Consider the following 230686-nt stretch of genomic DNA (forward strand, 5'->3'; position numbering starts at 1 on the left):
GACCTCCGCACCGTGGACGTCCGCGTCGTCGTCGACGTCACCGCCGACCTCCGCGCCGACCTCCGCGCCGTCGCCCGCGGCCTCCGCGGGAGTTCCCCCGAGTCCGAGCGCGGCGGGCCCCTGGGCGACGAGCACGGCGAACTGCTCCGCGTCGAGCACTGGGATCCCGAGCTCCTCAGCCTTCGCCAGCTTCGACCCGGCGCCCGGGCCCGCCGCCACATAGTCGGTCTTCTTCGAGACGCTGGACGCCGCCTTGCCCCCGGCCTGGATGATCGCCTCCTTCGCCCCGTCCCGGGTGAACCCGTCGAGCGATCCGGTCGCCACCACCGTGAGCCCGGCGAGCACGCCGCCGTCGGCCTGCGCGGCCCCCGGGCCGGGGTGGCCCGGCGTGGCCCACTGCACGCCCGCAGCCGCCCAGCGCTCCACGATCTCCCGGTGCCAGTCCACTTCGAACCACTCGGCGAGCGACTCGGCGATGATGCCGCCCACGCCCTCGACCTCGGACAGCTCCGCGACGGACGCCGCGCGGATGGCATCGAGCGAGCCGAACCAGTCGGCGAGCGCACGGGCCGCGACCGGCCCGACGTGGCGGATGTTGAGAGAGACCAGCAGTCGCCAGAGCGGCTTCGTCTTGGCCTTCTCGAGCTCCGCGAGCAGCGTATCGACGTCCTTCGACGGCTCCGGTACCCGGTGATCCTTCGTAATGCCCGCCCTGCGGCGTTCTGCGGGTGTCGCATCCTCCCAGCCCGGCGGGTACATCGCAGCGCTCAGCTTCTGGAACGGGGTGCGCCGCCGGGGCTCCCCCGTCTGATCGTCGAGCAGTGGCTCTCCGGTCTCGCTGTCGCGCACGATCACGACGATCGGCACGAGCTCGTCGATGCTCAGTTCGAAGAGGCCCGCCTCGGTCTCGAGCGGCGGCTCGGCGGGGAACTCGGGCTGGGTGAGCGCGGCCGCAGTGATCTCCCCGAGCACCTCGATGTCGAGTCCGCCGCGGGAACCGATGTGCTCGACCCTGCCGCGCAGCTGGGCAGGGCAGGAGCGCGCGTTCGGGCAGCGCAGGTCGATATCCCCCTCCTTCATCGGCCGCAGCTCGGTGCCGCACTCGGGGCACTCCCGAGGCATCTGCCACTCGACCTCGCTGCCGTCGCGCACCTCGACCACCGCGCCCAGCACCTCGGGGATGACATCTCCGGCCTTCCGCAGCACGACGGTGTCGCCGATGCGCACCCCCTTGGCGGCGACCACCTGCTGATTGTGCAGCGTGGCCTGCCGCACGGTGGATCCCGCCACCTTCACCGGCGCCATGACGGCGTAGGGCGTCGCCCGGCCGGTGCGGCCCACACCGACCCGGATGTCGAGCAGCTTCGTGTGCACCTCCTCCGGCGGGTACTTGTAGGCGATGGCCCACCGGGGCGCCCGGCTCGTCTCGCCGAGCTCGGCGTGCAGCGCGAACTCGTCGACCTTCACGACGATCCCGTCGATCTCGTGCTCGACGTCGTGCCGGTGCGCGCCGCGATCCTCGATGAACGCCGCGACCTCGTCGACGCCGTCGAACACGCGGGAGTGGGGCGACACCGGCAGGCCCCACCGCTCCAGCAGCGCGTAGGCATCCGACTGGTTCTCGAAGCCGGGGTGCTGCCACGCGCCGATCCCGTGCATGTAGAGCGAGAGCCGGCCGAGCCGATCCCGCATGAGCTCGAGCTCCCGCGCGTTCTTCTTCTCGGCACGCTGGCGCAGACTGCCCGCGGCGGTGTTGCGCGCGTTCGCGAAGTCGGGATAGCGCACCGCGATCTTCTCCTCGGGCACGCCCTTGGCCAGCTGCTCCGCCGCGAACTCCTCCTGCAGCGCGCGCTGACGCGCGTTGAGCGCTGCGAAGTCCTCGGTCGTGAGGAAGACCTCGCCGCGAGCCTCGAAGAACTCGGGGATGCCCGTCCCGGTGAGCCGCCGCGGGATCACCGGGATGAGGTCGACGTTCTCCGTGATGTCCTCGCCCACCCGACCGTCGCCGCGGGTCGTCGCGGTCTCGAGCACGCCGTTCCGGTAGGCGAGGCTGATGGCGAGCCCGTCGATCTTGAGCTCGGTGAGCCAGCGCACCTCGCGTCCGGCGGCCGCGCGCGTCTTCTCGGCCCACTCGCGGAACTCCTCGAGGGAGAAGACGTTGTCGAGGCTCAGCATGCGCTCGGCGTGCTCGTGCTCCGGGAACCCGGCCGACACCACGGCGGCGCCCACCTCCTGGGTCGGGCTGTCCTGTCCGGCCAGCTCGGGGAACGCGCGCTCGATCGCCTCGAGGCGGTGGAACATCTCGTCGTACTCGGCGTCGGAAACGAGGCTCGCGGCCTCGGAGTAGTACGCGGTGCGCAGTCGCTCGATCTCGCCGGTGAGCCGCGCGGCCTCGGCTCGCGCGGCGTCGAACTCGGTCGGGATATCGGAGTTGGGGTTCACGGGATCCAGTCTAGGAGGCGGCCCTCGTCCGCACCCCAACGCCTCGACACCCCTATGCCTCAAGACCTCGACGCCTCGACGCCCCTTCGCCTCAAGACCTCGACGCCTCGACGCCCCTTCGCCTCAAGACCTCGACGCCTCGAGACCTCGACGACTCGACGCCTCAGACAGGCGATCGACGCTCAGGAGGTCGCTCTCCCTCGGCGAATTCCGACCTCCGGAGCTTCGACCGCCGCCTGCGGCGTGAGGGGCCCGGGTGGGGCGGGGCCGGGCCGGGCAGGCCTGGGCGGAGCCGGCTCCCAGAGGTGAGCCGAGCGGCTACTCAGCGGCTGCCGGCTCGGCGGCCAGCGCGCGATCGATGGTGAATTGGCCGAGCACCCGGGTGCCGATGTAGAGCACCGCCGTCTGCCCCGGGGCGACCCCCGACAGCGGCTCGGCTCGATCCCGATCGATGTCGACCACGACTTCGTGAGTCGCGTCGGCACGGTGCTGCTCGGTGCGGTCCTCGTCGAGGATCGGGGCGAGTCGGGCCGTCGCCGGTACGGGATCGGCGTGGGCGCGGATCTGCACCTCGCAGTCGAACGCCTCACCGGTGTCGAAGCCGGGTTCGCCCGCCCAGCTGAAGCGGCCCCCCGCGATGCGCGAGATCGCGAGGCTCTCGCGCGGCCCGACGACCACCTGGTTCGAGACCGGCCGGATCGAGAGCACGTAGCGGGGCTTGCCGTCGGGTGCCGGTCGCCCGAGCTGCAGACCGCGGCGCTGGCCCACGGTGTAGCCGTGGGCGCCGTCGTGGCGGCCCACCACTTCTCCGCTCTCGTCGAGGATCTCGCCCGGCTCCCGCTCGACGTGCCCGGAGAGCCACCCGCGCGTGTCGCCGTCCGGGATGAAGCAGATGTCGTGACTGTCGGGCTTCTGCGCGACCTGCAGTCCGCGCTCGGCCGCCTCCGCGCGAATCAGCTCCTTCGACGGGGTGTCGCCGAGCGGGAAGTAGCAGTGAGCGAGCTGGCGTTCGGTGAGCACGCCCAGCACGTACGACTGGTCCTTCGCCCACGCGCTCGCGCGATGCAGTTCACGGCCGCGCGCACCGTCCACGAGCGACGCGTAGTGCCCGGTGGCCACGGCGTCGAAGCCGAGCGCGACGGCCTTGTCGAGCAGCGCCGCGAACTTGATCTTCTCGTTGCAGCGCATGCACGGGTTGGGGGTGCGGCCCGCGGCATACTCGGCGATGAAGTCGTCGACCACGTCCTCCTTGAAGCGCTCGCTGAGATCCCACACGTAGAAGGGAATGCCGAGCAGGTTGGCGGCGCGTCGGGCGTCCATCGCGTCCTCGATCGTGCAGCAGCCGCGGGATCCGGTGCGCAGCGTGCCCGGCATGCGGCTCAGCGCGAGGTGCACGCCGACCACGTCGTGTCCGGCCTCGACGGCGCGCGCGGCCGCGACCGCGGAGTCGACACCGCCGCTCATCGCCGCCAGAACCTTCATCCGGACCAGTGTACGCGCCGTCACGAGAGCCCCGCCGCGTGGGCCCGTTCTAGCGCCTGCGGGAGCGCGTCGAGCAGCGCGTCGACCTCGCTCTCCCGCGTTTCCGGCCCGAGGGTGAAGCGGAGCGCCCCGGCGGCCTCGCGGTCCGGCACCCCCATGGCCTGCAGCACGTGCGAGAGCTCGGCCACGCCCGCCCGGCACGCGGAGCCCACCGACGCCGAGACCCCGGCGGCGTCGAGCAGGAAGACGAGCGAGTCGCCCTGGCACCCGGGGAACGTGAAGTGCGCATTGCCGGGCAGCCGCGCGCCGGGGGCCATCGGATCGGCCCCGCGGAGCACGGCCGTCGGATCGATGGTGCGCACACCGACGATCAGGCGGTCTCGCATCGCCGCGACCCGAGCGATCTGCTCCGGGCGCGGATCGGCACCCGCGAGCGCCGCATCCAGCGCCGCGGCGAAGGCAGCCGCGCCCGCGACGTCCTGCGTGCCCGAGCGAGCGCGCTGCTGGCTCCCGCCGTGCAGGAGCGCATCGGCGGGAGTGCTGCGTCCGAGTGCGAGCGCTCCCACACCGACCGGTCCGCCGATCTTGTGCGCCGAGACCGAGATCGCCGCCGCGCCCGACTCCACGAGACTCACCGGGACCTGCCCCAGAGCCGAAACTGCGTCCACGTGGACGGGGACGCCGGCCGCGTTCGCGATCCCGCAGAGCTCGGCCACCGGCTGCACCGTGCCGACCTCGTTGTTCGCCCACAGCACGGAGACGAGGGCGATCCGCTCGGCTCCGACCTCCGCGACCGCGGCGGCGAGCGTCGCCGGGGCCAGACGCCCGTCGCCGTCGAGCGGCAACCAGCGCAGCTCGAACCCCTGGTCGTCGCGCAACCACTCGGCCGCCTCGAGCGTCGCGTGGTGCTCGCCCTCGGCGACGAGGATCACGTTTCGCGCTCCCGGCCCACCGGCTCCCCCGTCCGCGGTGCGTCGTCTGGCCCAGCAGATGCCCTTGATCGCGAGGTTGATGGACTCCGTGCCGCCGCCGGTCAGAATCAGCTCGGCGCGATCGCAGCCCAGCGCCGACGCGATGCGCTCGCGCGAGCGCTCGAGCAGCTCGCCGGCGCGCTGCCCGTGGCCGTGCGTCGAGGCGGGGTTGCCGACGACTCGGAGCGCGCCGGTGTAGGCCTCGAGCACCGCGGCCGGCATCGGCGAGGTCGCCGCGTGATCGAGATAGGCGCGATCGGCGACTGCCGGAGAACCGGCGGTCCGCGCACGCGCGGGATCCGAAGACGCAGGACCCGCCGTCTCTGCCGGCCCGATCATCGCGTCGCTCAGTACAGCAGGTTGGCGAGGCGACCGCGCGCTGCGATCACCCGCGGGTCGGCTGCTCCGACGACCTCGAACAGTTCGAGCAGACGCTCGCGCACGGCGGTGCGCTGCTCGGCGTCCGTCGCTGCGAAGAGTTCGAGCAGGCGCAGGAACGCGTCCTCGACGTGCCCACCGGCGACGTCCAGGTCGGCCACGCCGAGCTGCGCCTCGATATCACCGGGATCGGCCGCGGCAGCGCTGCGGATGGCGTCGGCCGTGCGGCCCTCCAAGCGGTGGAGGAGTTTCACCTGCACCAGGGCCGCGCGCGCCTCGGCATCGGCAGGGGCCTTCGCGAGCACGGACTCCCACTCAGCGACCGCGGCTGCGTAGTCGCCGCGCTCGGCGGCCTCGACGGCCGCCAGGTGCGCCGGAGGAATCGCGGGCTCGGCCGGAGCATCGCCCTCGTCGTCCCCCGCGTCGACGCTCGGCGCCTCGACGCGGCCCACGACGCCCTGCTGCTCAGCGAGCTGCACGAGCTGGCCGAAGACCTCGCGCACCTGCGCCTCGGGCACGGCGCCCTGGAACAGCGGCACGGGACGACCACCGACGAGGGCGACCACCGTCGGGATCGACTGCGCCTGGAACGCCTGCGCGAGTCCCGGGTTCGCGTCCACATCGACCTTCGCCAGCAGCACCCGACCCGAGAACTCGCGCGTCACGCGCTCGATCACGGGGCTCAGTGTCTTGCACGGCTCGCACCACTCGGCCCAGAGATCGAAGACCACGGGGACCACCGCCGACAGCTGCGCGATCTGCTCGAACGTCGCATCGGTGACGTCGAGCACGAGATCGGGCACGTCGACGATCTGTCCGGCGCCGGACCGATCATCGGCACCGCCTGCGGGGGCGCTCGGACGAGTGCCGTCAGGAGCCCCGGATGCGGCGGACCCCCGCGCCGCCAGATGGCTCAGATCGATTCCACCGCCGGGGATCCGCTCGGGCATCTGCTGACTCATGCTCAATTCCTCACTCCCACCAGCTCGCTCGTCACTCCGAGCAGCTGGATCTTCGATCCGTCTGTCTTGCTGGGCACGAAGAACAGCAGTTGGTGGGCGACCTCCTGCACCAGCCGATCCTGTTCCCCCTCGAGGCCGGAGAGTGCCGTCACCGCGTCCTGGGCCTGCGGCTTGTAACGCCCGCCCTCGACGATCTGCTCTTCGATGACCGTGGTCGCCACCAGCGCGCCCCCGACCCCGGTCGAGAGCGCCACCGGCGCTTCGTCGCCCTGGCGCGCCGCGACCGAGAACTCGAGGTCCTGATCCTCGTCGTCGGACTGCTGCTGCGACGCATCGGCGCGCGCCTTGCCGTAGTTCTCCAGCAGCGACTCGCCCTCGAGGTCGAATGCCTCGGCCTCGGGCGCATCTGCCCCGTTCTGCAGCACCGCCGCGAATGCCGTCCCCACCTCTCCCGGCGGCAGGACGAGCGTCTCGAGCTCGTTGCTGAGGAGCGCGGTGCCCTCTTCCGCGGGTGCGGCCGGCGGCATCGAGATCCCGCCGCGCAGGGCGATGACGCGCGACACCATGTAGTTCTGCTGCGGCGTCTCCTGCGTCAGGATCAGCGCGAGCGACGGCGAGGCCGCCGCGGGCTCCTCCTCCCCGGTGTCCTCCCCCTCGGTGGGCTCCGGGTCCCCCGCCGCGTCGACCATGCCCGGCTCCGACGCGATCGTGACGAACAGGGTGCGCGGCCAGGACTCCGTGCTCTGGACGAGCTCGTAGTCGAGCTCCTCCTCGGTGAGTCGAGGCGGCACCACGCCGTAGTCGGGCATCGCGGCGCGAATGGTGTAGTTGGCAGCGCGTTGATCGAGCGCATCGCCGGTGAAGCGCTCGGAGAGCATCGCGGAGTCGAGCGCGTCGTCCGATGCGTTCGCGACAGCTGCCACCCGCTCGACGATCCGGTGCAGCTGCTCATCCTTCACCGGGACCGGAGCGACCGAGGTCTGGGGGGCCGGCGCCTCCTCTTCGACGGGTTCGGCGCCGAACTGGGGCCAGTAGCTCGCGGAGCACCCGCTCAGGCCGAGAGTCACCGCCAGACCGAGAGCGGGGAGCGCGAACGCGCGTCCGCGACGGTGCGCCGGCCGGGCCGCGCGCATCGGGACCGCGTCGCCCGCGCGCTCTGCGGCCGCGTCGTCGGCGCCGCGCCGCGCGCGGCGCGCCCCCAGCGTGTTGCGGATGCCCTGCAGCGGGCCGCGGCGCCCGCGACGGGGCCCGAGACCGCGGCGATCGTGATCGATCGCGAGGAGGTAGAGCACCCCTCCCACGAGAGCGAGCAGGCCTCCCGCGGCGAGCAGCGGGCCGGCCCACGGGGTATCCGGGTTCTGCACCCAGATCAGCGAGACGTCTTTGGGCACCGGGTTCCCCCCGTCCGAGGCGATGAGCACCGACTGATCGGCCGATAGCGCCACGGGCACGCGCAGGGTTCCCGTGTCGGTTCCGCTGCCCGCGTCGTCGATCGCGCGCTCCTCGAGCCATAGATCGCTGCCGCGCGGGTCGAGCGGCTCGGGCGCCTCCGCTTCGCCGCCGTCCGCTGGCGCGTCGACCACTGCGGGCGCGACGAGGGCGCTCAGCAGCCGATGGTTCGCGGTGTCGACCGTGAGATCGGCGTGCTGGAACGGCTCGACCCATCCGCGCACATCGCGTGTGGCGCCGGTCGCGACGAATGCGCGCTCGCCCTTCACCACCACGTTCGCCTGACCGGGCACCTTGCCGAACTCAGCGCCGTCGACGACCGCGTACCCCGCCTCCGACTTCGTATCCACCGGAAAGCTGATCTCGGACGGGCCTGCGAGGAAAGTGCGTTGGCCGATGCCGAGCAGCAGCAGGACTCCGGAGAGCACCAGCGCCGCAATCGCGAGCACGTATCGCACAGAGGCTCCTTCGATGTCGGGAAATGGGTCGGGGCAGCTTCAACGCTACCGGAGCTTTCCGGATGCGACATGAAGAGCGCCCCGATTCGGGGCTTCCGAGCCGTCGGCGGCAGGCCCCGAAGCGGTCGGAGCATTCCCGGTCCGGGTGCGGGGAAGTACGCTATCGTGGTGCTCACCTTTCTTCGGGCGCGCGCGACGAGCACCGCGCGCCCGTGGTGACCTCGTCCAGATTCCGGAGGCACAGTGTCCGAATCCCCTCAGCCGTTCTCACCTGCCTTCCGCGGCTACAACCGCGACGAGGTCGACGAGCGGGTCGCCGCTCTCACCGGGCACATCTCGACGCTCCAGTCCCATCTGCAATCCTTGCAGACGGCGCACCAGCAGGCCAGCCAGCAGGGCGAGGAGCAGCGTCGACTCATCGGCGAGCTGCAGGAGCAGGTGGCCGAATTGGGCGCAAGCGGGTACTCGGGACTCGGGCTGCGCGTCGAGAAGAGCCTGCAGATCGCCGAGGATCACGCGCAGCGACTCATGGCCCAGGCCGACCTCGATGCCGAGAAGCTGCGGCGCTCGTCGGAGGACGAGGCGAAGCGCGTGCTCACCCAGGCGCAGCTCCGCGCCGACGAGATGCTCACTGCGGCGGCCGAACAGGCTGAGGTGATGGTCACGGGGGCGCGCAATGATCTCGCCGAGCAGACCGCCGCCGCGAACGCCGAGCGCGAGCGACTCGTCGACGAGGCCCGACGTACGGCCAACCTCGAGCGCAGCTCCGCAGAGCGCGAGTCGATCGCCGAGCGCGAGACCGCGCACCGCGATGCGCAGGCCGAACTCGCCGAGGCGCGGGCCGAGGCGGAGCGCGTCCTCGCAGACGCGCGAGCCCAGGCGGGCGAGTTGCGGGCCGAGACCGAGATGCACGCGGAGACCTTCGCCCGGCAACGGGCCGAGACGGAGCGGGAGGCGGAGCTCGAGCGCGTGCGCCTGGTGCGCGAGGGCGAGCGCGCCCGGGCCGAGTTCGAGGCGAAGCGACAGCGGGAGGAGGCCGAGCTCGAAGAACGCTACACGGAGCGCACTCGCGAACTGGAAGCCGAGATCGATGCGCTTCGCCGAGAGCTCACGACCGAGATGGACACGCTGCGGGGCAGGATCACCCAGGAGCGCGAGGTGCACGACGCGGCGATCGCGAGTGAGCGCGAGCAGCACGATCGACGGCTGGCCGTCGAGCAGCGCACGCACGCCGATCGAATCGCGCAGGAGCGGGAGGAGCACGACGCGACGATCGCCCGCGCGCTCGCCGCGCAGCAGGCCGAGCTCAGCACGCTCGCCGAACAAGCGGCCCGCGAACGGGATCGAGCCGATGCACAGGCCGAGCAGGAGCGCAGCGCGCTGAGCGAGCGCGAGACCGCCGAGTTGCGCCGGGCCCGTGAGCGCCAGGAGCAGCAGATGCGCGCGGAGCGCGACGCGCACGACACGCGTCTCGCCGACGAGCAGGCGCAGCACGACTACGCGATCTCCGAAGAGCGGCGCGTGCACGACGAAACCCTCCGTGCCGAGATCGTCTCGCACGAGGCGCGCCTGCGCGACGAACAGGAAGCGCAGGGGAACCGCCTCTCGGCCGAGCTCGAGGCCCATGTGGCGCGGCTGGCCCGGGAGCGCGAAGCTCACGAGCGCGGTGTCGCCGAAGAACGCATGAGCCACGAGGCGGCGCTCCACGCCGAGCGCGAAGAGCACGATTCGGAGCTGTCCTCCGAGCGCGAGCAGCACGACGCGGCACTCGCCACCGAGCGCGCGCAGCACGACGCGGCACTCGCAGGCGAGCGCGAGACGCACGAGCAGCGCCTCGCCGCCGAACGCGAGCAGCACGACGCGGCACTCGCCACCGAGCGCGCGCAGCACGACGCGGCACTCGCAGGCGAGCGCGAGACGCACGAGCAGCGCCTCGCCGCCGAACAGCAGGAGCACGCCGAACGCATCTCGCAGGAACGTGCTGCGCACGAGACTCGGATCGCGGGCGAACTCGAGGAGCACCGAGCCCGCATCGAACGGGAACGAACCGGCCACGAGGATCGGATCGGCGCCGAGCTCGTCTCGCATCAGGACCGACTGATCGAGGAATGGGACGACCACAGGGCCCGGCTCGACGCCGAACGACTCGCCCAGGAGGAAGAGCTCGCGGCGGCGCAACAGGATCACGAGGAGCGGATCGCGCGCGCGCTCGCCGAGCACCAGGGGCGCATCTCCGACGAGACCACGATGCACGATGAGCGGATCGCCGCGCAGCTGCTCGAGCATCAGCAGCGCATGGACGACGAGCGAGCGGCCGAGGAGCAGCGCTTGCGCATCCAGCGCGAAGAGGCCGCGGAGTCTCTGGGCCTCGAGCGCGAAGAACTCGAACTGCGGATCGAACGCGAACGTGCCGGGTTGGAAGCCGACATCGCCCGAGAGCGGGAGGAGCACGAGCGCACCATCGCCGCCGCGCTCGCCCAGCACGAGGACGACCTGCGCCGGGAACGCGAGACGCAGGCAGCCGCGATCGCTCGCGAGATCGCCGCCCAGCGCGCGTCCGCAACCGAGGAGACCGACCTGCTCCGTGCCGACACAGTGGCCGAACTGGCCGAGTACCGGGCCGCAGAAGAGGCCGAACTCGCACAGCTGCGTGCCGACGCCGAGGATGCGGCTCGCGAGGCGTATCAGCGGATCGAGGCCGACACGAACGCATTCGCCACCTCTTCCGCGCAGCAGCGCGAGGCGCTCGAGCAAGAGCTCGCCGCTCGTCAGCGCGAAGCCGCCGAGGCCGGGATCCGAGAGGTCGAGGCGACGCGCGCGGAGCTCGAGGAGCTGCGTGCGCAGCTCGAGCTCGCGCGCACGGAATACGATCGGATCACATCCGAAGCGGTGCAGGACGCCCGCAGCACGCGGGCCGCAGCCGAACAGCAGGCCGCGGAGACCGTCCTCGAGGCCGAACGGCGCGCCCAGGCCACCTTCGCCGCGGCCGAGGAGCGAGCGACGAAGGTGCTCGCCGCCGCGGAGGACCGCATGACGCAGCTGAAGGTGGAGCGGGGTGCCGTCGCGCGCTACTTCGAGAGCCTGGGCGAGGTCATCACCAATGCGCAGAAGATGAGCACCGTTGCCGGCCGTCTCGTCGATCAGCCGGTGGCAGAGGCGCTGGACGCCGAATCAGAGCGGGCCGAAGAGGCGCAACGGTGACGCTCACGGCGGCTGCGGACGGCTCGGCTCTCGGCAACCCCGGCCCCGCGGGGTGGGCCTGGGTGGTCGACGATCAGCAGTGGCGCGCAGGTGGATGGCCGCGTGCCACCAACAATCAGGGTGAGTTGATGGCGGTGCTCGATCTGCTCCACGCGACCGCCGCGCGTGCCGACGAGCCGCTGCACGTGCTCTGCGACAGCCAGTACGTGATCAATTCGGTGACGAAGTGGATGCCGGGATGGAAGCGGCGGGGCTGGCGCAAGGCCGATGGCAAGCCCGTGCTCAATCGGGAGCTGCTCGAGCAGCTCGACGCGGCACTCGCCGGACGGGACGTGAAGTTCGAGTGGGTGAAGGGTCACGCCGGCCACCCGCTCAACGAGGCGGCTGATCTGCGCGCCCGATCCGCGGCTACGGCTTTCCAGGCCGGTCGCTCCCCCGATCACGGTCCCGGTCTCGCCGATGTCGCCTCCGCACCATCCGTCGAGGTCTCGCTCGAGCAACCCGCCGCCCCTCCGACGCTGTTCTAACCCTCGAACGCCCAGTCGACGCACTCCCGGTCAGCGTCACGAGCCTCGAGACGAGAGCGCGCGACGATGATCTCGGGAAGCGAGCGCATCAGGGTTGGGGCGGCGTCGCGGAGCGACGACGCGCCGGGGTCCCCTGCCTAGCGAGCGTCGAGATCATCGTCGCGCGCGAGGCATTCTCAGGCGAGCCTCCAGCAGTGCGCGTGGTAGTGGCGGCGATCCCGCACCGCGGCCTCGTCGCCGAAGAGGTGCTCGGCGCTCCAGGCCACGACGTGCGCCTGTCCCGGGAGCACGTCGGTGCCGCAGGCAGGGCAGCGGTAGCTCTTCTCCGCGCGATGGGCCGGAATGTCGCGTACGAACCAATCGGCCCCGCGCCAACGCTCCCTGCGGGCACCGCCGTAGGCGAGGCGCTCGACGTCTCGCGGGGGCTGCTCCGCCGCGCGCCGATACTTGTTCACCCGTCGCGGGCGAGCCATCAGCGGTCTACCACCAGTGGTTCGCGGTCCAGAAGGCGTAGGCCGACGCCCAGCTGCCGTAACGGCCCACGGCGTAGCCATTGGCCCAGCGGAGGTTGTCGACGGGATCGTATCCGTTACCCGGAACCTTGCTGCAGGGGTATGCCTGGATCAAGCCGCAGGCGCCCGAGCTCGCATTCGTGGCGTTCGGGTTCCACCCGCTCTCCTTCGAAGCGATGAAGTCGACATATCCCCAGTCGCTCTCGGCGATGCCAGCCGCCGCCATCCACTCGGCCGGCGAACCGCCGCCCGAGTACTTGGGCGGCGCGAACGGCGTCGCCGCCGACTCCGCTCCTGCCGCCTCCGCGGCTGCTTCGGCCTTCTCGGCCTTCTCGGCAGCCTCCGCGGCGGCCTTCTCGGCCTCGAGGCGCTGTCGCTCCTCAGACGAGATGTCGACCGGCACCTCCGCGAAGACCAGGTCGGCATCATCGGTCTCATTCGGAGTGAACACCTGATGGATGCGCTGCTGGAAGGCGAGCGCTTCGGCATCGGCCTCCGCCGTGGGCATGGCGAACGGGGCGACCACCGCGACGCCGAGGAACCCGGCGACCGTAAGGGCCGCGATCGGGGCCCTCAGCCGGGACCAGCGCGAAACGGAGTTTGGTTTCAATGCAGACACAATGTAACGATTCTATCTCAGAGCGGCGGTCCACTCAATGGGCATCTCGATTTCGCAGCGGCACGCTCACCGGCGGGTCGCAAGAATCAGCTCGACCACCGCGTCCAGCAGCGCGTCGACCTGGTCCTCGTCGTATCCCCGCCACTCCGAGTGGAACACGACATCGCGCACCTCGGCGGGCTGGAGGGCCAGCTCCCGACGCTCGAACATCTCGGAGATCCGGTCCAGGAAGGCATCGACCTGCGAGCGCCGGTAGCCGGTGGCGAACATTCCGCGCCGCCGGAAGCGCCTACCGCGGGCGCGCTGAATGCGACCGCGCACCTCGGAGAGCAGCTGCCGGGTCTCGGCCCACCACGCATCCTCGCCCTGCTCACGGAGAAGAGCTCGCCGCCGTCGCTCGAAGAACACCTCTTCGAGCCGGTCCAGCGCCGCATCGACGTAACGCGGAGCATAGCCGCCCCGCTTCACCGCGAATGCCGTACGGCGCACCTCTTCGGCGGTCATCGTCTCCGGCTCGCCCGTCGCACCTTCATAGGCGGCGCGAGCCCGGGCCAGGAAGTCATCGACCTGCTCGGGCGCGTAGCCCCGCTGGGATCCGGAGGCGAGCGGAAATGAAGTGTGCACCGAACCATTCTGCTGCGTCCGCGGCGCGTCTGCCTGAGAAGTCATCAGACGACTCCCAGCACCAGCGCGACGCCGTAGACGCCGACGGCGGACGGCAGCAGGGAGTCGAGCCGGTCCAGGAACCCGCCGTGGCCCGGAATCCATGAGCTCATGTCCTTCACACCCAGATTGCGTTTGATCAGCGATTCCGTGAGGTCGCCCCCCGTCGCGGTGAGGAGGACCACGATTCCGATGATGATCCCGACCCACCAGGGCTGCTGCAGCGCGAGCACGGCGACGGCGACACCCGCCCCCATGGCGGCCACGGCCGCCCCGGCGAATCCCTCCCAGGTCTTGTTGGGACTGATCCGCGGAGTCATCTTGTGCTTACCCAGGGTGACGCCGGCCGCGTAGGCCCCGACGTCGACGGAGACGACGGTCAGCACCAGGGCGAACACCCACCACTCGCCCCGCTCCCCCGCGACGAGCAGCACCGAGAAGGACGCGAGGAACGCCACGTAGACCAGCGTGAAGAGCCCCGAGAACACGTCGCGCACGAGCGTGCGCCGAGGCGTCTCCCAGGCGGGGACCAGCCCCTCGACAAGACGCCACACGGTCAGGAGCGCAGATGCAGCGAACAGTCCCAGCAGCATGCCCTCGGCGCCCCAGAAGAAGGCGCCGCCCACCACGACCAGACCGCCCAGCGCGACCCCGACCCGGGGGACGCGGCGACCGGACACGCGGAAGGCCGCAGCCAGTTCGATCAACGCGACGGCCACGAGCGCCGCGACGAGCAGCACGAAGACCTGCTTCACGAGCAGGAGACTCGCGAGGAACACCCCCGCGAACACCAGCCCGGAGAGCACGGCGAAGAAGAGGTTGCGACCCGCCCGAGCCTCGATCTTCGCGTTCGTGGCCTCAAGCTGCGCGCGCGTCGATTCTATGGCGCTCCGGATCTCGTCGCGTCGCTCCGGGCCCGACATGGGCTAGACCTCCAGCAGTTCGGCTTCTTTGCGCTTCAACGCATCGTCGACCTGGTCGATGAACTGCTTGGTCACGGCCTCAAGCTCCTTCTCGGCTCGAACCACCTCGTCCTCACCGATCTCGCTCTTGAGCGAGTCGAGGTCGTCCTTGCCGGCGCGACGCACATTGCGGATCGCCACGCGCGCATCCTCGGCGCGACCCTTGACGATCTTCACGAACTCCTTGCGGCGCTCCTCCGTCAGCTCGGGCAGCGAGACACGGATCACGTTGCCGTCGTTGCTGGGGTTCGCGCCGAGATTCGGCATGTCCCGAATCGCCTGCTCGATGTCCCGCATCGCGCCCTTGTCGTAGGGAGTGACGATGAGGCTGCGCGCATCCTGGTTCTGCACCGAAGCGAGCTGCGCGAGCGGTGTCGGGGTGCCGTAGTAGTCAACCTGCAGATTCTGCAGCAGAGACGGATTGGCGCGCCCCGTGCGCACCGTGGCGAACCCCTCCTTCGCGGCTTCGACCGCCTTGGTCATACGGTCCTTGACGTCGACGAAGACCTCTTCGATCACGGTGCACTCCTTCTGAAACCTGCTGGTGTCGCTCGTATCCCACAAGCTTAGCGGTCGGCGGTCGTGCGACGCTCAGCTGTGGACCAGCGTGCCGAGACCGTCGCCGCGGATCGCCGCCGTCACGTTGCCGGCCGGCTCCATGCCGAAGACGCGCATGGGCATACCGTTGTCCATGCACAGGCTGAAGGAGGTTGAGTCGACCACCTTCAGCCCGCGCACGAGCGCGTCGCCGTAGGTGATCCGATCGATGAGCGTCGCCTCGGGATCCTTGTGCGGATCGGCCGTGTAGACGCCGTCGACCCCGTTCTTGGCGACGAGCACCTCGTCGGCGTGGATCTCGAGCGCGCGCTGCGCGGCCACGGTGTCCGTGGAGAAGTACGGCAGCCCCGCACCCGCGCCGAAGATCACCACGCGGCCCTTCTCCAGGTGCCGGATGGCGCGCAGCGGGATGTAGGTCTCTGCGACCTGTGTCATCGTGATCGCGGACTGCACACGGCTGCCGACGCCTGCCTGCTCGAGGAAGTCCTGCAGGGCGAGCGCGTTCATGACCGTGCCGAGCATGCCCATGTAGTCGGCCCTGGCGCGATCCATGCCGCGCTGCGAGAGCTCCGCGCCCCGGAAGAAGTTGCCCCCGCCGACCACGACCGCGACCTCCGCGTGCTCCATGGCCGCCGCGATCTCGCGCGCGATCTGGCTCACAACATCGGGGTTGACCCCGAGCGTGCCGCCTCCGAACGCCTCCCCCGAGAGCTTCAGCAGGACTCGGCGCTTCCGATCGGCGGTCTCGGTCATGGGGTCTCCTTCGTGAGGTGTGCGGTCTCGGGTCTCGGTTGAGGCAATGATAGTGGGCAGCAGAAGGGCCCGGATCGCATCACGATCCGGGCCCGAAACGGCGTTTAGGCGCCGACCTTGCTGCGTGCGAAGCCGGTGACGGCGATGCCGGCCGCCTCGGCGACCTTCTTGACCTCGCGCTTATCGGCGTCGAGAGCGTGCACCTGCTCGTTGAGCGCGACCTGCTTGAAGAACGCGGTGAGGCGCCCCTCGACGATCTTCGGCAGAGCGGCCTCGGGCTTGCCCTCGTTCTTCGAGATCTCCGTGACGAGCGCGCGCTCCTTCTCGACGTCGGCCTCGGGGACGTCTTCGCGGCTGAGGTAGAGCGGGTCCGCGAACGAGATGTGGCGGGCGATGCTGAGTGCGGCCTCGGCATCGTCGCCCTCGTACCCCACGACCACGCCGATCTGCGGGGGCAGATCCTTCGAGGTCTGGTGCAGGTAGACGGCGGTACCGGGAGCCTCCACCCGCGAGACCTTGCGCAGCTCGATGCGCTCGCCGATGATGGCGGCCTCATCGGTGATCACGTCGGCGACGGTCTTGCCCTCGGCGGGGGCGGCGAGGGCCTCCTCGAGCGTCGTCGCGTTGGCGGCGACGATCGCATCGAGCACGCGATCCGCCAGCGCGATGAACTTCTCGTTCTTCGCGACGAAGTCGGTCTCGCAGACGAGTTCGATCATCGTTGCGGCGCCCTCGCTCTGCCGGACCGCGACGAGCCCTTCGCTCGCCTCGCGGTCGCCGCGCTTCGCGACACCCTTCAGGCCCTTAAGACGCAGGATCTCGATCGCCTTCTCGATGTCGCCCTCGGCTTCGACCAGGGCGTTCTTGCTGTCGACCATGCCGGCGCCCAGGCGCTCGCGCAGTTCCTTCACGGCGGCCATGCTGACTGCAGCCATGTGTGACTCCTTCTGTGTCATCCGGTGCGGGCCGCGGAGTGCGCGGCCCGCACCGGATCCATGATTTCGGTCTGTGTCTTGCGAGTGACGGTGCCGAGGCTACCGCCTGCGGATGAACCGCGGGTTACTCGGCGGCGGGCGCGGCCTCGGCGGGCGCGGCCTCGGCGGGCGCGGCCTCGGCGCTCTCCGCGGCGGCGGGGGCCTCGGCGGCGGGGGCCTCCGCGGCGTCCGCGTCCGCGTTCAGCAGCTCGACCTCCCACTCGGCGAGCGGCTCGGCGGCGGCCTCAGCGCCCTCGGCGGGCTTCTGGTGGCGCTCCATGAGTCCCTCGGCGGCCGCATCGGCGATCACGCGGGTGAGCAGCGCGACCGAGCGGATCGCGTCGTCGTTGCCCGGAATCGGGTACGTGACCTCGTCGGGGTCGCAGTTGGTGTCGAGGATCGCGATCACGGGGATCCCGAGCTTCTTCGCCTCGTCGATCGCGAGGTGCTCCTTCTTGGTATCCACCACCCAGAGCGCCGACGGGGTCTTGGTCATGTGACGGATGCCGCCGAGCGACTTCTGCAGCTTCTCGAGCTCGCGCTTCTTGAGCAGCAGCTCCTTCTTGGTGAAGCCGCTCGTGGTGCCCTCGAAATCGAGCTGCTCGAGCTCCTTCATACGCTCGAGACGGCCGGTGACCGTCTGGAAATTGGTGAGCAGGCCGCCCAGCCAGCGCTGGTTCACGAAGGGCTGGTTGACGCGCGTCGCCTGCTCGGCGATGGCTTCCTGGGCCTGCTTCTTGGTGCCGACGAAGAGGATGTTGCCGCCGCGGGCGACGGTCTGCTTCACGAACTCGTACGCGGCATCGATGTAGCCGAGCGACTGCTGCAGATCGATGATGTAGATACCGGAGCGCTCGGTGAAGATGAAGCGCTTCATCTTGGGGTTCCAACGACGGGTCTGGTGTCCGAAGTGGACGCCGCTGTCGAGCAGCTGGCGCATGGTGACGACGGCCATTGCCGTTCTCCTGTTCTGCGCGCCCGTGCGGACGCGCGTCTTGCGGTTGATATCGGTCGCGGTCGCGACCAGATCCTGGTGCCCTCGGATTCCGCCGCTCCGCGCCGCGCCGACCCACGACCAGAGACGATCGAGGGCCCGTGCGAACGGAGACCGGTGGCGGTGCGCCGATGAGCGGGCACGCGAAGTCACCTCTTGCGAGGTGCGGGATACATCTTAGCACCGTCTGACGCCGCGCACGCACAAGCGGCCGCTGCCGCTTCGCCCACATTCTTCGGGATCCATCGTCCCGCGCACGACCTTTCCACAAGCGCTCGAATCGGCTGTCGCACGCAAGACCTCGCAGCCGAGGATGAGCGTCCAGGAGGTGCCCATGTCCACACCAGCAGCACACAACCAGGCGCTCGGATCGCGGGGCGAATCGATCGCCGCGGCCTACCTCGAGGAGCGCGGCTTCCGCATCGTCCAGCGCAACTGGCGCACCCGTCGCGGCGAGCTCGATCTGATCGCCGTGGACTCCGGCGTCCTCGTGGCGGTCGAGGTGAAGACGCGCAGCGGAGCGGGCTACGGACACCCGTTCGAGGCAATCACCGCACGAAAGGCGCTCCGCCTGAGGCAGCTGCTGCTCGAGTGGGCCCGCGCGCACGGCTCCCGGGCCCGCGGGCTGCGCGTCGACGCCGTCGGTGTGGTGCTGCGCACCGATCTCGAACCGTGCATCGAGCACCTGCGAGGCATCTCATGACCACGACGGTCTGCCGCGCCGCCTCGGTGGCCCTGACCGGACTCGAGGGTACGGCGATCATGGTCGAGACCGCCGTCTCGCAGCAGCTTCCCGGCATGGCCATCATCGGCCTCCCCGACACGGCCCTCGCGGAGGCCAAGCTCCGGGTGCGCACGGCCACCGCGCAGGTCGGGCTGCCGCTCTCGGACCGGTTCCTCACCATCAACCTCAGCCCGGCGTCCCTGCCCAAGCACGGCTCGGGGTTCGACCTCGCCATCGCGCTCTCCGCGCTGGCGGCTTCGAAGCACCTCCCGCCGCACCAGCTCCCCGGTGTCGCGCACCTCGGCGAGCTCGGCCTCGACGGCGGGTTGCGACGACCCGCCGGCCTGCTCCCCGCGGTGGTCGCCGCCCGCTCGCTCGGCTTCGACCGGGTCATGGTGCCCGCCTCCTCCGGCGCCGAGGCCGCTCTGGTCCCCGGAATCGAGGTCATCGCGGTGCCCGACCTCGTCAGCGCGGTTGCCTGGTACCGGGGAGAGCTCGACGCAGCAGCGCTCCCGGGAGCCGCGGAGACCGCGCTCCCACCAGACGAGGCGCCGCTCGACATGTCCGACATCGTGGGCCAGCCCGAGGCCGTGGAGGCGCTCGTCGTCGCGGCCGCCGGGCGGCACCACCTCTCGCTGCTCGGCCCGCCCGGCGCCGGCAAGACCCTGCTCGCCTCGCGGCTGCCCACCATTCTCCCCGACCTCACGTCGGACGAGTCGCTCACCGCGAGCAGCATCTCGGCCCTCGGCGGCGTGCCGCTCACCCGCCTCGTGCGGCGTCCCCCGTTCGAGGCCCCGCACCACACGGCATCGGCCGTATCCATCATCGGCGGGGGCGACAGCGGCGGCGTGCGGCCCGGCGCCATCACCCGGGCCTGCCACGGGGTGCTGTTCCTCGACGAAGCGCCGGAGTTTCCGCGAACCGTGCTCGATGCGCTGCGGCAACCGCTCGAGTCCGGTCGGATCGAGATCCACCGCGCCCGCCTGCGCACCGTGCTCCCCGCGCGGGTCCAGCTCGTGCTCGCGTCCAATCCGTGCCCCTGCGGCAACGCCGGCTCGCCCGACACCGCGCAGGACTGCCGCTGCTCCCCCAGCACGCGCGTGAAATACCTGCAGCGCATTTCCGGTCCGCTCAACGACCGTATCGACCTGCGTCTCACCGTGCGCCGCGTGGCGAGCGTGCTGCAGCACGAATCGGGGACTTCCGGCCCGTCGAGCATCGAACTGCGCCGACGCATCGCCGAAGCCCGCGCTCGTGCGGCGGAGCGTCTCCGCAACACGCCGTGGACGGTGAACTCCGAAGTGCCCGGGACCTGGTTGCGCGGTCGCGATGCGCGCCTGACACGCGCGGATACCTCGGTGCTCGACCGCGCGCTGGCACGCGGGTCGCTGACGCTTCGCGGCTACGATCGTGTGCTGCGCGTGGCCTGGACGATCGCCGACCTCGCGGGGAACCGGCGGCCGGGCCGGAGCGAGGTCGCTCGAGCACTCGTGCTGCGGGGAGGAGATGCCCGGTGAACCCCGCCGGCTCCCAGAACGATGCCGACTCGCGGAGCGGCGCCTCGGAACCGCGACCGACCGAGATGCGGCGCAGCACCGAGGGCATGATCCGCGCCGACTCCGAATTCCGCACACGGCTCGAACATCTGACCGCCGATGCCGCGCCGACAATTGCCGCGAACGCTGCGGACCCAGGCGGTCCGACGCCGGCCGACACGCTTCTGGCCCGGATCGTGTGGGCCAGGCTCGTCGAGCCCGGCGATGCGATCGCGGGCGGACTCGTCGGAGCACTCGGGCCGGTGCGGGCCCTCGACCTGGTGGCGTCGAACACTCCGATCGGGCGTGTTCGGGACCTCGTGCACGCCGCATCGGGAGCAGAGCCCGATCCGGCCGAGCTCGCCCGCGCCTTCGCGCGCTGGAGGCTGCGACTCGACCGTTCGGCGACCATCGCAGATCTCGAACGGGGGCTCGAGGCGCAGATGCGCATCATCACCCCCGAATCGGAGCACTGGCCGTCTGCCCTCGCCGATCTGGGCGATCACGCCCCGCTCGCCCTCTGGGTGCGGGGCGACCACACCTTGCTGGCGCGCTTCTCCCTGGCGGTCGTCGGAGCCCGCGCCTGCACAGGGTACGGTTCCCACATCACCGCCGAGCTCACCGAGAGCGTCTGCGAGACGGGAACGACGATCATCTCCGGAGCGGCCTACGGTGTCGACGCGGTCGCCCATCGCACCGCGCTCGCGCTCGGCGCGCCCACCGTGGCCGTGCTGGCCGGAGGGGCCGACCGCCCCTATCCGAGCTCGCACGGCCCGCTGCTGGAGCGCATCTCCGAATCCGGCGCGGTCTGCTCCGAGATGGTGCCGGGATCCGCGCCGACGCGGTGGAGATTTCTGCAGCGCAACCGCTCGATCGCCGCGCTCGCGCGCGCCACGCTCGTCACCGAGGCCGGCGTGCGCTCCGGATCACTTAACACCGCGGGGCACGCGGCAGAGCTGGGTCGAGCGCTCGGAGCGGTTCCCGGCCCGGTCACGAGTGCGGCTTCGGCGGGGTGCCACCGGCTGCTCCGCGAGTACGGCGCGACTCTCGTGACGAACGGCGCGGAGGTCCGTGAGTTCCTCGGGCTCTCCAACGATCCGGCGCTCTTCGAGGCCGAGACGCCCGAAACCGCACGGCAGCCGGCACGGCATCGCCGGGTGCTCGACGCCCTGCCTCTGCGGGGAGGCCGTACCGCAATGGAGGCGGCACGCCGTGCCGGGCTCGATGTCGCGGACACGCGGTTCGCGCTGGCCGAGCTCGAGCTGCTCGGGGCCGTAGCTCGTCGCGAAACGCCGGGGGCCGCCGAGTGCCACTGGGTCCTGCTGCGACGACAATGAGAGCATGCAGATGACCTCGGCGATCGATTCCTTTCTCGATGCCGTCCATTTCGAATACGGCTACTCCGAGCACACGGTACGAGCCTATCGACGCGATCTGCACGATTTCGCCCGATTCGCCGGGCGCGGAGACCCAGACACCGCGACGATCGCCGACTGCGACCTCGAGCTCATGCGCAACTGGCTCTGGGACCGACAGCAGCGCGGCCTCGCCCCCAGCACGCTCGCACGCAACGTCGCCACGCTGAAGTCGTTCGGCGGCTGGCTCGAGGCGCGCCGCCTGGTTCCGGGAAACCCCGCCTCGAGACTGCGTTCGCCGAAGGCTCCGCGCGAGCTCCCCCGAGTGCTGGCCGACGAGCACGTGGAGCGCATCCTCGACCGCGCAGCGCGACGTGCCGAGGACGGGGACCCGGCTCGGATACGCGATCTCGCAGTGCTGGAGTTGTTGTACGCGACAGCGCTGCGGGTGTCCGAGCTCTGCACGCTCCCCCTCACCGGCCTCGACCGCAGGGAACGCACCGTGCGCGTGCTGGGCAAGGGGAGCAAGGAGCGCATCGTCCCGCTGGGCGCTCCGGCCGCACGAGCCGTCGAGCACTATCTCCACGCGGCGCGACCCTCGCTTGCCGCGCGGGCCGAGGGCGCTGAGCGGGCCGAGCTCTTCCTCGGCAACCGCGGCGGACCGCTCCGAGCGAACGCGGTGTACCGACTGGTCTCGCACGAGCTCGAGTCGGAGCCCGGAGGCGGCCCCCGCGGCCCGCACACCCTCCGGCACACTGCGGCGACGCATCTGTTGAACGGAGGCGCGGATCTGCGCGTGGTGCAGGAGATGCTCGGCCACTCGAGCCTCTCCAGCACGCAGGTCTACACCCACGTCTCCGCCGAGCGCTTGGCCGAGAGCTACCGCCAGGCGCACCCCCGGGCGTGACATCGCAACCGGCTCGCGCAGGTGGGCGCCGCCGAGCATGATGCGGATCGATTCGGGCTCGACCCCGATCGATACGCCCGACCGCGATTCCGCTCGTCCGGCTCGCCTGCGGGCAGCAGCACGGGGCGAGGCAGGAGATACCGCAACGGATTCACATACTCGTCGTCCACGCGCACGCCGAGATGGACGCATTCGGCGAGGCAGTGCCCGCCGCTCGCTGCTTCGCCGATCACGGCCCCGCTTGTCACGGCGGCACCGACCGGGAGCGTGCTGCGCACAGGCTCGAGCGTGTACACGGTGCGCTCGTCCACCCGGATCGAGAGGACGTCCCGATCGACGACCCGGCCCGAGAACGATACCGTGCCCGTCGCGGGCGCGATGAGCGCCGTCCCCGGAGCCGCCGCGAAGTCGATGCCCCGATGCCCGGCCCCGTACCGATGCGGTGGAGCGCGATACGGGCCGGTGATCTCGAATGGACCGCCGACCGGCGGCACCCACAGGATGCCGCCGGTCGTGGGAGAACCGTTCGAGCGCAGGAGCGCAGAAGCCCGAGGATCTCCATGCGCCCCGTAGCCGGGGCTCGATGATCCCTGACCGTGCGCCAGCAGCGGGAGCACCGCCAGCAGCGGGGCGATGAGCAGTGTGTGCGGTGCGATCATGCACCGACTCTCGCAGGGTCTCCGTCGGGCGGGGAGGTTGCGATCGAATCTGTGGAGAACTCCGCGGGCTCGGGCTCGATCGATGCGTGTGGGCGAGACCCTGAGCAGGACTACTCGTCGAGCGCGAGTTCTTGCGGCAGCGAGAACTCGCGGGCCGACAACTCCTCGACGTTCACGTCCTTGAAGGTGAGTACGCGCACCGACTTCACGAAGCGGTCGGCACGATACACGTCCCACACCCAGACGTCGGTCATCGAGAGCTCGAAGTAGAAATCGCTCCCGGCATCCTGGCGCTTGAGATCCACCTCATTGGCCAGATAGAAGCGGCGCTCGGTCTCGACGACGTACCGGAACTGGCTGGCGATGTCGCGGTATTCGCGGAACAGCGACAGCTCTGCCTCGCGCTCGTAATCGTCTAGCTCGTCCTCGTTCATCTCCCCCATCCTACGCCGTCTTCGCGGCTCCGTTCGGGCTCGACGCGCCCCGACTCGCCGAGGTTGACTTATTCGAACATATGTTCGAATATTGCTGCATGAATTCCGTCGCGACCGTCCGCTCGCTGCAGCAGCGCATCACCGAGATGCAGCCGCTGCGGATCGACGATCGCCTGCTGCCCACGGCCCCCGGGCTGCGACAGCTGCTCCCGGAGGGGGCGCTGCGCCGCGGCGCGAGCTACGCGGTGCTGGGCTCGCAGCAACTGGCACTGGCTCTGCTGGCCGAGGCCTCCTCCGCCGGGTCCTGGTGCGGGGTGATCGGCTGTCCCGCGTTCGGTGCGGAGGCCGCCGCCGCACTCGGAATCGCGCTCGACCGCTGCGTCCTCGTACCGCACCCCGGACCGGGCGCACTGGGACTCGCGGCCGCGCTGAGCGAAGTGCTCACGGTGGTCCTGCTGCGCCCGGACGCCCCGCCCCGCCTCGGCGAGGTCGAGCGCTTCTCGGCCCGGCTCCGCGAGCACGGATCCGCACTCGTGGCGTTGGGCGACTGGCCTCGCGCGGAGTGCACGCTGCGCGTCTCGGCGTCCCGGTGGCGGGGTCTCGGCCGAGGGCACGGGCTGCTCGAGGAACGCGAGCTCGCCGTGCAGACGCTGGACCGCCGCGGCGCGAAACAGCACATCGTGCGCTTCACCGGCGGCACGGTCGCGGATCCCGAGACGTCCACCGTACGCAGACTGGCGCACCGGTGAACTCCGTCGAGCCCTCACCCCCCGAGCGCATCATCGTGTTCTGGGTGCCCGACTGGCCCGTGCACGCGCACCTGCGCGACAGGGAAGAGACGAAAGCCCCCGCTCCCACCCCCGCTCCTGCCATGGCGTTGATCTCCCAGCACCGCGTACGCGCGTGCTCCGCCGCGGCCAGGGCCGAAGGGGTGCGCATCGGTCTGCGCGAGAACGAGGCTCAGGCCCGTTGCCCGGCGTTGGAGATCCACCCTCACTTCGCAGAGGTCGACGAGCGCCGCTTCGCGGCGGTGCTGGCCTCGCTCGAGAACCTCGTCCCGGGCGTCGAGCCGCTCCGTCCAGGGCTCTGCGCACTCCGCGCACGCGGACCGGCGCGGTACTACGGAGACGAGGAGCGGGCCGCCGCCGCGATCCTCGAGCTCGCAGCGGACCTCGACCTCCCCGATGCGAGGGTCGGGATCGCCGACGGGCGCTTCGCGGCCGAACAGGCCGCCCGTGCGTCCTCCACCGACCCGGGCGTCGAAGCGCCGCGCCGTGGCGTGCGCATCGTGCCGCTCGGCACGTCCCGGGCTTTCCTCAGCGCCCTCCCCGTGGGGCGGGCCGCTGAACCCGGCTTCGCCGATCTTCTGCAGGGCCTCGGCATCCGGACCTTGGGTGCCCTGGCCGCGCTGCCCGAAGACGCGGTCCGACAGCGCTTCGGCGCACCGGGCGTATCGGCGCACCGGCGCGCATCGGCCGTCGGCCCGCGTCACGGCTCCGAGGTGCTCCCCCGCAGCGCCGTACGGGACCACACGGTCGAATGCGCGCTGGAGCCGCCGCTCGAAAGCGCCGAGCAGCTCGCCTTCGCGTGCATGGCGCTCGCCGAGCGCCTCATCTCCGGGCTCGTCGACGACGGCCTGGTCTGCACCGCCCTGCGCGTCGAACTCACCGACGATGCCGACGTGCGGCACGAACGGGTGTGGGCCCACCCCCACCGCTTCACGGCCGCCGATGCCGTCAATCGCGTCCGCTGGCAGGCCGCCGCGATATCGAGCGCCTCGGCCGCGAACGGCTCCGGGAGATCCGGGCAGGAGGCGGCGGGAATCGCGCATGTACGCCTGGTGCCGGCTCACACCGACCGAGCAGCGGCCCACGAACCCGGCCTGTGGAACACGGAGCCCGATGAGCGCGTGCATCACCATCTCAGCCGCGTGCAGAGCCGCCTCGGGCACACCGGCGTGGGCACTGCGGAACTGCTCGGCGGACGACTGCTCGCGCAGCGACAGCGTCTGACCCCCTGGGGTACGGGGCGGGCCGCGGAGCGGGGATCCCACGCCTCCGCCGCCGGCCCCTGGCCCGGCGCGGTGCCCGGCCCTGCGCCCAGCCTGGTATTCCCCGAGCCGCTCCGGGCTGAGCTCGTCGACACGGAGGGCCGCCCCGTCGGCATCGACGACGAGGATCTGCTCACCGCGGCTCCCGCTCGCCTTCGCGTGGCGCACACGGCGTTCGACGCGCGGGTGAGCGATTGGTCGCTCCCCTGGGCCATCCGCGAGCACTGGTGGCGCGGCGAGCAGCCCCGGTTCCGCCTGCAACTGCAACTCGCCGACGGCGATGCCTGGCTCCTGCTGCACGAGGACCGCCGCTGGCTCGCCGAGGGGCGCTACGACTGAGGAGGAGCGATGGGTTGGAACAACTCTCCCCTGCCGTGGGAGGAGTTCGAGCGACGGCTCTCCCTGCGCCCGCCGGCTGCGGGATCGCCGCCGCGCGTTCCCGCGGGCTGGCAGCTCGCGGCGCGGCGCGCGGAGACCGCTGAGAGCGCCGATGCCGCCAGCCCCGCCGTCCGCGCCGAGACCGCCGGCCGCGCCGACCCCGCTGAGGACGCATCCGACAGCACTCTCACGCCCTATGCGGAGCTGCACGCGCACTCCCACTACAGCTTCCTCGACGGCTCATCATCGCCCGAACAGCTCATCGCCGAGGCGACGCGCCTGGGGCTCACCGGGCTCGCCCTCACCGACCACGACGGCCTCTACGGAGCCGCGCTCTTCGCCGAGGCCGCCGAACAGCGATCCCGGCAGGATCGGGAGCGCACGCGCCCCCCGCTCCTCACCGTCTACGGGGCCGAGCTCTCCCTCGGGCTCGACGCCCCGCAACTCGGCGCCGCCGATCCCGCGGGAAGCCACCTGCTCGTGCTCGCCCGCGGAGCTCAGGGGTATCACCGACTCGCCGGGGCGATCACGGAGGCGCAACTGGCCGGTGGCGAGAAGGGGCGCCCGATGTACGATCTCGAGGCGCTCGCCGCGGCGGGGGCAGGCGAGTGGGCGATCCTCACGGGGTGTCGCAAAGGAGCCGTGCAGCGCGCCATGGATGCGGCCGACAGTCTCGCACCGGGCTCGGGGCCGGGCCCGGCCTCGACCCGCGGGGAGGCCGACGCGGGGGCACTGGCCGAGCTCGACCGCCTCACCGCTCTCTTCGGCGCCGACAGCGTCTACGTCGAGCTCACCCACCACGGCCACCCCGGCGACGATCCCCGCAACGCCCGCCTCGCCGGGCTCGCCGCCGCCCGGGGGCTCCCCACGATCGTCACGGGCAACGTGCACTACGCCTCGCGCGCCCAGGCGCCCCTGTCCGAGGCCATGGCCGCGGTTCGCGCGCGGCGCAGCCTCGACGAGCTCGACCCGCATCTGCCGGCTTCCGGGGCAGCGCACCTGCGCAGCGGCGCGGCGATGCTCCGCCGCTTCGCACGATATCGCGACGCGGTGGCCCGCACCGTCCCCCTCGCGCGCGAACTCGCCTTCCCGCTCAAGGCGGCGCGGCCGAACCTTCCGAAGCTCGATCTCCCCGAGGGGCACAGTCAGATGAGCTGGTTGCGCCGGCTCGTCCGGGAGGGCGCCGAGCGCCGCTACGGGTCACCGCTCCCGGAACGGCATCGGGCCCGTCTCGAGCAGGAGCTCGACGTCATCGAGCGCAAGGACTTCCCCGGCTACTTCCTCATCGTGCACGATCTCGTGCACGAGGCCCGGAGGCGTGGAATCCTGTGCCAGGGCCGCGGATCGGCCGCGAACTCGGCCGTGTGCTACGTGCTCGGGATCACCGCCGTCGACGCGATCTTCTACGCGCTTCCCTTCGAGCGCTTCCTGTCGAGCCTGCGCGACGAGGAGCCCGACATCGATGTCGACTTCGACTCCGAGCGGCGCGAGGAGATCATCCAGTACGTCTACGAGAAGTACGGCCGTCGCAACGCCGCGCAGGTCGCGAACGTCATCAGCTACCGTCCCAAGGCCGCGATCCGGGATGCGGCCAAGGCGCTCGGCTACGGACCCGGCCAGCAACGCGCCTGGACCGCAGGGCTGGAGCGCTGGAGCGCGGTGGAGGACGATCCGAGCAGCCCGATTCCTGCGCCCGTGCAGCAGCTGGCCAGACAGTTCCTGCAGGCCCCCCGGCACCTCGGGATCCACTCGGGCGGCATGGTGCTGACCGAGCGCCCCGTCGGCGAGGTCTGCCCGATCGAGCACGCTCGCATGGAAGGCCGCACCGTACTGCAGTGGGACAAGGAGAGCTGCGAGACAATGGGGCTCGTCAAGTTCGACCTGCTCGGTCTCGGCATGCTCAGCGCGCTGCAGAAGACGATGGACATCGTCGCGGCCGGCACGGGAGAGCGCTGGACGCTCGACACGATCCCGAAAGAGGAGCCCGGCGTCTACGACATGCTGTGCCGAGCCGACGCCGTCGGGGTGTTCCAGGTCGAGAGCCGCGCGCAGCTGAACACCCTGCCGCGCTTGAAACCCCGAAAATTCTACGACCTCGTCATCGAGATCGCGCTCATCCGCCCCGGCCCCATCCAGGGCGGTGCCGTGCACCCGTACCTGCGCCGCAGGGACGGGAACGAGGCGGTGAGCTATGCGCATCCTCTGCTCGAGCCGGTCCTCGAGCGCACGCTGGGCATCCCCGTCTTCCAGGAGCAGCTCATGCAGATGGCGACAGCGGTGGGCGGCTGCAGCCCCGAGGACGCCGATCTGCTGCGACGCTCGATGGGCTCCAAGCGCGGCGAGGAGCGCATCGAGGCCCTCGAGGCGAAGCTGTTCGCGGGGATGGCGGCGAACGGGATCGTAGGTGAAGAGGCCGGGCGCCTCTATACGCAGATCAAGTCGTTCGCCGATTTCGGCTTCGCCGAGAGCCACTCGCTCAGCTTCGCGCTGCTCGTCTACGTCAGCTCCTGGTTCAAGCTGCACTACCCGGCTGCGTTCCTGGCCGGGCTGCTCCGCTCGCAGCCCATGGGGTTCTACTCCTCGCGCGAGCTCGTGCAGGATGCGCGGCGCCACGGCGTCGAGGTGCGGGCCCCCGATGTGCAGCGCTCGTGCGCGGAGGCCGCTCTCGAGCGAACGGACGCCGCTGAAGCACCGGACAGCGCCGAGCGACCGGACGCCCCGCGCATCACCGGTTCGGCCGCCTGCCTCGCGAACCCGCAGCCCGTCGTCGAGCCCTTCGACACGGATGCTCCGGACACGAGCGCCGCCCACCGCCGCGACGGCGCATTCGCAGTGCGGCTCGGACTCACCGGAGTCCGCGGGATCGAGTTCGAGACGGCCGAGCGCATCGCCCGCGCACGCGCGCAGGCCCCCTTCGCGGATCTTGCGGATCTCGCCCGGCGCGCGGACCTCGATCGCGGCAGGATCGAGGCTCTGGCAGCGGCCGGGGCCTGCGAGAGCCTCGGGATCGGACGGCGCGAGGCGCTCTGGGCTGCCGCACCGGCGGCAGACAACCGAGAGCGGTTCCTGCCGGGCATCGCCGTGCATGTGCAGCCGCCGCTCCTTCCTGTGCTGAACACCGCGGAGCAGACCGCGCTCGATCTGTGGACCACCGGGATCCCGCTCACTGCGCACCCCCTCGCACTGCTGCGGGAGTCGCTCGACGCGCGGGGCGCGGTGCGATCGGATCGGATGCGGCGGGTCCGCCCCGGCGCCGTGGTGGAAGTCGCGGGCCTCGTCACGCACCGCCAGCGCCCCGGCACCGCCGGAGGCATCGTCTTCATCACGCTGGAGGACGAGTCCGGCAGCGTCAACGTCGTCGCGTGGCGGGACGTCTGGCTGCGCAACCGGCTCGTGGCCCGCACCTCCCCCGCACTGCTGATCCGCGGCGCGGTCGAACGCTCACCCGAGGGTGTGGTCAACGTGATCGCCGAGGCCTTCGAACCCCTCGCCGCCCCGGTCGGCATCACCTCCCGCGACTTCCGCTGACCCGATGCCCCGACCGGATATGCTGGCGGCGTGCACACCTCGACGGCTCTCCTCACCGATCACTACGAGCTGACCATGGTCGACGCAGCGCTCCAGGCCGGCACCGCCCACCGCCGCAGCGTCTTCGAGCTCTTCGCCCGGCGCCTCTCGGGCGCGAGACGTTACGGGGTGGTCGCCGGTACCGGTCGCCTGCTCGAGGCGCTCGCGCACTTCCGCTTCGCCGAGGCCGAGATCGACTTCCTGCGCGAGCAGCGCGTCGTCAGCGATGCGACCCTCGACTGGCTCGCCGACTTCCGCTTCAGCGGGGACATCTGGGGCTACCCCGAGGGAGAGGTCTTCTTCCCGGGTTCCCCGCTCATCACGGTCGAATCGAGCTTCGCGGAGGGCGTGCTGCTCGAAACCCTCGCGCTCAGCATCCTCAACTCGGACTCCGCCGTCGCCACCGCGGCGTCGCGCATGAGTCACGCGGCCTCGGGAAAGCCCCTCGCCGAGATGGGCTCACGGCGAACCGGCGAGCGCAGCGCGGTCGCGGCGGCACGCGCCGCGTACATCGCCGGATTCAGCGCGACCTCGAATCTGGAGGCGGGTCGCAGCTACGGAATCCCGACCATGGGCACCGCGGCGCACAGCTTCACGCTGCTGCACGACAGCGAGCGTCAGGCGTTCGAGGCACAGGTCGCGGCGCTCGGCACCGACACCACGCTGCTCGTCGACACCTACGACATCGAGCAGGGGGTGCGCACCGCCGTGGAGGTCGCCGGAACGGGACTCGGCGCGGTGCGCATCGACTCGGGCGACCTGCCCGTCGTGGTCGCACGCGTGCGCCGACTGCTCGACGAGCTCGGCGCCACGCGCACGCGGATCACGGTGACCAACGACCTCGACGAGCACACGGTGGCGGTGCTCGCAGCTGCTCCGGTCGACAGCTTCGGCGTGGGCACCTCCGTGGTGGTCGGCTCGGGATCGCCCACCATGGGCATGGTGTACAAGCTCGTCGCACACGAGGACGCCACCGGGGCGTGGGTCTCGGTCGCCAAGAAGTCGGCCGACAAGGCATCCGTCGGTGGCCGCAAGAGCGTGCGGCGCGCATACGACGCTCGCGGCATCGCGACGACGGAGCTCATCTTCCTGGGCGACGGCCCCGGAGGTGAGCCGGAGGCCACCGGTCCCGCTGGAGCAACCGAGCGTGATGTGCTCGAGCCGCTCGTCATCGACGGTGCCGTGAAGTCCGGGCACACGGGAGCCGAGGGGATCGCCGCTGCACGAGACCGACACGCACGTCGTGTCAGCGAGCTCCCCCACGTCGCGATGAGCCTCACGCGCGGCGACCCCGCGATCCCCACCGAGTACCGGTGAGCGACGGATCCGCCGCCCCTGCCCGTCAGCGCTTCATGCGCTCGTAGACCCGCTTGCAGTCGGGGCAGACCGGGAACTTCTCCGGGTCGCGGGAGGGGGTCCACTTCTTCCCGCAGAGCGCGCGCACCGGCTTGCCGGTGACCGCCGACTCGAGGATCTTGTCCTTCGGCACGTAGTGGGAGAACCGCTCGTGGTCGCCGTCCTCGATCTGCGAGTCCTCCAGCAGCTGCTCGAGCTCGCGGTCGAGCACGTCGGTGCCGCCGGCGGGTTCGGAGTCGCGTCGCGTGAAGATGCCCATGCGGCCATTGTACCCCGCTGCGCGGGGCCGCGGCCGTCAGTCGAAGACCTGGGTCACGGCGATCAGCTCGGGCCCGCTGCGGTCGAAGATCCACCCGCCGATGAGCACCCCGAGCAGCAGCGCGAGCGCGCCGTATCCGACGCCGAACGCCAGCGCCCACATGTTCTGCACGAAGCCCACATCGATGAACGCGATCACCGAGAACCACACGGGCGGCACGGCGAGCACGAGGGCGATGAGGATCGACAGCGTCTGTGCGAGACCCGATCCCGAGCCGGACCACTGCGGTTGCACGAAGGGGCTGTCGCCCGGCCGGGTGGCCGGATACGGCATGAGCACCGAGAAGACGCTCGACACGGCGCTCGCGACGAACAGCACGGACAGGTTCATGCCCACCACCGCCGGCAGCACCCGCCAGTCGCCCAGCACCGTCACGGTGAGGCTCGATCCGATAAGTGCGATCGGCACGCCGAGCATCAGCACCGGGGCGAGGCGGCCCGCCCGATCGGCGCGGCCGCGAATGCCGCTGGCCACGTGCTCCCAGATGGCGGTCGAGTCCATGGAGACGTCGTTGTGCTGCGACCACCCGAGCAGCAGCAGGATCACCGGCAGCGGAACGAGAGACAGGACGCGCAGGTCGGCTCCGGCTACCCAGAAGGCGAGCAGCATGACGAGCGGGGCGATGGGAATCGCGAACAGCGCGACGCGGTAGCGCGGATCCCGCGCCCAGTAGGTGAGCTGGCGGGCCGCGATCACCTGGGAGGGACGAGCCGGAAAACGCTCGAACCAGCCGAGCCCGGTGCGCGCCGCGCCGGGATCCAGCGGCCGCTCGATGCGCTGGTTCGACACCATGACGAGCGGAAACCAGAGCGCGGTGAGCAGCACGATCCCTCCGCCGCAGATGGCGAGTCGCGCCACCGCGCCGTCGACATCGCCCGAGGCCGCGAGTGCGAGGGCGGCGAACGAGGCTCCGAACGGCGTCCACCCCAACCCATCCGCCGCATCGACCGCCGCGGCGCGGCCATCCGGACCGAACACGGTGGCAGCTGCGAAGACCGCGAGGGGCAGGAAGGCGACGAACAGCACCGCGCCGATCGTTCGCACCACACCGGCGTACCGCCGCCCCACCACGAGCTTGGCGAGCGCCGACACCACCCGCACGCTGCAGAGGGCCAGCAGCGCCGAGAGCGCAAGCGCGACGGGCGCGATCCAGCCCGGCTCATGCCACTCGGGACGCAGCACCGCCAGTGCGCCGAGCCAGACGGCGAGCAGCAGGAAGGGCCAGCTGACGACCGAGGTCATCAGCAGCCCGAGCGCGATCGCCCCGGGCCGCGCGGGGAGGTGCCCGAACTGCCGGGGTTCGAGGTGACGCCGGTTCTCGAAGAAGGGCACGATGCAGATCGCCGCGAGCACGAGGGAGCCGATGACGGTGTCGACGAGCGAGCGATCCTCGCCGGCCGGCAGCAGGCGCGCGGGAAGGTACGCGAGCAGCACCGCGACCGCGACGAGCGCGAGGTACGCCAGCGAGGTGCGCAGGCCCGTGACGAACGACCCCCGGAAGCCACCACCGAGCAGGGCTAGACGGAGTCGGAAGAGCCGTGCAACCACTCGAGCCCCTTCCTCGCGTCGCTCATCCCGGTCAGCTTCGCGAACCGCTCCTCCAGGCTGAGACCGTCGCGCACCGCGTCCACGGTGCCCTGCGCGATCACACTGCCGTCGACGATGATCGAGACGTGGTCGCAGACCCGCTGGATGAGGTCGAGGCTGTGGCTCGACATGACCACGCTGCCGCCGCCGCCCACGTACTTCTCCAGGATCTCGGTGACGTTCGAGGCCGAGACCGGGTCGATCGTCTCGAACGGCTCGTCGAGCACGAGCACCTCGGGAGCGTGGATCATCGAGCAGGCGAGGGCGATCTTCTTCTGCATGCCGGCGGAGTAGTCGGAGACGAGGCGGCCGAGCGCCGACTCGAGGCCGAAGGCGGCCGCCAGCTCGCTCGACCGCTGGGCCACCGACGCCTCGGCGACGCCGTGCAGCACCCCCGAGTAGTAGAGGAGCTGCGCACCCGTCAGCCGGTCGAAGAGCCGGAGGCGATCGGGCAGCGTGCCGATGAGCCGCTTCGCAGCCGGGCCATCGGACCAGACGTCGACGCCGCCCACGGTCACCCGTCCGGAGGTCGGCCGCAGCAGGCCGCTGATCATGGACAGCGTGGTGGTCTTGCCCGCGCCGTTCGGGCCGACGATGCCGGTGAACGAGCCGGCGTGCACGTCGATCGACACGTCTCCGGCTGCGATCAGGCTCCCGTAGGTCTTGGTGAGCATCTCGGTGCGCAGTACCACGGGGTTCTGCTCGGCGAGGCGGCCGCGCTCCCGGGCGCGCACGACGGACGGGACCGGCACCTGAATGCGTCCCGTGCGCGGCGACCGCACCTCCGAGTCCGTTTCGGGAACGGGCATGGCGGAGGCGGTTTCGGGCGGCACGCGTTCTAATTTAGCAAATCATCCGGGCTGCAAGGTGCGCACCAGATGTGCGTTCGACGCCGCGATCGACGCCGCGTCCGGCGATCCCGCGCGCCCGATGCGAGCGGTGAGCCCTCGAACCGGCAGAATAGCTGTTGTGACTTCCGCTTCCGAGTTCCGCCCGCGGCGCGCGACCGCGTGGTCTTCTCTGTGGCTGCTGAGCCGCAGAGACCTGAAGGTGCGGTATTCCACCTCGCTCCTGGGGTACCTCTGGTCGATCCTCGATCCCCTGCTGATGAGCCTCATCTACTGGTTCATCTTCACCCAGGTCTTCTCGCGCTCTGTCGGCGAGGAGCCCTACATCGTGTTCCTGCTCACCGCGATGCTGCCCTGGGTGTGGTTCAACGGCGCGATCTCCGACTCGACGCGGGCCTTCCTGCGCGACGTCAAACTGGTGCGATCCGTGTCGCTGCCGCACTGGATCTGGGTGGGCCGCATCGTCTGCTCGAAGGGCATCGAGTTCCTGCTCAGCCTCCCGGTGCTCATCGCGTTCGCGATCGGCACCGGCGCGAGGCCCGGCTGGGGGCTGCTGCTGTTCCCCGTGGCGGTGATCCTCTTCACCGCGCTCACGCTCGGCATCGGCCTCATCATCGCACCACTCACCGTGTTCTTCCGCGATCTCGAGCGAGCGGCGAAGCTGATCCTGCGCGTGTTCTTCTACGCCTCGCCCGTCATCTACGGCGCTGCCGACCTCCCCGCGTTCGCGCAGCCGCTGGCGTGGCTCAACCCGCTCTCGGGCATCTTCGCGCTGTTCCGCGCGGGCTTCTTCCCCGACCAGCTCGATTGGCCGCTCATCGGGGTCTCCGCCGCGCTCTCGCTCGCGCTCCTCGCCATCGGCGTGATCGTCTTCCGCCGAACCATCGGCGGCGTCCTGAAGGAGCTGTGATGGGCACCGCATCGTCCGCCACCGGGCAGACCATCATCTCGGCGCAGGGCCTCGGCGTGCGCTTCCGGCGCAATCGGGGATCCCGACGCAGTTTCAAGGACCTGTTCGCCGGCCGATCCCGCCGCAGCCGCCCCGGGGAGTTCTGGGCGCTCCGGGACGTCACCTTCGAGGTGCGCCCCGGCGAGGCGATCGGCGTGGTCGGTCGCAACGGGCAGGGCAAGTCGACGCTGCTCAAGCTCGTCGCCGGAGTGCTCTTCCCCGACGAGGGGAGCGTGCGGGTGGACGGGGGCGTCGCACCGCTCATCGAGATCACCGGCGGGTTCGTCGGCGACCTGACCGTGCGCGACAACGTGCACCTGGCGGCCGGCTTGCACGGCCTCGGAAAGCGGGAGATCGCCGACCGCTTCGACGCGATCATCGGTTTCGCCGGCGCCGAGGAAGTCATCGACACCCCGTTCAAGCATCTCTCGAGCGGCATGAAGGTGCGGGTCGCGTTCTCGCTGATCTCCCAGCTCGACGAGCCGGTGCTGCTGGTCGACGAGGTGCTGGCGGTGGGCGACAAGGCCTTCCGCGCCAAGTGCTATCGCCGCATCGAGGAGCTGCTCACCGAGGGCAGGACGCTGTTCCTCGTCTCGCACAACGAGCGGGATCTGCGCCGCTTCTGCAGCCGCGGTCTCTATCTCGACGGCGGCCGGCTCGCGCTCGATGGCCCGATCGATGAGGTGCTGGAGCGCTACGCCCAGGATCATCCCGCGTAGGGGTCGGTCTGCTCAGTCGCGCTGCCGCCAGTCGTCCGCCCGTTCGAGCAGCGCGTCGATCGCCGCGTGGAAGCGCGCAGTCGGCGCTCCGGGCGAGGTATCCCCGAAGTAGTGCTGCGACCAGGTGCCGAGACGTGCGCGGGCCTCGTCGTCCCCGATCACGCGGTCGAGCACCTCGACGATGCCGCCGGTCTCGGCCGCGTCGAGCCACTCGCAGACGCTCAGGTAGCCGCCCTCGTCGACCGAGGCCTCGGGCGCCGTCGGCCGCGTCACCATGAGCGGCTTGCCAGTGGCGAGGCGATCGTAGACCATCGCCGAGATATCGCAGATCGCCACGTCGGGCAGGCTCAGCTGCCACCCGAGCGCCGGCGAGTCGTCGTAGACGTGCTGCGCCTCGGGGTCCTGTGCGTTCGCCTCCCCCAGCATCGCGATGATGCGCTGGTTCGCCGCCCCGAACTCGGGATCGACCACCCCGCTACGCGGATGCGGCCGATACACCACGCGGTGGCGGCCGGTGGCGAGCAGCCCGCGCACGAGCGCCACTCCGTGCGTCGCCACCGATCCGTAGCACGCGGCCGGGCGATCGCCCTCCCAGGTCGGAGCGTAGAACACGACGGTGCGCTCGTCGGGATCGAACGGCGGCCGGCCTCCCAGGTGATCGGTCTGCGGGCGGCCGATCGGGATCGTGCGACGCTCCACGTCGTAGTCCCAGAGCGCCTTCGACAGACGCGCGCGTGCCGCGTCACCGGCCACCAGCGCGACGTCGTACGTCTTGTGCTGGTTGCTCGTCATGTACATCTTGTCGCTCTCCCCGTGATTGACGAACACGTGCCAGCGGTGCCCGTACCGCATCATCTGGAAGTTGCGCGTGTTCTGATTCACGTAGAGGATCACGTCGAGCCGCTGCTGCTCGATCGTGCGCTCGATGTCGGTGACCTTCGGCACGAAGGCGATATCGAGCCCGCTCTCGCGCGTGAGCTGCAGTGCGCCGGCCGCGTTGCGGGCCAGCACGAGCACCGGAAGCCGCTTCGAGAGCTCTTGCAGCGGCGCGTACCACTGCCGCATCTGGTAGATGTTCACGTCGCTGTCGGCGAAATAGACGCCCACCCGGTAGTGCTGCTCGGCCAGCGGCTCGCGATCGGCGAGCAGGGCCCGCAGCTCGAAGTACGATCGACGGCCCTTCAGCACACGCTTCGCCAGGCGCACCGCGCGCTTCGCATCCTTCGCCAACTGCATCCCTCCAGGGTAGTCGGCGAATCCTGTGGGAGTATCTTGAGGTGATGCCGCCCCCGTCCGATACCCCGACCCCCATTCTCCCCGCGCTGCCGGAGCGGCCCTCCGTGAGCTACGTCATGCCGGTGCTCAACGAGGAGGGGTTCCTCGAGAGCGCGGTGCGCACGATCCTCGCCCAGGACTACGCCGGGGAGAAGGAGCTCGTGCTCGCCCTTGGACCGTCGCGGGATCGCAGCGACGAGATCGCCCGCCGCCTCGCGGCGGAGGATCCGCGCGTGCGGCTCGTCGCCAACCCGGAGCGCGACATCCCCGCCGGCCTCAACCGCGCGATCGCCGCGAGCCGCCACGCCGTCGTGGTGCGCGTGGACGCGCACTCGGAGCTCACTCCCGACTACACGCGACGCGGGATCGGCGCCCTGCGACGCGAAGGGGCGGCCAACGTGGGCGGCGTCATGCGGGCCGCGGGGCGCGGCGCCGTGCAGCGCGCCATCGCGCGCGGGTACAACAGCCCGTTCGGGCTCGGGGGCGGCGCATACCACGGTGAGGGTGCCGCGGGCCCGGCCGAGTCGGCCTATCTCGGCATCTTCCGCCGGGAGGCGATCGAGGCGGTGCACGGCTACGACCCGACGATCCTGCGCGGTGAGGACTGGGAACTCAATCTGCGGCTGCGGCGCGCCGGATACACGGTGTGGTTCGAATCCGCACTGGGCGTCACATACTGGCCACGGGCCTCGTTCGGCGACCTCGCGCGGCAGTTCTTCGCCACCGGCACCTGGCGCGCGGTGCTCGTGAGGCGATACGGCCGGGAGAACCCCTGGCGCTTCTTCGTGCCCGGGGCGCTCGTGCTCGGCATCGCCGCAAGCCTCGCCGGCCTCGTGCTGCTGACGGCGGGCGTGCTGCCCTGGGCCTCGGGGTGGTCGCTGCTGCTCGCTCCCGCAGCCTGCTACCTGCTCGGAGTCGTCTTCGCGGTCACGCGCATCCCGGAACAGCGCGGCCTGCGCGACCATCTGCTGACCGCCGTCGCCCTCGTCACGATGCATCTGAGCTGGGGCAGCGGCTTTCTGCGGGGCATCCTGTTCGGCGGCGGCCGGGTGGTCGACCGTTCGCGGGTGTGATCCCGTGAGGTGCACTGCGCTCATCACCGGGGCCTCTGCCGGGCTCGGCCGCGAGCTCGCGCGGCAGCTCGCCGCGCAGCGGGTCGACCTCGTGCTCGTCGCACGCGACGCGGCTCGCCTCGAGGACATCGCCGAGCAGCTGCGGCAGCAGTACGGTGTGCGCGTGGATGTGCTCGCGGCGGATCTGACCGAGCAACCCGGGCAGGAGAGCGTCGCGGCACGGCTGCAGCGCGACGACACCCCAGTCGACATCCTGATCAACAACGCCGGCTTCGGCATCAACGCCGGCTTCGAGACGAGCGGAGTCGCCGACGAGCGGCGCCTGCACGAGCTGCTCGCCTGGGTGCCCCTGCGCCTCTGCCACGCGGTCGTGCCCGGGATGCTCCGGCGCGGCCGCGGCTGGATTCTCAACGTCGCGAGCGTCGCGGCGTTCACCCCCGCGGGCACCTACGGTGCGGCGAAGGCCGGTCTCGTCTCCCTGTCGCGTGCGCTGCGGGCGCGATACCGCAGGCGCGGGCTGAGTGTAACCGTGCTCTGCCCCGGCCTGCTCGCCACCGAGTTCCACGATCGCATGGGCATCGATCATCTCCCGGCACTGCCGCCGCTCGCCTGGGCGCCGGTCGAGCGCGTCGCCCGGGAGGGGCTCCGCGGGCTCCGCCGAGGCCGCCGCATCGTCGTCTCCGACTGGCGCTACCGGCTCGCCGCTCCCCTCACCAGGCTGCTGCCCGACCGACTGCTCGAGCGCCTGACTACGACGAGCGAGCGCGGCGCCTAGCCCGCCGACGGCAGCGCGCCCCGCTCGACGAGGGCGTCGACCGCCCGTTCGGCGGCGCCGCCGTCGTCGTGGGGGTTGAAGCGCGCCCGCCACGCGACCGCGCGATCCGCAGCGGCCCGCACCCAGGCGGCATCCGCCCCCCGTTCCTCGAATTCGCGCGCGCACGCCACCAGCTCCTCGCGCCGCGTCAGCAACGGCCCGGGCGCCGTCCGTTCGAAGTCGAGGGTGAATCCGCGCTCCCGGTCGCGGTACGCAGCGAGATCCGGCACGAAGAATGCCATCGGCACCCGAGCGATCGACGCATCGAACATGATCGACGAGTAGTCGGTGACGAGCAGATCGGCCGCGAGGATCACGTCGTTCACGTCGGGGTGCCGGGAGGCGTCGATCACTCGCGCCCCGGCACCGTAGCTGCCGAACGCGTGCGTCCTCGTGTGCCCACGGGCAACGACGGTCCAGCGCTCGCCGAGCTCTTCGGCGAGTCGGCGCACGTCGAGTTCGTCCACGAGGGTGATCCCGCCATCGCGCCACGTGGGCGCGTAGACCAGCACCCGGGCACCGGGGTCGATGCCGAGCGCCGTGCGCGCGGTGCGCACCTGGATGGGGTTGCGATCCTCGCCCACCATCGCTCGGGCGAGCCGGTCGTCGCGCGGGTACCCGACCTCGAGGATCTCGCCGCGGAACGCGTAGCTCGTGCGGAACTGCGCCGTCGCGTGGGCATTCTGCGAAAGCAGCAGGCTCCACCTGCGGCTCTCGCGGCGAATCGCGATCCGCGTGCGCAGACCCACATCCGGGCGACCGAGCGCGAGGTGCTTCAGCATCGTGCCGTGCCAGGTCTGCAGCACGGTCTGGCCGCGACGACGCCGGAACCGGAACCGGAGCCAATCGTTGACCACCAGGAGGCGGGCGTAGCGCCTGGCGGCGAACCACTCCCTCGCCCCCACGAGTACTGGGATCGCACCCTGCGGCACCGCCTGCGTCTCGCTCGTCACGCTCCAGTAGCGTGTGAGGACCGGCATGCGTGCCGAGATCTCGCGGTCGATCGCCAACGGATTGCACCCGACCTGACGCCCGAAGAAGCTCTCGAAGAATACCGAGTCGGGCTCGACCAGGTCTCGGAGCGGACGTCGCAGTCGGCGGATCTCGGCGAGCACCCGGTCGGCCGCGCCCCCCTCGGGGTAGGTATGGAACCGCAGTGCGAGCGCCCGCGCATCGGCCGCGGCCGAGCGAACCGCAGGCCCCGCCAGGGCCATCTCTTCGATCCGGTCGGCCACCGCCGACCAGGACCGCAGCACGCGGCCGGCACTCGTGACCTCGAGCGGTTCGTAGAGGCCGCGCGTGTTCGTGTAGCGCTCGAGATCCGGGGCGAACCAGAGGATGGGACGCCCCAGCAGTGAGAAATCGAGCGCGAGGGACGAGTAGTCGGTCACGACGATGTCGACGCCCCCGAGCAGTGGGGTCGCGTCTCGCACCGCATCGCTGCCGAGCAGATGGATGCGATCGCCGGCCAGTGCCTCGTACGCCCCGCTGCCGAGCGGGTGCGATCGGATCACGAGGTGGGCGTTCGCCCGGTCGAGCGCCGTGCGGATCCGCTCGGCCTCCCCCGCATCGGGCACCGCGGGGTCCGGATCACCGTCCCGCCAGGTGGGTGCGTAGAGCACCACGGTCGCGTCGTCGCCGATCCCCGCTCCCCGAGCGCCGAGGAGCCCCAGCAGACCGCTGCGTGCCGCACGGGCCGCTCGGGGATCCCGCGCCTGGATCGCGAGCGCGTCGTCGCGCGGATCTCCCAGTACGCGCACCTTGCCGGGATCGACGCGGAAGGCCGATCGCAGCCGCTCGGCGGCGACGTGCGACCCCGCGACGAAGAGGTCGACCTCTCGGGACCCGGCGAGATACATGCGCCGCAGCAGAGCGCGCACGGGCGCGGGGCCGGAGACGGCGGTCGTCACCGGCGAGTCGAGGTGCAAGCGCTTGATCGGCGCGCCGTGCCACAGCTGCACCGTGGTGGCGCCGTGCGTGCCGAAGCGGTTGGCGTCGCCGAGCCCGTGCGTGATCACGATCTGCCCCGCGCGCAGCGTGGCCCAGTACCCCGCTCGGCCCGCCCGCGGGATCGCCTCGAAGCCTTCGGCGCGGGCGGCCTCGGCCTCGCTCTCGTCTGCGACCAGCCAGACGATCCGGGCCTCGGGCTCCTCCCTCTGCAATACGCGTGCGACCGCGAGCGCCCCCTCGCCGACGCCGATCCCGCTGCCGAAGACCCAACGACGCGCATCTCTCGGCACGAACCAGGATACGAGGAACGAGAGGAGGTACTTGGGGACCGCGAGCAGTTTCTCGAGGTTGCCGCGCGCGAAGCTGAAACCAGCGGTAGTCATCGCACCCACCTTAGGCCATCGCAGGCGGGAACGCCGTGAGCCGGTACGGCGGGTACCGGCTCACGGCGTCTCTCCGGGTCAGCGCGGCTCAGGGATCACCACTCGAGCGTGCCGAGGGTGGCCTCGGTCTGCCCGGGTTCGCCACCCCGGGTGTAGTCGATCGTGATCGTGCTGCCGCCGGCGTGCATGCGGATCAGCGCCGAGACGGAGGTGCCGTCGACCGCGGGGACACCGTCGACCGCGGTGATCACATCGCCGGACCGCAGGCCCGCCTCATCCGCCGCTCCGCCGCGGGTCAGCTCGACCAGCAGTCCGCCGGCATGATTGGCGTCCTCGTCGGTGTCCTGCGTGGAATCCGCGACCGTCGCGCCGAGCAGACCGTGCGACGGCTGCTCCCCCGCGATGATCTCGTCGGCCACGCGGGTGGCGAGGTTGGAGGGAATCGCGAATCCGAGTCCGTCGCTGCCTGCAGCACCGTTGGCACTCGCGGCCGATGCGATCGCGACATTGATGCCGATCAGTTCTCCGCTGCCGTTGAGCAGCGCGCCCCCGGAGTTGCCCGGGTTGATCGAAGCGTCGGTCTGGATGACCGGAAGCGTGACGGTGCCGCCGGCCGCCTGCTGCGACTGCTCCTGCCCGTCTTCGGGGAGGCCGAAGCGGAAGTCCCAGGGGAAGCCGTCGCCCTCCTGCCCCTCACCGAGTCCGTCGTCCTCCTGCGGCGTCGGATCCTGCGGGATCAGCGGGCTGCCGACGGAGATCCCGCGGTTCAGCGCGCTGACCACGCCGCTGGTCACCGTGTTCGCGAGATTGAGCGGTGCGCCGATCGCGACGGTCAGATCGCCGACGTCGAGCTGATCGGAGTCGGCCACCTGGATCGCCGGCAGCCCCTCGGCGTCGACCTTCACCACTGCGAGATCGGAGTAGGGCGCCACTCCGACGAGCTCGCCGTCGAGAATGCGACCATCGCTCAGCTTCACACGGATCTGCGCGCCGCTCGCGGCCGCGCCGTCGAGCGTGACGACGTGCGCGTTCGTGATGATGTATCCGTCCTCGCGATAGATCACGCCTGACCCGGACCCTCCGGCGCTGCCGCTCGCCACCTCGAGCGTCACGACGCTGGGCGTCGCCAGAGCGGCCACGCCGGAGATGGCCGTCGCGTTCTCCGTGTTGTTCAGCGTGATCGCCCCGCCGCCGCCCTGGGCGACGGACTGCGGCGCGACGTTCGAGGCGACGACCGCCGCGACTCCCCCGCCCACGACACCCCCGAGAAGTGCCCCGATCGCGAGCCCGGCGAGCAGCGCTCCCGTCCGACTCCTGGGATGCGCGGGAGCCTCCGCCGCCGTGGCCGTGCGGGGGTCGACGGGGGCCGCCGGCGCGGCCGGCGTCGCGAAGTGGTGCCCCTGCTGCGGGCCGTACGCGCCGTGCGGCTGGCCGTCTCCGGCGACCGACGAGCCGGGGCCCACGTGCACCGGCGCTCCGGGCAGGGGCGCGGTCGGCTGCGTCTGCGCGAACTGCTGCGACGGCTGGGCCGGATCCTGCGACTGGGCGGGCGGCTGAGGCGCGGCGGGCTGGTGCTGAGCCGGGCTCGACACGCCGTCCGCGGTCGCGGCGGGGCCGGAACCATCGGTTCCGCGCTCCACCGCACCGCGAACCTCGGTGTCGCGCGACGCGCCCTGCTGGTCGTGCTCGGGGGTACTGGTCATCGGGAGCTCCCTTCTTCGTACCTCCAAGACTGGCCCGTCAAGCTATGAATTACGTTTGCGAGCACTGCATACGGTCTGGAGATCGCCGTCGCCGGCGCCGGATCCGCGTGCGAAGCGCGACGGCGCCGGCAGCGCAGGCGCCGCCGAGGAAGAGCGCCGCTGCGATGCCCAGGAGCGGTTGCACCGGATCGCCGCCGGTGCGCGCCAAGGGCGCGGATTCGCGCAGGCGCACCTCGAACGCCTCGCTCTGCGCACCGCACTCTCCGACGTGGACCACGTGGGTCTCGCCGCGCTCGATCATCACCAGAGTCTCGACGAATCCCCCCATGCCGACGTGCTTCTCGGTCAGCCGCACGCGTCGCGATTCGTACCGACCGGGACCGTCGACCATCACGCCGACCTGGTCGCCGAGATCCGCGATCTCCGAGTGCGCGTCGCAGCTCATCTCGTTCGCTGCGGAGCGCGCGTAGGCCGTGAAGAGGATCCGGAACTCGAGGTCCTCCCGAGCCGAGAGCGCGCCGCTCACGATCGCGACATCGTACATCTCCTCGCCGACGGTCGCGGACCCCGCCGATTCCGTGCGCACCTCGGGGTGCTGCACCGTCGTGGTCTCGTTCGGGAGGCCGCACCGCCCGCGGTGGAGCACCACCGAGTCGTCGCCGTCCCGCAGCACGAGCGTCTCGACCCACCAGATGGTGTCGCCGTACTCCGGCAGAGCCGTCACTCCGGGAGACTCCACCGATCCGACCTCGCGCACCGGCACGGGCCCCGCGGTGAACAGCAGGTTGTCGGCGCCGCACTCCGCGTCGTCTGTACCCGTGAGGCGCGCGTCCCCGCGGTACCCCTCGAACAGCACTTCGTGCTGCACTCCCGGTCGGCTGCTCAGGGGGCCCGACACGGTCGCCGTGTCGTGTATGAGGTCGCCGACGGCGACGATGTCGACCGCCTCGGTGGCCACCTCGGGCGCGCTGATCACGGTGGTCTCGTTCGCGAGCCCGCAGTCGCCCTCGTGCACGAGGATCCGCTTCTCTCCCTGGACCAGCCACAGCGATTCCACCCACCACACGGAGCCGACCCAATCGGGGTGCGCTGCGACCTCCTCCGAGCGCACCGCACCCGGGGCGGTCACCTCGATGGGCCGGGTCTCGAACAGGCGGTTGTCGGCGACGCACTCCGGCGCTTCCGCGGCCTCCTCCGCACCGGGCTCCCCGCTCTCCGTTCCGCGCACCGGTGCGAAGCGCTCCCGGTATCCGCTGAACACGAGCTCCCACCGTGCCGCGTCGTTCGCCTCGATCCTCCCGGAGATCCGGGCGATGTCCGAGATCAGGTCTCCGGCCGCCGCCGCCGGCGTCGCCTCGGTCTCCACTGCCGGCCGTCCGATGCGCGTGGTCTCGTGCGAGAGCCCGCACTCTCCGCGATGCACGGGCTCAGGGCCGTCGCCGGTATCGATGTACAGAGTTTCGACCCACCAGATCGCTTCTCCGTGCTCCCAGCGAGCCGTGAATCCGGGCGAACGCACCTCGCCGGGGCCATCGACGGGTACCGGCGCAGATCGGAAGACGATGGTCTCCGCCGAGCAGTTCGGTTCGATCAGAGCCGTTTCCCGGGCGGCGCGTTCCGCGGTCGCGGTCGCGTCCGCTTCAGGCGCTCGATAGGCCTCGAACCCCACCGAGTACTCGGCGTCGGGCGCAAACTCCCCCGAGATGATGGCGACGTCGTAGATCTCTTCTCCGACCGCGGCCTCGTCGAGCGCCCGGGTCACGACGCCGGGCTGCCCGATGCGGGTGGTCTCGTTCGAGACGCCGCAGCGTCCCTCGTGCACGACGGCGCCTCGGGATTCGACGCGCTCGACCCAGTGGATGGTGCCGCCGCTGCGCACGCGCACCGGGTCCGTGCTGAAGCGACCGACGCCCGGAACGCGGATCCCGGACTGTCGATGCACCGGCTGCGCTGTGCACCGCTCCTCGGTCGACATCGCCGCGATCTCCTCAGCGCTCCAGATCACCGGTGCTCGACGCGATTCCATCACCGGGTCTCGACCGATCGCGTGCATCGGGGCACCGTCGTCGTCGAGCACCGGTGCGCCCTCTGCGTCGGTCAGGGGTACCGGGTATCGGGTGCCGTCGGCTGCGACGCCCGAGGAGGGCCGCCCCTCCGCGTCGAGCACGGGGATACGTTCTCCCGCGGCATCGAGCAGCGCGCTGCCATCCGCGCCCGCCCACCACTCCGTCCAGAGCGCCCGACCGGTTTCGGGATCCTCGGCTTGGGCGTCGTACGGCTCCCCGAGGATCGGCTCCCACTCCTGGTCGTACTTCCGGGCGCCGATCTCCGGCAGCAGATACGCGGTGAACTCGGCTTCGGCATCCGGCCACATCCGCAGATCTCCCGTCTCCGGCGCCGCGACGATCAGTGCGTCCACCATCGTGCCGCCCAGTTCGGCCGAGGGCTGCGCCAACGACGATCCGATCGGCGGCGCCCACTGGCGTGCGTCGAGAGCGACGGCGGGGAAGAGCCCGGTGGCATCGCGTCGCTTCGAGATTCCGGTCGCCACGGCGACCCGCTGCCCGATCGCCCCCGCGGCTGTGGTGGTGGAGGAGATGTCGAGCTGCGGCTCCCAGCCGAGCGCGCCCGCGGCGGTCCACGATCCGGTGACCTCGACCGTCTTCGCTCCCGGAGCACGCAGAACATCGCGCGTCGATGCTTCCCCGGTGGACACGGTGATCTTCGAAGCCCCGTTGAGCACGAAGGTGCCGCCGACCACCGTCAACGACGTCGTGCCCTTCGGGTACGACACCCGGTATCTGTCCGGGCTTCCGTCGGGATGCGAGCTGAGCTCGAGAGCCGCGGTGACCGGTACGGGGTCGGTGGGCGGATGCGCGCGCAGCTTGGCCTCGGCGTAGAGGCTGTCGGAGGCGGCGATGAGGTTGCGACCCCGTTGCGAGCTCTGCAGCGTCGCGATCTTCTGGTTCAGGTGCGCATTCCCGCTCCGAAAGTTCTCGCGCATGCGCCAGATCGTCAGCTGGACCGCTGCCGCGGTCCACGCATCCCCGCTCTGCCCGTGGCGATCGATGAGATAGTTCATCTGCCGCATCCCCGCCGCGTCGCCCCAGGACGAGAAGGCGCCCGACCGTCCGGGGAGGATGCTGGAGCGCTGGGTACCCGTGACGCGCCCCGTCGGTTCGCTCATGGATACCTCGATGCAGTAGGCGCGCCTGCCGTCCGGCATGACGAAGTTCGAGATGGTGAGCCCTCCGGAGAAACTCACGCTCTCGCCCCGAGGGAGCGCCTCGGTCGGTGCAGCGTCGACCGTCACGAGCGCGGCGCCTGCGAGCAGTGCGGCGGCCGTCACCCCTGCCAGTCGCCGGAGGAGCCGGACGGTGCTCCCCCGGACGCTCGTACGGGTACGCGCTGAGCCGTGGCGGATCCGCCACGGGTCGAGTGTGGTCATGGTCGTGCCTCCAGGTGCGAATCGCTCGAGAGCCCGCGGAATCGGGGGCTTCTCCATCGATGCTGAGGCCTGTCACTCGCGTGGCCGGAGAGTTCTCCACAGTCGATTCCGACGTCCGATTCGCATCCGCACTGGATCCGTGCTACAGTGAATTCTTGTGCCGCGGGGTGGAGCAGTTCGGTAGCTCGCCGGGCTCATAACCCGGAGGTCGTAGGTTCAAATCCTGCCCCCGCAACCACGAGAGAGGCCCTGATCAGGAGAAATCCCGATCAGGGCCTCTCGCTTTTCCTTCGTCACCGTTCGCAGCTGCGCCCTCAAGCTCGCAGCTGCGCGCTCAAGCCACGAGTCGTCACGCATCGGTCGCACCAAGAATCTCTGCGACCAGTGACTTCTGCACCAGTTGCGAGCGAAGCTGCCACCCCCACTGCTTCCCGGCAACGTCGAACGGCCCGACTCCCCCGCGGGAATCGGGCCGTTCGACGGTGTGCGCTCTACTCGGCCTGCAGTGCGGCCTCCAGCGCCTCGCGCAGCAGCTCGTCGGCCTCTCCGTAGGCCGCCCAGTCGCCGGCCTGCATAGCCTCGTCGCGGTCCTGAATCGCCTGCTGCATCTGCCGCAGCGCCTGGTCGAGGCTCAGCTCGGATCCGGTGGACGCATCCGGCTCTTCCTCATCCGCGGGCGTGTCGGTCGCATCGCCCTCACCGGTGTCGCCAGGCGTGTCGGGCACCTCCACTCCACCGTCACCGGCGTTCGCGCCGGAATTGCCGCCGAAGAGGGAGTCCAGCGCCTCGTCGAGGGTGTCCTCGAACGCGATCTGGTCGCCGAACGCGACGAGTACCTTCTGCAGGATGGGGAAGCTCGTCCCCGAAGAGGCCTGGACGTAGACGGGCTGCACGTAGAGCAGACCGCCGCCGACCGGCAGCGTGAGCAGGTTGCCGCTGATGACGCGGCTCTCGCCCTGGCGCAGGATGTTGAGCAGACGCGACACCTCGGAATCCGTGGTGAAGCTGTTCTGCACCTGACCGGGGCCCGGGATCGGATTGCCCTTCGGCAGGGTCAGGAGCTTGAGCGTGCCGTACTCCTCGGAGACCTCTCCGGCGTCGGACCCCGCGTTCGAGTTCGCAGCGAGATACCCGGTGAGAATGTCTCGCGACCCCTCGCCCTGCTGGTCGGGGATGTAGGTCGAGTAGATGGAGAAGTTCGGGTCGGCCTCGGCTCCGGCCGCCAGCGTGAGGTAGTACGGCGGCTGCGCCCGCTTGACCGCGCCCGCAGCGGCGCTCGACACCGGGTCGTCCGGCGTGCGCCAGCGATCCTCGGCCGAGTAGAAGGCGTCGGAGTTCGTCACGTGGTACTGACCGAGCACCGCGCGCTGCACCTTGAAGAGATCACTCGGGTAGCGCACGTGGCTGAGCAGATCCCCGCTCATCTCCGAGACGCTCTCGAGCGTGCCCGGGAAGATCTTGCCCCACGACTGGAGCAGCGGATCCTCGGTGTCCCACGCGTAGAGCGTCACCGAACCGTCGTAGGCATCGACAGTTGCCTTGACCGAGTTGCGGATGTAGTTGATCGACTTGGGCATCGGATCGGTGCGCTCGTTGTCGGCGTCCACCGTCAGCGCATTCATATCGTTCTGCTGCGAGTACGGATAGTCGGCGGAGGTGGTGTACCCGTCGACGATCCAGACGATGCGGCCGTCCACGACCGAGGCGTAGGGCGATTCGTCGATGGTGAGGTAGGGCGCGACCTTCTGCACGCGATCCACCGGGTTCCGATCGTAGAGGATCTGGGATCCTTCGACGACGGCGCCCGAGAGCAGCACCTCCATGTCTTGGAACTTCAGGGCGTAGATGAGCTTGGTGAAGAGATTGCTCAGGGTGGGACCGCCATCGCCGGAGAATGTGGTCATGTTCTGTCGACCGGAAGTCGCGTCATCGGCCTCCTCTTCGGCCGCCGCCTCGGTCGCCGCCCCGTCCTCGGCGGCCTCGATCTCGACGGCCTCGGCCTCGGGGTTGTCCGTCGAGGCGTCGGCGTTCTCGGTCTCGGAGGCCTCTGCGCTGCCGGGCTCGGCCGGCGCCGGGTCGTCGGCCGTCGCCTCGGCGGTGCTCTCCGCATCCGCCGGGAAGTCGAGTTCGATCGGCTTGGACCGCTCGCCGCCCACGATCGAGTACTCCGGCGAGTTCATGCCGAAGTACACGCGAGGTTCGAACTCCCCGAGCTTGCCGCTCGTGGGGATTCCGTTCTCGAGGAAGACCGGCTCTCCACCGGGCGAGCGCTGATTGCCGTATGCGGCGACGAGCCCGTACCCGTGGGTGTAGACGAGCGTCCGGTTGTACCAGCCGCTCTGATCGCTGATGTCGATGTCGCGGATGGCGGAGACCGTGTCCTCGACTCGGCCGTCGATCTCGTAGCGGTCGACGCTGAGCGAGCTGGGGAACTGGTAGTACTGGCGGATCTGCTCGAGCTGAGCGAACGTGGGCGACACGACCTCGGGATCGATGATGCGGATGTTGGCCGTCGTCTCCGCGTCGTTGCGCAGCGCACCGGGCTCCGCGTCGGTCACGGCGTCGTAGCGCTCGACCTCGACTTCGTCGATGCCGTATGCGGCTCGAGTCGCCTCGATATTGCGCTCGATGTACTCCGCCTCGAGGCTCTTCTCATCGGGACGCACCTGGAACTGCTGCACGGCCCACGGATAGCCGATCCCGAGGACGATGCTCGACACCAGGAACAGCGCGGTGCCGATCACCGGCAGCCGCCACTTGCCGGTGAAAGCCGTGACGAGGAACAGCACCGCGACGATGATCGCGATCCCGGCGAGGATCTGCTTGCCGGGGATGACGGCGTGGACGTCCTGGAAGAGCGCACCGGTCCACTGCCCGCTCGTGCCGCTGAGCGTCGCGTACTGGTCGAGCCACAGGCTCGCGGCCTGCAGCAGGAGGTACACCGTGGCGAGCACTGCCGCCTGGATCCTCGTCGCCTTCGAGACGCGCACGTCGCGTCCCGAGAACGAGATGCCGCCGTAGAGGTAGCTCGTGGCCACGCCGGCGATGAGGGAGATCAGCACGACCGCGGAGGCGAAGCCGACGATGCCGCGCAGCATCGGCAGATCGAACAGGAAGAAGGAGATGTCGAGCCCGAACTGCGCGTCCTGCTCCCCCGATGCCTCGCCGTTGAGCCAGAGGAGCACACGCTGCCACTGGGTTCCCGTGCTGAATCCTGCGAACAGGCCCACGACGGCCGGAAGCCCCCACTTCACAAGGCGGCGCAGCGGTTCGAACAGCTCCTGATAGCGATCGAGCTGCGCAGTGAGCCGTGCGTAGACGGGACGCTTGCGGTAGGCGATGTCGATTGCGAAGAAGACGGGAACCGCCATGCCCACGAAGCCGATCGCGAACATCACGCCCGCGGCGATCCACTGGGTGGTGAGCACGGGCAGGTACCCGAGTTGCCGATACCACATCACCTCGGCGAGCACCGCGGCCACGGCGAGGAAGCCGAGGATCAGCACCACCACGAGGATCACGGTGATGGCGAGCGGCGATAGTCGGCGCTGACGGGCCGGAGCGTGTGCGTTCTGGTCGGTCACGTCTCTGTAGTTCTTCCTGTCCAGAGTGCACCCCTGAAGGGTGCCGGGCGGGGTCGTACCCAGCCTATCGGTCGCCCCTGACAAGAACCCCGGCAAGGCGCTGGAGCGACGCATCGCGTCGCGCGCCGACGGCGCTGAGCGCGCCCTCGCGCTCAGCCGACGTGCGCAGCACGGAGGACATGGGCAAGGCGCTGGAGCGACGCATCGCGTCGCGCGCCGACGGCGCTGGAGCGACGCATCGCGTCGCGCGCTACTCTCCCGACTCCCCCGCGCGCGCCGCGCACCGCTCGATCCCGGCCGGCTCCTCGCCGGCGGTGAGCGCGTCGATGGCCGCGATCGCCTCGTCGAGGGACTCCACCGGAGCGATCCGCATGCCGGGCGGCAGCCGGCTGGGAAGGTCCGCGCAGTTGTCGACGGGCATGAGGAACAGCTCGCTGTCGGCGCGCGCCGCAGCCCACATCTTCTGCGTGAGCCCGCCGATCGCACCGACCGATCCGCTATCCGTGATGGTGCCGGTACCGCTGACGACCCGGCCGTCGAGCAGCGCGCCAGGGGTCAGGCGGTCTAAGATCGCGAGCGCGAAAACCAGACCGGCGCTCGGACCGCCGATGCGCGAGAGGCTGACGTCGATCTCTGCCGGCAGCTCGTAGGAGCTCGAGATCATCGCGCCGATCAGCGGCTGCGAGCCGGTCTCCGGCAGACGCGGCGTCAGCGATACCTCGCGCTCCTGCCCGTCTCGAACGATGCCGACACGGATCTCGACGTCCGCCCCGGCCTCGGCGATCCCGCGACGCAGCTCGCCGAAATCCGAGACAGCACGATCGTCGAGACTCACGATCCGGTCGCCGGTCTCGAGCAGGCCGAATGCGGGGCCGTCCTCTGAGACGCCGGCGACGGTGAGCTCCACGTCGACCTCCTCCCCCATCGCTCGGAACGCGGCCGCAGCGGCCTGCGCCTGAGATGAATCCATGAGCACCGCGTTCTCCTCCTCGCGCTGCTCGACCGTCACGCCCCGAGGGTAGAACTCGCCGACCGGCGCCACGCGCTGAGCTGGGTCGAAGAGCGTCGGAAGGAGCGAGAGCCAGCTCCTGGGGTGCTCGGGGTCGCCGAGGATCGAGACCGTGAGCAGGTTGAGCTCGCCGGTCGTGGGAAATGTGGTCGCGCCCTCGACCCCGATCACCGGAACCGGCTGATCGTCGATGTCGACCTCTCCGAGCGTGTCGACCACCGGTCCCGGCTGCTCGACGACGTAGGGCGACGGGACGAGGGCCGCGAGCAGGGCGACGCAGGCGAGAACGGCCGTCGTGAGGAGCAGGCGCGATCTGCGCCGCTCGGCCGATCCGTCGTCCACCAGCTCCCGCCCTCCCGCGGCACGGCGCCGCTGTTCGCAGTCGGCGCAACCCGAATCGCCGAGCGACGGTCAATCTAGCAGGCGGATCTGATCGCGGTGCCGTAGCGTTGTGGGCAACGGACGACCGGAGGAACGGGAATGAGCGCGAACGATCAGAACGGCGCGGACGACCAGGGCCGGGGCGACGGTTTCGAGGAGCTCCAGCGCTTGCTGCGGGAGATGCTCTCGGGCGGTGCGGCCGGAACCGGGATGGATCCCGCCCAGTTCGCGAAGGCCGCGGGACTGCCGATGGATCCCCAGGCATTGCAGGGCCTGTTCAGCACGCTGCAGGGTGCGATGCAGCACCCCGGTGACGGGATCGACTGGTCCGCCGCACGACGCACCGCGATCGAGGTCGCGAGCGACGGCGCGACGCCCGCCGATCCCGCGCCGGCGGAACGGGCGTTCCCCGTCGCGGCACTCTGGCTCGACGAGGCCACCGAGCTGGGCACCACGCCGGATGCGCCCCGCACGCTCACGCGCATCGAGTGGGTGCAGCAGTCGATCGATACCTGGGTCGGCCTCGCCGAACCGGTGGCCGAGTCGATCACCCGGGCGCTCATGGAGGCGCTGGAGAGCCAGATGCCCGAGGAGCTCAGCGGCGCTCTGCACGGTGCATCGCCCATGCTCCGCAGTGTCGGCGGCGCGCTGTTCGCGGTGCAGCTGGGCACGATCGTCGGACGCCTGTCGGGTGAGGTGGTCTCCGCCGGCGACATCGGCATTCCGCTGCTCTCGGGTACTGGGCGTGAGGGCGGCGCACTGCTGCCCGCCGGCGTCGCCGCCTTCGCCGACGGGCTCGATCAGGACGCCGAAGCGGTGACGCTCTACCTCGCGGTACGGGAACTGGCGCACGCACGGCTCTTCCGCCACAGCAAGTGGCTGCGGCTGCACCTGCTCTCCGCGATCACCGAGTATGCGCGCGGGATCCGGATCGACACCGATCGCATCGAAGAGCTGGCCCGGGAGATCGACCCCGAGCACCCCGAGCAGATTCAGGAGCTCATCGCCGGGGGCGCGCTCATCCCCCCGCGGACCGAGGCCCAGGAGACCGCGCACGCGCGTCTCGAGACCATGCTGGCCCTCGTCGAGGGCTGGGTGGACGTCGTCACCGCCGACGCCGCGAAGCGTCTTCCCGGCGCTGAGGCGATCGCCGAGATGGTGCGACGGCGGCGCGCCACCGGGGGTCCTGCGGAACACGCATTCTCGGCCCTCGTCGGGCTGGAGCTGCGCCCGCGTCGCCTGCGCGAGGCCGCCGCGCTCTGGCGGCTCGTGGCCGAGCGCAGCGATGTGGCCACGCGCGACGGACTCTGGGCGCACCCCGACCTGCTGCCGAGTTCGGAGGAGCTCGACCACCCTGCACGGCTGCTGGAGCGCCTCGGGCTTGCCGGAGCGGCACCGGACGCGGCGGCGGACGACTTCGACACGGCGCTGGCGCAGCTGCTCGACGGCGAACTGCCGCCGCATCAGGGCGGCGAAGACGGGACCGGCCGCACCGGGAGCTGAGGTTCGGTTCGTCCCGGTTCTGCTCGGCGTCGCTTGACCGCGAGCCCGCGATGCGCCCTGCTCCGCCGATACAGGCGCTCCGAGGCGGCAATGCTCCGCTCACACGTCCCTCGGCGCGCCCGTGGCAACGAGATCGCCCTCCGCCCTGTGGACAACTGAGCTCACCCTATTCGCGTCGTGCAGACTCGGGGCATGAATGAAGCCCGAACCAGGATTCACCCGGATCTCTCCCTCTGCTGGGAGGATCCGGAGACGCTGCGCATCGGATTCGAGCGGGCGCGGGCGCGCGTGCACAGCCCTTCGCCCGGCGCGCAACGCTTCATCGGGCGTCTGCTCACGGGAGTGCCGTCCGCACGGCTGATCGAGGAGGCGCAACGGGCCGGTGTGGCGCCGCGGGACGCACGGCGCCTCCTGGAGCGCCTCGCGCCCGCCCTCGATGCGGCGGCACCGGAACCCGCGGCACGCGCGCGCGGCCTTCGCGCGGTGCTCGACGACGCCGGCCGCGAGGCGCCCGGGCTGCGCGACGCGCTCATCGCCACAGGGCTGTGCATGTTCGACGCAGCGATCGGCGACGCACACCGGCCGTCACCGCGCTACGATCTCGCGATACACGTCGAGCGCTATCTCGAACCGCTCGAGCGCGCTCAGCGCTGGCTCATCGAGGAGGTACCGCAGCTGCTGATACGGTTCACCGATGGAGCGGTGGAGGTCGGGCCCCTGGTCGGTCCTGGCGGGCGGCCCTGCCACACCTGCATCTCGCTGGCGTTCGTGCGACGCGATCCCGCGTATCCGGTGCTCGCCGCACAGCTCTGGGGCAAAATCCCCGCGAGCGAATCCGGTGCGAGCGTGCACATGGCGACCGCCTACGCTGCAGTGCTGATCAGGGGTTGGCTCGACGGTGATCCCGCGGTGCACACGCGGCGGTTCCGCATTCCGGTGCGCACCGGGACCGTGCACGGACTGCCGAGCATGGTGACGGTCGCGCCTCACGACGAGTGCGCGTGCACCCTCACGCGAGCAGCCCGGCCTCCGCCACGAAGCGAGACGGCTCGCGGGCCGAACGCGCTCCTCCCGCGACCCCGGAGAGCCGCAGCACGTCCCGGGCGCGGGTGAAGGCGACGTAGCACAGCCGACGCTCCTCATCGACGCTCGTCTCGTCTCTCGCGTGCGCGATGGGCAGCATGCCCTCGCTCAGTCCGACGACGTGCACCAGCGACCATTCGAGGCCTTTCGCCGCGTGGATCGCACTCAGCGTCACCGCCTCGAGCGTCGGCTCGTGCTGCGTTCGCTGACGCGCCACCAGTTCGTCGGCGAATGCGCGGATCGTGGTTCCGGCCGGCATCTCGTCGACCAGCGAGAGCAGCGCACCGAGCGCCTCCCAGCGTTCTCGCGCTGCAGCACCCTCGGGCGCCTTCGCGGTCCAGCCGCTGGCGCGCAGCGCATCGCTGACGATCTGGAAGAGCGGCCGCGAATCCGCGACCTTCGCCTCTCCCCGGATCAGCATGACGGCTTGGCGCACATCGGCGCGCTCGAAGAACCGCTGGGCACCGTGCACGCGCACGCTGATGCCGCGCTCCTGCAGAGCAGACTCGAATCGAGCGGACTGGGCATTGGTGCGATAGAGGATCGCGATGTCCGAGGCCGGAGTGCCGCCTCGGATCGCCGCTGCGATCGAGTCCGCGACCGCTTCGGCCTCGTCGTGCTCGCTCGCGAACCACTCGAACGTCGGCGCGTGCTCATCGGGAGCGTGCTCCGTGCGCGTCGCCCGAAGCGTGAGCGCGCCCGGACGGTCGCGCATGAGCCGGTTCGCGAGCCGCACGACCGATTCGCGGGAGCGGTAGTTGCGCTCGAGGCGGATCTGCCGCGCGTGCGGATACTCCGCACCGAACCGCAGGAGGTACGAGCTCGAAGCCCCGGCGAACGAGTAGATCGTCTGGCTCGCGTCGCCCACCACGCACACGTCGTCCCGGTCCCCGAGCCACACCCGGAGCAGCGCGTGCTGCAGCGGGGACACGTCTTGGAATTCGTCCACCGTGAAAAACCGGTACCGCTCACGCACCTGCAGCGCCGCCCGGGGCTCGCTCTCGAGCATCCCGGTCATCAGCACGAGCACATCCTCGAAATCGATCTGCCGTCGCTCTTCGAGAAGCGCGGCGTAGCCGCGATGCACCTCGATGAGCTGCTCCTGCGTCAGCCCCTGGGGCACGGGCCGCTCAGCGATCCGCGACGCGTACCCGTCGATGCCGAGCATGGTGGTCTTGCGCCACTCGATCTCAGAGGCGACGTCGCGCAACGCTTCCCCGCCGAGGCGGAGGCCGAGGCTCTCGATCACCTGGGCCACGGTCGCCACCTTGCCCGGCAGCATCTTCGGGGCGGAGCCACCGACGAATTGCGGCCAGAAATGGTTCAGCTGGGCGAGCGCGGCGCCGTGGAACGTCTGCGCGCGCACGCCTTCCGCTCCGAGCGCGCGCAGACGCCCCTGCAGTTCCCCGGCCGCCTTGCGCGTGAACGTGACCGCGAGTACGCGCTCCGGCGCGTAGACGCCGCTGCGCACCCCGTGGGCGATGCGATGCGTGATGGCCCGCGTCTTGCCGGTCCCCGCGCCCGCGAGCACTGCGACCGGCCCGCGCAGGCTCTCGGCGATCTCACGCTGCTCGGGGTCGAGCCCGTCGAGCACGTCCGCGTCGCTAGGCGTCACCTGCATCACCCTCCGCAACCCAGCGGTCGATCAACCAGCGGGCGATCGAGAGCGGCATGGGGAGCGTGATTCCCGGCGCGGGCTCCCGCAGCTCTGCGCGCGAGAACCAGCGCAACTCCGAGATCTCCTCGGGATCCGGCCGCAGGTCGTCAGGATCGACGCCTGGCGCGAGACGCGCACGGAAGCCGAGCATGAGCGATCGTGGAAACGGCCACGGCTGCGAGGTAACGTACTCGATCTCGCCCAGCCGGACTCCCGATTCTTCGTGCACCTCGCGGGCAACCGCCTGCTCGAGCGACTCCCCCGCCTCGACGAACCCGGCGAGCAGCGAGAATCGCCCGCTCTCCCAGAGCGCATTCGATCCGAGCAGCGCGCGGTCCTCGTGCTCGATCAGCACGATCACCGCGGGGTCGGTGCGCGGGAAGAGCTCGGCCCCGTGCGCGTCGCGCCGGGCCCACCCGCCGTACTCGAGAGTCGTCGCAGAGCCATCCCGCGGCGAGAACGCTGCGTCCTCGTGCCAGCGCAGCAGCGCGGACGCGACCCCGACGAGCTCACGCTCGCACTCGCTCAGCGCGGGACCGGCCTCGAACGGATGGAGCCACTCCTCGTCGCGGGCGTCGCGGCTATCGCGGGCGGCGCGGCTATCGCGGGCGTCGCGGCAGTCGCCCGGTCGCGCGTCGTTTGACGAACAGCGGGCATCCGTCTCTGCGTCGGCGTCCGGAGGCGCCGTCGCAGCGTCTTCCGGCCTCGCGAACACCGGATCGCCGCCCACGCGCCCCAGGAAGACGGGCCCCCAGTCTCCTCCCCGGCGGGCCGGCTCTTCGTCGTCCGGGATCGGCAGCAGCGCAAGACGCACGGCGCCGCTCTCGCGCCGCACCGGGATTTCGACGCCGCGCAGGCGCAGCAGCCGAGCTCCCGGTTCCTGCCATGCGGCCCGCAGCCGATTCGGGTTCATCCGGGTCGCGGCATCTCGGTCGAGGGCCCCCCGCGCGAACGGAGGCCTGTCGGCGATCATGTCTTCTCCTTTCGTGGACGGTCGGCGACGTGCGTCATCGATCGCGCCGCGCGGGCGGGAACGGCCGCGCACCGGTGTGGGCAGCGGTGCGCGTGGCGCGACGGCGGACGGACCGCGGGTGCATACCCTGAGTACATGGCCAGCATTCCTTTCACTCTAGCCGCGCTCGCGACGTCGGCGGTGCCGGGCCTCGTGGTCTTCGGGGTCCGCGAGAATCTGGATGACGAGAGCTACGCCTCCGCGATCGTGACGTGCACCGATGGGGAGCTGCTGGTCCGGGTGCCGAGAACCCAGGCCGCCGAGGTGCAGCAGTCAGCTGAGCTGCTCGGTCTCGCGGCGCTCGGCGACGGGCCGCGCAGCCGCCTGCCCTTCGACGTTCCGCGCACGCTCGGCGTGACTCGAGCTGGCGAGACTCGCGCGGTCGTCGTCACCACCGTCGAGGGCGCGAGCTTCGCCGCCGAGGATCTCGCCGATGACGCGATCCTGCTGCGCCCCATCGCCGAGGCGATCGCGGCGATCCACGAACTCCCGTTGAGCGTGGCGCAGCAGGGCGGACTTCCCGTGCGCAGCGCACAGGATCTTCGGCTGCGCGCCACGCGCCTCATCGACCGGGCGAGCGCGACACGGCTTCTGCCGGAGACGGTCCTGCAACGCTGGGAGCAGACGGTCGAGCACGCCGAACTGTGGGACTTCTCGCCGGTCATGGTGCACGGGTCTCTCGACGCGCATCAACTCCGCGTCGACGAGGATCGCATCACTGCGGTGCTCGGCTGGTCCGAGCTCTCCCTCGGCGATCCGGCTTCCGACCTCGCCTGGCTGTTGGCGGCGGGATCCGACGTCCTCGACGCCGTGCTCGCGCGGTACGCCAAGCTCCGCAATACCGGCTCCCTGCAGCACCTGCGCACCCGCGCGGCGCTCTCCCACGAACTGGAGGTGGCCCGCTGGCTGCTGCACGGCGTGGAGACGCACGACCAGTCGGTCGTGGACGACGCGGTGTCGATGCTCGACCGCATGGTCGGATTCACGGGACCGCTGGGGCGCGAGATCGCCGCGTCGTCGCCGAGCGCGCCTCTCGACGAATCAGGGGTCTCGGCGCTGCTCGCGGAGACCCCTGACGTGGTGGATCAGCTGTCGGACACCGCGGCCTACGAAGCACTCGACGAAGACCGGATGTTCGGGGTCGACACCGACTTCGTGGAGCCCCTGCGTACGCCGTCGGATCCGGAACCGGACCCGGCGCATCCGCTGGAGGAGGACGACGCGACCGACGCCGACCGCGAGCAGGATCCGACGACCGGGGCTGTGCCCCGAACGGACGCCTCGGAACAGCCCACCGAGCCCATCGACCCGGCCGATCTGCCCGCGCCGCACGAGTCCGACGAGCCGGACACGCCTCCGGCACGGCGGTAGACCAGGATGACCGGTGCGGACCGGCACGCGGAAGACGGTGATCACGTGACGCACCCCTATCTGACTGCCGTTTCGAACCCCAAGGTGCTCGCGCATCGCGGATTCGTCTCGGAGGCGCTTGTCGCGAGCGGGGTCGTCGAGAACACTCGGGTCGCATTCGCCTCGGCGGTGCTCGCCGGAGCGGACTACCTCGAGACTGATTGCCGCCTCACGCGCGACGGGCGGGTCGTGCTCTGCCACGACGGCGATCTCGCCCGGGTCACCGGCGATCCGCAACCGGTCGCGTCGGCGACGCACCGAGACCTTGCCGCGATGTTGGCCGATCGGGGCGGCCTCCTCACCCTCGAGGAGGCGCTCGAGGAGTTCCCGAACGCCCGCTTCAACGTTGATGTCAAGGTGCCCGATGCCGCCGAGGCGGTCGGGCGCTGCGTCGCACCCCACGCGGAACGGGTGCTCGTCACGAGCTTCTCGGAGGCCACGCGGCTGCGCACGCTGCGCGCCTCCGCCGCGGTCGCCGGCTCACGACGGCCCGCGACGTCGCCGGGGCGCCGCAGGCTGGCGGCCGCACTCGCCGCGATCGCGCTGCGCTCGCGCGCCGGTATCGCGCGCGCGTGCGCCGGCGTGGACGCTCTGCAGATCCCCGAGCGCCAGGGACCGCTGCCGATACTGAGCCCGCGCCTGCTCGACGAGACCCGACGGCTCGGCATCGAGGTGCACGTCTGGACGGTCAACGACCCGCAACGCATGCGGGAGCTCGTGCGGATGGGGGTCTCGGGAGTCATCACCGACTGCACGGATCTCGCGCTCGACGCGCTCCCTTGATCTCAGAGCGCAGCGCCGCCCAGTCGCGCCGCCGCGTCGCGCCAGATGCGCTCGAGAGCGTCGAGCTCTCGCAGCTCGCCGCCGCGCAGTTCCACACCCTCGGAGACGTAGTAGAGCGACACGTCGATGCGTGCGGGGTCGACGCCCGCCCACTGCGCATAGGCGTGCCGGTACAGGTCGAGCTGGAAGAAGCGGCTCTGTCGCTCCTGCTCGTTCCGGGGTGATCGGCCCGCCTTCCAGTCGACCACTTCGTACCGTTCGTGGGACGCTCCGGGCGTGTCCGGCTGCGCGGGCACTCGATAGACGGCGTCGAGCTTGCACACGAGGGTGCGACCGGCGAACGGCAGCGTGACCTCCTGCTCGACCGCGATCGGCTGAAGCTCAGCCCACCGCGAACGCTCGAATTGCTCGATCAGCGGCCGCAACGCCGCCTCGTCATCGGGACCGAGGTTCTCCGCAGCCGTGTTCGCCGACCCCGGGGAACCGGGAGTACCACCGGCAGTTCCTTCGGCCCCGTCGAACTCTGCCAGCTCGGGATCCGGGACGTCGAGTTCGAGACCGCTCAGCGGCAACGCCGTACCGCGCGCCGTGGTCGCGCGCCGCTCAACCCACTCGTGGAAGCGGTTGCCGAGACGCGTGCGACGGTAGGGGCGCTGGGGCACCGGGCGCAGCCGCCGCCGCTCGGCCCGTTCGGGGTCCTCGACGAACTCGTGAAAGGTCGAGGCGGTGACGCGCTCGGGGAGCGCCGCCGCGACATCCACGGCCGGCGCAGCCCCCGCCGGGAGGCCGCGGTCGCGAGACTGCTGCGCAGCCCGACGTTCGGCGAGCAGCAGGCGGACCGTCTCATCAAGCTCGGGATCCTCAGCCCAGTCGTCGTCTGGAGCGCGCGTCGCGAGTGCGGCGCGCAGGGTCGCGGCCGCGCGCAGAACCGCTGGGCCGCGAGCACCGAGCGGGTCCGGCGGCCACTGCATCGTGAGCTCGGCGCGTTCGCTGGGGTCGGCCTCGTGCGCGCTGGCTTCCGGCACCCCCGTGATGATCCCCGCCTCCTGCAGCTCGAGCAGGTAGGGAGAGGGCGGCCGCGGCCGCGTCTGGCCGCCCCAGAACGATCCGCTCAGCAGGAGCCGTTCGGCTGCGCGGGTCACGGCCACATAGGCCAATCGCCGCTCCTCCTCCCGGTGCCGTTCCCTGAGCTCCTCCTTGTACTCGGCGAGCCGATCGCAGAGTTCCTTCTGGGTGGAGGCGAGGCGCCACTTCAACTGCGGGCGCGCGCGGGCGTCGCCCCGCAGTTCATCGGGGAGCTCCCCGGCGCGAAGCCAGCCCGCCCCGATACGCGGCGTGCCCGGGAACTCGCCGCCCACGAGGCGGGGCACGGCGACCAGGTCCCACTCGAGTCCCTTCGCACCGTGCGCGGTGATGAGCTGCACCGTGCCGGGCTGCGGCGCCGCGACGTGCTCGGCCGCCTCGTCGGCCTCCGTCGCGCGCTCGATCCACTCGAGCAGCGACGCCAGCGTGCCGCGGCTGTCCACCGCGAGGTACCCGTCCACGAGGTCGGCGAACACATCGAGATTCGCGTGCGCCGCCGACGTTCCGGCCGTTTCGCGCGCCTCGTTGGCGTCCAGTTCGATGTCGAGGCGCAGCGCCTGCACGGTGGCTCCGATCAGCTCTCCGACGCTGCCGCCCACCCCCTGCCGCAGGGCGGCCAGCATACGACCCGCCTCGCGCAGCCGGATGCGCCCCGTCTCGCTGATACCGCGCAGCGCGCGGTGGTCGAGATCGCGCATGGAGGCGATCTGGTCGAGCGCATCGATGAGGGTGTACTGACGATCGGGATCGGGCAGCACGCTGTCGGCCGATCGTTGCGCGTCTCCGATCGGCTGCTGAGCGATGTCGCGCTCGGCGAACCACCGGGCCGCTTCGCGCAGCCCCCCGAGGTCGGCGACCCCGAGACGGAAACGCGGCCCGCTCAGGAGCCGGAGGAGCGGCCCGCCGGCGTCGGCGTACCAGAGGCAGCGCAGCACGCTCACGACGTCGGTGATCTCGGGAGTCGAGAGCAGGCCTCCGAGCCCGACGATCCGGTTGGGAACCCCCGCCTCGGTGAGCGCTGCCGAGAAGGCAGCCATCGGGCTGCGCTTGCGGAAGATCACGGCGGCGCTCGGCTGCTCGCCGTGCTCGGCGAGGTGCGCCTCCCGCGCGGCGCGCATCCACTCGGCCACCGCCAGTCGTTCCTCGTGCACGGTCTCCGGGAACGTCCACTCGACCGATCCCGCGCCCGCACCGGGGCGCGGCACGAGCTGCGGCACGTCGACCGCGGCGTCGGCCGCGAGTGGACCCGAGATGGCGTTGGCGGCGTCGAGCACCCGTGCCGGATTGCGCCAGCTCGTCGACAGGGTCAGCGTCGCGGAGGCGCGGGGCGAGTCTTCCGGGGCCCGTCCGCCGAAGTCCGCGTGGAAGGATTGGAGCCCTTCGGCCGAGGCGCCCCGCCACCCGTAGATCGACTGGTGCGGATCCCCGACGGCCATGACCGGAGCGCCCGCGAAGATCATGGCGAGGAATCGGGTCTGGCCCACCGACGTGTCCTGCACCTCGTCGAGCAGAACGGCTCGATGGCGCCGCCGGAGCAGGCGCACCCCATCGGCCGATCGCTCGAGCGAGCGCGTGGCCAGGGCGAGCTGATCGGAGAACTCCACGAGACCCCGTCGGCGCTTCTCCTCGGCGTAGGCGCGCGCGAGCCTGGTGATGAGCGGGGTCTCGGCGAGACTCGCGACCGCATCACGCACCGGGGCGTAGAGCTTGCCACTGTCGAGGGGGGTCTTCTCGTTGTAGGGCAGTCGCTGCACCCCGACGAACTCCCCGACGATCTGGTCGACTCGATCGAGGGAGGAGAGGTGGTCGGCGACGGCGTGGTCGACGTTCAGCACGTGCCGCACCAGCTGGGCGATCCCGAGATCGCTGCTCGCGAGCGCGGCATCGTCGCTCTCGAGAACGACCTCGCGCGCGATGCGCCAGGCCGTCGCCTCGTCGATCACGACCGACCCGGGTGCCGCACCTGCCGCGACGCCGAACTCCTGCAGCACTCCCGCGGCGAAGGAGTTGTAGGTGTTCACCTCGGGAATGTCGAGGCCGTCCGCGAGCAGCTCGATCACCTGCGCGGCCCGCGCCGATTCCGTGTGCGAGAGCTCTCCGCGCTCGTCCGCGTCGCGCAGTCGGGCCGCGAAGCCGGCGAGTCTGCCGGTGATGCGTTCGCGCAGCTCGCCCGCCGCCTTCCGAGTGAACGTGAGGCCCAAGATCTCATCGGGCGCCGCGAGGCCGTTCGCCACGAGCCAGACGACCCGGTTCGCCATGGTCTCGGTCTTGCCGCTTCCCGCACCGGCGATCACGAGCGTGCTGCCGGCCAGGCGGTGCTCGATGACCGCGCGCTGCTCGGGCGTCGGCACGACCGGCGGCTTGGTCGGGCTCGCGAGAAGCAGGGCGATGCGCTCGGCCGAGAACACGGCCTCCGTCCCGCCGCGCGGCCCCGGGCCGGTCGACTCGATGCCGCTCATGCGTGACTCACCGCCGGAATGATGTGCAGTCTGCACTCGCCCGGTCGATGCGGATCGGAGCAGTGGTGCTCGATGCGCGCCGTGAACTCGCCGGCGGCCATGACACGAGCGATCTCGGCGACTCGTTGCATCAGCTCCTCCGTCGCCTCTGCCGAAATCGGCTGCTGCACTCGCTCGACGTACTCCGACTGCTTGGCGGCGTCAGGGTGCACGTAGAGCAGCCTGGCACCGCCGCTCACCGGAGCCGGAGCCGCAGCCGCAGCCGCAGCCGGGGCCGTGGCCGTGGCCGGCGACTGCGCCCCCGACCCATCGGGACGCGGCTGCACCGACGCGGTTCCGAGCTCGAAGGCGTTGCGGTTCACGCCCAGCTGGTACGCCTGCAACTGCGCGTGGGTCTCGGCGTCGGCCTTCGACGGCAGGTTGCGTCCCGTCTTGAGATCGATCACGCTGATCTCCACTCCGCCGTCGGCGCGCGGAACCGCTTCGATCCGGTCGGCTGCACCGCGCAGCACCGCGCGTTCGATCGGGACCGCGAATCGGGTCTCACGGCCGAGGAGCTGACGGTTCGAAGCTTCGAAGTCACGCAGATATGCCGCGAGACCGCGCGTCTGCGCCTGGGCGAGACGCGCGGTGCGCTCCGATTCCCACGCGGCTTCGAAGGGCAGCTTGCGCCACTCGCGCAGCACGGCGTCGAGCAGCTCCTGCGGGTCGTGCCCCTGCGCCGTTTCGAGCGCGTGGTGCACGAGAGTGCCCAGGCTCGCCTGCACCCCGCCGCTGCCTCCGCCGCTCAGCGTGGCGACCGCCCAGTCGAGCGGGCAGTTCTCCGCGCGTTCCAGGTGCGACGGGCTCACCGGCACCCGCAGCTCCGGGTCACCGGCGAGGTCGTAGAGCGGCGCCGTCGTGCTCGGCGGCAGCACCCCGTACCACTGGTCCGGGTGGGCCCCGGCCGCCTGCTCGCCGGCGAGCGCCACGAGTGCGCGCAGCGCGGCGACGTCTTCGGGGTCGCTCGCGAGCCTGCGGCGCATCTCGGCGGTGACCCCCCGCAAGGTGAGTCGGGCGCTGGGCAGATCGGCACGCACGTGATCGCGTCCGAAGCCGAAGAACGGGCTCGGGTGCTGATCCTCATCCGTGATCGCGACGACGAGCAGCTCGTCGCTCGATCGAGCGCAGCTGTGCACGAACAGCCGGAGCTCGTCGTGCATCGTGTCGCGACGGGACGGCGGGACGGCCTCGCCCCCGCGCAGCCAGCGCTCGAGCGCAGCGGTGCCCAGAAGTGAGCCGCGCGCGCGGAGATTCGGCCAGGCACCGTCCTGCACCCCGATGACGGCGACCACGTCGAACTCACGTCCGATCGCGCCTTGCGGAGTAGTGACGGTGACCGCCGCGCGCTGGCTGCGCTGCGCCAGCGAATCCTCGGGCACCGCACTCTCCAGCAGGTCTTCGAGCAGTTCGGCGATCGGCTGCTCGCTGTCCTGCTCCTCGTGCCGCTGCAGCGCGAAGAAGAGGCCCATGACCGCGTCGAGCGACCGGTGCGCCTCGTCGGCGCGCGCTCCCCGGCCATCGAGCGCTTCGTCCTGCCAGCGCTCGGCGAGACGGGTGCGCTCCCAGAGCGCCCACAGCACCTCGCGCGGAGTGCCGCCCGCCCGCAGCACCTCCGAAGCCGCGGCCGAGAGGAGACCGATCCGGCGCAGCACCCGTCCTCCCGCGCTGTCGATCACGGGTGTCGCGCCCGGGACGGCGAAGGCCTCGAGCACGATTTCGTCGATCGGCTGCGGCTCGCGGCCGTCGGGCTCCGCTTCCCGGCGCTCCTGCAGCAGAAGAGCGCCCCGCAAGCGCCGGATCGCGACCGGATCGAGCCCCCCGACCACGCCGCCCGCGAGCCGGAGCACATCGGATGCGGTGAACTCACGGATCCCGAGGACCTGCTGCAGCAGAAGAATCAGCTCTCGCACGATCTGATGCTCGCGCAGCACGATGCCGCCGGCCGCGACCCCGGTCGGCACCTGATGCGCGGCGAGCGCACGCGCGACTCGCGACGCCTCGGCCCGACTCCGGCAGATCACCGCCATGTCGCGCCAGGCGACCGGCGCTGCCCCGCGCAGACCGAGACGCCGTTCTCGAAGGCGATGCGCGATGATCCCGAGCTGCTCGGCGGGCGATGCCGCGGCCGCGAACTGCACGTCGGCGCCTCGCGGCGCAGCGGAGGCGTCGGCGCCCGCTCCGTCGTCGACGGAGCTCGCCGCACGCTGCGCCCCGGCCCCGGCCGCACCGACACGAGCGGTCAGCGCTGCGATGAACCGGCGCACCGCCGGACCGTGCCGGTGCACGGTCTCGAGCACGGCGAGCTGCTCGACCTGGGACTCGGGGCGGAGCGCCGCATCGCCTGCACGCCGCGCCAGTTCCGAGCCCAGCCGGGAGAGCGCCTCGGTACGCTCGCCGTGGAACGCGCTCGTCGCGATGTCGGGGTCCCCGAACACCCATACGGCGCTGCCCGCGCTCGCGCACGCCGCGAGAAGAGCGAGCTCCCCCTCACCGAGCTCCTGCGCGTCGTCGACGAGGATCATCCGCGGGAGCCGGATCCTGCCGGCCTCTGCGGCGACGGCGCCCTCCGCCCGCACGGCGCCCTCCGCACCCACGGCGGCGGCCGCCGCTCGCAGCAGGCCGCTCGAGCTCAGCTCCCCCGGGCGCTCGCCGGCGAGAACGCCGGTGACCGCGGCGATGAGGTCCAGCCCGTCGACCCATCGGTCGAGCACCCCCGGCTCGGGGAGGCGGGTGCTCGCCGATCCCCCGGCCTGCTCCCGCAGGCCCCTCAGGCGCTCGGCGAGCGGCGCCGCATCGAGATCGAAGTCGTCGACGATGCGCCACAGCTCCCGAAGCTCAGCGCGGAACGCCGGGCTGCGGAGCACCTCGCCGGTGAGACCCGCGACACGCGCGGCGGTCGCGCCCGGCCTCGCGAGACCCGCCTCGACCACCGCGGCGATCGCCTCGTCCTGCGCCGTGCCGGTGAGCAGCCTCGGCGCGTCACGGCCCGCGAGCGCCGAGGCGCGGGTGAGCACCGCGAACCCCAGCGACGCGGCCGTGCGCACGGGCGTACCGCCGATGGCCCGGCCGACGTTGCGCTCGACCGACGCGCGCAGCGCGGTCGCGACGAGCCGGTTGGGGGCGAGCGCGAGCACATCGGGCTCGCTCCACCCCGGGCGGCGCAGTGCGCGGGTGTACGCCTCGACGAGCACGCGGGTCTTGCCGCTGCCCGGCGCTCCCAGAACGCGGGCGTGGCGCGTGGGATCGAGCTCGAGTGCACGAGCCTGGGAACGGTCGAATCCGGTCATGCGCTCAGCCTACTGAGCACCGCCGACATCGCTCCGATCACGAGTCGCGGCTGCGCCGAGGGCGAACGCGAGGGCGGGTCGGGGCGCGGCGGGTACTCGGGGCCCTAGACTCGAAGGCAGTCGCACGACAGACCGCTCCGTGGCTCGCGCCGCGGCATTCGAGGAGGCACCCCGTGGAAGTTCGCATCGGCATCAAGCACTCGCCCCGTGAGCTCTCGTTCGAGACCGAGTCGACCGCAGACGAGGTGCGCGCCCTCGTCGAGGACGCCGTCGCCAAGGACGCCGCGCTGATCACTCTTGCCGATGCCAAGGGCCGTCAGTATCTCGTCGACGCCGAGTCGATCGCCTACATCGAGCTCGGCGGCGAGGGCAGCCGCAAGGTCGGCTTCATCAGCTGACCGAGGCCTCCGGGTGCGCATCCCGTCAGCCGGCGACGTCTCCGCCGGCTGACGGGTGCATCGCGCCCGGCACCGGGTCGACGTCGCGTCGTCCGAGCGCTTCGCTCAGTGGCTCAGCGCGCGCAATTCGTCGCGAACAGCGTCGAGCAGCCGGTCCGCCACCTCGCGCTTCGATCCCGACGCCTCGCCGGCGACCCGCCCATCGGCGTCGAGCACGTACAACCGGTTCGCGTCGCTCTCGAAGCCCTCCGTCCACCCGACGGCGTTCACCGCGAGCAGGTCTACGCCCTTCCGCGCCAGCTTGCGCCGGCCGCGCTCGAGCAGCTCATCATCGGCATCGCTTTCCGCGGCGACGGTCTCCGCCGCGAAGCCGACGATCACCTGTCCGGGCCGCCGTCCGCGCACCAGTCCGACCAGGATGTCCGGATTCTCCACCAGCGTGAGCGTCGGCGCCTCGCCCGCGGTGTCCTCCTTGCGGATCTTGTGCTCCGCGACCTCCGCAACGCGGTAGTCGGCCACGGCCGCAGCCATGATCACGGCCTCGGCTCCAGATGCGGCAGCGTGCGCCGCAGCTTCGAGCTCGGCCGCGGTGCCGATCGGCACGACCCGCACGGCGCCGCGATCCCGCACCCCGGCCAGCACGGACTCGTCGACATTCGCCGCGAGCAGCACCACCTTCGCGCCCCGATCCGCCGCCGCGGCAGCCACCGCGACCCCCTGCCGCCCGCTCGAGCGGTTGCCGAGGTAGCGCACCGGGTCGATCGGCTCCCGGGTGCCGCCGGCCGTCACGAGCAGCCGAACCCCGTCGAGATCGCCGCGACGAACCGGATCCGACGACACCGCGGGCGGTGCAGGTGGGGCCGGCGCGGCCGCCTCAGCAAATTCTCGTGGCGCAGCCGCCTCCGCTGCCTCCGCCGCCTCGGCGCCAGCACCATGCGACGGTGCGGGATCCGCTGCAGCCTCGCTCAGGAGGCGCCGGGCGCGCTCGATAATCTGCTCCGGTTCGCTCATACGACCCGGCCCGCTGTCGTCTCCTGTCAGCCGCCCGGATTCCGGCCCGACGAGTTCGACGCCGCGGGAACGCAGGATCGCCACATTGTCCTGGGTCGCGGGATGCTGCCACATCTCCGTGTGCATCGCCGGAGCGACGAGCAGCGGTGCGCGTGTCGCGAGAAGGGTCGTGCCCAGGAGATCATCCGCCAAGCCGGCAGCCATGCGGGCCAGCGAATTGGCGGTCGCCGGAGCGACGATCACGAGATCCGCCCGCTGCCCGAGCGCCACGTGCCGCACCTCGGGGACGTCCTCGTGCACCGAGGTGGTCACCGGATTGCGGCTGATCGCCTCCCAGGTCGGCGCCCCGACGAAGCGCAGGGCGTCGTCGGTCGGGACGACGTGCACGTCGTGGCCGTCCTCGACGAGCAGCCGCGCCACAGCGACGGCCTTGTACGCGGCGATGCCACCGGTCACACCCAGCACGATGTTCATGCGTTCATCATCCCACGTCGGCGGATCTCGGACCCGAATGCCCCGCCCGCGCGCTCGGACGCGGGCTCGGACGCTGACTCGGGCTCGTGCTCGTGCCCGACCCGTTTGTTCGCAACCGACCCGATGGTCAATGCCGGATCGTTCAGTCTCGACGATCCCACTCAGTCTCACCGGTGCGTGGGGAGGCAGAGCAGATGCAGAGCAGAGGGGACTCAGCCGCGCCGCGCCAGGAGCACCGCGACCTCGAGATGGCGCGTGTGCGGGAACATGTCGAAGACCCTCGCCTCGCGCACCGCATACGAGGGCAGTGCGACGAGGTCGCGCGCGAGGCTCTCCGGATTGCAGCTCGAGTAGATCACCAGGCCCACGCCGCTGCCCTCGAGCCACGCGCACAGCTCTGCTCCGATCCCCCGCCTCGGAGGGTTCACGATGACCGCCTCGGGCCGTTCGGCCGGATCGGACGCGAGCGCGAATGCCGTCGCGTCGGCCGCCGTGAAGCGCGCATCGATCCCGGCCTCCCGAGCACTCCGCCGGGCGGAACGCACCGCGGCCTCACTGATCTCCACACCGAGGAGGCGGCGCGGCGACCGACCGCCGGCCCCGCCCCCGGCCCCATCCCCGGCCCCGGCCGCGATGTGCAACGCGAATCCGCCCACCCCGCAGTAGAGGTCCCAGAGCGATGCGGGATCCTCCCGCGAGACCCACTCGGCCGCTTGCGCGTACAGGGCGCGCGCCACTCCGGTATTGGTTTGGAAGAAGCTCTGCGGACGCAGGTGCAGCGGTACGCCGTCGCCGAGGTCCATCGTGAGCGACGAGCCGAGCAGCAGCTCCTCGCGCTCGCCCTCGAGCACGGCCTTGTGCTCGGGCAGCAGATTCACCGAGACCACGGCGAGCATCGGGAGCGCTCGACCGAGCGCGGGCAGCTCGCGCCGCAGACGAGCGAGGGCAGCATCGCTGCGCACCACGAACCGGAGCATCAGCTCGCCGCTCTCGCCGCCAGCACCACCCTCGCTACCCGCGCTATCCGCGCCGCTCCCCGGCGATTCCGTGATGTGCACGAACTTCAGCTCGCCGCGGCGACGCGGCACATCGTAGGGAGCCAATCCGGTGCGCTCGAGGATCTCGGCGATGTGCGGAATCGCCCGGCGGATGCCCGGGGACTGGATGAGGCAGTCGCGCAGGTCGACGCCCGCGCCGTCCGGGCCGAGAATGCCGAGCGTCACGCGGCCGGGTCGCCCGCCGACCACCAGCTTGGCCTTGTTGCGGAAGTCGCGCACGCCGCCGTGCACGCTCGGCAGCCACGCGCTCTCGGGCACGTCGGGCAGAAGTTCGCGGCAGCGCAGCTCCTTCTCGCGCAGCTGCTCCTCGTAGGGCGTCTCGATGAGCGCGCAGCTGCGGCAGCGGTCCGCGACGAAGTAGTCGCAGCGCGGGATCCCTCCGGCGTCCTGGGCTCGATCCTCCCGGCGAGGAGCGGGCCGGAGCCGATCGTCGCTCATGCGGTCAGGCCGAGGCCGTCCATGCGCCGGATGTGGTCGGCGATGAGCTCGGTGAACACGGGCTCCACCTCGTCAGCGTCGAAGGAGCGATGCTCGCTGAGCAGCAGGACCGCTCGCGAGACCAGCAGCGTATCCCCCACGAGGCGGCGGCCCCAGAGCGCCAGCCAGCTCGAGAGCGCGTCGTCCTCCGCGAGCGCGTCTGCGAGGAGCACTGCGACCTGATCACGACCGCTGTCGCTGCTGAGGATCTGGATCGCCTCCGCGCGATACCCGTCGCGCATGCCGCCGGCGAGGCTCGCGAAGAAATCGTCGAAGAGCCCGCCGACGAGGTACAACGACAGCACGTGCTGATGCCAATCGGCCGTGTCGATGCGCTCGACGTACTCGTCGATCACACGCGAATAGGGCCGCATCACCACGTGAGGCTCCTCACCGCGCCGGCGGATCTCATCGGTGAGCCGCTGATGCTTGGCGAGCGTCAGCCCCGCGACCCGCGCCAGCACCTCCTTCGCCTCGAGCGTCGGAGCGCCCGATACCGCGCGCGTCGCCGCTTCATAGAGCTCCAGCTGCAGATAGGCCGTCAGCCCCAGGAACGGCAGCATGCCGGGCGCGAACTCGGCGAGTTCGACGCGCTCCGCATCGCTCCCCTCGCCGCGCGCCCGCAGTCTGCGTGCTGGCGCGCTCTTCTTGCGCAACCCACGGATCCACTCGAACACCCTGACAGCTTACCGTCGTGCCGGCGGGAGGGTGGAATAGACTGGACGCCGTACGTATTGGCCGCGGAGGACATCGGATCCCCCGCCGCTGCGCCCTCTGCGAATGCGCGCGCAGCACACACACGCCGGATCCGGCGCAGAATAGGACGCAACGTGACGACATTCCTCGAACTCGGCGTCGACCAGGACATGGTCGATTCGCTCGCAGACCAGGGCATCATCGATGCCTTCCCCATCCAGGAGCAGACGATCCCGCTCGCGCTGACGGGGGAGGACATCATCGGTCAGGCGAAGACGGGCACCGGCAAGACGTTCGGCTTCGGGCTGCCGCTGCTGCAGCGCGTCGGCGCGGATCCCGCCCCGGGCGTACAGGCCCTCGTGGTGGTGCCCACCCGCGAGCTGTGCGTGCAGGTGTACGAGGATCTCGAACTCGCGGCGAAGAATCGGGGCGCGACCGTCGTGCCGATCTACGGCGGCAAGGCGTACGAGGGTCAGATCGACCAGCTCAAGGCCGGCGCGCAGATCGTGGTCGGCACACCCGGGCGCCTGCTCGACCTCGCGAGCCAGCGCATCCTCAATCTCGGCGACGTGCGCGAGATGGTGCTCGACGAGGCCGACAAGATGCTCGACCTCGGCTTCCTCGCCGACATCGAGAAGCTCTTCGCGAAGACGCCGGCGACCCGGCACACCATGCTGTTCTCGGCCACGATGCCGGGCACGATCGTGACCCTGGCGCGGCGCTTCATGTCGAAGCCGATCCACATCCGCGCCACGGATCCCGACGAGGGCGCGGCGCAGGCCAACATCGAGCACATCGTCTACCGCGCCCACTCGCTCGACAAGGACGAGGTGATCGGGCGCATCCTGCAGGCGGAAGGGCGCGGCAAGACGGTGATCTTCATGCGCACGAAGCGCGCGGCCGCCAAGCTGCAGGAGGAGCTGGTGGATCGCGGGTTCAACGCCGCCTCCGTGCACGGCGACCTCAATCAGGATCAGCGCGAGCGCGCCATGGCCGCGTTCAAGGCCGGCAAGAAGGACATCCTCATCGCCACCGATGTCGCTGCCCGCGGCATCGACGTCGATGACGTGACCCACGTGATCAACCACACCGTGCCCGACGACGAGAAGACCTACCTGCACCGCGTCGGTCGCACCGGCCGAGCGGGCCGCACCGGCATCGCCGTCACCTTCGTCGACTGGGATGACCTGCACAAGTGGGCGCTCATCAACAAGGCGCTCGACTTCGGCGTGCCCGAGCCGGTGGAGACGTACTCCTCGTCGCCGCACCTCTTCGCCGATCTCAACATCCCCGAGGGGTCGAAAAGCCGACTGAAGGCCACGCCGGTGAAGGAGCGGACGCCGCGATCCGAGCGATCGAAGCCCGCGGGATCGGGTGACGATTCCGGATCCGGCGATGGCGCCCGACGACGCACCCGGCGGCGCACCCGCAGCGCGAATCCGCAGGGGCGCGGGCGTCATGAGACGCACGGCCACGAGGGGCACGGGCACGATCAGGAGGGCGGCGGCGAGCCCGGCGCCCCGCTGCTGCAGGAGGCCGGCGGGGAGGCTGCTGCGCCCAAGCGGCGTCGCCGTCGCCGCTCCGGCGGGTCGGGGGGAACCGGCGGTGCCGGCACGTCCAGCGGCGAGAGTGCTCCCGCTGCCGAAGCCGCATCCGGCGCGGAGTAGCGCCGCCGAAACCGAGCCGATTCTCCGAGACCGCAGGGATCAGCGGCGCTGAAGCCCTCGGGTTCGAACACTGGGCTCGGTCTCGGCGGGCGGGGCTGCGGGGGCGGCTCGCCTCAGCGCGGCACGACGACCAGGTCGCGCAGACGCGCCACGACAGCCGGATCCGTCGTCCGCTCCCCCAGGCGGTTCGGCTTGCCCACCCCGTGGTAGTCGCTCGAACCGGTCGCCGCGAGTCCCAGCTCGGCGGCGGCCGCCTCGAGCGGGGGCAACCAGTCCATGCGGTTCTCGGGGTGATGCAGCTCGACGCCCCACAGGCCCGCCGCCGCGAGTGCCCGCAGCTCGTCCGGCGAACTCGGCCGGCGCTGCCGGAAGGCTGCGGGGTGCGCGAGCACGGCGACTCCACCGGCCGCACGCACCATGCGGATGGCATCGACGGTCTCGATCGCATGCGTGCCGAGGTAGTAGGGCGATCCGGGGTGCAGCACCTGCTCGAACGCCGAGCTGCGATCGTCGAAGTACCCCGCTGCGACCAGCGCGTCCGCGATGTGCGGCCGGCCGACGGTGCGGACGTCCTCGTCGCCCACCACTGTCTCCCACGTGATCGCGTAGTCGATCGACACGCGGCGCACCATCTCGCGCGCACGCGTGCGACGTGCCGTGCGCACCTCGGCGAGCGCCTCGAAGAGCTCGCCCGCGGCCGCGTCGATCCCGTATCCGAGCAAGTGCCGGGATCTGCCGGCGTGCTTCGTCGTGATCTCGATCCCTGGCACGAACTCGATGCCGTGCTCTCGAGCCGCGAGCCGCGCCTCATCCCAGCCGTCGACCGTGTCGTGGTCGGTCAGGGCGAACCCCGCCAACCCCAGCCGCGACGCCTCCCGGGCGATCTCTGCAGGGCGGGTCGTGCCGTCCGAGAAGACCGAGTGCGTGTGCAGATCGAATCCCCGCTGCGTCCCGGATGGTGCCATCCCTGCATTCTACGCGGGCGGCCGGCCCGAAAACCGCGATCGGCGCCCGGGCGCCCGACAGCGGCGCGCGTCAGCGGCGCCCGGCGCACGTCAGCGGCGCCCGGCGCACGTCAGCGGCGCGCGGCGCACGCTCCGATGGAGGTGAGAGGATGGAGGCATGACCGACACCGCCCAGGCCACCCACGAGGTGGAGATCGACAACAGCAACCGCAGCACCACCCCGCAGACGGACGCATTCGCAGACTACATCTCGGCGCACTGGGCGGAGCGGCCCGAGTCGATGCCCGAGCAGAGCGCTGCGGCGCCGTTCGCAGCGCGACGTCGCGCAAGCCTCGGAGCGCTCTTCCCCGGCACTCGGCTCGTGATCGCCGCGGGGGCGATGCAGCAGCGCTCCAACGACACGTTCTACCCCTTCCGCGCGCACAGCGCGTTCGCCCATCTGACGGGCTGGGGTGCAGACGCCGAGCCGGGTGCGATCCTCGTACTCGACCCGGTCGCAGGGGTGCACGAGGCCACCCACACCGCAACGCTCTACTTCCGCGAACGCGCCGGACGCGACAGCGACGAGTTCTTCGCGAATCCCGAGATCGGGGAGTTCTGGATCGGAGCGCGCCCGTCGCTCGCGCAGGTTTCGGCAGCGCTCGGGATCCGCACCGCAGCGCTCGCCGAGTTCTCGCCCGGCGCAGAGGATCGCTCGCTCGGCCTGGCCGAGGACGACCTCGAGCTCGCCCGAGCGGCCTCCGAGCTGCGACTGGTCAAGGACGCCTACGAGCTCGCCGAGATGCAGACCGCGGTCGATGCGACGGCGGCGGGCTTCTCCGAGGTGCTCGCGGCACTGCCGCGCGCCAGTGCGCATCCCCGTGGCGAACGGATCGTCGAGGGCGTGTTCAATCAGCGCGCGCGTCTCGACGGCAACACCGTCGGGTACGAGACCATCGCCGCCTCCGGCCCGCACGCCTGCACGCTGCACTGGATCCGCAACGATGGGCCTGTACGCGCGGGCGACCTCCTGCTGCTCGACGCCGGCGTCGAGCTCGCCAGTCTCTACACGGCCGACATCACCCGTACCGTGCCGGTCTCCGGCGCGTTCACCGAGGTGCAGCGCAGAGTGTACGACGCCGTGCTCGAAGCCGCCGATGCGGCCCGCGCGATCGTGCGTCCGGGCATCCGCTTCGGCGACGTGCACGACGCGGCAATGGCGGTGATCGAGCACCGCACCCGCGAGTGGGGGCTGCTGCCCGAGCACGACGGGACGGCGTACTACCGCCGCTACATGGTGCACGGCACAAGCCATCACCTGGGGTTGGACGTGCACGACTGCGCGCAGGCCCGACGCGAGATGTACCTCGACGGCATCCTGGAGCCGGGCATGGTGTTCACGATCGAGCCGGGCCTGTACTTCCAGCCCGACGATCTCACCGTGCCCGAGGAGTTCCGAGGCATCGGCGTGCGCATCGAAGATGACATCGCGGTGACCGAGGACGGGTGCGTCAACCTCTCGGCCGGCATCCCGCGCACCGCCGACGAGGTAGAAGCCTGGATCAGGGAATCTCAGCGGGGATCCTGATCCGAGCGGCGGCACGCGGCGTCCTGCACGCGGCGTCTCCCGCACAGACGAGCCGGGTATCATCGATCCTCTGATGAGTGCTGGACCTGTACGCTCGGGATCGTCCCGGTGGGCCCGCGCCCGCGGCGCATGCGCCGCGGGCGCGGCGCTCGTGCTTCTCGGAAGCGCGATCACGGCACCGCTCTCGATGGCGAGCGCCCTGACCGGAACCGGCTCCGGCTCCGCGAGCGTGCTCAGCGGAGCCCAGCGACTCGATCCGGAGAGCTTCTCGGAAGCGCTCGTCGACACAACGGTCTCCGTCGCCTCACCGACCGCACCGGGACGCTCGGAACGGGCGGCACTGTACAGCCTGCAGCAGTTCATGTTCACCGGCTCCGTCGCCTGGGGCGGCTACCGATTCACCTACTACAGCCAGCAGGTGCTCCCCGGCCCCGGGCTCAGGATCCCGGGCCGTCACGTCAACAGCGATGGCTATGTGAGCGACGGGGACGGCTTCATCGTGCTCGCGGGATCCGCGCCCAAGGGTTCCGTGTTCGAGACCCCGTTCGGCTACCAGGGCAAGATCTACGATCGCGGCACCTTCGGCAACCACCTCGACGTCTACATCCGCTGACCGGCGCGCCGGGCTGCTACGGCTCCGCACCGTCCGTGTAGACCCACCGCCCGTCGTCGTCGCGGGTGAAGCGACTGCGCTCGCGCTGCTCGAACCGCCCGTCCGGTGTGCTGCCCACCGCGGTGAAGGTGACGAAGCCTTCTGCGTCGAACGGGCCGCCGGCTTCCGCGCGCTCGATGAACAGCCGCTTCCACACGATCGAGTCGTCGAGGTCCATCGAGCGCGGCCGGGTGGCGGGATCCCAACTGTGCAGCAGGTACTCCGCCGCCCCCAGCGCGAACGCACTGTACCTGGCCCGCATGAGCCGCTCGGCCGTGGGCGCCGGCTCGCCCGCGTGCATCCGCCCGCAGCAGTGCTCATACGATTCGCCCCGTCCGCAGGGGCAGCGACCGATCCCCGTCCCGCGCCGCTCGCTCATCGGGGGCACCCGCCGCTCACAGCTCGCCGCGCAGGGCCGCCTGCAGCGTGTCGAGGCGTACGCCGCCGATCGCCAGCGCATCCCGGTGGAAGGCGCGCACGTCGAAGTCGGATCCGGCGGCCTCGGCGCGCTCCCTAGCCTCGTCGCGCAGCGCCTCCCAGATGCGCTGGCCCACCTTGTACGAGGGCGCCTGCCCGGCCCAGCCCAGGTATCGCAGCACTTCGAAGCGGACGAATCCGTCGTTCATATTGACGTTGTCTCGCATGAAGGAGAACGCGAAGTCGCCGTCCCAGACGCCCGCGCCATCGGGGCGGGTCTTGCCCAGGTGCACCCCGATGTCCAGCACCACCCGGGCAGCGCGCATCCGCTGCCCGTCGAGCATCCCGAGCCGATCGGCGGGGTCCTCGAGATAGCCGAGCTGTTCCATCAGTCGCTCCGCGTAGAGCGCCCACCCCTCCGCGTGCCCGGAGGTGCCCGCCAGTTGGCGTCGCCACTCGTTGAGCGTTCCGCGATTCACCACTGCCTGGCCGATCTGCAGGTGATGCCCGGGCACACCCTCGTGGTAGACCGTCGTGAGCTCTCGCCACGTGTCGAACTCCGTCACCCCCTCGGGCACTGACCACCACATGCGACCGGGTCGCGAGAAGTCGTCGCTCGGACCCGTGTAGTAGATCCCGCCCTCCTGCGTCGGGGCGATGCGGCACTCCAGCGCACGAATCTGATGGGAGATCTCGAACTGCGTCTCACCGAGTTCCGCCACCGCACGATCACTCGTCTCCTGCATCCAGCGTCTCAGCGCTTCGGTGCCGTGCAGCCGACGACCGGGGTCGCGCTCCAACGCCGCCACCGCCTCGGCCACGATGCCGGGACGGGGTACTCCCCCGACGATCTCTGCCGCCGCGCGCTCTTGCTCCTCGGTCATCCGCGCCAGTTCTTCCAGGCCCCACTCATAGGTCTCGTCGAGGTCGATCCGGGCCCCCAGGAACCCCTCGGAGGCGAGCTCGTAGCGTTCTCGTCCGAAGGCGTCCTCCGAGCTCGCCGTGGGCGCGATCTCGCGTTCGAGGAAATCGGCCAGGTCGGCGTAGGCGCTCGAGGCCGCCGCGGCCGCGGCCGCGAGTTCCAGCGCGAGGGGGGCCGGCACACCGGAGGTCGACGCGAGCCGGCCGAAGAAGCCGGGCTCCTCGGGGGAGCCCGCCGTGCGCCGCGACTGCGCCGCGACTTCGACGACCTGCCGCACGGCGGGGGTCAGCCCGCGCGACGCCCCCTCGGACAGGCTCTCGCGATACCCCGCGAGCGCCCCGGGAATCTCCCGCAGGCGTGCCGCAACGAGTTCCCAATCGGCGGCGGACTCGGTGCGCATCAGGTCGAAGACGTCGCGCATCTGCTGCGGGGGCGACTCGATGACGTTGAGATCGCGCAGGTGCTCGCCCGATTCGTGCTGGGCGAGCGACAGCCGCAGCTCCGATGCGAGATCGGCGCGGGTCACCGCGTCGACCTCATCGGCGGGCGGCGCGGCCGCAAGCTCGGCGAGAACGCTTCGTCGCGCCTCGGCGACGCCTTCGGCGCCTGCCGGCGAATAGTCCGCGAGCCCCGAGCTCGGCCTGCCGATGTACGTGCCGACCGTGGGGTCGTGCGCGACGAGGGCGTCCACCCAGGCCTCTGCGATGCGATCGACGGCGGTCTGCCTGCGCTCCACGTTCATACCGTCCAGCCTAGAGCTTCGCCAACCGACCGTCGGGAGTTCGGGCCTCCCGCCTGTCGGTTCGCGAAGCGCGGCGCTTCAGGGCAGAATGGAGGTGTGCACGGCGCGATCCCGCACCCCGTGCTCACCGGCAGCCGGTTCCCGTCTGCGCAGACGTTCCGAGGAGACCCCGTGAAGATTCGCACCCGTATCGCCACCGCCGTGACCGCAGCGCTCGCCTCGGTCTTCGTCGCCGTGCCCGCGTTCGCCCACGACGGCGGGCACGAAGAATCGATGTTCTCGACGGCGGGCGATCCGCTCGACGTGGTGGCGATCTCGATCGTCGGCGTCGTGCTGCTGGCCGTGGTGCTGATCGGTTCGACGCTCGTGGGCAATCTCTTCGAGAAGAAGTAGCCTCAGACGGAGCGCGCAGCTGGGGCCGGGATCCGTGCAGGATCCCGGCCCCAGCTGCATTGACGAGCGGGGCGTTCAGCTCACGACGCGGATACCGTCGACTGCGGCGTCGACCGCGCCGCGCACATACCCCGTGGGCGAGGCCGCGACGGCCCGCAGAAACTTCACGGTCTCGGCGGTGATCTCCTCGCCCGGCAGCAGATTGGGGATGCCCGGCGGGTAGGCGGCCAACGTATCGGCGGAGACGCGTCCGATCGCCTCCTGGGCCGGCACGATCTCGCTCGCGCCGAAGTAGGCGTCGCGCGGCAGCAGGCGCAGCGCGCCGGGCTCGGGCAGCTCGGGGAACGCCGCTCCCCGCTCCTCCGGCCCCAGGCGGGCCGCCTCGTCGGCGACCTGGTCGAGCGCTGCGGAGAATCGGGCGACGTCGGGGGTGCGCAGCGCACCGATCACCGCGACGACGCTCGTCGCAGTCGACATTTCGAGATACACGCCGTGCTCGCGGATCATGCGTCCGCGCACCCAGTGCCCGCTGCGCCCGAGTGCCGAGACGTCGATCGGCACGCGCAGCGGATCCGTGTCGACGATGTCGGGGAACTCGCCGAATCCGTCGCTGATGACCGCGAACCGCGGATCGCGCCGCAGCCGTGTGCGCAGATCCTCAGCCGCCCGGATCGCTGCTCCGATCCGCTCCTCCCCCGTGACCAGCGCACGACGGGCCGCGTCGAGCGAGCTCATCAGCACGCCGCTCATCGATGTCGACGCCGTCATGGAGAACGCGCGCGCCACGAGCGGTTCGAGGCGGTCGGCGAAGGGGCCGTGGCCCAGGTGCAGCATGGCCGACTGGGTGAGGGATCCCGCGAGCTTGTGCGTGCTCGAGACCACGAGGTCGGCGCCCAGTCGCGCCGGCGACTCGGGCAGCTCCGGGTGGAAGCCGAAGTGGGCGCCCCAGGCGCCGTCGACGATGAGCGCGGCGCCGTGCGCGTGGGCGACATCGGCGAGGCCCCGCACATCCGCTGTCGAGCCGAAGTAGCTCGGCGAGACGACGTAGACGCTCGACACTGCGCGCCCGGCCTCGGATTCGCGGGTGAGCGCCGCGTCGAGCGCGTCCGGCGCGAGTCCGTGCGCGATCCCATGATGCGCGTCAATCGCCGGCGCGACGAAGGAAGGGATCAGTCCGGCGAGCAGCACCCCGTCGGTGAAACTGGAGTGCATGCTGCGCTGGATCAGCACGCGCTCGCCGAGCCCGCGCACGGCGATGGCCGCCGTGCGGTTCGCCTGCGATGCGCCGTTGGTGAGGAACCAGCTGCGCCGGGCGCCCCAGGCCTCTGCGGCGAGGCGCTGAGCGTCGACGAGCGGCGAGTCGTCTCCGAGGTCGATCCCCTCGATCATGAGCGGCACATCGAGTCGCGCCGCACGCGGCCCGAGGAGCTGCGCGATGTGCGCGCCGCCGTCGTCCGGGTCGTTCCCGTGCCCGGGCACCATCATCGAGAGCGGCTCGGAGGCGCCGAAGCGCTCGATCGCCTCGGCGTACGGAGCCTGCTGCTGCTCGGCGGAGAAGCGGCGCGCGAACGCCTCCTCGCCGGTCGCCGAGATGCCGGCGGACGCCGCGCTCGGACCCGTGCGGTCATCGGGGCCGGGGCGGGCCTCGGAGCCGGGCACGTCGTCGTCGATGCGGGTACCGGGCGTCCACGAATCCTGATGCAGCATGGAGTCATGATCCCGCGCCCTCGGCACGGGCTGGAACCCTGCATTCGCCTCACGGGCGCAATATGCTGTATTGAACCACTCCCCCGCGATCTCGCACGCCGCTCCAGAAGGATGGTGGACCTCATGATCGACCTCAGACAGCTCCTGGCGCTCAGCGCCGTGGCCGCCGAAGGATCGGTGGCGCGCGCAGCCACCCGACTGGGCTGGAGCCAGCCGACGGTCGACTATCACCTGCGCAATCTCGACCGCCTCGTGGGCGCAGACCTCACCGAGCGCAGCACCCGCGGCAGCAAGCTGACCACGGCGGGATCGCTCATGCTCGAGCGGGGCCAGGAGATCCTCGGCCTCGCCGAACGGGCGCTGACCGACGTGCGCGATCTCGCTCAGTTGGGTCGGATCCGCCTGAGGTTCGGCACGTTCCCGACGGCCGCCGCGCGTCTCCTCCCCGGAATCACGAGCCGCGTGGCCGAACTCGGCATCGAACTCGACGCCACGCTCGAGGAGCTCGCGCCGCTCGTCACGCGGGTCAACCAGCACACGCTCGACGCCGCACTCGTCTACGCGGCAGGCGGCTACCGACTCCCGTTCCGCGCCGAGGTGCACACCACGCACCTCTTCACGGATCCGATGCTCGTCGCCCTGCCCGCGTCGCACCCGGCCGCGCGGCACCGCACCTTCGATCAGGAGACGCTGCTCTCGCTCGCCACCGACAGCTGGGTGATGGGCTCGACCCCGGGCGACACGCTCGATGATCTCGTGCGAGAAGTGTTCCAGGCGGCCGGCCATCAGATCGACGTCGCGATCAGAACCGACGACTACTCCGTCGTGCTCGGGCTCGTCGCGGCGGGCATGGCCGTCGCGCTCGTGCCGAGCCTCGTCGGCAACCGGCCGCCCGAAGGCGTCGTGCTGCGCCCCGTCGACGATCCGCGCTTCACGCGCGAGCTCCTGCTCGCCGCGCCGGCCGGTCCCGGTGGTCCGTCCGCCGCCGTGCGCCAGCTGGCCGAGGCCGTCCGGCGCTCCATCAGCGCACTCGGGTAGGGCGGCGCTTCGCCCCTCAGCCAAGGGTCGAGTCATCCACCGGCTCCGACCTGACTCCGAACCGCACCGGCGCGCCACCGGCTGCGGATCCCGCGGGCTCAGTGGCCCGCCGGCGCCCCGACCTCCTGATCGGCGGGCTTCTGCACGAAGAACGCCAGCACCACCGGCACGACCGCGATACAGGCGGCCACCAGGAATGCGGCGTGCGTACCCGGCTCGCCGGCCTCGGCGGTCGGCAGGCCGCGGGCCTCCCCGGCGTGCAGGAACGTCGAGTAGATCGAGATCAGCACGGCCGTTCCGGCGGCGCCCCCGACCTGCTGCAGGGTGTTCAGCACCGCGGAGCCGTGCGAGTACAGCGACCGGTCGAGTGAACCGAGTGAGGCCGAGAAGAGCGGCGTGAACGAGCCCGCGAGGCCCAGCGACATGAGGATCTGCACGATCACGAGGAACCACATCGGCGTGTGCACGCCCACCGTCGAATAGGTGAACAGCGCCACGGCGATGAGGATCGTGCCCGGCACCAGCAGCGTCTTGGGGCCGCGGGCGTCGTAGATGCGCCCCATGACCGGCCCGAGGAGCCCCATGAGCACCGACCCGGGCAGCAGCACGAGGCCGGCGGCAGTCGGATCGAGGCCCGCCACGTTCTGCAGGTAGAGCGGCAGCAGGGAGAACGTGCCGAACATCGACAGCGCAACGACGCCCATGATGATCACGGAGACCACGTAGTTGCGCGTGGCGAAGACCCTGAGGTCGAGCAGCGCGTCGTTGCGCTTCTGCAGCGCCAGCTGACGCCACACGAAGAGCGTGAGGAACACGGCCCCGCCGAGAATCACGCCCCAGGGCGGAACGGATCCGGCCGTCGAACCGCCTGCTGCGCCGTGGCCCCCTCCGAGCTGGCTGAGCCCGTAGACCAGGCCGCCGAACGCGAACGCAGACAGGATGATCGACAGCACATCGATCGGAGCTCGAGTGGTCTCCCCCAGATTGGTCATCCACTTCGCCCCGAGCAGCAGCGCGGCCGCGGCGATGGGCAGGATGATCCCGAACAGCCAGCGCCAGCCGAGCGTGTCGAGCACGACGCCCGAGAGCGTGGGCCCGAGCGCGGGCGCGAGGCTCATGACGAGCCCCACCCGTCCCATCATGCGGCCGCGCGAGTGCGGGGGCACCACGTTCATCATCGTCGTCATGAGCAACGGCATCATGACGCCGGTGCCCGCGGCCTGCACGATGCGGCCGAGCAGCAGCACCGGGAACCCGGGCGCGACGAGGCAGATGGCGGTTCCCAGCACGAACGCGCTCATCGCCGCGAGGAATACCTGTCGCGTGGTGAAACGCTGCAGCAGGAATCCGGTGGTGGGGATCACGACCGCCATCGTCAGCATGAAGGCGCTGGTGAGCCACTGGCCCAGCTCGGGCGGAATGCCCAGCGTCTGGTTCAACGACGGAATGGCGATCGCCATGGTCGTCTCGTTGAGGATCGCGACGAACGCCGCCGCGAGCAGCAGCCAGATCACCCGCATGCCGGCAGGATCGATGGTGTCGCCCGGCACCGCAGGCCGGACGATGGGCGCTGTGGATTCGCCAGCAGATTGAGACATAAGGAATCTACCTTATCGGAAATCCTCGTGCTCCGCTGACCCGGCGCGACGGACCGCGGGGATCGGGTTTCGACTCGCTGCGCTCGATCAACCGGCGGAGCGACTCGCTGCGCACCGCTACTCCGCGAACGGGTCGCGCAGACGCTGCAGGAAGGCCGCGGTCTCCGCGCGCTCGGGGCGCTCGAAGATCTGCTGCGGCGGGCCCGACTCGATGATCACCCCGTCCTTGAGGTAGACGACTCGATCGGCGACGCGGCGCGCGAACGACATCTCGTGCGTGGCCATGACGATCGTCGAGCCGGCCGCCTTGAGCTCGCGCACGAGGTCGAGCACCTCGCCCACGAGCTGCGGGTCGAGCGCGCTCGTGATCTCGTCGAGCAGCAGCAGCTCGGGGTCGGTCGCGATGGCGCGGGCGATGGCGACGCGCTGCTGCTGGCCGCCGGAGAGCCGATCCGGGTACTCCTTGGCCTTGTCGCCGAGCCCGATGCGCTCGAGCAGCGCGAGACCCGTGCGCTCGGCCTCGGCGCGCGAGGTGCGGAACACCTTGCGCGCCGCGAGCGTGACGTTGTCGAGCACGTTCATGTGCGGGAAGAGGTTGTAGTGCTGGAAGACCACGCCGATCCGCGCCCGCACCCGGTCGGCGTCGGCGCGGGGGTCGGTGATGTCCTCGGCCGCGCCGTCGGCGCCGTGCAGCAGGATGCGGCCGTCGTCGACCTGCTCGAGCAGGTTGATCGTCTTGAGCAGCGTCGACTTGCCGGATCCCGAGGCCCCGATGAGCACCACGACCTCGTGCCGGCCGACGGTGAGGTCGATGCCCCGCAGCACCGGGTGCTCGTCGAAGCGCTTGTGCACTCCCTGCACGTCGAGCACCACCGCCGGTCCGGTCTGCTCCTCGGGCCGCAACGTGCCGCTCATACCGCGCCTCCCACCTGCTCGCGCCGCTGCGCTCGCGCCGTCATCCAGTCGGTGAGGCGGATGAACGGCCACGACAGCAGCACGAAGAGCACCCCCGCCAGCACGTAGGGCGTGAAGTTGTAGCTCGCCGCCACCTCGATCTGGGCCGCGCGCACCGCGTCGACCGCACCGAGCACTGAGATCAGGCCGACGTCCTTCTGCATCGACACGAAATCGTTCATGAGTGCGGGGGTCACTTTGCGCACGGCCTGCGGCATCACCACCAGGCGCAGCGTCTTGCCGTGGCTGAGCCCGAGCGATCGCGCCGCGAGCCGCTGCGAGGGATGCACGGCGTCGATCCCCGCGCGCAGCACCTCGGCGACGTAGGCCGAGTAGCAGAGGATCAGCGCGATCGTGCCCCAGACCTGCGCGGGCACGCGACCCGTGAGCTCGAGGCCGGGGATCCCGAACCCCACGAGGTACAGCACCAGCAGCACCGGGATGCCGCGGAAGATGTCGGTATAGCCCGCCGCGAGCAGCCGCACGGGGGTGAACACCGCTCCCTTGAGGGTGCGCGCGATCGCGAGCAGGGTACCCAGGATCGCGACCCCCAGCGCGGCGACGACGAGCACCTGGATGTTCAGCCACAGTCCCTTGATGACCCGCGGGAACGACGCGACGGCCACCTGCGGGTCGAAAAAGGTCTCGCGCACGCGATCCCAGCCCGGGCTGTTCACCAGCACGACGGCGATCACGCCCGCGAACACGAGTGTGCTGACGACGCTGACGAGGATCGAGCGCTGCTTGCGGGCGCGACGGTACGCGCGCCGCTCGAGCTCGATCCGAGAGGGCTCGAACGGCGCGGCGTCGACAGATGCGGTCACGGGCTTCCCATCGTCATCCGGTCCGGGCAGGCGCCCGGACCGGCGGAAACTGGTCGGGCGGGGTCTCGCGCGGAATCGTGCCGCAGACCCCGCGGGTCACTGCAGGACCGGGGCGCCCTGGTCTGCGAGCCACTCAGTCTCGAGATCTGCGAGGGTGCCGTTCTCGCGGAGCGCGTCGACGGCCGCCGTCACATCGGCGGTGAGGGACGAGCCCTTGGGAAGCACGAATGCGAACTCATCGCCGCCCTCGGCGGAGTCGAGCTGACCGACGATCACGCCGTCGTCGAGCTGCGCGTCGCGCACGAAGAAGGCGCCGGGCAGGTCGGTGACGAGGGCGTCGATCGTGCCGTTCTGCAGCGCGGCGACCGCGTCGTCGACGCTGTTGAAGACCTGGAGGTCCTGGTCCGGTGCGATGACCTCCTCGGCGACCGTGAGCGAGGTCGTGCCAGAGGCGACGCCGAGCACGGCGTCCTTGAGGTCGGCGATGCTCGTCGCCTCGGCGGCGGGCGTGCCGCCGGCCGCGACGACGGCCTGGCTGGTTACGTAGTACGGCGACGAGAAGTCGACGGCCTGGGCCCGGTCCTCGGTCGCGGAGAACTGCTGGATGTTCAGGTCGAAGTCCTTCGGGCCCGGGGCGATCGCGGAGTCGAAGGTCGTGCGCACCCACACGACGTCCTCGGCCGCGTAGCCCATCTCCTCGGCGACGGCGTAGGCGACGGCGGCCTCGAAGCCTTCGCCGCTCTCGGGATCATCGTTCAACACCCAGGGCGCATACGCGGGCTCGCCGGTGGCGATCGTGAGCACGCCCTCGGTGACGGGAGCCACACCCGCCGCGTCGTCGGCGGAGTCGGACTCGCCTCCGCCGGTGCAGGCGGTGAGGGCGAGCAGCGCTGCAGCGCCGACGGCGGCGGCCGTGGCGAGGCGGGAAGTGCGGGACATGGAGGTACTCCTTCTCCGTGGGCGGGGATCGGGGCGCACGGAGATTCCGCGCAGACCAGGGTTCATTCTACGAGACGCCGGACCCGGCGCGAGGCGCTCACCCGTCACAGGAGGTCACGGGAGGCACCCCAGCGGGGGTCGCCTGCCACGATCGTGCGCCGGGCGCGCCCCGCGCCGTCCTCGACGAGTTCGGCGAGCGCGGCGTCGGGGTCGCGGGCCTGCACGTCGAAGCAGGCGAGGTCGGCGACCGCACCGACGCCCAACTGGCCGATCCTCTCCCGTCCCACGTGCAGGCCGAGCGCAGCGGCACCGCCGAGCGTCGCCGCGGTGAAGAGGCGCTGGTGCAAGTCGTCTCCGCGGTACCCCTGCTTGCGGGCCACTCGGTAGAGCGCCGCGACGTCGGCGAGCAGGTCGAGCGAGGGAGAGGACGAGAGCGAGTCGGTGCCGACCGCGATGAGATTGCCCTCGCGCAGGTAGGCCGCGACCGGCGGCATATCGAGCCCGATCACCTCGTTGGAGCGGGGGCACAGCGCCACACTCGTGCCCCGGGCGCGCAGCAGCGCCCGATCCTCGGCGCTCACGTACACGCCGTGGGCGATGTGGCAGTCGGGCCCCAGCACGCCGAGGTGATCGACGAATTGCGTCGAGGAGACGCCGATCCCGTGGGAGCGCAGCGCGCGGAAGCTGTCGGCGCCGAGTTCCGGCCACTCGCCGTGCCCTCCCGGCCCGGCCCCCGCGTAGCCGTCGATGCCGTCGAACTCCCGCTCCATGTGGGCCTCGGCGAGATGGATGTGCAGGCGCAGGCCCTCCTCGCGCACGATGTCGGGCAGCTCGAGCAGCGGCTGCACCTCGAGCGAGTACGGCGCGTGCGGGGACACTCCGGCGCCGGGCGGAGTCGGGATGCTCCGGATCTGGTCGCGCACCTCGTCGCGCGCCGCCGCATTCCAGTCGGCATTGCGCTTCCCGTAGACCTCCCAATAGGCGATTCCGTGCATGCCCGCGTCGTGCAGGGCGCTCAGCGCCTCACGATCCGTGACCACGTCGGCGGCCGCGGTGACGCCCGCCGCGAGGCTCTGCGCGGCACCGTCCGCGGCCGCCGCGGCCCAGTCGTGGTCGTCTCGGGCATAGACCTCGTCGAAGGCGTCTCCCCAGTGGTCGAACCCGGTGTACGCGCGGCTCGCGACCTCGGACATGCGGGTGTACTGCAGGTGGGTGTGCGCGTTCACGAGGCCGGGCGCGAGGACCCCCTCCCAGTGCTCCTCGCGATAGCCGGCCCCGCGCGCGTCGAGCGCGTCCAGCACCCAGCGCCGGTCACCGACGTGCAGGATCCGCCCGTCGCGCACCGCGACGGCCCCGTCGGGGATGCGGGGACTCGTCACGGGGAACACGAGGGAGGCGCTGTAGACGACGGTCTGGGGTTCGGTGGTCACCCGTAGATTCTAGGGCGGCCGCGCCGACCGTTCGCACCGCCGGCCCCGCCGGCCCCGCCGGAGTGCGCTACGCCCGGTAGCGGTGCACGGTCCAGGGCTGGGCGGCCCCGCCCGGCCGAGCGCCGAGGGGCGCCGGATCCGCGTCCGCACCGCGCGCCGCGAGCGCCGCCCGCGCCACCAGGTGTTCCTCCTCCTCGGAGAGGGCGTGCACGCCGGCGGGCGGATCGTCGCGCATGAGCCGCATGAGGGCGGCGATCTGGGTGGCGAAAGAGAGGTCCATCACCTCGATCGGGTTGCCCTCCCCGGCCGTGTAGTTGACGCCCCCGCCGCTCGCGAGCACGAGCACCCCGCGCTCGGCGCCGGGCACGATCCACTCGTCCACCCCGGGCGCGACCGGCGCGCAGCGCCACCCCGCGGCGGCCAGCTCGTCGAGCGCCAGTTCGTCGTCGATGCCGCCGGCTACGGCCACGGCCGTTCCGGGCCGCAGTCGGGCGAACCCCGCGGCGTCGAGCGTGTGCCACACCCCCGTCGCGCTCACCACGACGTCTGCCCGGGGCAGCGCCTCGACGGCCCCGCGCGCCTCGAACCCGTCGTGCAGCGCCGCGAGGGCGCGCACCGGGTCGCGCTCGACGACCGCGACCCGCGCACCGAGCGCGGCCGCGAATCGGGCCGTGCCCACCCCCACGGGCCCGTAGCCGAGCACCGTCCAGCGCGTGCCCGCGATACCCCGATATCGGCCCTCCGCGGTCCGTGAGGCCCCCGGGCCGCTCCACCCCGCCGCATCGAGCAGATCCGCCGTCGCGAAGACGCACGACTGCCCCGTGCCCACGAGGTTGTCGAAGCCGGTCTTGGTGCGCGCGTCGTTCACCGCGATCACGGGGATGCGCAGCGCTCCCTCCGCCGCCATCTCGCGCAGGGGGCGCACGCCGCTCGTCGTCTCCTCCGCCGCGGCCCGCAACGTCGCGAGCGCCTCGCGGTGCTCGGTGTGGGCGAGGCGGATCAGGTGCGCACCGTCGTCGATGAGGTATTCGGGGCGCCACGCGAGCACCGCGGCCGCGTGCTCGGCGTCCAGACGGCGCGCCGCGTCGGGATCCGGGCAGCCCCCCGTCGGGGCGAACACGGCGACCCGGCCCGCTGCGGCGAGCTCCGCCGCCACCGCGGGGTCGGTCTCCGACACCGCGCTGAACACTGCCACCTCGCATCCGGCGTCGGCGAGGGCGAGCACGAGCGCGGCCGTCTTCGGCTCGAGCACCAGGCTCACCGCGATGCGCGGGGCCCCGCCGGATCGCTCCGTTTCGGTGCGCATGTCCGAGGCGAGCAGGGCGGTCGCCCGCATCCCCCGCGCGGCCCACGCGATCCTCGCCCCGGCGTCGTCGCCCCGGGCCGAGCGCACGCCGCCGTCGAGCCCGACGACCACCGGGGCGAGTCCCCCGGTGCCGGTGTCTTCGCCCGGTGCGTCGATCGCCCGGTCGCGGAACACGAAATCGGCTGGCGCTCCCGCCTCGCTCGCCCACCGCACGCCCATGCGGGCGAGCGCGGTGCGCAGCAGCTCTCCCGTCCGCGCATCGGAGACCTCCGCGTCGGCGACTCCGCCCGAGAGCAGGCGATTGCCCGCGCCGGCCGCCGTTCGCACGGCGCGCTCCACCACCAGCTCCCGGTCGTCCGAGCGGCGATCCTCGTCTTCGTTCACGGCGACTGCTCCTCCCACTGGGCGCACGCGGCGACCGGATCCTCCGGCAGCCCGAGCGCCTCGCGCGCCGCGGCCGACGCGCTCGCCGACTCCGCCGCGCCCTGCCACGCGTAGCCGACCGCCTCGTCCGCGTCGAGCTTCGCGACCCGACGAGCCTGCGTGCGGTCGTCCTCGAGGGTCTCGCGTACGTCCTCGACCGCCGCCTCCGTCCGCGTCGGCCACTCCTGCTGCTTCGTATCGAGCCGCTCGGCGGCGCGCTCGCTCGCCGCGGCGACCGCGTCCATCGTCTCGGCGAAGAGCCTGGTGTCGATCTCCGGGGCCCCGTCGCGCGCCAGGGCGACGCGCAGGCGGTCCAGCTCGACGTCGGCGGCGTCCCATGCGTCGTTCACCGGGCAGACGGCATCGAGGTAGATCGCGCCCGCCTCGCTCGGCGAGAGCACCTGGGGCGGCGGAGGTGGCTCGGGGTCGCCGCTGCAACCGACCAGCGCGGCGCCGAGCGGGCCGAGCGCGCCGATCACGCCGATCACGCCGAGCGCTCTGGCGGCCCGGAGCCGAGGTCTCTTGCTCACCATTCGAGGATATCCGCCCGTTCCCCGGCACCGACTTCTCGCCTAGGCTGGCGTCATGGCGAGATACGAGAACGAGGAGCAGGCAGCCGCCGACGGCTTCGGCATCGTGCACGAACCCGAGCGCCACCGCTACGCCGTCTATCAGCGCGGGTCCGGCGAGGACCGTCTGATCGGCGAGGCCCACTACTCGCTGCTCGGCGACGACATCATCGATTTCGACCACACGGTCGTCGTGCCGGCTCTGCGGGGCACGGGCCTCTCCCGTCTGCTCGCGCGACGCGCGCTCACGGGCGACGCGATCGGCGGGCGCAGCGTGCGCGCCTCGTGCTGGTTCATCGACGGCTACCTGGCCCGGCACCCGGAGCTCCTCGAGCGCTAGCGGGGCTCGAGCGCCGGCGCGGCGGCGCCGACGTCAGGCGCTCTCCCGGTCCTTCCGGCGCGACCTGCGCGGCTTGGCCGCGCCGCTCTGCTGCTGGATGAGCGCGGTCAGATCCTTCTCGATGAGCTGCTGGATCCGACCGTCCCGTTCGCTCCGATACTCGTCACTGTCGCCGCCGCTGTAGTAGGGGTGGCTCGCCCGCTCCTTCAGCGAGTCGCCGATCTCATGCCACGCCAGGTTCCTCGCCCGTTCGGCGGTCTCGGCGAGGTAGGCGTCGTCGGCGGCGCGCGCGTGCAGCTCTTCGGCCACGCGCTCGTACACCTCCTGGCGGTGCCGCAGGGTGCGGTTGTCGTCGTTCCCGTAGTCCGACTCGCTCCAAGAGCTGCGGCCCGTGTCGCGGATCTCATTGCGCATGCGCGAGATGTGGGTCGCGTCGCGCTCCCGCTCGCGGGCGAGATCCTCGGTCGCTTCGCGCACCATGTCGATGATCTGAGACTCGCGGTAGTCGACATGTCGCTTCAACGCGTTCATGATGATCGCGTTCTTGACCGTCATCCGCACCGCGACATCGGCGACCAGCAGGCCCTGCTCGACGATCTCCTCGACCGGGGCCAGGACCCGCCTGGGCAACCTGCGCTGCGGGCGGCTGCTGCCGCGCTTGCGTTTCTTCGACCAGCCGAACACCGCTCTCCTCTCAGATCCCTCACCCCATTCGCACCATTATCTCCCATCCCGGCGGGATCGGGCCGATTCGCGTGTGAGAGACTGGGTTCGGCCCCGTCTCCCCGGGGCGCGGACGAGGGAGCTGTACCCGCACATCAGACGACGGCCGGAAAGCAGCAGTGCCATGTCTGTCGTGTGGATCGCTCTCGTGCTGAGCGGAGTGCTCGAGGCGGTGTGGGCAACGGCCCTCGATGCCTCCCGAGGATTCCGGAAGTTCTGGCCGAGCGTCGTGTTCGCGGTCTCGTTCATCGCGAGCATGGCGGGGCTCGCCTTCGCCATGACCGGCATCGCGGTGGGAACGGCCTACGCCGTGTGGGTCGGGATCGGCGCCGTGCTGACGGCCGCCTGGGCGATGATCACGCGCCGGGATCGCGCGACGGTGCTGCGCGTAGTGCTGCTGATCGGGCTCGTCGGCTGCGTGGTCGGCCTCAAGGCGGTGAGCTGACGTGGCCGCGGAGGGCACGCAGAAGACCGCCACCGCCGCGCACTGGATCGTGCTGTTCACGAGCGCGGGTCTCGAGGCGGCGTGGGCGATCGCGCTCGATCAGTCGCGGGGCTTCACCGTGCTCGTCCCCGCGATCGTGTTCGGCGTGGCCTGCGTGCTGAGCCTCGCGGGTCTCGGATACGCGATGATCGGGATCCCGGTGAGCATCGCCTACGCGATCTGGACCGGGCTCGGAGCGGCGTTGACCGTCGGGGCGTCGATCCTGCTCGGCATCGAGAGCCCGTCGCCGCTCAAGCTGCTGTTCCTCGCGGGAATCGTCGGCTGCGTGATCGGGCTCAAGTTCGCGAAGGCGCCGGCTCGAGCGACACCCACACCGACGCCGCAGCCGCGGGCCCGAGGCTGACCGGGACCGCGGCGGCCCCCACCCGCACGGTCACCGTCTCCGAGTAGGGTTCGCCCGGGAGCACCTCGAGTTCGGCGTCGACCACGAGACCGCGGCTCGCGAAGTACTGCAGCATCTCGTTGTCGGCGTCCGAGATGCGCTCGACGCGCACGCGGCACGGCGCCGGAGCCTCTGCGAGGATCACCGCGTCGGGCCGGTGCACGCGGCCGTCCGCACTCGGTATCGGATCGCCGTGCGGATCCCGGGTCGGGTACCCGAGCACCCGATCGACCCGGTTGATGAGCTCGTCCGAGACGGCGTGCTCGAGCCGGTCTGCCTCCTCGTGCACCTCGTCCCACTCGTAGCCGAGCATCTGCACGAGGAAGGTCTCGAGCAGTCGATGACGGCGGATCATGGAGACGGCGTGCTCGCGGCCCAGCTCGGTGAGCGTGACGTCGCCGTAGCGGGCATGCCCGATGAACTCGAGGTCGGAGAGCTTGCGCAGCGCGTCGGAGACGGTGGAGAGCCGCACACCGGCCGCCTCGGCGATGGCCGAGTTCGAGACCGGCGCGTCCGACCACTCCTGGAGCCCCCAGATGACCTTGAGATAGTTCTGCATTCCGGGCGAGATTTCGTCGACGCTCACGCGCTCCAGGCTACCCGGTCCGCTGGTGCTGCGGGGCGGTGCAGGAGAGACTGGGTGCATGGACGTCAGGATCAAGCGCGTGTACGAGCCGGCGGAGCCGGACGACGGCTTCCGGGTGCTGGTGGATCGGCTCTGGCCGCGGGGCGTGTCGAAGGAGCGGGCCGAGCTCGACCTCTGGGACAAGGAAGTGGCGCCCAGCCCCGCGCTGCGCAAGACCTGGCACGCGGCCCCCGACGCGCACGATCCCGAGCGTTTCGCCGCGTTCGCAGCCGACTACCGCCGAGAGCTGGCCCGGGGGGCCGCCGCCGAGGCGCTCGAGCGGCTCGCCGGGCTGGCGGGCGAGCACTCGCCGCTCACCCTGCTCTACGGGGCGCGCGACGCCGAAGCGAATCACGCGGTGGTGCTGCGCGATGCCCTGCTGGAGCGGCTCGAGCAGGGGTGACGCGCCCTCATCCCTCGACGAGGATCGCGCGCAGCCGCGCGATCGCGGCGCCGAACTCCGCGTCGTCCGGACCGCCCATGCCCAGCACCAGGCCGGCGGAGCGGTCCGAACGGTGGTGCTGCCAGTAGGCCCCGAGCGCCGCGACTCCGAGCCCGTTCGGAAAGCCCGGCACCGGCTCGGCCGCCCGCGCGACCGCCTGCGCTTCGCGGTCCTGAGCGGTCGAGGCGGCGCCCGCCAGCTCGACCACCGCGTGCAGCCCGCCGCTCATGGGGCGCACCCGCGCACCGGCCACGCCGGCGAAGCACTCGGAGATCAGGTCCCTGCGCGCCGCGTGACGACGGCGCACGCGGGCGATGTTGCGGCGCAGCTCGCCGCTCGCCAGGTAATCCGCCAGCGCGAGCTGCACCACCGCCGACACGGGCGATCCGAGGTCGCTCCTCACCGGCTCCAGCAGCGAGCGCAGCTGCTCCGGCGCGAGCAGGAAGCCCGCGGAGAGCGCCGGCGTCACCGTGCTCGAGAAGGTGCCGAGGGTCACCACCGATCCCGCGAACGGGTCGTCGAGCGCCGCGAGCGTCGGCAGCGGGCTGCCGACGTGACGCAGCTCGGAGTCGTAGTCGTCCTCGACCACCACCACGCCCGTGCGCCAGGCCCAGTCGAGCAGTTCGCGGCGGCGCGGCAGGGGCAGCGAGCCGCCCACGGGATACTGGTGGCTCGGCGTGACGATGACGAGGTCGAGCACCCCCGCCGGCAGGTCGTCGGTGCGCAGACCGTCCGCGTCGACCGGCAGCGACACGATCCGCGCGCCGTGACGCGCTGCCACGCCGCGCAGGGAGGGATACCCCGGATCCTCCACCCCCACGACCAGCCCGTTGCCGCGGGTGGTGCCGAGGGCGGTGAGCAGCAGGCCGAGCCCTTCCCGGGTGCCTGCGGTCACGAGCACGTCCCGGGCCGGCCTGGCGGTGCCGCGCACGAGGCGCAGATGCTCGGCGAGCTCGGCGCGCAGCCGGGGATCGCCGAGCGCGGGCGGGCGGTGGTCGGCGCGAGCGGCCGCCCGGCGCCACGCCGCGCGCCACGCCGGATGCTCGGCGGCGTCGGTGAGCGGCGCGCCCGGCGCGAGCGGAGGGCGCGCCACGGCACCCTCCGGCTCGGGCCCGGCTGGGCCGGTCGGATCGTGCGGGTCGGGAGACGGGCGCTCCCGCTCTCGAGCCGCCCCGGGTGGATCCCCCGGGCGCACCGGCACTCCGCCGGGCGCCGACGCGGCGGATCGCCCGGCGGCGGTCGCCGGCGCGAGATCCGGATTCACGACCGTGCCGCGGCCGCGCTCCGCACGCAGATAGCCCTCCGCGATCAGCTGCTCGTAGGCGGAGACCACCACGCCCCGGGCCACGCCGAGACGGCTCGCGAGCCTCCGGGTCGCCGGCACTTCCTCGCCCGGACGCAGCCCCGCCGCGTCAATCACCTCGCGCAGCGCGGCCGCGAGCTGCACCGGGAGCGGAGCCCCGGCCGCGCGGTCGAGGTGCACCGGGAACTCGGCTGGTGCTCGGAAGGAACGCTCGCTCACCGTTCCAGTCTGTCAGCGGCGGGTGGATTGGTCCAGTTCAACTCACCAGAAATGGATCATGTCATGGACCAGCGAACCCGGCCAGGGTGGAAGCCATGACTGAGACCAGCCCGGCACCCACCGCTCGCCTCTTCCCCGCCGCCACCGGTTCCCCGCTCGTGAAACGGGGCCTCGCCGACATGCTCAAGGGCGGCGTCATCATGGACGTCGTCACGCCGGATCAGGCCCGAATCGCGGAGGACGCGGGCGCCGTCGCGGTGATGGCGCTCGAGCGCGTGCCGGCCGACATCCGCGCCCAGGGCGGCGTAGCCCGCATGAGCGATCCCGACCTGATCGACGGCATCAAGGCGGCCGTCTCGATCCCCGTCATGGCGAAGGCGCGCATCGGCCACTTCGTCGAGGCGCAGGTACTCGAGGCGCTCGAGGCCGACTACATCGACGAGAGCGAGGTGCTCTCCCCCGCCGACCACGTCAACCACATCGACAAGCGCGACTTCACCGTGCCCTTCGTGTGCGGGGCGACCAACCTGGGCGAGGCGCTGCGCCGCATCGCGGAGGGCGCGGCCATGATCCGTTCCAAGGGCGAGGCCGGCACGGGCGATGGGGGCGCTGCTCGCCTGCGCAAGCCGCTGAGAGCTTCCCCGGCGGGCGAAAGGGGCCTCTCGAATTTCAGGACGCATTCGCTGCGGAATCGAGCCGATAGCGCAGCGAATGCGTCCCCGATTGTTCGAGTGCATTGGGAGATCGAAGGTCGCGGGGCGGCGGGATCGCGGCTCACCCGCTGAACCGCACCGACGTCCCGGCGAGGCGGTCGCGCATGACGGTGATCGCCGCCTCGTTGTCGTCGACCGCCACGAACCGCCGCCCCAACTCGGCCGCCGCCGCGGCCGTCGTGCCGCTGCCCGCGAAGGGGTCGAGCACCCAGTCGCCCGGACGCGACGAGGCCTGCACGATGCGGCGCAGCACGCCGAGCGGCTTCTGCGTCGGATAACCGGTGCGCTCCTTGCCCGTCGGCGAGACGATCGTGTGCCACCAGGTGTCGGTGGGGAGCTTGCCCCGCCGCGCGCGCTCGGCGGTGACGAGCCCCGGCGCCATGTAGGGCTCGCGGTCCACGGCCTCGGCGTCGAAGTGGTAGCGATCCGGATCCTTCACGTAGACGAGGATGTTCTCGTGCTTCGTGGGCCACTTCCGACGCGAGCGCGCCCCGTAGTCGTAGGCCCAGATGATCTCGTTGATGAAGCACTCCGGGCCGAACAGCCCGTCGAGCAGCACCTTCGCGTAGTGCACCTCGCGGTAGTCGAGGTGCAGGTACAGCGTGCCGTCGGGTGCGAGCAGACGCCACGCCTCCTCGATGCGCGGCTCGAGGAACTCCCAGTAGTCGACGAAGCGATCGTCGAACGCGAGCGTGCGCTCTCGGGTGACCGTGTATCCCTGCCCGCGGAAGCCGAGCCTGCCTCCCGGCTCGCGCTCCTCGGTGCGCACGCCGCGCACCCGCTCGGCCTGCCGGAACAGGCCGGTGTTGAAGGGCGGATCCAGGTACACCAGCGTGAAGGATTCGTCGGGCAGCGCCCGCAGGAACGGGAGGTTGTCCCCCGCGTGCACCAGATCGGGTCCGCTCGGGTGCCAGGCTTCGATCACCGACCCAGCCTAGCGCCGATGTCGGCGGCCGCCGCTACCGCGGGGTGCGCTCAGCGCAGCACGAGCGGGGTCTCTTCGGCTGCGAGGTCGGGGGCGAGGATCGCGGCGAGCTCTGCGGGGTCGAGCTCCTCGATGCGCGCCGGCGACCAGCGCGGATCGCGATCCTTGTCGATCACCTGAGCGCGGACGCCCTCGGCGAAGTCGGGGCGCGGTGCGAGGCGGCCGAGCACGCGCAGGTCGTCGCTGAGCACCGATGCGAGGTCGAGTCCGAGGCGCCGCGTGCGATCGAGCTGCGCGAGGGTCACCGCGATCGAGGTGGGACACATGCGCCGGGCGGTCTCGGCCGCCGCCCGCGCCGGCTCCGCATCGCTCGCCTCGAGCGCCCGCACCAGGCGCCGCGCCGCGCCCGCCGAGTCCTCGGCCACGGGCGCGCTCGTTCCGTCCAGGGCGCCCGCGGCGATCGGATCCCACCAGTCCCTGGCGGCGAGCAGCGAGGACTCGGGTGCGGGATCGGCGAAGCGGGCGCAGGCGGATCCCGGATCCTCGCCTGCGGCGAGCGCGGCTCTGAGATCGCCCAGACGTTCCGAGGGCACGAAGTGATCGGCGAAACCGAGCGCGATCGCGTCGCCTGCGTCCATCTCGCCGGCCGTGATCGCCAGCAGCTCGCCCAGTCGACCGGGCGCCCGCGCCAGCAGCAGGTGACCTCCCACGTCGGGGGTGATCCCGATGCGCGCCTCGGGCATCGCGAGCCGGCTGCGCTCGGTGACCACCCGATGGCTCGCGTGGCCCGTGAGCCCGATGCCGCCGCCCATCGTCACGCCGTCCATGCAGCCCACGACCGGGATCGGCGAGACGGCGATCATGTGATCGACGCGGTATTCGACGGCCAGGATCTCGCGCCCGTGCGGACCGGAGAGCTGTTTGATGTCGCCGCCGCCGCAGAAGCCGCGCTCGCCGGCTCCGTCGAGCAGGATCGCGGTCGAGCCGTCGCCCCACGCCGTCTCGAGCGCCGCTTCGAGCAGCTCGAACATCTCCAGGTTCAGCGCGTTGATCGCGCGCGGCCGGTTGAGCGTGATGCGGGTGATCGGCCCCTCCCGGCGCGAGAGGACCAGCGGCTCGGCGGGTGCGGGGTGGGCGTCGTGGCTCATCCCAGCACCGTATCACCGCGCTACGGGGTCGGGTGGTGCGCGTCGTAGCGCTGGAATCCGCGCGCCGTGCGCAGCAGCACGAGCATGATCCCGACGATCACCACCCCGCCCAGCAGCGGCGGAGCCCACAGCGCGATGAGCGTCGCCACCGCGCCCGCCACGAGGTCGCCGACGCGGGGGCCGCCCGCCACGACCACGTAGAAGAGGCCCTGCATGCGTCCGCGCACGTCGTCCGGGGCGGCCGCCTGCAGGATCGTGGTGCGGAAGACCGCGCTCACGTTGTCGGCGGCACCGGTTCCGGCGAGCGCGAGGCCGGCCAGCACGATCGCGGGCACGAGCGGCGCGTCGGGCGCGTCGGGCCCCTCGACGACTCCCGTGACCAGCAGCACGACGCCGAAGAGCGTCGTGCAGACGCCGAAGACCGCGATCGCGAGCGTCACGGCGCGCCCCTGCCTGCGCACGGCGCCGAGCGGGCCCGAGAAGAGCCCGCTGAGCAGCGAACCCATCGCGAATGACGCCGTGAGGATCCCGACCGTGACCGGCCCACCGCCCAGTACCAGCGCACCCGCGGCGGGGAACACGACGCGCGGCGTGCCGAAGATCATCGCGACGAGATCCCACACGAAGGTGGCGCGCACATTCGGCGCCCGACGCAGGAAGCGCAGGCTCTCCACCACCGAGCCCAGCCCCGGATTGCGGCGCTCCCCCTCCGGGGTGACGCTCGGAAGGCTCAGGATGCCGAAGAAGGCCCCCGTGAAGAGCACCACGTCGAGCAGGTAGGTCCAGGCGAAGCCGACGGTGGCCACGAGCACCCCGGCCACGGCCGGGCCCACGGTGATCGCGAGCCCCATCGTGATCCCGCTGAGCGCCGCGGCGGCCGGCAGCAGCTGGGGCGGCAGCAGCCGGGGCAGGATCGCGCCCTGCGTGGCCCCCTTGATCGTCGCGGACGCCGCGTTCAGCGCGGCGAGCGCGTAGTACGGCCACGTGGTCTCCACACCGAGGAAGGCGATGAGCGTCAGGGTGCCGATGCTGCACCAGGCGACGATCGCGGTCACGAGCGCGACGAGGCGCCGGTCGAAGGTGTCGGCGAGCGCTCCCCCGAGGAAGCCGGCGAGGATCATCGGGCCGAGCGCCCAGAGCGCGAGCAGAGACACCGCGAGCGTCGAGTGCGTGATGTCGTAGATGTGCAGGCCCACCGCGACGATCGTGATCTGGGCTCCGATCTGCGAGACGGAGGAGCCGATCCAGAGCTTCGCGAACGCCGGGCTCGCCCGCAGCGGGGTGACGTCGACGAGCAGGGACCGCAGCCCGCGGCGCGGCTGATCCGGCTTCCCCGGCGTGACACTCACCGCCCCAGCCTAGTACCGGGCGTCCCCGCGGCACGCGGTAGGCTCGTCTTCGTGTTCGACGACCGCTATGACGGCGACCCGGTCGCCCAGATGAGACCCCGGCGCGGCCCCGTGCAGCGACGGGAGGTGGCGCTCGCGCGCGGCCTCGTGGTGGAGCACACGGAGTCGGAGTGGTGCGGCGCCGTGGTGGGCGCCCGCGAGGGGCTCGTGCAGCTCGAGGACTTCCGGGGCAAGGTGCGCGCCTTCCCCCTGAGCGACGGCTTCCTCATCGACGGCGAGCCCGTACGGCTTGTGATGCCGAAACGGCAGCCCGCCGGACGGCAGCGCACGGCGTCGGGCTCGTTCGCGGTCGAGCAGCAGCGGGCCCGCACCGCGATGCCGAGCCGCATCTTCGTCGAGGGCAAGCACGACGCAGAGCTCGTGGAGCAGGTCTGGGGCGCCGATCTGCGCGTCGAGGGCGTGGTGGTCGAGCTGCTGCAGGGAGCCGACAACCTCGAGCAGGTGCTCGCCGAGTTCGGTCCCGGACCGCAGCGCCGCGCGGGAGTGCTGCTCGATCACCTCGTCGCGGGCAGCAAGGAGTCGCGGATCGCGCAGACCATCGAGCGGGGCCCGCACGGCGCGAACGTGCTCATCGTCGGCCACCCCTTCGTCGACATCTGGCAGGCCGTGAAACCGGAGCGCGTGGGCCTCGAGGCGTGGCCCACGATCCCGCGCAGCATCGAATGGAAGACCGGGATCTGCCGGGCGCTCGGCTGGCCCGCGGAGGATCCGGCCGACATCGCCGACGCGTGGGCCAGGATTCGGGGCCGCGTGCGCCACTTCCGGGATCTCGAGCCCGAGCTCGTCGGCCGCGTCGAGCACCTCATCGACTTCGTCACGGTCGACTGAACCCGCGATCGGCGGATTCCGCACCCGACGCATCGTGCAGTGCGCCGATCGTCCGGGCGGGCGTATCCTGGAATCAGACGTGCGCTACTCGAGGAGGGTTCGTGTCCACACCCGTGTTCCTAGTGATGCCCGAGTGGCAGGGATCCTCGTCCTCACGCGCCATGCAACTGGCCGAGGGCGCCGGGACCCTGCGCGAGGATCTGCCCGCCTCCGCCACCCGCGAAGTCCCGGTGCCGCTCGAGGCCGGAGACGCGATGGGCACGCCGGTCGCGCGCCTGAGCAGCCTGCTCCGAGCGCGCGCCGCCGCACTCGAGACGCTCGCCGGCGTCGAGGAGGGCGGTGTGCCGGTGATCGTCGGCGGCGACTGCGCCTCGTCGCTTCCCGGGCTCGAGTCCGCCGTGCGCCGGCACGGATCCGAGAGCCTCGCGGTGCTGTGGTTCGATGCGCACCCGGACCTGCAGCACCCGAGCACCTCTCCCTCCGGCGCCGCCTCCGGCATGACCCTGCGTCACGCGCTCGGCGACGGCGCGCCGGATCTCGCATCGACCGCTCCGATCGATCCCTCGCTGCTGACCCTCATCGGCACGCGCGAGATCGATCCCGAGGAGCAGGATGAGCTGCGGCGGCTGGGGGTGCACGTGCTCGACCCGCCGACGCGGGCAGGCGGGGCCCCTGCCGCCCCCACCGCGCCCCACACGGGCGAGCTGGCGGCCTCGATCGTCTCCCGCCTCACGAGCTCCGCGGCGACGCGCGTCTACGTGCACGTCGATCTGGACGTGCTCGATCCGGCCGAGTTCGCAGCCGTGCACCAAGCAGTGCCGTTCGGCCTCGCCGTCGGGCAGCTGACCGCCGCCATACGAGCAGCGGTCGCCCTACTTCCGCTCGCCGGCGCCTCCATCTGCGAGTTCGCGCCCGCAGACCCGGCCGTCGCCGCCGATGATGTACCGACGGTACTGCGCATCCTCGCGGCGCTCACCTCCGGCGCCTCCGCATGAGCCGCGGGCAGACGCGGTCGGTGCCGGCAGGATCGGGCGCGGGCGGATCGGGCGCGGGCGCATCGGGCGCGGACGGATCGGGCGCGGGCGGATCGGGCGCTCGCGGATCCGGCGCGGCGCAGCGGCGCACCGTCTCCGGGCGCGGGCGCCCGTGGCCGCTCGCGCGGCTCGGCCACCTCTACGCCACCTGCGTGGGATTCGTCTGGGGCAGCATCTGGAGCACGGGCCGCGTCGAGCGACACCGAGGGCTCTGGATCTTCCGCGGAATGCCGCGGTGGAGCTTCGGGCGCGGCGGCAGCTGCGTGGGATCCTGCTACCTCACCGACCGCAACACGTCACCGGCGGTGCTGCGGCACGAGCTGGTGCACCGCGAGCAGTGGCGGCACTACGGTCTGGCGCTGCCGCTGCTCTACCTCCTCGCGGGCCGCGACCCGCTGCGCAACCGCTTCGAGATCGAAGCAGGTCTCGCCGACGGCGGGTACCTCAAGCGCGCCCGGTCGGGTTCGGCTCGAGTTCGCCGGCGAGCCAGCGATTCCTCCGGCTCAGCAGACCGGTGAGGTAGCGCCTCAGCACCAGGCGGTCCACGAGCCGGCCGAACGGCCCGCACGGGGAGGCGAACTCCACGAGATCGAGCATCAGCGTTCCCGCGCCAGCCTGCTCGAAGCGGTGCTCATGCCACCACCGCGCGAACGGTCCAGAGATCTGCTCGTCGACGAAGCGATGCGGCGCCTCGTGCTCAGTGATCCTCGACGTCATGCGCCAGGGCACGCCGAAGTGGGTGGCCCGCCAGGTCACGACGTCTCCCTGCCCCATCTCGCCGCGAATCACGCCGGCGACGGCGCGCTCGCCCGAGGCGCGCATCGATGCCGTGTGCGCGTCGACCGACAGGCTCAGGGCGAAGCAGGCGGCGGGCGGCGCCGCGATCCTGGTCTCCAGACGGATCACCGGCACGGGTTCACGCTCACGATCACGACCTCGCCCTCTCCGCGGCTATTCTGCTGGGATGAACGATAGTGCGCTCCCGGCGGACGACGAATTCCGGTTCCTGGCAGGCGACGCCGAGCGGGTCGGACGCGCGGCGCCGCTGCCCGTGGTCGAGCGGGTGCGGGCCAGCGTGGGCGAGGGCCGCGTCGTCAGCGGGCTGCGCTTCGGGGCCCCGGCCGATCCCGAGGTGGTCGCGCTGCATGGCGCGGGTCTCAACGCGCACAGCTTCGATCCGATGCTGCTCGCGCTCGGCGCGCCGGCGCTCGCCCTCGATCTCCCCGGGCACGGCCGCAGCGACTGGCGCGACGATGCCGACTACCGGCCGCAGCGCCTCGCACCAGACGTCACCGTGGCCATCGAGCGCTGCTCGCACCGGCCGGTCGCCCTGCTCGGGCACTCGCTCGGCGGGCTCACCGCAGCACTCGTCGCGGCGAGCCGCCCGGCGCTCGTGGGCCGGCTCGTGGTCGTCGATATCACCCCCGGTGTCTCGCCCTCCGGCGATGCCGGCGCCGTCGCCGAGTTCATCACGGGGCAGCGACACTACGCGACCGTCGACGAGATCGTGGACCGCGCGATCCGATTCGGTATCGGCAGCGACCGTGCGGCCCTGACGCGCGGCGTCTCGCTCAACACGCGGCGCCGTCCCGACGGACGCATCGAGTGGACGCATCATCTGGCGCACCTCGATGCGCTGCCTGCGGGCGGTGGCGGGGCCCGACCCTACGCCGAGATCTGGGACGCGCTGCAGTCGCTCGAGATCCCCGTCTCCCTGATTCGCGCGGACTCGGGAATGCTGAACGACGCACTCGTCGAGGAATGGCGCCGACGCCTGCCGCGCGCCGAGGTCATCACGCTCGCGGGCCCCCACAACCTGCACGAGGCCGCGCCGACAGCACTCGCCGAGGCGGTGCGGCGGAGCTCGCGCTGACGGGATCCCGGCGCGCTGCCGCGCGCTCCCGCACCGGCCGGCACGCCGCCGCACCGGCCGGCCCACAGCCGCACCGGACCGCACACAGCCGCACCGCGGACCGTCCTGGATAACAACCCTGCAACAAGCGCCGTCTCGATGCGCGAGCGGTCGCCGCACGCGCGTATCCTCGGCTCAGTGGCCGGGCGGAGATCTCTGCGCCCGCCGCACGCGACACTCCACGGCCCCGGTGCGTCCGCTTGCGCGGCGATCCGGCCGCTCGTCGATCCGGGCCGTCTCCCGCGTCGCCCGCGCACCGAAGCGCGCCGCCGGCAGCACGAGTCCTGCCGGCCCTTGCCAACCCGGCTCGCGGCCGCACACCGCGCGCCCGATCCGAGGAGGAATCCCCCGCGTGTCCGAGCCCCCCGTCCTGCCCGCGCCGCGTGACCAGCGTTCCGGCCGTTCCAGCCGACCCGGCCACGCCGGCCGCCGGCCGGCTCGGCCGGTCGTGCGGGCGCTCGTCGCCGGCGGAGCGGTGATCGCGGTCCTCGCCGTCGCCCTTGTGCTGGTCGTGCGCAGCGGGCTCGGCATCGAAGGCAAGCAGCGGATCGCGATCGGCGTGATCCTCGAGCCGACGACTCTCGACATGCGCACGCCCACCGGGGTGGCGACCGGACAACTGCTCATCGACAACGTCTACCAGGGACTCGTGGGCATCGCCCCGGGGACCGTGTCCCAGCTCGTCCCGGTACTCGCCGCCGAAATGCCGTCGATCAGCGCCGACGGCAGGGAGTACCGCTTCACACTGAGAACCGGCGTGCGCTTCCATTCCGGCAAGGAGTTGACTGCGGAGGACGTGGTCGCCTCGCTGCGCGAGACGGTGACGCCGCAGAACGTCGGCTTCGCCGCCGAGATCTCACGGATCGACGACCGGACCGTGGTGCTGACCCTCGCAGAGCCGAACTCCGAGGTGCTCTGGCAGCTGGCGAACGAGCCGGGCATGATCCGGGAGGCGGACGCGGGCAACGACCTCGCCGTCTCGGCGGTCGGCACCGGTCCCTACGCATTCGACCGGTGGCGCCGCGGCGAGTCCCTCACACTCGTCAAGAACCGCGACTACTGGGGCGAACCGGCGAGTCTCGACCGGGTCGCCTTCCGGTTCCTCCCGGAGGGGCGCGCGGCCGTCGACGCGCTCGAGTCCGGCGAGGTCGACGTGCACACGGCGCTGCATCCCTCGCTGCGCGCCGAATTTGAGAACGACCCCGGTTTCGAGCTGCAGCGCGCGGCAGGCGCCGACATCTTCACCCTCGCCTACAACTCGGCGCGGGCCCCGCTCGACGATCTCCGGGTGCGCACGGCGCTCAGCCGCGCGATCGACACCCGAGCCATCATCGCCTCGCAGAACGGCGATGGGCGCCCGATCGGCGGTCCGATCACCGAGCTCGAGCCCGGGTTCGTCGACCTCACCGACATCAACGACTACGATCCCGATTCGGCGCGGCAGCTGCTCGTCGAGGCCGGCCACCCGAATCTGAACCTCACGATCACCGTGCCGAGCCACTACGATTCGGCGCCGCTCGATCTCCTCCGCAGCCAACTCGCCGACGTGGGTGTCAGCGTCACCGTCAAGCAGCTCGAGTTCCCCCTCTGGCTCGAGCAGGTCTACACCAATCACGATTACCAGCTCAGCTACGTCGATCACGCCGAGGCGCGCGACCTCTCCGCCTATGCGAACCCGGATTCCTACTTCGGCTACGACAGCCGACCCGTGCAATCGCTCTACGCGCGCGCACTCGCCGAGCCGGATTCCGAGGAGCAGGCCAGGCTGCTCGGCGAGGCGGCGCGGAGCGTCGCCGAGGACGCGCCGGCCAAGTGGCTCTTCAACTACACCCCGACGAACGTCGTCGCCGCGAACGTCACCGGGTTTCCCCGGGTCAACACCAACGCCCGCATCAATCTCGAGGGCGTTCGCGTGCACGACCGGTGATCGCAGGGTCCGCGTTGCTTCCCGTGCCGCGCCCCGACAAGATGGGGGCATGACCTCTGCTCCCCTGCCCGTGGACGGAACCTACAACTTGCGCGATCTGGGCGGCTTCCGCGCCGATGGAGGAAGCACGCGACCCGGGACGCTGTTCCGTTCGGATACGCTGGCGCAGCTCAGCCCGCTGGGACGCGAGCAGTTCGCGGACCTGGGTGTGGTTCGCGTCGTCGATCTCCGGGACGACCGGGAGCGCCTCCGTTCACCGGATATCCTGCCCGACACCGCAGCGCTCGTCGCGCACCCGATCTTCCCGAGCGCAGAAGCCCATATCGGGCGGCGTCTCGACATCTTCTCCCTGACCGAGCTCATCTACCTCGAACACGGAGACACGCTCGCCGCAGCGGTGACGATGCTGGCCGAGCCGGGCGCCGGAGGCGCCACGCTGTTTCACTGCACGGCGGGAAAGGATCGCACCGGTGCCGTCGCAGCCCTCGCTCTGCTGGCGGTCGGGGTGGACCGCGACGACGTGATGCACGACTACGCGGCCTCGGAGGCGCACCTCAGCGGCGAGTGGTTCGAGACCCACATCCGGCTGCTCCAGGGACTCGACATCGAGGTCACACCGCTGGTCGAGCAGCTGGTGGGACGCACACCGATCGAGGCCATCGACCGTGCGCTCGCCGCGGTGGAGCGGCTGCACGGGTCGACGCGCGACTACCTGCGGGCGAACGGCGTCGCCGACGACGCGCTGGAGCGGCTGCACGCGCTGCTCGTGGAGTAGCGGCGGGGCGTGAGACGGGTCTGCCGCCGAAACCGAGCCGATTGCCTGAGACCGCAGCGATTGTCCCCGCTGAAACGCTCAGCCTCGAGGAAACAGCTCGGTTTCGGCGAGAGTTCGGACGCCCAGGCGGCTCCGTCAGCCCGCCGTGCGCAGGTTCTTGAGAATCGCGTTCCGCAGCTCCTCAGGGGGGCAGTTGCTGTCGCGCTCGTCCTCGCAGGCGCGCCGCACCACCTCGGTGAGACGGATGCAGACGGTCTCCTCCGTGCGGCAGTCCGGGCACTGCGCGAGGTGCTCGCGGATCGGCGCCGACTCCTCGGCGCAGAGCTCGCCGCGCAGCAGCTCGTACAGATTGGCCTTCGCCTGGTCGCAACCGCAATCGCTCATCGCGCGTCCTCCTCGCTCTTCGTGCTCCGGGCCGATGCCGCCGCCTTCGCCGATTTCGTTCCCGTGTCCTTTCCAACGCCCTGCTCGCTCGCGTATTCCCCGAGCGCCTTGCGCAGCCTGGCCCGGCCGCGGTGGAGGCGACTCATCACCGTGCCGATGGGCACCTCTGCGATGTCCGCGATCTCCTGGTAGCTGAAGCCCTCGACATCGGCGAGGTACACGGCCATGCGGAAGTCCTCCGGCAGCGCGTTGAGGGCGTCGGTCACCACGGTCGCGGGCGTGCGGTCGATCGCCTCCGCCTCCGCTGAACGGGCCGACGCGGCGGTGGTCGACTCGGCACCGCCCAGCTGCCAGTCCTCGAGATCCTCGACCACCCCGAGATACGGCTCGCGCTGCTTCTTGCGGTAGGTGTTGATGTAGCTGTTCGTCATGATCCGGTACAGCCAGGCCTTGAGATTCGTGCCCTCGGTGAACGAGGCGAACGCCGAGTACGCCTTGAGGAAGGTCTCTTGCACCAGATCCTGCGCGTCCTGAGGATTGCGCGTCATCTTCATGGCCGCGCCGTACAGCTGATCGAGCAGCGGCAGCGCCTCCTCGGAGAAGCGCTGTTCCAGTCTGGCCTGCGCCGCGGTATCACTCACACTCCGATCCTATTCCCCCTTCTTCCCTTCACGATTCATCCTCCCGATCCCAGCCCCGAGCGCCGGCTCGAGCGCCCGCCCGAGCGCCCAACCTCTCTTTGCGCGCCAGTAGTCGCTACCTCACCGAGGTCTTGCCGACAACTACTGACGCGCGAAGAGTAGGGGCGAGCTCGGCAGGCGCGAGCAGCGGCGGGTAGACTCGAGCTGATGCTGATCGCGAAGATGAACCAGGGCAAAGACGGCGACGAGGTGCGCGCGGGCGAGGGGTCCGCAGGGGCCGCCGAGCTGTGGCCGGCTCCGAGCGCCGACGGCCCGCTGAGCGCCCGCGTGGCGCTGCCTGGCTCCAAGTCGCTCACCGGACGGGAGCTGATCCTCTCCGCCCTCGCAGACGGCCCCGGCCGACTCCTCGACCCCCTGCACTCCCGCGATTCCGCCCTCATGATCGATGCGCTGCGGGCCCTCGGCACCGGCATCGAAGAGATCCCCACCGAGAGCCGCACCGGCTCGGACCTGCGCATCTCCCCGGCCGACGAGCTCACGGGATCCACGTCGATCGCCTGCGGCCTCGCGGGAACCGTCATGCGCTTCGTGCCCCCCGTGGCGGCGCTCGCGCTCGGTCCCGTCGCCTTCGACGGCGATCCCTACGCCCGCAAGCGCCCGATGCGCCCCGTGCTCGACGCGCTGCGCGCGCTGGGCGCAGACATCGCCGACGAGGGGCGCGGCGCGCTGCCGTTCACCGTGCACGGCACCGGCGCACTGCGCGGCGGCCGGGTCGAGCTCGATGCGTCGCTCTCGAGCCAGTTCGTGTCGGCGCTGCTGCTCTCGGCGCCGCGCTTCGACGAGGGCGTGCACGTGGTGCACACGGGCGAGCGCCTGCCGAGCCTGCCGCACATCGAGATGACGATCGCGGCGCTGCACGCCCGAGGGGTCGAGGTCTCCTCCCCCGCCGCCGGCGAGTGGGTGGTCGCCCCGGGGCCGATCCGCGCCCTCGACAGCCGCATCGAGCCCGATCTCTCGAACGCCGCACCGTTCCTCGCCGCGGCGCTCGCGCTCGGCGGCTCGGTCACGGTGACGGGCTGGCCCGAGACCACGACCCAGGTCGGCGACCAGTTGCGCGAGCTACTGCCCGCCTTCGGCGCCCGCGCCGAGCGCGAGGACGACGGCTCGCTCACCGTCACGTCCGCAGGCGCACTCCGCGGGGTGCGCCTGCACGTGCCCGAGGCGGGCGAGCTGGCCCCCACCCTCGTCGGCCTCGCGGCGCTCGCCGCCCACGGCACAGACGGCACCGACGGCGAGCCGAGCGAGATCACGGGCATCGGCCACATCCGGCACCACGAGACCGATCGCATCGCGGCGCTCGTGACCGAGATCTGCAGGCTCGGCGGCGATGCGGAAGAGCTGGACGACGGGATCGCCGTCCGCCCGGCCGCCCTGCACGGCGGCGTCTGGCACAGCTATGCCGACCATCGCATGGCGACCACCGGCGCGCTCATCGGCCTGCGCGCGCCCGGAGTCGAGGTCGAGGACATCGCATCCACCTCGAAGACGCTGCCCCAGTTCCCGCAGCTGTGGGCCCGCATGCTCGGGATCGAGGATCCCACGCTCGCCCAGGCATCCCCGACCCCCGGCGGCCTGAGCACAGGCGCGTTCGGCGCGCTCGGATTCGCCGGCATCGCCGGGGGCGGCGAGGGCGGCGGCCTCGCCGAAACGGTCGCGGAGCACCCGAGCGGCGACGACCTCGGCCTCGGGGACCTGCTCGGCGGACTCGACGGATCCGGGGACGCATGAGCTGGCTCGCTCCGGACGAGGATGAGGATATTCCGTACGGGGAATACGCCGAGCATGAAGTCCGGCAGCGTCCCAACCCGAAGGCGAACCGCCCGCGCACCAAGCGGCGCCCCGAGCACTCGGACGCCGTCGTCGGGATGGTCACCGCGGTGGACCGGGGTCGGTACACCGCCCTCGTCCCGGCGGGATCGGATCCCGGGCACCCCGACGAGCACAGCGTGCTCGCCGCCCGCGCGCGGGAACTGCGCCGCACCCCCATTGTGATCGGCGATCGCGTGCAGCTGGTCGGCGATACGAGCGGCTCGGAGGGATCGCTCTCCCGTATCGTGGGGCTCGAGGATCGTCGCACCGTGCTGCGCCGCAGCGCGGACGACAGCGACCGCGTGGAACGGGTGATGGTGGCCAACGCCGACCAGATGCTCATCGTGGTGGCCGCAGCCGATCCAGAACCGCGCGTGCGTCTGGTCGACCGCTATCTGGTAGCCGCCTACGACGCGGGGATACGCCCGCTCATCTGCATCACCAAGATCGACCTGGCCGACCCCGAACCGTTCCTGGCGCACTTCTCCGCGCTCGAGGTGCCGGTATTCCGCTCGGCGCCGGGCGCCTGGCCGCTCGCTCAGATCCGGGCGTCGCTGGCCGGCAGGACGACCGTATTCGTCGGCCACTCCGGGGTGGGCAAGTCGACCCTCATCAACGCGCTCGTACCCGACGCGGATCGGGCGACCGGGCACGTCAACGAGGTCACGGGGCGGGGTCGACACACCTCGTCTTCGTCCGTCGCGCTCCGCGCGGCGACCCCGCGCAGCGCCGGCGGCGAATCCGGGTGGGTCATCGACACCCCCGGCGTGCGCTCGTTCGGGCTGGGGCACGTGACGAGCGACGGGATCCTGCGCGGCTTCACCGACCTCGCCGAGATCATCGACCTCTGCCCGCGCGGTTGCACGCATCAGGATGACGCACCCGACTGCGAGCTCGACGCGGCAGTCGCCGACGGAAGGCTCGACGCTGCGGGTGCCGCACGGGTGGAGTCGCTGCGGCGTCTGCTCAAGTGACCGCACTCTCCGCGGCGCGAGCCGGAGCCACAGCCCCGGGAGGGAGCTCGCAGGCGCGGGATCCTGCCACGATCGGTCGCGGCCGGCGCCACGTACCGGAGCGCGGTTGAGCGGCACTAGGCTGGGAAGCATGACCGAACGCGTGATTCTCGAACCCGGACAGCCCGCACCCGATTTCTCGCTCCAGGATCAGGACGGGAATACCCGTTCCCTCGCCGATTTCCGAGGCGAGAAGGTGGTGCTGTTCTTCATTCCGGAGGCGATGACGCCGGCGTGCACGAAGGAGTCGTGCGAGTTCCAAGAGTCCTCGGACCAGCTCGCCACGGCCGGGTATCGTGTGCTCGGCATGTCCCGAGACTCAGTCGAACGCCTCCGTCGCTTTGCCGATCGCGACGGCTTGGAGTACCCGTTTCTCAGCGACCCCGACGCCGCAGTGCACCGCGCGTACGGTGCCTACGGCACGAAGAACAGCTACGGACGCATCGTCGAAGGCGTGATCCGCTCGACATTCGTGATCGATGCCGATGGTCTGATCGAGCACGCCCTCACCAACATCAAGGCGACGGGCCATGTCGCGCGGGTGCTGAAGCTCCTCGGCCTCGACGCCTAGCTCACGGTAACGGAGTCCGAGCCGTTCTCCGGGAGCTCGGGGCGCGCGAGCACCGCGGAGAGGAACCCCAGCAGCGCAGCCGCGACCAGCGCGAACCCGAACCACCACGGTCCGATGGCGAGCTGCAGGCAACCCGTACCGGCCGCGAAGAGGAGCACGTGGATCGTGAGCGCGGATCCGCGCACCCAGCTCACCCGCGCGCGCAGGGAACCGGCGAACGTCACCGCCACCCAGACGAGAGACAGCGCGGCCATCGCGACGAGACTCAGGTTCTGCACCGCCGCGGTCGTGGATCCCAGCGCGCCGAGCACCGTCGCGATCAGCACCCACACGAGCATCAGGCTCTCGAGACCGAGCAGCGCGCGCAGCGCGGCCCAGCCCATCCGTGAGCGGGGATGTTCGGCAGGTGACGAGGTCATTGCGGCTCTCTTTCCAGACAATTGCAAATTAACTATTGATTTGCTTCTACATCCGTGAAACTATATATTTCGTCGAGTTTCGCGCACACCGACGTGAGCATTCTCAGCCACGTTTCAGGTATGAACGGCGCGAGATTCTAGGCTACATGGCCTCCCAGGTATTTCGCGTGCGTGCGTTGCACTAGAGGAGGACAATTGATGGATTGGCGCGAGAAGGCAGCCTGCCTCACCGTGGACCCCGAGCTTTTCTTCCCGGTCGGGAACACCGGCCCGGCGGTCGAGCAGATCGAGCGAGCCAAGTCGGTGTGCGCGCGCTGCACGGTGACCGAGATGTGCCTGCAGTACGCCATGGACACCGGTCAGGATTCGGGTGTCTGGGGCGGTCTCAGCGAGGACGAGCGCCGCGCGCTCAAGCGCCGCGCAGCCCGCGCCCGTCGCGCGAGCTGATCCCCCAGCACTGACGAGAGGCCCCGGACCGTGGAAACGGTTCGGGGCCTCTCGTGCATCTGCCGCTCCCGCTGCGGCGTTTCGGCCGGCCGAGCGCCTTCAGCTCCCATGCCTGCCGGGCAACGCAGCCCGCCCGCGGGTTGAGCGAGCAGCAGCAATCGTTCCGCGGGTTGAACGAGCGCAGCGAGTCGAATCCTTCACCCTCGGATTTCGACTCGCTTCGCTCGCTCAATCAGCCTTCGCTCGCTCAATCAGCCTGCGCTCGCGCAATCAGCCATCGCTCGCGCAGCGGTGGCGTCAGTCGGTGCCCGCGTCGAACGCGGCCGCGAGGCCGAGCTCGTCGGCGTCCTCGTCGATGCCGCCGACGGCATCGGCGATCTGCGCCGCACCACCGCTCTCGAGTTCACCCACGAGCTCGGCGGTCGCACCGCCGACGAGGCCGAGCGACGCGTACTGCTCGAGACGCGCGCGGGAGTCGGCGATGTCGAGATTGCGCATGGTCAGCTGACCGATGCGGTCCTCCGGCCCGAAGGCGGCGCCGACCGTGCGCTCCATCGAGAGCTTCTCGGGGTGGTAGCTGAGGCTGGGGCCGGTGGTGTTCAGGATCGTGTAGTCGTCGCCGCGGCGCAGGCGAAGGGTGACCTCGCCCGTGATCGCGGAGCCGACCCAGCGCTGCAGCGCCTCGCGCAGCATGAGCGACTCGGGATCCAACCAGCGCCCCTCGTACATGAGGCGGCCGAGCTTGCGGCCGTCGTTGTGGTATGAGGCGAGCGTGTTCTCGTTGTGGATCGCGTTGACGAGGCGCTCGTAGGTGATGTGGAGCAGCGCCATGCCGGGCGCCTCGTAGATGCCGCGCGACTTCGCCTCGATGATGCGGTTCTCGATCTGATCGGAGACCCCGAGACCGTGACGACCGCCGATCGCATTCGCCTCGAAGACGAGGGCCACCGGATCGTCGTACTCCACGCCGTTGATCGCGACGGGGCGGCCCGCCTCGAAGCGCACCGACACCTCCTCGGTGGCGACCTCGACGTCGTCGCGCCATGCCGCGACGCCCATGATGGGCTCGACGATGTCGAGTCCGGCGTCGAGGAACTCGAGCTTCTTCGCCTCGTGCGTGGCGCCCCAGATGTTGGCGTCGGTCGAGTAGGCCTTCTCTGTGGCGTCGCGGTAGGGGAAGCCGTGGGCGACGAGCCACTCGCTCATCTCGTGGCGGCCGCCGAGCTCCTCGACGAAGTCCTTGTCGAGCCAGGGCTTGTAGATGCGCAGCGCGGGGTTGGCCATGAGACCGTAGCGATAGAAGCGCTCGATGTCATTGCCCTTGTAGGTGGAGCCATCGCCCCAGATGTCGACGCCGTCCTCCTTCATGGCGCGCACGAGCAGCGTGCCGGTGACGGCGCGGCCGAGCGGCGTGGTGTTGAAGTAGGTCTTGCCGCCCGAGCGCACGTTGAACGCGCCGGTCTGCAGGGCGACGAAGCCCTCCTCCACGAGCGCGCGCTTCGCGTCGACGTGGCGGGCGATCTCAGCTCCGTACTCCTTGGCACGGCCCGCAACCCCGTCGATGTCGGGCTCGTCGTACTGCCCGATGTCGGCGGTGTAGGTGCAGGGGATCGCCCCCTTCTCGCGCATCCACGCGACCGCGCAGGAGGTATCGAGGCCACCGGAGAAGGCGATGCCGACACGCTCGCCAACGGGAAGAGAAGAAAGAACCTTGGACATGGCTTCTATCCTAGGGTCTGCGACGGCCGACGATTTCCCTCTCCGTCAGCGCGAATCCCGAAGCTCGGCCTGCAGTTTCTTCGTGAGCCTGCCGAAGACCAGGGTGTACGACTCCTCGAGCATCTCGCCGAGCCGCTCCGCAGAGAAGGTCGCGCGCTCCAGCAGCACCGAGTTCCAGTGCTGCTTGTTGGCGTAGTACCCGGGCACGATCTCGGCGAACTCCTGTCGCAGCGCCTCGTTCTCCAGAGGATCGCCCTTCATCGTGAGGATCAGCCGGCCGAGGTTGTCTGCACCGTACATGCCGAAAAGCCTTCCGCCCACCGTCAGCGTCAGCGCCTCCCACTCCGGTTTCCGCGTCAGCACGGCTCCGGGCAGCCGGTCGGCCGCTTGCTGCAGCCAGTTCTCGTCCACTGCGGCGACGAGGGGTGGGTGTGGTGTCACGGCGGGCCTCCTGAGGGTATCCGTGCGGAATGCGCGATCGAACGGCTCGTTCGCGCAGCGCGGTGAATGCAACGTATCACTCACGAGCATTCCGCGGCGTGAACGTTTCGGACGCGCTCCGCGCCGCCCGTTCGCAGGCGCGGCCGGAGTTCGCTCGGACGTCTGCCGCCCAGATCGGCGAACTCGCGCGTCATGTGCGACTGGTCCGCGTACCCGCACCGGGAGGCGACCTCGGCCAGTGGAGCCCACACGCTCAGCGGCCCGGGCGATCACCTCGATCAGACGCCGCCTGCCCCCGAGCCTGGGCGGGTCCACTTGCCGCAGAACACCGCTCACCGCGCTCTCGAAGCAGGCCCCCTCGCCGATGCGCTCCTGCAGCCGTCGGGCGGCACGCTCACCGTTCCGCTGCTCGAGGTGCGCCACAGCACCGCGCCCGGGATCCTCGAGTCGCGCTCCCGGTACCGCACCCGTCTCCTGTCCGAGCAGCCCGGCTACTCGATCAGTCCGAGCTCGCGCACGGCATCGCGCTCGGCCACAAGCTCCGCCACGGAGGCGTCGATCCGCCGCCGCGAGAACTCGTCGACCGAGAGCCCTTCGACGATCTCCCAGTCGCCGCCGCGCGATACGACGGGGAAGGACGACACGAGCCCCGCCGGCACTCCGTACTCGCCGCGCGAGACGACCGCTGCGCTCGTCCAGGCCCCGTCCGGCGTGCCGAGCGCCCAGTCGCGCACGTGCTCGATCGCGGCGTTCGCAGCCGACGCCACGGACGAGCCGCCGCGCACCTCGATGATCTCCGCACCGCGCTTCGCCACGCGATCCACGTATGCGCCGCGCGCCCACGCCGGGTCGACGGCATCGAGCGCCGGCCTCCCCGACACGGTCGCGTGGCTCAGGTCGGGGTACTGCGTGGCCGAGTGGTTGCCCCAGATCGTCACGCCGCCGACGTCTGCGACCGCGACGCCCGCCTCGGCGGCGAGCAGCCCCACGGCCCGGTTGTGGTCGAGCCGGGTGAGGGCGGTGAAGCGCTCGGGCGGCAGGTCGGGCGCGTGCTGCTGCGCGATGAGGGCGTTCGTGTTGGCCGGGTTGCCCACAACAATCACGCGCACGTCATCGGCGGCGTGCGCGCCGATCGCGCGCCCCTGCGGGCCGAAGATCGCTCCGTTCGCCGCGAGCAGATCGCCGCGCTCCATGCCCGCGGTGCGGGGGCGCGAGCCGATGAGCATGGCGACGCTCGCGCCGTCGAATCCGACGTTCGGGTCGTCGGTGATCTCCACCCCCGCGAGCAGCGGGAACGCGCAGTCGGCGAGCTCCATGGCCGCGCCCTCGGCCCCGCGCATGCCCTGCGGGATCTCGAGCAGCCGCAGCGCCACCGGCTGGTCGGCTCCGAGCATGTCGCCCGCGGCGATCCGGAACATCGCGGCGTATCCGATCTGGCCGCCTGCGCCGGTGAGCGTGATGGTGACGGGTGGTTTCGGCATGTGCTCTCCTCTTCCGTGATGTGCGGGCCCGCGACTACCGCGCGTTGAACGCGCGCGGATCGGGGCCGAAGCCCCGCTGCTCGTCCAGCGCGTCGATGGCCGCGATCTCGGCGTCGCTCAACGCGAAGTCGAAGATGTCGGCGTTCTCCACCAGACGCTCGCGGCGCGATGTCTTCGGGAACACGATGCGCTGCTGCTGCACGTGCCACCGCAGCACGACCTGCGCCGGCGTCTTGCCGTGGGCTGCAGCCGCGGCGGCGACCTCCGGGCGCTCGAGCAGGTCGGACTTGCCCTGCGAGAGCGGCCCCCAGGCCTCGACGGCGATGCCGTGCTCGCGGCAGAACGCGGTGAGCTCGCGGCGCTGGTGCAGCGGGTGCAGCTCGATCTGATTCGCCGCGGGAACCACGCCCGTCGCGTCGATGAGCTCGGTGAGGTGCTCGACCTCGAAGTTGGAGACGCCGATGGCCGAGGCGCGCCCCGACTGCGCGATCTCGATGAGGGATCGCCACGCGCCGAGCGCCTCGCCCCGTTCGGGCTGCGGCCAGTGGATCAGGAAGAGATCGACACGATCGAGCCCCAGCCGGTCGAGGCTCTCCTCGAAGGCCTCGCGAGGGCGCGGCTGATCCGCGTTCCACAGCTTGGTCGTGACGAAGATCTCGTCGCGGGGAATGCCGCTCGCCGCGACGGCTCGGCCCACCTCGGCCTCGTTGCGGTAGTAGCTCGCCGTGTCGATGTGCCGATAGCCCGTCTCGAGCGCGTCGGAGACGATGCGCTCGGTCTCCCCCGGTTCGACCAGGAAGACGCCGAGCCCCAGCTGCGGGATCTCGACGGGCGCACCTTCGCTGAGCACGCCGTTCGTCAGAGTGACATTCGGGATCGACAGCACGGTCATGGCTCTCGCTTTCGCTCGGGGACTCCTGCGGGTCAGTCTATGCCCGGCCACCGACCTCGCCGCTGAGATATGCCGTCCTCTACCGCGCCTCTTCGACCATCAGTATCACGCGCTCCAGGTCCGCTCGATGCTCACGAACGTATTCGTTCATGCCGAGGAAGAAATCACGATATCCGCGGCAACCGCTTGGTAGGCGATGCCGGTTCAAGATCCGCGGCAGAGTGCAGGACGCCAAAGCGCGGCTCCGTAAGTCATCGGTTCCCTTTTCCGTCCGCAACCGCGTAACTGATCCCACCGGTAACCAGCACGAGTACCGTAGTCGCGATGGCCGATCCCGACGCAGCGTCGGCGTTGAGCAGCGACCACGCTCTCGCCGTTCCCCACGAGGTCGATGTGCCCACCGTCCAGTTCAGCACCGCATAGCTCAGCAGCGGCATCCAGGCGAGCTGACGCTGCAACAGCACCGCGCTCAGCGATCCCGCGCCTAACCCGAACAAGACATTGCGATACACGGCCACAGCTTCGGCCTCCATGAATAGACGCAGGTTCACGGCGCATGCAGCCACGAGCACACAAGCGCTCACCGTGCAGATGAACAGAATCGAGCGGTAGACCCGCAAACGGAGCCTGGGCAGTGACGACTCCAGTGCTCGGCCTGGTGACGCTGCGAGCACCGTCCACACGATTCCGGGGAACACGGCGACGGAGAGCAGCGGCACTGTGGCCCAATCAGAGGTGATGGGTGAGTCGCGAAGCACGCTCGGCACTGCCATCAAGAGGAGCAGGCTCGCACCCACCGCAGGCACGAGCATCGACAACCGGCGCGATTTGAGGAACAGCCTCAATCCAGGCATCAAGCATCGCCCTCGCACCGTTGCAGCATCAGCAGCCCTTCCTGGGCCTGAGCCAGAGTCGGGGGCCCATCGGAAAAGTCCGCGGTCTCCATCAGCATGCCCACGCCCGAGAAACCCGGCATGATCCAGGTAGCGACGATCGAGAGCGCAACGTCTATATCTGGTCTGGCCGGCAAGGCATCACCGCAGTCCGCCAGAGAGAGCACGACGGACATGGTGATGTCGTCACGGTCGGCCTCGTCCTCTCCGATCAGCGGTTCGAAGTAGATGTTCTGCTTCGTACCTGCAGTGAACGGCGAATAGGTAGCCCCGCCCGCTGTCGGTTCGAGCTCACTGACTCTCGCGGCAACTGGAGCGAGCAGTTCGATTGCACCGGCGAGGGACTCCTGTTGTTCCCGAGGCAAACAGACCCGCGCCCTGCTCTCAGGAAGGTTAGAGCACACTCGTTCTCCAACCGGGACGTAGACGAAGACGCCGTCGCCCTCAGCTGCGAGAACGCTCGTCCCTCCACCAACGAGGACCGCCGCGAGAAGCAGGGTCACCAGGTTTCTGGCGATTCGACGCTGCCCCATCACGACCCAGATGAGCAGCAGCGCGAGGACCCAGATCAACCCGAACGTGGCCGCGTACACCACGAAGATCTCTCTCCGCAGAACGAAAGAACTCGAGAGCGTGTCGCCTGCTGAAACGAAGTAGAACAACGCCCCCACGCCTCCGAGATTGAAACCGTACGCCAGGTAAAGTCCGATAGCGACGACCGGTGGTGTGAGCCACGAGGGAATCATCGCCCCGACCGCCTGGCCCAACATTACGAAGGCGAAGCTTCCGAGAACCGCGAGCGCGATCTCGAACACCGCACTGGTCATCGGGGTCGCCCCGTGCACGATGGTGAGCACATACCCAATCACCAGCGCGATGAGCATTCCCGAGGTGGTCCACAGCGCCGAGACGAGTGCCCGACTACCCAGCATTCGCCACGAGAGATGTATTGGCAATGCATAGACGAGTTCCCTGGCACCCTCCGCCCGCAGCACACGCACGCTATCGGCAGCGCCCAGCCCGAGAAGGATCGGCGAGAGGACGATGCTGAGCGACACGACAATATTCGTGATCCACGCTGTACTCCAAACCGCACGCTCGTCGAGCGTGAACATCAGTGCCAGGGCCGCGCAAAACCAGACACCGCCGAGCCAGAGTCCCAGCGAACGTTTCATGTGGGAGCGCTCCCTGCTTCCAAGCCAAGGACTCGCAACATTCCCCGCTCAATCTCAGACATCCCTGAAACGCCGGCTTCCCAACCGAGCTGCGCCAGTTCCGCTGGAGAACCGTGCCACACTCCACACCCCTCCTGCAGCACCTGGATCGAGTCAGCGATATGCGCGATGTCTTCCACGAGATGCGTCGAGATGATCACGATGCGATCCTTCGCCACCGCGTGGAGATACCTTCGCAGCTGGGCTCGCTGCACGGGATCGAGTCCGACCGTCGGCTCATCGAGAATCAGCACCGGCGGCTCGTGCACGATAGCCTGGCCGAGGAATGCCCGCCGTTTCTGCCCGCCAGAGAGCTGCCCGAGCCGGGTGCGCTGCTGCTCCACGAGATCGAGCTTTTCGAGCGTACGATCGATCTTGGTACGGGTCGCCAGGTTTCGGCCGCAACGCAGATAGCCGAAGTACTCCAATAGTTCGCGCACCGTGAACTCACCGATCCAATCGGGTTCCTGCGGCATGTACCCGATCGAGGCTCGATGCTTCGACCGCTGCCGCGCGCGTGCCACAGGCTCACCGCAGAATTCCATTCGCCCCCTCTTGGGCGATTTCATACCGGCGAGCACGCGGAGCAGCGTTGTTTTGCCCGACCCGTTCGGCCCGACCAAGCCGGTGACGCCTACGGGAAACCGTGCGTCGAGATCGCGCAGCGCGGGCGCACTCCCGTAGAAGTAGCTCAGACCCGACACCTGAAGAAGCAGGTTGTGCCGCAAAGATAACGCCACCCTCGCTACACCCTCGTGTTCTTGGTGATGCCGGTGCCACAGGTATCCGGCCACCACGGAATCGATTCGCACATCTTGACCGTGGAATTGATGCGATAATGCGGTTTCGGTTTCCAGCTCGTACTGGCTGTGAGGCGTTTCTTGCCTTGAGTCTTCGCCGTAGACGCCGTACCGGTGCCAATAGTCGCATACTTCGGGCTCTTCCCATTCCCTGGCATTTTGACCCAGGTCAGCGTGGTGTAGCTTCCCGAAACCTTCCCATACACCGCTCGCTTGTTGCTTCTCTTATCCACCAGGTCGAACTGTGCCGTGTGCTGGTTCTTCCTCGACGTGGAGAAGTACCCGTGCGTGAGCTTGGTGGTCGCAGACCCGACGAGGGTTCTGCCGTCGTAGACCGACAACTTCACATTGCTGAACGTAGCAGCCTGAGCCGATACGGCGCCGAAACTGAGCAGCGCGACGATCACCGCGCCAATCCCAAATCTCTTGAACACAAGACCCTACCTTCAAGGAAACGCAAAGCATAAGTAAAGACCATTCAAATTCTATGAATACTTATATAATTAGTCAATCTTCTGCCATGTAATCGATTCGCCTCGGGCGTATCAGCCTGCCCGGCCACCGGCATCGTCCCGGCCCGGGATAATAGAGGGATCATGTCTCAGCCCCCGGCATCCCAGCCCCCACTGCACATCGAGTTCCCAGCGGACCTGCCCGTCTCGCAGAAGCGGGACGAGATCGCGGAGGCGATCCGCGAGCACCAGGTCGTCATCGTCGCGGGCGAGACGGGATCCGGCAAGACCACCCAGCTGCCCAAGATCGCCCTGGCGCTCGGCAGGGAGCGCATCGCGCACACGCAGCCGCGCAGGATCGCCGCACGCACGATCGCCGAGCGCATCGCCGAGGAACTGGGCTCCGAGCTCGGCGGCCTCGTCGGCTACCAGGTGCGCTTCACGGACAAGGTGTCGGCCGACACTCGGATCCGCCTCATGACCGACGGGATCCTGCTCAACGCGATCCACCGCGATCGCGACCTCTCCGCCTACGACACGATCATCATCGACGAGGCCCACGAGCGCAGCCTCAACATCGACTTCCTCATCGGATATCTGCAGAGGCTGCTGCCCCGCCGGCCCGATCTCAAGGTGATCATCACCTCGGCGACGATCGACCCCGAGTCGTTCGCCGCCCACTTCGCCGATCCGCGCACGAAGCGCCCGGCGCCCATCATCGAGGTGTCGGGGCGCACGTATCCGGTCGAGATCCGCTACCGCCCGCTCGTCGAGAAGCGGGAGACCGCCGACCGGCAGGGCGCTGCCCGGACCGTGACGGTCGAGCGCGACCTCTTCGACGCGATCGGCGACGCCGTGGAGGAGCTGTCGCGAGAGGATCCCGGCGACATCCTCGTGTTCCTGAGCGGCGAGGCCGAGATCCGAGACGCGAGCGATGCGCTGAACGGGAGGTTCCGCGGCGACCGCGTCCGCCCGGTCGAAGTGCTGCCCCTGTACGGCCGTCTCAGCGCCGCGGAGCAGCACCGGGTCTTCGAGCGGTCGAAGACGGCGGGAGCCCGCCGCATCGTGCTCGCCACGAACGTGGCCGAGACCTCGCTCACCGTACCCGGCATCCGCTACGTAGTCGACGCCGGCACCGCGCGCATCTCGCGCTACTCGGCGCGCAGCAAGGTGCAGCGCCTGCCGATCGAGGCCGTCTCGCAAGCGAGCGCCAATCAGCGCTCCGGCCGCTCCGGCCGCACGAGTCCCGGCATCGCGATCCGGCTCTACTCCGAGGAGGACTTCGCGTCGCGCCCCGAGTTCACCGAGCCCGAGATCCGGCGCACCGGCCTCGCCTCCGTCATCCTGCAGATGCTCGCGCTGGACCTCGGCGACATCGCGCGGTTCCCCTTCCTCACTCCCCCGGATCAGCGCGGGATCGCCGACGGCCTGGGGCTGCTCTCCGAGCTGGGCGCGGTCGAGGCCTCGGCCGGGAAGGGCCGCGGGTCGCGCGCCCAGGGGGCGCGTCCCCAGCACCGCATCACGAGGATCGGCCGCGAGCTCTCCCGCCTGCCCATCGAGCCGCGCTTCGCCCGCATGGTCGTCGAGGCGCGCCGGCACGAGGTGGTGCCCGAGGTGCTCGCGATCGTCGCGGGCCTCACGATCCAGGACGTGCGCGAGCGCCCGCAGGCCGAGCGCGGCCGGGCCGACGAGCTGCACGCGCGCTTCGCCGATCCGCAGGGCGACCTCATGACGCTGCTGAACCTGTGGAACTATCTGCAGGAGCAGCAGAGTGCGCTCTCGTCGAGCGCGTTCCGGCGGCTGTGCAAGGCGGAGTACCTCAATTTCCTGCGCGTGCGGGAGTGGATGGATCTGTACCGGCAGCTGTCGCGGATCGCGGGCGTGCGGCGGGTGGATCCTGCGACTCGCAGGCTCGCGCAGGATGACGGGGGTAGGCGCTCCCTTCGGCCTGCGGGCGACGACACCCGTCATCCTGCGCGCAGCGAAGCCGACCCCCGTCATCCTGCGCGCAGCGAAGCGGAGTCGCAGGATCCATCGAGCGGAGCGGGCTCCGCCTCGAGCGACGCGATCCACCGTTCCATCCTGGCCGGCCTCCTCTCGCAGCTCGGGGTGCGCGACGACCGGCAGGACCGCACCGCACCGAGCCGCGGACGCAGTGCCCCCGGGGCCGCGAAGCGCAAGCCCGCCCAGGAGTTCGTGGGATCCCGCGGCACCCGGTTCGTGCTCTACCCCGGATCGGTGCTCGCGAAGAAGCCTCCCGAGGTGGTGATGAGCGTGGAGCTCGTCGAGACCTCCCGGCTCTTCGCCCGCTCGAACGCGGTGGTCGATCCCGCGTGGGCCGAGGAGCTCGCCGGACCCCTCGCGAAGCGCCAGGTCAGCGAGCCGCGCTGGGAGAAGAAGCAGGGCGCTGCCGTCGCCTACGAGCGGGTGACGCTCTACGGCGTGCCGATCGTGGACCGCCGCCGCGTGCAGCTGGCCCGCTTCGACGCCGCGCACGCGCGCGAGCTGTTCATCCGTCACGCTCTCGTGGACGGCGAGTGGGATTCCCCGCAGGCCTTCGATCGGGCCAACCGGCAGCTGCGCCGTGAGCTCGAGCAGCTCGAGGAGCGCACCCGCCGCCGCGACATCGTGGGCGACGACGAGGCCGTGTTCGAGTTCTACGACCAGCGGATCCCGCAGCAGGTCACCAACGTGCGCGACTTCGAGGGCTGGTGGAAGGAGGCGCAGCGGACGCAGCCGAAGCTGCTCACGATGCGCCGCGCGGATCTGCTCGAGGACGAGGCCGAGGAAGTCGACGAGAACGAGTTCCCGCGGCAGTGGACGCACGGCGACCAGACGCTGCGCCTCAAGTACCGCTTCGATCCCACCGCCGAGGACGACGGCGTGACCGTCAACGTGCCGCTGCCGCTGCTCCCCCGGCTCGAGGGCACCGACTTCGAGAAGCTCGTGCCCGGTCTGCGCCAGGAGCTCGTGACGGCGCTCATCAAGACGCTGCCGAAGGCGATCCGGAAGCACGTCGTGCCCGCCGCGGACTGGGCGCGCACGCTGCTCGAGACGGTGGAGCCGAAGCTGACCGACGCAGCCGGTCATGCTGCGCGGAACGGAGCGGGGTCGCAGGATCCAGGCGTTCAGCCCCTCACCCGCCTCCTCGCCGACGAGATCCGCCGCCGCACGAGCGTGCCGGTGTCTCCCGAGGATTTCGACCCCTCGCGATTGCCCGCCCACCTCACCCCCACGTTCCGCGTGGTCGACGGGCGCGGGCGCACCGTCGGCACCGGCAAGGATCTGGCGCAGCTGCAGGCGGCCCACAAGGGTCGCGCGACGCAGGGCGTCGCGAAAGTCGCGGCCGCGGCTCTTCCGAAGAGCGAGCTGGAGCGCACGGGTGCCACGAAGTGGGAGTTCGGAGATCTGCCCCGGCACGTCGACACCGCCTACGCGAAGGGCCGCGGGGGCGCGGGAGCCGGCGTGGTGCGGGCCTATCCCGCGATCGTGGACCGCCGCACGAGCGTCGACCTGGTGCTCGTGGCCGACGAGGCGGAGCAGGCCCGCCTGTCGCGGCGCGGGATCCGCCGCCTGCTCGCGTTGAGCTCGCCCTCGCCCGCGAGCTATGTGCGCGAGCACCTCTCGAACCAGGAGAAGCTGTTGCTGGGCGCCGGGCCCTACCGCACGCTCGAAGCCGCCATCGCAGACGTGTCGCTCGCGGTGGCAGACCGGGCGATCCGCCGCCACGCGCCAGACGGGCTGGTGTGGAGCGCCGCGACCTTCGCGACGATCGCCGACGAGTACGCACGATCCCTCATCGACGAGATCTACGCCGCGATCGCGCTGACCGCGCGCGTGCTCGACGGTGCGCGCCTCGCCCGCAAGGCGATCGACGGCGCGAAGTCGATCCAGGTGCTGGCGCAGGTGGCCGGTGCCGCCGGGCAGGTCGACGGTCTCGTCTTCGACGGCTTCGTGTCGCGCACGGGACTCGCGCAGCTCGAGCGGCTGCCCGTGTATCTCGAGGCGGTGCAGCTGCGGATGCGCGGACTCACCGAGAATCCGGGGCGGGATCGGGCCTGGCAGAACGAGGTGGACCGGGCTCTCGCGCTCTTCGAACAGGCCGGAGGTGCGATCCCGCTCCCCGCGGAGGCTCCCGAGCACCTGGTGCGCACCCGCTGGCTCGTCGAGGAGTTGCGCGTCAGCCTCTTCGCGCAGCAGCTGCGCACCGCCGGGCCGGTGTCGCTGCAGCGCATCCAGAAGGCGCTGCAGGAGGGGTAGTCCTCGTCGCAGATCGAGACCGTCGCAGTCACCGCGCGCACAGCGGACCCCGGTTCCGACGAGCTCGACCGGCGGATGCGCTCAGCGCCCGGCCGCCCACTCGGGATCGACGGCGATCGTGCTCACGCGGATGTCCCGCCGTGGGAAGTCGATGTCGCCGACCTCGATCTCGACGCGCCGCTCGCCCGTCGTCGCGTCGACGCTGAAGATCGCGACCCCGTCGAGCCGGTCGTAGGACGCGCCCTTGAACCGCTTGACCCACTCCTCGTCGACCGCGACGCCGTACACGCGGCCGCTCGCGGGCGCGAGGATCCCCTCGTCGGTCCCGACCACTGTCTGGAATCCGCCGATGCGGTCGCTCAGATCGGCGACCGGCGCGGCCTCGAGCACGGGCAGGGCGCCCTCGGCCCCCGGATCCCGGCCTCCCGACACGGGCGGCCGCACCGACCACAGCTGCCAATCGACGGTCCAGAAGAGTCGCCCCTCGCGCACGAACAGCGAGCTCGATCGCCAGCCCTGCACGGTCTCCGGATAACGCACCTCGAAAGCGCCGACCTTCCCCGACTCCCGATCCCACACGCGCAGCGCCTGCCGCGACGCCCCGCGGTCCGAGAGCTCGCTCAGGCCGTAGGCTCGGTCGGCGTCGCACGCCAGGCTCTCGATCCCGTCGACCAGCCCGAGCCCGTCGAAGTCCCGGGTGGACGGCGTCACGGTCTCGACAGCCGCTTCGCGCACCATGACGACCTCGCCGTCGCAGCTCGCGAGCGTCGGAACCGAGTACTCCGTATCGACCGAGGTCAGCGTTCCCGAGGCCGCGTCCACGAATGCCGCCTCGGGCATCTGGGGCGACGACATCATCACGGTGAACCCGGCGTCGGTCGCGAAGCGGCTGTGCTCGGTGCGCCCATCGTGCGCTCCGGGCAGCGGGATCTCGACGAGCCCGTCCTCGGCGAGCACGTACTCATGACCCGGATCCCCCGTGCTCAACCCGGCCTCGGACCATGCGATGCGCGCATCCTCGAACCCGCGCTCGTCCACACGCGCCGAGCGCGTCTGCCCGGCCTCGTTCACGAGCACCAGATACGACGTGCCCCGGGCGTCGAGTCGCAGCGCGACGACGGCGTCCTCGATCCCAAACTCCTCGGAGATCGGCGGCGCCGCAAGGACCCTCATGAGCGGCGGTACGCCGAATATCGCGCCCAGAACGGCGACGACCACGACCCATCCGAGCCAGGCCGGCACCCGCCGCCGGCGCGGTACTCCCACCTCGACTCCCGCTAACGAACGGAAGCGGTGAGGATCTGACGCGCCTGGTGCACGAGCTCCGGCTCGGTGACCAGGTCGTATCTCGTCGCCACCATCTGCATGACCGAGGAGAAGTCGCGCCGGTTGCGGTTCATCGCGTAGGAGAGCACGCCGAACAGCATGCCGAACCCCGCGCCGATGACCACCGCCGAGATGAACACGCCGAAGATCGCCGTGTTGTCAGGCTGGAAGATGAACAGCAGGATGCCCAGAAACAGGCCCAGGTAGGCCCCCGAGAGCGCCCCCATCAGCGCGACCCGGCCGTACGTGAGCCGGCCGGTGACCCGCTCCACGCTGCGCACGTCGTTGCCCACGATGCTGATCTGCTGCACGGGGAAGCTCGCCCGCGCGAGCACGTCGACCGCGTGCTTCGCGTGCTCGTAGCGGTCGTAGGTGGAGACGATCTCGCCCTTCGGGATCTCGGGCATCAACGGCACGCGCGACGAACGGAGGGGGCCTGGAGTACTCATGCACCGATTCTCCCACTTCGGCGCACGATGTGTCGGCAGCGGCGTGCCGCGCGCGGAAACGCACGCATCGTCGCCGCAACTCGCGCGAGAGGGGTAGCGTAGTCGTGTGAGTGTTACGAGGGTCTTCGTCGGGCGCCTCGCGGGGCGCGGGGTGTTCGATCCGGTCGGCGACCGCATCGGCAAGGTGCGCGACGTGCTGGTCGTCTTCCGTGCGGCGGGCGCCCCCCGCGTGGTCGGCCTCATCGTCGAGATCCCGGGCAAGCGCCGCGTCTTCGTGCCGATCGGGCGGGTCACCTCGATCGGATCCGGGCAGGTCATCACGACCGGTCTCATCAATGTGCGCCGCTTCGAGCAGCGCGGCGGAGAGACCCGCATGATCGCGGAACTCATCGGCCGCGACGTGCAGCTGGCTCCGGAGCAGACCGGCGCAGCCGCCACGACCGCCCGCATCGAGGACGCCGCGATCGAGCGCAGCCGCTCCGGCGAGTGGCTCGTCTCCGAGGTGTTCGTGCGCCTGCCGAAGCCCGCTGCGCCGTTCAGCCGCGGCGACTCCCGCATCGTGCGGTGGTCGGAGCTGCGCTGGCCGAGCTCGGCCGCCGGCTCGCAGTCGGCCGAGCTGCTGATCCAGACGATGGTCGATCTGAAGCCGGCCGACCTGGCCGAGGCGCTGCTCGAGCTGCCGCAGCACCGCATGCTCGAGGTGATCGGCGAGCTGCCGGACGAGCGGGTCGCCGACGCCCTCGAGGAGATGAGCGAGCAGGATCAGCTCGCGCTGCTCGCTCAGCTGCCCTCCGACCGCACCGCCGACGTGCTCGATCGCATGGAGCCCGACGACGCCGCAGACCTCATCTCGGCGCTCCCGACCGCACAGGGCGAGGAGCTGCTCGATCTGATGGAGCCGGAGGAAGCGGAGGATGTGCGCCGCCTGCTCGAGTACGACGCCGACACCGCCGGCGGGCTCATGAGCCCCGCCCCGATCGTGCTGTCGGGCGAGTCGAGCGTCGCCGAGGGGCTCGCCATGATCCGGCGCGCCGAGATCCCGCCGGCCATGGCCTCCGCCGTCTACGTGACGCACCCGCCCTACGAGACGCCGACCGGCGAGTACATCGGCATGGCCCACTTCCAGCGAATGCTGCGCTTCCCGCCCCACGAGCGCCTGGTCTCGCTCATCGACACCGAGATCGAGCCGGTCACCGTCGACGCGAGCGCCGCCGAGGTGTCGCGCAGACTCGCGAGCTACGACCTCGTCGCCATGCCCGTCGTCGACGGGCAGCGCCACCTCGTGGGAGTGGTCACGGTCGACGACGTGCTCGATCATCTGCTGCCCGACGACTGGCGGCACGCCGACGACGATCCCAGCTCGCCCGCAGCATGGGGCGCGGCCCGATGAGTCTCTTCAAGCGTTTCCGGCGCGATCCCGGTCTCGACGCGCCGCTCACCGCGGGCGGCAGGGGAACCCGGCCGTCCGAGCCGGGCGCGGGTCGCAGGGTGGCGGGCAACGAGCGCTTCGGGCGGTGGAGCGAGGGCATCGCCCGCGGCATGGGCACGCCCTGGTTCCTGCTCGTGCTCACCGCGTTCTGCGTCGTGTGGCTCATCTGGAACACCGCCTCCCCCGAGCCCTGGCGATTCGACAGCGCGGCGCTCGGCTTCACCGCGCTCACGCTCATCCTCTCGCTGCAGGCGTCGTACGCGGCGCCGCTCATCCTGCTGGCGCAGAACCGGCAGGACGACCGCGATCGCGTGCAGATCGAGCAGGATCGCCAGCGCGCCGAGCGCAATCTCGCCGACACCGAGTTCCTCGCGCGCGAGGTCGTCGCGCTGCGCCTCGCACTCAAGGATCTGCCGGATCGCGACTTCGTGCGCGCCGAGCTGCGCGCGCTGCTCGCGGATCTCGCCGAGGATCCGGGCGCTGCGCACCGGCAGCCGGACTCGGGAGGACCCGAGATCGCCGACCCCGGCACGAACGCGGATCCCGCAGCTCGAAACGCGCGACGGTCGAGCGGAGACCCCGATAAGGCGACGGAGTGAGCACGGAGACCGAGCAGGCCGTCTGGACCGCCCTTGGGCGCGTCCAGGACCCGGAGATCATGCGTCCGATCACCGAGCTCGGGATGGTGCAGAGCGTCGCGGTCGATGACGCGGGTCGCGCCGAGGTATCGATCCTGCTCACCATCTCCGGATGCCCGGCCGCGCGGCGCATCGAGGCCGATGTGCTCGCCGCCACCCGGGGTGCCCCCGGAATCGTCGAGGCAGCGGTGGAGGTCGGCGTGATGACCCCGGAGCAGCGCCGGGCGTTCACCGAGCGCGTGCGCGGCGATCGGGCGTCGCGCCCGCAGCAGTTCGGCCCGGAGTCGCTGACCCGGGTCATCGCGGTGACGAGCGGGAAGGGCGGAGTGGGCAAATCGTCGCTGACCGCGGGGCTCGCCGTGGCGATGGCCGCCCAGGGGCTCACCGTCGGCCTCGTCGACGCCGACGTGTTCGGGTTCTCCATCCCCGGCATCCTCGGCCTCAGCCGCGACGGGCGCACCGAACAGCCCACGCGTGTCGACGACATGATCCTGCCCCCCGTCGCGCACGGCGTGAAGACGATCTCGATCGGCATGTTCCTCGGCGATGCGGATCCGCGCAGCACCGCCGTCTCGTGGCGGGGCCCGATGCTGCACCGCACGATCGAGCAGTTCTTGCGCGACGTCTGGTTCGGCGATCTCGACGTGCTGCTGCTCGATCTGCCCCCGGGCACCGGCGACATCGCGATCAGCGTCGGGCAGCTGCTGCCGCAGGCCGAAGTGCTCGTGGTGACCACGCCGCAGGAGGCGGCGGCCGACGTCGCCGTGCGCAGCGCACTCGTCGCCCGGCAGACCGGGCAGCGGGTCATCGGCGTCGTGGAGAACATGGCCGGTCTCGCGCAGGCCGACGGCACCGTGCTCGACGTGTTCGGCAGCGGCGGTGGCCGACTCGTCTCCGAACGGTTGAGCGCGCCCGCGGAAACCGGTGCGCCCCCCGAGGAGGTCCCCCTGCTCGGCAGCGTGCCGCTCAGCCCCGCGTTCCGCGCAGCCGGGGATCGTGGCGAGCCCGCAGTGCTCACCGACCCGGAGGATCCCGCGGCGGCCGAGCTGCTGCGCGTGGCGCGTCGCATCATCGACCTCGGACGCGGCCTCGCCGGCAGGTCGTTGGGGATCGCCCCGCGCTGACGGATCCCGCGCGTCTACGACCCGGCCAGGGTCTCCGACACCGGTCGCGGGCGCGCGAAGAGATACCCCTGGAACGCGTCGACGCCGAGCTCGCAGAGGGCCTGGAACTGCTCCTCGGTCTCCACGCCTTCGGCCACGACCTGCAGTCCGAAGGTGCGTCCCAACTGCACGATGGTCTGGGTGATGGCCGCCGTGTGCGCGTCGTCGACGACCGAGGAGACGAACGAGCGGTCGATCTTGAGCTGCTGCACGGGCAGGCGGCGCAGATAGCTCAGCGACGAGTAGCCCGTGCCGAAGTCGTCGAGCGACGCGAACACCCCCTCGGCGCGCAGCAGGCCCAGCATGCGGATCGTGCGATCCAAGTCGGTGTGCAGCACGCTCTCGGTGAGCTCGAACTTGAGCAGCCCCGGCGAGATGTCGTGCCCGGCCAGGATGCGGTGCACCCGCTCGGCGAAGTCATCGGCGCGCAACTGGCGCTCGCTGAGGTTGATCGAGAAGGTCAACTCGCGTCGCGCGGGGTCGTCCTTCCAGGAGGTCAGTACCCGGCACGCCTCTTCGAGCACCCAGTCGCCGATCTCGATGATCAGTCCGGTCTGCTCGGCGAGGGGGATGAAGGCGTCGGGCGGCACCAGACCGCGCTGCGGGCTGATCCAGCGGATCAAGCCCTCCTCGCCGATCACTCGACGATCGCGATCGACGATGGGCTGTGCGAAGAGCCGCAGCTCCCCCTGCTCGATGCCGCGGCGCAGCTCGGAGAAGAGCCGCACGCGCTCCTGGGCTTCGTCGAGCATGCGCTGCCGGAATCGGCGCACCCGCAGCTGCCCGCCCGCGCGACGCGCGCGTTTCCGAGCGACGTCCGCGCACTTGATGATCTCGGCGGAGTCGTCGGTCTCGAGGTAGTCGTCCGGGGCGAGGGCGGCGTCGGGCGCTTCGGAGGCCTCGGCGGCCGCCCGGGTTCCCGGCCGCGCCCACAGCACGAAGCCCAGGCTCGCCGAGACGTCGAGCACCATGCCCGAGGGCAGATCCGAGGCGCCGTTGACCGTCGTCAGCACCTGATCGACCGCGTCGAGGCAGCGGGCCTCTGCCTGGCGCTGCTCACCGCCCAGCCCCGTCAGCAGCACGCCGAAGGTATTCGAGCCCATGCGGGCGGCCGAGAGCCCCTCCCGCTCGAGCGCACGGAGCCCGGCGGCCGCGTCGCGCAGCATGAGGTCTCCGGCTTCGTAGCCGAACGCGTCGTTGACGGCCGACAGCTCGTCGACGCTGAAGGAAACGTACGCGCAGAACTCCCCCACGGGCTGCACAGCGAGCGCACGCTCGACGTCGCGCAGCATCGACGCCCGATTGGCGAGCCCGGTCGAGCCGTCGAAGTGCGCGAGCAGGCGCGCCTGGTCCTCGGCCTGGCGCCGCTGGGTGGCCTCGGTGCGGATGGCGAGGTAGCGCTGCGGGCGCCCCTGCTCGTCGCCCAAGGGGATGATCGTGGTGTCGACCCAGTACTCGGCCCCGTCCTTGGCGCGGTTGCAGATCTCACCGGTCCAGACCTCGCCGCGGCTGATGACCCGCCACAGCTCGCCGAAGAAGTCGCGCGAGTGCCGTCCCGAGCCGACCACGCGATGCGTGCGCCCGAGGAGCTCCGCGCGGGAGTACTGCGAGATCTCGCAGAAGCGGTCGTTGACGTACTGGATGATCCCGTGCCGGTCCGTGATCGCGATGATCGAGTAGGTGCTCAGCGCGTTCAGGATCTGATCGATCTCGCGGTCGGAGGCGGCGACGGGACGGCCCCGTTCTCCGTCCGCACCGGCGCGCGAGTCCGGCTCGTGCGTGTGCATGCGTCAGCCCGTCCTTACGTCGCTTCGTCGTCGAAGCGCACCGACGGAGCCTGTGTCGAGGCCAGATCGTCCGATCCGTCGGACGTCCCTCCGGCGACGGCGCCTGCGACAGCGGCGCCTGCGGCAGCGGCGCCTGCGGCAGCCTCCGCGCGTTGCGCAGAGGCGGCAGCCGCCCGCTCGCGCCTCGCGGCCAACCGGGCCTCCCGCTCGTCCTCGACGAGGGCGTCGCGGATGATGCGCCGGGGATCGTACTGCCGCGGGTCGAGCTGCTTCCAATCGACCTCGTCGAACTCGGGGCCCATCTCATCCCGCAGCCGATCCTTCGCGCCCTCGGTCATGCGTTTGACGCTGCGCACGAGTTCGCCGAGTTTCTTGGCATAGATCGGCAGTCGCTCCGGACCCAGCACGAACATGGCGATCACCAGGATCACCAGGATCTTGTCTATCGTGAGGCCCATCACTCCCCCATGCTACTCGCTCGCGCCCGCGCCGACGCACCGTCCAGTGGACGGTGCGCGCCTCGCGATCGGCAGCACGCGTTCCGGGGCCCGCGCCCGGCGGGCGGCGCTCCCCGCCGCGATCGTGCGTGGTGGACGCCGGGATCCTCCCGCGCCAACTACGCTAGAGAACGTGAGCGAGGCCGACACCCGCGTCCCGCACCGGGCCATCGGCCCGGATCCGCCCCACCCGCGCACCTCGCGCGGGTCGCGCCCCACGGAGGAGAACGTGAGCAAGCTCGAACGCAACTGGCAGTACGCCGAGCAGTACCCCGGAGAGACCGATGCGCTCGTGCGCGCGAGACGACTCTCACTCGAACTCGGGATCGAACCGGTCAGCCGGTCGATCGGAGCCCAGCTCTCGGCCATGACGGTGCTGAGCCGTGCGCGCACCGTCTGCGAGGTGGGCACGGGCGTCGGGGTCAGCGGGCTCTCGCTGCTGCGCTACGCGACGGACACCACGCTCACCTCCATCGAGCTCGAGCCGGAGCACCTGAGGGAGGCGCGCACGGTCTTCGCCGACGCCGGCATCCCCGCGTCGCGCCTGCGCCTTATCGAGGGCGACGCACGGCACGTCATGCCCCGGCTCAACCTCGGCGCCTACGACCTCGTGCTGCTCGACGCAGAGCCCGAGCAGCTGCTCGAGTTCTTCGAACAGGCGCTCGGCATCGTGCGCCCGGGAGGCTGCATCATCGTTCCCGGAGCCTTCGCCCACGGCCGGGTGCCGGATCCCGCCGCGCGAGACGCGGCGACGCTCGCGTGCCGCGATCTGCTCGCGCTGGTCGCAGAGTCACCGGCGATCGCGCCGGTGCTCTCGCCGGCGGGAGACGGCGTGCTCACCCTGGTGCGACTCGACGGTTAGCCCGCGCGCCCGCGCAACCGTGCACCCACGCGCCGGTGCACCCGCGCACCCTGCGCGGGCTCCGCAGCGCAGGCCGGCATACGGCGAGGCCCCGGGTAGGATCCGTGATCCTGCCCGGGGCCTCGCTCCGCGTCATCCGCGACGCCGCAGCTCTCGGAGTCGCGATGCGCGCTCCGAACCTGCAGCCGCCGGGGTACCGGGGTACCGCTCGGGTCAGCCGTCGAGCACGCCGGCGAGCACGTCGCGCAGTTCGGCCGCTTCCTGGTCGTTGACCGACACCACGAGGCGTCCGCCGCCCTCGAGGGGCACCCGCACGACGATCAACCGGCTCTCGCGCACCGCCTCCATGGGTCCATCCCCAGTCCTCGGTTTCATTGCAGCCATGACGCCTCCTCGCAGAATTGGTGTACAGGCCTATTTTATGGGGCGAGCACGCGGAAGGGCGAACTCGCCGACCCCGCGCTACGCAGAATTCAGGCTCGGGCCTGCGCCGGACGCTCATCGGCAGCGAGCCAGGAGCGCAGGGCGGCGGCCGTGAACTCGATCTGCGCGACCGGCACGCGCTCGTCGTCGGCGTGGGCGAGCAGCGCGTCCCCGGGCCCGAAGTTGACCGCCGGGATGCCGAGTGCGGCGAATCGGGACACATCGGTCCAGCCGAACTTCGCCGTCGGCTCGACGCCGACTGCGGCCACGAAGCGCTGCGCGAGCGGAGCATCGAGCCCCGGTCGAGCGCCCGGTGCGAGATCCACGATCTCCACCTCGTCGGCGTCATCGAAGAACTCCCGGATGAACGCGGCGGCTTCCTCCTCCGTGCGGCTCGGAGCGAAGCGGTAGTTGACCTCGACCACGCAGACATCCGGGATCACATTGCCCGCGACACCCCCTTCGACGCGAACGGCATTCACCCCTTCTCGGTACTCCAGACCGTCGACGACGATCCGGTCGGCCTCGTACCGCGAGAGCCGCTGCAGCAGGTCGCCCGCGCGATGGATCGCGTTCACCCCCATCCAGCCGCGCGCGGAGTGGGCTCGGCGGCCGCGCATCGTCACCCTCGCTCGCAGCGTGCCGTTGCAGCCGCCCTCGATGGTGCCGTTCGAGGGCTCGCCGAGAATCGCGAAGTCTGCGGCGAAGAGCTCGGGGTGGTTGCGCACCGCGCGCCCCAGACCGCTCAGGTGCGACGCGACCTCCTCATGGTCGTACCAGATCCAGGTCAGGTCGACCGCCGGATCGCTCAACTCGGCCGCGAGCGCGAGCTGCACCGCGACACCGGCCTTCATGTCGACCGTACCGCGACCCCAGATCATGGGCTCGCCCGTCACCGCATCGAGCTCGTTCCGCACCGGGAGGTTCCGGTTGATCGGCACGGTGTCGAGATGCCCGGCGATGGCCACCCGTCGCGCGCGGCCCAGTTCGGTGCGAGCGATGATCGTGTCGCCATCCCGCACGACGCGCAGATGCGGGGCGTGCACGTGCAGCGCCGCTTCAACCGCATCGGCGATCGCGCGCTCGTCGCCGGAGACCGACGGGATATTGCACAGCTGCCTCGTCAGTTCGACGGGGCCTGCGGAGATGTTCAGGGGCGGAATCGCTGACGTGCTCACCCGGACCAGCCTAGAGCACGGCGGATCCCGCAGCTCCCTCGCCGTGCGGCTCGTGCGCTCTGCCGACCTACCCGGCGCGTCGCCGTGCCGCCGTGCCGCGGTGTCGCCGCGTCGCCGTGCCGCCGCGCCGCGATACGATAGAGGCCATGACTGCAACGCGCTTCGCCTGGTCCGCCGGTATCTCCACTATCGCGTCGAACGGCACCGTTCTCGACGCATGGTTCCCCGCTCCTCAGCTGGGCCCGCGTCCCGGGGACCGAGATCCCTGGATCGCACCGGCAGAGTTGGAAAGCCTTGCCGGCGCCGACGAGCACCGTGGCGTGGAACTCCGTCCAGTCAGCGTCGAGATCGACCTCGACGCGCCCCCGGCCTCCACGGAGGATGCGTATCTGCGACTGCACCTGCTGTCGCACTGCCTCGTCCTCCCCAACTCGATCAATCTCGACGGGGTGTTCGGGCGACTTCCGAATGTCGCTTGGACGACTGCTGGCCCGATGCTGCCCGAAGACTACGCAGCGCGACTGCCCCGGCTGAAGCGGGCCGGGATCACCGCGGTGGGTCTCGACAAGTTCCCCCGCCTCACCGACTACGTGGTGCCGGAGGGCGTGCGCATCGCCGATGCGTCTCGCGTGCGTCTCGGGGCGCATCTCGCTCCGGGAACCACCGTCATGCATGAGGGCTTCGTCAACTTCAACGCCGGAACGCTCGGCGCATCGATGGTCGAGGGCCGCATCTCGCAGGGAGTGGTCATCGGTGATGGCTCAGACATCGGCGGCGGCGCCTCGATCATGGGTACGCTTTCCGGCGGCGGGACGCAGCGCATCACCATCGGGGAACGCGCCCTGCTCGGCGCCAACTCGGGTATCGGCATCTCCTTGGGAAGCGACAGTGTGGTCGAAGCCGGGCTCTACGTGACCGCCGGCACCAAGGTGCTGCTTCCCAAGGGCACCTCCGAGTCGGCGGGAGAACCGGTCGAGGTCAAGGCGCTCGAGCTCTCCGGCGTGTCGAAGCTGCTGTTCCGCCGCAACTCGACAACAGGGGCAGTCGAGGCGCTCCCCCGAGAGGGCTCGGGGATCGAGCTGAACGCGGCGCTGCACGCCTGACCCGCGGCGGGCTAGCCGCGCTGATCCTCTGCAGGCCGCAGCGCCCATCGCCGACCGAATGACCGCGCCCGCCCGTCGAGGCGCGGCCTCCCGCATTGTCGCGCGCCCGGGGCGCCCGGCCAGCCACGCAGTCGCAGCGCGCGTTCCACCCGGGCGGCGACCGCCCCGGGACGGCGGGAGAGCGCATTCGTCACCTCGATCATCTCCCAGCCAGCCGCCCTGAGCGCGTCGAGACGCTCCACATCATGCGCATAGCGCGTCCAGTGCTGCTCGCCCTGGTACTCGATTCCCACTCGGTAGCGCCGATACAGCAGGTCGATGCAGGCGAGGAACCTGCCGTGATCATCGAAGACGTCGCCGTTCAGCTCGGGTTCCGGCAGACCGGCGTCGAGAAGCGTCAACCGCGTCATCGATTCGCGCGGCGACCACGAGTCCTCCCGCACAAGCTCGAGCGCGTGCAGAAGCTTCCGACGACCGCGCCGGCGGCCAGCTGTGGCGGCTTCGTGCAGGTCACCAACCGTCGCAAGCGCAGGACGCCCCGCATCGATCCGTCCATGCCCCTCTCGGTAGCGCCGGACAAAATGATCTCCCATCGCGACGAGATCCGCAATCGGCAGATCCACCAGTTGCACCCAGGTGCACGCGGGTGTCGTGAGTCGCAGACCTTCGTGCTCGGTAACCGCGCAGTAGGCAGCGGTGAGTCCGTGCCCGACAACGCCGAGCGCGCGCGGCGACCGCACCGGGCGAAACACGCTCGCGTGGACCGGTGCCCCAGCGACATGCGGGACCGGAGCGCCCCAGAGCAACGCCGCGCTGCGATGGCTGAAGAACTGGCGCGGGGTCATCGCCTGCGCGAACACCCTGATGCGGCGGAGCTCCTCTCTGATCTCGCGCTCATAGCGATTCGACGACGGCTCACCGTCTCGGTGCGGATGCGGCCCCGGATCCAGGTCTGCGAGCGCCGCCGAGTCGCTCCGCGAGCGCACCCCTCGCCTCGGCGCGCTCAGGTCCGCAGCCCGCAGCCGCGCAGGTGTCACGCCGGCATCGACTGCGGAAGCGACCGAGAACATTTCGGGGAGTCTGGGCGGGAGCGGTGAAGCGGGCGTCGGCATGCCTACAGCATGCACGTGTGCATGCTGTACCGCCGGCGTTATCCACAAGCGATCTACAGGCAAAGGACCTGCTTCTGGGGCGTTCGCGCACACCCACAGGTCGCTTCCCGGGTGAGACCCCCGGATGAGACGCTTCGCGCGTCAGTTCATGTCACCTGAACCGAAGTTTGGCGACGAGAACTGACGCGCGAAGGGGAACGCGGGGCGGTGGGGGCTGACGCGCTTGTGAGCGGAGGATCGACGCAAGGCGCGGGAGGCAAGAACCCGGAATCGCGGGACGGAAGGACCCTGGGGCCGGCACGGACGCACCCGGGATCGCGCGACGCAAGAACCCCGGGGGCCGGCACGGAAGAACCCGGGATCGCGGGACGCAAGGACCCGGGGGGCCGGCACGGAAGCACCCGGGATCGCGGGACGCAAGGACCCGGGGGCCGGCACACGATCCCGGCGCCTCGAGGCGACGGCAGCACCGCCATCGAGCGGGCGACCGCGCCGCGCCCCGCTAGCGGTCCAGGTGTCGCTCCGCGGAACCGATGTAGAGCTGCTGCGGACGGCCGATCTTGGTCTGGGGGTCGATCCGCGCTTCGCGCCACTGCGCGATCCAGCCCGGCAGGCGACCGATGGCGAAGAGCACCGTGAACATGCGCGTGGGGAATCCCATGGCCTTGTAGATGACGCCGGTGTAGAAGTCGACGTTCGGGTAGAGCTTGCGCTCCTTGAAGTAGTCGTCCTCGAGCGCGATCTGCTCCAGCTCCTGCGCCAGGCCGAGCAGCGGATCGTTCACGCCGAGCTCTTCGAGCACGCGAGCGGCGCTCTCCTTGACGATGCGCGCACGCGGATCGTAGTTCTTGTAGACGCGGTGCCCGAAGCCCATGAGCTTCACCCCGTCCTCCTTGCGCTTCACCTTCTCGACGAAGGTCTCGACGCTCTGGCCGGAATCGCGGATCTGCGCGAGCATATCGAGCACGGCCTCGTTCGCACCGCCGTGCAGCGGCCCCGAGAGAGCGTTGATCCCCGCCGAGATCGACGAGAACATGTTGGCCCCGGTCGAGCCGACGAGCCGCACCGTCGAGGTCGACGCATTCTGCTCGTGATCGGCGTGCAGGATGAGGAGCTTGTCGAGCGCGTCGACGAGCACCGGGTTCATCGTGTACTTCTCGGCCTTGTTGCCGAAGTTGAGACGCAGGAAGTTCTCGACGAAGTTGAGATCGTTGTCCGGGTACAGGAACGCCTGTCCGATCGACTTCTTGTGCGCGTAGGCCGCGAGCACGGGAAGCTTGGCGAGCAGTCGGATCGTGTTCACCTCGACGAACTCCGGCACGGTGGTGTCGAGGGAGCTCTCGTAGTAGGTCGACATGGTCTGCAGCCCGCCCGAGAGCACGGCCATCGGGTGAGCGGTGTGGGGCACGCCCTCGAAGTAGTACCGCATGTCCTCGTGCAGAAGCGTGTGACGGCGGATCTCGTCGTCGAAGGCGGCGAGTTCGTCGGTGGTCGGCAGCTCGCCGTAGATGAGCAAGTAGGCGACCTCGAGGAACGTGGAGTGCTGCGCGAGCTGCTCGATGGGGTATCCGCGATAGCGCAGGATCCCCTGCTCGCCATCGATGTAGGTGACCGACGACTTGGTCGAGGCCGTGTTGACGAACCCGTAGTCGAGAGCCGTGTAGCCGCTCTGCTTCGTGAGCGTGCTCACATCGATGGCCGAGTGACCGTCGACGGCCTCCACGATCGGCAGCTCGGCGGATCCGCCGGGGAACGTCAGCTGCGCCGTGGCCGGGCCCTGGCTCTGAGTCGATTCGGTCACGTCGTCTCCTCGTGGGTCTCATGCTGGCAGGGTGTCGGGTATGACACCGCAACTCTTCCACCTTATCGGCTCCGGAAGGGCCGATTCGCACCGCGGCTGCGCGGGGCACGCCCCCTAGAGTATCTCGACGTCGAGCGAAATGCGATTCAGGAGGACGCGCGCCGCAAGCGGTCTGCAGCCGCTGCGACCGCCTCATCGCTCGCCGTGAGCGCGAGGCGCACGTGCCGCGGCGAGTGCTCGCCGTAGAAATGCCCCGGACCGACCACGATCCCGAGTCGCGCGAACGCCGCCACGCTCTCCCAGGCGTCCTCGCCGCGGGTCGCCCACAGATAGAGGCCCGCCTCGCTGCCGTCGATGCGGTAGCCCACGGCTTCGAGCGCGGGGCGGAGCGTCTCGCGCCGCGCCCGGTAGCGCGCGCGCTGCGTGTCGACGTGCGTCTCGTCGCCGAGCGCCGCGACCATCGCTGCCTGCACGGGCGCCGGCTGCATGAGGCCGGCGTGCTTGCGCACCGTCAGCAGACGCGCGATGATGCGAGGATCGCCCGCGACGAACGCCGCACGGTAGCCGGCGAGATTCGACTGCTTGCTCAGGGAGTACGCGCTCAGCACGCCGCTGTGGTCGTCGCCCACCACACGAGGGTCGAGGATCGACGGGACCGGCTCCGCGTCCCACGGCGACTCCCACCCGAACTCCGCGTAGCACTCGTCACCGACGATCACCGCGCCGAGCTCTCGTGCACGGGCCACGGCCACCTGCAGCGCGCCGACGTCCATCACGCGGCCGTCGGGGTTCGACGGCGAATTGAGCCACACGAGCCTCGTGTGCTCGGGCCACTCCGCAGGATCGTCACTCGGCACCGCATCGGCGCCCACGAGCGCCGCCCCGATCTGATAGCTCGGATAGGCGATCCGCGGAAAGACCACCGCTTCGCCCTGCCCGATACCCAGCAGGAACGGCAGCAGCGCCACGAGTTCCTTCGACCCGATCGTGGGCAGCACGGCGCTCGGCGCCACGGAGACCCCCCGTCGCCTCGAGAACCACTCGGCGATGGCCTCGCGCAGGGGAACAGACCCGGCGGTCGCCGGATAGGCGTGCGCGTCCGTCGCACCGGAAAGCGCAGCCTGCACACTCTCCGGCGAGGGATCGACGGGAGAACCGACCGACAGGTTGAGCGCCCCCTCGGGGTGGCGCGCCGCCTCCTCGGCGTACGGCGCCATCGCATCCCACGGGTAGTCGGGAAGGTCGTCCCGCATGCGCCTACGCCCCCTGCGGCGGAAGCGCCGCGATGATCGGGTGGTCGAAGTCGTACACGCCCACCTTGGCGGCCCCGCCGGGCGATCCGATCTCGTCGAAGAACGCCACATTGGCCGTGTAGTAGTCGGCCCACTCGCTCGGCAGGTCGTCCTCGTAGTAGATGGCCTCGACCGGGCAGACCGGCTCGCACGCGCCGCAGTCGACGCACTCATCCGGGTGGATGTAGAGCGAGCGCTCGCCCTCGTAGATGCAGTCGACCGGACACTCGTCCACGCAGGCGCGATCCTTCACGTCGACGCATGGAAGAGCGATCACATAGGTCACGATGCCCGCCTTTCACTCGGGTGCAGTCGGATGGAATCCGAGACGCCTCCATCCTACTCTCGGGCCGCCGCCTCCGCCGGGAGCGTGGGGATGGAGGTGGTTACCGTCGGCACCTCGGCCACCGTCACCGAGGGCACCCCGGTCTCTCCGTCACGCGGCAGGATCCCGGCCGAGAGCCCGCGGAACGCGCCGAGATCCGCACCCTGATCCGCGAGGGCCACGTCGACGACCGCTCCGGGCACGATCTCCACCTCGGCGCCGCGCACCTGGACCGCCACCGGCCGCTCTCCCTCCAGCAGTTCGAATCGGATCCTCGACTGCTCGAGCGTCACGCCGATCCGCCGCTCCCGCCACGCGAGCGAGAAACTCAGCTCCCCCCAGTGCGCCGGCAGTCGCGGGTCGAAGCTCAGGCGCCTGCCGGCGTCGCGCATGCCGGCGAAGCCCTGCACGAGCATCATCCATACGCCGCCGCACGAGGCGATGTGCACGCCGTCGGCGGAGTTGTGGTGCAGATCGTCGAGATCGACGCGCAGCGCGTGGTCGAAGTAGCGGTAGGCGAGCTCCCGATATCCCACCTCGGCTGCGATGATCGACTGCACGACGGCCGAGAGCGTCGAGTCGCCGGTCGTGAGCGCGTCATAGTACTCGAAGTCCCGTCGCTTCTCCTCGCGGGTGAACTCGTCACTCGCGAGCAGCAGCGCCAGCACCACGTCCGCCTGCTTGAGCACCTGGAAACGGTAGATCACGAGCGGGTGGAAGTGCAGCAGCAGCGGCTTCTGCTCGGGCGGGGTGGCGGCGAGATCCCACGTCTCACGCTCGAGGAAGTGGGCATCCTGCGGATGCACCTGCAGCTCTTCGGAGTACGGGACGCACATGCCCTCGGAGGCCTGCTCCCATGCCTCGACCTCGTCCGGATCCAGACGCAGGCGGCTCAGGAGGCGCGCGTAGTGCTCCGGAGCCTCGTCCGCGATCCGGCGCACCATCTCGACCGCAAAGCGCAGGTTGTACCGCGCCATCACGTTCGTGAAGAGATTGTCGTTGACCACCGTGGTGTACTCGTCGGGCCCGGTGACCCCGTGGATATGGAAGCGGCGCTCGCCGTCGGCGTCGGTGTGCCAGAAGCCGAGGCTGGTCCACAGCCGCGCGGTCTCAACCGGGATGTCGCAGGCCCCGGAGAGGAGGTATTCGATGTCACCGGTGGCAGAGACGTATCGCGCGAGCGCATAGGTGATATCGGCGTTGATGTGGTACTGGGCGGTTCCCGCGGCGTAATAGGCGCTGGCCTCCTCGCCGTTGATGGTGCGCCACGGGAACAGCGCGCCCTCCTCACTCAGCATCGCCGCGCGAAGCCGGGCCTGGGGCAGCATGCGCTCCCTGGCGCGCAGGGCGTTGCGCGCCCAGAACGGCGTCGTGTACGTGAGGAAGGGCAGCGCGTAGACCTCGGAGTCCCAGAAGTAGTGCCCGCTGTAGCCCGATCCGGTGAGCCCCTTGGCGGCGATGCCGCGCCCGTCGGCCCGCGCCGAGGCCTGGGCCAGCTGGAACAGGTTCCAGCGGATCGCCTGCTGCACTCCGGGCTCCGCCTCGACGCGCACATCGCTGCGCGCCCAGAACCCGTCGAGGAATCGGCGCTGGTCGTCCCAGCGGGCCGCGGGGGGCTCGGCGGCGACGCTCTCCAGCGTGTGCACGCAGCGGTCGATCATCTCGGTGAGGCCGGCCGTCGCGGACGAATGGTAGGTGATGGTCTTCGTGAGGCGAACGGTACGGCCCGCGCGCGCGACGCCCTGGAACATGTGCCGTACCCGATCGGCCGAGGTCTCGACGCGCGTGCGCCACTCGGCATCGGAGCCCGATCCGTCGGACCCGCCGTCGAAGTCGTGATCCACTCCCACGCCCAGGCCCATTCCCGAATTGCGCACCCGGTAGCTGAGTACGCTGCGCGCGCCGTCGTGCAGTACCGGTCCGGCGTCGAGGATCCGATCCGTCAGCTGCTCGGATTTCCGCGGGTCGGCAGTCGCCGCCGCGGTGCCGGGGTGCTCGCTGTGGATCCGTCCGAGATCCTGGCGGTTGATGATGAGGCTCGAGACCGTGAGGTCGGCATCGGCGTCGAGCACGGTGACACGCATCTCGATGGTGGCCAGGTGCCGGGCTTCGAACGACACCATGCGGCGGGTCTCGACCCGCACGCGCTTTCCCGTCGGAGTGATCCACAGCAGCGAGCGGGTGAGCGTCCCGGCACGCAGATCGAGGATGCGCTGCATGTCGACGATCTCTGACGAGGCCAGGTTGAGGCGCTCGTCGTCGACGTAGATGCGGATGGCCTTGGCATCCGGGGCGTTGACGATGGTCTGCCCGTGCTCGGCGAAGCCGTAGGCGCTCTCGGCGTGCTGAATGCGCCAGGTCTCGTGCAGGCCGTTGACGAAGGTGCCGTGGCTGCCGAGCGGGAGTCCCTCCTCGTGATTGCCGCGCAACCCCAGGTACCCGTTGCCGAGCGAGAACAGCGTCTCGTCCTGCCCGGACAGGGCGGGATCGAGACCGTGCACCACCAGGCGCCACGGATCCTCGCCGAAGTCGCGGCGCAGCTCCCGCACCGGCACGTCGAAGAGCTCCGGGTTCATGCGTCCATCTCCACGAGCTCGGCGAGATCCGCGACGACGAGGTCGGCTCCTGCCGCCCTCAGTTCATCGCGACCCGCACCGCGGTCCACCCCGACGACCAGCCCGAAGCCCCCGGCCCGGCCCGCGGCGACCCCCGACCCCGCGTCCTCGAGCACGACCGCCCGGGCGGGGGCGACACCGAGCAATTCGGCTGCGCGCAGGAACGTGTCGGGCGCCGGCTTGCCCGGCAGCCCCTCGCGCTCGGCAACCGCACCGTCGACCACCGCCGCGAAACGGTCCCGCAGCCCGGCGGCCGCGAGGACCGCCTCGGCGTTGCGCGAGCTCGACACGACCGCGAGCGGCCGCCCGAGTCGTGCGAGGCGGTCGAGCAGCACGAGCGACCCCGGATACGCAGCGATGCCGTCGCGCTCGAGCACCTCGGTGAAAGCGAGATTCTTGCGATTGCCGATGCCGACCACCGAGTCGAGATCGGCATCTCCGGGCAACCCCTCGGGCAGCGGGAGTCCGCGCGCGTCGAGCAGGGCCCGCACACCGGCGAATCGGCTGCGCCCGTCGAGCGACGCGAAGTACTCGGCCTCGCGATAGGGCGCGAGCCCGCGCGCGGCGAGGAATGCCCCGAATGTCTCCGCCCAGGCCCGGCGGTGCAGATCGACGGTGGGCGTCAGCACCCCGTCGAGATCGAACAGGTAGGCATCGTAGTCGTCGATTACGCGATCGGCCCTTCCCACAGCTGCATGTGCGATCCCGTCGCCTGTGCCAGTACGACGTATCGCCGGAACGCGTGACACACTATCAGCGCCCCCGGCGCCGACGTGAACGCCCGCGCCGGGGGCGCGCCGATGTTCGCATCGATGTGATGGAGCCGTGATGGAGCCGTGATGGAATCGCAACGGTCGGGCATGGGACCGCGATGGGGTGCGGCGCCCGGCGAGCGCGGGCGGGCGCCGGCTGGCGGGCGCTGGCGAGCGCGGGCTGGCGAGCGCCCCGCCGACCCTCCGCGGTCGCGGCCACCGCGGCGAGCGCGCCACCCCCGGCCCGAACCGACCGGTCACGGGGTGACTTCGGTGCCGATCCCTCGCTCGGTGAAGATCTCGAGCAGCACGGAGTGGGGCTCGCGACCGTCGATGATCGCCGCCTTCGACACCCCGCCGCGCACCGCGTCGAGGCACGCGCGCATCTTCGGGATCATGCCCGATTCGAGACTGGGCAGCAGCTCGTCGAGCTCCGCGGCGGTGATCGACGACACGAGCGAGTCGCGATTCGGCCAGTCCGCGTAGAGGCCCGCCACGTCGGTGAGGATCACGAGCTTCTCGGCGCCCAGCGCCGCGGCGAGCGCCGAGGCCGCCGCGTCGGCGTTGACGTTGAGGGAGTCGCCCGGCCGGTCGGCGTCGGGCGCGATCGACGAGACGACGGGGATCAAACCCGCATCGAGCATCGCGAGCACGGGGTTCACGCGCACGTCGATCACATCGCCGACGAGGCCGAGATCCACCAGTTCGCCGTTCACTTCGATCGGCGGTCGCCGACGCCCGACGAAGAGCCCGGCGTCCTCGCCGGTTGTACCCGCGGCGATGGGCCCGTGCGCGTTGATCTCGTCGACCAGTTCCGGGTTGACTTTGCCGGTGAGCACCATGCGCACCACGTCCATCGTCTCGGGGGTGGTGACCCGATAGCCGCCCTTGAACTCGCTCTCGATGCCGAGCCGAGCGAGCATGGCGCTGATCTGCGGGCCGCCGCCGTGCACCACGACGGGTCGGATGCCGGTGTGCCTGAGGTACACCACGTCCTCGGCGAACGCCGTGAGCAGCGCGTCGTCGACCATCGCGTTGCCGCCGAACTTGATCACCATGATCGCGTCGCGGAACTTCTTGAGCCACGGCAGCGACTCGATGAGCACCTGCGCCTTCCGGCTCGCGTGCTCGTGGTCGAGTGTTCTCGTGGTCGTGGTCATGTGTTCCCGTCTCTCATCGTGCTGCGCGCTTCGCCGGCCCCGTCATCCTGCGCGAGCTTGCGAGTCGCAGGATCCAATCGGACACTATGGATTCTGCGACTCGCAAGCTCGCGCAGAATGACCGTGGAAGGGCCGCGCTGGACTATGACGAATACGCGCTGTTCTCGTGCACGTAGTCGTGCGTGAGGTCGTTGGTGCGCACCGTGGCGGATCGCTCGCCGGCGAAGAGCTCGATCTCCACGCGCGTACGGCGCGGGGTGAGGTCGCACTCCTCGACCGGGCGGTCCGGCCCGCCGGCGTGGCACAGCCGCACGCCGTTGAAGGAGACATCGACCTGGTACGGATCGAAGGCGGCGGAGGTCGTGCCGATCGCCGCGAGCACGCGGCCCCAGTTCGGGTCGTTGCCGAAGATCGCCGCCTTGAAGAGGTTGTTGCGCGCCACTGAGCGAGCCACCTCGACGGCGTCGGCCTCACTCGCGGCGCCGCGCACCTCGATGTCGATGTCGTGACTCGCGCCCTCGGCGTCGGCCTGCAGCTGCGCCGCGAGCGAGTCGCACACCCCGGTGAGGGCCTGCGCGAACTCGTCCTCGGAGGGCGTGACGCCCGAGGCGCCGCTCGCGAGCAGAGTCACCTGGTCGTTCGTCGACATGCAGCCGTCGCTGTCGAGCCGGTCGAAGCTCACCGCGGTGGCGCGCCGCAGCGCGCGATCCAGCGCCGCGTCGCTGAGCCGGGCATCGGTCGTGATCACCACGAGCATCGTCGCGAGCCCCGGCGCGAGCATGCCCGCCCCCTTCGCCATCGCGCCGATGCTCCAGCCCTCCCCCGCGAAGACCGCGGTCTTCTCGACGGAGTCGGTGGTGAGGATCGCCGCGGGAGCGGTGGTGTCGTCGGCCGAGAGTGCCGCGACGAGCTTCGGCACGCCGTTCAGGATCTTGTCGCGGAAGGTCTGGTCTCCCGTGCCGATGAGACCCGTCGAGCAGACGAGGATCCGCTCGGCGTCGTCCTCCCCCAGCGCAGCCGCTGCGGCTTCCGCCGTGAGCCGCGTGGTCGCGTACCCGAAGTCGCCCGTGAAGCAGTTGGCGCCGCCGGAGTTGAGCACGACGGCCCGGGCCGCGCCGTTCTGGGCGACCTTGCGGCTCCAGAGGATCGGGTTGGCCTGGGCTCGGTTGCTCGTGAACACCACCGCGCTCGCCGGCTCGGGGCCGTCGTTGACGACGAGCGCGAGGTCGGGCTTGTCGGTGCTCTTGAGGCCGACCGCGATGCCGGCGGACCGGAATCCCTGTGGTGTGGTAACGCTCACTGCTGCTCCTCCGACTCCCGCAACGGGATCCTGCTCCTGCTCTGATGCCCGCTCTGATGACTGCTCTGATGCCTGCTCTGACCGACGGACGAGAGTCTCGCCCGATTCGCCCGAATCCGCCGCGAAAGCCGCCTCTCGCGGTGCTCGCCGGTCACGGTGCGACTCCGTTCACCGATAACCCGGTGGTCTCGGGGAGGCCGAGGGCGATGTTGGCCGACTGGATCGCGGCACCGGCGGTGCCCTTGGCGAGGTTGTCGAGCGCCGCGACCACGACGACGCGGCCCGCGGCCTCATCCACGGCGAGCCCCAGAAGGCACGTGTTCGCGCCGAGCGCGTCGGCCGTGCGCGGGAAGCGGCCCTCGGGCAGCAGGTGCACGAAGGGCTCGTCGGCGTAGGCGCGCTCCCACGCGGCGCGCACGTCGGCGGCCGTGGCTCCGGGCGCGAGGCGGGCCGTAGATGTGGCGAGGATCCCGCGGCTCATGGGAACGAGAACCGGCGTGAAGCTGATGCTCGGCTCTTCCACCGCACCGGCACCCCGCAGGGCCTGCCGGATCTCCGGAATGTGACGGTGCGTGCCGCCCACGGCGTACGGGTTCGCCGTGCCCATGAGCTCGGCTCCGAGCAGGTGGGTCTTCGCGGCCTTGCCCGCGCCGCTCGGCCCCACGGCGAGCACGCTCACCAGATCCCGCGCCTCGATGACGCCCGCCGCGATGCCGGGCGCGAGGGACAGCGCCACGGTCGAGGCGTTGCAGCCCGGGGCCGCGATCCTCGTCGACCCGACGAGATTCGCCCGCTGCTTCCCGCCTGCTGCGGAGGCGACGAGCAACTCGGGCACTCCGTAGCTCCAGGGCTCGTGGTGCTCGCCGCCGTAGAACGCCGCCCAGTCGTCGGCACGCGCGAGTCGGTGATCGGCCCCGCAGTCGACGGCGAGGCGCACGTCGGTCAGTTGCGCCGTGAGGGCCCCCGACGCGCCGTGCGGCAGCGCGAAGAACACGAGGTCGTGCCCGTCGAGCACCTCGGGGGTCGTCTCATCCAGCGTCAGGTGCGCCAGCGAGCGCAGGTGGGGCTGGGACTCGATGAGCGGGCGCCCGGCGCTCGAGTGACCGGTGACGGTGCGGATCTCGAACTCGGGATGCGCGGCGAGCAGCCGCAGCAGCTCGCCCCCCGCGTACCCGCTCCCACCGGCTACCGCCACACTGTACGTCATCGACGCTCCTCGCCCTCGGCCTCGCACACAGAACTCTCCTATTCTGGCACCTCGCGGAGGCTGCGGAACACGCCCGCCCGCTTAGCGGTGCCTGAATTCGGGCGCGCGCTTCTCGGCGAATGCGTGCATCCCCTCCGACTGATCGTCGGTCGCGAATGCGGCGGCGAAGGCCTGACGCTCGAAGCGCAGCCCCTCCGCGAGCGGCATCTCCTGCGCCGCCTGCAGCGCGTCCTTCGCCGCGTAGACGGCGGGCAGCGACTTCGAGGCGATCGTCTCGGCGGTCTTCGCCGCCTCGGCGAGCAGCTCGGACGCCGGCACCACGCGCGACACGAGCCCGCTGCGCTCGGCCTCCTCGGCGCCCATCATTCGGCCGGTGAGGATCATCTCGGCGGCCTTGTACTTGCCGATCGCCCGCGGCAGCCGCTGGGAGCCCCCGAAGCCCGGCAGCACGCCGAGATTGATCTCGGGCTGGCCGAACTTCGCCGTGTCGGCGGCGATGATGATGTCGCACATCATGGCCAGCTCGCAGCCGCCGCCGAGCGCGAAACCCGAGACCGCTGCGATCAGCGGCGTGCGCATCCGCTCGAACCCGCCCCAGCCGGGGAACGGGCCGCCCAGGTACATGTCGGCGTACGACTGATCGGCCATCTCCTTGATGTCGGCCCCGGCTGCGAAGGCCTTCTCCGAGCCGGTGAGCACGATCGCGCCGACCCCGGGATCGGCGTCGAACGCGAGGGCGGCATCGATGAGCTCGCGTACGAGCGTCGAATTGAGCGCGTTCAGCGCCTCGGGCCGGTTCAGGGTGATCGTGGCGACGCGGCCGCGCGTCTCGGTCAAGAGGGTGGTGTACTCGGTCATCGCTGCTCCTCGGTCGGCGGGTGCGGATCCGGAGCCCACGCTACTCGACCTCGGGCGCCCGCTGGGCTGCGGCGCGCTCCTCGGCGCTCGCGACGTAGCCCTCCACGTGACGCTCGTCGGGCCCGTTGTAGGCCGAGAGGGGGCGGATCAGCGCGTTCGACCCGGCCTGTTCCATGATGTGCGCGGTCCAGCCCGTCACCCGGGAGGCGATGAACAGCGGCGTGAAGGTGAGCGTGTCGAAGCCGATGAGGTTGTAGGCCGGCCCAGACGGATAGTCGAGGTTGGGGTAGATCCCCTTGCGCGAGACGAACTCGTGCTCGAGCGCCGTGTACAGCGCGGCCACATCGGGCCGGTCGTAGTGCTCGACGAGCGTGTCGAGCGCGGCCTTCATGGTGGGCACGCGCGAATCGCCCTTCTTGTACACGCGGTGCCCGAAACCCATGATCTTGCGCTTCTCGGCGAGGGCCGCCTCGAGCCAGGGCACCACGTTCTCGGCCGAGCCGATCTCGTCGAAGATGTGCATCACGGCCTCGTTCGCCCCGCCGTGCAGCGGCCCCTTGAGCGCGCCGATCGCGGCGACCACCGCCGAGTAGAGGTCGGAGAGCGTCGAGGTAACGACGCGCGCGGTGAAGGTCGAGGCGTTGAACGAGTGCTCCGCGTAGAGGATCATCGAGCGGTTGAAGGCGTCGACGACCACGGGATCGGGCTCCTCGCCGAACGTCATCCACAGGAAATTGGCCGAGTAGTCGAGATCGTCGCGGGGCTCCACCGGATCGAGCGCGCGGCGGCGGCGCTGTCCGTATGCCACGATCGCCGGCAGCGCGGCGTAGAGGCGGATCGAGCGCGCCAGATTCTCCTCGGGGCTGCCCGAGGCGTCGAGCACCGATCCCCCGCCCGCGGTATCGGAGGCCCCGATCACGCTCACCGCAGTGCGCACCTCGTCCATCGGGTGCGCCTCGAGCGGCAGCAGGTCGATTGCGGCCCTCACATTGTCGGGGAGCGCGCGGTGCTCGCGCTCGATGCGCCGCAGCTCCGCCAGCTGCTCGGGGCTCGGCAGCTCGCCGCTCCAGAGCAGGTGGGCCACGGCCTCGAACGGCTGGGTCGCCGCGAGCTCCTGCACCGGATAGCCGCGGTAGAGCAGGCTGTTCGTCTCCGGGTTGACCTTCGAGACGGCGGTGGTGTCGACGACGACCCCCGCGAGGCCCTTCCTGATCTCGTTCTCTGTCATGGCTTCCTCCTTGAAGTCCCTTCAGGCCATTCTGCGCGAAGTCGCAGAGCCCGTGTGGTGCTCGTGGGTTTTAGGTGGGGCGGTGGATCCTGCGACTCGCAAGCTCGCGCAGGATGACGGGGGGGGGAGCTGCGCCGCAGGATGACGGGGAACGCCACTCGCGCAGGATGACGGGGAACACCGCTCGCGCACGATGACGGGGAACACCGCTCGCGCAGGATGACGGGGACGCCACTCGCGCAGCGCGACCGGAACGCGCTAGCGCTCGACGGTGAAGTTGAAGACGCTCGTGTCGAAGCGGTTGTAGTCCTCGTAGTCGATGAGGTCGTACAGATCCGCGCGGTGCTGCATCTCGCCGAGCTTCGAGGTCAGGTGCCCCTCCTCGTTCAGCGCGTCGAGCGCCCGCCCGGTCGCCCCCATCGCGATCCGCAGCATCGACACCGGCCAGATCACGATGTTCACGCCGATGTCGGCCAGCTGCTGCGACGAGAAGAGTTCACTCTTGCCGAACTCGGTCATGTTGGCGAGGATCGGCACGTCGAGGGCCTTCCGCATCGCCTCGAACTCCTCGAGCGTGCGCATGGCCTCGGGGAAGATCGCGTCGGCGCCGGCGTCGACGAGCGCCTTCGCGCGGTCGACGGCGAGATCGAGCCCGGCCCGGCCGTCTGCAGTGGCGCGGATGTCGGTGCGCGCCATGATGAGGAAGTCGGGATCGCGTCGAGCGTCGGCGGCGGCGCGGATGCGCTTGATCGCGGTGTCCTCGTCCACGACGGTCTTGCCGTCGAGGTGACCGCAGCGCTTCGGGTTGATCTGATCCTCGATGTGCGCGCCGGCGAGCCCGGCGTCCTCGAGCGTCTGGATCGTGCGCGCCACGTTCATGGGCTCGCCGAACCCGGTGTCGGCGTCGACGATCGCGGGCAGCTCGGTCATGCGGGCGATCTGCTGCGCACGTCCCGCCACCTCGGTGAGGGTGGTGAGACCGATGTCGGGCAGCCCCAGGTCGGCCGACAGCACCGCACCCGAGATGTAGACGCCGTCGAAGCCCTTGCGCTCGATAAGGCGCGCGCTCAGCGGGTTGAACGCGCCGGGGAACCGCAGCAGCTCGCCGCTCGAGAGCCGCTCGCGGAACAGGCGCCGCTTCTCGGCGGGGGTGGTCTTGCTGTAGAGCATCAGAAGAGTCCCTTCGGGGCGGCTGCGAGGTCGATCACGCCGGGCGCGGCCACGATGTTCAGCTCGCGCACCTCGTCGGCCGTGAGCTCGGGCAGGCGCTGCACGAGTTCGAGGAACCGCTCGATCTCCGCGGGCTCGAGCACAGGCTCGGCGAGCATGCGGAACTTCGCGATGTAATTCTCGCGGGCGAAGGGGCGCGCGCCGAGCGGGTGGGCGTCGGCCACCGCGATCTCGTCGACGAGCCTCGTACCGTCGGCGAGCTCGATCTCGACGCGGCCGCCGAAGGCCTTCTCATCGGGATCCTCGGAGTGGTAGCGGCGGGTCCACTCCGCGTCCTCGGCCGTGGTGATCCTCTGCCACAGCTGCACCGTGTCGGGGCGTGCCGCACGCGCGGGCGTGTACGAGTCGACGTGGTGCCAGCCGCCATCCTGCAGCGCCACCGCGAAGATGTACGGGATCGAGTGGTCGAGGGTCTCGCGCGACGCCTGCGGGTCGTACTTCTGGGGGTCGTTCGCGCCCGATCCGATGACGTAGTGGGTGTGGTGGCTCGTGTGCAGCACGATGGCGCTGATGTTCGCGGGATCGGCGAGCTCCGGCCGCTCGTGGTGCAGCTTGCGTGCGAGGTCGATCCAGGCCTGCGCCTGATACTCGGCCGAGTGCTCCTTGGTGTAGCTGTCGAGGATCGCGCGCTTCGCCTCGCCCTTCGCGGGGAGCGGCACGTCGTACGAGGCGTCGGGGCCGTCGAGCATCCAGGCGATCACGCCGTCCTCCCCCTCGTAGATGGGGCTCGGAGAGGTCTGGCCGCGCATGGCACGGTCGACCGCCTCGACGGCCATCTTTCCCGCGAAGGCCGGGGCGTGGGCCTTCCAGGTCGAGATCTCGCCCTTGCGGCTCTGCCGGGTGGCCGTGGTCGTGTGAAGGCCCTGCGCCACGGCCTGGGAGATGGTCTCTGTGTCGAGGCCGAGCAGCGTGCCGATGCCGGCCGCCGCCGAGGGCCCGATGTGAGCGACGTGGTCGATCTTGTGCTTGTGCAGACAGATCGCGCGCACCAGGTCCATCTGGATCTCGTAGCCGGTCGCGATGCCGCGCACGAGCGCACGGCCGTCGGCCCCGACGTGCTGGGCGACGGCGAGGATCGGCGGGATGTTATCGCCGGGGTGCGAGTACTCGGCCGCGAGGAACGTGTCGTGGTAGTCCAGCTCGCGCACGGCCACGCCGTTGGCCCAGGCGGCCCACTCCGGGCTCGACAGCTGCGGCTCGGCTCCCGACGACGCGAGGCCGAAGATCGAGGATCCCGCCCCACCCGTCGAGACGGGATGCGAGAGCGCCTGCGCCCGGGCCGCGACGATCGGGCCGCGGTTCAGGGAAGCTGCGGCGACGGAGGCGTTGTCGATGATCCTGTTGATGATCATGGCGACGACCTCGGGCTCGACCTCGACCGGGTCGGTCGCGACCTCGGCGATCTTCCAGGCGAGCTGCTGCTCGCGGGGCAGCTCCTCTTCGCTCTTGGAGACGCGGACGTGATGGGTGACGGTCATTGCGGTCCTTCCGGAGTGGGGGATGAGGAGCCCCGGCCGGGGTCGGCGATGGAGCTCAGGATCGAGGCGAGTGCGTTGTGGAGGTGCACGTGGGTGGCGTGCGCGGCGAGCTCGGCGTCGCCGCGGGCGATGGCCTCGGCGATGAGCGCGTGCTCGGAGACGGAGGCGCGCAGCCGGGATCGGTTGTCGCGGGCGAGTCTGCGGGCGCGCACCAGGTGGGTGCGGATCGTGCGCAGCGCGCTCGTGAGGTAGGCGTTGTCGACCGCTGCGTCGACGGCCGCATCGAACCGTGAGATGAGCGTGTAGTACTCGTCGGCGGCCACGTCTCCGGTCTCGGGATGCGCCGCGGTGAATGCGGCGGCGAGTGCGGCGAACAGTTGCCGATCGCCGCGCTCGGCGGCGATCCGCGCTGCGGTCTCCTCGAGCGCTCGCCGCGCCTCGAAGAGCTCGCCGATGTCATCGGCGTCGAAGCCCGATACCACCAGCACCCGCGGGGATTGCTGACGCACCAGCCCGTCCGCGACCAGCCGGCCGATCGCCTCGCGCATCGGGGTGCGGCTTACCCCGAGACGCTCCGCCTGCTCGACCTCGCCCACCACGGAGCCGGGCGTCAGCGCACCGCTCTGGATTTCCTCCAGCAGCGTGGCGTAGGCCCGGTCGCTCGCTCGCATGCACCTCTCCCTCGGACACCCCTAGCGTATACATTATTGAGCAATCAGGCAAGAGAAGCGCCAAACTTACCCTGTTTTCGTATACACAAGAACTGCCGGCTGAAGATCCACCTCGCGCCGACCCGAACGCAGGAGCCGGTCAGAGCTCGGCGATGATGATCTTCTTCATCGGCATCATGCGTTCGAAGGCACCCGGGTGCTCCATCAGCTCCCCCATGTTCGCCGGCACGATCTGCCAGCTGACTCCGAATCGATCGGCGAGCCAGCCGCACTGCTCCGCCTCGGGCACGGCCGAGAGCGCCTCCCAGAGCCGGTCGATCTCGGCCTGATCCGCGCATCGCACCTCGAGCGAGACTCCGCAGGTGAACGGCGCGTCCTGCTCCACCGCGGAATCCATCACGGCGAACCACTGCTCGCCGATCCGGAACTCCCCGTACATGAGGGCCTCGGGCGAGGCGGGACCGGTCTGCTCGCCGTACGGGAATCGGCCGCCCGCCGCCGCGTCGTCGAACACCGCGACGTAGCGGTCGATCGCCTCCGAGGCCCGGTTCTGCACCGCTCCGGAGAACATCAGCGCCGGGACGAGGAAGGGTCGGGGATCCCCGTCCGGATCCGTGAGCATCACCTGCCAGCTCACCCCGAATCGATCCTCGACCCAGCCGTAGCGAGCACTGAAGGGGTATTCGCCCAGCGGCATGAGCACGCGACCTCCCTCGGAGAGCTCCCGCCAGACGCGATCGAGCCGATCCCGCGCGACGGCTTCGTCGCCCCCGAACATGAGCGGGTCGAAGTTCACCATGAGCGAGATACTCGGATTGGGTCGGAACTCGTCTCCCGCGTTGATGAGCGTCAGCCGGGTCGACCCGTCGCCACCGGGAATGTCGACGGCAACGGTGAGCGGGGCGCCGGCGAACTCCCGCTGGAAGTCGAGCAGCCCGGTCTCGGGATACCGGGACTCGACGGTGGATGCGGCGCCCGGGAAGACGCTCGCGTAGAACGCGCCGGCCTCCTCCGCATCTCGGTTGCACCAGATGTTGGTCACGATCTTCTGCACGACGGCCTCCTCTGCCCGGGACGGTGCTGCTCCCCAAGTATCCGTCCGCTCCTGCCGCTCGGCAAGGGGTGCTCCGAGCCCGAGACTCCCCCTTGTCGCCCCGGCCCGATGCGCGCAGAATGGGTCCCGGGGGCCGCATCGCGCCGGCCCGCGCCACCGCCGACGCAGCAACCGGGAGCCGATCGTGTCCATTCGCCTCAATCCCTACCTCAACTTCCACGGCAACGCCCGCGAGGCGCTCGAGTTCTACCACTCGGTGCTCGGCGGCTCCCTCGATCTCATGCGGTACGACTCGATCCCCGGGATGATGGGCGGCGACGACGAGGCCGAGAAGATCATGCACGGTCAGCTCGAGACTGAGGACGGCCTCACCATCATGGCCGCCGACTATCCGGCGTCGATGGCCGAGGCGCCCGACGCCTCGACGGGCGGCAACTCGATCAGCGTCTCGGGAGACGACGCGGCGCGGATCCGAGCCGCGTGGCAGGGCCTTGCGGCCGGCGCGGACATCGTCGAACCGTTCGAGCGCGCGCCCTGGGGAGACACCTTCGGCATGCTGAGGGATCGATTCGGCGTACCCTGGATGTTCAGCCTCGCCCCGCAGCCGGAGGAGGCCGACGCCGGCTGAGACCCGGCCGGCGAGAGAGAGGGACCGCGCGTGAGCATCGCACTCGAGAACGTGGGCATCGCCATTCGCGACATCGACGCCGCGATCGCCTTCTTCACCGACCTGGGCCTCACGGTCCTCGGTCGCGAAACCGTGAGCGGCGAGTGGGCGGACACGGCCGTCGGACTCGACGGCAACCACGCGAGGATCGCGATGCTCCAGACGCCCGACGGGCATGGCCGCCTCGAGCTCTTCGAGTACATCCACCCCGAGGCGATCGAGACGGAACCCACTCGTCCCCATGAGATCGGCATGCACCGCGTCGCCTTCTCCGTCGACGACATCGACCGGGCACTCGAGATCGCCGCGCGGCACGGCTGCCATCCGCTCCGCGGCGTGGCGACCTACGAGGACGTCTACAAGCTGTGCTACCTCCGCGGCCCGAGCGGCATCATCGTCATGCTCGCGGAGGCGCTGCAGAAGGACTGAGGCCGCTCAACCTTGCCCCTCCGAGGCCTGCGGGACCTCCCCGAGCCACTCGTCGACCGACACCCCGTCGAGCTGTGCGTCGGGACCCGGCAGCACGGCGCCGTTGCGCAGCGCCCGTCCGAAGCCCCCGGGGAGCGGCAGCTCGATGACCCGGGCCGGGCGACCGCGCGCCGCGGACACCCTCCGCAGCAGCTCCGCCATGCGCATCTCCGCGGGACCCGCGAGGTCCGGAGCGTCGCCGGCGGGCGCGTGCTCCGCCAGGCGCACGAGCCGAGCCGCGACCGAAGCCGCGGCGACCGGCTGCGAGCGCATGGCGGGTACGATCCGCCAGGCACCGAGCGGAACCGCGACCTGCTCCGCGAACTCGAAGAACTGGGTGGCGCGCAGGATCGTCCAGGGAACCGGCCCAGCCGCGACCGCGCGCTCCTGCGCCGCCTTCCCCGCATAGTATCCGTGCGGCGCCGCCGCGGCCCCGACGATCGACAGCGCGACGTGGTGCCCGACGCCGGCCTCGCGCTCGGCGCGATGCAGCGTCGACGTGACGGCCTCGAAGAAGCCGGTGGCCTTCGACGCCGAAGTAGTCGAGGTGCCCGACACATCGATCACGGCGTCGACGCCGGTGAGGTCGAGCCCACGGCCCAGCACCAGGTCCACTCCGTTCGCGCGGGACAGCACGATCGTTTCGTGCCCCGCCTCCTCGGCCAGTCGCACGGCGTGCGCCCCGACGGTTCCGGTTCCCCCGGCGATCGCGATCCTCATGGCCCCACCTTAGGCGCGGAGGCGCGGCGGCGGGAAGCGCACCCCGGTGCCCGCCGAAACTGAGCCAATTCTTCGAGCCCGCATGAATTATCGGCACTGAAACCCTCATGTTCGCACAATGGGATCGGTTTCGACGGCATCGGTCAGGCGCACATGCGCACCGAGCGCGGCACGCGGTAGAGTCCAGAGCCATGACGACTCGCGCGCAGATCCTCATCACCGCCCAGGAGCTCGCAGAACAGTTGGAGCGCGAGACCCTGCGCCCCGCGGATGCGCCCCGCACCCGCCTGCTCGACGTACGTTGGACGCTCGCAAGGCCCGACGGGCGAGCCGACTACGCGGCGGGGCACATCCCGGGAGCCGTCTACGTGGACCTCGACACCGAGCTGTCGCAGCATCTCGGCCCCCGGCACGGCCGGCATCCGCTGCCGGAGCCGCTGCAGCTGCAGGACGCCGTGCGGCGCTGGGGCGTGCGGAAGCAGGATGCCGTCGTCGTCTACGACGGCTGGGGCAATCTGGCCTCGGCTCGCGCATGGTGGTTGCTCCGCTCCCACGGAGTCGAAGACGTCCGCCTGCTCGACGGCGCCCTACCCGCCTGGCAGTCGGCGGGCTCCCCGCTCGAGACCGGCGATGTTCGCCCCGAGCCGGGCGACGTGGTGCTCGACCCTGGTCGGCTGCCGGTACTCGAGCTGGCCGAGGTGGCGCCGTTCGTCGCGGCGGGCGGCGCGCTCCTCGATGCCCGCGCCCCGCAGCGATACCTCGGCGAGGAGGAGCCCGTCGACCCCCGCGCCGGCCATATCCCCGGCGCGCTGAACACCCCTACCGGCGAGAATCTCGATGCCGACGGGCGCTTCCTCATGAGCGCCGAACTGCGTCAGCGCTTCCTCGACGCCGGGGTGCGCGACGGAGTTCCGGTGGCGAGCTACTGCGGTTCGGGGGTGACCGCTGCGCACAACCTGGTCGCGCTGGCCCTCGCGGGATTCCCCGGCACCCTGTTCCCCGGCTCGTGGTCTCAGTGGTCGAACCACGACCTGCCCGTAGCCCGCGGGTAGCGGACTCAGGCAGGCCGGAGCCGCTCCAACGCTACTCGCGCAGCTTGGCGCCGAAGGCGAGCTCGGCTGCGGCGACGCCCGCGAGTTTCGCCGCGCTCGCCTCCTCGGCCTTCAGCGTGCGGTCGCCGGCGCGGAAGCGCAGCGCGAAGGTCAGCGCCTTCTGCCCGTCCTCGATTCCGGCCCCGCGGTAGTCGTCGACCACGCGCGCGTGCTCGAGCAGCTCGCCCGCACCGGCCTCGACCACGGCGAGCACGTCGCCTGCCGGCACCTCGTCAGCCACCACGAGGGTGAGGTCCTGCGTCGCGGCCGGAAAGCCTGAGAGCGGCGAGGTCTCGGGCACGCGCGGCGCCAGTTCGATGATGCGCTCGAGATCGAGTTCGAAGGCGGCGACTCGGCCGGGCAGGTGGTACGCAGCCACCAGCTCGGGCAGCAGCTCACCCGCCACGCCCACGACCTCCAGGCCGCCCTCGTCGCCGTCTGCGTCCACGGCGCCGACGCGGATCGCGAGCTCCGCGGTGCGGCCGGGATGGAAGGCGCGGTGCGATCCCTGCGACACGACCAGTTCGGCCGACACGGCGCCCGCGATCGTACGGGCCGCGTCGAGCGCATCGGCCCAGTCGGTGGCGCGCTCGGCCTCGCCCGGCTGCTTGGCCACGGCGTCGCCGAGCAGCAGCCCGGCGGCCCGGCGCGGCTGGCCCGGGATCGAGGCGTCGAGCTGCGCGAGCGCCTCGTCGCTCGGTCGCTCGGCCAGCGGCGGCACGGTCTCGGTGCCGAGCTGCGGCTGGGGCGTCGACTCCGCTGCGCTCCGCTCAACCGGTGAGTTCGGCTGGAACACCGCGCCGAACTCGACGAGGGCGAGGTCGGTGAGACCGCGAGAGACATTGCGCTGCGCCGCGGTCACGAGACCGGGCAGCAGCGAGCGGCGCAGGAACGGCGCCTCGCCGTCGAGCGGATTGGCCAGGCGGATCGCCGGGATCGAGTCGGCCCCATCTCCGGCCGCCGGGGCCGAGGCGCCGGCGCCGAACGCGTCGAGCTGCGCACGCGACACGAAGGGATAGCTCTGCACCTCGTCGAAGCCGGCGGCGGTCACCACGTTCGCGGCGCGGCGACGCAGGCGCTGATCACGGGTGAGACCGCGCCCGGGCGGGGCCACCGGCAGCTCGGAGGGGATGCGGTCGTAGCCGACGATGCGCGCGACCTCCTCGATCAGGTCGGCCGCCCGGGTGAGATCGGAGCGCCAACTGGGAGGCGTCACGAAGAGCAGATCGGGATCACCGGCGGTTCCCAGCGAGATCGTGCAGCCGATCATCTCGATCGCGCCGCGGATCTCCTCGTCGCTGTAGTCGGTGCCGAGCAGCCCGTTGACGCTGGAGGCGCGCAGACGCACGACGCTCGGCTCCCGCTCGGGCACGATCTCGGCGCCGAGCTCGTCGGCGGTTCCGCCGGCGAGCTCCACGAGCAGATCGACCATGCGCTGGGCGGCAGCACGCGCGACGAGCGGATCGACGCCGCGTTCGAAGCGTTTCGAGGCCTCGCTCGGCAGTTTGTGCCTGCGGGCCGTGCGGGCCACCGACACGGGGTCGAATGTCGCGGCCTCGACGAGCACGTCGACGGTGGACTCGTCGGCCTTCGTCGACTCCCCGCCCATGACGCCGGCGAGGCCGATGGGCCCGGACTCGTCCGTGATCAGCAGGTCCTCCGGGTGCAGCGCGCGCTCCTGGCCGTCGAGCGTCATGAGGGTCTCCCCCGCCCGAGCGCGCCGCACAGTGATGCCGCCCTGCAGCTTCGCCAGATCGTAGGCGTGCAGCGGCTGGCCCAGCTCGAGCATCACGTAGTTCGAGATGTCGACCTCGAGCGAGAGCGAGCGGATACCTGCGAGCTGCAGGCGCGCGGCCATCCAGGGGGGTGTCGGACGCGTCTGGTCGATGCCGCGGACCACCCGGGCGACGAAGCCCGTCGCGCCGACGCGACCGCGGATCGGCGCGTCGTCCTCGATGGACACGGAGAAGCCCGACGCCGGCTTGGGAGACGCGGCGGACACGGGATCGCCGAACGCGGCCCCGGTCGAGTGGCCGTACTCGCGGGCGACACCGCGGATCGAGAAGGCGTAGCCGCGATCCGGGGTCACGTTGATCTCGACGGCCGAGTCGTCGAGTCCCAGGAGCGCCTTCGCGTCCGCCCCCGCATCGGGATCGAGGCCGAGGCGCGAGAGCACGATGATGCCGTCGTGATCCTCGCCGAGCGACAGCTCGCGCGCCGAGGCGATCATGCCGTCGCTCACGTGCCCGTAGGTCTTGCGCGCCGCGATGGCGAAGTCGCCGGGCAGCACGGCACCGGGAAGGCACACGACGACCTTGTCGCCCGCCTCGAAGTTGTGAGCGCCGCACACGATGCCGCGCACGTCCTCGCCGCCGTCGGCGGCTTGCTCGCCGGGCGCCGCGACCCGTACTCGGCACCAGTTGACGGTCTTGCCGTTCGAGTGCTCCTCGGGTTCGCGCGACAGCACCTCACCGACCACGACCGGGCCGGACACCTCGAAGCGGCGGATCGACTCCTCCTCGAAGCCCACGCGCACGAGATCGGCGTGCACCTCTTCCGGGGTGACTCCCTCGGGCAGCGACACGTACTCGCCGAGCCAGCTGAGTGGAACGCGCATTAGACCAGTCCTCCGAACTGACGGTTGAATCTCACATCGCCCTCGACCATGTCGCGCATGTCGTTGAGGTCGTGACGGAACTGCAGCGTGCGCTCGATCCCCATGCCGAACGCGAAGCCCTGGTACTCGTCGGGATCGATCCCGGCCGCGAGCAGCACATTGGGATCGACCATCCCGCACCCGCCCCACTCGACCCAGCGCGCACCGCCCTTGGCGTGCGGCTGCCACACGTCCATCTCGGCCGAGGGCTCGGTGAAGGGGAAGAAGTTGGGGCGCAGGCGGATCTGCGCCTCCTCGCCGAACATCTGGCGGGCGAAGTGCTCGAGCGTGCCGCGCAGGTGCGCCATGGTGAGGCCGCGATCGATCGCGATGCCCTCGATCTGGTGGAACACCGGGGTGTGCGTGGCATCGAGCTCGTCGGTGCGGTAGACGCGGCCGGGCGCAACCACGTAGACGGGCAGGTCGCGGCCGAGCAGCGACCGCACCTGCACGGGCGAGGTGTGGGTGCGCAGCAGCAGGTGGCGATCCGCGGGCTCGATGAAGAAGGTGTCCTGCATCGCCCGTGCTGGGTGGTCTGGGTCGAAGCCGAGGGCGTCGAAGTTGAACCACTCGTGCTCGATCTCGGGTCCCTCCGCGATCTCCCAGCCCATGCCGACGAAGATGTCGGCCGCTTCCTCCTGGAGCTGGGCCAGCGGGTGGCGGGATCCGGCCCGCTTGCGCACGGGCGCCTCGGTGACGTCGACGGTCTCGGCGACGAGACGCTCCGCGGCCTCCTGGGCTGCCAACTCGGCCTCGCGGCCCTTGTACGCGCCCTCGATGCGCCCGCGAGCCTGCCCCATGAGCTTGCCGGTCGCGGCCTTCTCGTCCTTCGGCACCTCGCGCATGAGGGCGTTGAGCCTGGCGATCGCCGACGCATCGCCCGCGTGCTCGGTGCGGGCCGCTTTCAGGCCCGCGACGGAGCCGGCGGCGGCGAATGCGGCGAGCGCGGCGTCGACGGCCGCATCGGCGGCTTCCCTGGTGATCGGATTGCTGCTGGTGGTGTCTGACACAAGGCCCTATCCTACCCGGACACCGCGTCCGACCCGCGCGCGTCGAGGGTCGACGGGTGCAGCCCACGGGGCACCTCGCCTCCCACCCGGAGTCGTGCGACGAGATCCCGATTCTTGCCGTCGGACCGCGGGACGAGCGGCAGAATTCGGGATCTCAAGACGCCGTCACGTCGAGGGCGGGCCCGAGTCGGCCCGCTCGCGGTGAGGGGCGGCCTCGCCCGCACCATCCGCCTCGCCTCTCGCGAGCGCGGCGATGAGCGGCTGCAGGAGGCGCTCCAGACGTCCGTCGTCATCGCCCGCGAGCGCGGATTCGAGCGCCTCCGCCACCGCCCCGGGAACGGTCGCGCCGTAGCGGCGCCCGTCGACCTCGAACGAGAAGGAGACCCGCCCGGGGGCGGGAGCCGTCGCGTCTCGGGCCTCGCCGATGTCGTCGGGATCCACCGTGACGAATCGGATCACCGCTCCGGGCCGCAGCTGGGCGGCGCGATCGAGGTCGGCGTCGACGACCGTGCCGATCACCGGATAGCCCCCGGTCACGGGATGGTCGGCGAGGAAGAGCACTGGCTGCCCGTCCGGCGGCACCTGCACCGAGCCGCGTACCATGCCCTCCGTGGGGAGCTCACCGGGGCGCTTCCGCTCGAGCGGGGCACCGTCGAGCCTCAGGCCGATGCGGTTGGATCGCGCCGTCACGCTCCACGTCCGAAATGCGAACGACGCCGCGGCCGCATCCGTGAACCACTCGTCCCTCGGGCCGGGCACGAAGCGCAGCACGACGGCGCCCCGGGGATGCGCGGGCTCCGTCATCGGCTGCACTCCGCCGTCGGTGTCGGACCCGACGGCAAGCCGGTCGCCCCTCCGGAGCGGGGCGGGTCCGAGCCCCGACAGGCTGTCGTGGGAGGCGCTGCCCATCACCCGGCCCCCCGCGATCCCGCCCCGCACGGCGACGTAGCAGCGCAACCCGTCCGAGGGCGCGCCGAGCCGCAAGGTCTCCCCCGGCAGCAGTTCGAAGGGGTGCCCGACGGTCATCCGACGGACACCGGTGCCCCGATGGTCTTCGACCCGCACCTCGGCGTCGGTGCCCGTGACGGCGACGAGGAGCGGGTGCCCGGGCTGCAGGCCGAGGCCGCCGTTCAGGTTCTCGAGAACCGCCGCTCCGGGCCGGTTGCCGACGGCGAGGTTGGCCCGTCTCATGGCTGCGCGATCGAGGGCCCCGGACTCGCTGACGCCCACGGCAGCGCGGCCCGGTCGTCCGGCGTCCTGCACCAGCGTGAGGAGCCCCGGATCGACGACGGTCAGCGCGGATTCAGAGTGGGCCGCGGGGGCCGCGGGCTCGGCGGATCGAGCGGGCACCACCCGCGAGACCGGGTGCTCCGTCCCGCGTTCCGCCGCACCTCCGACCGCCGGCCCCCGTCGCACCGCCAGCGACTCGCGCGCGGCGAGAAATCGCACCGTGTCGCCCGGTGCGATGAGTGCCGGTGGATCCCGCGTCTCATCCCACATGACGCTCGCGGTGCGCCCGAGCAGCCGCCACCCGCCCGGGGAGGCCGCGGGGTAGACCGCCGAGAATCCACCCGCGAGCGCCACCGATCCCGCCGGCACCGCCGCGCGCGGCGAGTCCAGCCGCGGCACCTCGAGTCTGCGGTCACCGCCCGAGAGGTAGACGAAGCCGGGTGCGAAGCCGCCGAACGCGGCGGTCCAGGCGGTTCCGGTGTGCGCCGCGACGACTCGCTCCACGCTGAGGCCCGTGAGGCTTGCCACCTCGGCGAGGTCGGCGCCGTCGTAGACGACCTCGACGGTCGTCTCGCGATCCGCTCCACCGGTTCGCGGCGCCCGGATCTCGACCTCCCGCACCGCGGCCGCCGCCCGGCGCAGGGCAGCGCGATCCTCGCAGCGCACCAGCACCGTGCGCGCCGCGGGAACGATATCGACGACTCCCGGGAGGGCGAGACGCCGCAGCGCCTCGGCGGCGGCCAACACACCCGTGAGCTCGGGAAGCTCCACGAGGATCGCGAGATCGCCGACGGGGAGGATGCGCGACGGCACGGCGCACCGCGCCGCGTGCGGCGGTTCAGACGCGCCGCCGGACATCTAGACGAAGCTCCGGATCTCGACGCCCTGGTGCTCGAGCTCGCCTCGGATGCGCCGCGCGAGCCGCACCGCTTCGCGGTTGTCGCCATGCAGGCAGATGCTCTCCGCGGTCAACCGCAGCAGGCTGCCGTCGACTGCGGTCGCGGATTCGCCCCGGGCGAAGCGCAGTGCCTGGGCGATCGCCGCGTCGCCGTCGAGCAGTGCACCCGGAGTCCCGCGCTTCACCAGCGTGCCGTCCGGGAGGTAGCCGCGATCCGCGAAGGCCTCCGCCACCACGCGCAGGCCTGCGTCGCGCGCCACGCGCTCGACGACCGAGCCGGGCAGCACCATGAGCGGCAGACGCTCGTCCACTTCGCGGATGGCGCGCACGACCGCCAGCGCCTGCCCCTCGTGCACGGCGATCGCGTTGTAGAGCCCGCCATGCGGCTTGACGTAGCGCACCTCGCCCCCGACGCTGCGAGCGAGCGCCTGCAGCGCGCCGATCTGGTAGATCACCTCATCCGTGAGCTCGTGCGGATCGACGTCGATGAAGCGCCGCCCGAAGCCCGCGAGATCGCGATACCCCGGGTGTGCGCCGATCGCGACTCCCGCAGCCACCGCGGCTCGGCAGGTCGCGCGAATCCCCAGCGGGTCGCCCGCGTGAAAACCGCAGGCCACATTCGCGCTCGACACCGAGGCGAGCACGGCAGCGTCGTCGCCGACGCGGTAGCCGCCGAACGACTCGCCGAGGTCGCTGTTGAGGTCGATCGCCGACATGTCCCTCCTCGGTCGCCCGGCCGCCCGTCGCGGCCTCGCGGCATCTCTGCCTCCATTGTGCGGCATCGGCCTGAGGATCGCGGCCGGGCGGCTCGCAGGCGACTTCTCGTAGACTGCAGGTGTGAGCCCCCTCGACACCGTGCGCGTCAGCCGCGCCGCCCGCGCCTGGCGCGGGGTCGGCGGTGCGCTCGCGGCGACGGTGCTCGCCGGAGCGTCGCACGGCCTCGCGGGCGGCGCGATCTCCTGGCTCGCCATCGCGGCGACCGCGATCCTCGCCATGCCGCTGTGCACGGCGCTCGCCGGTCGAATCGGCTCGCTCTGGCGACTCGCCCTCGCGGTCTCCGCCTCCCAGTTCCTCTACCACTGGTTCTTCTCCTGGATCGGCGCCGGCGCCTCGGCAGCTGGGCCCGCCGGCTCGGAAGCCGTCTCGCCGCACGCCGCGCACCTCGGTGCTCCGCTCGGGATCGCCGACCTCTCGGCTCTCGGCTCGGCCGGATCGGCCGACGCCGCCATGTGGGCGGTTCACGCCGGGGCGGCGCTCGTCACCATCCTGCTGCTCCACCGCGGCGAGCGCGCCTTCCTCGCGCTCGCGCGCCTGGTGCGCCGGGCCCTGCCGCTGCGCCTCGCCGCCATCCCCCACCAGCCGCGGCGCGTGCCGCGGCTGGCAGCGTGGGCGCCCGCGGTATCGGTACGCAGCCGCCTGCTGGCAGCGGTGATCACGCATCGGGGTCCTCCCGTCGCCGTCGCCTGATCAGGCGCCTCGACCCACCATCTGCGTTCCACCGCGCGCCGCCTTCGCTGCTGCGCGCCTGCCCGGGTACCCCCGGAGAAATTTGGAGACCCCAATGTCTCGCACACGCACCACCCGTCCCCCGCTCGCTCGCCCGGCCGCAGCGGCGCTGCTCGTCGGCGCAGCGGCATTCGCCGCCTTCCCGGCGCTCGGCACCGCCGCGCCGGCGTACGCGCACGACCAGCTCGTCGACACCGTGCTCGAACTCGATCCCGCCGACGGCTCCGCCGAAGCCGTGCGCCTCACCTTCAGCAACAGCATCATCGAGGTGGGCACGGAGGTCGTGGTCACCGCGCCCGACGGCTCCGACGCGACCGACGGCGAGCCGCTGGTCGAAGGCCCGGAGGTCACGCAGGCGCTCCAGTCCGATCTGACGCCCGGGGCCTACAGCGGCGCCTGGCGCGTCGTGTCGAGCGACGGCCATCCGATCGAGGGGATGTTCACGCTGACCGTGCCCGAGCGCGGAGAACCGACGATCGGCGATGCGGAGGCCCCCGCCGAGGCGGACGGCGCCGAGAGCGCAGCATCCGAGGACGGGCACGAGCACGCGGACGACGGGCACGAGCACGCGGAGTCGACCGATGCGACGACGGAAGAGGCTGCCGGGGACACCGGGAGCCCCGAGCAGTCCGGCGCCCCCGTGGGCGCCGTGATCGCCGTGATCGTCGGCGGTGCGGCCGTCATCGCCGGCGGAATCACCGCGGCCACCGTGGGCCATCGCCGGCGCGCGAAGGGCATGGCCGCCGCAGCCGATCCGCAGGGCGAGACGTCGAACGAGGATCGCGAGGGCCGGGCATGAACCGCAGCACGACTCCCACGACCAGGCCGGTCGCCGGCGCCGCTGCACGCAGGCGCGGTGCTCTCGCGGCGGCGCTCGCCGCATCGCTGCTCCTCGCGGGCTGCAGCTCGCCCGCCGGCTCCGGCACCGCCGAGGCCGGCGCCGCGGTCGCGCCGTCGGCGGATGCCGCGCACGGCGAACCGATCGCGCTGACCGACGGCTGGGCGAAGGCCGGATCCGGCATGACCGGCGTGTTCGGCGTGCTCGAGAACCGCGGCGACTCCGAGATCACGCTCGAGTCGGTCGACAGCCCGGCCGCCGGGATGGTCGAGCTGCACGAGACCGTCACCTCGGGCGCCGAGGCCACGATGCGCGAGGTCGAGGACGGCTTCGCCATCCCGGCAGGCGGATCGGTGGTGCTCGAGCCCGGCGGCAACCACATCATGTTCATGGACCTGGCCGAGCCGCTCCTCGCCGGCGACGAGGTACCCCTCGTGCTGCACTTCGACGACGGCTCGACCCTCGAGGTCACCGTGCTCGTCAAGGACTTCGCCGGCGCGCAGGAGAACTACGAGGGTTCGGATGCGCACGACGACGCGGGTCACGACGACGCGGGTCACGACGACCACGCGCACGACGCGGATCATGCGGAGCACTGACCCGACTCCGGATCGCCAGCCCGCACCCGCCATCGATTCGACCGCGGCCGCCGAGCCGCGGCGCTTCGGGCGCCGCGCCCTCCTCGCGAGCGGCGCGGCGGGCGCGGGCGTCGGCGCGGCCCTCGGGCTGGGCGCGGCCCTCGGCGTGTTCGAGGGCCCGCGCGGCTCAGGCGCCTCGGGCCCGTCCCGGCCCGATGGGCCGGTCCCGTTCGGCGGCGAGGCGCTGGGCTGTCACGGCACGCACCAGGCCGGCATCGTCACCCGGGCCGCCGCGCACGTGCGCTTCGTCGCCTACGCGTTGCGGCCCGAGGTCGATGGGGGCGCGCTCGAACGGATGTTCCGGGTGCTCACGGGAGACATCGAGGGCCTCACCTCCGGCGCGGCTCCGCTCGCGGATCCCGAGCCGGAGCTCGCCGCGCGCCCCTCGGCGCTCACCATCACGGTGGGCGTCGGGCCGGGCCTCGTCGACCGCGTGGATGCCGCGCTGCGCCCCGCCTGGCTCGCTCCTCTGCCGGCCTTCGAGCGCGACCGGCTCGACGGGCGCCACGACGGCGGCGATCTGCTCGTGCTCCTGCAGGCCGACGACCCGCTGCCCCTCGCGCACGCGGCGCGCATGCTCGACCGGGATCTGCGAAGTTTCGCCGAACCGCTGTGGACGCAACAGGGTTTCCGCCAGGCCCGGGGCTCGGAGCCGGTCGGGACCACGATGCGCAACCTGATGGGCCAGGTGGACGGCACGGTGAACCCCGCACCCGCGGAGGACGACTTCGACAGCCTCGTCTGGCTCGACGACGAGGCGGGCTGGCTCGCCGGCGGCACGGCCCTCGTGCTCCGGCGGATCAGAATGGAGCTCGACACGTGGGATCAGATCGATCGGCCCGGCCGAGAGCAGACGATCGGCCGACGGCTCGCGAACGGATCACCGCTCTCGGCGCCCGCCGACGCCGACGAGCGCACACCCGCGGACTTCGAGGCCGTGCACCCGACCGGGCTTCCGGTGATCCCGAGCTACGCGCACATCCGGCGCGCGCACTCCGAGGATCCCGCCGAGCGGATCTTCAGACGGAGCGCGAACTACGACGAGGGCGGCGAGTCGGGTCTGCTGTTCGCTTGCTATCAGCGCGATCCCCTGCGGCAGTTCGTGCCGATCCAGCGCCGTCTCGACGAGCTCGACCTGCTCAACGAGTGGGTCACCCACACCGGCTCGGGCGTGTTCGCGATCCTCCCGGGGTTCGCGGCGGGCGAGACGCTCGGGGCCGCGCTCATCGCTCGAGCAGGGCACCGGTAGCCGAGCGCCATGCGGTGTCGGTCCGAGCGCGGCCTGCGCTCAGCGAGCCGCGCGCTGCGCGAACGCCGTCTCGTAGACGAGCACGCTGGCGGCCGTGGCGAGGTTGAGCGACTCGGCGGCCCCGTAGACGGGCAGCTTGAGCGAGCGGTCGGCGAGCGCGCGCTCCCCCTCGTCCAGTCCCCGGGCCTCGTTCCCGAACACCCACGCGACCGGTCGCGCGAGCACGCCCTCGGCGCGGGCCTCGAGCAGGTCCGCGCCGCGGACGTCGGCGGCGAGCACGGTGAGTCCGGCGCTCCGCGCGGCCACGGTCGCCTGCTCCAACGTGGCCGCGACCGAAACCGGGAGATGGAAGAGCGATCCGGTGGTCGAACGCACCACCTTCGGGTGGAACGGGTCGATGCTCTCCCCCGCGAAGACCACCGCATCGGCACCGGCCGCGTCGGCCGCCCGAAGCACCGCCCCCGCGTTGCCGGGATCCCGCACCTCGTGCATCACCACGACGAGCCGCGCACCGCGCACCGCATCGGCGACCGGCGTCTCCCAGCAGCGCGCCACCGCCACGACCCCCTGAGGGTGCACGGTCTCGCTCATCGCCGAGAGCACCCCGTCGGTCACGCGCTCAAGGCGCACGCCCGATTCGGAGGCGAGACGATCCAGTTCGAACTGCCAGTGCTCGGCGCCCATCGTGGCGTAGACCGTTTCGGCCAGCTGCGGCCGGTGGGCCAGCAGTTCGCGCACCGCTTGCGGACCCTCGACCAGGAAGCGCCCCTGCGCCTGGCGCTCCTTCTTGCGCACGAGCGCCGCGACGCGCTTCACTCGCGGAGCCTTCGGGTTGCTGAGGATCGCATCGTTCACCCGTCCACACTACCCGGCGCGCGCCCGGCGCCGGCGCGGGCATGCGCACTCGCACCCGCCGCCGCACTCGAAGCGCCCGCGCACGCAGAAGAACCCCGACACCGATGCGGTGACGGGGTTCTCGCGCTGTGCAGGCTGCCTACGCCGCCTTGGGAGCCGAGGTGTCCTCGGGCAGTGCATTCTTCGCAACCTCGACGAGGGTGGCGAATGCGGCCTGATCATTCACCGCGAGCTCGGCGAGCATGCGGCGGTCGACCTCGACACCCGCGAGACCGAGGCCCTGGATGAAGCGGTTGTAGGTGAGGCCGTTCGCACGGGCGCCCGCGTTGATCCGCTGGATCCAGAGACGACGGAAGTCGCCCTTCTTCTTGCGGCGGTCGTTGTACGAGTAGACGAGCGAGTGGATGACCTGCTCTTTGGCCTTGCGGTACAGGCGCGAACGCTGTCCGCGGTAGCCCTCGGCGCGCTCGAGGATGACGCGACGCTTCTTGTGGGCGTTGACGGCCCGCTTGACTCTTGCCATTTCAGTTCTTCCTTACGAAAAGTCTTGGGTGGGGACGGGCCGGATTCAGTGGCCGAGGAGCTTCATCGCCTGCTTGGCATCGCCCTTGGCGAGCACCTGCTCGGCGTTCAGGCGGCGCTTGCGCTTCGAGGCCTTGACCTCGAGGTTGTGGCGCATGCCGGCCTGCTGCTTCATCAGCTTGCCGGAGCCGGTGAGCTTGAAGCGCTTCTTGGCCCCCGAGTGGGTCTTCTGCTTGGGCATCGATATCTCCTTGATTGTGTGCGCGCCGCGAGCGGCTGCGTGGTGCACGGCTGGCGCCGCCTGGGCGGCCGCCGTAGATTATTCCGCGGTGGAGGCGGCGCCTGACGCCTTGTCCGCCCTGCGGCTGGCCTTCTCCTCGGCGCGGCGAGCGTTCTGCTCGGCCTTCGCCTCGGACTTGTTCTTGAGCGGGGCGACGACCATCACCATGTTGCGGCCGTCGATGCGGGGCGACGACTCGACCGTGCCGAACTCGGCGATGTCCTCCGCGAACTGCTGCAGCAGGCGGACCCCCATCTCGGGGCGTGACTGCTCGCGACCGCGGAACAGGATCATCGCCTTGACCTTGTCGCCCTGCGAGAGGAAGCCGACGGCTCGCTTCGTCTTCGTCTCGTAGTCGTGGGTGTCGATCTTCAGGCGGAAGCGGACCTCCTTGAGGACCGTGTTCGCCTGGTTCCGGCGCGCTTCCTTCTGCTTCTGGGCGGCCTCGTACTTGTACTTGCCGAAGTCCATGATCTTGGCCACGGGCGGCTTCGAGTTCGGGGCCACCTCGACGAGATCGAGATCGGCGTCGGCGGCCAGGCGCAGCGCGGTCTCGATCGGCACGACACCGACCTGCTCGCCACTGGGTCCTACCAGTCGCACCTCGGGGACGCGGATTCTGTCATTCGTACGGGGATCGCTGATCGCAGGCTCCTCTGATCTCTGGTGATGGTCGCTCGGTGAGCGACGGACGGAGATCAGGGCTGCGCACGCGCCGCCCGCACCCTTGAGCTGTCGCGTGAACGACGGGGTGCCAACTACCCGGTAACCTTGAAGGCGGTGCCGGGTGGGAGAATCTCCACTTCCGCATCTCGGCAGAACGCCGAGAACCACAGGCAAGCATAGCACACGTACGATCCCGACAGTCAGGACACCATGAGCGAGAACCCGCAGCACGACGCGTCGATCCCGGAGACCGAGGCGGGTGCCGCGGTTCAGGCGGCGCGCGACATCGCCGATGTGCCCGCGGTCGAGATCATCACCGCCGCGGCGGTCAATCTGCTCAGCGCAGCGGCCATCAAATGCGGGCTCTCCGACGACCCCGAGAACGAGATCGACCTCGACGAGGCGCGCAAGCTCATCAATGCGCTCGCGGGCCTCATCACCGCCGGCGCACCCGAGATCAGCGACTCGCACGCACGTCCCCTGCGCGACGGCCTGCGCTCCGTGCAGCTCGCGTTCCGCGAGGCCTCCGCGATCCCCGACGAGCCGGGCAAGGGCCCGGGCGAGAAGTACACCGGCTCGGTGATCTAGCCGAGGCCGGAGGCCGCCGACCGCACCGGCGACTGGACGGCGCCGATCACTCAGACGCCATCCACCGCCGGGCTCACGCAGCCGCTCAGCCGAGCAGGGGCACCGGTCCGCCCATTCGGGCCTCGCGCCAGAGATCCACGTCGGCATCCGCCCGACGCAGCAGCTCGTCGATCGCGGCGAGCTCGCCCGCCTCGAAGTCGAGCCGCTCGAGCGCCCGCCAGTTCTCGTCGAGCTGGGAGACGCGACTCGCGCCCACCACGAGGCTCGTCACGCGCGCGTCGCGCAGCGCCCAGGCGAGCGCGAGCTGGGCGAGGCTCTGACCGCGTCCGGCAGCGATGGCCGCGAGCCCGCGCAGGCACTCGCGCAGGTCGCCGGTGAGCGCGTGCGACGAGAAGCTGCCGGGCGTCGCGGCGCGGGATCCCTCCGGAATTCCGTCGAGATACTTGTCGGTCAGCATCCCCTGGGCGAGGGCGGTGAACGCGATGACCCCGAAACCCTCCGCCTCTGCCGCGTCGAGCAGACCGTCCTCTTCCACCCAGCGGTTCAGCATGCTGTACGACGGCTGGTGGATCGCGATGGGGGTGCCGAGTCGTCGCAGCAGGCCTGCCAGCTCCCGACTCGCCGCGGCCGAGTACGACGACATGCCGACGTAGTCCGCGCGCCCCGACCGCACGATGTGATCGAGCGCCGCTGCGGTCTCCTCGAGCGGCGTACGGGGGTCGGGCCGGTGCGTGTAGAAGACGTCGACCCGCTCGATGCCGAGCCGCTCCAGCGAGCGGTCCAGGCTCGCCACGAGGTGCTTGCGGCTGGCGCCGGCACCGTGGGGCCCGGGCCACATGTCCCAGCCCGCCTTGGTCGAGATGACGAGCTCGTCGCGATGCGCCGCGAGATCCCGCCGCAGGATGCGCCCGAAGTTGCGCTCGGCGGCCCCGTAGGGCGGACCGTAGTTGTTCGCGAGGTCGAAGTGGAAGATGCCGCGCTCGAACGCGCCCAGCACCAGTTCGCGCTGCGCTTCGAAGGGGCGGTCATCGCCGAAGTTCTGCCAGAGCCCGAGGGAGAGGAGCGGCAGGTGCAGACCGCTCCTTCCCACTCGGCGCACGGCGGTGCGATCGTACCGGGAGGTCTCGGAATCTCGGCTCATGCTCCCCGATCGTAGCCGCTTCGCCTACCCCTTCAGGTTCTTCATCGCGAAGTGCGAGCTCACCTTTCCCACACCGCGCACCGACATGACCCGCTGCGTGAGGAACTCCTCGTAGGCCGCGAGGTCGGCGGCGGCGACCCGCAGGAAGTAGTCGGGTGTGCCGAAGAGGCGCTTGAACTCGACGACCTCGTCCGGCGCCGCCACCTCGCGCTCGAAGTTCTCCACCACCGACGCCTCCTGCGTCGCGAGGTCCACGTGCAGGATGACCTCGAAGCCGCGACCGGTGGCGGCGGGATCGACGACGGCGCGATACCCGCGGATCACGCCGCTCGCCTCGAGCCGCTGCACGCGCCGCAGGCAGGGGCCAGGGGTCAGCCCCACGCGCGCCGCGAGATCGACGTTCGTCAGCCGCCCCTCCCGCTCGAGCTCGTCGATAATTGCGCGATCCAATGCATCCACGCATTCATATTGCACCAACACCGCCCAGTGGGGCCACATACGCACCCACATTGCGCGATCCATGCGGCAAGATGGTCACATGCGCCCGCACTCCGCCTCCCCGCTCGCCACCGCGGAGTCCCCGCGCAAAGAGCAGGTGCGCGCCGGCCTCGTCGACTCCCTCGGAGTGGGCATCGGGATCTTCCCTCTGGGCATCGCACTGGGCATGCTGGTGGTGCAGGCCGGTCTGCCCTGGTGGCTCGCCCCCGCGCTCTCGGTCGGCGTGTTCGCGGGCTCCGTCGAACTGCTCCTCGTCAGCCTGCTCGCCTCGGCCGCTCCGCTCCTCACGATCGCGGTGACGGTGTTCGCGCTCAATTTCCGGCACGTCTTCTACGCGTTCTCGTTCCCGCTGTCGCGCGTGCGGCACGGACTCCCCCGGGCCTACTCCGTGTACGCCCTCATCGACGAGGCCTACGCGACCTATGCGCTGCTGCCGCCCGAGCGCCTGGCCTCAGCCAGGATCGTGACCGGCCAGCTCGCCATGCAGGCCTACTGGGTGGGCGGAGGGCTGGTGGGCGCCGCGATCGCCTCGGCACTGCCCGAGCCCATCGAGGGCTTCGAGTTCGCACTCTACGCGCTGTTCATCGTCATGACCCTCGACGCGGCGCGCAGCCGACGGGCGATTCCCTCGATCGTGCTCGCCGGACTCGCGATGACGGTCGCGATCCTGCTCACGCCGGACTCGGCGCTGCTCGTGGGCCTCGCGCTCTTCACCGCGCTGCTCGTGGTGCGGCACCTGGTGACGCGCCGCAGCGGGAGCAGCGGGAGCACCGGAAGCACCGGGAGCACCGGGAGCACCGAAAGCGATGCTGCGGGGGCGGAAGGAACGGTGAGCGATGCCTGAGCCGCCGGTCTGGTACCTGCTCGCCGCCATCGCGATCAGCGGCGCGATCACGGTCGCCCTGCGCGCGCTGCCCTTCGCGGCCCTCAAACCGCTGCGGAAATCGAAGCTGGTGCAGCAGCTCGGGCTGTGGATGCCGGCGGGCCTGCTCCTGATTCTCGTCGTCTCCGTGCTGCGCGACGAGATCATCGCGCGTCCCGGCGACATCTGGGCCATCGCAGCCTCCTCGGCCGTCACCGTCGTCGTGCACCTGACGTGCCGGCGGCGCGCACTGCTCAGCATCGCGGCAGGCACGGCGTGCTACGTGCTCCTGCTCAACCTGTTCTGAAGTGCGACCGCGCGGCGGCTGGACGACGCGCGCACGCGCAGCGGGCGCAGCACACGCGGCCGGCGCTGGCTCAGCTCTCGCGCCCCTCCGGCCGACCGGAGTTCTCCGCTCCGAGGGGCTCGTCGCCGCCGCGCGGGTACTCCGGGATCTCGGGGCGTCGACCGAGGAACAGCGCGCTCGCGATGAGTCCGCCCCAGACGATCGCGGTCGAGAGCGCCAGGAACAGGATCGCCACCGGGGTCATCGTACGCCTCCTGCATTGTCGTTCGGTTCCGGGGAACGGGGCGCAACCACCGCACCCGCACGGTCGAGCGCAGGCCACGGGGTGAACGCGAGCGGGTCCGAACGCCACGGCAGCGCGGTGAGCACGACCGATCCGACGATCATCAGCAGCACCGACCCCCAACCCACGATCAGCAGATAGCCGGGATCGTACCCGCCGTAGGGAGACCCGCTCAGGTCGATGACCGTGGCGACGAGCATGTAGCCGAGCACGACCGGCCCGAGCACCGAGACGAGGAGCAGCCAGATCCGTCCGACCCGGAACGTCGAGAGGGCACTCAGGTGCCCGCTCAGCTCGCGTCCGGCGCGACGGATCCAGAGCACCGTGACGCTCATGACCACGGCAGAGGCGACGATGCCGATGTTGTTCGCCCAGTTGTCGATCGTGTCGAGGGCGATGAGGCCGGAGGTCGTGCCGAAGAGCAGCAGCGAGATCAGCGCGAGCACGCCGCCCAGCCCGTACGCCGCCGTCTTCCGACGGATCCCGAACTTGTCGATCACTCCGGCGAAGACCACCTCGAGAATCGAGATCAGCGACGTCAGCGCCGCGAGCGTCAGCGAGCCGAAGAACAGCGCCCCGAAGACGGGCCCGCCCGGCATCTCGGCGACGATCGCCGGGAACGTCATGAACGCAAGGCCCACCCCGGTCAGCCCCTCGAGTTCGCCGACCGCGACGCCCTGCTGGTACGCGAAGAACCCGAGCGTGGCGAACACGCCGATGCCCGCGAGGATCTCGAAGGACGAGTTCGCGAAGGCCACGACAAGGCCTGGGGTGGTCATGTTCGACCGCCGCTTGCGGTACGAGGCGTAGGTCATCATGATGCCGAACGCGACGGAGAGCGAGAAGAAGATCTGGCTGTAGGCGGCCACCCAGACGCCGGGATCGGCGAGCGCCGCGAAGTCCGGGGTGAACAGCGCGTTGAGGCCGTCCGCCGCACCGGGCAGGAAGAGCGCGCGGATCACGAGCACGAGGAAGCCGACGACCAGCAGCGGCATGGCGATCATGTTGACCCGCTGCACGCCCTTCACGACGCCGGCGCCGAGCACCACCAGGGTGATCACCCACATCAGCACGAGCGGGATGAGCACTGCGGGCACGAAGTCCAGCGTGAACGACGCCTCCGACACGCGCAGGTACTCTCCGACGAAGAATCCCTGCGCATCGGCGCCCCAGCGCAGATCGAAGGAGAACACGAAGTAGCTCGCAGCCCAGGCCAGCACGGCGGTGTAGTAGACGGCGATGAACACGCAGATCATCACCTGGAACCAGCCGATCCCCTCTCCGAGCCGTCCCGCGAGGCGCCGCAGCGCGAGCGGCGCGGATCCCCGGAACCGGTGACCGATGGCGTAGTCGAGGAAGAGGATCGGGATCCCGGCGGTGAGCAGCGCCACGATGTACGGAATGAGGAACGCTCCGCCGCCGTTCTCGTAGGCGACTCCCGGAAAGCGCCAGATATTGCCGAGGCCCACCGCCGATCCGATCGCCGAGACGATGAAGCCGATCTGGCCGGTCCACTCTGCGCGCGGCTGGGTCGCCGATGAGACGGTCGTGCTCTGGGGCATGGAGAGGTCTCCTTCATCGCTGTGGCCGGGATGCGTAGGCGAGCGTAGCAGGTCGCCCGACGGTTCACGCGGCGACGGGGCGCAGGCGCATCGAGTCGACCCGATCGGCGATGGTCGCGTCCGCGGCCCAGCGCCGCTGCACCTCGGCGACGAGTTCGCGCAGCGCATCGCGATCGAGGCCCGGACGGATCTCGAGGATCACGTCGATCTCCGGCGCGAGCAGGCGGGCCCCGGGATCCCCTGGCGCGAGCATCACGCCGGAGATCCGCGGATCGCGCCCGAGCGATGCGCGGAACGCGGCGAGCACCGCCGGGTCCGCCCACGCGGGCAGCACCCGCTCGCCCGTGGCCATGGCCTCGAGCTGGGTGCGGCGCACACCGATCTCGCGCTCGGCGGTTCCCGGGTCGACGATGATGAGGTCGGTCTGCTCCTGAGCCGCGGCGAGCGCGGCCTGGGGGCCGGGCACCGGGATGGGACGGGCCTGGGGGTTCCAGGCGCGCATCGTCGCGACCGAGCTGAACACCGGCATCACCCGGCGTCCGTCGGGAGACGCCACCGTCACGATCGAGAGCTCCTGCGACTTCTCGACCACTCGTCCCTCCGGGGTGAGACCGGTCTCGCCGGCCTCCGCGAGCAGCGGGATCAGCACCCGGCATCCCGAGAGCGCCTGCACCGCATCCGCGTGCGCACCGGCGAGACGCTGCAGCTCTTCGGCATCGCCGGCCCGGATCGGCCGCGCTGCCGCCGCGCGCACCGCGGCGACCGCTGCGGCGAGTGCGGGCGGCGTCGCACCGTCGTCGTCGGCGAACGCGGTGCCGTGGTGGTCGAAGCTGCGGCCGTCCCACGGAAACCCCGCCGAATCGGCGCTTCCGCCCGCGACGAGACTCTCGGGGACCCCCGTGGCCCGCGGGGCATCACCGGTGGAGGGAAGACGTTTGATCGCCATGGAGACGCAGGATCCCTACCTGCCTGCGACGTCCAGCGCCGCCGGGAGGGTGAACGCGCCGTCGTAGAGCGCCTTGCCCACGATGGCGCCCTCGACGCCGAGCGGCACGATCTCGCGCAGTGCCGCGAGGTCGTCGAGGCTCGACACCCCGCCCGAGGCGATCACCGGCCGGTCGGTGCGCGCGCAGACGCCCGTGAGCAGCTCGATGTTGGGGCCGCGGAGCGTGCCGTCCTTGGTGACGTCGGTCACCACGTAGCGGGGGCAGCTCGCGTCTTCGAGACGCTCCAGCACCTCCCAGATGTTGCCGCCCTCCTCGGTCCAACCGCGCGCGGCGAGGGTCTCTCCGCGCACGTCGAGCCCAACGGCGATCTGCTCGCCGTAACGCGCGATCACCGCGCGGGTCCACTCGGGGTTCTCGAGGGCGGCGGTACCGAGGTTGACCCGGCGGGCGCCCATCTCGAGCGCTGCCTCGAGGCTGGCGTCGTCGCGGATCCCACCCGAAAACTCGATGTTCACGTCGCCGGCGCGCTTGATGATCTTGCGGGCCACGGCCACGTTGCTCCCCCGGCCGAACGCGGCGTCGAGATCGACCAGGTGGATCCACTCGGCACCCTGCTCGATCCAGTCGAGCGCCGCGTCGACCGGGCTGCCGTAGTTGGTCTCCGTGCCGGCCTCGCCCTGGGTGAGGCGGACGGCCTTTCCGTCCACCATGTCGATGGCGGGCAGCAACTGCAGCTTGGGGCCGTGCGCGAGCTCGCTCATATCTACGGTCTCCTTCGGTATCGGTGTTCGAGAACGGGGTGCGGGCGTGGCGCGCCGGGATCGTCGCGATCGCGCCCGGGGAATGCTAGAGCGTGGAGATCCAGTTGCGCAGCAAGCGGATGCCGGCTTCACCGGACTTCTCGGGATGGAACTGCGTGGCGCTGAGCGGTCCGTTCTCGACGGCCGCGACGAACCGCTCGCCGTGCTCCGCCCAGGTGACGAGCGGCGCGGTCGCCCCGGCCGGCGCGACGGCCCCGGCCGGATCCGAGCGATGCGTCTCCGCGGTGCCGCCGGGACGCCCCCTGCCCTCGAGCGTCCACTCCGTCGCCGCGTAGCTGTGCACGAAGTAGAACCGCTCGCGTGCGATCCCTCGGAAGAGCACGGACGATTCGGGGGCCTCAACGGTGTTCCAGCCCATGTGGGGCAGCACCGGCGCCCGCAATTCGCGTACCGTGCCCGGCCACTGCCCGAGGCCTTCGGTCTCGACGCCTCGCTCGACTCCGCGCTCGAACATCACCTGCTCGCCGACGCAGATGCCGAGCACGGGCCGCCCGCCCGCGAGCCGGCGGTCGATCAGCTCGTCGCCCCGCACGGCGCGTAACTGCTGCATCACGGCATCGAAGGCGCCCACGCCGGGTACCAGCAGCCCATCGGCCTCTGCGACCGCCCGCGGATCGCGCGTCAGCTCGACCTCGGCACCGGCCAGTGCGAGCGCTTTGACCGCCGAGTGCACGTTGCCCGAGCCGTAGTCGAGCACCGCCACGCGAGGGCGCGACGACACACCGAGCGCGCCCGCGTGGGTCACAGGGCGCCCTTGGTCGACGGGATGCCGCTGACGAGCGGGTCGTTCGCCTTGGCCTCGCGCAGCGCGCGGGCGAACGCCTTGAACTCCGCCTCGGCGATGTGGTGCGGATCCCGCCCCTCGAGGAGCCTCACGTGCACGGTGAGGCGCGCGTTGAGCACCAGCGCCTCGAAGAAGTGTCGCACCATCGATCCCGTGAAGTGACCGCCGATCAGGTGGTACTCGAAGCCCGCGGGCTCGCCGGAGTGCACGAGGTACGGACGGCCGGAGATATCGACGACGGCCTGTGCGAGGGCCTCGTCGAGCGGCACGAGGGCGTCGCCGTATCGCGAGATGCCTCGCTTGTCGCCGAGCGCCTCGAGAATCGCCTGGCCGAGCAGGATTCCCGTGTCCTCAACGGTGTGGTGCACGTCGATGTGCACATCGCCCGTCGCCCGAACCGTGAGGTCGGAGAGCGAGTGCCGGGCGAGTGCCGTGAGCATGTGGTCGAAGAACGGCACCCCGGTATCGATGTCGGATTCACCCGTGCCGTCGAGGTCGAGGCTCAGGGTGATCTGCGACTCGCTCGTGGAGCGTTCGAGCGATGCGGTGCGTGCGAGGGCGGTCATACGCTCGATTCTATCGCTCTTCGGGGTGCCGAACCGCGCTCAGACGGCGGGGGTGAGCTCGGCGATCGCAGCGATCACCGCGGTGGTCTCCTCCTCGGTGCCCGCGGTGATGCGGAGGTGCCCGGGGATCCCGAGGTTCCGGATGAGGATGCCGCGCGCCCGCAGCGATTCGAAGACACCGTCGGGATCCGAGAACCCGCCGACCAGCAGGAAGTTCGCCCCGGAAGGGTGCACGTCGTAGCCGAGGTCCGAGAGCGCCTGCGCGAGTCGATCGCGCTGATCGCGGATGTCGGCGACGGTGGCCAGCATCTCACCGGAGTGCCGCATCGCGGCGGTCGCCGCCGCCTGCGTGAGCGCCGAGAGGTGGTAGGGCAGGCGCACGAGGCGGAGCGCGTCGACGACCGCGGGATCCGCCGCGAGATAGCCGAGGCGCACCCCCGCGAAGGCGAATGCTTTGCTCATGGTGCGTGAGACGAGCAAGCGATGACGGCCCGGCAGCAGCGCCACGGCGCTCTCGCGCTCGGCGTCGAACTCCTGATAGGCCTCGTCGACGATGAGGATCCCGTCGAACGCCCCGTAGGCCGCTTCGATCACCTCACGATCGAGCGGCGTGCCCGTCGGATTGTTCGGCCCGCAGAGGATCGCGATGTCGGGCCGGTGCTCGCGCAGCGCCTCGACGACGAGCTGCGGCGTGAGCGCGTAGTCCTCGGGACGGGGCACGGGAATCCACTCCGTGTCGGTGCCGGATGCGAGCAGCGGGTACATGGAATAGGTCGGGGTGAAGCTCAGCAGCGACCGGCCCGGCCCGCCGAAGGCCTGCAGGATCTGCTGCAGCACCTCGTTCGAGCCGTTCGCGGCCCAGAGCTGATCGACCGAGAGACCGTGACCCAGGTACTCCGCAAGCGCGGAGCGCAGCTCCGTGAACTCGCGATCCAGGTATCGGTTGACCCCACGCACGGCCCGGGCGAGCGATTCCGCAATGTCGGCGACGACCGCTTCCGGGATGGGATGGGTGTTCTCGTTGACGTTCAGGCTCACCGGCACGGGATCCTGCGGTGCGCCGTAGGGCTGCTTGCCGACGAGGTTGGCGCGGAGGGGCAGATCGCTCAAACTGGTCACCGGATCAGTCTATTGGGATACTGGGCGTATGACCTCGCCGCCGCTGCGCCTCCGCCTGCTCAACGACTACGAACTCGTGGTGATGGGCCTGCGCACGCTGCTGGCGCCGTTCCGCTCGCGGGTCGAGGTCGTCGAGGCCGACGTGCGCGAAACCGCCGACCAGCAGGTCGACCTCACGCTCTTCGACACCTTCGGGCGCCCGGGCGCCGGCCGGGAGCAGGTCGGCGACGTCGTCGCCGACTCCCGTTCGGGCAGGGTCGCCGTGTACACCTGGAACATGCACGAGACGCTCGTCGCGCAGGCCCTGCGCAGCGGGTGCAGGGGCTACCTCGACAAGTCGCTGAGCGCCGCCGAGCTCGTTCGGGATCTCGAGCGGATCTGCGCGGGCGAGATCGTCACCTCCCCCGCGCGGGACGCACCCGCAGAGGAGACCGCGGTGTCGAAGGGCGCGTGGCCCGGCCAGCGCGAGGGCCTCAGCGCACGGGAGGCGGAGGTGATCGCGCTGATCACGCAGGGCCTCACCAATCCCGAGATCGCCGCGCAGAGCTTCATCACTCTCAACTCGCTCAAGTCGTACATCCGATCCGCCTACCGCAAGATGGGCGTCGAACGGCGCTCGCAGGCCGTGCGCTGGGGCATCGAGCACGGCATGCTCCCCGGTGCGGGCGACTAGCGGCGACCGCTAGACCGGGTACGGTTCGGCGCGCAGCAGGCGAGCGAGGTGCGCGGCGTTCGCAGCGGCCGTCGCGGTGGCGGCCGCAACGGGTTCCGGGATCGAGTCGAGATCGCGATAGTCCGTCTTCTGCATCGCCTCTCCGTTCCAGTACACAGAGGCCTGGGCGGGAACGGTGAACCCGACGTCGCCGAGCGCTTGCGCGAGGATCGCGGTGATGTGGTGCGCCCCGTCCTCGTTGCCCACGACGACCGGGATAGCGATCTTGTCGAACAGGGTCGGGCGGCCGGCGTCGTCCGTCGCTCCCAGCTCCGCGTCGAGCCGCTCGAGCACCCGCTGCGCCACGCTCGAGTGCTGGCCGAGCCAAGTCGGAGTGACGAGCACGATGATGTCCGCGTCGAGCACGGCGCGCCTGATCGCCGGCCAGGCGTCCCCCTCACCCATGTCTGCCTCGACGCCGGGGAGGATGCGATGGTCCACGGCGCGCAGACTGCGCGAGGACACGTCGTGCCCGGCGAGCGCCGCAAGCACTTGCCCGCCGAGGAGGTCGCCGCTCGAGGGCCGGGGCGCCGGCTTGAGGGTGCAGTTGATCATGAGCGCCGTCAACTCGGGGGCGACCGAGTCATCGGAATCGGAGTGCGCGTCGGTATTCGTCGAGGTGTCCATGCGCCCAGGCTAGGCAGCGTCGCACAGCGCGAGCAGGGGGTTTCGCTCGCGCCCGCACCGCGCTAGGGATCGAAGCGCAGCCGCGAGTCCGACGACCTCTGGCACACGACGCGAATCGCGCCGTCCTGCACGGATGAGCAGGAAGTATACGGGGGCGAGAGCCGGGAAAGTACACCCCGAGGGGTGAGCCTCCTCGCTGCTACGGTCAAGCCAGCAGGGCCGTCCCTGTGCGCTCACGCCCGCTCGGGCGAGCGTCCGGGTATCGACACGAAGGCTCACCTTGGGACTGCTCCTGTATGGAAGATCGCACCGCTACGAATTCGATGACCGAACCTTGGAACACCTGCGCTATGTGATCACGGCGAAGCTGCGCAGACGGGAGTCGTTCTTCCTGACCTGGCACCCGCGGGACACCAGCACCAATGCTCCACGTGCAGCTGGACCGGTGACGCTGTGGGTCTCGCCGTCGTCACCGATCGGTTTCGAATTCTCGAGCTCCGCCCCCGGGCCCCTGTCGCGCGAGTGGATCTCAGCCCTCATGAGCGGGTCCTACGGCACCCGCGGGCTCTTGGTCATCCCCGAACGCGCGGTGCAGAGCCGCCGAGCTGCCGGCGAGTGAAGGCCTGGGACACTCGCGGCCCGAGCGTGTCACCCGGTCGGCGCTCGCGGCCCCGGCCGGTCACAGGCCCAACTCGTCAGCGGACACCACCGTCGGGCTCTCGGCGTAGCGCATCGGCACCGCGAGCGCCTGTCCCGCGTCAACGCCCGATCCATCGAGCTGATTGAGCTGCACGATCTCTGCGACCAGATCGCGGGGATCGGCGGAGGGGTCGAGATCCGTGGCGATCGACCAGAGCGAGGACCCCGGCTGCACGACCGCATAGGGGAAGAGCTGCGCACTCTCGGAATCCGATGCGCTCGCCTGCGGGGCGCCGAGCGCAGCGAGGAATGCGAGCACACCCGCCACGAGCACCGTGGCCAGGCCACCGAACACCACGCGCCCGCGACGGGTGAGCCGGAGCTTGACTGTGCCGCCGTCGGCCTCGGAACTTGCAATCGACGCGATCTCGAGCGCGCCCTGGGCCGGAATCGTCTGCGCATTCATGATGGTGTCCTCTCTGATCGACCCTCGCCGGCCGCACCGTGCGAACATCTGTTTCGAATATATCTTCGAGCATCCGAAACCGCAAGCGATTCATCGAACATACGTTTCGATCTTTTCCGCGACACTCGAACACATGTTTGCCCGCCTCCGAAATCAACGACTAGGGTTTCGAGCAACGGGATCACCGAACCAGGAACCACTGACATTCACGGATCGCGTCACCAGAAGCGCCGCCCGGCCGAGAAAGGACAGCGATGAGCAACGCTGCCGCGCCCCACTCCACGAAGCCCCTGAGCGAGAAGCAGCAGGCGATCCTGGAGTACATCGCGCGCTCCGTCGAAAGCCGCGGGTACCCCCCGAGCATGCGCGAGATCGGCGACGCCGTCGGCCTCTCCTCACTGTCGAGCGTCACCCATCAACTCAGCCGACTGGAGCTCGGCGGCTACATCCGCCGCGACCCCAATCGGCCCCGCGCGCTCGAGATCCTGGTCGAGCTCGCCGAAACGAGCAGCGCCGTCGCCGAGTCCCCGACGCAGCAGCCCGAGGAGGCCGCGTACGTGCCGCTCGTCGGCCAGATCGCCGCAGGCGTGCCGATCACCGCCGAGCAGCAAGTCGAAGAGCTCGTTCCGCTTCCCCGCCAGCTCGTCGGCGATGGGCAGCTCTTCATGCTGCGCGTGGTCGGGGACTCGATGGTCGACGCCGCCATCTGCGACGGCGACTTCGTCGTGGTGCGCCAGCAGCGCGAGGCCGAGAACGGCGACATCGTCGCCGCGATGCTCGACGGAGAGGCCACGGTCAAGGTGTTCCGCCGCCGAGACGGGCACACCTGGCTGCTCCCCCGCAACAGCGCCTTCGAGCCGATCCTCGGCGACCACGCCGAGGTGCTGGGACGCGTCGTCGCGGTGTTCCGCTCCGTCTGAGCTCGCGCACGGACCGATTCGAGGGCCGCGGATCCACTCGGATCCGCGGCCCTTCTGCATTTCCGACTTGATTTGTTGAACTCGGTATAAATAGCCTGGAAAGCATGTCGCCCACGCTCACCGATGTCCTCGCGGTCGCCGCCGCACAGGCGGTCCGCGCCGCACAGGCTCAAGAAGCCGCAGAAGCCATCCATGCCGTCGACGCCGCCGCCGCCGACGCCACCACCACCCCTTCCCGTGCCCGCACCGTGCCGTTCGTCACCGCTGGGCTGGCACCCGATCTCGTCCCGTATCCACGGGGGCTGGAACTGCAGCGCGAGGCAGTGCAGCGCATCCGTGACGGCGTCGATCGCGGTACCGTGCTGTTGCTCGAGCATGCGCCGGTCTACACAGCCGGCAAGCGCGCGCTCGCGGAGGAGTACCCGCGCGACGGCACGCCGGTCGTGCCGGTCGACCGCGGCGGCAAGGTCACCTGGCACGGGCCGGGCCAGCTCGTGGTCTACCCGGTGATCCGCCTGCGAGAGCGCCTCAGGGTCGTCGACTTCGTGCGGCTGCTCGAGCGGGTGATCATCGGGACCGCGGCGGAGTTCGGCGTCGCCGGCTTCCGCATCCCCGGCCGCGCCGGGGTCTGGGCCGAGGCGGGCGGGCCCTCCCCTGCGAAATTCGCGCAGATCGGGATCCACACGAGCAGCGGTATCGTGACGCATGGTCTCGCCGTCAACTGCAGCAACGACCTCGCCCCGTTCGAGAGCTTCGTGCCCTGCGGCATCACCGACGCAGGCGTGACCACTCTCGGCGAGCTGGCGGGCCGCCCGATCACCCCGGCCGACATCGCCCCGTCGCTCTCGGCACTGCTCTCCACCGCGCTCGACGAGGCGGCCGAGTGAGCGCGCGGATCCTGCCCTCGACCGGCACCCGCCCCGAGCCCGAAGGGCGGAAGCTGCTGCGGATCGAGGCCCGCAACGCCGAGACCCCGATCGAGAAGAAGCCGGAGTGGATCAAGACCCGCGCCCGCTTGGGCCCCGAATATCAGGACGTCCACGCGCTGGTGCAGCAGGAGGGCCTGCACACCGTCTGCCAGGAGGCCGGCTGCCCCAACATCTTCGAGTGCTGGGAGGATCGCGAGGCCACCTTCCTCATCGGCGGCTCGATATGCACGAGGCGCTGCGACTTCTGCATGATCACCTCGGGGAAGCCACTGCCCCTCGATACGGATGAGCCGCGCCGCGTCGCCGAGTCGGTGCGCACCATGGGGCTGCGCTACGCGACGATCACCGGGGTCACCCGGGACGATCTCCCGGACACCGGCGCGTGGCTCTACGCCGAGACGATCCGACAGATCCATGAGCTCAACCCGGGATCGGGCGTCGAGGTGCTCGCCGACGATCTCGGCGGCCGCCCCGAGGATCTCGCCCAGGTCTTCGAGGCCGCGCCCGAGGTGTTCGCCCACAACCTCGAGACGGTCCCCCGCATCTTCAAGCGGATCCGCCCCGGATTCCGCTTCGAGCGCTCGCTCGGCGTGCTGGCGCAGGCTCGCGAAGCCGGCATGATCACCAAGTCGAACCTGATCCTCGGCATGGGCGAGACGCGCGAGGAGATCACGAGCACGATGCGCGAGCTGCGGCACGCGGGCTGCGACATCCTGACTCTGACGCAGTACCTGCGCCCCTCGAAGCTTCATCACCCCATCGATCGCTGGGTGCGCCCCGAGGAGTTCGTCGAGCTGAAGGCCGAGGCCGATGCGATGGGGTTCGCGGGGGTGCTGGCCGGGCCGCTCGTGCGCTCGTCGTACCGCGCCGGCCGGCTCTGGGCGCAGACCATGGCGCGCACGGGCCGCGCCATCCCGGAGGCACTGCAGCACCTGGCCGACCGGGCCGCCGAGTCGTTCCCGCAGGCGGTGTGAGCCCCGCACGCTCCACCTACGCGCGCGAAGTTCCCCGCCCACCCGCCCGCCCGCTCGCCCGCCCGCACGCCCGCGCGCCCGCACGCCCGCACGCCCGCACGCCCGCACGCCCGCACGCCCGCACGCCCGCACGCTCCACCTACGCGCGCCACTAGATGTCGCTTCCCCTGAGTTTTGGGCGCAACAACTGGCGCGCGTACAGGGCTTGCGGTCGAACGAAGGGGAGGTGCGGCAGGTCGGCGGCGGGCAGGTCGGCGGCGGGCAGGTCGGCGGCGGGCAGGTCGGCGGCGGGCAGGCAGCGCGGTCGCGCGGCCGCGTCACCGCACCGGGTCGGGGGTCAGCAGGTGCAGCTCGCGCAGCACGGCGAGCACCTGCTCGTGCCGGTTGAAGGTGTAGAGATGGATCGACGGTGCACCGCCGGCGAGCAGCTCGCGCGCCAGCTCGACCGTGTGCTCGACACCGAGCTCGGGCGCGTACCCGCCGAGCTCCTCGATCTCGCGCTCGAGCCCCGCGGGGGCCGGGCGGCCGGCGAGCGAGGCCACCTTGCGCAGCTGCCCGCTCGTCGACACCGGCATGAGCCCGGGCAGGATCGGGATCCGCAGCCCTGCCGACTGCGCGTCGCTCACGAACGACAGGTACTCTTCGGCCCGGAAGAACAGCTGCGTGATCGCGAACTGCGCTCCGGCCTCCTGCTTCGCGATGAGCCACTCGATGTCGTCGGCCCGCGAGCGCGACAGCGGATGCCCGTTCGGATACGCCGCGACGGCCGTTCGCCCGACGCTCGTGAGCGGCGGCCGCTCGGCGCGCGCTTCAGTGACGAGTTCCACGAGCTCGAGCGCGCTCAGCGACCCGGCGACACGCGGGTCCTCCTCACCCAGCCCTCGAGGCGGATCGCCGCGCAGCGCGAGGAAGTCGTGCACTCCCGCGTTCATGATGCCGTGGATCGTCTCCCGCACCACCTCACGGCTCTCGCCGACGGTGGTGAGGTGCGCCAGCGGCAGGGCGTCGGTGTGATCGCGCAGGTACGTCAGCAGATCCAGCGATGCATCGCGGTTCGATCCGTTGGCGCCGTACGTGACCGAGATGAAATCGGGATCGGCCGCCGAGAGGTGCTGCACCGCGTGCCCGAGTGCGAGCGCGGCCGCGCCGCTGCGCGCGGGGAACACCTCGAAGGAGAATCGCGCCCGCGTCGGGGCGCTTCCGGTGAGCAGCACCGCGTTCACGAGATTTCGCCGCCCTGTGCGACGGGTTCCCGCGGCGCCGGACGTCCGGTGTCGCCGGGAGCGGCGTCGAAGAGCGGCTCGGCCGATGCTCCTCCGCCCAGCTCATCGTTCGCCAGAGCCGTGCCGCGCACGCGCGCCGCGATCTTGGCGAAGGCGACGTCGCGCGCGAAGTCCGGAGAGCCGTGGCGGGGCTTCTCGTCGATGAGGTAGGGCGAGAACCCGCAATCATCGGTCGAGCCGAGCAGCTCCGCCGGAATGAACCGCGCCGCACGCACGAGCTGGTCCCGGATCTGCTCCGCGGTCTCGAGCTTCGGGCTGGTCGGCCTGGTGACCCCGAGCAGCACCCGCGGAGCCGAGTCCGCCCCGCGCGAGCGCTGTCGCAGCTGACGCCCGATCAGCCGGGCCACACGATCCGGATCCCTCTCGCTCGCCGCCTGCACGAGGAAGTAGCCCGCCTCGATCTGGAAGAGCTCGGGGATCAACTCGGCGTAGTCGACGTCGGCGCTGTGCGCAGAGTCGTTGTCGTTGCCGGGGCAGGTGTGCACACCAACCGCAGCGCGCTCAGCGGGGCCGAGCCGCTCGAGCACCCGGTTGATGAGCTCGATGAATCCGCCGAGCGCCTCCGGTCCCGCCCAGGGGGCCCGCACGTCGCGGCGCAGCGCGAGCCTGCCCTCGGTGAAGTCGATCGTGACTCGAGAGGCTCCCGCGGCGAAGCAGCGCCTGATGTCCTCGGCGCAGCCGGACACCACGTCGTCGAGGAACTCTTCGCGCGTGTACGCACCGAGTCCCGCGGCAGGCACCATCAGCGAGAGCATCGAGGGCGAGATCACGGCCTGCTTGAGGGGCACCCCCGTGAGTTCGCGCGCGGCGGCGACGTCGTCGGCCGCCCAGGCGCGAAAGCGGAATGGGGCCCGCGCGAGGCTCGGGATCACCCGGTGGTGGCCGTCGGCGAATACGGCGAACACCGGCCCCTCCTCGATGACCGCGGCGTCACCGCCGCTGCCGAGCGGGTAGCTCGCAAAGCTCTGCCGCCGCTGCTCGCCGTCGCTGATGATCGGCGAGCCGGTCGCCGCCAACCGCTGCAGCGTGTCGCGCACCGCGCGATCCTGCTCGTCCCGCAGCTCGGCGAGGGTCGCGAGCCCCGTCTCCGCGTCGAGCACCGCTCGCTGCAGTCGGGCCGGGCGGGGCAGCGAGCCGACGGCCTCGGTGGGGAGCTCCCCCTGCGGCCAGCGCCCACCTACGGCCTCGGGGATCGCGCCCGGGGCCACGGTCGGCTCCTCGCCGGGTCCCGGGGCCGTCACGCCACTCCCGCGCCGCTCGGCTCGTCCGCCCGGACGACCTGAGCCGCCAGCACCAGGTTGGTGAGACTCGCCACGGTCTCCTCGTAGCCGCGGGTCTTGAGCCCGCAGTCGGGATTGACCCACAACTGCTCGCCCGGGATGCGTGCGGCGGCGATCCTGATGAGCTCGGCCTGCTCGTCGACGCTCGGCACGCGGGGAGAATGGATGTCGTAAACCCCGGGGCCGATGCCGCGAGAGTACCCGTGCGCCCCCAGCGGCTCGACGACATCCATGCGGCTGCGGGCCGCCTCGATGCTGGTGACGTCGGCGTCGAGTCCGTCGACCGCCTCGATGATCTCGCCGAACTCCGAGTAGCAGAGGTGCGTGTGGATCTGCACCTCCGGCGCGGCTCCCCCGGTGGCCAGTCGGAACGCGCCGACCGACCACTCGAGGTAGGCCGCCTGGCGATCGGCGTCGAGGGGCAGCAGCTCGCGCAGCGCGGGTTCGTCGACCTGCACGATCCCGATGCCCGCTCCGACGAGATCGTCGATCTCGTCGCGCAGCGCGAGCGCAACCTGCGCGGCGGTGTCGCCGAGCGGCTGGTCGTCGCGCACGAACGACCAGGCGAGGATGGTGACGGGGCCCGTGAGCATGCCCTTGACCGGGCGGGCGGTGAGCGACTGCGCGTAGGCGGACCAGGCGACCGTGATCGGCGCGGGGCGCGAGACGTCTCCCCAGAGCAGCGACGGACGGGTCGCACGGGTGCCGTAGGACTGCACCCAGCCGTGCTCGGTCACGGCGAAGCCATCGAGATGCTCGGCGAAGTACTGCACCATGTCGTTGCGCTCGGCCTCCCCGTGCACCAGCACGTCGAGCCCGATCTCCTCCTGCAGACGGATGACGCGCTCGATCTCCTCGCGCAGGAAGCCGTCGTAGCCCGACTGATCGATCTCGCCCCGGCTGAAGGCGGAACGCGCCTTGCGGATCTCAGCGGTCTGGGGGAACGACCCGATGGTCGTGGTGGCGAGCTGCGGGATCCCGAGAGGCCGCTGCGCCTCGCGGCGCTCGCGCTCGGGCGCCCGGCGCCGATCGGCGTCGGACACCGATGCCACGCGGGCGCGGACGCGGGCGTCGCGCACGCCGGGCGCGGCAGCGCGATCCGCCAGCGCACGGTCGACCGCGGCCAGTTCGGACTCGATCGCCGCCGCGCCGTCCGAGAGTCCGCGGGCGAGGATCGCGACCTGCTCGACCTTCTGGTCGGCGAAGGCCAGCCACGACACGAGCCGCGGATCGAGCTGCGATTCATCGGCGACGTCGTGAGGCACGTGCTGCAGGGAGTTCGACGTGCCGACCACGGTGTCGATCCCCGCCTGCTGCAGCCGGGTCAGCAGCGCGAAGGCCGCACGCAGGTCGGTGCGCCAGACGTTGCGGCCGTCGACGACCCCCGCGACGAGCTGCGTGCCCTCGAAGGCCCGCGCCAGCTCGCCGGACGCGAGCGCGCCCTGCGGCAGCGCGCCGCGCACCAGGTCGGCCTGCACGGCCTCCACGGGCAGCGCTCCGAGGCGCACGAGCGCCGGCGCGGCGTCCCCGTAGGGTGCGCTGAGCAGGATCCGCGGGCGTCGCGCGGCCGAACCCAGCGCCGTGTAGGCGCGCTCGACGAGCTCGAGCGTCTGCTCGCGCGGCACGGCGAGCGAGTCGGAGACGAGCGCGGGCTCGTCGAGCTGCACCCACGTCGCGCCGGCCTCGGCGAGCGCTGCGAGCAGCTGCGCATAGACCGCCACGGCCTCGTCGAGTCGATCGATGGGCCGGAACCCCGCGCCCGCCTCGTCGGAGGCCTTGGCCAGCAGCAGGTAGGTGACCGGGCCGACGAGCACCGGACGGGACTCGATCCCCTGCTCCCGCGCCTCCGCGAGCTGCCCGACGAGCGCATCCGCGTTGACCGCGAACGGCGTGCCCTCGTCGATCTCCGGCACGCTGTAGTGGTAGTTCGTGTCGAACCACTTGGTCATCTCGAGCGGCTGGTGGGAATCGTCGCCGCGGGCGAGCGCGAAGTAGGTCGTCAGGTCGCTCGCGGCGCTCGCCGCCACATCGGCGAACCGCCGCGGGATCGCTCCGAGCGCGAGTGTGGCGTCAAGCACCTGATCGTAGAAGCTGAAGGTCTCGGGCACGGCGCCGCCCGCGACCGGCAGCCCGAGCTCGACGAGACGGGAGCGGGTGGCGGCGCGCAGCTCGCGGGCGGTCTCGCGCAGCTCGGCCTCGCCCGTGGCCCCCTTCCAGTACGACTCGACGGCGCGCTTGAGCTCGCGGCGGCGGCCGAGCCGGGGGTATCCGAGGATCGAGGCGTTGGGCAGAGTCGTCGTTTCGGGCATGCGGATCCTTCGGCTCGTGTGGGGTGCGGGTCCCGAGGGGCCTCGGGATGTCCTCACGGTAGCCCGCGCCGCCGAGGTCGGGGGCTCATGTTGCGCCGTGTGAATGACGAAGTGTGACGCTCCGCGCTCTGCGCGGACCCCTCTTGTCCGGCGAGCGACGCGCGGGGTAGCGTGAGCGGGGGGCGTCGTCCCCCGACGCCGCCGTCGAGCAAGGAGGACTCCATGACCGTCAGCACCCCGCCCAACGCTCCGGGAACCCGGCGCGTGCTCCCCGCGGATTCGAAGCCGGTCGACCCCGGCCGCGTGCAGCGGCTGCTGGCCTCGGAGTGGGAGCGCTTCGAGACGTGGTCGCGCGCATCGGGCGAGCACAACGCGCGCGCCGCCGCATCCCTGCCGCTCGGCGTGACCAGCTCCTTCCAGTACTGGGAGCCCTACCCCATCACGATCGAGAAAGCCCGCGGCGCGTGGCTGACGGACGTGGGCGGCAACCGGCTGCTCGATCTCTCGATGGGCTTCGGGGCGGGGCTGGTCGGGCACCTGAACCCGCAGGTGGTCGCTGCCGTCACCGAGACCCTCAACAGCATCGGAACGCTCTTCGTGACCCCGTCGCCGCAGGCCACCGATATGGCCGAGCGGTTCAAGAAGCGCTTCGATCTCGACATGCTGCGCTTCACCAACTCGGGCACCGAGTCGCTCATGTACGCGATTCGCGCGGCGCGGGCGTTCACGCGCCGCCGCGCGATCGCGAAGATCGAGGGCGGCTACCACGGCGGATACGACGCACTGCAGGTCTCGGTGAAGCCGGCGCTCGAGGACATCGGACCGGCGGATCGTCCGATCCCCGATGCCCCCTTCGACGCGATCACCGGGGACGTGCACGTGGTCGCGTACAACGATCTCGGGCAGCTCGAGCGCGCCTTCCGCGAGCACGGCGACGAGATCGCCGCCTTCGTGGTGGAGCCGGTCATCGAGAATCTCGCCATCGTGCTGCCCGACGAGGGCTACCTCGAGGGCGTGCGCGCGCTCTGCGACCAGTACGGCGTCGTGCTCATCTTCGACGAGGTGAAGACCGGGCTCACCGCCGGCCACGGCGGCGCTGCCCAGCGCCTCGGCGTCAAGCCCGACCTCATCACGCTGGCGAAGTCGATCGGCGGCGGGCTGCCCCTCGCCGCCTTCGGCGGCAAGCAGGAGGTCATGAACGTGGTGGTGGACGGCCGCATGGACCACTTCGGCACCTACAACGGCAACGCGCTCGTCATGGCGGCCGCCGACGCCGTGGACCGGCTCATCACCCCCGAGGCGAGCCAGGGGCTCGAGGATCTGAACACCCGGACCCTCGACACGATGGACTCGATCATCGCCGAGTACGAGCTGCCCGCGCACACCGTGGGCCTCGGAGCGAAGGGCTGCGTCACCTGGTCCACGACGCCGGTGCGCAATTACCGCGACTACAAGGCCACGGACTTCGGCGTGGCCGAGCTCTCGTGGCTGTGGGGCGTGAACCGCGGGGTGCTCACCCCTCCCGGGCTCGACGAGCAGTGGCTGGTCTCGCTCGCGCACACCGAGGACGACATGGGGATCCTCATCGAGGACTTCCGCTCGCTCGCGCAAGAGCTGCGGGCGTAGGCGAGCCCGCCCGCCCGGTCATCGGCCCCCGGTCATCCCGCGCCCGGTCATCCTGTGCCCGGCCATCCTGCGCGAGCATGCGAGTCGCAGGATCCACGGCTCCGACTCTGGATCCTGCCCCCGGTCATCCTGCGCCCGGCCATCCTGTGCGAGCATGCGAGTCGCAGGATCCACGGCTCCGACTCTGGATCCTGCGGCTCGTTCCTCGCGCAGGATGACGAGCGGGCCCGGGATCCTTGATCTCGACTCGCTCCGCTCGCTCAATCAGCGCAGCTCTCCGCAGGTTGAGCGAGCGGAGCCGAGTCGAAACCCGAAGCTCCTCGGACTCGACGTTGGGACCGCCTCGCGCTACTGCACGTAGGGCTCGAGCTTCGCCAGCATCTCCGCGGTCACGTAGGCGCGCACACGCGTGCCGTGCTCGACGTACTCGGTCGACAGCACGCGGTTGCGCTCGTGCAGTTCGGCCACGAGTTCACCGCGATCGTAGGGCACGACGACGGTGACCTCGCGATCCGGGATCGGCAGCGCCGCATCGATCCGGCGCCGCAGCTCCTCGATCCCCTCGCCCGTGCGCGCCGAGACGAACACCGCGTCGGGCGCCAGCCCGTGCAGCACCATGCGCTGCGACGCGTCGAGCAGATCGGCCTTGTTGAACGCCACCAGCTCCGGGATGCCCTGCGCATCGACCTCGGCGATCACCTCGCGCACGGTGCGCAGCTGGGCCTCGGGATCCGGGTGGGACCCGTCGACGACGTGCAGGATCACGTCGGCCTCGCCCACCTCCTCGAAGGTGGAGCGGAACGCCTCGACCAGCTGGTGCGGCAGATTGCGCACGAATCCGACGGTGTCGGCGTAGGTGAAGCGGCGCCCGTCGGCCGTCTCGGCATGGCGCACCGCCGTGTCGAGCGTGGCGAAGAGCTGGTTCTGCACCAGCTCCTGCGTCCCGGTGAGGCGGTTGAGCAGGCTCGACTTGCCGGCGTTCGTGTACCCGGCGATGGCGACGGACGGCACCTCGCCGCGCTTGCGGTTGGCGCGCTTGGCCTCGCGTGCCGGGGCGAAACCGGCGATCTGCTTGCGCAGCTTCGCCATGCGGGTGTGGATCTTGCGCCGGTCGAGCTCCATCTTCGTCTCGCCCGGCCCGCGGGAGCCCATGCCGGCGCCGGCCGAGCCCACCTGTCCGCCGGCCTGGCGCGACATCGACTCGCCCCAGCCGCGCAGGCGGGGCAGCAGGTACTCGAGCTGCGCGAGTTCGACCTGGGCCTTGCCCTCTCGGCTCTTCGCGTGCTGGCTGAAGATGTCGAGGATCACCGCGGTGCGGTCGATCACCTTGACCTTCACCACGTCCTCGAGCGCGCGGCGCTGCGACGGGGCGAGCTCGGTGTCGGCGATGACCGTGTCGGCGCCCACGGCCGCCACGAGTTCGGCCAGCTCCTGCGCCTTGCCCTTGCCGAGGTAGGTCGCGGGATCGGGTGTGGCGCGGCGCTGCAGCAGACCGTCGAGCACCCGGGCGCCCGCGGTCTCGGCGAGGGCGGCGAGCTCGCGCAGCGAGTTCTCGGCATCATCGGAGCTGTCGCGGTTCGAGCCGGTGTAGACCCCGATGAGCACCACGTTCTCGAGTCGCAGCTGCCGGTACTCGACCTCGGTGACGTCTTCGAGCTCGGTCGACAGACCGGCCACGCGCTTGAGCGATGCCCGGTCCGCGCGTTCCATGCGGATCAGCTCGAGATCGTCGGCGAGCCGGTCGTGCTCCGCGTCGCCGAGCGCCTGTGCGCCCTGGCCGAGCAGCTCCGCGCCGCGGTCCCGGATCACGGTGGCTGATCCCGATCTCGAGGCGCGCGAGAGCAGCCGGTCGACCGGGTCGCGGCTCTCTGCGGCGGTTCCCGCGCCGTCGTCGGTCTCGGGCACCGCCGAATCGAGCGCGTCATCGCGCGGCTCGTCGGGCTCGAATGTGCGGGCTGAATCGTCTGTGAAGCGTTTCGTCATCTGGCCTCCAGTGTACGCGGATCCGGGCCGGGCGTGTCGCGCGTTCGCCCTGGGCGCAGGCGACGCGCTGCGGACGTTCCGGCCGCACCGGCCCCGTCGTGCGACCCCGTCGATGTCTCCGCGCGTTCTCGCGGCTCCGCTCATCGGCGGAGCACGGAACGCGGCAGCAGCGCCGCTCGCAGCCGCGCCGGCCATCCGGCCGTCGAGCGCAGGGCCGAGGTGGCGAGCTCGAGCTCGGAGCGGAGCGGCCCCGCCTCCCGCGCAGGAGCCGGCGCCGCGGCGTACCGCTCCTCGACGAGCGCGCGGGCCAAGCCGAGGGCCGCCGCCGCCGCGTCGCCGCGCAGTCCGCGCGAGACGAGGTACTCCGCGATGGCCTCGGGGGTGCGGGCCCGCACCCGGGCGGCCTCGGGCGCATAGACCCCGAGGTCCACCGCCGTGTCGACGAGCTCCGCCCAAGCGTGCGCTGCGGGCCGTTCGCCGCGGGCGACGCGCCGACGCCGGACGCCCCGACGCGCTCGACGCACAGCGGGGGCGATGCCGAGGAGCACCACCACGAGGCCGACGGCGCCCAGCACGAGGCCCGGACCCGGCGGAGCCCCGGAGGATCCGCGAGACCCGCCTGGTTCGTCTGCGCCGACCTCCTCGGTCTCCTCGCTCTGCTCGGGGTCCGACTGCGGCTCGTCGGCGTCCGTCTCAGGAAGCGGCAGCTGCTCGAGCATCGAGGGCGCGTCACCTGCGGCGGACTCGGCGGGATCCGGCCGCCCGGTCTCGGCGCGGTAGCCCGCGCCGCCCGGCGTCGGCTCGAACGCGACCCAACCGACCCCGTCGACGTGGACCTCGGGCCAGGCGTGCAGCTCTCGGGCCCGCACGGCCGTCCATCCCGTGGGGCTCGACGGGCGGGAGACGTACCCCACGGCCACACGGCTCGGGAGTCCCAGCGAGCGGGCCATGACCGCGTAGGTGGAGGCGAAGTGCACGCAGTAGCCGGTGCGCTGTTCGAGGAAGGCCGACATCACGGCGTAGGGATCGTCGGAATCCGCGCCGGGCTCGTAGGGCGCGCGCTCGTCGTACACGAACTCCCCCGAGCGGAACCACCCCTCGAGCCGGCTGGCGGCGGACAGCGTCCGATACGCGTCCGCATCCGGCGATGCGGACGACTCGGGATCCAGCGACGCCGTGGCCACGCGCGCCGCGTCTGCGATCGCATCGGGGAGATCCTCGGGCAGCGCGAGATACCGGTCCGGATCCGCCGGGGCCTCCGCGCTCGGCACCCGCACCGGGTTCCCGGATCCGTCGAGCGCCGGCGGATCCGCCAGGAGCACCCGGAACCGATCCCCCGGCCGCGTCAGCGCCGTGTCGGAGCGCGCGGTCGCGGTACCGTCGCCCCACATCCACTGCTCGGGATCGAAGGATCCGCCGATCGCTTCGATCCGCTCCGCACGAGACGGCATGGGGAGCCAGGAGCTCAGCAGCCCCTTCACACGGACGGCGACGACGGACTCCCCGCCGAGCGGCCGTGCGGAAGCCGGTGCGCCCGACGCCATGGGTCGCTGCGCGACGACGCTCGCGCCGCCCGGGTCGAGTTCGTCCTCGGGGAGCCAGATGCCCCGCTCGAAGTCGGAGAGCACGGCCAGCGTGAAACGCGCGGTGCCGTTCCCGGAGCCGTCGCCATCGGTGCTTCCCCGATACTCGAACGCCACCGTGCTGCTGCGCTCGCGCAGATCGCGGGCCAGAGCGAGCGTGACATCCGGCATGCCTGACGAGACCGGGGAGACCGAGACCGCGGCGGAGTTCCAGACGCGATCGGGAACCGGCGGGAGGGCGGCCACCAGTCCGACGGCGAGCGCGAGCGACACCGCCGACACGGCGACCGGGTCTGATGTCGGTTATGTTGACTCGGGTTTCTCTTCACGCCGCGAGTGCGACGCTGCCTACATTAACAACTTCAAACTCCACTGGGGTAAGTCTCCCTAGCCTGCGCTGGCGACGCTTCCGGTGATACTTCCCCTCAACCCAAGAAACAATCGCCAAACGAAGCTCTTCCCGGGTCTCCCACACCTTCCGATCTAGAACATTCTTCTGCAAAAGCGAGAAGAAACTTTCCATCGCCGCGTTATCCCCAGCAGCACCCACGCGCCCCATCGAGCCCTGCAACTGGTGCCGACGTAACGCCGATTGGAAGCTCTGGGAACGAAATTGACCGCCTCTGTCTGAGTGCACCACCGTCCCGACCGGACGACCGCGCTGCATGACCGCGTTCTCAAGCGCCCCCACCGCAAGCGATGCCTGCATGCGTGGCCCGATTGAGTAGCCGACGACTTTGTTAGACCAGACGTCTTTCACCGCGCACATGTACAGGCGACCCTCGTTCGTCCATTGCTCTGTAATGTCGGTCAACCACAACCGGTTCGGGCCCTGGGCGGTGAACTGGCGCTCGACGAGATCGTCACCCACCGGAGCACCAGCACGACTGGCACGGCCCTTCCGCTTCGTGATCACTGATCGAATGCCTGCCTGTTTGCACAGCCGCCACACACGCCGTTCAGTGACGGCATAGCCGAGGCCCTGCATCTCGTCAGCGAGGAACCGGTACCCAAACTCGGGATCTTCAGCATGAAGCGTACGCAGCACCCCGATGAGATGCCGATCATCAGCTTCGCGTTTCGAAACTGGCTGCTTTACCCACTGGTAGTACGCCTGTTTCGAAAACCCGAGTACCCGACACGCCACCACGACAGGCACCCGGATCGGGGCGTCCTTCGCGGCCAGTTCTTGGACGAGCGGGAACACTATTTTGGGGGCGTGATATGAATCTGCGACAAATACGCTGCTGCCCGCCTAAGCACTTCGTTCTCCTGCTCGAGGAGCCTATTGCGGCGTATCAACTCACGAATCTGCGCATCCTCCGCCGCGGTCACGTCTTTCGTCACGGGTAGGCCAGCATCACGCCGTTCAGCATCAGCCACCCATTTCGACAGCGCCGACTTTGAGACTCCAAGATCTCGTCCGACTTCTCGTTGTGTCGCACCCTGCCGCACTAACGCGACCGCGTCTTTTTTGAACTCCTCCGAGTATTTCGCCATGGTTCTATCCTCCCAGCCAGCACGTTCAGAACTGGCGGACAAGAGTCAACCAAACCGACATCAGACCCACCCCGCGCCATCGGGCGACCGTGCGCGGGGCGCCGACCCACAGGAGCAGGAGCAGGAGCGCACCGGTCCAGAGCAGCAGCGGGCCCGGGATCCTCAGCGAGGTGACCGTGACCGGCGCGAGCATGAGGACCGCGGGAATGAGGCCCGAGGCGAAGTACCTCCCGAGTCCGATGAGCAGCAGTGCGGAGAGCGCGAGCGCCGCGAACCAGACCGACAGCACGACGTCGAGCAGCGCGCCCGACAACTCGACCGGGGGGACGCCTTCCGAGACGGCGAGCTGCGTCTCCTGCACGAGCCGCAGGGGCTCGCGGCTCCATTGCGACAGCCTGCCGTCCCTCAGCAGCGCCCACGCGAGCAGTGCGGCACCGGACACGACGCCGATCGCCCACGCCGCAAGTCGCCGGCCGGGCCGCAGCGTCAGCGCCGCGCCGCTCACCAGCACCACCGCGCCGACCGCGCTCAGCGCCTGCGCGGTCCAGGCGCCGCCCACGAAGACCTCCCGCAGCGCGACGAGGCACACGACCCACAGCGCGCCGAGCAGCACGGATCCGAGCAGCGGGTGCCAGGATGCCCGAGCGCCGCCCGCCGATTCCCCCGCAGTGCTCTCGGGCGCGCTCCCGAGCGCGTTCCCGGCCGCGGTCGCGGTGCCCGCGCGCTTCGCCGCCGCGCTCATCCCGGCCGTCCCGTGCCGGCCGCGGCCGCGGACCCGGCGGCCACGGACCCGGCGGCCGCGGACCCGGCGACCGCGCCCGCCGCGGATGCCCGAGTGCCCGGTGCACGCACGAGTTCCCACCCCCGGGGCAGCGCGGATCCGGGGGTGGAACCGCGCACCTCGGGCGAGGTGATCACCACTGTCCCGGCGGGAGAACGGGACGCGAGCGCCACGACCTCGGGCGTCACCGAGCCGGTGATGATCGCAGTGGGCCGGAAGTCCAGCCCGGCTGGTCGCGCATCGGAGGGACCGGACACCGGCTGCGCCCGTGCGAGGACGCGCACCGGCTGCGCCCGCGCGAGGGCGCGCAGCGCCTCCGCGGCTCCGACGGCCGCACGGTCGACCAGCGGCGTTCCCCCCGCGCCGCGCACGGTGCGCAGGTCCAGTGCGGACCGTCGGGGCGCCGTGCGACGCGCGACGACACTCCCCCCGAGCCGCGTCACGAGCGCCGCAGCCAGCGAAACCGCCTGTTCGAAGTCTTCGGGCGGGGTGCCGTCGCGCGCCGCGCGATACGCGTCGGAGTCCACGATCAGCGCGACCGCGAACCGCTCACCCGTGCCGTGCTCGGGGAGATTCACGAGCAGCCGGTCTTGTCTGGCGCTCTGCTTCCAGTGCACCCGGCGCGGCGGATCGCCGGGCCGGTACTCGCGAAGCGCCTCGCCGGCCTCCTCGGCGGTGACCGAGCGACTGCTGCCGGGCGTGGGGCGGACCGCCTGCCGGGGCGGCGTTCTGTGCGCGCCATCCCGTGCGCCGAGGCCTCCCGGCATCAGCTCGGGCGGCAGCGGCGTCGGCAGCACGAGCACCTCGGCGCTGGCGCCGAGGTGGATCCGCATCCTCGCGATGCCCAGCGGGTCAGAGATGACGAGGGCCGCGGCCGAGAGCGCGAACGCCCCGCGGCGTTCGGCCGTCCACCGCACCGACTGGCGCGCCTCCGCGCGCCGCCGCAACACGATCGGTCGGGCGCCGACGTCGCCCGGCATCTCCCATACCAGCTCGGCGCTGTGCGAGCAGGCGAGGTCGTGCTGCACGACGGCGGTCGCCGTCACCACGTCTCCCGCGGAGGGGGTGCGCACATCGGTCGTGAGCTCGGCCCGCGGTCGGAGCCGGATGCGGATGAGCAGCAGCCACACGATGGACACCGCGACCGCCGCGACGGCGAGAGCCGCCAGCGCCAGCACATCGCGCAGGCGCACTGCCGCCCAGAGGCCCCCCGCGGCCGCCGCGAGCACGAGCAGGGCCGCGCCGCGCGCAGTGAGCGTCAGCGGCATCGCGCGCAGCAGCCGCGGCGAACCGTTCATCGCACGCCGGGTACCCGCGTTCGGGCGACGATGTCGCGAACGATCGCAGCGGCCGCGGCGAGCGAGTCGGCGGCGGAGGCGTGGAGATCGCCGGTGACGATCCGGTGCGAGAGCACGATCCCGGCCAGCGCAGCGACATCGTCCGGCGAGGCGTATGCGCGACCCGACATGGCCGCGCGCGCCCGGGCCATCTGCGCGAGATGCAGCGAGGCCCGGGGGCTCGCACCGTGCACGATACCCGGGTGCTCCCGTGTGGCCGAGACGATCGACACCAGATAGCGCGCGATCTCAGGCGCGAGATGCACCTGCGACACCGCGCGCCGCGCGGCGACGACCTGCGCGATCGGCACCACAGACGCCACCTCGGACAGCACCCCCTCAGCGGGGTGCGGTCCGAGCAGCGAGACCTCGGCCTCGATGGACGGGTAGCCCAGCGAGATCCGTGTCATGAATCGGTCGCGCTGCGCCTCCGGAAGCGGAAACGTGCCCTCCATGTCCTGCGGGTTCTGCGTGGCGACCACCATGAAGGGACGCGGCAGCGGGTACGTCGTGCCGTCGACCGTGACTCGCCCCTCCCCCATCGCTTCGAGCAGCGCGGACTGGGTCTTGGGCGTGGATCGATTCACCTCGTCCGCGACGACGACGTTCGCGAAGATCGGGCCCTCATGGAAGCGGAACTCCTTCGACGCCTGATCGAACACGGACACGCCGGTGACGTCGGTGGGCAGCAGATCGGAGGTGAACTGGATCCGGGCCGCGTGCGCCCCGAAGCTGCGGGCGAGCGCCGACGCCAGCGTGGTCTTGCCCACTCCGGGGACGTCCTCGATGAGCAGATGTCCGCCCGCGAGCAGTGTGGCCACGGCAGCGTGGATCTCGGCGGGTTTGCCGATCACTGCGTTGCCGACCTCGTCGGCGATCCCGCGCGCGATCTCGGCGACGGTCGCCGCCTCCACTGCTGTCATGTGCGCCATGCGTCCCGTCGCCTGTTCTGCCCTGCACGCCGACTCCGTGGGTGACGGCCGACGCTGCGTGTGCTCCCATGCTCGCACGACACCCCGAGAATGCGCCGCACCCCAGCCCGGCCCGCTCCGTCAGGTGCCGACCGCGATCGGCGAACGCGCCCGCAGCCGCGGTGCGCGACGCCCGACGCGCCGCGCACCTGGAATACTTGAGGGGTGACGCAGCACTACTTCTCAGAGACCCCGGCGGGCGAACTCCGGACCCGGGAGATCGAGGTGCACCTGGCGGGGGCGCCGCGCACCGTCGTCACGGCGGGAGGCGTCTTCAGCCCCGATCATCTCGATCGGGGCACTGCGGTCCTGCTCCGCGCGCTGGCCGGCGCCGACGAGGGCCTGGGCCCGGTGCTCGACATCGGGTGCGGCTGGGGGCCGATCGCGCTCGATGCCGCGCTGCGCGCGCCCGAGCGGACTGTGTGGGCCGTCGACGTCAACGAGCGCTCCCGGGCCCTCACTCTCGAGAACGCCGCACGCCTCGGGCTCACGAACCTGCGCGTCGCTGCCCCCGATGACGTGCCCGCGACCGTCGAGTTCGCCGACATCCGCTCGAACCCGCCGATCCGAGTGGGCAAAGAGGCGCTGCACGGGATCCTGCAGCGGTGGCTCCCCCGCCTCGCGGCCGACGGTACGGCGCATCTCGTCGTGGCGAAGCACCTCGGAGCCGATTCCCTGCAGCGGTGGATCGGCTCCGAATTCCCCGAGATGCGCGTGGATCGCGCCGCACGGGACAAGGGCTTCCACGTGATCCGCGCGCGACGCTGAGCGCCGTCCGGGCCCCCGCGAAGCCCCGCCCGAGGCTCAGGCCCCGGGCCCGCCCCCAGACCCAGGCTCCCCCGAAAACCTTCTTCGCGCGTCAGTAGTTGCGGCCATTCCTCAGCGGAAGCAGCAACTACTGACGCGCGAAGAGCGGGGCGGATCGGGGCGGCCTCGGGGCAGCCCCGCAGACTACGGCAGTTCGATCTCCCCGGAGTACACGAGCTCGGCGGGCCCGTTCAGCGACACGTGCTCGCCCTCCTCGGTGGGGAACATGCGCACGGCGAGTCGGCCGCCGGGCACCTCGACGCTCCAGTGGTTCGGCATGCCATCGCCGCCCCAGTGGCGGAACGCGAGCGCGGCAGCCGCGGTGCCCGTGCCGCAGGAGAGCGTCTCGCCGACGCCCCGCTCGTACACGCGCATGCGGATGCGCGCCACGCCGTCCTTCACGAGCGGCTCCTCGGGCACGACGAACTCGACGTTCGCGCCCTCGGCGGGTGCGGGATCGAGCGTCGGGGCGCGGTGCAGGTCGAGGCTCTCGAGCTCGCCGACGTGCGCGAGAGCGGTGACCACGTGCGGATTGCCGAGGTCGATCCCGAGCCCGGGCCGCGCGACGTCGAGGCCGTAGGCGGCGACGAGCCGCTCCTCCGCGAGGCGCCAGCGGCCGAGATCCACCGTGTAGCCCGAGACGCCGGCGAGCACGTCCTTCACTCCCGCGCGGGTGCCGATGGGCAGGGTATCGCGACGCTCGGGCGTCACGAGGCCCTCGGAGACGAGGTAGTGCGCGTACACGCGGATCCCGTTGCCGCACATCTCGGCGGGGGTGCCGTCGGCGTTCCAGTAGTCCATGAACCACTCGGCCTCGGGCTCCTCCTCGAGGATCGCCGCACCCTCGGGAATGGCGCGCGAGCGCACGGCCCGGATCACCCCGTCGGCGCCGACCCCGAAGCGGCGGTCGCAGAGGAAGCGGATCTGCTCGGGCGACAGCGTCAGCTCTCCCTGCGGGTCGGTGAAGAGCACGAAGTCGTTGCCCGTGCCATGGCCCTTGGTGAAGGAGAGCGTGGTCATTGCTCCAGTCTACGGGCGCGCGACCCGCGTCAGCGTCAGTCCGCGCCTTCCCGGGTGGCCGTGCCGTCGATCCACTCGACCCCCGGGTAGCGCTTGAACCAGCTCACCTGACGGCGCGCGTAGCGACGGGTGAGCGCCTGCGTCTCTGCGATCGCTTCCGCCTCGGTCATGCGGCCGGCCAGCTGCGCGAGCGCCTGCGCGTAGCCGATGGCGCGGCTCGCCGTCCTTCCCTCCTCGATTCCGTGCGGGATCAGCCCGCGCACCTCGTCGAGCAGGCCGTCGCCCCACATGCGCTCGACGCGCCGGTCGAGCCGGTCGACGAGCGCGGCGCGCTCGCAGCGCACGCCGAGGATGCTGGTGTCGGCGCGCCACAGTCGCGGCTGCTCGGGCAGCGTGACCTGGGCATCGCCGCCGAGCAATGCCACCTCGAGGGCGCGCACCACCCGGCGCGGATTGCGGGCGTCGACGGCGTTGGCGGTCTCGGGGCTCAGCGCGCGCAACCGCTCGAGCAGCGCGTCGACGCCGCGGGCGTCGAGCTCCTCCTCGAGATGCGCGCGCAGCGCGTCGTCGCGCGGAGGGAAGCGGAAGTCGAAGAGCACGCTCGACACGTAGAGGCCCGATCCTCCGACGAGGATCACGTCCGAGCCGCTCTCCGCGAGGCGTTCGATCACCGATCGCGCGAGCGACTGGTACCAGGCGACCGCGGCCTCCTCGCCCGGATCGAGCACGTCGAAGAGGTGGTGCGGGATCCCGCGCCGCTCCCCCGGCGGGAGCTTCGCCGTACCGATGTCCATGCCCCGATACAGCTGCATCGCATCGGCATTGACGATCTCCACCTGCCGACCGGCAGAGGCGAGCTCCTCGGCGAGGTCGAGCGACAGCGCTGATTTGCCCGTGCCCGTCGCGCCGACGATCGCCCACAGACGGGGCGCAGCGGGTTCGGGGGATGCTGAGCGCACCACGTCAGCGCGCGGTGACGGTGCGGAGGGTCGGCATGCCGAGACCGACGGACTTCGGCGCACCGGGCGCTGCGGGCGCGGGAACCCCGCAGCTGTCGGCTTGCCGGCGATCCCAGGCGTCGCCGGCCCGGGTGCGGCGCACGGCGTAGACACCCGGCTGGTCGAGTGCGACGTCGGCGCGCTCGGCCGGGGTGTCCGCGATCAGGAAGTGCGGGGCCGCAGCGGTGACCTCGACGGTGACCACGTCACCCGGCCGCGGCTCTGCACCGCCGGAGGGCACCGCGAAGTGTACCAATCGGTTGTCTTCCGCCCGGCCCGAGAGACGTCGGGTCTCCGCGTCTTTCTTCCCCTCGCCGACCGACACGAGCACGTCGATCGTGCGGCCGATCTGCGCCTGGTTCTCCTCGAGCGAGATGCGCTCCTGCAGCGCCAACAAGCGCTCATAGCGCTCCTGCACGATCGCCTTGGGAACCTGGTGCTCCATCGTCGCCGCGGGGGTGCCGGGACGGATCGAGTACTGGAAGGTGAACGCGCTCGAGAATCGCGACTGCTCCACGACGCGCAGCGTGTCCGCGAAGTCCTCGTCCGTCTCGCCGGGGAAGCCGACGATGATGTCGGTGGTGATGGCGGCGTGCGGGATCCGTTCGCGTACGGCGTCGAGGATGCCGAGGAACTTCTTGGAGCGGTAGGAGCGCCGCATGGCCTTGAGGATCGTGTCGGATCCCGACTGCAACGGCATGTGCAGCTGCGGCATCACATTCGGGGTCTCGGCCATCGCCGCGATCACGTCGTCGGTGAAGGCCGCGGGGTGCGGGCTCGTGAAGCGCACGCGCTCGAGACCCTCGATCTCCCCCATCGCTCGGAGGAGCTTGCCGAAGGCCTGCCGGTCGCCGAACTCGACGCCGTAGGTGTTGACGTTCTGCCCGAGCAGGGTGACCTCGATCGCGCCGTCGTCGACAAGGGCCTGCACCTCGGCCAGGATGTCGCCCGGGCGGCGATCCTTCTCCTTGCCCCGCAGCGCGGGAACGATGCAGAAGGTGCAGGTGTTATTGCACCCGACAGAGATCGAGACCCACCCGCTCGACGCGGAGTCGCGCTTCGTGGGGAGCGTGGAGGGGAAGACCTCGAGCGCCTCGAGGATCTCGACCTGCGCCTCGGCGTTGTGCCGGGCGCGCTCGAGCAGCTGCGGCAGCGACCCCATGTTGTGCGTGCCGAAGACGACGTCGACCCAAGGGGCCTTCTCGACGATGGTTCCCTGATCCTTCTGCGCGAGGCATCCGCCGACCGCGATCTGCATGCCGTCGCGCTCGCGCTTCACACCCGCGAGGTGCCCAAGATTGCCGTAGAGCTTGTTGGCGGCGTTCTCACGCACGGCGCAGGTGTTGATCACGACGACGTCGGCGTGCTCGGGCTCGTCGGCAGGCACGTACCCGGCCGCTTCGAGCGAGCCCGACATGCGTTCGGAGTCGTGCACGTTCATCTGACAGCCGAGCGTGCGCACCGTGTAGCTCCGGGGGCTTCCATCGGGGCGCAGCGCAGCCGGCGAGGGCGCGATCGCGGTGGGTGCGGCGGGTGCGAGACTCATGCCATTCAGTGTACCGACGCCCACCGCACCGAGTGCCTCGCCCCGCGCTAGCTGAACCGCACGCCGCTGCTCGAGCCGTTGCCGCGCGAGGCGCCGTCGAGCGCCTCGCGGGCAGCGCGCATCGCCGGTTCGCCCGACCAACCCCGTCTGGCGAGGAATCCCAGCAGGCGCCGCTCCGCGGTCTGGCGCTCGAGACCCGCCAGCTTGCGCGCGCGGTCCTGCGCGGTCTCTCGCAGAATCGTGAACTCCTCGTCGGTATCGAGCTCGCCCAGCGCTGCTTCGATGACCTCGTCGGGGAGCTTGCGCGCCCGGAGCTTGAGGCGGATCTGGGAGCGGCTGGCACGCTTGGTGTCGCGCAGCTTCTCGGTGAGCAGGCGCGCGAGGCCCGCGTCGTCGAGGTAGTGGCTGGTCTCGAACTCGTCGATCACCAGCTCCACCTCGTGCGGATCGTGCTCGAGACGCAGCAGCTCCTCGCGCAGCTCCCCGCTGGACCGTGCTCGGCGCGCGAGGATGCGGACCCCGTCCTCGCTCGCAGACCGATCGTCGGGCTCGTCCGGCGCGTCATCGACGCCCTGCGGCGACACTGCCGATGCCCGCTGCAAGACCTCTCCGCGCTCGGCAGGGACCGTGGGCTGCGGAGCGACGATTGCGCCGCTCCGATCTCCGCCGCCCGCACCGCTCGAGCTTCCCGCCAGCTCGCCTGCGGCGTCGACATCGCCGACTCCGTGCGGCCGCGCACTCGACGTACGGCGCTGCAGCATGGCGCGCAGCTCGATCACCTCGGCGAGGTCGCCGCGATCCTGAGCCGTCTCGGCGGCGCGCTCACCGGGATCGGGGAGAAAGCGAACGGCCACGGTGCTAGGCGCTCGCCCGCTGCGGCGCCTCGGCCACCGGAGCAGCCGCCGCTTCGTCCTGCGCGGGCTCCTCGCTGCGACCGTTGACTCCGAGCTTCGTGAGGATCTTCTCTTCGATCTCGGCGGCGACATCCGGATGCTGGATGAGGAAGCGGCGCGCGTTCTCCATCCCCTGACCTAGCTGATCGCCGTCGTAGGTGAACCAGGCGCCGCTCTTCTTGATGAACCCGTGCTCGACCCCGTAATCGATGAGGGACCCCTCGCGCGAAATACCGACGCCGTAGAGGATGTCGAACTCGGCCTGCTTGAAGGGCGGAGCCATCTTGTTCTTGACCACCTTCACCCGGGTGCGGTTGCCCACCGCATCGGTGCCGTCCTTCAGCGTCTGGATGCGACGGATATCGAGGCGCACCGAGGCGTAGAACTTGAGCGCCTTTCCGCCGGAGGTGGTCTCCGGGCTGCCGAAGAACACGCCGACCTTCTCGCGCAGCTGGTTGATGAAGATGCACGTGGTCTTCGTGGCGTTGAGGCTGCCGGTGATCTTGCGCAGCGCCTGCGACATCAGTCGAGCCTGCAGACCGACGTGGCTATCACCCATCTCGCCGTCGATCTCGGCCTTCGGCACGAGCGCCGCCACCGAGTCGATGACCACGAGGTCGACCGAGCCGGAGCGGATGAGCATGTCGGCGATCTCCAGGGCCTGCTCGCCCGTGTCGGGCTGTGCGACCAGCAGCGCGTCGATGTCGACGCCCAGCTTCTTCGCGTACTCGGGATCGAGGGCGTGCTCGGCGTCGATGAACGCGGCGATGCCGCCCGCCCGCTGCGCATTCGCGATGGCGTGCAGCGTGAGCGTGGTCTTGCCGGAGGACTCGGGACCGTAGATCTCGATGATGCGGCCGCGGGGAAGCCCACCGATGCCGAGAGCGACGTCGAGGGCGACCGAGCCGGTGGGAATCACCTCGACGGGCGCGCGCTCGACACTCCCCATGCGCATGATCGCCCCCTTGCCGAAGTTCTTGTCGATCTGCGCGAGGGCGGCCTCGAGCGCCTTCTCGCGATCCTTGGGTGCTGCCATGATCCTGCTCCTTCGTGTGTGCGCGGCCGCGCCGCTGGGTTGCTGCCTACCGACTGTCTCGACCCCGGAACGGAGCAGACAAGGCATCGATGGCCGATTGCTTCACACCCTAGGAGGAACCACTGACACTGACGTCTCAGACGGTCGGACTGTGGATGGAATGCGGATCAACTCACCTGTGCACGAAGATAGCACCTTTCGAACACATATTCGAAGCATGCGCGTCTGCGTGTCGCGCCGGTCGCGCGGGCGAATGGCCGCCCGGGATCGGAACGCAGCGTCGGCACGATCACTCCCGCGGATCCCGCAGCCCGCGCCCGTAGCGGCGATGCTCGGGCACTCCGAGATCGGCGCAGAGCGCCTCCCAGACCGTGCGCGCGGGCACGCCGCGGTCGAGCGCCTCGTCCGCGGTTCCCCCGAGCGCCGCGAGCCAGTGGTCGCGCAGCAAGACACCCGAGTAGTCCTCCCCGAACTCGGAGACGCACGCCCGACGGAACTCGCTCAACCGCACGCCGTCACCTCGAGGAACGGCGAAGCGCCCGACCCCCGAGGGGCCGGGCGCTCGAACCGCGCGAGAACCGCGCAAAGACCTGCCCGTCGCACCGGGTCAGGACACCAGCTCGGGCGCATACCCCGAGACCAGGTCCGCCGGCACCGTGTCGGGCACGCGGTCTGCGAGCGGGATCGCAAGCCCCTCGACCACCGCGAGACGCTCGCTCACTTCTCCCATGATCACCGAGAGCGGGGTGTCGAGCGCGTCGGCGACGGCGGCGAGGATCTCGCTCGACGCCTCCTTCTGCCCGCGCTCGACCTCACTCAGGTAGCCGAGGGCGACACTCGCCTCACCGGCGACCTGCCGCAGCGTGCGGCCCTTCTGCAGACGGAAGTCACGCAGCACGTCGCCGATTTCCTGACGCATCAGCACCATGTGGGCCCTCCTCTTCACTCGCACGAACCGGGTCGTGCATCCACCATACCCGCTCGCAGGCGGGATCGCCGCTGCGGGAACACCGTTCAGTCTGACCGGTGTCACTGGGAGTAACCCCGAGAATACCGACCCTATTCCTGAAACTTCGCTGAACTTGAGTCGAGTTCGCTCACATTTTCGTGAGTTTCGAGATCTCCTCGGCCAGCAGTACCAGCGCCGCTCGCACTGTGGCCGATCGGATCTCGGCTCGATCTCCCGCCAGCACGAATCGCCGGGAGACCTCGCGGGGTCCCGCGCTCACGGCGATCCAGACCGTGCCTGCGGACTGGCCGGTCTGCGGATCGGGATCGGGGCCGGCGACGCCGGTCGTGGAGACGCCGATATCGGCCGGCACCGGCGCGGCGCCGGGCTCGCGCGCGACGGCGCAGGCAGCCCGCACCCCGCGCGCCATCTGCAGCGCGACCTGTTCGTCGACCGGCCCCCGCTCGCGCAGCAGGTCGAGCTCGACGCCGAGCAGCGAGTGCTTCACCCAGGTGTCGTAGGCGACGACGGCGCCGGACAGCGCACGCGAAGCGCCCGGGATCGCAACCAGCGCGTCGGAGAGCAGCCCTCCGGTCAGGGACTCCGCGACCGCGATGCGGAGCCCGCGCGCGGCGGCCCACTCGATTGCACCGGCCGCGAGCGCCCGCTCGGCGACGGGGGGCGTCTCGCCGGGCACCGCCGCCTCGGAGTTCACGCGGCGGTCCGTCGAGCGCGCGCGAATGCGACGACGTAGTCGATCCCGCTCACGATCGTGAGGAGCACCGCGGCGGTCATCGTGACGACGTTCGCCCAGTAGGCGACCGGTGCGAGCGCGCCGAGCACGCTCGCCAGCGGCAGCAGTGCCAGCGTGATCGCCACGGACTGGGCGACCGTCTTGAGCTTACCCATCCACGCAGCCGCGACCACCACGTCGTGCGCGATCAGGAGGCGATGGATCGTGATGCCCACCTCCCGCACCAGCACGACGATGGTCACCCACCACGGGAGCTCGCCGAGGATCGAGAGCCCGACAAGAGCCGCACCGGTGAGGAACTTGTCGGCGATCGGATCGAGCAGCTTGCCCAGATCCGTGATGAGCCCACGGGACCGCGCGAGATGGCCGTCCCACGCGTCGGTGGCGATCGCCACGACGAAGAACACCGCTGCCGCCCAGCGCCAGGGCCCGTTCGCGCCGTCGTCCGCGAGCAGCATCCACACGAAGAAGGGCGTCGCGACGATGCGCGCTGCCGTGATGATGTTGGGAGCGTTCCAGTTGCTCGGCTGCTCGCGTGCGGGCCCGCCGCTCGTGCTGCTGTTCATCGTCAGTCCCGCCCCGTCAGTTGCCACGCGTCCTCGTCGTCGTCGCCCTCGACCTCCTCGAGGCCGGCCTGGTGCTGCGCGATCGGGTCGTCGTATCGCGCATCGCCGAAGCCGTCCGACGATCCGAGGGGTTCGATGATGTCGGTCTCGGACTCCTCCGCGACCCCGGGGGCCGCGGGCGGGCGGGCGGCAGCGGGATCCGCCTGCTGCGGCAGCGCCTGCGTCGCAGGCGCCGCGGCAGGCGCCGCGGCCGGCGGAGCGGCGAACGCCGCGGGCGTCGGCGAACCGCCGCCCTTGATGCGGGTGATGACCTCGGGCAGCTGCTCGGGAGTGACGAGCACGTCGCGCGCCTTCGACCCCTCGGACGGCCCGACGATGTCCCGCGACTCCATGAGGTCCATGAGGCGGCCGGCCTTGGCGAAGCCGACGCGCAGCTTGCGCTGCAGCATCGAGGTCGAGCCGAACTGCGAGGTGACCACGAGGTCGATCGCTGCGAGCAGCACCTCGAGGTCGTCGCCGATGTCCTCGTCGATCTCCTTCTTCTCGGCCGCCTGCGCGACGTCGGCGCGGTACTCGGGCTGGGCCTGGGCCTTGACGTGCGCGACCACCTGCGAGATCTCGGCCTCGCCCACCCAGGCGCCCTGCACGCGCATGGGTGTCGATTCGCCGTTGAGCAGCAGCAGGCCGTCGCCCTGACCGATCAGCCGCTCGGCGCCGACCTCGTCGAGGATGACCCGGGAGTCGGTGCCCGAGGCCACGGCGAAGGCGTAGCGGCTCGGCACGTTCGACTTGATGACGCCGGTGACCACATTCACGGACGGACGCTGCGTGGCGAGCACGAGGTGGATGCCGGCCGCGCGCGCGAGCTGCGTGATGCGCTGGATGGAGTCCTCGACATCGCGCGGCGCGACCAGCATGAGGTCGGCGAGCTCGTCGACGACCACGAGGAGGTAGGGATAGGGCTTGAGCACGCGCTGACTGCCCGCGGGGAGCACGATCGAGCCCGAGCGCACCGCCTCGTTGAAGTCGTCGATGTGGCGGAACCCGAAGCTCGCCAGATCGTCATAGCGCATGTCCATCTCTTTCACGACCCACTGCAGCGCCTCGGCGGCCTTCTTCGGGTTCGTGATGATGGGGGTGATGAGATGCGGCACGCCCTGGTAGACGGTGAGCTCGACGCGCTTCGGGTCGACGAGCACCATGCGCACCTCGGCCGGCGTCGCGCGCATGAGCAGGCTCGTGATCATCGAGTTGATGAAGCTCGACTTGCCGGAGCCGGTCGCTCCCGCTACGAGCAGGTGCGGCATCTTGGCGAGGTTGGCCACGACGAAGCCGCCCTTCACGTCCTTGCCGACACCGATGGTCATGGGGTGGGTGCTGCGCTGCGCCTTGTTCGAGCGCAGCACGTCGCCGAGGGCCACGTTCTCGCGGTCCTTGTTCGGGATCTCGATGCCGATGGCGCTCTTGCCCGGGATCGGCGAGAGGATGCGCACCTCGTTCGACGCCACCGCGTAGGAGAGGTTCTTGGAGAGCGCGGTGACCTTCTCGACCTTCACGCCAGGACCGAGCTCCACCTCGTACTGGGTCACCGTGGGGCCGCGCGAAAAGCCCGAGACCCGCGCGTCGACCTTGAACTCCTCGAACACGCGCGCGATCGCCGCCGTGATCTGATCGTTGGCGTCGGTGTGAGTCTTGGGGGCGTCGCCCGCGGCGAGGGTCGACTGGTCGGGCAGGCGGTACTCTGCCCGACTCGCGGCAGGATCGTGCGGCGGGGCGACGGCGAACGGTGCGACGGGGGCGGCATCGGCCGACGCCGCCGCGGGCTCGACGGCGGGATCGGCGAAATCGTCCCACGAATCGTCGCCGAGACCCGAGGCGCGGGAGCCGCCCGCGGCCTGCACGGCGGCCTCCGCCTGATCAAGTTCGTCGAACAGGTCGGAGGGGAACACGTCGGTCGGCGCCTCGGGCGCGAGCGCGGATTCGAATGCGCCGTCGGACGTCGCCTCCTCAGCCGAGCCTCCGAGCGCGGAATCGAGCCCGACCCGGTCTGCGGCGTACTCCGGATCCTCCTCGCGACCCGAATCGGTGCGTCGCCACCAAGGTACGGAGGAACCGTCGCCGTCCTGCTCCTCGAGGTCGAAGAGGGTCTCCTGCTCGCTCTTGCGGGAGCGGCGGGACTTCTTCGACTCGGCCGCTGCGGGTGTGCCGTCCTCGCTCGATTCGCTCTCGACCACGCCGAAGAGGAACTCGTACGCCTCGCGCAGGCGGCGCACGATCCGCCCGGGCGGCGTCTTCGTGATGATCAGCACCGACATCGCCAGCAGCAGCGACAGCACCGGCGTGGCCACCCACACCGTGAGGAAGAGCAGCGGCGCCCCGATCATCCAGCCGAGCAGCCCGCCCGCCTCGGCGAGCGCGGGCATGCCGTCGCGCGGGACCGGCTGACCGCCGTAGATGTGGGAGAGGCCCGCGATGCAGGTGATCGCGAGGAACAGACCGATCGCGATGCGGCGGTTGTCGTTGACGCTCGAGGGATGGTTGAAGAGCCAGAGCGCGAAGCCGACCATGATGATCGGCAGCCCGAACGCCACCCGCCCGAAGAGCCCCCCGAAGGTCCAGGCGTCGAGCTGCACCGCGACGGGCTGCCCGATGAAGAACCACTCGACCACGGCGCCGACCACCGCGAGCAGCACGAGCAGCATGGGGACGCCGTCCCGACGATCGGCCGGTGCGAGGGGCTCGACGCGGAAGGCGCGCGCGGCGCCGCCCACCGCGTGCGCGAGTCCGTTCCAGGCGCGCACGAGCACGCCCTCGGTGGGCTCCGGCTCGGCGAGCACCTTCGTTCTCGCGGTCGCGCGGGTGCCCGCGGCACGGGAACCCCGTGCCGCGGTCTTGCCCGTTTTTTCGCGCGAGGAAGCTTTGCTGGCCATACTCCGAGGGTACGTTCGACCTCGGACATTCGCGAGGTGACGCTCCGGCACGGACGGAATCAGGCGGAATCGGATGGGCACCTGGTCCACGCGGGTCTCGACTCGCTCCGCTCCCTCAACCGGCCGGGATCGACGCGGGATTCGACTCGCTCCGCTCGCTCAACCGACCGGGACCGGCGGCGAGCCGCTCAGCGCCTGCGCAGCTTGCGCACGATCCGCTTGGCGAGCGGCAGACCCTCGGTCCAGATCCGGTACCCCGGGCCCGGGCGATCCCACGATCCCGCCAGCAGGTTCTCGTGCGAGGCCCAGCCCTTCTTGAACGTGGTGACGCCGTCGTTGATCAGCCCGCCGAAGTCGTAGCGCTCGATCCCGATCGACTTCATGTGCCGGATCACGTGCCACTTCAGCGCGTAGTTGGCGCGCAGCCGCTGCCCGGTCTCGCTCATTCCGCCGTAGAGCTCGAACGCGGTGCGCGACGACTTCGCCATGAACAGGAAGGCCACCGGCCGGTCGTCGACGTACGCCGCCCAGACCGGCGAGTCCTCTCCCAGCATCGTGAACGCGTCGTGGTAGTACGAGTCCTCGTGTAGCCCGAAATCGGCGCGCTCGCTCGTCTCCCGGTACACCTCGAGGCACGCGTCGAGCTGCTCGAGCGTCTCGACCGGCCGGATGGACAGCGACTCCTCGCGTCCCGCCTTGCGCACGTATTGCCGGTGCTTCTTCGACATGTCGGCGAGCAGCTCGTCCTCCGAGCGCCGCAGGTCGAGGATCAGCGTGCGCGCGGGCAGCACCGGGGTCCCGGCTTCGCGCCAGCGCTCGCCGAGCGGGAACTCCCCCGCGTCCTCATCCGGCTCGATCGACACCGCGACGGCGCGCCGCGACCCGTGCACGTGGTCGGCGACGGCATCGGCCACCTCCGCGGGCGTCGGCGAGGGGGCGGGGCGCTCCGGATCCTGCTCGTTCCTGGCGAGCACCGGGCCGCGAGGCGCGTAGACGAAGCCGCCCAGCGGGCCGGGCAGCGCGCGCGTGAGCAGCTGGCAGGCGCCGACGACGGGGGCATCGGATCCGGATCCGCGCCGCACGAGCACGCGTTCGGCGCTCCACCGATGGGCGGACTTGAGCTCGCCCCAGCCCCACAGCTGCAGCGGGTGGCCGCCGAGATCTTTCACCGTCGCGTCCCAGAGGGCGCGATCCGTGCAGGGGGCGACGGAGAGGGAGGTCACGAGCGGTTCCTTCCGAGTTTGCGGGAGACGAAGGCGGTGAGCTCGGCGAGCTCCGGGGAGCGCACGAGCTTCAGACCGAGCAGGTACACCGCGCCGACCAGGAGCGCGACGACGATTGCGAGCCCGACGGCGGCGAGGATCCCGTACCCGGGCACGAGATTCACCACGAGCGCCGTGGCGACGAGGCCCACGACGAGTGCGGGGACCGCAGCGATCGCGTAGAGCAGCAGGCTCGCGAGGATGCGGGAGGCGTCGATGAAGCCGATGCGGCGGCGCAGGAGCCAGACCGCGAGCAGCGCCTGGACCACCGTGGTGAAGCCGAAGGCGAGGGCGTATGCCGGGCCGAGCATATCCTTCGGCAGCACCAGCAATCCGAGAGATATGACGACCAGCAGCACGATCTGCACGGTGGTGAACACGAAGGGGGTGCGCGTGTCGGAGAGGGCGTAGAACGCCCGCTGCACGATGAACAGGAAGCTGTAGGCCGCCAACCCGATCATGTAGCACTGGAGCACGATCGTGAACTGCCCCACCAGCTCCTGCGACGCGCCGGGATTCATGACGGTGCTGATGAACGGCGCCGTCGCGAAGATCACCACGGAGGCGAACACCATGACCAGTAGGATCTGCCGCGCCGACGTCGAGAAGTCGGCGCGGAACTCGGCCATCCGGCCGCTCTGCCCCCAGTGCGAGAGCCGCGTGAAGTATGCGGTGGCGAGCGAGACCGCGATCACGGAGTGCGGCATCATGAACAGCAGCCAGGCGTTCTGCATGGCGAGGGCCGACGGCCCCTCGCCCGACGCGCTGTTGATGACGTTGTTGGTGACGATGCCGCCCAGCTGCATCACGACGATCGTGGCGAGGCTCCACCCGGCGATGCGCCCGGTGTGTCCGAGCCCCATGCCCCGCCACCGGAAATCGGGGCGGTAGCGGATGCCGGCCTTGCGCCACGAGACGAAGAGGATCAGCGCCTGCGCCGCGACGCCCAACGTCGCGCTGCCCGCGAGCACTGCGATGGCCGCCGGCGTCCAGTCCTCCGGTGCGCGCGTGCCGTTGGGGTCGGCGCCGTACATGGCGATGAACACCGCGATGCCGGCGATCGCGATGACGTTGTTGAGCACCGGGGCCCAGGTGAACGGGCCGAAGACGCTCCGCGCGTTCAGCACTTCGCCGAGCATCGTGTAGAGCCCGTAGAACACGATCTGCGGCAGGCACCAGTAGGCGAAGGCGATGGCGAGGGATCGCTGCTCATCGGACCACGCCACGGTGAACACCCACACGATCCACGGCGCCGCGAGCATCGTCACGGCCGTCACGGCGGTGAGTGCCGTCATGACCAGCGTGAACACCTTGTTGATGTACCCGGCACCGCCGTCGGCGTTCTTGGCCGCCTTCACGATCTGCGGCACGAGCACGGCGTTGAGCATGCCGCCCAGCAGGATCATGTAGAGCGTGTTCGGCAGCAGATTGCCGTTCGCGAAGGCGTCGCCCGAGAGCGATTCGACCTGGCCGATGGCGTAGACGAGCAGGATGGCCTTCGCGAATCCCAGAATGCGCGAGACCATGGTGCCCGAGGCCATCACCGCGCTCGCGCGCATGATTCCCGAGGCCATCAGTAGTAAGGATCCTTCCTGACCGCCAGCGACCAGCGGCGTGCGAGCCGATCCCCGAGCTTCGTCCAGAAGGCATACGCCCACGGCTTCAGCGGCAGGTCGAAGGCGCCGGCGTAGTCGGTGATCTCGGGGGCGAAGGAGCGCTTGAACTGGCCCACTCCGAACAGCGGATGCTCGCGATCGTCCGCGCGATCCGCGGGAGGCGCGCCGCACAGATCGTGCGTCCGCGCACCGCGCTCGGCGGCCCAGCGGAGCACTTCCCACTGCAGCGCGTGCGAGGCTCCGTAGGCCGACTTGGCGCGCACCGACGCCCCGTCCTTGTAGGTGGTCTTGTCGCCGAGCGCTATCGCGTAGGCGCCCGCGACCAGCTCGGGCGCTCCATCGGCGCCGGCGCGGTGGGCGAAGAACATCTGCCCGGATCCCGGCGCGGTGGCGCCGGATCCGGATCCGGAAGCACGCGATGCGTGCTCCCCGGAGGATCCTGCGCGCTCGAAGCCCTGCCAGAACGCGCGGTAGTACTGCTCCGAGCGCAGCACGAACCGCCCTTCGGCGGTCTCGCGCAGCAGGCGGTACAGCGCGGCGCAGTTCTCGTCGGTCGCGGGCACCCGGGACACCACGATGCCGTCGCGGCGTGCGCGGGTGATGGAATTGCGGGCCTTCTTGCCGAGGCCGGCGAGCAGCTGCTCGTCGGAGCGTCCCGGCTCGCCGAGGTCGACGAGCACCGTCGAGGGGTTCGGGATGATGCGCACGGTGTCCCGGTATCCCGCAGCGCGGATCGCATCACGGGCTTCGGGTGCGAGGCGCGGCTCGATCTTCAGCAGGAACGCGCCGCGCGAGCGCGCGAGATCCGCGACCGCAGAGGCCGCCTCGAGCACCGCGGCCGCGTCCTCCCCCGCCGGGCCGGCTGGCAGGTGCCACCACTCGCCGAGCAGCGGCACGCGCTTCGCGAGCACGCCGACGGCCACTGCCGAGCGACCGGGCCGCTCGACCACCACGCGGTAGTCGCGATATCCGCCCTGCTCGCGTTTCACGGCCAGGTAGGCCTCGCCCATCCAGACCTCGCCGCCGTCCGGGTTCGCCGCGACGAGCGCATCCCAGCCGCCGCGCTCCGCCTCATCGGCGAAGCGCGCGACCGCGCCTCCTGCGGAGGCGGCACCCGCGTGGGATCCCGCCACCGCTCAGACCACCACCACGACGGGCACGATCATGGCCTTGCGGCGCAGCTTGGTGCCCACCCAGCGGCCGATCGTGCGGCGCACGATCTGCTGCAGCTGGTGGTGGTCGGTCACACCGTCCTTCATGGCGTCCTCGAGCGCGCTCGCGATCTGCGGCGTGATCTTGTCGAAGACGTGAGCGTCCTCCGCGACGCCCTTCGCGTGGATCTCGGGGCCCGACACGATCTGGCCGAGCGTCGTCTCCACCACGGTGATCACCGAGATGAAGCCCTCCTCGGCGAGCGTGCGGCGATCCCGCAGATCGTCGTCGGTGACCCGGCCAACGCTCTTGCCGTCGACGTAGATGAAATCGGTGTCGAGCTGTCCCACAGCGCGGGCCACGCCGTCGACCAGGTCGACGACCGTGCCGTTCTCGGCGATGACGGTGCGGTTCTGCGGCACGCCCGTCTCGATCGCGAGCGCGGCGTTCGCCACCAGCATGCGGTACTCGCCGTGGATGGGCATGACGTTCTTGGGGCGCACGATGTTGTAGCAGTAGAGCAGTTCGCCCGCGGCGGCGTGCCCGGAGACGTGCACCTTCGCGTTGCCCTTGTGCACCACGTGGGCGCCCAGCTTGATGAGGCCGTCGATCACCCGGTAGACCGAGGTCTCGTTGCCCGGGATGAGGCTCGATGCGAGGATCACGGTGTCGCCCGCGCCCACCTCGACCTGATGCTCGCGGTTGACCATGCGGCTGAGCACCGCCATCGGCTCGCCCTGCGAGCCCGTGGACATGTAGACGATGCGGTGGTCGGGGATGTCGCCGCTCTTCTTGAGGTCGACCAGCACGCCCTCGGGCACGTCGAGGTACCCGAGGTCGGCCGCGATCTTCATGTTGCGCACCATCGAACGGCCCAGCAGCACGACGCGCCGTCCGTTGGCGTGGGCCGCGTCGAGCACCTGCTGCACGCGATGCACGTGGCTCGAGAAACTCGCGACGACCACCTTGCCCGGCGTCTTCGCAATGACCTGCTCGATGACCGGGCCGATGTTCTTCTCGAGCGGGGTGAACCCCGGCACGTCGGCGTTCGTGGAGTCGGTCATGAAGAGGTCGACGCCCTCCTCCCCGAGACGCGCGAACGCGCGCAGATCGGTGATGCGGCCGTCGAGCGGCAACTGATCCATCTTGAAGTCGCCGGTGCCGATCACCAGGCCCGCGTCGGTGCGGATCGCGACGGCGAGCGCGTCGGGGATCGAGTGGTTCACCGCGATGAACTCGAGGTCGAACGGGCCGTACTGCACCCGGTCGTCCTCGGCGACCACGCGGGTCACCGGGCGGATGCGGTGCTCCTTGAGCTTCGCCTCGACGAAGGCGAGGGTCAGCTTGGAGCCGATGAGCGGGATGTCCTCGCGCAGCTTGAGCAGGTAGGGCACACCGCCGATGTGATCCTCGTGACCGTGCGTGAGCACGACGGCCACGACGTCGCCGAGGCGATCCTCGATCTTGGTGATGTCGGGCAGGATCAGGTCGACGCCCGGGTGCTGCACCTCGGGGAAGAAGACGCCGCAGTCGACGATCAGCAGCTTGCCGTCGATCTCGTAGACGGTCATGTTGCGACCGACCTCGCCGAGACCGCCGAGCGGCGTGATGCGCAGCGCCCCCGGTTCGAGGGCGGGAGGGGCGTATGCGGGATTCGTCATGTGTTCCTTGTGTCTGTTGCTCCGATTCGTCATTCTGCGGGAGCGAAACGAGTCGCAGAATCTCACTCGAAGATCCTGCGACTGCGCGCAGGATGACTGTGGTCAGCGGGTGGTGCCTGCGATCTGGGGCAGCGCACCGCCGGCAGCCGCGTTGCGGTCCGGCCTGAAGTTCGAAAGGTCGATGCCCGGCACATCGCCCACGAGCGCGAGTTCGTCCTCGATGAGGGCGGCCTCCCACTCCTCCGGGCCGACGAGGGGCAGGCGCACGCGCGGGCTGCCGATGCGGCCCAGGCCGTGCAGGATGTACTTCGCCGCCACCGTGCCCGGCACGTGGGTCATGACGGCGCGCACCAGGGGCTCGAGCCGCTGGTGCATGTCGCGGGCCGTGCGCAGATCGCCCGCGTTGACCGCGTCGATGATGGCCCGGTAGGGCGCCGCGGCGATGTTCGCCGTGACTCCGATGAGCCCGGTCGCCCCGATCGCGAGATGCGGCAGCACGTTGGCGTCGTCGCCCGAGAAGTACATGAGGTCGGTCTGGTTGAGCACACGGCTCACCTCGCTGAAGTCGCCCTTGGCGTCCTTCACAGCGAGGATGTTCGGGTGCTTCGCGAGGCGCAGGATCGTCTCGTACGTGATGGGCACGCCCGTGCGGCCGGGGATGTCGTAGAGGATGACCGGCAGCTCGGTGGCGTCGGCGACCATGCGGAAGTGCGTGAGCAGGCCCGCCTGGGTCGGCTTGTTGTAATAGGGCGTGACGATCATCACGCCGTCGGCGCCGGCCTTCTCGCTGGCCCGGTACAGCTCGATGGCGTGCGCGGTCTCGTTGGATCCGCCCCCCGTGATCACCTTCGCGCGACCGCTCGACACCGACTTCGCGACCTCGACCAGCTTGATCTTCTCGGGGTCGGTGAGCGTGGAGGTCTCACCGGTGGTGCCGGTGACCACGATCCCGTCGGCACCGCTCGCGATGCAGTCGTCGATGTGCTTCTCGGTCGCGGCCCAATCGACTTCGCCGTCCGCCTGGAACGGCGTGACGAGTGCGACGAGTACCTGACCGAAGGGGTTTTCCTGGTTTGCCACCTCACTAGGCTACCGGACTCCGCTGACATCGCGGGTCTACCGCTCGACCGCGGCCCCTGCGGGTCAGGCGCGCACCCAGCGCTGGAAGGCGTAGCTCAGGCCCGTCGAGGACGTCTCCGGTTCGGTCTGCTCCTGCAGCACGAACTCGGGCCCGATCTGCGGCGCGAAAGTGTCGGCGTCGGGCACGTCGAGCTCGATGCGGGTCACCACCAGCTCGTCGGCCAGCGACATCGCTGCCCGGTACAGCTCTCCGCCGCCCATGATCCAGACGCGCTCCGCCCCGCGATCCCGGGTCTCGGCCAGCGCTTCGTCGAGCGAGTGCGCCACGATCGCCCCGGGCGCGGCGAACCCGCGATCCCGCGTCACGACGACGTTCTCGCGTCCCGGAAGCGGCCGGAATCGCGCGGGCAGCGACTCCCAGGTGCGGCGGCCCATGATGACGGGCGCCCCGAGTGTCTCGCGCTTGAAGTGCGAGAGATCCTCGGGCAGGTGCCAGGGCATCTCTCCCCCGCGGCCGATCGCGCCGCGACCGCCGACGCCGCGGGCCTCGGCCCAGATCATCCCGATGCTCACGACCTCGCCTCCTTCTGCCATCCTGCGCGAAATCGCAGGATCTCACCGATGGATCCTGCGACTCGCAAGCTCGCGCAGGATGACCTCCTGGAGCAGGTTCGCGCAGCGTGCACGCGCACCGGCGATCCCCTACACCGCCACCGGGGCCTTGATGCCCGGGTGATGCCGATAGTCGACCACCTCGAAATCATCGAGCGTGTAGTCGAAGATCGAGTCGGCCTTGCTGATCTCGATGCGCGGATACGGGAACGGATCGCGTGCAAGCTGGCGCTCGACCTGCTCGACGTGGTTGTCGTAGATGTGGCAGTCGCCGCCGGTCCACACGAACTCGCCGGGCTCGAGCCCCGTCTGCTGAGCGATCATGAGCGTGAGCAGCGCGTAGCTGGCGATATTGAACGGCACCCCGAGGAACATGTCGGCGGAGCGCTGGTAGAGCTGGCACGACAGCTTGCCGTCGGCCACGTAGAACTGGAAGAAGGCGTGGCAGGGTGCGAGCGCCATCTCGTCGAGATCGGCGACGTTCCAGGCCGATACGACGATGCGCCGCGAGTCGGGGTTGCTGCGCAGCTGCTCGATGACACGCGCGATCTGATCGATGTGCTCGCCGTCCGGGGCCGGCCACGAGCGCCACTGCACCCCGTACACCGGACCGAGATCGCCGTTCTCGTCGGCCCACTCGTCCCAGATCGTGACGCCGTGCTGCTTGAGGAAGCCGATGTTGCCCTCCCCGCGCAAAAACCACAGCAGTTCTACGGCCACCGACGTGAAGTGCACGCGCTTCGTCGTGATGAGCGGGAACGACTCGGAGAGGTCGTACCGGATCTGCCGCCCGAAAAGGCTCCGCGTGCCCGTGCCCGTGCGATCCGATTTCGGCGTGCCGTGCTCGAATACCTCGCGCAGCAGGTCCTCGTACGGGATCGGGATCGGATTCTCGGTCACGCGCACGAGTCTACTCTCATCCCCGTGGCTCCGAGCGCTGTCGCCGCACGTGCGACCGACCGTCGCAGCGATGCGCGCGCCGCGAGCGGATACGTCTCACGCGCCCGCGGTTCGCGGCGCACCGCGCCTGGTCTGCTTCTCGCTCAGCATGCCCAGGTCTGCTCGTGAGATGAACTCGTCGGGCTGCTCGCCGGCCCGCCACTCCGAGATGCCGAACGACCACGGAGTCGCAACGATCTCCCGCTGCAGGCGTTCGCCCGTGAACCGCGCCTGCTCGGTGTCGCAGTCGAGGAGCAGCAGGGCGAACTCGTCGCCGCCGAACCGAGCGAAGACGTCCTGCTGCCGCACTCCCTCCTGCATCTCCCGCGAGAACTCGCGTAGCACGCGGTCGCCCTCGCCGTGCCCGAGCCGATCGTTGATCGTCTTGAAATCGTCGATGTCGATGTACAGCAGCGATAGCGGGCGTCCCGTGCGCTCCGCATTCGCGATCGCCTTCGGCAGCAGTCGTTCGAAGCCGCGCTTGTTCCACACGTCGCAGAGCGGATCGGTGATCGACGCGCGCTCGAGGCGCCGCTTGAACTGCCCCACGAGTTCGCCGAGCACCCCGCCAGTCAGCGCCAGCGTCGTCAGCACCGGGGTCATGGGCTCGCCGAACCGCAGCAGCACGATCGCGGCGTAGCCGGTCAACCAGGTGTAGCCCAGGATGCGGGCGACGCGCATCGGCAGGAACCAGACGACGTAGATGAAGAACGGGAAGAAGAGGAGCCCGATGTTCAGCGCGCGGATCTCGTCGGGTGCGAGGGCCACCGTGGGCACCATCGTCAGCGCCGCGACGGTCATGAGCACCCCCGCGGCTCGGTTCGAGAACCGGCGGCCGCGCAGCAGCACGCCGCACCCGATCGACGCCGAGAGCACTGCGGTCGCAGCGACGTCGATCCGGGGTTCCGCGTCGACGCGGAACACCGTCACGTTGAGCGTGGCGAACAGCGAGCCGGCGAACAGGTACGCGGCCGTAGCGACGGAGCGCTCCGACTGAGGTATTCGGAAGATCGCCACTCGCCCACCTCGCTTCGCACTCAGGCTTCGAGCGTACAGAATTCACGTCGGATCCTGAAAACGGCGTCTCGGCGCCGAGCTCGCGGGGCCCGTGCTCCGCGCACAAGATAGGCGCGGAGCACGGAGGGGATCAGTTGCCGAGACCGTCGTCGAAGAGTTCGACCGCCGAGGTGTCGTTCGTCGCGTCGGCCTTCGCGAGCACGTTGCCCCGGAAGAACTCGGGCGAGACCCGGGACTGGATGAGCATGAGCAGCACGCCGAGGCCCAGCACCACCACGCCGATGATGCCGACGAGTCCGATCCCGCCGATGTTGCTGCCGGATCCGAAGCTCGGGTCCATGCTGTCGATCGTCGTCTGCACGAACACGACGAGCAGCAGGATCCCGCCGATCGCGGGCAGCACGATCTTCGAGAGCACCGCACCCAGGCCCTCGCGGGGCGCCGTCTTGCGGAAGTACCACGGGCTCGCGAGCGCGGTGATGCCGTAGTAGAAGCAGACCATCATGCCGAGCGCGGTGATCGTGTCCCACAGCACGTCCTCGCTGATGAAGCGCATCACGGCGTAGAAGACGGAGGCGACGATCGAGGACCAGAGCAGCGCGACGTACGGGGACTTGTACTTGGGATGGATCCGCTTGATCGACTGGGGCAGCGCCCGGTAGTGCGACATCGCGAGCAGTGTGCGGGCCGGCGAGATCGCAGTCGAGTTGATGGAGGCCATCGCGCTCACGAGGATCGCGAGCGACAGGAGGATCGCGGCCGGTCCCATCACCGGGTGCGCGAGGGCCGCGAACACGTTCTCGGCGATGTCGGGGTTGCCGAGCCCGGTCGGCCCGTCGCCGAGGCCCGCATAGCCGACCGTGGCGGCGGCCGTGCCGACGTAGAGCACCACGAGGATCGCGACGAGGATCATCGCCGCGCGGCTCTCGGTCGACAGGCGCCCCTTCGACGGCTTCGTCTCCTCGCCCATGGTGAGCACGGTGTCCCAGCCCCAGTAGACGAAGATCGAGACCGCGATGCCCGCGGCGAAGGCGCTGAAGCTGTCGACCTCGAGCGGATTGAACCAGGAGAGCTCGGGCATGCGGCCCTCGGGGTTCGCCGGGTCGGCCGCGCCGATGAACATCGCGATGACGAACCAGACCAGCACGATCATCTGGAAGATCACGGTGATGTACTGGAAGATCTTGGTCGACGTCATCCCCCGGTACGAGATGAAGGTGGCGAGCGCCATGAAGCCGAGGCAGACCGCGATGTTGATGAAGCGGTTGGCGGCCAGATCAGCGATCGCGGGATCGCCCGCCACGATGCTGATCGACTGGAAGAGGAACTCGACGGCGATTCCCGCGAGGTTCGACAGCACGAGCACAGTGGCCGCGATGAGCCCCCATCCGGCCATCCATCCGACCCACGGCCCGAATGCGCGGGACGCCCAGGTGAAGGAGGTGCCCGAGTCCGGCATCGCCGAGTTGAGGGCGCGGTACCCGAGCGCCACGAGCAGCATGGGGATGAATCCCATGAGGAAGATGGCCGGCGTCTGATACCCGACCTCGCTCGCGGCCGGCCCGACCGCTGACGTCAAGGTGTACGCGGGCGCGCACGTGGAGATGCCGATGACGAGGGCCCCGAGCACGCCGACCGTGCCCGAGGGAAGACCTTTCTTGCTGATGCCGGTCACCGAGTCGAGCGTTCGCGTCGCCGGATCCTGAGCTGTGAGGTCGTATTTGGCCATGTGTTGTTCCGTTGCTTTCCCACGCTGCACAGGCGTGTCGGCGCACTTCGACAGCGGGTATCCTCACGGGGTCATCCGGGCCCCGACCCGCTGTCGTCCGCCGACGATTGTAGGTCGGAACGTCGAATTTCCCTAACTCTTGGCCGATTCTCCACGAATATCGTTGCGTTCACAGGCGATCGCTTGTCGGATCGCCGCTCTCGCACGCTTCCGGTCACCGCAGGCGTCATAGACGATTCCGAGGCGCATCCACGCCCGCCACGACTCCGGATCCGCTTCGGCCTCATCGCGATACCGCGGGAAGGCGGCGTCGGCGTCCTCGCGCATCGGGCGCCCCGAGGGATGCGTCGCGACCGGTTCGTCGGGCAGGCGCCCCTCCGCAGCGAGGCGGTCTGCGAGCCTCGTGGCGCTGCGGCCGAAGCGCAGCTCGCGCAGCAGCGCCCAGACGCCGATCAGCGGCAGGGTCAGCATCGCCGCACCCATGATCACGGGCACGGGCTCGGCCGATGCGAGCAGCGCGAACGCGCGGATCCCGGCGAATACGAAGTAGAGCACGAGCAGCGCGCTCATGATGGCGACGCCGACGATGGCGCGCGCTCGCGGGGTCACGCGCCGATCCCCAGCACCCGGTCGAGTCCGACGGTGAGCCCCTCGGCGGTCGTCGCCGCCTCCAGCGCCGCACGGACGCCCGCGCGATACGCCTCGTTGGAGTGGGTGTCGTGCGTGACCGTGAGCACCTCCCCCGAACCTCCGAAGCGCACCTCCTGCTTCGCGACGACTCCCGCGAGGCGCAGGCTGTGGACGGGGATCCCGGACACCAGCTGCCCCCGGGCCGGCTGCTCGGCGAACGGGGCCTCCACGGGCCGGTCCTGCCGCGCCTCCGCCATGAGTTCCGCGGTGCGGACGGCCGTGCCGCTCGGGGAGTCCACCTTGCCCGGGTGGTGCGCCTCGATCACCTCGATCGCGTCGAAGTAGGGCGCCGCGATGCGCGCGAGCGTCGTTCCGAGCACCGATCCGAGGGAGAAGTTGGGCACTACGATGACCCCGGCCCCGGGCGTCATGCGGACGCGCTCGCGCAACGACTCGAGCCGCTCCGCCGACCAGCCGCTCGTTCCCACGATCACGCGCTGTCCGTGCTCGAGGGCACGCTCGACGATCGCGGGCGACGCGTCGGGATGGCTGACATCGACGAGGATGCGCGCCGCCGCCCCCTCCTGGGGATCGGAGGCGCTGCCCAGGCGCGCCACCAGCTCGAAGCCGGGGAGCTCGTCCACCACGTCGCAGACCAGCGAGCCGAGGCGCCCGCGGGCGCCCGCCACCGCAACCGTCGTCACCATGCCGTCCAGACTACCCGCGGTCATCCTCGGAATCCTGCCCGGTCGACCTCGCCGACCGCGACCGTCGTCAACGGCCGCTCGGCGAACAGCGCGGCGACCTCGCGGATCTCCTCGGCGGTCGCCGCCGCGAACCGCTCGAGCGAGGCGTCGAGATCGTAGAGCTCCCCGCTGCCCAGCTCCGCGCGCGCCAGCCGGCCCATGCGGGTGTCGGAGTCCTCGAGCGCGAGCGCCGACGATCCCGCGATCTGACCGAGCGCCCGTTCGTGCTCCTCCTCGGTGATGCCGCCGTCGGCGAGCTTCTGCAGCTCGAGGCGGCTCAGCCTGGCCACCTCCTCGGCCTTCTCCGGCGCAGTCCCCGCGTACATGCCGAACACCCCCGCGTCCGAGTAGCTCGCCCCGAACGAGTAGGCGGTGTAGGCGAGCCCGCGCTTCTCCCGGATCTCCTGGAAGAGGCGGCTCGACATGCCGCCGCCGAGCACCGAGTTCATGATCCCGAAGGCGAACCGCCGATCGTCGCTCGCGCACAGCCCCTCGGTGCCGATCATGAGATTGACCTGCTCGGAGGGCCGCTCGGTGAGGTGGACGCGGGGCTCGGCACCTGCGCTGAACGCGCGGCCGGCGGCCTCCGTCACGGGCGAGCCGCCCGCTGCGCCGTCCGCCGCGGGAGCGCCCGGCGCAGGAACCACGGTCGCGCCCGCGGCGAGCTGCGCCCGGCGGGCAGGTGCGGCGACGCGATCCGTGTGCCAGCGCTCCTCTGGCGAGAGGTTCAGCACGGCGAGCACCTGCTCAACCAGGCGGTCGTGATCGACCGCGCCGGCCGCGGTGACGACAAGGGTCGTGGGGTCGTAGCGCTCGCGGTAGTGCTGGTTCACGTCGTCGCGGTGCGCGGCGCGAATCGTCTCCGGGTTGCCGCCGATGGGTCGGCCGAGCGGATGCTCGCCGAGCACGGCCTCGAAGAACCGCTCGTTGGCGACATCGGCGAGATCGTCGGCCGCCATGGCGAGCTCTTCGAGAATCACTCCGCGCTCGATTTCGAACTCCGTGGTCGAGAGGGTGGAGTTGGTGACCATGTCCGCGAGCACCGTCACCGCGCCGTCGATGTCGGCGTCGCGCACCTTGGCGTAGTAGCAGGTGTACTCCTTCGCGGTCAGCGCGTTGTGCTCGGCGCCAATGCGATCGAAGCTCGTGGCGATCGCGTAGGCATCGCGGCTCGGGGTCCCCTTGAAGAGCAGATGCTCGAGGAAGTGCGTCGAGCCCAGGCTCCCGGGCGCGTCCTCGCGCTCGGACTGCTCGTCGCGCGAGCCGACCCCCACCCAGAAGCCGATGGAGGCGCTGCGGGCACCGGGCATGCGCTCCGTGAGCACGCGCAGTCCGCTCGGGTGCACCGTGCGGCGCACGAGGCCGCCGCTGAGATCGGCTTCGAGTTCGGGCAGGTCGAGCGGCAGGAGAATGGGATCGCGCATCCTCCCAGCCTACTGCTCACCGCCCGGCCGTTCCCCGGGCAAGGTCCCCCCGCTTGCCCGCCCCCCCCTGTCGCGATCCATCGTCACCGAGAAACCAACCATCCGACATCCGCGCGTCAGTAGATGTCACCAAACGTGCGGCGAGGCAGCAACTACTGACGCGCGTACCGGAGGGGCCACGAGGCGACACCGGCACCTCCGAGAGCATCCGCTGCTCAACCCGCCGAGGCAAGCCGAACGTAGAAAAGCGCCCGCCTCCCCGAGAGGGAGAGGCGGGCGCTTCCTGCGCGAGAGCTACTCGGCTGCGGCCGGTGCGGCCTCGGCGGCCGGAGCCTCATCGGCAGCGGACTCCTCGATCACGGGCTCGAGCGAGAGCTTGCCGCGATCGTCGACCTTGGTGATCTTGACGAGGATCTTCTGGCCGATCGACAGGACGTCGTCCACACTGTCGATGCGCTTGCCACCGGCGAGCTTGCGCACCTCGCTGATGTGCAGCAGGCCGTCCTTGCCCGGCAGCAGCGAGACGAAGGCGCCGAATGCGGCGTTCTTCACCACGGTGCCGAGGTACTGCTCGCCCACCTCGGGGTTCTGCGGGTTGGCGATCGCGTTGACCTGCGCGCGAGCGGCCTCGGCCGAGGGGCCGTCGACCGCGCCGATGTATACGGTGCCGTCGTCGTCGATCGAGATCTCGGCACCGGTCTCGTCCTGAATGCCGTTGATCGTCTTGCCCTTGGGGCCGATGAGCTCGCCGATCTTGTCGACGGGGATCTGCACCGAGATGACGCGCGGCGCGGTGGGCGCCATCTCGTCGGGGGTGTCGATCGCCTGCGAGATCACATCGAGGATCGTCGTGCGCGCCTCCTTGGCCTGCGCGAGAGCGCCGACCAGCACGTCGGAGGGGATGCCGTCGAGCTTGGTGTCCAGCTGCAGCGCGGTCACGAACTCCGAGGTGCCGGCCACCTTGAAGTCCATGTCGCCCAGCGCGTCCTCGGCACCCAGGATATCGGTGAGGGTCGCGTATCGGGTCTCGCCGTCGACCTCATCGGACACGAGCCCCATCGCGATGCCCGCGACGGCCGCGCGCAGCGGCACGCCGGCGTTGAGCAGCGACAGGGTCGACGCGCACACAGAGCCCATCGAGGTCGAGCCATTGGAGCCGAGCGCCTCGCTGACCTGGCGAATCGCGTAGGGGAACTCCTCGCGGCTCGGCAGCACCGGCACGAGCGCGCGCTCGGCCAAGAAGCCGTGGCCGATCTCGCGGCGCTTCGGGCTGCCGACGCGGCCCGTCTCTCCGGTCGAGTAGGGCGGGAAGTTGTAGTGGTGCATGTAACGCTTCGACGTGGTGGGCGACAGCGAGTCGATCTGCTGCTCCATCTTCAGCATGTTCAGCGTGGAGACGCCCAGGATCTGGGTCTCGCCGCGCTGGAAGATCGCCGAACCGTGCACGCGCGGGATCACCTGGACCTCGGCGTCGAGCGCGCGGATGTCGCGCAGGCCGCGACCGTCGATGCGAGCACCCTCGGTGAGGATGCGGCCGCGCACGATCTTCTTGGTGACCGACTTGTAGGCGCCCGACACCTGGCCCTCGGCCTCGGCCGGCAGCTCACCGGCCGCGACCTTGGCCGCGACCGTCTCCTTGACGCGCGCCTTCAGTGCGTCGTCGGCGGCCTGGCGCTCCTGCTTGTCGGCGATCTGGTAGATGCCGGCGAGCTCGGTTTCAGCGAGCTGTGCGACCGCCGCGTAGACCTCATCGGAGTAGGGCAGGAACACGGGATACTCCTGCACCTCCTTGGCCGACTGCGCCGCGAGCTGCTCCTGCGCCTTCACCAGCTGGGTGAGGAAGGGCTTCGCAGCTTCCAGGCCCTGTGCGACGACGGCCTCGTCGGGCTTGGTCGCGCCCGCCTTGATGAGGTTCCACGACCCCTCGGTGGCCTCGGCCTCGACCATCATGATCGCGACATCCTCGGTGCCGTCGGCCTTCGTGATCACGCGGCCGGCGACCATCAGGTCGAACACGGCCTCCTTGATCTGCGCCTCGTTCGGGAACGCGACCCACTGGTCGCCGATGAGCGCCAGGCGCACGCCCGCGATGGGGCCGGAGAAGGGCAGACCCGAGATCTGCGTCGACGCCGATGCGGCGTTGATCGCGAGGGCATCGTAGTACTCGCCCGGAGCGATGGACAGCACGGTCACGACGATCTGCACCTCGTTGCGCAGGCCGTCGACGAACGACGGGCGCAGGGGGCGATCGATGAGACGGCAGACGAGGATCGCCTCGGTCGAGGGGCGGCCCTCGCGCCGGAAGAACGAGCCGGGAATCTTGCCCGCGGCGTACGAGCGCTCCTCGACATCGACGGTCAGCGGGAAGAAGTCGAAGTGATCCTTCGGCTGCTTCGACGCGCTGGTGGCCGAGAGGAGCATGGTCTCCTCGTCGAGGTAGGCGGCGACGGCGCCCTGCGCCTGCTGCGCGAGGCGGCCGGCCTCGAAACGGATGGTGCGCTTGCCGAACTTGCCGTTGTCGAGCACGGCCTCGGCGAACTTGATCTCAGGACCCTCCACGGGTACTCCTTCGTGTCAGAGGAGCGCGCGACGGGCAGCTCGAAGCGCTGCGAGCGTTCGCTGCGCAGCCGCCACGGGTGCTGATGTTCAGTAGACGAACACCCTGCACGGCGGAGGCGCGCAGGGGGATCCACCACCGAAGACCAGCCCGCCAGCCGACGCGCTCGATATCTTCGTGATCGTGGGCGGAACGCCCACTCGTCCAGACTACCACCCGGCGCCCTGAAAGGCCCGAAACACCCTCAGGCTCGGAGAAGCGCGCGCCTACGCGTAGAACCCCTCCCGAAGGTTGATGCCGTACTCGAGCCAGGCTTTCATCGCCGCGAGCATGCCGGTCCAGCCCATGCAGTTGCCGAAGGCGGCTTCGGCTCCGGCGTCGGTGGGCCTCCAGGCCCGCTCCGTCACCCGCACCTCGGTGCGGGCACCGTCGCCGACCGGGCGGAACTCGAACGCCACCTCCGTGCCGTCCGTCTCCTGCGTGGTCGCCGGATCCCCGTCCCACCGCAGCACGATCCGCTCCGGTGCCCGGGCCTCGAGAACTCGCACCGGGAACGCTCCCGGGAAGTCGGCGAAGTCCCACTGCACGGCGACCCCGGGTTCGAGACGCCCCTCTGCTCCGCCCGTCGTGAAGTAGCGGCTGAGGATCGCGGGATCCGCGACGGCCTCGTAGACCTCCGCAGGCGGCCTCGAGACGAAGCCGAACACGGTGAACTGGAGCTCGGTCAGGTCTGCGTCTGCGCTCATGCCGCGACTCTACGCCGATCCACGGACCGAGTCACCCCTCGCACCAGCCTCTGCGAGGCTCAGATGGGCGATCGACACCCAGGAGGACGATTCTGCAGATCGTGTACTCCTGGGCGCCGATCGCCTCCCCGAGTGCGAGTGCGTACCGCGACTACAGCGCGTCGACGTCGATCGTCACCAGCCGCTCGGCGCCGATGGCCTCGCGCAGCCGCTCGATGATCGACTCATCGACCAGCGCGTCGACCGAGAGCACCGAGAGCGCGGTGCCCTTCTTCTCGTCGCGGGCGATCTGCAGTCCCGCGATATTGACGCCGGCCTCGCCGAGCAGGCTGCCGTAGACGGCGACGATGCCCGGGCGGTCCGTGTAGCTGAAGACGACGAGGTGCTCGGGGATGGGCAGCTCGACGTCGTAGCCGTTGATCTCGACGATCTTCTCGATCTGCTTCGGACCGGTGAGCGTACCCGAGACCGAGACTTGGGTGCCGTCGGTCAGCGAACCGCGGATCGTGATGACGTTGCGGTAGCTCTCGGAGAGCGCGTCGACGGTGAACCGCACCTCGACGTCCCGCTGCTCGGCGAGCAGGGGCGCGTTGACGTATGAGACCGGCTCGCTGACGATCTTCGAGAAGATGCCCTTGAGCGCGGCGAGCCGCAGAGCCTCGACGTTGCGCTCGGCGAGCTCTCCGTGCACCTCGATGTCGAGCGAGGCGAGCGGGCCGTCCGCGAGACCCGCGAAGACCTGTCCGAGCTTCTCCGTGAGCGGCAGGCCGGGGCGCACGTACTCGTCGATGACGCCGCCGGCCACGTTCACCGCATCGGGCACGAGATCGCCGGCGAGCGCGAGGCGCACCGACTTCGCCACCGAGACGCCCGCCTTCTCCTGGGCTTCGGCGGTCGACGCGCCGAGGTGCGGAGTGACGTTGACGTTCGGCAGTCCGGTCAGCGAGGTGTCGGCCGGCGGCTCGTGCATGAACACATCGAGCGCCGCGCCGGCGATCTGGCCCTCGTTCAGCGCCTCGGTGAGCGCGTGCTCGTCGATCAGGCCGCCGCGTGCCACGTTCACGACGTAGGCGGAGGGCTTCATGGCACGCAGCTGCTCGGCCCCGATCATCCCGAGGGTCTCGGGAGTGCGGGGCATGTGGATTGTGAGGAAATCGGCGCGCTCGACCAGCTCGTCGAGGGTGACGAGCTGCACCCCGAGCTGCTGGGCGCGCGTCGCGGTGACGTAGGGGTCGTAGGCGACGAGCTCCACCCCGAAGCCGCGCAGACGTTCTGCGACGAGCGCTCCGATGCGACCGAGACCGATGATCCCGACCGTCTTCTCGTAGAGCTCGACGCCGGTGAACGACGAGCGCTTCCACTCCCCCGCGGAGAGCGAGGCGTGGGCCCGCGGCAGGTGACGCGCGAGTCCCAGGATGTGCGAGACGGTGAGCTCGGCGGCGCTGATGATGTTGGATGTGGGGGCGTTGACCACCATGACGCCCGCCTGGGTGGCGGCCTTGATGTCGACGTTGTCGAGGCCGACACCCGCCCGGGCCACGATCTTCAGCCGCGGCGCCCAGCCGAGCGCCTCGGCGTCGATCTGCGTGGCGGAGCGCACGAGCACCGCGTCGGCTGCCTGGAGCGCCGAGCGCAGCGCGTCGCGGTCGGTCCCGTCGACGTGCACCACCTCGAAGTCGGGGCCGAGCGCGGCGATGGTGGCGGGCGAGAGTTGTTCGGCGATCAGCACGACCGGCGCAGACATCAAGCGGTTCCTTCGGAGTCGGCGGCAAAAAACGACCCGGCGCGCAGCACCGGGGTTTCAGTCTACCCCGCGAAGGGTTCCCGAATCTTCCGGGCACGGCGGATTCCCTCTCGCCGCACCCGCTCGAGTCTCGTCAGGACCCTCGCTGCGCCGAGGGGGGATCCGACGCATCGCTGCACTCCTCGCTCCATCTGCGTCCCGAGAGTCTCCGCGATTCGGATATCGCAGCGACGCTCAGGAGGCGAAGAACCCGGACTGGGGCACGAGGTGCATCACTTCGAGCTGCACAGCGGCGACCACGCCGAGGCCCGCGGCGAGCACCAGCACCCGCAGCGCCGCCGTCCGCCCCCTGGCGAGGAAGAGCGAGAGCGAGAACACCACCACCGGCAGCAGCACCCCGAATCCCAGCCAGAACCATCCGGCGGGGGTCATCGACAGCCCCATCGTCGCCGCCATTTGGGGCAGCAGCACGAGGTTGCCGATCCCCGCGACCACGGTGGAGATGTACAGACCGGTGAGCAGGATGCCGATAGTCCAGGCGAAGATCCGGCCCGCCATCAGGAACCGCCCCCCGCGAAGACCGGAAGCGGCAGCAGCACGACCGCTCCGATCACGATCCAGAGCGCCATCCTGCGGGCGCCCGCCTCGCGATTGAGCAGCAGCGCGGCGAGGAACCAGAGCAGGGGCGCGAGCGGCGCCGCCCAGAACACGAGCTGCTGCAGCAGGGCGCCGAGCGCCCCGCTCGCAGCGGCGAGCTCGGCGTTCACACCGGCGTAGAACTGCGCCCAGCTCAGCCAGATCCAGGCGTAGAGCAGATAGAGGCCGCCGAAGACCCCGAGCATCACGAGCGCACCGTTGCTGAGCTCTGGGCGCGCCGCGACGTCCGATTCGTCGTCACGGGGCACCGCACCCGCGTCGGCATCGGCATCGGCATCGTTCGGGGACTCGGCAGGGGCGGCGCCCGCTGCGGGTGCCGCGGTCTCGGGATCGGCCTCCACCGTCCAGCCGCTCGCGAGCACACTCTCGCGCGTCTCGCGGGCCGTCTTCTTTCGCATGGTTCCACCCTAGCGATCCGCGGCTCGGAGACCCCGGTGAGCGCGGAGCGGCTGCGCACCGGCCTGCGGGTGCGGGTCCGCCTCGCGCACACCCGGGCGGCCTTCCCGGGCAGCCTTCCCAGGCGGCCTTCCCGGGCGGCGCCGACGCGGCTCTAGGCTGGTGTGGTGCACCTCTTCGACCTCGACGCGATCGGTGCGGGCCTGCCCGTCGGCGCCTCCCGCGCCGAACTGGAGTCGGCTGCGGCGTCGGGCGCCATGGTCGTCACGGCGCCGCCCGGCACCGGCAAGACCACCCTCGTGCCGCCGCTCGTGGCGAATCTGCTCGCGGCGCGCGGGATCGGATCCGACCGGGTGCTCCTCACCCAGCCGCGCCGGGTGGCCGTGCGGGCCGCGGCCTCGCGCATCGCGGAACTCGACGGGAGCGCGCTGGGCGGGCACGTCGGTTTCACGGTGCGCGGCGAGCGACGGGTCGGCGACACCACCCGGATCGAGGCGGTCACGCCCGGCGTGCTGCTGCGCAGGTTACTCGCCGATCCGTCGCTCGCGGGCGTCGGCGCCGTCATCCTCGACGAGGTGCACGAGCGCTCGCTCGACGGCGACCTGCTGCTCGGCATGGTCTCCGAGCTGCGGCAGCTGCGGGAGGACCTGATCGTGGTGGCGATGTCCGCGACGCTCGACTCGGCCCGCACCGCGGAGCTGCTGGGCTCTGCCGGGGATGCCGGGGATGCCGGGGATACCGGGACTGCCGGAGATACCGGGACTGCCGGGGATACCGGGACTGCCGGGGATGCCGGGACTGCCGCGGGCGCCGGGACTGCTGGATCCGTGCCCGCGCGTGTCGTCGACGTCCCGTCCCCGCTGCACCCGCTGCGCCTCGACTACGCCCCGTTCACCGGCGAGCGTGTGGACCGGCGGGGCGTCGCCCGGGAGTACCTCGCGCACCTCGCCCGCGTCACCGTCGCTGCGCAGCGGGCCGAGCGGTGCGACGCGCTGGTATTCGTACCGGGCGCGCGCGAGGTGGACGAGGTCGTGCGACTGCTGAGGACGGAGGCTCTTCCAGAGGGACGGGAGCCGGCCGTCGAGATTCTGGCGCTGCACGGACGCCTTCCCGCGCGCGAGCAGGATCGCGCGGTGCGCGGCCGAGGACCGGGGGATCCCCCGCGCATCGTGGTGAGCACCGCACTGGCCGAGAGCTCGCTCACCGTTCCCGGAGTGCGCCTCGTGGTCGATTCAGGCCTCGCGCGCGAGCTGCGCCGCGACCGGGCGAGGAGCATGACCGGACTCGTCACCGTGAGCGCCTCGCAGGCGAGCGCCGAGCAGCGCGCCGGGCGCGCGGCCCGTCAGGCGCCGGGACGCGCCGTGCGCGTGTACTCCGAGGCCGACTACGCCCGAATGCCGGCCGCGGCGATGCCCGAGATCTCCTCCGCCGACCTCACCGATGCGGCTCTGCTGCTCGCCGCGTGGGGCACGCCCGAGGGTGCCGGGCTGGCCCTACCGACACTCCCACCGGCAGCGGCCATGCGAGAGGCCGTGGCGGTGCTGGGTGCGCTGCAGCTGATCGACGCAGCGGGCCGCCCCACCTCACTGGGCGCGCACATCGCGCGGCTGCCGGTGGGCGTCCGAGAGGCGAGAGCCCTGCTCGAGGGCACGGCCCTCCTGGATGACGCGCGCACCGTCGCCGAGGTTGTGGCGGCGATCTCGGACGACCACCGCGATCCGGGCGCCGACCTGCCCCGACTGCTCCGAGAACTGCGCTCCGGCCGCGCACCCGGGTCGGCTCGCTGGCGCCGAGAGAGCCGGCGCCTCGAGCGCATCGCGGAGGCCGAGACGCCCGCGGGCCGCGCTGCGGCTCGCACAGGCCTTCCCGGCGTCGTCGTGGCGCTGGCCAGGCCCGAGTGGATCGCGCGAAGAGTGGGAGACGGGTCCCGCGCCTACCTGCTTGCGAGCGGCACCCGGGCAGCCCTTCCGGAGGGCAGCGGGCTCCTGGCGAGCGAGTGGGTCGCGGTGCGGGAGGTGCAGCGCGTCGACGGCCGCGTCGCGGACGGGACGGGTGCGGTGATCCGGCTCGCCGCACCGCTGACCGAGGAGCACGCTCTGCACTGCGCAGGGCGGCTCGTCACGCGTCAGCGATCCGCGCGCATCGAGGACGGCCGGGTGCGCGTGCGCGAGCAGCGCCGGCTCGGCGCGATCCTGCTCGTCTCAACGCCCGTGAGCCCCACGGCCGAGGATACCGGCCCGGCGTTCGCCGCCCACCTGCGGGAGGCGGGTCTCGGAGCGCTGCAGTGGTCAGAGGCGGGATCCGCCCTGCGGGCCCGTCTCGCGCTGCTGCACCGCGAGCTCGGCGCGCCCTGGCCGGCGATGGACGACGCGTCCCTGCTGCGCGGGATCGAGGACTGGCTCGGGCCGGACCTCGAGCGATTGCGACCGGACGCCTCCCTCCATCGCATCGACGCGGCCGCGGCCCTGCGCCGCCTGCTGCCCTGGCCCGACGCGGCGCGACTCGACGAGCTCGCACCCGAGCGCCTCGCGGTGCCCTCGGGATCGACGGTGCGGATCGAGTATCCGGACCCGAACGGGGGCGCCGATGCAGGGCGACCCGTCGTCGCGGTGAAGCTGCAGGAGCTCTTCGGCCTCGCGCAGACCCCGCGGCTGATCGACGGACGGATTCCGATCCTGTTCCACCTGCTCTCCCCCGCACGCCGCCCGCTCGCCGTCACCGACGACCTGTCATCGTTCTGGAACGGCCCGTACCAGCAGGTGCGCCGCGAGATGCGCGGCCGCTACCCGAAGCACCCCTGGCCAGAGGATCCCTGGACCGCCGAGGCCACCGCGCGCACGAAGCGCCGCTCCTGACGCGGATCCCGCTTCTCCCGCTTCTCCCGCGGATCCGCTTCTCCCGCTCCTCCCGCGGATCTCGCTTCTCCCGTTCCTGACGCGGATCCCGCTTCTCCCGCTCCTGACGCGGATCCCGCTTCTCCCCCTTCTCCCCCTTCTCCCCTCTCGCCGTCCGCTGAGATCCTGGTCTCACCCCTACCGCCGAGATCCCGTTTTCTGTCGCAATCGAGGACGCCCTGCGACAGAAAACGGGATCTCGGGAAGGAATCATTCCGGGCAGGAGTCCTTCCGGCAGGAGTCCTTCCGGCAGGAAACCTCTCCGGCAGGAATCATCTCAGGCAGGAAACCTCTCCGGCAGGAATCCGCAGGGGCTCCCCACGGATCGTCTCAGTCGACCTTCCGCCGGTAGACCGCCATCGCGACGGCGTAGGCGACGACCAGCGCACCGAGGCACCAGACGAGCGCGATCCAGATGTCGGCGCCGACCGGCTGCCCCGCGAGCAACCCGCGGAGCGCGTCGACGATCGCCGTCACCGGCTGGTGCTCGGCGAACCATCTCACCGGACCGGGCATGGAGTCCGTGGGCACGAACGCGGAGCTGAGGAACGGCAGGAAGATGAGCGGGTAGGAGAATGCGCTCGCGCCGTCGACGGTCTTCGCGGTGAGCCCCGGGATCACGGCGACCCAGGTCAGAGTAAGGGTGACCAGCAGGAGGATGCCCGCGACCGCGAGCCATTCCAGGAGCCCGGCACTCGAGCGGAACCCCATGAGGATCGCCGCGCCGGTGACGATCACGAGCGAGACGAGGATCGCGACGAGCGAGGTGAGCACGTGCGCCCACAGCACGCTGGAACGCGCGATCGGCATGGACCGGAAGCGCTCGACGATCCCGCCCTGCATGTCGGTGAACAGCCGGAACGCCGTGTACGCGATGCCGGAGGCGACCGTGATGAGGAGGATCCCCGGCAGCAGGTAGTCCACGTAGCCGACGCTTCCCGCGCCCTGGCCGGTGTCGATGGCGCCGCCGAACACGTAGACGAACAGCAGCAGGAAGGCGATCGGCATGACCGCCGTGGTGATGATGGTGTCCGGGCTGCGCAGGACGTGGCGCAGGGACCGGCCCGTGAGCACGGCCGTGTCGCCGAGCGCGTGAGCGGTCATGATGGGATCCCCTCCTCGCCGCCTCGGGCGTTCCCGGTCCGGCCGTCCGCGTCTCGCTCGCCGCCGACGATCGACAGGAAGATCTCTTCCAGGGAGGGCTGCTTCTCGACGTACTCGACCTTTGCCGGCGGCAGCAGGCGCTTCAGCTCGTCGAGGGTGCCCTCGACGATGATGCGGCCCTCGTGCAGGATCGCGATGCGGTCGGCGAGCTGCTCGGCCTCCTCGAGGTACTGCGTGGTGAGCAGCACCGTGGTGCCGCCCCGGGCGAGCTCGGCGACGGCGCGCCAGACCTCGATGCGCGCCCGGGGGTCGAGTCCCGTCGTCGGCTCGTCGAGAAAGACCACGGCGGGATCGCCGATGAGGCTCATGGCGATGTCGAGGCGGCGGCGCATGCCTCCCGAGTAGGCGGCGACCCGTTTCTCCCCCGCCTCGGCGAGCGAGAAGCGGGCGAGCATCTCGTGCGCGATCGCGCCCGGGGCTGCCTGATGCCGGAGCCGCGCGATCATCGCGAGGTTCTCGCGGCCGCTGAGCACCTCGTCGACTGCCGCGAACTGCCCGGTGAGGCTGATCGACTGGCGCACCCGATCCGGTCGGGCGGCGACGTCGAAGCCGGCGACCTCGGCCGTGCCCGCGTCGGCGCGCAGCAGGGTGGACAGGATCCGCACCGCCGTCGTCTTCCCCGCCCCGTTCGATCCGAGCAGCGCGAAGACGCTGCCGCGGCTCACCTCGAGATCCACGCCGCGAAGCACCTCCACGCCGGCGAAGGCCTTCCGCAGGCCCCGCACGCGGATGGCCGCCTCCGTCATGCCCCCACGCTTCCTCGCCCGCCCTGCGCGCGCCGGGCCTCGTCGACGGCCCGCGTGAGGCGCTCGCGCTCCTTGTCGATCCAGCGCTTCCCGCCGTAGGCCAGCGCGAAGCTCTCGACGAACTCGACCGGATCCTCGCCGACGATGTCGGCCACGGGCGTGCCGTCGACCGCCGCGCGCTCCCACAGGTCGACGAGGTCGGTGCACATCTGCACGAGCGTGTCGCCATCGGTGACCCCGCCGGAGTAGGTGAGGTAGCGATTGCACGCGCTCGCGGCACCGCGATACGGCTCGGGCAAGCCGTCGAGCCGCGCCTTCGCCAGGCGGTACTGCTTCTTCTGCTCGAGCGGCCCGGTGAGGGCCTCGATCCACTTCGCGGCCATGTCTATTCCTCTTCCTCTCGGAGGTGCTCCAGTCGCTCAGCGAGAAAGCCCCAGGTCTCCCAGAACTCGTCGAGTCGCGCACGGCCCGACGCATTGAGCGCGAACACCTTGCGCGGGGGCCCTTTCTCGGACGGGACCTTCTCCACGTCGACGTACCCTCGCTGCTCGATCCGCACCAGGAGCGCGTACACCGTCCCCTCGGCGATATCGGCGAAGCCCCGCTCGCGCAGGGCCGCGG

203 protein-coding genes, 1 tRNA gene and 1 pseudogene (2 of these 205 cut by a window edge) are annotated in these 230686 nt (G+C 70.8%); 64 read left to right on the forward strand and 141 right to left on the reverse strand.

Going from position 1 to position 230686, the window contains the following annotated elements; genetic code table 11:
* The 5 genes from ligA to EVS81_RS01865 all read right to left on the reverse strand — a co-directional run.
* Positions 1-2442 carry the 5' portion of an NAD-dependent DNA ligase LigA gene (gene ligA / locus EVS81_RS01845; protein ID WP_130108879.1) on the reverse strand. The gene continues 18 nt to the left of window position 1, outside the view, so 2442 of the gene's 2460 nt are visible here — the first part of the coding sequence; the start codon lies at positions 2440-2442; its stop codon lies off the left edge, out of view.
* 318 nt (positions 2443-2760) lie between these two features.
* Positions 2761-3924, reverse strand: a complete 1164-nt coding sequence (gene mnmA, locus EVS81_RS01850; protein ID WP_130108880.1) for a tRNA 2-thiouridine(34) synthase MnmA — start codon at positions 3922-3924, stop codon at positions 2761-2763.
* Positions 3925-3944: 20 nt separating this feature from the next.
* Positions 3945-5117: a cysteine desulfurase family protein gene (locus tag EVS81_RS01855; protein WP_240740041.1), complete on the reverse strand. Its 1173-nt coding sequence runs from the start codon at positions 5115-5117 to the stop codon at positions 3945-3947.
* A gap of 125 nt (positions 5118-5242) precedes the next feature.
* On the reverse strand, positions 5243-6235 hold the full coding sequence (locus EVS81_RS01860) for a tetratricopeptide repeat protein (RefSeq protein ID WP_130108882.1): 993 nt from the start codon (positions 6233-6235) through the stop codon (positions 5243-5245).
* Between the two features lie 2 nt (positions 6236-6237).
* A complete protein-coding gene (locus EVS81_RS01865; RefSeq protein ID WP_130108883.1) occupies positions 6238-8142 on the reverse strand; it encodes a DUF8094 domain-containing protein in 1905 nt (634 codons plus the stop codon).
* Positions 8143-8385: 243 nt separating this feature from the next.
* Between EVS81_RS01865 and EVS81_RS01870 the strand changes: the two genes are divergently transcribed.
* Complete coding sequence (locus tag EVS81_RS01870) at positions 8386-11343, forward strand: hypothetical protein (RefSeq protein WP_130108884.1); 2958 nt, start codon at positions 8386-8388, stop codon at positions 11341-11343.
* Positions 11340-11870 (forward strand): ribonuclease H family protein, encoded by a 531-nt coding sequence (locus EVS81_RS01875; protein WP_130108885.1) that lies wholly within the window; start codon positions 11340-11342, stop codon positions 11868-11870. The genes EVS81_RS01870 and EVS81_RS01875 overlap by 4 nt, the downstream gene beginning before the upstream one ends.
* Positions 11871-12046: 176 nt before the next feature.
* On the opposite strand, the gene EVS81_RS01880 is transcribed toward EVS81_RS01875, so the two are convergent.
* The 8 genes from EVS81_RS01880 to rpsB form a co-directional block, all read right to left on the reverse strand.
* A complete protein-coding gene (locus EVS81_RS01880) occupies positions 12047-12343 on the reverse strand; it encodes an ATP/GTP-binding protein (protein WP_130108886.1) in 297 nt (98 codons plus the stop codon).
* Between the two features lie 7 nt (positions 12344-12350).
* Entirely contained in the window at positions 12351-13001 is a 651-nt protein-coding gene (locus tag EVS81_RS01885; RefSeq protein WP_130108887.1) for an aggregation-promoting factor C-terminal-like domain-containing protein, read from the reverse strand.
* Positions 13002-13067: 66 nt separating this feature from the next.
* Positions 13068-13625 (reverse strand): DivIVA domain-containing protein, encoded by a 558-nt coding sequence (locus tag EVS81_RS01890; RefSeq protein WP_240739919.1) that lies wholly within the window; start codon positions 13623-13625, stop codon positions 13068-13070.
* A gap of 44 nt (positions 13626-13669) precedes the next feature.
* Complete coding sequence (locus EVS81_RS01895; RefSeq protein ID WP_130108889.1) at positions 13670-14587, reverse strand: phosphatidate cytidylyltransferase; 918 nt, start codon at positions 14585-14587, stop codon at positions 13670-13672.
* Positions 14588-14590: 3 nt separating this feature from the next.
* Positions 14591-15145: a ribosome recycling factor gene (gene frr, locus EVS81_RS01900; RefSeq protein WP_130108890.1), complete on the reverse strand. Its 555-nt coding sequence runs from the start codon at positions 15143-15145 to the stop codon at positions 14591-14593.
* Between the two features lie 72 nt (positions 15146-15217).
* Positions 15218-15937: a UMP kinase gene (pyrH, locus tag EVS81_RS01905; protein ID WP_130108891.1), complete on the reverse strand. Its 720-nt coding sequence runs from the start codon at positions 15935-15937 to the stop codon at positions 15218-15220.
* 104 nt (positions 15938-16041) lie between these two features.
* A complete protein-coding gene (tsf, locus tag EVS81_RS01910; RefSeq protein ID WP_130108892.1) occupies positions 16042-16872 on the reverse strand; it encodes a translation elongation factor Ts in 831 nt (276 codons plus the stop codon).
* 124 nt (positions 16873-16996) lie between these two features.
* Positions 16997-17866: a 30S ribosomal protein S2 gene (gene rpsB, locus EVS81_RS01915; RefSeq protein ID WP_130108893.1), complete on the reverse strand. Its 870-nt coding sequence runs from the start codon at positions 17864-17866 to the stop codon at positions 16997-16999.
* Between the two features lie 373 nt (positions 17867-18239).
* Here rpsB and EVS81_RS01920 point away from each other — a divergent pair, with 373 nt between their 5' ends.
* From EVS81_RS01920 to EVS81_RS01935, 4 genes are read left to right on the forward strand one after another with little or no spacing between them, the layout of a single operon-like run.
* Positions 18240-18608 (forward strand): YraN family protein, encoded by a 369-nt coding sequence (locus tag EVS81_RS01920; RefSeq protein WP_165384165.1) that lies wholly within the window; start codon positions 18240-18242, stop codon positions 18606-18608.
* Positions 18605-20146: a YifB family Mg chelatase-like AAA ATPase gene (locus EVS81_RS01925; RefSeq protein WP_130108895.1), complete on the forward strand. Its 1542-nt coding sequence runs from the start codon at positions 18605-18607 to the stop codon at positions 20144-20146. Before EVS81_RS01920 ends, EVS81_RS01925 begins: the two co-directional genes overlap by 4 nt.
* Positions 20143-21501: a DNA-processing protein DprA gene (dprA, locus tag EVS81_RS01930; RefSeq protein ID WP_240739920.1), complete on the forward strand. Its 1359-nt coding sequence runs from the start codon at positions 20143-20145 to the stop codon at positions 21499-21501. The genes EVS81_RS01925 and dprA overlap by 4 nt, the downstream gene beginning before the upstream one ends.
* A gap of 4 nt (positions 21502-21505) precedes the next feature.
* Positions 21506-22426 (forward strand): tyrosine recombinase XerC, encoded by a 921-nt coding sequence (locus EVS81_RS01935; protein WP_130108896.1) that lies wholly within the window; start codon positions 21506-21508, stop codon positions 22424-22426.
* Here the strand turns inward: EVS81_RS01935 and EVS81_RS01940 are convergent.
* Both EVS81_RS01940 and EVS81_RS01945 read right to left on the reverse strand, forming a co-directional pair.
* Positions 22399-23085 (reverse strand): M23 family metallopeptidase, encoded by a 687-nt coding sequence (locus EVS81_RS01940; protein ID WP_130108897.1) that lies wholly within the window; start codon positions 23083-23085, stop codon positions 22399-22401. The two genes, EVS81_RS01935 and EVS81_RS01940, sit on opposite strands and share 28 nt — an antisense overlap.
* 110 nt (positions 23086-23195) lie before the next feature.
* The gene (locus tag EVS81_RS01945) at positions 23196-23519 is read right to left on the reverse strand and encodes a DUF2469 domain-containing protein (protein WP_119074439.1); all 324 of its coding nucleotides are present in this window, start codon (positions 23517-23519) and stop codon (positions 23196-23198) included.
* Between the two features lie 98 nt (positions 23520-23617).
* On the opposite strand from EVS81_RS01945, the gene EVS81_RS01950 reads away from it, so the two are divergent.
* Genes EVS81_RS01950 through EVS81_RS01965 form a run of 4 tightly spaced genes read left to right on the forward strand, consistent with a single transcriptional unit; the run spans position 23618 to position 30831 of the window.
* Positions 23618-24268: a hypothetical protein gene (locus tag EVS81_RS01950; RefSeq protein WP_130108898.1), complete on the forward strand. Its 651-nt coding sequence runs from the start codon at positions 23618-23620 to the stop codon at positions 24266-24268.
* Positions 24265-25908 (forward strand): Y-family DNA polymerase, encoded by a 1644-nt coding sequence (locus tag EVS81_RS01955; protein WP_130108899.1) that lies wholly within the window; start codon positions 24265-24267, stop codon positions 25906-25908. Before EVS81_RS01950 ends, EVS81_RS01955 begins: the two co-directional genes overlap by 4 nt.
* 9 nt (positions 25909-25917) lie before the next feature.
* Entirely contained in the window at positions 25918-29475 is a 3558-nt protein-coding gene (locus tag EVS81_RS01960) for an error-prone DNA polymerase (RefSeq protein WP_130108900.1), read from the forward strand.
* Positions 29476-29505: 30 nt separating this feature from the next.
* A complete protein-coding gene (locus tag EVS81_RS01965) occupies positions 29506-30831 on the forward strand; it encodes a nicotinate phosphoribosyltransferase (RefSeq protein WP_130108901.1) in 1326 nt (441 codons plus the stop codon).
* Between the two features lie 25 nt (positions 30832-30856).
* Here the strand turns inward: EVS81_RS01965 and EVS81_RS01970 are convergent, their stop codons facing one another.
* From EVS81_RS01970 to EVS81_RS01980, 3 genes are read right to left on the reverse strand one after another with little or no spacing between them, the layout of a single operon-like run.
* The gene (locus EVS81_RS01970) at positions 30857-31129 is read right to left on the reverse strand and encodes a DUF3039 domain-containing protein (protein ID WP_130108902.1); all 273 of its coding nucleotides are present in this window, start codon (positions 31127-31129) and stop codon (positions 30857-30859) included.
* 36 nt (positions 31130-31165) lie between these two features.
* A complete protein-coding gene (locus EVS81_RS01975) occupies positions 31166-32737 on the reverse strand; it encodes a hypothetical protein (RefSeq protein WP_130108903.1) in 1572 nt (523 codons plus the stop codon).
* Positions 32707-33585, reverse strand: a complete 879-nt coding sequence (locus EVS81_RS01980) for an ABC transporter ATP-binding protein (RefSeq protein WP_240740042.1) — start codon at positions 33583-33585, stop codon at positions 32707-32709. Before EVS81_RS01980 ends, EVS81_RS01975 begins: the two co-directional genes overlap by 31 nt.
* A gap of 121 nt (positions 33586-33706) precedes the next feature.
* Here EVS81_RS01980 and EVS81_RS01985 point away from each other — a divergent pair, with 121 nt between their 5' ends.
* Together EVS81_RS01985 and EVS81_RS01990 are read left to right on the forward strand one after the other, a co-directional pair.
* On the forward strand, positions 33707-34534 hold the full coding sequence (locus EVS81_RS01985) for an ABC transporter permease (RefSeq protein ID WP_130111235.1): 828 nt from the start codon (positions 33707-33709) through the stop codon (positions 34532-34534).
* The gene (locus EVS81_RS01990) at positions 34534-35292 is read left to right on the forward strand and encodes an ABC transporter ATP-binding protein (RefSeq protein WP_130108904.1); all 759 of its coding nucleotides are present in this window, start codon (positions 34534-34536) and stop codon (positions 35290-35292) included. Before EVS81_RS01985 ends, EVS81_RS01990 begins: the two co-directional genes overlap by 1 nt.
* Before the next feature lie 12 nt (positions 35293-35304).
* Here the strand turns inward: EVS81_RS01990 and EVS81_RS01995 are convergent, their stop codons facing one another.
* Positions 35305-36528, reverse strand: a complete 1224-nt coding sequence (locus EVS81_RS01995; RefSeq protein ID WP_130108905.1) for a hypothetical protein — start codon at positions 36526-36528, stop codon at positions 35305-35307.
* Between the two features lie 44 nt (positions 36529-36572).
* Between EVS81_RS01995 and EVS81_RS02000 the strand changes: the two genes are divergently transcribed.
* The gene (locus EVS81_RS02000) at positions 36573-37640 is read left to right on the forward strand and encodes a glycosyltransferase family 2 protein (RefSeq protein ID WP_130108906.1); all 1068 of its coding nucleotides are present in this window, start codon (positions 36573-36575) and stop codon (positions 37638-37640) included.
* 4 nt (positions 37641-37644) lie between these two features.
* Positions 37645-38415, forward strand: a complete 771-nt coding sequence (locus EVS81_RS02005) for an SDR family NAD(P)-dependent oxidoreductase (RefSeq protein ID WP_130108907.1) — start codon at positions 37645-37647, stop codon at positions 38413-38415.
* On the opposite strand, the gene EVS81_RS02010 is transcribed toward EVS81_RS02005, so the two are convergent.
* The 3 genes from EVS81_RS02010 to EVS81_RS02020 form a co-directional block, all read right to left on the reverse strand.
* Positions 38412-40787 carry a CDP-glycerol glycerophosphotransferase family protein gene (locus tag EVS81_RS02010; RefSeq protein ID WP_130108908.1) on the reverse strand — a complete coding sequence of 792 codons (2376 nt, stop codon included), beginning with the start codon at positions 40785-40787 and terminating at the stop codon, positions 38412-38414. The two genes, EVS81_RS02005 and EVS81_RS02010, sit on opposite strands and share 4 nt — an antisense overlap.
* A 95-nt stretch (positions 40788-40882) precedes the next feature.
* Positions 40883-42490 carry a trypsin-like peptidase domain-containing protein gene (locus tag EVS81_RS02015; protein ID WP_130108909.1) on the reverse strand — a complete coding sequence of 536 codons (1608 nt, stop codon included), beginning with the start codon at positions 42488-42490 and terminating at the stop codon, positions 40883-40885.
* 49 nt (positions 42491-42539) lie between these two features.
* The gene (locus tag EVS81_RS02020) at positions 42540-45938 is read right to left on the reverse strand and encodes a hypothetical protein (RefSeq protein WP_130108910.1); all 3399 of its coding nucleotides are present in this window, start codon (positions 45936-45938) and stop codon (positions 42540-42542) included.
* Positions 45939-46099: 161 nt separating this feature from the next.
* Here EVS81_RS02020 and EVS81_RS02025 point away from each other — a divergent pair.
* Positions 46100-46176, forward strand: a tRNA-Met gene (locus tag EVS81_RS02025).
* A 253-nt stretch (positions 46177-46429) separates the two neighbouring features.
* Here the strand turns inward: EVS81_RS02025 and EVS81_RS02030 are convergent.
* Both EVS81_RS02030 and EVS81_RS02035 read right to left on the reverse strand, forming a co-directional pair.
* Positions 46430-49522, reverse strand: a complete 3093-nt coding sequence (locus EVS81_RS02030; RefSeq protein WP_130108911.1) for a UPF0182 family membrane protein — start codon at positions 49520-49522, stop codon at positions 46430-46432.
* Positions 49523-49772: 250 nt separating this feature from the next.
* Positions 49773-50873: a YlbL family protein gene (locus EVS81_RS02035; RefSeq protein WP_130108912.1), complete on the reverse strand. Its 1101-nt coding sequence runs from the start codon at positions 50871-50873 to the stop codon at positions 49773-49775.
* A 138-nt stretch (positions 50874-51011) separates the two neighbouring features.
* Between EVS81_RS02035 and EVS81_RS02040 the strand changes: the two genes are divergently transcribed.
* On the forward strand, positions 51012-52415 hold the full coding sequence (locus EVS81_RS02040) for a zinc-dependent metalloprotease (RefSeq protein ID WP_130108913.1): 1404 nt from the start codon (positions 51012-51014) through the stop codon (positions 52413-52415).
* 192 nt (positions 52416-52607) lie between these two features.
* A complete protein-coding gene (locus tag EVS81_RS02045) occupies positions 52608-53528 on the forward strand; it encodes a hypothetical protein (RefSeq protein ID WP_130108914.1) in 921 nt (306 codons plus the stop codon).
* Here the strand turns inward: EVS81_RS02045 and EVS81_RS02050 are convergent.
* Together EVS81_RS02050 and nudC are read right to left on the reverse strand one after the other, a co-directional pair.
* The gene (locus EVS81_RS02050; RefSeq protein WP_130108915.1) at positions 53425-55119 is read right to left on the reverse strand and encodes an ATP-dependent helicase; all 1695 of its coding nucleotides are present in this window, start codon (positions 55117-55119) and stop codon (positions 53425-53427) included. The two genes, EVS81_RS02045 and EVS81_RS02050, sit on opposite strands and share 104 nt — an antisense overlap.
* Complete coding sequence (gene nudC / locus EVS81_RS02055) at positions 55103-56128, reverse strand: NAD(+) diphosphatase (RefSeq protein WP_130108916.1); 1026 nt, start codon at positions 56126-56128, stop codon at positions 55103-55105. The genes EVS81_RS02050 and nudC overlap by 17 nt, the downstream gene beginning before the upstream one ends.
* Before the next feature lie 135 nt (positions 56129-56263).
* Here nudC and EVS81_RS02060 point away from each other — a divergent pair, with 135 nt between their 5' ends.
* Positions 56264-57538: a phosphotransferase gene (locus tag EVS81_RS02060; RefSeq protein WP_130108917.1), complete on the forward strand. Its 1275-nt coding sequence runs from the start codon at positions 56264-56266 to the stop codon at positions 57536-57538.
* Between the two features lie 45 nt (positions 57539-57583).
* Positions 57584-58360 (forward strand): glycerophosphodiester phosphodiesterase family protein, encoded by a 777-nt coding sequence (locus EVS81_RS02065; protein ID WP_130108918.1) that lies wholly within the window; start codon positions 57584-57586, stop codon positions 58358-58360.
* Between the two features lie 2 nt (positions 58361-58362).
* Here EVS81_RS02065 and EVS81_RS02070 read toward each other — a convergent pair whose 3' ends face one another.
* Both EVS81_RS02070 and EVS81_RS02075 read right to left on the reverse strand, forming a co-directional pair.
* On the reverse strand, positions 58363-61902 hold the full coding sequence (locus EVS81_RS02070; RefSeq protein ID WP_130108919.1) for an ATP-dependent DNA helicase: 3540 nt from the start codon (positions 61900-61902) through the stop codon (positions 58363-58365).
* Positions 61899-65231 carry a UrvD/REP family ATP-dependent DNA helicase gene (locus tag EVS81_RS02075; protein WP_130108920.1) on the reverse strand — a complete coding sequence of 1111 codons (3333 nt, stop codon included), beginning with the start codon at positions 65229-65231 and terminating at the stop codon, positions 61899-61901. Before EVS81_RS02075 ends, EVS81_RS02070 begins: the two co-directional genes overlap by 4 nt.
* A gap of 173 nt (positions 65232-65404) precedes the next feature.
* Here EVS81_RS02075 and EVS81_RS02080 point away from each other — a divergent pair, with 173 nt between their 5' ends.
* A complete protein-coding gene (locus tag EVS81_RS02080; RefSeq protein WP_130108921.1) occupies positions 65405-65629 on the forward strand; it encodes a DUF3107 domain-containing protein in 225 nt (74 codons plus the stop codon).
* Between the two features lie 105 nt (positions 65630-65734).
* On the opposite strand, the gene EVS81_RS02085 is transcribed toward EVS81_RS02080, so the two are convergent.
* The 3 genes from EVS81_RS02085 to EVS81_RS02095 form a co-directional block, all read right to left on the reverse strand.
* Complete coding sequence (locus tag EVS81_RS02085) at positions 65735-67114, reverse strand: bifunctional phosphopantothenoylcysteine decarboxylase/phosphopantothenate synthase (protein WP_130108922.1); 1380 nt, start codon at positions 67112-67114, stop codon at positions 65735-65737.
* Positions 67115-67326: 212 nt separating this feature from the next.
* Positions 67327-68610: a class I SAM-dependent methyltransferase gene (locus EVS81_RS02090; RefSeq protein WP_130108923.1), complete on the reverse strand. Its 1284-nt coding sequence runs from the start codon at positions 68608-68610 to the stop codon at positions 67327-67329.
* Complete coding sequence (locus EVS81_RS02095) at positions 68607-69326, reverse strand: ferritin-like fold-containing protein (protein WP_130108924.1); 720 nt, start codon at positions 69324-69326, stop codon at positions 68607-68609. The genes EVS81_RS02090 and EVS81_RS02095 overlap by 4 nt, the downstream gene beginning before the upstream one ends.
* Positions 69327-69479: 153 nt before the next feature.
* On the opposite strand from EVS81_RS02095, the gene EVS81_RS02100 reads away from it, so the two are divergent.
* Positions 69480-71012: a DEAD/DEAH box helicase gene (locus EVS81_RS02100; RefSeq protein ID WP_205879372.1), complete on the forward strand. Its 1533-nt coding sequence runs from the start codon at positions 69480-69482 to the stop codon at positions 71010-71012.
* 113 nt (positions 71013-71125) lie between these two features.
* Here EVS81_RS02100 and EVS81_RS02105 read toward each other — a convergent pair whose 3' ends face one another.
* Positions 71126-71977, reverse strand: coding sequence for a PHP domain-containing protein (locus EVS81_RS02105; protein WP_130108925.1), 852 nt, complete (start codon positions 71975-71977; stop codon positions 71126-71128).
* Positions 71978-72134: 157 nt separating this feature from the next.
* On the opposite strand from EVS81_RS02105, the gene EVS81_RS02110 reads away from it, so the two are divergent.
* Positions 72135-73544 (forward strand): aminopeptidase P family protein, encoded by a 1410-nt coding sequence (locus EVS81_RS02110; protein WP_130108926.1) that lies wholly within the window; start codon positions 72135-72137, stop codon positions 73542-73544.
* A 73-nt stretch (positions 73545-73617) separates the two neighbouring features.
* A complete protein-coding gene (locus tag EVS81_RS02115; protein ID WP_130108927.1) occupies positions 73618-74157 on the forward strand; it encodes a hypothetical protein in 540 nt (179 codons plus the stop codon).
* A 16-nt stretch (positions 74158-74173) separates the two neighbouring features.
* On the opposite strand, the gene EVS81_RS02120 is transcribed toward EVS81_RS02115, so the two are convergent.
* Together EVS81_RS02120 and EVS81_RS02125 are read right to left on the reverse strand one after the other, a co-directional pair.
* Positions 74174-74497, reverse strand: a complete 324-nt coding sequence (locus EVS81_RS02120; RefSeq protein ID WP_338034660.1) for a YchJ family protein — start codon at positions 74495-74497, stop codon at positions 74174-74176.
* 94 nt (positions 74498-74591) lie between these two features.
* Entirely contained in the window at positions 74592-76277 is a 1686-nt protein-coding gene (locus EVS81_RS02125) for a DUF885 domain-containing protein (protein ID WP_130108929.1), read from the reverse strand.
* 96 nt (positions 76278-76373) lie between these two features.
* Here EVS81_RS02125 and EVS81_RS02130 point away from each other — a divergent pair, with 96 nt between their 5' ends.
* Positions 76374-76670 (forward strand): hypothetical protein, encoded by a 297-nt coding sequence (locus EVS81_RS02130; RefSeq protein ID WP_240739923.1) that lies wholly within the window; start codon positions 76374-76376, stop codon positions 76668-76670.
* A 75-nt stretch (positions 76671-76745) separates the two neighbouring features.
* On the opposite strand, the gene EVS81_RS02135 is transcribed toward EVS81_RS02130, so the two are convergent.
* On the reverse strand, positions 76746-78377 hold the full coding sequence (locus EVS81_RS02135; protein ID WP_130108930.1) for an aminotransferase class I/II-fold pyridoxal phosphate-dependent enzyme: 1632 nt from the start codon (positions 78375-78377) through the stop codon (positions 76746-76748).
* Between the two features lie 123 nt (positions 78378-78500).
* On the opposite strand from EVS81_RS02135, the gene EVS81_RS02140 reads away from it, so the two are divergent.
* Entirely contained in the window at positions 78501-79415 is a 915-nt protein-coding gene (locus tag EVS81_RS02140; protein WP_130108931.1) for a LysR family transcriptional regulator, read from the forward strand.
* 98 nt (positions 79416-79513) lie between these two features.
* Here EVS81_RS02140 and EVS81_RS02145 read toward each other — a convergent pair whose 3' ends face one another.
* From EVS81_RS02145 to EVS81_RS02175, 7 genes are all read right to left on the reverse strand, one after another.
* A complete protein-coding gene (locus tag EVS81_RS02145) occupies positions 79514-81013 on the reverse strand; it encodes an MDR family MFS transporter (protein WP_130108932.1) in 1500 nt (499 codons plus the stop codon).
* Between the two features lie 117 nt (positions 81014-81130).
* The gene (locus EVS81_RS02150) at positions 81131-81928 is read right to left on the reverse strand and encodes an amino acid ABC transporter ATP-binding protein (RefSeq protein WP_130108933.1); all 798 of its coding nucleotides are present in this window, start codon (positions 81926-81928) and stop codon (positions 81131-81133) included.
* Positions 81925-82791: an amino acid ABC transporter permease gene (locus EVS81_RS02155; RefSeq protein WP_130108934.1), complete on the reverse strand. Its 867-nt coding sequence runs from the start codon at positions 82789-82791 to the stop codon at positions 81925-81927. The genes EVS81_RS02150 and EVS81_RS02155 overlap by 4 nt, the downstream gene beginning before the upstream one ends.
* A gap of 96 nt (positions 82792-82887) precedes the next feature.
* Complete coding sequence (locus EVS81_RS02160) at positions 82888-83730, reverse strand: ABC transporter substrate-binding protein (protein ID WP_130108935.1); 843 nt, start codon at positions 83728-83730, stop codon at positions 82888-82890.
* Positions 83731-83834: 104 nt separating this feature from the next.
* Positions 83835-85160 (reverse strand): amidohydrolase family protein, encoded by a 1326-nt coding sequence (locus EVS81_RS02165; RefSeq protein ID WP_130108936.1) that lies wholly within the window; start codon positions 85158-85160, stop codon positions 83835-83837.
* A 67-nt stretch (positions 85161-85227) separates the two neighbouring features.
* A complete protein-coding gene (locus EVS81_RS02170; RefSeq protein ID WP_240739924.1) occupies positions 85228-86850 on the reverse strand; it encodes an adenosylhomocysteinase in 1623 nt (540 codons plus the stop codon).
* Positions 86847-87419 carry a hypothetical protein gene (locus tag EVS81_RS02175; protein ID WP_130108937.1) on the reverse strand — a complete coding sequence of 191 codons (573 nt, stop codon included), beginning with the start codon at positions 87417-87419 and terminating at the stop codon, positions 86847-86849. Before EVS81_RS02175 ends, EVS81_RS02170 begins: the two co-directional genes overlap by 4 nt.
* A gap of 55 nt (positions 87420-87474) precedes the next feature.
* Between EVS81_RS02175 and EVS81_RS02180 the strand changes: the two genes are divergently transcribed.
* On the forward strand, positions 87475-87798 hold the full coding sequence (locus tag EVS81_RS02180; RefSeq protein ID WP_130108938.1) for a GNAT family N-acetyltransferase: 324 nt from the start codon (positions 87475-87477) through the stop codon (positions 87796-87798).
* 33 nt (positions 87799-87831) lie between these two features.
* Here the strand turns inward: EVS81_RS02180 and EVS81_RS02185 are convergent, their stop codons facing one another.
* Complete coding sequence (locus EVS81_RS02185; protein ID WP_130108939.1) at positions 87832-88482, reverse strand: asparagine synthase; 651 nt, start codon at positions 88480-88482, stop codon at positions 87832-87834.
* Between the two features lie 163 nt (positions 88483-88645).
* Between EVS81_RS02185 and EVS81_RS02190 the strand changes: the two genes are divergently transcribed.
* Positions 88646-88966 carry a DMT family transporter gene (locus EVS81_RS02190; RefSeq protein ID WP_130108940.1) on the forward strand — a complete coding sequence of 107 codons (321 nt, stop codon included), beginning with the start codon at positions 88646-88648 and terminating at the stop codon, positions 88964-88966.
* Position 88967: 1 nt separating this feature from the next.
* Positions 88968-89369, forward strand: coding sequence for a DMT family transporter (locus tag EVS81_RS02195; protein WP_130108941.1), 402 nt, complete (start codon positions 88968-88970; stop codon positions 89367-89369).
* Here the strand turns inward: EVS81_RS02195 and EVS81_RS02200 are convergent.
* Positions 89302-89994, reverse strand: a complete 693-nt coding sequence (locus EVS81_RS02200) for a metal-dependent transcriptional regulator (protein WP_130108942.1) — start codon at positions 89992-89994, stop codon at positions 89302-89304. The two genes, EVS81_RS02195 and EVS81_RS02200, sit on opposite strands and share 68 nt — an antisense overlap.
* A gap of 58 nt (positions 89995-90052) precedes the next feature.
* Here EVS81_RS02200 and EVS81_RS02205 point away from each other — a divergent pair, with 58 nt between their 5' ends.
* Complete coding sequence (locus EVS81_RS02205) at positions 90053-90436, forward strand: DUF488 domain-containing protein (RefSeq protein WP_130108943.1); 384 nt, start codon at positions 90053-90055, stop codon at positions 90434-90436.
* 7 nt (positions 90437-90443) lie between these two features.
* Here the strand turns inward: EVS81_RS02205 and pdxR are convergent, their stop codons facing one another.
* Entirely contained in the window at positions 90444-91997 is a 1554-nt protein-coding gene (pdxR, locus tag EVS81_RS02210) for a MocR-like pyridoxine biosynthesis transcription factor PdxR (protein WP_130108944.1), read from the reverse strand.
* 95 nt (positions 91998-92092) lie between these two features.
* Here pdxR and EVS81_RS02215 point away from each other — a divergent pair.
* Positions 92093-92603 (forward strand): annotated as a pseudogene (locus EVS81_RS02215) (beta/alpha barrel domain-containing protein); the annotation flags it as partial.
* Positions 92604-92771: 168 nt separating this feature from the next.
* Here EVS81_RS02215 and EVS81_RS02220 read toward each other — a convergent pair.
* The 3 genes from EVS81_RS02220 to EVS81_RS02230 are packed head-to-tail and all read right to left on the reverse strand — an operon-like array spanning position 92772 to position 96132.
* Positions 92772-93632, reverse strand: a complete 861-nt coding sequence (locus EVS81_RS02220) for a DNA-methyltransferase (RefSeq protein ID WP_130111239.1) — start codon at positions 93630-93632, stop codon at positions 92772-92774.
* Between the two features lie 53 nt (positions 93633-93685).
* Positions 93686-94783, reverse strand: coding sequence for an enoyl-CoA hydratase/isomerase family protein (locus tag EVS81_RS02225; RefSeq protein WP_130108945.1), 1098 nt, complete (start codon positions 94781-94783; stop codon positions 93686-93688).
* Between the two features lie 20 nt (positions 94784-94803).
* On the reverse strand, positions 94804-96132 hold the full coding sequence (locus EVS81_RS02230) for an MFS transporter (protein WP_205879373.1): 1329 nt from the start codon (positions 96130-96132) through the stop codon (positions 94804-94806).
* 51 nt (positions 96133-96183) lie between these two features.
* On the opposite strand from EVS81_RS02230, the gene EVS81_RS02235 reads away from it, so the two are divergent.
* The 3 genes from EVS81_RS02235 to EVS81_RS02245 all read left to right on the forward strand — a co-directional run bounded on the left by EVS81_RS02235 (position 96184) and on the right by EVS81_RS02245 (position 98572).
* Positions 96184-97020, forward strand: coding sequence for a DUF3097 family protein (locus EVS81_RS02235; RefSeq protein WP_130108946.1), 837 nt, complete (start codon positions 96184-96186; stop codon positions 97018-97020).
* A gap of 101 nt (positions 97021-97121) precedes the next feature.
* Positions 97122-98015: an arginase family protein gene (locus EVS81_RS02240; RefSeq protein WP_130108947.1), complete on the forward strand. Its 894-nt coding sequence runs from the start codon at positions 97122-97124 to the stop codon at positions 98013-98015.
* A gap of 20 nt (positions 98016-98035) precedes the next feature.
* Positions 98036-98572, forward strand: coding sequence for a Fe-S oxidoreductase (locus tag EVS81_RS02245; protein WP_420813272.1), 537 nt, complete (start codon positions 98036-98038; stop codon positions 98570-98572).
* Here EVS81_RS02245 and EVS81_RS02250 read toward each other — a convergent pair.
* Positions 98499-98966 carry an SRPBCC family protein gene (locus EVS81_RS02250; RefSeq protein WP_130108948.1) on the reverse strand — a complete coding sequence of 156 codons (468 nt, stop codon included), beginning with the start codon at positions 98964-98966 and terminating at the stop codon, positions 98499-98501. The genes EVS81_RS02245 and EVS81_RS02250 overlap by 74 nt on opposite strands.
* A gap of 52 nt (positions 98967-99018) precedes the next feature.
* On the opposite strand from EVS81_RS02250, the gene EVS81_RS02255 reads away from it, so the two are divergent.
* The 3 genes from EVS81_RS02255 (at position 99019) to EVS81_RS02265 (ending at position 102668) form a co-directional block, all read left to right on the forward strand.
* Positions 99019-99927, forward strand: a complete 909-nt coding sequence (locus tag EVS81_RS02255) for an alpha/beta fold hydrolase (protein ID WP_130108949.1) — start codon at positions 99019-99021, stop codon at positions 99925-99927.
* 391 nt (positions 99928-100318) lie between these two features.
* On the forward strand, positions 100319-101893 hold the full coding sequence (locus EVS81_RS02260) for an ABC transporter substrate-binding protein (protein ID WP_130108950.1): 1575 nt from the start codon (positions 100319-100321) through the stop codon (positions 101891-101893).
* Between the two features lie 49 nt (positions 101894-101942).
* On the forward strand, positions 101943-102668 hold the full coding sequence (locus tag EVS81_RS02265) for a tyrosine-protein phosphatase (RefSeq protein ID WP_130108951.1): 726 nt from the start codon (positions 101943-101945) through the stop codon (positions 102666-102668).
* Between the two features lie 135 nt (positions 102669-102803).
* Here EVS81_RS02265 and EVS81_RS02270 read toward each other — a convergent pair whose 3' ends face one another.
* Entirely contained in the window at positions 102804-103052 is a 249-nt protein-coding gene (locus EVS81_RS02270; RefSeq protein WP_130108952.1) for an anti-sigma factor family protein, read from the reverse strand.
* Positions 103049-103693: a sigma-70 family RNA polymerase sigma factor gene (locus tag EVS81_RS02275; RefSeq protein ID WP_240739926.1), complete on the reverse strand. Its 645-nt coding sequence runs from the start codon at positions 103691-103693 to the stop codon at positions 103049-103051. The genes EVS81_RS02270 and EVS81_RS02275 overlap by 4 nt, the downstream gene beginning before the upstream one ends.
* Positions 103694-103900: 207 nt before the next feature.
* Here EVS81_RS02275 and aroA point away from each other — a divergent pair, with 207 nt between their 5' ends.
* From aroA to bcp, 3 genes are all read left to right on the forward strand, one after another.
* On the forward strand, positions 103901-105481 hold the full coding sequence (gene aroA, locus EVS81_RS02280; RefSeq protein WP_240739927.1) for a 3-phosphoshikimate 1-carboxyvinyltransferase: 1581 nt from the start codon (positions 103901-103903) through the stop codon (positions 105479-105481).
* Positions 105478-106536, forward strand: coding sequence for a ribosome small subunit-dependent GTPase A (rsgA, locus tag EVS81_RS02285; protein ID WP_130108953.1), 1059 nt, complete (start codon positions 105478-105480; stop codon positions 106534-106536). The genes aroA and rsgA overlap by 4 nt, the downstream gene beginning before the upstream one ends.
* A 130-nt stretch (positions 106537-106666) precedes the next feature.
* Positions 106667-107146, forward strand: a complete 480-nt coding sequence (bcp, locus tag EVS81_RS02290; protein ID WP_130108954.1) for a thioredoxin-dependent thiol peroxidase — start codon at positions 106667-106669, stop codon at positions 107144-107146.
* On the opposite strand, the gene EVS81_RS02295 is transcribed toward bcp, so the two are convergent.
* Entirely contained in the window at positions 107143-107565 is a 423-nt protein-coding gene (locus EVS81_RS02295) for a hypothetical protein (RefSeq protein ID WP_130108955.1), read from the reverse strand. The two genes, bcp and EVS81_RS02295, sit on opposite strands and share 4 nt — an antisense overlap.
* A gap of 198 nt (positions 107566-107763) precedes the next feature.
* On the opposite strand from EVS81_RS02295, the gene EVS81_RS02300 reads away from it, so the two are divergent.
* The gene (locus EVS81_RS02300; RefSeq protein ID WP_017884807.1) at positions 107764-108012 is read left to right on the forward strand and encodes a WhiB family transcriptional regulator; all 249 of its coding nucleotides are present in this window, start codon (positions 107764-107766) and stop codon (positions 108010-108012) included.
* A gap of 297 nt (positions 108013-108309) precedes the next feature.
* Here EVS81_RS02300 and argG read toward each other — a convergent pair whose 3' ends face one another.
* The 8 genes from argG to EVS81_RS15735 form a co-directional block, all read right to left on the reverse strand.
* Positions 108310-109731: an argininosuccinate synthase gene (argG, locus tag EVS81_RS02305; RefSeq protein ID WP_130108956.1), complete on the reverse strand. Its 1422-nt coding sequence runs from the start codon at positions 109729-109731 to the stop codon at positions 108310-108312.
* A gap of 45 nt (positions 109732-109776) precedes the next feature.
* A complete protein-coding gene (locus tag EVS81_RS02310; RefSeq protein WP_165384166.1) occupies positions 109777-110172 on the reverse strand; it encodes an MmcQ/YjbR family DNA-binding protein in 396 nt (131 codons plus the stop codon).
* A 491-nt stretch (positions 110173-110663) separates the two neighbouring features.
* On the reverse strand, positions 110664-111653 hold the full coding sequence (locus EVS81_RS02315; protein WP_130108958.1) for a malate dehydrogenase: 990 nt from the start codon (positions 111651-111653) through the stop codon (positions 110664-110666).
* Between the two features lie 34 nt (positions 111654-111687).
* Positions 111688-112545 carry an aldo/keto reductase gene (locus EVS81_RS02320; RefSeq protein ID WP_130108959.1) on the reverse strand — a complete coding sequence of 286 codons (858 nt, stop codon included), beginning with the start codon at positions 112543-112545 and terminating at the stop codon, positions 111688-111690.
* 251 nt (positions 112546-112796) lie between these two features.
* The gene (locus EVS81_RS02325) at positions 112797-113363 is read right to left on the reverse strand and encodes a hypothetical protein (RefSeq protein WP_130108960.1); all 567 of its coding nucleotides are present in this window, start codon (positions 113361-113363) and stop codon (positions 112797-112799) included.
* A gap of 35 nt (positions 113364-113398) precedes the next feature.
* On the reverse strand, positions 113399-114613 hold the full coding sequence (locus EVS81_RS02330) for a hypothetical protein (RefSeq protein WP_130108961.1): 1215 nt from the start codon (positions 114611-114613) through the stop codon (positions 113399-113401).
* Positions 114610-115392 carry an ATP-binding cassette domain-containing protein gene (locus tag EVS81_RS02335; protein WP_165384167.1) on the reverse strand — a complete coding sequence of 261 codons (783 nt, stop codon included), beginning with the start codon at positions 115390-115392 and terminating at the stop codon, positions 114610-114612. Before EVS81_RS02335 ends, EVS81_RS02330 begins: the two co-directional genes overlap by 4 nt.
* Positions 115393-115397: 5 nt before the next feature.
* On the reverse strand, positions 115398-115886 hold the full coding sequence (locus EVS81_RS15735) for a hypothetical protein (RefSeq protein ID WP_165384168.1): 489 nt from the start codon (positions 115884-115886) through the stop codon (positions 115398-115400).
* A 162-nt stretch (positions 115887-116048) separates the two neighbouring features.
* Between EVS81_RS15735 and hrpA the strand changes: the two genes are divergently transcribed.
* A complete protein-coding gene (gene hrpA / locus EVS81_RS02340; RefSeq protein ID WP_130108963.1) occupies positions 116049-120164 on the forward strand; it encodes an ATP-dependent RNA helicase HrpA in 4116 nt (1371 codons plus the stop codon).
* 81 nt (positions 120165-120245) lie between these two features.
* Here the strand turns inward: hrpA and EVS81_RS02345 are convergent, their stop codons facing one another.
* Both EVS81_RS02345 and EVS81_RS02350 read right to left on the reverse strand, forming a co-directional pair.
* Positions 120246-121430: a hypothetical protein gene (locus EVS81_RS02345; protein WP_130108964.1), complete on the reverse strand. Its 1185-nt coding sequence runs from the start codon at positions 121428-121430 to the stop codon at positions 120246-120248.
* 11 nt (positions 121431-121441) lie between these two features.
* On the reverse strand, positions 121442-121939 hold the full coding sequence (locus tag EVS81_RS02350) for a YflT domain-containing protein (protein ID WP_240739928.1): 498 nt from the start codon (positions 121937-121939) through the stop codon (positions 121442-121444).
* 106 nt (positions 121940-122045) lie between these two features.
* On the opposite strand from EVS81_RS02350, the gene EVS81_RS02355 reads away from it, so the two are divergent.
* The 3 genes from EVS81_RS02355 to EVS81_RS02365 are packed head-to-tail and all read left to right on the forward strand — an operon-like array spanning position 122046 to position 125130.
* On the forward strand, positions 122046-123329 hold the full coding sequence (locus EVS81_RS02355; RefSeq protein WP_130108965.1) for a magnesium transporter MgtE N-terminal domain-containing protein: 1284 nt from the start codon (positions 122046-122048) through the stop codon (positions 123327-123329).
* Positions 123326-123967: a DUF1003 domain-containing protein gene (locus EVS81_RS02360; RefSeq protein ID WP_130108966.1), complete on the forward strand. Its 642-nt coding sequence runs from the start codon at positions 123326-123328 to the stop codon at positions 123965-123967. Before EVS81_RS02355 ends, EVS81_RS02360 begins: the two co-directional genes overlap by 4 nt.
* 59 nt (positions 123968-124026) lie before the next feature.
* The gene (locus EVS81_RS02365; RefSeq protein WP_420813273.1) at positions 124027-125130 is read left to right on the forward strand and encodes an Mrp/NBP35 family ATP-binding protein; all 1104 of its coding nucleotides are present in this window, start codon (positions 124027-124029) and stop codon (positions 125128-125130) included.
* A 14-nt stretch (positions 125131-125144) separates the two neighbouring features.
* Here EVS81_RS02365 and EVS81_RS02370 read toward each other — a convergent pair whose 3' ends face one another.
* Positions 125145-126956 (reverse strand): putative bifunctional diguanylate cyclase/phosphodiesterase, encoded by a 1812-nt coding sequence (locus EVS81_RS02370; protein ID WP_130108968.1) that lies wholly within the window; start codon positions 126954-126956, stop codon positions 125145-125147.
* 14 nt (positions 126957-126970) lie between these two features.
* A complete protein-coding gene (locus EVS81_RS16205; protein WP_338034661.1) occupies positions 126971-127414 on the reverse strand; it encodes a twin-arginine translocase TatA/TatE family subunit in 444 nt (147 codons plus the stop codon).
* Positions 127415-127586: 172 nt separating this feature from the next.
* Here EVS81_RS16205 and EVS81_RS02380 point away from each other — a divergent pair, with 172 nt between their 5' ends.
* Positions 127587-128315 carry an O-methyltransferase gene (locus EVS81_RS02380; protein WP_240739929.1) on the forward strand — a complete coding sequence of 243 codons (729 nt, stop codon included), beginning with the start codon at positions 127587-127589 and terminating at the stop codon, positions 128313-128315.
* 213 nt (positions 128316-128528) lie between these two features.
* On the opposite strand, the gene EVS81_RS02385 is transcribed toward EVS81_RS02380, so the two are convergent.
* Both EVS81_RS02385 and dapE read right to left on the reverse strand, forming a co-directional pair.
* The gene (locus tag EVS81_RS02385; protein ID WP_075201434.1) at positions 128529-128699 is read right to left on the reverse strand and encodes a DUF3117 domain-containing protein; all 171 of its coding nucleotides are present in this window, start codon (positions 128697-128699) and stop codon (positions 128529-128531) included.
* Positions 128700-128788: 89 nt separating this feature from the next.
* Positions 128789-129901: a succinyl-diaminopimelate desuccinylase gene (gene dapE, locus EVS81_RS02390; RefSeq protein WP_130111243.1), complete on the reverse strand. Its 1113-nt coding sequence runs from the start codon at positions 129899-129901 to the stop codon at positions 128789-128791.
* A gap of 161 nt (positions 129902-130062) precedes the next feature.
* Between dapE and dapD the strand changes: the two genes are divergently transcribed.
* The gene (gene dapD, locus EVS81_RS02395) at positions 130063-131019 is read left to right on the forward strand and encodes a 2,3,4,5-tetrahydropyridine-2,6-dicarboxylate N-succinyltransferase (protein WP_130108969.1); all 957 of its coding nucleotides are present in this window, start codon (positions 130063-130065) and stop codon (positions 131017-131019) included.
* An 11-nt stretch (positions 131020-131030) separates the two neighbouring features.
* Here dapD and EVS81_RS02400 read toward each other — a convergent pair whose 3' ends face one another.
* The 15 genes from EVS81_RS02400 to EVS81_RS02470 all read right to left on the reverse strand — a co-directional run bounded on the left by EVS81_RS02400 (position 131031) and on the right by EVS81_RS02470 (position 149102).
* Positions 131031-131864 (reverse strand): hypothetical protein, encoded by an 834-nt coding sequence (locus EVS81_RS02400; RefSeq protein ID WP_130108970.1) that lies wholly within the window; start codon positions 131862-131864, stop codon positions 131031-131033.
* 769 nt (positions 131865-132633) lie between these two features.
* Positions 132634-133932 carry a citrate synthase gene (locus tag EVS81_RS02405; protein ID WP_130108971.1) on the reverse strand — a complete coding sequence of 433 codons (1299 nt, stop codon included), beginning with the start codon at positions 133930-133932 and terminating at the stop codon, positions 132634-132636.
* A gap of 146 nt (positions 133933-134078) precedes the next feature.
* Positions 134079-135185, reverse strand: coding sequence for a succinyldiaminopimelate transaminase (gene dapC, locus EVS81_RS02410; protein WP_130108972.1), 1107 nt, complete (start codon positions 135183-135185; stop codon positions 134079-134081).
* 4 nt (positions 135186-135189) lie between these two features.
* Entirely contained in the window at positions 135190-135510 is a 321-nt protein-coding gene (fdxA, locus tag EVS81_RS02415) for a ferredoxin (protein WP_130108973.1), read from the reverse strand.
* A gap of 53 nt (positions 135511-135563) precedes the next feature.
* On the reverse strand, positions 135564-138125 hold the full coding sequence (locus tag EVS81_RS02420; RefSeq protein WP_130108974.1) for a glycoside hydrolase family 65 protein: 2562 nt from the start codon (positions 138123-138125) through the stop codon (positions 135564-135566).
* The gene (locus EVS81_RS02425) at positions 138122-138853 is read right to left on the reverse strand and encodes an HAD family hydrolase (protein WP_130108975.1); all 732 of its coding nucleotides are present in this window, start codon (positions 138851-138853) and stop codon (positions 138122-138124) included. The genes EVS81_RS02420 and EVS81_RS02425 overlap by 4 nt, the downstream gene beginning before the upstream one ends.
* A 320-nt stretch (positions 138854-139173) precedes the next feature.
* Positions 139174-140076 carry an acetylglutamate kinase gene (gene argB, locus EVS81_RS02430; protein WP_130108976.1) on the reverse strand — a complete coding sequence of 301 codons (903 nt, stop codon included), beginning with the start codon at positions 140074-140076 and terminating at the stop codon, positions 139174-139176.
* A gap of 142 nt (positions 140077-140218) precedes the next feature.
* Positions 140219-141376, reverse strand: a complete 1158-nt coding sequence (gene argJ / locus EVS81_RS02435) for a bifunctional glutamate N-acetyltransferase/amino-acid acetyltransferase ArgJ (protein WP_130108977.1) — start codon at positions 141374-141376, stop codon at positions 140219-140221.
* Between the two features lie 151 nt (positions 141377-141527).
* Positions 141528-142583, reverse strand: coding sequence for an N-acetyl-gamma-glutamyl-phosphate reductase (argC, locus tag EVS81_RS02440; protein ID WP_130108978.1), 1056 nt, complete (start codon positions 142581-142583; stop codon positions 141528-141530).
* An 81-nt stretch (positions 142584-142664) separates the two neighbouring features.
* Positions 142665-143441 carry an enoyl-CoA hydratase gene (locus EVS81_RS02445; RefSeq protein ID WP_130108979.1) on the reverse strand — a complete coding sequence of 259 codons (777 nt, stop codon included), beginning with the start codon at positions 143439-143441 and terminating at the stop codon, positions 142665-142667.
* A 40-nt stretch (positions 143442-143481) separates the two neighbouring features.
* Positions 143482-144669 carry a bifunctional 2-methylcitrate synthase/citrate synthase gene (locus tag EVS81_RS02450; protein ID WP_130108980.1) on the reverse strand — a complete coding sequence of 396 codons (1188 nt, stop codon included), beginning with the start codon at positions 144667-144669 and terminating at the stop codon, positions 143482-143484.
* A gap of 258 nt (positions 144670-144927) precedes the next feature.
* Positions 144928-145839 carry a methylisocitrate lyase gene (prpB, locus tag EVS81_RS02455; RefSeq protein WP_130108981.1) on the reverse strand — a complete coding sequence of 304 codons (912 nt, stop codon included), beginning with the start codon at positions 145837-145839 and terminating at the stop codon, positions 144928-144930.
* Entirely contained in the window at positions 145839-147377 is a 1539-nt protein-coding gene (locus EVS81_RS02460) for an MmgE/PrpD family protein (RefSeq protein ID WP_130108982.1), read from the reverse strand. Before EVS81_RS02460 ends, prpB begins: the two co-directional genes overlap by 1 nt.
* Complete coding sequence (locus EVS81_RS02465) at positions 147374-148048, reverse strand: GntR family transcriptional regulator (RefSeq protein ID WP_130108983.1); 675 nt, start codon at positions 148046-148048, stop codon at positions 147374-147376. Before EVS81_RS02465 ends, EVS81_RS02460 begins: the two co-directional genes overlap by 4 nt.
* 139 nt (positions 148049-148187) lie before the next feature.
* Positions 148188-149102 carry a VOC family protein gene (locus EVS81_RS02470; RefSeq protein WP_240739930.1) on the reverse strand — a complete coding sequence of 305 codons (915 nt, stop codon included), beginning with the start codon at positions 149100-149102 and terminating at the stop codon, positions 148188-148190.
* Between the two features lie 184 nt (positions 149103-149286).
* Here EVS81_RS02470 and EVS81_RS02475 point away from each other — a divergent pair, with 184 nt between their 5' ends.
* A complete protein-coding gene (locus EVS81_RS02475; RefSeq protein ID WP_130108985.1) occupies positions 149287-149730 on the forward strand; it encodes a VOC family protein in 444 nt (147 codons plus the stop codon).
* Between the two features lie 30 nt (positions 149731-149760).
* A complete protein-coding gene (locus EVS81_RS02480; RefSeq protein WP_130108986.1) occupies positions 149761-150198 on the forward strand; it encodes a VOC family protein in 438 nt (145 codons plus the stop codon).
* Between the two features lie 6 nt (positions 150199-150204).
* Here the strand turns inward: EVS81_RS02480 and EVS81_RS02485 are convergent, their stop codons facing one another.
* Positions 150205-150957 (reverse strand): SDR family oxidoreductase, encoded by a 753-nt coding sequence (locus tag EVS81_RS02485; protein WP_205879374.1) that lies wholly within the window; start codon positions 150955-150957, stop codon positions 150205-150207.
* Positions 150958-151148: 191 nt separating this feature from the next.
* Between EVS81_RS02485 and EVS81_RS02490 the strand changes: the two genes are divergently transcribed.
* Entirely contained in the window at positions 151149-152009 is an 861-nt protein-coding gene (locus EVS81_RS02490; RefSeq protein ID WP_130108987.1) for a sulfurtransferase, read from the forward strand.
* 31 nt (positions 152010-152040) lie between these two features.
* Here EVS81_RS02490 and pheT read toward each other — a convergent pair whose 3' ends face one another.
* From pheT to EVS81_RS02510, 4 genes are all read right to left on the reverse strand, one after another.
* Positions 152041-154665, reverse strand: coding sequence for a phenylalanine--tRNA ligase subunit beta (pheT, locus tag EVS81_RS02495; RefSeq protein WP_130108988.1), 2625 nt, complete (start codon positions 154663-154665; stop codon positions 152041-152043).
* Positions 154665-155714, reverse strand: coding sequence for a phenylalanine--tRNA ligase subunit alpha (gene pheS, locus EVS81_RS02500; protein WP_130108989.1), 1050 nt, complete (start codon positions 155712-155714; stop codon positions 154665-154667). The genes pheT and pheS overlap by 1 nt, the downstream gene beginning before the upstream one ends.
* A gap of 165 nt (positions 155715-155879) precedes the next feature.
* Complete coding sequence (locus EVS81_RS02505) at positions 155880-157802, reverse strand: 5-oxoprolinase subunit B/C family protein (RefSeq protein ID WP_130108990.1); 1923 nt, start codon at positions 157800-157802, stop codon at positions 155880-155882.
* A complete protein-coding gene (locus tag EVS81_RS02510; RefSeq protein WP_130108991.1) occupies positions 157803-158558 on the reverse strand; it encodes a LamB/YcsF family protein in 756 nt (251 codons plus the stop codon).
* Between the two features lie 121 nt (positions 158559-158679).
* On the opposite strand from EVS81_RS02510, the gene EVS81_RS02515 reads away from it, so the two are divergent.
* The 4 genes from EVS81_RS02515 (at position 158680) to EVS81_RS02530 (ending at position 162073) form a co-directional block, all read left to right on the forward strand.
* Positions 158680-159309 (forward strand): hypothetical protein, encoded by a 630-nt coding sequence (locus EVS81_RS02515; RefSeq protein WP_130108992.1) that lies wholly within the window; start codon positions 158680-158682, stop codon positions 159307-159309.
* Between the two features lie 94 nt (positions 159310-159403).
* Positions 159404-160147 (forward strand): copper resistance CopC family protein, encoded by a 744-nt coding sequence (locus tag EVS81_RS02520; protein ID WP_130108993.1) that lies wholly within the window; start codon positions 159404-159406, stop codon positions 160145-160147.
* Positions 160144-160785: a copper chaperone PCu(A)C gene (locus EVS81_RS02525; RefSeq protein WP_130108994.1), complete on the forward strand. Its 642-nt coding sequence runs from the start codon at positions 160144-160146 to the stop codon at positions 160783-160785. Before EVS81_RS02520 ends, EVS81_RS02525 begins: the two co-directional genes overlap by 4 nt.
* Entirely contained in the window at positions 160709-162073 is a 1365-nt protein-coding gene (locus tag EVS81_RS02530; protein WP_240739931.1) for a Dyp-type peroxidase, read from the forward strand. Before EVS81_RS02525 ends, EVS81_RS02530 begins: the two co-directional genes overlap by 77 nt.
* 39 nt (positions 162074-162112) lie before the next feature.
* Here the strand turns inward: EVS81_RS02530 and EVS81_RS02535 are convergent, their stop codons facing one another.
* The 4 genes from EVS81_RS02535 to infC form a co-directional block, all read right to left on the reverse strand.
* The gene (locus EVS81_RS02535; RefSeq protein ID WP_205879375.1) at positions 162113-162928 is read right to left on the reverse strand and encodes a TrmH family RNA methyltransferase; all 816 of its coding nucleotides are present in this window, start codon (positions 162926-162928) and stop codon (positions 162113-162115) included.
* A 139-nt stretch (positions 162929-163067) separates the two neighbouring features.
* On the reverse strand, positions 163068-163451 hold the full coding sequence (gene rplT / locus EVS81_RS02540; protein ID WP_053383560.1) for a 50S ribosomal protein L20: 384 nt from the start codon (positions 163449-163451) through the stop codon (positions 163068-163070).
* 45 nt (positions 163452-163496) lie between these two features.
* A complete protein-coding gene (rpmI, locus tag EVS81_RS02545; RefSeq protein WP_010156662.1) occupies positions 163497-163691 on the reverse strand; it encodes a 50S ribosomal protein L35 in 195 nt (64 codons plus the stop codon).
* A 78-nt stretch (positions 163692-163769) separates the two neighbouring features.
* On the reverse strand, positions 163770-164375 hold the full coding sequence (gene infC, locus EVS81_RS02550; RefSeq protein WP_130111246.1) for a translation initiation factor IF-3: 606 nt from the start codon (positions 164373-164375) through the stop codon (positions 163770-163772).
* Between the two features lie 231 nt (positions 164376-164606).
* Between infC and EVS81_RS02555 the strand changes: the two genes are divergently transcribed.
* A complete protein-coding gene (locus tag EVS81_RS02555) occupies positions 164607-164984 on the forward strand; it encodes a DUF1844 domain-containing protein (protein ID WP_130108995.1) in 378 nt (125 codons plus the stop codon).
* A gap of 85 nt (positions 164985-165069) precedes the next feature.
* On the opposite strand, the gene EVS81_RS02560 is transcribed toward EVS81_RS02555, so the two are convergent.
* On the reverse strand, positions 165070-166125 hold the full coding sequence (locus EVS81_RS02560) for an aldo/keto reductase (protein WP_130108996.1): 1056 nt from the start codon (positions 166123-166125) through the stop codon (positions 165070-165072).
* A 24-nt stretch (positions 166126-166149) separates the two neighbouring features.
* On the reverse strand, positions 166150-166584 hold the full coding sequence (locus EVS81_RS02565) for an Lrp/AsnC family transcriptional regulator (RefSeq protein ID WP_130108997.1): 435 nt from the start codon (positions 166582-166584) through the stop codon (positions 166150-166152).
* Positions 166585-166663: 79 nt separating this feature from the next.
* Here EVS81_RS02565 and EVS81_RS02570 point away from each other — a divergent pair, with 79 nt between their 5' ends.
* Both EVS81_RS02570 and EVS81_RS02575 read left to right on the forward strand, forming a co-directional pair.
* Positions 166664-167467 carry an AzlC family ABC transporter permease gene (locus EVS81_RS02570; RefSeq protein WP_130108998.1) on the forward strand — a complete coding sequence of 268 codons (804 nt, stop codon included), beginning with the start codon at positions 166664-166666 and terminating at the stop codon, positions 167465-167467.
* The gene (locus EVS81_RS02575) at positions 167460-167792 is read left to right on the forward strand and encodes a branched-chain amino acid transporter permease (RefSeq protein ID WP_130108999.1); all 333 of its coding nucleotides are present in this window, start codon (positions 167460-167462) and stop codon (positions 167790-167792) included. The genes EVS81_RS02570 and EVS81_RS02575 overlap by 8 nt, the downstream gene beginning before the upstream one ends.
* 70 nt (positions 167793-167862) lie before the next feature.
* Here the strand turns inward: EVS81_RS02575 and EVS81_RS02580 are convergent, their stop codons facing one another.
* The 7 genes from EVS81_RS02580 to EVS81_RS02610 form a co-directional block, all read right to left on the reverse strand.
* Positions 167863-168036, reverse strand: coding sequence for a MetS family NSS transporter small subunit (locus tag EVS81_RS02580; RefSeq protein ID WP_130109000.1), 174 nt, complete (start codon positions 168034-168036; stop codon positions 167863-167865).
* Positions 168033-169637: a sodium-dependent transporter gene (locus EVS81_RS02585; protein ID WP_130109001.1), complete on the reverse strand. Its 1605-nt coding sequence runs from the start codon at positions 169635-169637 to the stop codon at positions 168033-168035. Before EVS81_RS02585 ends, EVS81_RS02580 begins: the two co-directional genes overlap by 4 nt.
* A gap of 64 nt (positions 169638-169701) precedes the next feature.
* Positions 169702-170583 (reverse strand): SseB family protein, encoded by an 882-nt coding sequence (locus EVS81_RS02590; protein WP_130109002.1) that lies wholly within the window; start codon positions 170581-170583, stop codon positions 169702-169704.
* A 15-nt stretch (positions 170584-170598) separates the two neighbouring features.
* Positions 170599-171345, reverse strand: a complete 747-nt coding sequence (priA, locus tag EVS81_RS02595) for a bifunctional 1-(5-phosphoribosyl)-5-((5-phosphoribosylamino)methylideneamino)imidazole-4-carboxamide isomerase/phosphoribosylanthranilate isomerase PriA (protein ID WP_130109003.1) — start codon at positions 171343-171345, stop codon at positions 170599-170601.
* 85 nt (positions 171346-171430) lie between these two features.
* The gene (gene hisH / locus EVS81_RS02600) at positions 171431-172150 is read right to left on the reverse strand and encodes an imidazole glycerol phosphate synthase subunit HisH (protein ID WP_240739932.1); all 720 of its coding nucleotides are present in this window, start codon (positions 172148-172150) and stop codon (positions 171431-171433) included.
* Positions 172147-172755 carry an imidazoleglycerol-phosphate dehydratase HisB gene (gene hisB / locus EVS81_RS02605; RefSeq protein WP_130109004.1) on the reverse strand — a complete coding sequence of 203 codons (609 nt, stop codon included), beginning with the start codon at positions 172753-172755 and terminating at the stop codon, positions 172147-172149. The genes hisH and hisB overlap by 4 nt, the downstream gene beginning before the upstream one ends.
* 39 nt (positions 172756-172794) lie before the next feature.
* Entirely contained in the window at positions 172795-173874 is a 1080-nt protein-coding gene (locus tag EVS81_RS02610) for a histidinol-phosphate transaminase (RefSeq protein ID WP_130109005.1), read from the reverse strand.
* A gap of 28 nt (positions 173875-173902) precedes the next feature.
* Between EVS81_RS02610 and EVS81_RS02615 the strand changes: the two genes are divergently transcribed.
* Complete coding sequence (locus tag EVS81_RS02615) at positions 173903-174547, forward strand: response regulator transcription factor (RefSeq protein ID WP_130109006.1); 645 nt, start codon at positions 173903-173905, stop codon at positions 174545-174547.
* Between the two features lie 9 nt (positions 174548-174556).
* Here the strand turns inward: EVS81_RS02615 and EVS81_RS02620 are convergent, their stop codons facing one another.
* On the reverse strand, positions 174557-175141 hold the full coding sequence (locus EVS81_RS02620; RefSeq protein ID WP_130111248.1) for a flavodoxin family protein: 585 nt from the start codon (positions 175139-175141) through the stop codon (positions 174557-174559).
* A gap of 352 nt (positions 175142-175493) precedes the next feature.
* On the opposite strand from EVS81_RS02620, the gene EVS81_RS02625 reads away from it, so the two are divergent.
* Positions 175494-175832: a DUF7882 family protein gene (locus tag EVS81_RS02625; RefSeq protein ID WP_476703348.1), complete on the forward strand. Its 339-nt coding sequence runs from the start codon at positions 175494-175496 to the stop codon at positions 175830-175832.
* Positions 175833-175892: 60 nt separating this feature from the next.
* On the opposite strand, the gene EVS81_RS02630 is transcribed toward EVS81_RS02625, so the two are convergent.
* Entirely contained in the window at positions 175893-176318 is a 426-nt protein-coding gene (locus EVS81_RS02630) for a LysM peptidoglycan-binding domain-containing protein (protein ID WP_130109008.1), read from the reverse strand.
* A gap of 254 nt (positions 176319-176572) precedes the next feature.
* Between EVS81_RS02630 and lexA the strand changes: the two genes are divergently transcribed.
* The 3 genes from lexA (at position 176573) to lipA (ending at position 179141) form a co-directional block, all read left to right on the forward strand.
* Positions 176573-177238, forward strand: a complete 666-nt coding sequence (lexA, locus tag EVS81_RS02635; RefSeq protein WP_130109009.1) for a transcriptional repressor LexA — start codon at positions 176573-176575, stop codon at positions 177236-177238.
* Between the two features lie 104 nt (positions 177239-177342).
* Positions 177343-178125 (forward strand): lipoyl(octanoyl) transferase LipB, encoded by a 783-nt coding sequence (gene lipB / locus EVS81_RS02640; protein WP_130109010.1) that lies wholly within the window; start codon positions 177343-177345, stop codon positions 178123-178125.
* Positions 178122-179141 carry a lipoyl synthase gene (lipA, locus tag EVS81_RS02645; protein WP_205879376.1) on the forward strand — a complete coding sequence of 340 codons (1020 nt, stop codon included), beginning with the start codon at positions 178122-178124 and terminating at the stop codon, positions 179139-179141. The genes lipB and lipA overlap by 4 nt, the downstream gene beginning before the upstream one ends.
* 317 nt (positions 179142-179458) lie before the next feature.
* Here lipA and EVS81_RS02650 read toward each other — a convergent pair whose 3' ends face one another.
* The 3 genes from EVS81_RS02650 to metE are packed head-to-tail and all read right to left on the reverse strand — an operon-like array spanning position 179459 to position 184013.
* Entirely contained in the window at positions 179459-180364 is a 906-nt protein-coding gene (locus EVS81_RS02650) for a methylenetetrahydrofolate reductase (protein ID WP_130109011.1), read from the reverse strand.
* A complete protein-coding gene (locus EVS81_RS02655) occupies positions 180361-181632 on the reverse strand; it encodes a uroporphyrinogen decarboxylase/cobalamine-independent methonine synthase family protein (protein ID WP_240739933.1) in 1272 nt (423 codons plus the stop codon). The genes EVS81_RS02650 and EVS81_RS02655 overlap by 4 nt, the downstream gene beginning before the upstream one ends.
* Before the next feature lie 29 nt (positions 181633-181661).
* Positions 181662-184013: a 5-methyltetrahydropteroyltriglutamate--homocysteine S-methyltransferase gene (gene metE, locus EVS81_RS02660; RefSeq protein ID WP_130109012.1), complete on the reverse strand. Its 2352-nt coding sequence runs from the start codon at positions 184011-184013 to the stop codon at positions 181662-181664.
* A 222-nt stretch (positions 184014-184235) separates the two neighbouring features.
* On the opposite strand from metE, the gene EVS81_RS02665 reads away from it, so the two are divergent.
* Positions 184236-185639 carry an aspartate aminotransferase family protein gene (locus tag EVS81_RS02665; protein ID WP_130109013.1) on the forward strand — a complete coding sequence of 468 codons (1404 nt, stop codon included), beginning with the start codon at positions 184236-184238 and terminating at the stop codon, positions 185637-185639.
* A gap of 348 nt (positions 185640-185987) precedes the next feature.
* Here EVS81_RS02665 and hflX read toward each other — a convergent pair whose 3' ends face one another.
* The 6 genes from hflX to EVS81_RS02695 form a co-directional block, all read right to left on the reverse strand.
* Positions 185988-187622, reverse strand: a complete 1635-nt coding sequence (hflX, locus tag EVS81_RS02670) for a GTPase HflX (protein ID WP_338034663.1) — start codon at positions 187620-187622, stop codon at positions 185988-185990.
* A gap of 140 nt (positions 187623-187762) precedes the next feature.
* On the reverse strand, positions 187763-189487 hold the full coding sequence (locus tag EVS81_RS02675; protein WP_130109014.1) for a transglutaminase TgpA family protein: 1725 nt from the start codon (positions 189485-189487) through the stop codon (positions 187763-187765).
* 43 nt (positions 189488-189530) lie between these two features.
* Positions 189531-190705, reverse strand: a protein-coding gene (locus EVS81_RS02680) for an IS3 family transposase (RefSeq protein ID WP_130109015.1) whose coding sequence is annotated in 2 segments (ribosomal slippage) — positions 189531-190426 and positions 190426-190705 — 1176 coding nt in all. Because the reading frame shifts where the segments join, the coding sequence is not laid out codon by codon here.
* A gap of 25 nt (positions 190706-190730) precedes the next feature.
* The gene (locus EVS81_RS02685; RefSeq protein ID WP_130109016.1) at positions 190731-191447 is read right to left on the reverse strand and encodes a hypothetical protein; all 717 of its coding nucleotides are present in this window, start codon (positions 191445-191447) and stop codon (positions 190731-190733) included.
* Positions 191444-192784 (reverse strand): DUF58 domain-containing protein, encoded by a 1341-nt coding sequence (locus tag EVS81_RS02690; protein ID WP_130109017.1) that lies wholly within the window; start codon positions 192782-192784, stop codon positions 191444-191446. Before EVS81_RS02690 ends, EVS81_RS02685 begins: the two co-directional genes overlap by 4 nt.
* Positions 192781-193746 carry an AAA family ATPase gene (locus EVS81_RS02695; protein ID WP_130109018.1) on the reverse strand — a complete coding sequence of 322 codons (966 nt, stop codon included), beginning with the start codon at positions 193744-193746 and terminating at the stop codon, positions 192781-192783. Before EVS81_RS02695 ends, EVS81_RS02690 begins: the two co-directional genes overlap by 4 nt.
* Positions 193747-193959: 213 nt before the next feature.
* Between EVS81_RS02695 and EVS81_RS02700 the strand changes: the two genes are divergently transcribed.
* Positions 193960-194562, forward strand: coding sequence for a class I SAM-dependent methyltransferase (locus EVS81_RS02700; RefSeq protein WP_130109019.1), 603 nt, complete (start codon positions 193960-193962; stop codon positions 194560-194562).
* A gap of 183 nt (positions 194563-194745) precedes the next feature.
* Here EVS81_RS02700 and dapF read toward each other — a convergent pair whose 3' ends face one another.
* The 27 genes from dapF to EVS81_RS02835 form a co-directional block, all read right to left on the reverse strand.
* On the reverse strand, positions 194746-195621 hold the full coding sequence (dapF, locus tag EVS81_RS02705; RefSeq protein WP_130109020.1) for a diaminopimelate epimerase: 876 nt from the start codon (positions 195619-195621) through the stop codon (positions 194746-194748).
* A gap of 35 nt (positions 195622-195656) precedes the next feature.
* Positions 195657-196583, reverse strand: coding sequence for a tRNA (adenosine(37)-N6)-dimethylallyltransferase MiaA (gene miaA / locus EVS81_RS02710; protein WP_240739935.1), 927 nt, complete (start codon positions 196581-196583; stop codon positions 195657-195659).
* Position 196584: 1 nt separating this feature from the next.
* Positions 196585-198165 (reverse strand): tRNA (N6-isopentenyl adenosine(37)-C2)-methylthiotransferase MiaB, encoded by a 1581-nt coding sequence (miaB, locus tag EVS81_RS02715; RefSeq protein WP_130109021.1) that lies wholly within the window; start codon positions 198163-198165, stop codon positions 196585-196587.
* A gap of 47 nt (positions 198166-198212) precedes the next feature.
* Positions 198213-199019 carry a regulatory protein RecX gene (locus EVS81_RS02720; RefSeq protein ID WP_130109022.1) on the reverse strand — a complete coding sequence of 269 codons (807 nt, stop codon included), beginning with the start codon at positions 199017-199019 and terminating at the stop codon, positions 198213-198215.
* A 4-nt stretch (positions 199020-199023) separates the two neighbouring features.
* The gene (recA, locus tag EVS81_RS02725) at positions 199024-200094 is read right to left on the reverse strand and encodes a recombinase RecA (protein WP_130109023.1); all 1071 of its coding nucleotides are present in this window, start codon (positions 200092-200094) and stop codon (positions 199024-199026) included.
* A 289-nt stretch (positions 200095-200383) separates the two neighbouring features.
* Complete coding sequence (locus tag EVS81_RS02730; RefSeq protein WP_130109024.1) at positions 200384-200605, reverse strand: DUF3046 domain-containing protein; 222 nt, start codon at positions 200603-200605, stop codon at positions 200384-200386.
* A 96-nt stretch (positions 200606-200701) separates the two neighbouring features.
* Positions 200702-201022: a helix-turn-helix domain-containing protein gene (locus tag EVS81_RS02735; RefSeq protein WP_130109025.1), complete on the reverse strand. Its 321-nt coding sequence runs from the start codon at positions 201020-201022 to the stop codon at positions 200702-200704.
* Between the two features lie 169 nt (positions 201023-201191).
* A complete protein-coding gene (locus EVS81_RS02740) occupies positions 201192-201758 on the reverse strand; it encodes a CinA family protein (protein ID WP_240739936.1) in 567 nt (188 codons plus the stop codon).
* Positions 201755-202363 carry a CDP-diacylglycerol--glycerol-3-phosphate 3-phosphatidyltransferase gene (gene pgsA, locus EVS81_RS02745; RefSeq protein WP_130111253.1) on the reverse strand — a complete coding sequence of 203 codons (609 nt, stop codon included), beginning with the start codon at positions 202361-202363 and terminating at the stop codon, positions 201755-201757. Before pgsA ends, EVS81_RS02740 begins: the two co-directional genes overlap by 4 nt.
* 2 nt (positions 202364-202365) lie before the next feature.
* A complete protein-coding gene (locus EVS81_RS02750) occupies positions 202366-205293 on the reverse strand; it encodes a DNA translocase FtsK (protein ID WP_130109026.1) in 2928 nt (975 codons plus the stop codon).
* Positions 205294-205481: 188 nt separating this feature from the next.
* Positions 205482-206516, reverse strand: coding sequence for a lipid II:glycine glycyltransferase FemX (locus EVS81_RS02755; RefSeq protein ID WP_130109027.1), 1035 nt, complete (start codon positions 206514-206516; stop codon positions 205482-205484).
* Entirely contained in the window at positions 206513-208129 is a 1617-nt protein-coding gene (murJ, locus tag EVS81_RS02760; protein ID WP_130109028.1) for a murein biosynthesis integral membrane protein MurJ, read from the reverse strand. The genes EVS81_RS02755 and murJ overlap by 4 nt, the downstream gene beginning before the upstream one ends.
* Positions 208129-209304, reverse strand: a complete 1176-nt coding sequence (locus EVS81_RS02765) for a lipid II:glycine glycyltransferase FemX (RefSeq protein WP_130109029.1) — start codon at positions 209302-209304, stop codon at positions 208129-208131. Before EVS81_RS02765 ends, murJ begins: the two co-directional genes overlap by 1 nt.
* Positions 209305-209307: 3 nt before the next feature.
* Positions 209308-210984: a ribonuclease J gene (locus tag EVS81_RS02770; protein ID WP_130109030.1), complete on the reverse strand. Its 1677-nt coding sequence runs from the start codon at positions 210982-210984 to the stop codon at positions 209308-209310.
* A gap of 102 nt (positions 210985-211086) precedes the next feature.
* A complete protein-coding gene (gene dapA, locus EVS81_RS02775) occupies positions 211087-212064 on the reverse strand; it encodes a 4-hydroxy-tetrahydrodipicolinate synthase (protein WP_130109031.1) in 978 nt (325 codons plus the stop codon).
* 63 nt (positions 212065-212127) lie between these two features.
* The gene (locus tag EVS81_RS02780; RefSeq protein WP_338034664.1) at positions 212128-212637 is read right to left on the reverse strand and encodes a dihydrofolate reductase; all 510 of its coding nucleotides are present in this window, start codon (positions 212635-212637) and stop codon (positions 212128-212130) included.
* Positions 212638-212766: 129 nt separating this feature from the next.
* Positions 212767-213576: a thymidylate synthase gene (locus EVS81_RS02785; RefSeq protein WP_130109032.1), complete on the reverse strand. Its 810-nt coding sequence runs from the start codon at positions 213574-213576 to the stop codon at positions 212767-212769.
* 96 nt (positions 213577-213672) lie between these two features.
* The gene (locus EVS81_RS02790) at positions 213673-214632 is read right to left on the reverse strand and encodes a GGDEF domain-containing protein (protein ID WP_130109033.1); all 960 of its coding nucleotides are present in this window, start codon (positions 214630-214632) and stop codon (positions 213673-213675) included.
* 130 nt (positions 214633-214762) lie between these two features.
* Positions 214763-216361 (reverse strand): APC family permease, encoded by a 1599-nt coding sequence (locus EVS81_RS02795; protein WP_130109034.1) that lies wholly within the window; start codon positions 216359-216361, stop codon positions 214763-214765.
* Between the two features lie 132 nt (positions 216362-216493).
* On the reverse strand, positions 216494-216970 hold the full coding sequence (locus EVS81_RS02800) for a tetratricopeptide repeat protein (RefSeq protein WP_205879378.1): 477 nt from the start codon (positions 216968-216970) through the stop codon (positions 216494-216496).
* Entirely contained in the window at positions 216967-217722 is a 756-nt protein-coding gene (gene dapB, locus EVS81_RS02805) for a 4-hydroxy-tetrahydrodipicolinate reductase (RefSeq protein WP_240739937.1), read from the reverse strand. The genes EVS81_RS02800 and dapB overlap by 4 nt, the downstream gene beginning before the upstream one ends.
* Positions 217719-219161 carry a M16 family metallopeptidase gene (locus tag EVS81_RS02810; RefSeq protein ID WP_130109035.1) on the reverse strand — a complete coding sequence of 481 codons (1443 nt, stop codon included), beginning with the start codon at positions 219159-219161 and terminating at the stop codon, positions 217719-217721. The genes dapB and EVS81_RS02810 overlap by 4 nt, the downstream gene beginning before the upstream one ends.
* 294 nt (positions 219162-219455) lie before the next feature.
* Positions 219456-221720: a polyribonucleotide nucleotidyltransferase gene (locus EVS81_RS02815; RefSeq protein WP_130109036.1), complete on the reverse strand. Its 2265-nt coding sequence runs from the start codon at positions 221718-221720 to the stop codon at positions 219456-219458.
* A gap of 264 nt (positions 221721-221984) precedes the next feature.
* The gene (locus EVS81_RS02820; RefSeq protein ID WP_130109037.1) at positions 221985-222464 is read right to left on the reverse strand and encodes an SRPBCC domain-containing protein; all 480 of its coding nucleotides are present in this window, start codon (positions 222462-222464) and stop codon (positions 221985-221987) included.
* A gap of 151 nt (positions 222465-222615) precedes the next feature.
* Positions 222616-224208 (reverse strand): phosphoglycerate dehydrogenase, encoded by a 1593-nt coding sequence (gene serA, locus EVS81_RS02825; RefSeq protein ID WP_130109038.1) that lies wholly within the window; start codon positions 224206-224208, stop codon positions 222616-222618.
* A gap of 234 nt (positions 224209-224442) precedes the next feature.
* Complete coding sequence (locus tag EVS81_RS02830; protein ID WP_130109039.1) at positions 224443-224766, reverse strand: hypothetical protein; 324 nt, start codon at positions 224764-224766, stop codon at positions 224443-224445.
* Positions 224766-225263 carry a hypothetical protein gene (locus EVS81_RS02835; protein ID WP_130109040.1) on the reverse strand — a complete coding sequence of 166 codons (498 nt, stop codon included), beginning with the start codon at positions 225261-225263 and terminating at the stop codon, positions 224766-224768. The genes EVS81_RS02830 and EVS81_RS02835 overlap by 1 nt, the downstream gene beginning before the upstream one ends.
* Before the next feature lie 165 nt (positions 225264-225428).
* Between EVS81_RS02835 and EVS81_RS02840 the strand changes: the two genes are divergently transcribed.
* Positions 225429-228116 carry an ATP-dependent RNA helicase gene (locus tag EVS81_RS02840; protein WP_130109041.1) on the forward strand — a complete coding sequence of 896 codons (2688 nt, stop codon included), beginning with the start codon at positions 225429-225431 and terminating at the stop codon, positions 228114-228116.
* A 369-nt stretch (positions 228117-228485) separates the two neighbouring features.
* Here EVS81_RS02840 and EVS81_RS02845 read toward each other — a convergent pair whose 3' ends face one another.
* The 4 genes in view from EVS81_RS02845 to EVS81_RS02860 are tightly spaced (at most 2 nt apart) and all read right to left on the reverse strand, a layout consistent with a single transcriptional unit that may run on beyond the window.
* Positions 228486-229259, reverse strand: coding sequence for an ABC transporter permease (locus EVS81_RS02845; RefSeq protein ID WP_130109042.1), 774 nt, complete (start codon positions 229257-229259; stop codon positions 228486-228488).
* Positions 229256-230065: an ABC transporter ATP-binding protein gene (locus tag EVS81_RS02850; protein ID WP_130109043.1), complete on the reverse strand. Its 810-nt coding sequence runs from the start codon at positions 230063-230065 to the stop codon at positions 229256-229258. Before EVS81_RS02850 ends, EVS81_RS02845 begins: the two co-directional genes overlap by 4 nt.
* A complete protein-coding gene (locus EVS81_RS02855; RefSeq protein ID WP_130109044.1) occupies positions 230062-230448 on the reverse strand; it encodes a DUF1048 domain-containing protein in 387 nt (128 codons plus the stop codon). Before EVS81_RS02855 ends, EVS81_RS02850 begins: the two co-directional genes overlap by 4 nt.
* Positions 230449-230450: 2 nt before the next feature.
* Positions 230451-230686, reverse strand: the 3' portion of a protein-coding gene (locus tag EVS81_RS02860; RefSeq protein WP_130109045.1) for a PadR family transcriptional regulator. The gene runs 94 nt beyond the window's last position; only the last 236 of its 330 coding nucleotides appear in the window; its start codon lies beyond the right edge, outside the window; it ends in the stop codon at positions 230451-230453.

The sequence above is a fragment of the Leucobacter triazinivorans genome (assembly GCF_004208635.1).
Taxonomy (GTDB): Bacteria; Actinomycetota; Actinomycetes; order Actinomycetales; family Microbacteriaceae; genus Leucobacter; species Leucobacter triazinivorans.

Coding starts and splice junctions, on each gene's coding strand:
- EVS81_RS02385 (WP_075201434.1), bottom strand. CDS start 128,699: ATGGCTGCAATGAAACCGAGGACTGGGGATGGACCCATGGAGGCGGTG.
- EVS81_RS01980 (WP_240740042.1), bottom strand. CDS start 33,585: ATGCCCGTTCCCGAAACGGACTCGGAGGTGCGGTCGCCGCGCACGGGA.
- EVS81_RS02070 (WP_130108919.1), bottom strand. CDS start 61,902: ATGAGCGGCATCGAGTCGACCGGCCCGGGGCCGCGCGGCGGGACGGAG.
- EVS81_RS02590 (WP_130109002.1), bottom strand. CDS start 170,583: ATGGCGATCAAACGTCTTCCCTCCACCGGTGATGCCCCGCGGGCCACG.
- EVS81_RS02060 (WP_130108917.1), top strand. CDS start 56,264: ATGGCCAGCATTCCTTTCACTCTAGCCGCGCTCGCGACGTCGGCGGTG.
- EVS81_RS02295 (WP_130108955.1), bottom strand. CDS start 107,565: ATGACCTCGTCACCTGCCGAACATCCCCGCTCACGGATGGGCTGGGCC.
- dapF (WP_130109020.1), bottom strand. CDS start 195,621: ATGACCACGCTCTCCTTCACCAAGGGCCATGGCACGGGCAACGACTTC.
- rplT (WP_053383560.1), bottom strand. CDS start 163,451: ATGGCAAGAGTCAAGCGGGCCGTCAACGCCCACAAGAAGCGTCGCGTC.
- EVS81_RS01935 (WP_130108896.1), top strand. CDS start 21,506: ATGCAGATGACCTCGGCGATCGATTCCTTTCTCGATGCCGTCCATTTC.
- EVS81_RS02555 (WP_130108995.1), top strand. CDS start 164,607: ATGAGCGAGAACCCGCAGCACGACGCGTCGATCCCGGAGACCGAGGCG.
- mnmA (WP_130108880.1), bottom strand. CDS start 3,924: ATGAAGGTTCTGGCGGCGATGAGCGGCGGTGTCGACTCCGCGGTCGCG.
- EVS81_RS02270 (WP_130108952.1), bottom strand. CDS start 103,052: ATGAGCGATTGCGGTTGCGACCAGGCGAAGGCCAATCTGTACGAGCTG.
- EVS81_RS02445 (WP_130108979.1), bottom strand. CDS start 143,441: ATGACCGAGTACACCACCCTCTTGACCGAGACGCGCGGCCGCGTCGCC.
- EVS81_RS01945 (WP_119074439.1), bottom strand. CDS start 23,519: ATGAACGAGGACGAGCTAGACGATTACGAGCGCGAGGCAGAGCTGTCG.
- EVS81_RS02490 (WP_130108987.1), top strand. CDS start 151,149: ATGACGACTCGCGCGCAGATCCTCATCACCGCCCAGGAGCTCGCAGAA.
- pgsA (WP_130111253.1), bottom strand. CDS start 202,363: ATGAACAGCAGCACGAGCGGCGGGCCCGCACGCGAGCAGCCGAGCAAC.
- EVS81_RS02560 (WP_130108996.1), bottom strand. CDS start 166,125: ATGAGCCGAGATTCCGAGACCTCCCGGTACGATCGCACCGCCGTGCGC.
- rpmI (WP_010156662.1), bottom strand. CDS start 163,691: ATGCCCAAGCAGAAGACCCACTCGGGGGCCAAGAAGCGCTTCAAGCTC.
- pheT (WP_130108988.1), bottom strand. CDS start 154,665: ATGCGCGTTCCACTCAGCTGGCTCGGCGAGTACGTGTCGCTGCCCGAG.
- hisB (WP_130109004.1), bottom strand. CDS start 172,755: ATGACCGCCCTCGCACGCACCGCATCGCTCGAACGCTCCACGAGCGAG.
- EVS81_RS02125 (WP_130108929.1), bottom strand. CDS start 76,277: ATGAACGTGGAGCGCAGGCAGACCGCCGTCGATCGCATCGCAGAGGCC.
- EVS81_RS02365 (WP_420813273.1), top strand. CDS start 124,027: ATGCGTCCGATCACCGAGCTCGGGATGGTGCAGAGCGTCGCGGTCGAT.
- EVS81_RS02580 (WP_130109000.1), bottom strand. CDS start 168,036: ATGACCCCGGTGGCGATCCTGTTCCTGGCGCTCTCGACCGCGATCGTC.
- dapC (WP_130108972.1), bottom strand. CDS start 135,185: ATGCGGGACGACCTTCCCGACTACCCGTGGGATGCGATGGCGCCGTAC.
- tsf (WP_130108892.1), bottom strand. CDS start 16,872: ATGGCTGCAGTCAGCATGGCCGCCGTGAAGGAACTGCGCGAGCGCCTG.
- EVS81_RS02525 (WP_130108994.1), top strand. CDS start 160,144: ATGAACCGCAGCACGACTCCCACGACCAGGCCGGTCGCCGGCGCCGCT.
- EVS81_RS01855 (WP_240740041.1), bottom strand. CDS start 5,117: ATGCCGGCCGCGGTGCTCGAGGCCTACACCGGCGCGCTCCGAGTCGTC.
- EVS81_RS02820 (WP_130109037.1), bottom strand. CDS start 222,464: ATGAGCGCAGACGCAGACCTGACCGAGCTCCAGTTCACCGTGTTCGGC.
- EVS81_RS02750 (WP_130109026.1), bottom strand. CDS start 205,293: ATGGCCAGCAAAGCTTCCTCGCGCGAAAAAACGGGCAAGACCGCGGCA.
- murJ (WP_130109028.1), bottom strand. CDS start 208,129: ATGGCCTCGGGAATCATGCGCGCGAGCGCGGTGATGGCCTCGGGCACC.
- EVS81_RS01985 (WP_130111235.1), top strand. CDS start 33,707: ATGCGAGCGGTGAGCCCTCGAACCGGCAGAATAGCTGTTGTGACTTCC.
- EVS81_RS02115 (WP_130108927.1), top strand. CDS start 73,618: ATGAGTGCTGGACCTGTACGCTCGGGATCGTCCCGGTGGGCCCGCGCC.
- EVS81_RS01860 (WP_130108882.1), bottom strand. CDS start 6,235: ATGAGTCAGCAGATGCCCGAGCGGATCCCCGGCGGTGGAATCGATCTG.
- miaB (WP_130109021.1), bottom strand. CDS start 198,165: ATGAGTCTCGCACCCGCCGCACCCACCGCGATCGCGCCCTCGCCGGCT.
- EVS81_RS02370 (WP_130108968.1), bottom strand. CDS start 126,956: ATGCACACGCACGAGCCGGACTCGCGCGCCGGTGCGGACGGAGAACGG.
- EVS81_RS16205 (WP_338034661.1), bottom strand. CDS start 127,414: ATGGGCCTCACGATAGACAAGATCCTGGTGATCCTGGTGATCGCCATG.
- EVS81_RS01940 (WP_130108897.1), bottom strand. CDS start 23,085: ATGATCGCACCGCACACACTGCTCATCGCCCCGCTGCTGGCGGTGCTC.
- EVS81_RS02695 (WP_130109018.1), bottom strand. CDS start 193,746: ATGACAGCAGTGGAGGCGGCGACCGTCGCCGAGATCGCGCGCGGGATC.
- EVS81_RS02615 (WP_130109006.1), top strand. CDS start 173,903: ATGACCTCGCCGCCGCTGCGCCTCCGCCTGCTCAACGACTACGAACTC.
- lexA (WP_130109009.1), top strand. CDS start 176,573: ATGAGCAACGCTGCCGCGCCCCACTCCACGAAGCCCCTGAGCGAGAAG.
- EVS81_RS02485 (WP_205879374.1), bottom strand. CDS start 150,957: ATGAGGATCGCGATCGCCGGGGGAACCGGAACCGTCGGGGCGCACGCC.
- EVS81_RS02300 (WP_017884807.1), top strand. CDS start 107,764: ATGGATTGGCGCGAGAAGGCAGCCTGCCTCACCGTGGACCCCGAGCTT.
- recA (WP_130109023.1), bottom strand. CDS start 200,094: ATGGCAGCACCCAAGGATCGCGAGAAGGCGCTCGAGGCCGCCCTCGCG.
- EVS81_RS02150 (WP_130108933.1), bottom strand. CDS start 81,928: ATGAGCGGCACGTTGCGGCCCGAGGAGCAGACCGGACCGGCGGTGGTG.
- EVS81_RS02685 (WP_130109016.1), bottom strand. CDS start 191,447: ATGAGCGCGGCGGCGAAGCGCGCGGGCACCGCGACCGCGGCCGGGAAC.
- EVS81_RS02160 (WP_130108935.1), bottom strand. CDS start 83,730: ATGTCCCGCACTTCCCGCCTCGCCACGGCCGCCGCCGTCGGCGCTGCA.
- EVS81_RS02085 (WP_130108922.1), bottom strand. CDS start 67,114: ATGAACATCGTGCTGGGTGTGACCGGTGGCATCGCCGCGTACAAGGCC.
- hrpA (WP_130108963.1), top strand. CDS start 116,049: ATGTCTCAGCCCCCGGCATCCCAGCCCCCACTGCACATCGAGTTCCCA.
- EVS81_RS02105 (WP_130108925.1), bottom strand. CDS start 71,977: ATGGCACCATCCGGGACGCAGCGGGGATTCGATCTGCACACGCACTCG.
- nudC (WP_130108916.1), bottom strand. CDS start 56,128: ATGATCGCCGACAGGCCTCCGTTCGCGCGGGGGGCCCTCGACCGAGAT.
- priA (WP_130109003.1), bottom strand. CDS start 171,345: ATGAGCGAGCTCGCGCACGGCCCCAAGCTGCAGTTGCTGCCCGCCATC.
- EVS81_RS02045 (WP_130108914.1), top strand. CDS start 52,608: ATGAATGAAGCCCGAACCAGGATTCACCCGGATCTCTCCCTCTGCTGG.
- rsgA (WP_130108953.1), top strand. CDS start 105,478: ATGAGCTGGCTCGCTCCGGACGAGGATGAGGATATTCCGTACGGGGAA.
- EVS81_RS02400 (WP_130108970.1), bottom strand. CDS start 131,864: ATGACCCCGCGCCAGTTCTTCAGCCATCGCAGCGCGGCGTTGCTCTGG.
- EVS81_RS01990 (WP_130108904.1), top strand. CDS start 34,534: ATGGGCACCGCATCGTCCGCCACCGGGCAGACCATCATCTCGGCGCAG.
- EVS81_RS01920 (WP_165384165.1), top strand. CDS start 18,240: ATGTCCACACCAGCAGCACACAACCAGGCGCTCGGATCGCGGGGCGAA.
- EVS81_RS02690 (WP_130109017.1), bottom strand. CDS start 192,784: ATGAACGGTTCGCCGCGGCTGCTGCGCGCGATGCCGCTGACGCTCACT.
- EVS81_RS02140 (WP_130108931.1), top strand. CDS start 78,501: ATGATCGACCTCAGACAGCTCCTGGCGCTCAGCGCCGTGGCCGCCGAA.
- EVS81_RS02665 (WP_130109013.1), top strand. CDS start 184,236: ATGACCGTCAGCACCCCGCCCAACGCTCCGGGAACCCGGCGCGTGCTC.
- prpB (WP_130108981.1), bottom strand. CDS start 145,839: ATGCTCTACAGCAAGACCACCCCCGCCGAGAAGCGGCGCCTGTTCCGC.
- EVS81_RS02530 (WP_240739931.1), top strand. CDS start 160,709: ATGCGCACGACGACGCGGGTCACGACGACGCGGGTCACGACGACCACG.
- EVS81_RS02010 (WP_130108908.1), bottom strand. CDS start 40,787: ATGACTACCGCTGGTTTCAGCTTCGCGCGCGGCAACCTCGAGAAACTG.
- EVS81_RS02830 (WP_130109039.1), bottom strand. CDS start 224,766: ATGGCGGGCCGGATCTTCGCCTGGACTATCGGCATCCTGCTCACCGGT.
- EVS81_RS02265 (WP_130108951.1), top strand. CDS start 101,943: ATGACCTCTGCTCCCCTGCCCGTGGACGGAACCTACAACTTGCGCGAT.
- dapB (WP_240739937.1), bottom strand. CDS start 217,722: ATGACCGCGGGTAGTCTGGACGGCATGGTGACGACGGTTGCGGTGGCG.
- EVS81_RS02465 (WP_130108983.1), bottom strand. CDS start 148,048: ATGCGAGCGAGCGACCGGGCCTACGCCACGCTGCTGGAGGAAATCCAG.
- argB (WP_130108976.1), bottom strand. CDS start 140,076: ATGACCACGACCACGAGAACACTCGACCACGAGCACGCGAGCCGGAAG.
- EVS81_RS02620 (WP_130111248.1), bottom strand. CDS start 175,141: ATGATCAACTGCACCCTCAAGCCGGCGCCCCGGCCCTCGAGCGGCGAC.
- EVS81_RS02120 (WP_338034660.1), bottom strand. CDS start 74,497: ATGCACGCGGGCGAGCCGGCGCCCACGGCCGAGCGGCTCATGCGGGCC.
- serA (WP_130109038.1), bottom strand. CDS start 224,208: ATGTCTGCGCCGGTCGTGCTGATCGCCGAACAACTCTCGCCCGCCACC.
- EVS81_RS01925 (WP_130108895.1), top strand. CDS start 18,605: ATGACCACGACGGTCTGCCGCGCCGCCTCGGTGGCCCTGACCGGACTC.
- argC (WP_130108978.1), bottom strand. CDS start 142,583: ATGACGTACAGTGTGGCGGTAGCCGGTGGGAGCGGGTACGCGGGGGGC.
- EVS81_RS02000 (WP_130108906.1), top strand. CDS start 36,573: ATGCCGCCCCCGTCCGATACCCCGACCCCCATTCTCCCCGCGCTGCCG.
- EVS81_RS02505 (WP_130108990.1), bottom strand. CDS start 157,802: ATGTCCGGCGGCGCGTCTGAACCGCCGCACGCGGCGCGGTGCGCCGTG.
- EVS81_RS02050 (WP_130108915.1), bottom strand. CDS start 55,119: ATGCAGGTGACGCCTAGCGACGCGGACGTGCTCGACGGGCTCGACCCC.
- EVS81_RS02835 (WP_130109040.1), bottom strand. CDS start 225,263: ATGCGAAAGAAGACGGCCCGCGAGACGCGCGAGAGTGTGCTCGCGAGC.
- EVS81_RS02810 (WP_130109035.1), bottom strand. CDS start 219,161: ATGCGCGATCCCATTCTCCTGCCGCTCGACCTGCCCGAACTCGAAGCC.
- EVS81_RS02570 (WP_130108998.1), top strand. CDS start 166,664: ATGCGCCCGCACTCCGCCTCCCCGCTCGCCACCGCGGAGTCCCCGCGC.
- EVS81_RS01950 (WP_130108898.1), top strand. CDS start 23,618: ATGAATTCCGTCGCGACCGTCCGCTCGCTGCAGCAGCGCATCACCGAG.
- EVS81_RS02090 (WP_130108923.1), bottom strand. CDS start 68,610: ATGAGCGACGATCGGCTCCGGCCCGCTCCTCGCCGGGAGGATCGAGCC.
- lipB (WP_130109010.1), top strand. CDS start 177,343: ATGTCGCCCACGCTCACCGATGTCCTCGCGGTCGCCGCCGCACAGGCG.
- EVS81_RS02855 (WP_130109044.1), bottom strand. CDS start 230,448: ATGGCCGCGAAGTGGATCGAGGCCCTCACCGGGCCGCTCGAGCAGAAG.
- EVS81_RS02585 (WP_130109001.1), bottom strand. CDS start 169,637: ATGCCCCAGAGCACGACCGTCTCATCGGCGACCCAGCCGCGCGCAGAG.
- EVS81_RS02205 (WP_130108943.1), top strand. CDS start 90,053: ATGGACGTCAGGATCAAGCGCGTGTACGAGCCGGCGGAGCCGGACGAC.
- EVS81_RS02510 (WP_130108991.1), bottom strand. CDS start 158,558: ATGTCGGCGATCGACCTCAACAGCGACCTCGGCGAGTCGTTCGGCGGC.
- EVS81_RS02460 (WP_130108982.1), bottom strand. CDS start 147,377: ATGACCGTCACCCATCACGTCCGCGTCTCCAAGAGCGAAGAGGAGCTG.
- EVS81_RS02180 (WP_130108938.1), top strand. CDS start 87,475: ATGGCGAGATACGAGAACGAGGAGCAGGCAGCCGCCGACGGCTTCGGC.
- aroA (WP_240739927.1), top strand. CDS start 103,901: ATGCTGATCGCGAAGATGAACCAGGGCAAAGACGGCGACGAGGTGCGC.
- argG (WP_130108956.1), bottom strand. CDS start 109,731: ATGTCCAAGGTTCTTTCTTCTCTTCCCGTTGGCGAGCGTGTCGGCATC.
- EVS81_RS02075 (WP_130108920.1), bottom strand. CDS start 65,231: ATGACCGGATTCGACCGTTCCCAGGCTCGTGCACTCGAGCTCGATCCC.
- EVS81_RS01880 (WP_130108886.1), bottom strand. CDS start 12,343: ATGGCTCGCCCGCGACGGGTGAACAAGTATCGGCGCGCGGCGGAGCAG.
- hflX (WP_338034663.1), bottom strand. CDS start 187,622: ATGACGAAACGCTTCACAGACGATTCAGCCCGCACATTCGAGCCCGAC.
- metE (WP_130109012.1), bottom strand. CDS start 184,013: ATGCCCGAAACGACGACTCTGCCCAACGCCTCGATCCTCGGATACCCC.
- EVS81_RS02735 (WP_130109025.1), bottom strand. CDS start 201,022: ATGGTGCTGATGCGTCAGGAAATCGGCGACGTGCTGCGTGACTTCCGT.
- EVS81_RS02845 (WP_130109042.1), bottom strand. CDS start 229,259: ATGACCGCTCACGCGCTCGGCGACACGGCCGTGCTCACGGGCCGGTCC.
- EVS81_RS02110 (WP_130108926.1), top strand. CDS start 72,135: ATGACCGACACCGCCCAGGCCACCCACGAGGTGGAGATCGACAACAGC.
- EVS81_RS02850 (WP_130109043.1), bottom strand. CDS start 230,065: ATGACGGAGGCGGCCATCCGCGTGCGGGGCCTGCGGAAGGCCTTCGCC.
- EVS81_RS02630 (WP_130109008.1), bottom strand. CDS start 176,318: ATGAATGCGCAGACGATTCCGGCCCAGGGCGCGCTCGAGATCGCGTCG.
- EVS81_RS02575 (WP_130108999.1), top strand. CDS start 167,460: ATGCCTGAGCCGCCGGTCTGGTACCTGCTCGCCGCCATCGCGATCAGC.
- EVS81_RS02315 (WP_130108958.1), bottom strand. CDS start 111,653: ATGCCGAAACCACCCGTCACCATCACGCTCACCGGCGCAGGCGGCCAG.
- EVS81_RS02360 (WP_130108966.1), top strand. CDS start 123,326: ATGAGTCTCTTCAAGCGTTTCCGGCGCGATCCCGGTCTCGACGCGCCG.
- EVS81_RS02795 (WP_130109034.1), bottom strand. CDS start 216,361: ATGGCCAAATACGACCTCACAGCTCAGGATCCGGCGACGCGAACGCTC.
- EVS81_RS02225 (WP_130108945.1), bottom strand. CDS start 94,783: ATGAGCCACGACGCCCACCCCGCACCCGCCGAGCCGCTGGTCCTCTCG.
- EVS81_RS02320 (WP_130108959.1), bottom strand. CDS start 112,545: ATGACCGTGCTGTCGATCCCGAATGTCACTCTGACGAACGGCGTGCTC.
- EVS81_RS02520 (WP_130108993.1), top strand. CDS start 159,404: ATGTCTCGCACACGCACCACCCGTCCCCCGCTCGCTCGCCCGGCCGCA.
- EVS81_RS01995 (WP_130108905.1), bottom strand. CDS start 36,528: ATGCAGTTGGCGAAGGATGCGAAGCGCGCGGTGCGCCTGGCGAAGCGT.
- EVS81_RS02020 (WP_130108910.1), bottom strand. CDS start 45,938: ATGACCACACTCGACCCGTGGCGGATCCGCCACGGCTCAGCGCGTACC.
- EVS81_RS02145 (WP_130108932.1), bottom strand. CDS start 81,013: ATGTCTCAATCTGCTGGCGAATCCACAGCGCCCATCGTCCGGCCTGCG.
- EVS81_RS02420 (WP_130108974.1), bottom strand. CDS start 138,125: ATGAACCCGGAGCTCTTCGACGTGCCGGTGCGGGAGCTGCGCCGCGAC.
- EVS81_RS02770 (WP_130109030.1), bottom strand. CDS start 210,984: ATGACGAATCCCGCATACGCCCCTCCCGCCCTCGAACCGGGGGCGCTG.
- pyrH (WP_130108891.1), bottom strand. CDS start 15,937: ATGACCGAGACCGCCGATCGGAAGCGCCGAGTCCTGCTGAAGCTCTCG.
- dapD (WP_130108969.1), top strand. CDS start 130,063: ATGACTGCAACGCGCTTCGCCTGGTCCGCCGGTATCTCCACTATCGCG.
- EVS81_RS02255 (WP_130108949.1), top strand. CDS start 99,019: ATGAACGATAGTGCGCTCCCGGCGGACGACGAATTCCGGTTCCTGGCA.
- EVS81_RS01970 (WP_130108902.1), bottom strand. CDS start 31,129: ATGGGCATCTTCACGCGACGCGACTCCGAACCCGCCGGCGGCACCGAC.
- EVS81_RS01895 (WP_130108889.1), bottom strand. CDS start 14,587: ATGTCGGGCCCGGAGCGACGCGACGAGATCCGGAGCGCCATAGAATCG.
- bcp (WP_130108954.1), top strand. CDS start 106,667: ATGACCGAACGCGTGATTCTCGAACCCGGACAGCCCGCACCCGATTTC.
- EVS81_RS02350 (WP_240739928.1), bottom strand. CDS start 121,939: ATGAGTACTCCAGGCCCCCTCCGTTCGTCGCGCGTGCCGTTGATGCCC.
- rpsB (WP_130108893.1), bottom strand. CDS start 17,866: ATGGCCGTCGTCACCATGCGCCAGCTGCTCGACAGCGGCGTCCACTTC.
- EVS81_RS02330 (WP_130108961.1), bottom strand. CDS start 114,613: ATGAAACGTTCGCTGGGACTCTGGCTCGGCGGTGTCTGGTTTTGCGCG.
- EVS81_RS02040 (WP_130108913.1), top strand. CDS start 51,012: ATGAGCGCGAACGATCAGAACGGCGCGGACGACCAGGGCCGGGGCGAC.
- EVS81_RS02190 (WP_130108940.1), top strand. CDS start 88,646: ATGTCTGTCGTGTGGATCGCTCTCGTGCTGAGCGGAGTGCTCGAGGCG.
- EVS81_RS02015 (WP_130108909.1), bottom strand. CDS start 42,490: ATGACCAGTACCCCCGAGCACGACCAGCAGGGCGCGTCGCGCGACACC.
- EVS81_RS02450 (WP_130108980.1), bottom strand. CDS start 144,669: ATGACAGAGAACGAGATCAGGAAGGGCCTCGCGGGGGTCGTCGTCGAC.
- EVS81_RS01960 (WP_130108900.1), top strand. CDS start 25,918: ATGGGTTGGAACAACTCTCCCCTGCCGTGGGAGGAGTTCGAGCGACGG.
- EVS81_RS02135 (WP_130108930.1), bottom strand. CDS start 78,377: ATGCTGCATCAGGATTCGTGGACGCCCGGTACCCGCATCGACGACGAC.